The sequence below is a fragment of the Winogradskyella schleiferi genome (assembly GCF_013394655.1).
Classification (GTDB): domain Bacteria; phylum Bacteroidota; class Bacteroidia; order Flavobacteriales; family Flavobacteriaceae; genus Winogradskyella; species Winogradskyella schleiferi.
This window is the reverse complement of the sequence record NZ_CP053351.1, coordinates 2853601-3084286: the sequence shown is the minus strand read 5'-3', so window position 1 is coordinate 3084286 and position 230686 is coordinate 2853601. Positions and strand designations below refer to the sequence as shown.

Below are 230686 nucleotides of genomic sequence, written 5' to 3'. Positions count from 1 at the left end.
TGTAATTCCAGAACTTGTTGATAATATCGATTTTGGAAAAGGACCCTATTATGCAGACAAAGGAAATTTTAATACCGCAGGTTATATTGAATTGAATACAAAAAAGTCAATAGATGATAATCTTGTAAAACTAGAGTTGGGTCAATTCAATACACTAAGATCCGTTAATTTATTTAAAATTTCCGAGAGTAAATATAGCAGTGCTTTTATAGCTTCAGAATTAGTGCTTACGGACGGTGTATTTGATTCGCCGCAAAACTTTAATCGTTTAAACATCTTAGGTCGTTATAATTTTAATAATTACGAAGATGAGGAATTAACGTTGTCATTTTCTCATTTTCAAAGCCGATGGGACGCTTCTGGACAAATTCCTACAAGAGCTGTGGAGCAAGGTCTTATCGGACGCTTTGGTGCTATTGATGATACAGAGGGCGGTTTAACTAGTCGTTCTAATATTTGGGTTAATCATACCAAACAAATCGACGAACATCAGCGCATAAAGTCAAAAGCATATATATCTAAATATGATTTTGAACTGTATTCAAATTTTACATTTTTTCTTGAAGACCCTGTAAATGGCGATCAGATTAAACAGAAAGAAAGCCGAACAATAATTGGTGGAGAAAGTGTTTACAACAGAACGTTTCACATCGAGAATCATGATGTACAATTAAGTTTTGATGCTGGTGTAGGTTTTAGATATGATGATGTTAACGACGTAGAATTGTCACGTACAAAGAACAGAAACGAAACCTTGGAGCGATTAGCTTTTGGAGATGTGGATGAATTAAACGGTTATGCTTTTTTTAGCGGTAACTACAAAACAAAAAAATGGACTTTAAACCCTGGTTTAAGAATTGACTATTTTAAGTTTGGTTATGTAGATTTTTTAGAGGAAAACTATGAAACATTAAGCGAAAATAAAGTCATTGTGAGTCCTAAGTTCAATACTATTTTTGCAGCATCACCGAAGTTACAATTATTTGGTAAATTAGGTTATGGGTTTCATTCTAATGATTCTCGTGTAGCAACGGCAAATACAGGTGAAGAAACCGTACCATCTGCTTTTGGAGTGGATATAGGCACCATAGTAAAACCTGCTGATAGATTAGTTTTAAACGCGGCTTTATGGAGTTTATTCTTGGAACAAGAGTTTGTTTACGTGGGTGATGCAGGAGTTGTGGAGCCAAGCGGAAAATCAAGACGTTATGGTGTGGAATTTGGATTCCAATATCAAATTAATGATTGGTTGTTTTTAAATAGTGATATTAACTATACCGTAGCGCGAAGTGTAGATGAACCAGATGGACAAGATTTTATTCCCTTAGCGCCAGATTTAACATCTGTTGGCGGAATAACAATAAAAGATCTTGGTAAATTCTCTGGAAGTCTAAACTATAGATATGTAGATGACAGACCTGCAAATGAGGATGATTCGATAGTTGCAGATGGTTATTTCGTTTCGGACTTCAACTTCAACTATAATTTTGCAAAAAATTGGACATTTGGAATCATCATAGAAAATGTGTTCGATGTCGAATGGAATGAAACACAGTTTGCTACCGAAACGCGCTTGTTTAATGAAACAGATCCAGTAGAAGATATTACGTTTACACCTGGTTCACCTTTCTTTGCAAGAGCGATGCTATCGGTTAGATTTTAATAGAGTAATATAGAGATAAAAAAGCTGGCAAGCAACTCAAACCACTTAATTATAGATGGCACATTATGAGTTTTAAGTTTAATTATAAACCTCAAAAATTGAATGCTGAATTGATTTTCAGCATTCAACTTTTGAGGTCTTTCTAATCCTAATAATTATAGTAATTTATCATTGAAAATTAATTTTTTCCATAAACTATGCAGCAAATTATTAATCGAGTTTAAACTTACTCATCCAACAATAAATTCAAAGTTACTGTAATATTATCACGTGTGGCTTTACTAAACGGACAAGCTTCATGTGCTTTTTCTACCAAGTCTTCTCCGGTTTCTAAATCGACTCCTGGAATATAGCAATCTAAAGTGGCTTCTAAGAAAAAACCATCATCGTCTTTGCAAAATCCTATAACTGCGGTGACGCTTAACGCTTCTTCATCGATTGTAATGCCTTCATTTTTTGCAACGGATTGCAGTGCGCCTCCAAAACATGCACCGTAAGCGGCACCAAAAAGTTGTTCTGGGTTAGTGCCATTTCCACCATCACCTCCCATTGATTTTGGTACAGAAAGATTATGGTCTAAAGGACCATCTTCGGATTTGATGTGACCTGCTCTTCCGCCTTCAGCTTTTGTGGTTGCTTCATATAATGTTTTCATTGTCATTTGGTTTTAAAGTTAAGGTACTAAATATACTTAGATACATCAGCCTTCTAAAATCTACCGTCTTAAATTTCTCATAAATTTGATAATGCATAGGTTAGGTATTGATTGTCCTAGGCTTCCTTAAAGCAAAATTTATATGCTATATTTTCTCCCATTAGTTTTTATAAGAGTTATCAATGGGTACATAATTAGTGTATATACTATCTAAATGGTGTTTTCTGTCTTCTTCATTTTTATAATAGGTAGTTAAATTACAAACGTCATTAGAATCTTTAATAGTTAAAAACCCTTTCGACCTTAAAAATTCTAGATATTCATCTAAGTTTTTAGAAAACATACCAGTTCTTAGTTTTTCCTTATTGATCGCTTCTCGTTGCTCTTGTCTTTCTTTTATGGTATAATAACGACACGTGTTGTTATAAGGAATGTTTGTATTGAGTTTATTCGCTTCGTATATATTGTTATAACAGGTTTTGTAGTTTTTTAAACTGTACAAAAAAGTTTTTTTAGTAAGCTCAAAATAGGCTTCTGGAGCTTCCAGAGTGTGTAAGGTATAACCCCAAAGTGTTTCATTTTCGAAAATTTGAGAATGGTGAACTATAACCACAACGGATTTAATACCTTTTTCGTCAAGCCATTCTGTAGCCAAGGCTTTGAAAGTGTCTTCTTTGGGTTTGTTAATTGAATAATATAAGGATGAAATGTCTTTATATAGTTTTGCAACTTCTGGAATTTCAAATTGATGGGTCAGTTTAATGTTTAAAGAATCCGCATAAGGCCTAAAATCTTCTTTCAGAAGCGTTTCAATAGTTTTATAAGCAGCGGTATTAATTTGAGTTTTGTATTTATTATTTAATTCCGAAGATCTATAATCCCAAAAATAATTCGAATAGTTTTTAAATACTTTTGCTCCTAATGGACTTTGAATATATATTGAATCTGCAGCTGTATTTAAAATCCAATCTGCAGGAAATGGATAAGCACCAACGACTTCTTGTTTATCATCAAGAATAGGATAGTATTTTAAAGTTGGTTCTGTAAGTTCATAATCATGATTTCTATTGGATGTTGCATCGGTTTCATACAATTCTGCCAAATCTTCTGCTGAATTTGAAATATACTCGCCTTTACAAGATGTAAAGGCAAGTATAAAAGTGGTTATTATAATGGTTGCGAGTTTCATTTTATGCGATTAATAGCCTCCACCATTGATGTTTTGTAATTGCTCCCAGTTTTCACCGTTGGTATTGTTGTCAATATTTGGATTCCAATTAGGATTGTTAGTACCATAATATTCGTTGTTACCGTTCATCCAAACATTGTTGTCATAACCGTCAATTTTATAAGTGTTGCCAGATCCATCGGTCATATTTCTACGTTCCCAAATGCCATCTACAGCTCTTGCCTGTCCCGCATCAGATACTGCATTTCTTCTTTTCCAGCTTTCATGACTGCTATCTAACATATCGCTATAGGTTTTTCCGTTTTGGCGTATGGCTCTACCAGTCGCTTCTATGGCTGCCATTCTTGCTTGGTGTCCGGCATTACTTCTTTGTGCCATCTGAGAATAGTGCTCATTGTTGGTTTTTACCCATTGAGGATTGATTTGTAAATTAAGTAAAGAATAGATGACATCTTGTTTGGCATTTTGATAGGCACTTTGAGGAGCTTCCATTGAGTTGATAGTGTAGCCCCAATCTATACCACCAACAGCTGTATATTGTGTTATAAAATAGCGGACCACTCCAAGAGATAAATTACCTTTTTGATCTTTCCATTCTGTTACCATACACTGGAATTGTTTGTTCTCTGGTGTGGCCTTAAACATATAGCTATCTATACGCTTATCTAGTTGTGCCAACTGAGGTAATGGATATTGTCTAACAAACGTTACGCCTTCCTTTTGTAAATAAGGTTTGAAGTCTTCGTTTATAACTTGTTCTAAAGATTTTAAAGGTTGAACATTGGCTCCGTTTTGCTGCGCAAATTGGTTTTGTGATGGATCATTATGATATCTAAATGAGACATATTGCTCGTTATATACTTTTACACCGTTGGCACTTTCAAAGAGTATATTTTCTTGATTTTGGCCTTTTTTCTGCCAAGTTTGAGGAATGGGCATAATTCCAAATGGCATTCCAAATTGTGGAGACATAATTTTATAAGGTTTTAACCTACCGTTGCTTGTTTCTTGTTGTTGGTTATTCTTCTGGTAATTTACGTTCTGTTGCCCATTGCCATTTTGATTGTAGATGGCATTATCTTGACTATTACCATTGTAACTGTCTTTTTGATTATAGTTGTTATTAATATTGGCATCTTGCTGCCCATTATTATTTTGGGAATAATCGCTTTGCTGATTATCATATTGCATGTAATCTTCAGATTCATAATCAAATTCTGTATTGTCGTTATTTTCTTTATTGCCGCAAGAGAAGCAAAGAACTGTAGCGATTACGATGTGAAAAAAGTGTGATGTTTTCATAATATTTTGTTTTTAATGGATTAGTTTTTGTTGTACACTTATATATCGATAACATTAATAAATGTCATCAATTTTTTAAAAGAATTATTGTCGTGTTGAATCAAATGGAAAATTATCTTGGTTGTCTGGAGTGCCATCTAAATCAGAATCTCTAACATTATCATCAATAATCAAGAGTTGCCAGTGGATCGGTAGAAAATCGTTCATTACCAAACTATCAAATTCTGCGGTAGGACCAGAAGCAGCAGAAACGGAGGCATAAGTGGAACCTGTTGTGGTGTCAAAATATGAGTTAATAGCAACTAAACCAGTATTGTTGCCAAACCGAAGCAAACGGGTACTTGTGCTAATTAAGAAACTACCTTGTTGTTGCGACAAATTCTGCTCACAATCTACAGTATAACCACCTTGGTTTTCATGAAAAGCAAACATCGCATTAACTTCTTCGGTTACAATGTCTAAAATATCAACTTGGCTAAAAGAGGATAATCCAGGCACATATCTCCACCTTACTTTGTTACCATTACCATTATTTTTGAATACATTAACTCCTAAACCTATTTGGGTTTCTTGAGCGGTATATCCTTGTGGCATTGTAAAGCCCAAAGCAGGGTATTGGCTATGAATAAATTGTTGTCCAGGATTCGCTAATGTTGGTATTTGAGTCAGAGGAATAGCTAAGCCATGGGCGTTGTCCCAATAAGCACCCGTTGGCCCAACAGCGTTATCACATATGGCAGAAACAAAATTGTTTAGATTGTTGTTGTTGTTGTTATCAGAGTCGGAATCTTTACTGCACGAAGTGAAAAGAATAATTAGAATAACAATTTTTAAATAGTTTACAGTTTTCATAATATAGAGTATTGAGTTTGTTTTCTATTTATCGAAACTTTTTAAGAATGTCATCAATTTTGTATGGATTTTAGAACAAATAATTACAGCTATGGAAAACAAAAAAAGGATTGCCCTAAAGAACAATCCTTTTCTATTGAATTAGAAATTAATTACTTAATTCCTCTTTTCATAAGCTGGTCTAGACGGTGTTTTAAAATTAGTTTCCATAAGTTTCATAACCTCTGTAATTCCTGCTTCGAGCTGTGCATCTCTTCCTTTAGCTAGACTTTGGAAATCTTCCACTACTTCGATATCAGGATCTACACCATGACCTTCCTTAAACCATTCACCCGAAGGATTATACATTCTAAACGTCGGTACGGTAACACCTCCATTATCTATAAGTGTAGGTGCTCCTGAGATACCAATAAGTCCTCCCCAAGTTCTTGTGCCGATAAGCGGTCCAAGTTCCCGCTTTCTAAAATAATCTGGAAAAGCATCGCCTCCAGAACCACTAAACCCATTGATAAGCATCACTTTTGCTCCAAAGTTACCAGATGGAGGCCATGCCCAATCCTTGCCGTCTCTTACCGCCCAAAAGGCGAGTGGTTTTCTGTCTAAAAGTTCTATAAAACGATCTGGAATCTGACCACCACTATTAAAGCGCTCATCAATGATTAAGCCTTCTTTCTCCATTTGCGCATAGAATTGTCTTACCATTTCATTTTGGCCATCCCTTCCTGTACTGCGAACATAAATGTAGCCTACTTTTCCATTAGTAGCTTCATCAACACGTATTCTGTTGTTTTCAATCCAGGCGAGATGTCTTAAACGGGTTTCAGAACTTAAGGGCTTTACAACGATATGTTTAGCATCCTTCATATTTGGGCTGCTATTTACAGTTAATTTCACAGCCGTGTCTGCCAAACCTTGCAAAGATGCTGAAATAGGTTTTTCTGTATCTATAGGTGTGCCATTGATTGCTAAAATGTAATCACCTTCATTTATTTCTAAACCAGGTTTTGCTAAAGGCGATCGTACTTCGGCATCCCAAGAAGCTCCAGAAAGAATTTTGTGTATTTGAAATGCACCATTATTGAGTTTTAAATCGGCACCCAGATAACCAACATTCATGCGTTTTGATGATTCTCTATCACCACCACCATTGTAAGTGTGAGAGGCATTTAATTCTGCAATTAAGTCACCAATTATAATATTGACATCGTTTCTTGTGTTGGCTTGTTCAATTAGTTTTCCATAACGTGTTTTCATCATTTCCCAATCGACACCATGCATATTTGGATCGTAGAAAAAGTCGCGTTCAAAACGCCATACATCATTAAAAATTTGTTTCCATTCTTCTTTCGGGATCACAGTCATGTTCATATCTTGTAAAGGCACAGATTTTTCAATCTTTTTATTTTCTCCGATTTCAATGACAGCGAATTTAGAGTCTTTTGCAATTAGAATTTTGTCTCCATTGGAAGCAACGAGGTAATTAGAAACATCAGCTATAATCTGTTTGACTTCCCTTTCTTTAAAATCATAATAATGTAATGACGGAGAGCTTTCGGAATCGGCACCGGAATTTGGATATTTAGCGAATATTAATTTATCTTTTAATGCTGTTAAGTTGCCAAAATTTCCGGCAGGAATATCTAAAAGTTCTACGCGCTCTTCAAAACCATCAAAATCTATTTTTGTGGTCTTGATTTCTTTTTTAGAAGCTTCATCTTTCGACTTGTCATCCTCCTTCTTTTTGTCATTTTCATCCTCTTCTTTTTTTATTTCATAGGCGTCGTTTTTAACGGATAACAATGAAGCGGTAGAATTATCCAAAGTAGCCACGGCTAGATTGGATGAATTCGGATAGATGAACGTATTATCCATGTCTGAATATTCAGGTTGAAACGTACGACTGGTTTTAAAAAACAAATACTTACCATCTTCGCTAAACTCAGGTGAGTCGTCATTATAGTAACCTGAAGTTAATTGTTTCATGGCATTCTTCTTTATATCATAGACAAATAACGCTGTTCTTGCTCTGTTATCTGTACTTCTGGAATAAGCAAAATAGTTGCTATCGGGTGACCAAGTCACTGAAAAATTATTTAGACTCCCATGAAACATGTATTTACCTTTGTCAATTGTTGTTTCCTTACCACTATCAATATCTACATATGTTATGTTCATAGCTTGATCTACGAACGCTATTTTTTTACTATCAGGTGACCAATAAATATGGTAATAAAAGCCATTTTTATGTTTGGTAATTTTTTTAGGTTTATTAGTACCTTCCATGTCGTATAGAAGCAATTGATACTCTCCATCAGCATCGCTCCAGCACGCTAAATGTTTCCCGTCTGGTGACCAAGCAGGACTGCGCTCAGCAACGCCAGAAGTATTCGTAATGTTGGATACAAAGCCTTCTGTTGCTGGTAAATTAAATAATTCGCCTCTGGCTTGAACAACCACACGATTACCATCTGGACTCAACGTCGCATTTTGTACATAATCCTCTACTTTTTTTATTTCAGGAATGAGATCTTTTTGGTCTGAAATAATTTGAATATTAACTTCATTGGTTTCGCCGGAAACTATGTTGTACAGGTATAAGTTACCTCCAACTTCAAAGATAATTTCACTATTGCTACTTTCTGGAAATGTAATGTCATAATCTTTGAATTGGGTTAATTGACTATTGGTTTTGGTATTTAAATCATACTTCCAAAGGTTATTTCTTTTGTTTGGCCCATTGTCAGACATGTAAAAGATAGTCTCTCCAATCCACATCGGCAGTTCGTCATTTGCAGTATTATTTGTAATGTTTTCTGTTTTAAACGTTTTGAGGTCAAAAACTAAAATGTCTGGAGCTGTGCCTCCTCTATAACGTTTCCAATTTCGAGATACTCTAGATCGATCAGTGTAAGCAATTTTGTTGCCGTCATCGGAAAAAGCGGCATATTCTCCATAAGGAACACTTAACTTTTCGGGAGTGCCACCTTCAGACGATACGGTATAAAATTGACTGTAGCGTTGACGTCCACTTTCCCTAGATGAAGCGAATAGTACAGACTTTCCATCCGGTGTCCAACCTAATACTTTGTCATTCATGCCATGATAGGTTAATCGTTTTGGAATACCTCCTTTAACGTTAATGACATAGACATCACTGTTTCCATTATAATTGGCGGTGTAGGCAATCATTTTACCATTAGGGGAAAAGCGAGGGAAACTTTCTGCTCCAGCAGGTGAGCTTAATCTGTTGGCAATACCTCCAGATTTAGACACTATCCAAACATCATTACCATAAGTAAAGGTGATGTGTGTATCTGAAACATCTGGATATTGCATTAATTTACCGCTAATTTGTGCAGATAGTGCGGTTATACTAAACAACAGAATTAAAAGAAGAATTGATTTTTTCATTGTATTTGATTGATTTTGATTAATAAGTTCCTAAATTACTAAAAGTCTTTGAGCCTAAATTGAAATGATCTGAAATATTAAATCTAATCCAGTTGATGTAAAGTTTTAATTATGAATAGGTTTACCTTATTACTGGGAATCATAAAAGTTATCAAAATTGATATAAATTGCGAAGAAATGGATAAATTATTCTATAAATATTTGTGTAATATTTAAGGGTTTTGATTCGAAAATACGTTAAATTTGTTATGTTAATCTTTAACAAATATTGACCCAAATGATTCAGTCTATTACCGTAAATACTGGTTGTAATTCAACGGTTAACTTAAGTACTTATTTCGATTTTCGTAGCCCATACTTTTATAATCATATATTAGAAAAAAGGAAATGTAAATTTTGATTCTTTTTTGAGATTATATTTCTATTTAATAATGAATTCTAACAAAGTATTACACTAAGAAGTGACCTATCACAACCCCTTTTTATCTAAAAATTTCAAATCTATTTGGCTAAAACATTTTACCTCAAAAAGTGACGAAGTAAAATCTTTCAAGTTCTTTGCAGATTTGGAATTTGTGAAATTTCATAATAGCCTCATTTATGTTAATGTAGGTGAAACCTATACTAAAGGTGTGGATTATACCATCCATTCAGGAGACGATTCTGATTTAAATAATAAAACAGTTTTAGTTTATGATGTTCCAACTTATTTTGAGTTGGACACAACTCAACTAGGCCAAAAAATCAAATTGCTCAAGTCTAAACAATATCCAGGATTTTTAATTGAAACCAGCAAGTATAATAGTTTAAATGACTATATGCTCGATAATTTTAATAGAAATAGTAGGAATAAAAATAACAAGTATAAGAGACGACTGGAAGAGTCATTTAACATTAGCTATAAAATGTTTTATGGAGATATTTCAAAGTCTGAATATGACTTCATTTTTAAAGCATTCAAACTTTTATTAGAAAAACGTTTTGCCGATAAACAGATTACCAATAATAATTTAGACCCAAAGGAATGGTCTTTTTATTATGAAGTGGCATTTCCATTGATATTAGAAAAGAAGGCATCACTATTTGTCGTATATGATAATGATAAGCCCATTGGTGTGACCTTAAGTTATTTATCTAAAAACACCCTTTTTGATGCCATCACAGTTTTTGATATCGATTATTATAAATTTCATTTGGGTGCAGTGACCATAATGAAATTGATAGAGTGGTGTATCGATAATGGAATGGAAAACCTAGATTTCTCAAAAGGCTATTTTGAATATAAATCGCGATGGTGTACCAAACAATATGATTTTGAATATCATATATTCTATGATAGCACGTCTGTAACATCTAAAGTTTTGGCATCTACACTAAAAAGCAAATACGATTTAAAACAAAAGCTTAGAGAGAAAAAATTAAACGAAACATTACATAAGTTAACCCATAAGTTTACTGAAAAAGAATCTGAAAAAACAGAAAAAGTTTATTATCAATTTTCTGATACTAATTTAAGCGAAACGGAAGAAGAACGTACTTTAATTGATTTTAAATCTGGCAACAACAGAGCTATAAAATTAATGATTTTTGAATTCCTTTACCTTTATCAAGAAAACTATAATCATATTCAATTATTTCAATTTAAAAAACATAAGAATAGTTACCTTGTTGAAGGACGTAAAAAATCTATTTTGGTTAAAGTCAATCACTAATAACATACTTTAAACAATAAGTTGTAGCTCACCAATAACAATTTAAATATGGATCAAATTGCTGTTTAATTCACTTCAGTTTCTAATATTTTTACCAATAGTCTATGTGCTTTATTGGTTTGTATTTAAGAAAAATCTTAAATATCAAAATATATTAGTAATTGTTGCTAGTTATATATTTTACGGTTGGTGGGATTGGCGATTTTTATTCCTTATTGCGTTCAGTACGTTAGTCGATTTTTATGTAGGTCAGCGTATCTATAAACACATTGATAACAAACAGAAGGCAAAACATTGGTTGTGGGTCAGTCTGTTTTTTAATATAGGCTTACTCGGATTCTTTAAGTATTACAATTTCTTCATTGATTCATTTATTGATTCATTTAGTGCGTTTGGCTACGAAATAAAAAGTACATGGACCTTGCGTATTATTTTACCTATAGGTATTTCCTTTTATACGTTTCAGACCATGTCGTATTCTTTCGATATCTATTATAAAAAGCTAAAACCGACCCGGAATTTTGTCTCCTTTGCAGCTTTCGTTGCTTTTTTTCCGCAGTTGGTTGCTGGTCCAATAGAGCGTGCTTCAAATTTGTTAAATCAAATAAATACCAAACGTGTATTTAAATACGACCAAGCTTCAAGTGGCTTAAAATTGATTCTTTGGGGATTTTTTAAAAAGTTAGTCATTGCGGATTCATTGGCACCTATGGTCGATGATATTTTTGCCAATTATGCGTCCTATCCAGCTTCCACATTAATTTTGGGAGTGTGCCTATTTAGTTTTCAAGTGTATGGCGATTTTAGTGGTTACACCGATATTGCCATTGGTACGGCTAAATTGTTTGGTATTGAATTGATGTCCAACTTTAAATTCCCAAATTTCTCAAGAAATATAGCAGAATACTGGCAACGTTGGCACGTGTCCCTATCGACTTGGTTTAGACATTATTTATATATTCCGTTAGGTGGTTCTAGGGTCAGCAAACTCAAATCCATTAGAAATATCATCATTATATTTTTGGTCAGTGGCTTGTGGCATGGTGCCAATTGGACGTTTGTGTTTTGGGGAGCCATTCATGCTGCGCTTTATATTCCGGTGTTTTTAATGGGAAGAAATCGGCTGTATGCTAATAATGTAATTGCTGAGAATAGTTGGCCTTCCGTAAAAGAAGTCCTTCAAGTTGTACTTACTTTTATTTTGGTTACGTTTTCTAGAATATTTTTTAGATCACCATCCATAAATGATGCTTTTAATTACATCAGCCAGATTGTTAATAATTTTACATATCAAGCTTACGTACATCCAATGGGTTACAGAATGCTGGATTTTTACGTGCTGATAGCGTTGTTTACGTTTTACGAATATCTTATCCGCAAAGATGAACGTCATCCATTCAAGTTTAAAAGCCCTATTGTAAGATTGCTAATATATGCTCTGATAATAATCAGTATATTACTGTTTTATGATGATGGTGTAAACAGATCATTCATTTATTTTCAATTTTAGATCTGATGAAAAAGTTTATTTTAAAAACCATACTATATATTGTACTCATACTCGCTATTGTTGAAGTTGTAGTAGGGGTATTCCATTTATATACTGAAGATCCACCTCGTTTTATAGATGAGTTTGGTGTTGAGAAACGTGTGCCAGGTAATACAGGTTATGCTGTTACTGGAAATAGAAATCAAAATTATTCAAGATTTAGCATTAATAAAGCAGGTTTCAATTCGCATCGTGAGTTTACACCCACTATAGATAAGTTTGAAATTGCCTTAATTGGAGACTCCTTTATAGAAGGCTTTCATCAAGATTTTGATGATTCCACAGGAAAAAAAATAGAGGATAGAATACCCAATTCTGAAGTTTATGAATATGGCTATTCGGGTTATGATTTGGCAAACCAGATGCACCTCATTAAGGCTTATAGAAAAGACTTTGATTTAATTGATGAAATCATCATTTATCTTAATTACGAAAGTGATTTAGATCGTGCTGTGTATGAACCAAATTACGATCGTTTAAAGTTGGTGAATTCAACGCCATTTAAGATAAGGGACAATATTAAAATTTTAGCTTACGGTTCTAAAATAGGAATTTTGGAACCTCTTAAACGTATGGTTAGCGGAAAAGCATTTGAAGAGCCAAAAAATGGATATCAAACTAATGAAATAGAAGCTATCGATGAATCCAAACAAAAAACGATAGATCTACAACGTATTGAAAATTTTAAGAGTTTAATAAATCTATATGGTTTTAATAAAAGCAAAACATCTCTTTTGTTAGATTCAAGAAAAACAAGTTCACGGTTTTTAGACTATTGTGAAGCCAATCATATAAACGTTATAGATTTTGCAGATAACATGAAGAATTCTAAAAAAGCAACAACATTAATCTATGACTGGCATTGGAACAATCATGGACGAGATTTAATTGCAACTACAATTGCTGACTACATAAAGTCGAAAAGAAATTAGATGATATGAGCAAAAAGATAATAATGATTGCAGGTGATTGGAACTATCCAAAAATGGTTTATCAGAGCCTGATAACTGATTTTAACATTGAACATATAATTATAGACCGAGGAGAGCGTACATCGACAATGTTGAAACGAAGAGTTAAAAGGCTAGGTGTTGTTCATGTTATGGGTCAGTTACTGTTTCGAATAATTGCAGTAACATACATTAATAAAACTTCAAAAAAACGATTTCAAGAAATTCTAGATAAAAACGGTATCAGTGAAACTAATTTTCCATCAGAAAAGACTACCGAAGTTACATCAATTAATTCTGAAGAAGGACGTCAAATTTTAAAAGAACTGAACCCAGATATTGTTGTTATTGTTACTACTAGAATATTGTCAAAAAAGACATTAGAATCGATAAGTGCTCACTTTATCAATATACATGCTGGTATTACACCATATTATAGAGGGTTGCATGGAGCCTATTGGGCACTTATTAATAAAGACGAAGAACATTGTGGCGTAACCGTGCATTTGGTTGATGCAGGCATTGATACAGGAAATATACTGTACCAAGAAACCATAACGGAAAGCATTACTCCCCAAGATAATTTTATGAGTTATACGTATCTACAATTGGCAAAAGCACTACCACTTCTAAAAAAAGCGATTAGGGATATTGAGTCCGATTCTTTAACATCCACAGCGCACGCTAAGGAAGCAGTAAATAACAAATTATTCTATCATCCGACGTTTTGGTTCTATCTATATAACAGATGGTCTAGGGGAATCAAGTAATTCTATATCAATTATAGCAACAATATTGGCTTACAAGTTTGGAGCTATTAAAATTCTAAAACAAATTGTAAGGGTAAAAGACATCATTGAAAAGTTTCACGAGTATAAAGAAAATCAAAGAAAATCAAAAATTCCAATAGACACTTCAAAATTGAAGTCATGAAATCTGAACATGTTGATACCGCGGTTTTGGATGAGATAAATAATAATACTGATGCATTAATGGCACTTAGACGGTTAATTTTCGATTTCCTATATAATTCTGATGAAAAACATAAATATATTTAGCTTTATAAGCTAAAAAACAAGTCGGGTTCCTTTTTAGTTGTAGGCAAAAATGTTCAGCTGAAATTACATTATAAAAGCAATTTTTATAGGAACTATAAGCTTTTTTGTGTTCACATTAAAATAATATATGTTTTGTTGAGTTCGACTTTTCGTAATCTTATTTTAAAATAAACCACTGATTTCACCACTATCGCTAATGTCTATACCTTCAGATGCAGGATGCGCTGGCAAACCTGGCATTCGCATAATATCACCTGTGATTGGTATTAAAAAACCTGCGCCAGAAGCGATTTCAATTTCCCTTACCGTTATATTAAAACCTTTTGGACGACCTAATAATTTAGGATCGTCAGATAGGGACTTTTCGGTTTTTGCAACACATATCGCTAAGTTGTCCAAACCGAGTTTTTTAATACGTTTCAGTTGGCGTTTAGCATTAGACGTATATTCTACATGGTCAGCGCCATAGATCTTTTGAGCAATGGTTTCGATTTTAGACTCAACGTCATTATCCCATTGGTATAAAGGTTTAAATTTAGATTTAGAGGTTTCAACAATCTCAATAACATGTTGTGCTAATTCAATGGCGCCTTCTCCGCCTTTGGCCCAGACGTCTGCAACGGCAACACGAATATTTTTAGCTTTTGCAAAATCTTTAATGGATTCAATTTCTTCTGTAGTGTCCGTTTCAAATCGGTTTATGGCAATTACAGGAGTTACACCAAATTGCAAGATGTTTTCTATATGTTTTTCAAGATTAGGTAAGCCATTTTCTAAAGCTTCGACATTTGGTGTTTTTAATGATTTTAAATCTGCGCCACCATGGTATTTCAAAGCTCTAATTGTTGTGGTTAATACAACGGCTTTAGGTGAAATATTTGCACTTTGACATTTAATATCAAAGAATTTTTCAGCACCTAGATCACACCCAAAGCCTGCTTCTGTAATGGTGTAATCAGAAAAGGTCATTCCCATTAATGTGGCAATAACGGAATTTGTGCCCTGTGCAATATTTGCAAAAGGACCACCATGTATAATGGCGGGATTTCCTTCTATGGTCTGAACTAAATTGGGTTTAATGGCATGCTGTAATAAACTAGCCATGGCACCGGCAACTTTTAGGTCTTTGGCATAAACAGGTTGGTTAGAAAACGTATAACCGATAAAAATGTTTCCAAGACGTTTTTTTAAATCATTTAAATCTTTGGCAATACAAAGAATAGCCATAATCTCAGAAGCTGCAGTAATATCAAAACCGGTCTCTCTTGGAATGCCAGAAGTTGTACCTCCCAAACCAATCACTATGTTTCTTAATGCTCTATCGTTAACATCAAATACGCGTTTCCATGTAATGGTTCTTGGATCTATACCTAATGAATTAGTTTTACTTTGAATGTTATTGTCAATTATGGCTGACAGTAAATTATTGGCTTTTTCAATTGCCGAAAAATCACCCGTAAAATGTAAGTTAATGTCTTCCAAGGGTAAAACCTGCGCATAACCACCTCCCGTTGCGCCTCCTTTAATCCCAAATACAGGGCCTAATGAAGGTTCCCTCAGCACAACTGTGGTTTTCTTCTTTAATCTATTTAACGCTTCAGATAAACCAATGGATATTGTCGTTTTTCCTTCTCCAGCAGGTGTTGGTGAAATAGCAGACACCAAAACCAGATGGCTCGCTTTCGCTTTTGCATTATTTATTAATGAAAGTGGAATCTTAGCTTTGTTCTTCCCATACATTTCAATAAGGTCTGGATCTATTCCTAATTTTTCAGCTATTTCTGTTATGGGCTTTAAATTAACTTTTTTGGCTATCTGAAGATCTGTCATAATAAGATTAGTGTTTAGTCAGTTATCAAAATTAAAAAATCAGCCACAATTTAATTGTGATTTTTATCATGTCTAAACGTGTATTTTTTTTCTTTTATGAGATAATACATTAAAGATTGTAACTTTGTATAAAAATTTAAAGATGCACAAAGCAGGTTTTGTAAATATTATTGGTAATCCTAACGTAGGTAAATCCACGTTGATGAATGCGTTTATTGGTGAAAAATTATCGATAATTACATCCAAAGCACAAACGACTAGACACCGAATTTTAGGGATTGTGAATGGGGAGGATTTCCAGATGATATTAAGTGATACGCCAGGCATCATTAAACCAGCTTATGAATTACAAGAATCTATGATGGATTTTGTAAAGTCCGCTTTTGACGATGCCGATGTTTTGATTTACATGGTTGAGATAGGAGAGAAGGAATTAAAAGACGAAGCGTTTTTCAATAAGATTACCAATTCAAAGATTCCTGTGTTGTTGTTGTTGAATAAGATTGACAAATCCAATCAAGAACAGTTAGAGGAACAATCAGAATTATGGCAAACCAAAGTTCCAAATGCGGAATTCTTTCCTATTTCTGCAACTGAAGGCTTTAATATTCAGAATGTATTTAATAGAATCATAGAATTATTACCAGAGTCTCCAGCATTTTACCCAAAAGATCAATTAACGGATAAACCAGAACGTTTTTTTGTAAACGAAGCCATTAGGGAAAAAATCTTGATGCACTACAAAAAAGAGATTCCATATGCCGTTGAGGTAGATACGGAAGAATTTTTTGAAGAAGAAAACATCATTAGAATGCGGTCCGTAATTATGGTTGAACGTGAAACCCAAAAAGGAATTATCATTGGTCATAAAGGATTTGCCTTAAAACGTGTCGGCGTAGAAGCACGAAAAGATTTGGAAAAGTTCTTCGGAAAGCAAGTGCATCTGGAACTGTATGTGAAAGTGAATAAAAACTGGAGGAGCAATCAGAATCAGTTGAAGCGTTTTGGGTATAATCAACGATAAGTTCTAAGTGTTTCTTCCATAAAGCCATGCAGCTTATACATTTCTGGTTTTCCTTTAGAGCGTCCAATTCTTCCGGCAAAGTACAATACAAACCAGATTACAACCATAAAAAGGGTAAGGGACAATTGTATGGCATAAGAATCATTTAAAGTTGCATTGGTATAAGCCCAAATTCCGAAGCCAAAAAATAGGCCTGCAACTATAAAATGTAAAAACATAAACAGCGTCCAAACAGTTGGTTTAGGCCCAAATAAACCATGAACTATGGATTTGTCACTGCCTTCTTCGTTGATTTCCAAATGTAGCTGTGGCGACCAAAAGTGCTGATCTTTTTTAGGGAATTTAATAAAAACGTGATCGTCAATTCTAGAAACGATAAATTCCGTTTGATGAGATTTCCTTTCTTCAAAGCTTTCCAAAAGTGTTTCGTTATGAGTAGGCACTTCAAATTTAAAGCGAGGTCTTAAAACGATTTCATTGGGAAGTGACATACTATTTTGCAATTACAAAATGGGTTAACGTAAAATTATAAATTCACATCGTCTGTTAATTGAAAACTCTGTTTCAGTACAGTTATCACCACAAGGCACCAACGGTTTAGTTTCTCCAAAACCTTTAGATGTTAATCGTGCTCTAGAAATACCGTTTTGTACCATATATTCTAGTGTCGCACGTGCCCGTTTTTCAGAAAGATCCATGTTAAATTCATAACTGGCTCTAGAATCTGTATGTGCGCCAAGTTGTATTTCCATTCTAGGATATTTTTTAAGTAAAGCCACTAATACATCTAAGGTTTTAGCTGCTTGTTCTTTAATATCCCATTTGGCGAAGTCGAAATAAATATTTTCTAATTCAATATAGGTGTTGCCTTCTGTATCCTCAGTGACTATTTCTTCGGCATCTTTATAGGATTCAATTTCCAATTCAATGTTAAATTCGATGTTGCCTTTGTCATTAGTGTCAAAAAACTCAACTTGAGGAATATATTTAGGCTGAAAACCTTCAACTGAATACTTTTGGTTAGGTTGAGTGCTTAACTTGTATTTACCATCTTCTCCCACAAGTTGCTCTGCCACTACATTGCCATCGTCATCAAATAATGTAACTGTGGTATTAGGTAAGATTTCGCCAGTAACTTTATCTGTAACCAACCCTTCTATATAATAGCTTCTTTCATTTTCAATACGTTTGAAGGTATAGATATTATCAACTCCAGAACGATTAGAAGACAAATAGCCTGTGTTTAAAGAGTCAATAACCACAAACGCAAAATCATCCTTTTCACTATTAATGGATTCTCCCATATTTAAAGCGTCTAAATACTTATCGTTGTTCACACTACTTGAAAACAAATCTAAACCACCAAAACCAGGTTTACCATTGGAGGCATAATACAGTGTGCTGTCTTTAGCTACAAATGGAAATTGCTCTCGTCGAACTGTATTTATATTTGCACCTAGATTAATGGGTTGTCCATAAATGTTTCCATCGAAAATATCTACATAAAAAATATCGAAAGATCCTAAGGAATTTGGCATATCACTAGAAAAATACAGTTTGGTTTCATCGTTATTTAATGCAGGATGCATAGTAGAGTAGGTGTCACTAGAAAAAGGTACAGCTTCTACGTTCGTCCATTCATCATCAACCAATTCGGCTTTAAAAATACTGACAACTGCAATTTTTGTAGAATCCAAATCAATACGTTTTTTGAGGTTTCTGGAAAAATACATGGTTTTGCCATCTTTTGTAAATACAGCATTACTTTCGTGTTGTTGAGACGTGTTTATTTTCTTGTTGAAAGGTTCTATACTATCCAAAGCCATAGTTTCTCCTGTTGAAACTGTAGCTTCATATAAATCTAAATAAGGCTTCCCATTCCATTGGTAGTTTGGGTTTTTTAAGTTTTTAGTAGAAGCAAAAACAATTTTATCGCCATAAATACCAACTCCAAAATTAGAACCACCAACATCACCTGTTAAACTTTCCAGTTCATATTTGTATGGGATAATCCGATTTAATAAGGATTTAAAGTTGTCTGTATTTATAGGATTATTTAAGTGCAGTGTTGAAATTTCATCTGCTTCCTTATAATTTTTAGTGCCTTTCAAGACATCAAAATATTTAAAATAAAAATCCTCAGTTAATTCTTCAAAGTCCCCTTTTAAATCATACACCTGTTTGTATGCTCTGTAAGCACTTTCAAATTCAGAATTGTAATAATAGCAGTCGCCTAACTTCTCTAAATTAGCAGCCGTTTTTGGAAGTTGCGAATAAATCTCAGCAGCTTCGACATAGGCTCTGTTTTCATACAGATCATCTGCTTTATTGGATTGGGAAAAACATAAGCTTCCCCATGTTAAAATGGCAAATAAGAAATATAGTTTAAACGTTTTCATTTGTCTTCAATTAGAAAAATCTTGGCGACTTGTCGAAGCCTTTTCTGGAACTTCCAATATTAAATAATAGCATTATTTCGTGTGATCCAGAATTAAATCGACCTAAATTAGATATGGTATGGTCGTAAGCATAACCAATACGAATCGCATCGGTCATCGAAAAATTAACCATACCAGTATAAGAATCATCAAAACGATAACCTAAACCAAACTCTACAGCATTATCATATCTAATATTAGCATTTAAATCCAACGATAAAGGGGCGCCATTAACGTATTTCGTCATAATGGAAGGTTTAAGTTTAAATTTATCACTCAAATCAAAAACATAACCACCCGTAAAGAAAAAGTGAATGTTTTCAGAACCTTGGGTTACGATGCCACTATCTTCTTCAAGATGTTTTGTTTCCAATAAATTTGGTGCAGAAAAACCAATGTAATAATGCTCCGAGAAAAGAAATAATCCAGCGCCAATATTTGGAAAGGTTCGGCTAATATTTTCTGCAAAAGCTTGATCTGGTTCTGGATCAGAATATACAAATCCATCAAAGTTAGTGTCAAAAATTGTGGCACCAGCTTTTACTCCAAAAGATAATTTAGTTTCAGTACCAATGGGAAGCACATATGCAATATCTGCATAAGCGCTCGTTTGTTTAACAATATCGCCAATTTCGTCATGGACTATAGATATTCCGCCTTCCATACGGTTTGTAATGGTAGAGTGCAAAAAATAGGAAGCTGTCGTCGGTCCTCCAATAGATCGTGCCCATTGTGTACGATAAAGCAAACCAAGATTCATCATGGTATTGTCGTCAGTAGCATAAGCAGGATTTATGACACTCATATTATACATATATTGGGTGTATTGCGGATCTTGCTGAGCATGCGATATTAATCCAAACAAGAGAATCAATATAGTAATGTAATATGTTGTTATTTTATTAATCATTTTAATAGGTCGTATTTATCTACTTAGATAAACTCTGCCTTGTACAGGTTCAGTTTCTCCATCATTAAATTCTATGATATAAAAATAGACGCCAACAGGTAGAACAGTGGTGTTGTTTTTCCAAGTTCCATCCCACTGAGGAGAATCTTTAACCCCTTCGTAAAGGATGTTGCCATATCTATTATAAACGCTTACTTTAAAGTTAGGATAAAGATCTTCTAAAAATAATATATCAAAAGTATCATTGACACCATCGTTATTTGGAGAAAAACCATCAGGTATTAAAAGGCTACCAATACATTCAATAAGATTTATGGTCACTTCAAGTCTTGTTGTGCTTTCACAACCATTTTCAGTAAGGATTGATGCATAATAAACTTCGTTGTGTTGAAGAATTTCTGAACCATTATAGGCAATACCACCTTGCGGTTGGTCGTACCAAACAATAGCATCTAGATCTACAATGTTATTGGTTAAATCATCTATAGTAGCATTGTCCTCAATACAAAACTCTGCACCATTATTGATGATTTGAGGTGTTGGAGGATCTTCTACCAAAATTTTAATCGGAACAACATTTTGTGTATCACCAGCACATGCTAGCCCTGTAAAGAAAATTTCCAATAATGTAACTCTTGTGGTGCCTATATTCGGTAATAAATTTTGAGGTACCACAAATGAAGAATTTCCACCTACAACAGTAATTAAAACTGTATTTGTAGATGAATTAGCATCACTAAGTTCATACACGATGGTATAATCGTCATCCAACAATTGGTTTGCTCCTGTAATATTAATAATTGCGTCTCCGCCTATGCAAATATTATCGTCCGTAAGTGTAAGGCCTGTAACATCAGGTAAATCTATGAAGTTAACAGTTATAATGGCTTCATCTGTAAGGTTACATTCTGTTGACGTTACGGTATACGTATAATCACCTGCACTATCAACTGTAGGGTCAAACACACCTGTTCCGCTTGCTAATGCAGGTGTCCATGTTCCGGTTATGTCTGGAAAACCTCCAAGGCTGTCAATTAAATCTACAGGATCTGTGTCATCAATACATATATTTAAAGTACCATCAATACCAGCGATTGGTGGTGCAATAATCGTAACTTCGACTAAAGCTGTAACATCAGGACAAGAAGATGTGTCATCTGAAACCGTATACGTGTAAGTTCCGGCAGGATCAACGAGAGGATCAAAAACTCCAGTTCCACTGGTTAATGCAGGAGACCAAATTCCATTGGTTTCTGGTGTTCCGCCTAAACTGTCGAATAAGTCGGTTGCAGCGTCGTTACTACAAAATTCAATTGACCCATCAGTACCAGCATCATTGGCTACAGAAATCGTAACGCTTACCATTGCAGAACTAGTACCACATGAATTATTTATAGTATAGATATAATCGCCAGCAGCATCAATTGTAGGATCAAATAGTCCTGTACCACTTGTTAAAGTTGGCGTCCATGTTCCATCAGTTTGCGGTGTTCCTCCTAAACTATCTATTAAGTCTACTATTGAATCGCTTGAACAGATGTCCAATGCGCCATCAATACCAGCATCAGGCGATTGGGCTAATGATACCACAACTTCTGCAGTGGCATCTGGGCAAGTTGTACCAGCATTGGAAACTGTATAGGTATACGTTCCTGCTGCATCAATAGCAGGATCAAAAATTCCTGTTGTACTTGCTAATTCAGGAGTCCAAATTCCACCAATATCAGGTGTTCCGCCTAAACTATCAAATAAATCTACAGAGGCATCAGTAGCACAAAGTTCTATTGCGCCATCAGTTCCTGCTTCATTTGCTGTTGAAATAGAAACCGTGACTTGGGCAGCAGTAGTACCACAAGAATTACTTAAAGTATAATTGTAAATTCCGGCTGCATCAACGGCTGGATCAAAAACGCCTGTTCCGCTGGTGAGTGTAGGTGTCCAAGTTCCACCAACATCTGGTGTACCTCCTAAACTGTTGAATAAATCCACAGAGGCATCCGTACTACAAAATTCAATTGAACCATCGGTTCCTGCATCATTTGTATCAGATAACGAAACCGTCACGATTGCAGAGCTATTGCCGCATATATTGTTTAATGTATAAGTGTAAATACCTTCAGGATCCGTATTTGGATCAAAAACCCCTGTTCCACTTGTAAGCGTAGGAGACCATATTCCACCAATATCAGGTGATCCAGAAAGACTATCAAATAAATTTACAGTTGTTGTACTACCACATAAATTCAGTACGCCGTCATTGCCAGCATTCGGAACTTCTGAGACGGCAACTGTCACTGTTGCAGTGGCATCAGGACAAACAGTTGCTCCACTTGAAACTGTATACGTATAGATTCCAGAAGCATCAACCATAGGATCGAAAATACCAGTTCCACTTGCAAGTGCAGGTGTCCAAGTTCCACTAACATCTGGTGTTCCACCTAAACTATTGAATAAGTCGAGTGTTGCATCAGTAGTACAAAGGTTGAGTGTACCATCGGTTCCTGCATCATTTGTATCCGATAAAGAGACGGTCACTGTTGCAGAACTCGTTCCACAGGAATTGGTTAAGGTATAAGTATAAACCCCTTCTGGGTCTGTAGTTGGATCGAAAACTCCAGTTCCACTAATAAGTGCAGGTGTCCAAGTTCCGCCTGATTCAGGTGTTCCTGAAAGACTATTAAATAAATCTACTGTACTTGTTGAATCACATAAGTTTAGTGTGCCGTCGTTTCCTGCGTCTGGTCCAGTTAAAATTGAGACCGTGACTGTTGCAATTGCATCAGGACAAGGCGTTGAAGCGTTTGAAATGGTATAAGTATAAATACCATTAGCGTCAACCGAAGGATCAAATATACCAGTGCCACTTGTCAGTGTAGGTGTCCATGTTCCGCCAACGTTTGGCGTTCCACCTAAACTGTCGAATAAATCCACAGTTGTATCCGTAGCACAAAGGTCGAGCGTACCGTCAGTTCCAGCATCATTTGTATCAGATAAAGAAACCGTTACAGTAGCAGAACTTGTTCCACAAGAATTGGTTACTGTATACGTATAAATACCTTCTGGATCTGTATTTGGGTCAAAAACTCCCGTTCCACTCGTAAGTGTAGGAGTCCAAGTTCCACCTGTTTCAGGTGTACCAGAAAGACTATTGAATAAGTTAACTGTATTTGTTGAATCACATAGATTTAGTGTGCCGTCGTTTCCTGCATCAGGTCCTGCTAAAATTGAGACCGTAACTGTTGCAGATGCATCAGGACAAGGTGTTGAAGCGTTTGAAACGGTATAATTATAAATTCCAGCCGCATCAACCATAGGATCAAAAATACCAGTTCCACTTGTCAGTGCAGGTGTCCAAGTTCCGCCAAGATTTGGCGTTCCACCTAGACTTTCGAATAAATCCACAGTTGCATCCGTAGCACAAAGATCGAGCATACCGTCAGTTCCTGCATCATTTGTATCAGATAAAGAAACCGTTACAGTAGCAGAACTTGTTCCACAAGAATTGGTTACTGTATACGTATAAATACCTTCTGGATCTGTATTTGGGTTAAAATCTCCCGTTCCACTCGTAAGTGTAGGGGTCCAAGTTCCACCAGTTTCGGGTGTTCCTGCAAGACTATTAAATAAATCTACTGTATTCGTTGAACCACATAGGTTTAGTGTACCGTCGTTTCCCGCGTCAGGTTCTAGTAAAATAGTTACAATAACTGTAGCAGAATCATCAGGACATAAAGTGGTACTATTAGAAACGGTATAGGTATAAATTCCAGCAGCGTCCGTTGCTGGATCAAAAACACCTGTGCCACTTGTTAGTGCAGGCGCCCAAGTTCCTCCAACGTCTGGAGTTCCTCCTAAACTGTTGAATAAATCTATTGCTGTATCATTAGAACATAGTTCTACAACCGCATTGTTACCAGCTTCGTTAGCATCGATAACTGAAACCGTGACCGTTGCTGAACTGTTTCCACATAAAGCCGAGTTAATTGTGTAGGTATAAACGCCTTCAGGATCTAAGCTGGCATCAAAAACTCCTGTTCCACTCGTAAGAGCAGGTGACCATGTTCCTCCTGTTTCAGGCATACCACCAAGACTATTAAATAAATCTGCAGAACTGTTCAAGCTACATAACGTTAGCATGCCATCTAAACCAGCATCAGGAGCTGTTTCTATAGAAACTATAACTGTTGCTGAATCATCGATACAGGTTCCTGTTCCAGAAATTGTATAGGTATAAGTGCCAGCTGTATCAACTAAAGGATCAAAAATTCCTGTTCCACTTGTTAATGTAGGTGTCCAAATTCCTCCAGTTTCAGGAGTACCTCCAAGACTATCAAAAAGATCAATCGTACCATCATCAGTACAAACAGTAACTGAACCATCAATTCCGGCTTCTTGGAAAGGTGAAACTGTTATGTTAACCGTAGCTGTATCATCAGCACAAGGAGATGTACCTGTAACCGTGTAGGTATAGGTGCCATCAGCATCAACCAAAGGGTCAAATATTCCTGTACCACTAGTTAATGCAGGTGTCCAGGTACCACCAACATCAGGTGTGCCACTAAGACTATCAAACAAATCGAATGTTCCGTTATTACTACAAATATTTTCTACGCCATCCATACCTGCATTCGGAGCAATTTCTATGGAGACTTCAACGATGGCTGTGTCATCACTACAAGGTCCAGTTCCTGAGGTTGTATAAGTGTATGTTCCAGCCGTATCAATAGAAGGATCAAATAGTCCTGTACCACTTGTTAGCGATGGTGTCCAAGTTCCTCCTGTTTCAGGTGTACCACCAAGACTATCGAAAAGATCAATTGCGCCATCATTGCTACAAACGGTTAGCGAACCGTCCGATCCGGCATTTTGAAAAGGTATTATTGAAATTGTTACGGTTGCCGTTGCATCAGCACAAGGACTAGTTCCTGTAACCGTATAGGTATAAGTGCCATCAGCATCAACTAAAGGGTCAAATATATTGGTGCCACTCGCAAGAGCAGGCGTCCAAGTTCCCCCGACTTCAGGTGTGCCTTCAAGCGCATCGAACAAATTAATTGTTCCTTCGTTATCACATATATCGACCACAGCATCAATTCCTGCATCTGGTGCTTCTATTACTACAACATTTACTTCTGCCGAAACATCAGAACATGGCGGTGTTCCTGATATTGTGTACGTATAAATTCCAGCGGTATCAATTGAAGGATTAAAAATTCCTGTTCCACTATTAAGTGCAGGAGTCCAAGTTCCACCAACTTCTGGTGTACCACCGAGGCTATCAAATAAATCGACTAATGCAAAATCATTACTACAAATGGTAAGTGAACCATCAGAGCCAGCAATTGGTAATGGTACAACGGTTACTGCAACCGTTGCAGATTCATCCGGACAAGGCGCATTTCCTGTAAAGGAATAGGTATAATTGCCTGCAGAATCAACTAATGGATCAAAAATTCCCGTTCCGCTATTTAATGATGGCGACCAAATGCCACCAGTATCTGGTGTGCCGCCAAGGCTGTCAAATAAATCTATGGTTCCGTTATTATCGCAAATATCTATAGTTCCGTCTTCACCAGCATCATTAAACGTTGTAACGGAAACATCAACTGTTGCCGAAGCATCAGGGCAAGGTGCGGTTCCAGTTACGGTGTAGGTATAAATACCATCTGCGTCTAAAGCTGGATCAAATATTCCTGTGCCACTTGCGAGAGCTGGCGACCAGACTCCACCTATTTCAGGAGTACCACCTAAACTTAAAAATAAATCGACAGGTCCATTGTTGTTACATAGATTCGATGTGCCGTTTGTTCCTGCATTTGGTTCTGGAATTATGGAAACAGTAACCTTTGCAGACTCATCGGGACAACTATTTCCTGAAACTACAGTATAGGTGTAATCTCCAGTAGGATCAATATTTGGATCATAAACACCAGTTCCGCTATTTAATGATGGTGACCATGAACCTCCAGCATCAGGTGTACCACCAAGAGAAGTGAAAAGGTCAAAAGTTGTACCCAAATTATTATCACAAATATCTAATATCCCATCTTCGCCTGCATTGGGACCTATATCCAAAATTACCACAACCATAAGTCGGGCTGTACTTTCACACGGAGGATCTAAAGTGGTCCCATAATACGTTTGCCCATTAATTAATGGCGTATTTGCTGGTAAAGGAAATGCAGAGAATAATGAGATATACCAATTGTTATTGCCACTAGCTACTAAATCTCCAACGGTTGGTACGGATCCTGGTGCGCTACAAAAGTTTTGAATCATATCTCCTATAGGCATAGGCGTTGCGCCAACATTTACCAATACAGTTAACCTCGATGTTCTACAACTTCCATCTAGACTGGCTTGATCTGCATAGTATAATGTGTCATCCATTAATATGTCAGTATCATTTAATGGCGTGCCTCCTGAAGGTGATAGGTACCATTGCACATCGTTTCCTATGGCTTCTAAACTCGCAACAGTTGCTAGTGTAGGATCATCTAAACAAACGCCTTGAAAGGGACTTCCAACTGGTGGGCCGTAAATAGTAATGTCTACTCGCGCTCGTGGACCACATGTCCCAGTATTATCGTCGGCATAGTAATCCTCACCACTTATAAGACTGGCAGAATTTGGTAAAGGTGTAGTTGACGTAGCTGTTTCATACCAAACAATACCTCCACCATTATCAGTGGCTTGTAAATCCCCTACTAAAATAGACTGTATATCGCAAAACGTTTGCGAGTTATTAGTTACGGTTGGGCATTGTGCATAGGTTGAAGTTGAACCGCAGGTAATTAATATAAGAATAAATGTTACAAGTATGGGGTAACATTTAAAACGGTGCTGTTTGGCTTTCATTAAAAAAATTTAATAATAATTACTTTTAGTTGAAATCGATGCCATGGATTAAGAACAGCAAGTTCAAAATAAAACCGTTGTCTTGCTAATTTGTCAGATTAAGGGGGAAACAAATATATGTAAATAGCATTTACATAGCAAAATTAAAATATAACAGTTTTATACATTTATTTTATTCGTCTTTTAGACGCATTATTCAAGTTCTATCATGCCTTCATTTGAATTATATTGCATTAAATGAATGCCTGAATTAGAATAACTAGTATCATTTATTTTTTGATAATCAAATTTTAGGTGTGGATGTTCTGAAACAACCGTGTTTACGGTGTTTTCAAACGATGAGTTTTGAGACAACCTCAGCAAGGTGTCGAAGGTTACATCAAATCCCAATTCTGCAAATCTTGATGGTTTCGTCCCAAATATAGTTTCGTAATTAGCAATAAAATCGTTAACTCCTTTTCTGTTTCTCGGATCCGTAATGGCTGGGAATATGAGTTTTAAAACACGATACCTCATATCTGAAACCTCACTTTGATTAGGTAATAAAGACGATTTCAGCATTACCAACTGAATATTATGATCTGATAATTTACCCATTAAAGCAGTCGTAGAATTGAGAAGGATAATTGTTTTATCACTATCCAAGACGATATAATTTAATTGGTCTTTACTTAATGCTTTGTCTAAATCATCTGCATCAAAAAAACCTGCCTTATCAACTTTTAAAAATTGAGCTTTCGGAATAGTGTTCAGGATTAAATTCTTATTTCTCGCTTCATCAAGATCACTGACCACAATTACATTCGCATTTTGTTTTGCCAAATAGTTCAATGTTTTTGTTTTTTGAAAATTCTCAGAAGGAACAGATTTGTATACTTTTAGGCTGTCTTTAGAGCTGATATTAGATTCAATACCTATTACGGAAATGACTTCATTTGATTGAAATTTTGGGTAATGAGAGGCATTATCCAAAAAAGGAACAAGAATTGCGTTTTTCTTAGTTGGACTTTCAATTTCCAATTGGGTTCTGGCAATGTTCTTTTTGATTAAAGTCACATCAAAATTTAAGTCTAAAGCTTTAGCAGAATCAATAGCAATTTGAGCACCTTGGAAAAAATCAATATATTTTTGAAAGTCCGTATTCACATTTACCATTCTATCTCTCTCTTCGGGAGAACTCAATTCTTCACTGGAAAATGGCGTATAAAAGTAAATACCATTGGCCGTTTCTGTATCTAAATTATCGTATAGCGCTTCATTTCTATTGCTATTAGTTGTTGTTATGGTTTTTTGGGTGTTGTTAGCAGTAACGTTTGTGTTTTCAACAGTTTGGGTTACATTTTTGGGCATCTTTATTATATCTCCAGTATTTACAGTAACCAATAATTTTGGATTTAAAGTTGTAAATGCTTCAATCGTCATGCCAGCTTTTCTTGCCAAGCCATAAAGTGTTTCCTTCGGTTGGATGACGTAATCTTTATAATCACCTTCAGATATAATACGTTCAGAATTATCCGAATTAGACGTTTCTTCCTCCGTATTCGCAATGGAATTTCCTGCTGAATTGTCAACATCAAGTACATGGCCAGCCATCAACAATTCTTTGATATGAGGGTTTTTTTCTTCAAGTTGAGCAATGGTCATGTTAAAGCGCTGTGCCAATCTAAACTTGGTATCACCACGTTTTACCAAATACTCGCCATCATTTACAACTTCATAGTCATTATCCGGAATAGTTAAAGTTTGTCCAATTTGTAAAAATTCTGATAAACGACCTGCGTTTGCGGCTTCAAGTTGAGCAACGCTAATGCCATTTTCTCTAGCAATTCCCCAAAGTGTTTCGCCTTTTATTACAATGTGTTCACCTTGCTTAGCTACGCGAGTTTCTTCTTTTATGGTTTTATCTAAATTAATTATATGACCCGCTTGTAGCATTCTTATTATATGCGGATTCTGTTGTTCTAGCATGGTAATACTAACGCCAAAACGTCTAGAAAGTCCTGATTTTGTCTCGCCACGTTTTACTTCGTAATTACGAACTTGATTATCGTTAATTACGGTATTTCCGGTAGGTGGATTTGCAGTGGGAATTCGCAAAGTTCTTCCGGCATAAATAATGTCTCTAGAACCTGGATTAAGTTCGAAAATGGCATTCGGACTTACGTTATACCGTCTTGATATCATATAAACATTTTCACCTTTTTGGATGGTATGGTCAAAATAGTTCTCTTGGGCTATTACAAGTTGAGAGCTTATAATCAAAACTATAATTAGCGTAAAAAATTTCCCCATTCTTTTTTAAAATATTTAATTATGATAGTTGGTATTTGATGCAAGTATTCAAATACCATATATTTTGTCAAGACCCATAAAAAGCTTCCAAGAAAGGGGCTGTTCCTTGGGATAATGTGTTCGTTAATGTTCACGACAAACTATACATAAAATCTTAATTCTATGCACGCAATAAAATTACTAAAAATATGGGCTTTATACCTGAATCCAATACTTGTTATCAACAGGATGTTAACAATTTTTTTTCTGTTTTTTTTCTGATGTTTTGTGAGTGTTTTTATAATTTCATTGTTTTCCACGTGTTATGTGAAAAGTGATTAATAGTGAAACAAAACTTGAGAACTCATCTTTACTTTTCGGTTTAAAAGAAAAAGTCGAGATGAGTTCAATAAGTATATAGTATCTTTGTCCTCATTAAAATTAAAATCAATGAGCAATATAGTCGCTGTAGTAGGTCGTCCAAATGTAGGGAAATCGACATTTTTTAACCGTCTTATTAAAAGACGTGAAGCAATCGTTGATGCTGTCAGTGGTGTTACACGCGATCGTCATTATGGCAAAACGGATTGGAATGGTAAAGAATTTTCTTTGATAGACACAGGTGGTTATGTGGTTGGTAGCGATGATGTTTTTGAAGCTGAAATAGACAAACAAGTAGAATTGGCCATCGATGAAGCCGATGCTATAATTTTTATGGTAGATGTTGAATCTGGCGTGACTGGTATGGACGAGGATGTTGCCCAATTATTGCGAAAAGTAAAAAAGCCGGTTTTTTTAGTTGTTAATAAGGTTGATAATAATAAACGCTTAGAAGATGCAGTTGAGTTTTATTCACTTGGTTTAGGAGACTATTTTGCTATTGCAAGTATCAATGGCAGTGGCACGGGAGATTTACTGGATGCGGTGGTGGAAGCTTTGCCTGAAAAAGAGGAAATCGAAGAAGATGAATTGCCTCGATTCGCCGTAGTTGGAAGACCAAACGCTGGAAAATCGTCATTCATCAATGCATTAATAGGAGAGGAGCGCTACATTGTAACTGATATTGCTGGTACAACAAGAGATTCTATTGACACTAAATATAACCGTTTTGGATTTGAATTCAATTTGGTGGATACTGCTGGTATTCGTCGTAAATCTAAGGTAAAGGAAGATCTGGAATTTTATTCGGTAATGCGAAGCGTTAGAGCTATAGAACATTGTGATGTTTGTATGCTAGTTTTAGATGCTACACGTGGTTTTGATGGCCAAGTGCAGAATATTTTTTGGTTGGCAGAACGCAATCGAAAAGGGATTGTGATTTTGGTTAATAAGTGGGATTTAGTTGAAAAAGAAACAAAAACAGCCAAAGAATTTGAACAACATATAAGACAGGAAATTGCGCCATTTACGGATGTGCCTATCGTTTTTATTTCGGTTTTAAATAAGCAACGTATTTTTAAGGCTATTGAAACAGCGGTCGAGGTTTACAATAACAGAACCAAACGAATCAAAACAAGTGTGCTCAATGAAACCTTGTTGCCTATAATAGAGCATCAACCGCCTCCAGCATATAAAGGGAAGTTTGTAAAAATTAAATACATCATGCAACTGCCAACGCCTCAACCGCAATTTGCATTTTTCTGTAATCTACCGCAATATGTAAAAGAACCATACAAACGTTTTTTAGAGAATAAATTACGGGATCAATTTGATTTTTCAGGCGTTCCAGTAAGTGTTTATATGCGGAAAAAATAGCTATTTTAAGTTCAGAGTGTACTTCCCTGAATAGAGTTGACCGTTTTTTAGTTATTTACTTCATTGTTAAAAATAGTCATTATGGGTCTATTTTTTGGTTTTAAGGTTGACCAATATTTCTCAAAATTGTCTGGGCTCATTTTTGGTAAACTTTTATGTGTTCTTTTTTCATTATAATTCTTAACTGCTTTTGCTACACATTTTTTTAATTGAAAGAAGGTTTCTGGTTTCCAATAATCTAAATATTCTTCTTTTATAGTTCTATTGATTCGTTCTGCATATGCATTGTCCAGTCCACTTAAAGACATACTTATCTTAGTGCCATTGCTTACCAGTAAGTCTATGTATTTACTGTAAGTGTATTGGCTTCCCCTGTCCGAGTTATGGATCTCGGGTGCATTATTTTCCTTGATTGCCATTTTAAGTGCTTCTACATTCGCTTGCGCTCTCATGTTATCAGATACGATAAACCCAACAATCTTTTTTGTATAAACATCTATTATAAACACAGCGTAATAGTGTTTTCCGTTGAGCGGCAGATAGGTTATGTCCGATTGCCATACCACGTTTGGTGCGTTTACCCTTAGACCTTTTATTAGGTTGGGATAAAACTTTTTACCTGCTATTGTTGTGCGTTTATAATTCCTTTTCTTTTTAATTCTGTAACCAAGACCCATCATGGTTTCTATAAAACGGTCTCGACCTATAAAATCCGGATCTAATATATTGTACATCTTTTCTACTCCACAACCAGGATGATCCTCCCGAAGATCATCTGCCTCTAATATTAATTGAGACACTCGACTATCGAAAACCGCTTGCCGCTTTGCATACTGGTTAACGGCTTGTTTACTGATGCCTATGGTTTTATAAAGCTGGTTCATACTAAAACTTAGTGTTTCTTTATGTGTTCTGAACCAGTTGATTGCGGAGTGTTGGAATTTTTTTTGATATCTATACTTAAATCGTCTTCTGCAATATCAATTAGCTTCTCCAAATAATCTATCTTTATCTGTTTACGCCCAACTATGGCTTCAAGCTCTTTTATTCGGGCTTGTTGTTCTTTCATCTTTTGGGCACTACTGTTTTTCATCTCTACAACTCTTGAACCTTTTTCGTTAAAGGTAGAAAATTTATGGATCCAACTGTAAATTGATGTATTGCTTATGTTGTGTAATTTTTCCAATTGAGGCACGCTAAATTGACCAGATTCAAAATCTTTTACGATTTGTCGTTTAAATTCTTCAGAATAAATTCGTTTCTTTTTTAATAGTTTAATGTTTGCTTTCATAAGTTTACACTTTGTTTAAAGTGGTCAACCTATACTAGGGACATACAGAGTTCAGAGTTCAGAGTTCAGAGTTCAGAGTTCAGAGTTCAGAGTTCAGAGTTCAGAGTTCAGAATTCCGAAAAATTGAATATTACACTTTACACTTTATACTGAATACTGCGACTGAAAACTAAAGTTTTTCCCCTTTGGGGAAATGTCCGCAGGACAAAGAGGATTACCATCCTCCAGAAGCACCTCCGCCTCCAAAGCTTCCGCCACCGAAGCCTCCGCCGAAACCACCTCCACCAGTAGAACCGCCTCCAAAGCCTCCAAAACCACCTGAAGAAGATCCTCTAGAATAACTTCCGCGTCCCATATTGCTTAAAATAATAGCTTCGAGAATACTTCTACTGTCCGATCGGTTTCCTCGATTGCCACCACCTCTGCCACCACGACTTTTAGAAATCGCTATGATAAAAATGACGAAAATGATAAAAAGGAAGAAAAGAACTTCAAAAGGAAACTCACTTTCGGTTTGTCGTGTGCCTTGGTATTCGCCGTTTAAGACCTCAAAAATGGCGTCTGTTGCACGATTAAGTCCTCCATAATAATCGTTTTGTTTAAAGTAGGGAATGATATCATTGTTGATGATGCGCTTACTTAAGGCGTCGGTAAGCAAATGTTCAATGCCTTTACCTGTGCTAATACCAATTTTACGGTCGTCTCGCGCCAATAAAATAAAAATACCATTGTCTTTGTCTGCTTGGCCAATGCCCCATTTTTCAGCCCATTGTGCACCCAAATAATTAATGTATTCGCCTTTGGTAGAACTTATAGTGGCCAACACTATTTGAGTTGAGGTAGAATCGGAATAACGGATAAGTTTCTGTTCTAAACTGTTTTTTTGAGCTTCAGTAAGTAAGTCGATACCATCATAAACGCTGGTTTGAAATTCTGGTTTTGCCGGAATATCAAATTGTGCCCATCCAACAAGTGGACATGCTAATAATAGAAATAATAAAAATCGAAACACTATGTTTTTCGTTTGGAGCATTATCCTTTTGAGATTGTATTATCTAGTTCATCTTTATCATGATGATGCCAAGGGAAGTGTTGGGACAAAACTTTCCCTGCTTCTTCGATGCCATCAATTAAACCTTGTTTAAAATTACCAGCTTTGAATTGTTCGGAAATTTTATCACGCGTGGAATTCCAGAAGTCAGCACCTACAATATTGTTAATGCCTTGATCGCCAAAAATCACAAAGGATTTATTGTCCACAGCGACATAGATTAAAACACCATTTCTTTGCAAGGTGTTATCCATTTTTAAAATATGAAAAACATCGAGTGCATGTTCGTAAACGTCAATGTCACATTTCTGTTCTATATGTACACGAATTTCGCCCGAAGTATCACATTCAGCAATTCTAATCGCTTCAACAATTTCCGCTTCCTCTTTTGAAGTTAGAAAATTCTCAATATTTGGCATAATTTGGTTTTAGTTAAAGTCGAAATCAACATCTGGCGCATTTTCACTTCCAGGATCTGCTTTGTACCTTGGCATTTCTTCAAAACCAAACCAGCCAGCAAGTAAGGAGCCTGGGAACTTGGACGTATATATATCGTAGGTGTTTACTTTTTCATTATAACGATCCCTAGCCACATTAATGCGGTTTTCGGTACCTTCCAATTGACTCTGAAGTTCTAAAAAATTCTGATTAGCTTTTAATTCCGGATAGCGTTCAACAGATACCAAAAGCTTGGATAATGCGCCACTTAATCCGCTTTGGGCTTGTTGAAATTGCGCCATATTTTCTGCTGTTAAATTACTGGCATCAATAGTCGTAGATGTTGCTTTGGCTCTAGCTTCTATAACTTCCCTTAAAGTGTTTCTTTCAAAATCTGCTGCTCCTTGAACCGTTTTAACTAAGTTACCAATTAAATCATTTCGCCTTTGATAGGAGCTTTCAACATTAGACCAAGCGGTTTTTGCGTTAGCTTCATATTCAACCGCAGTATTGTTAAATCCTACAGCCCAGTTATAGATACCAAAAGCAATTATTGCAATTACAATTACGGGAATTAGCCATTTTTTCATGATAGTTTAGTTTTAAAGTTGTGTTTTGATTTTTGTTAGTTGAGCTTTTATGCTTTCGAGTTTTTCGATGATTTCAAATTTATCCAAAGCCTGTTTCTTTTCTTCCTTAAGATGTGTTTTGGCGCCTTCAAGCGTAAACCCTCGTTCTTTTACCAAATGGTATATGAATTTGAGATTCTTAATATCTTCTGGTGTGAATTTTCGGTTGCCTTTTGCGTTTTTCTTTGGCTTTAAAACATCGAATTCTTTTTCCCAAAATCGAATTAAGGATGCATTAACTTTAAAGGCTTTAGCGACTTCACCAATACCATAATATCGTTTTTCCGGTAGTTCTATGTGCATCTTAATCTAGGGATTGGTTTTCTAATGACGCTTTTTTCAGCAATATATCGTATTCTTCGGCGGATAAATTACCGTAGTAAAAATTAATTGGGTTTATACGTTCTCCGTCTTTAAAAACTTCGTAATGTAAATGAGGTGCTTCTGAACGACCTGTACTACCAACATAACCAATTAAATCACCACGCTTTACACGCTGATTTACTTTCACATTGTACTTATATAAATGCGCATACAAGGAAATATAGCCATAGCCATGATCTATACGAATATGATTTCCATATCCAGTAGACCTATTATCGGCTCGTTTAATAACGCCATCTCCAGAAGCATAAATTGGTGTGCCGCGAGGCGCCGTAAAATCCATACCAAAATGAAATTTCCTAACCTTTGTAAACGGATCGGTTCGATAACCATAACCCGATGCCATTCGTGTCATATTCACATTGCTTATGGGTTGAATCGCTGGGATGGCTTCTAAAAATTTCTCTTTGTCTTCAGCAAGTTTGGCAATTTCATCCAAAGATTTGGATTGTACGACTATTGCTTTTTCCAAAATATCCAAGCGCTTGTTGCTTTCGGTAATAAGTTGAGAGTTATCAAACCCTTCATATTTTTTATAACGGTTAACACCGCCAAACCCTGCGCGTCGTTGCTCTGTTGGAATAGGATTGGCTTCAAAATAAAGTCTGTAAATGGCATTGTCTCGTTCTTCAACATTTTCCAGAGCAGCAATGGCATCGTCCATACGTTTATTGATCAGCTCGTATTGCAACTCCATATTTTGCAATTCTCGTGCCATCTGACGTTCTTTTGGCGACTCTATATATTGACTGGCAATGAAAAACGACAGAAATCCAAAAAGAGCTGCAGCCGTTAAAAAGACTGTTACATACTTAAAAGTTGTTCTTTTTTTACGCTGTATCTTACGGTAAGAAAGCGTTTCGGAATCATAATAATATTTTACTTTAGCCATGTTTGAATTTATACTATTTTTGCAGCTAATAAGCGCACAAAGCAAGCGACTTTTATTAGCTTAACGTCCAAACCTACAAAAATAATATCACATTATATTTTAATGTAGTTAATTTGGAGGTTCACGAACACCAAAATCTAAATTGAGGGATTGGTGAGTAAAGATAAAAAATTGTTTTGCATTTTTGGCAATTAATTAATAACAAGCTCTAATTTCAATATATGAAGTCTCAAGACATCCGTTCTAAATTTTTAAACTTCTTTGAAGGAAAACAACATCTTATTGTGCCTTCTGCTCCAATGGTATTGAAGGATGACCCAACCTTAATGTTTGTTAATTCTGGAATGGCACCTTTTAAAGAGTATTTTTTAGGAAATGCAGAACCAAAAAAGAATAGAATTGCAGATTCGCAGAAATGTTTACGGGTTTCTGGAAAGCACAATGATTTAGAGGAAGTAGGATACGATACTTATCACCATACCCTTTTCGAAATGTTGGGCAACTGGAGTTTTGGCGATTATTTTAAGAAGGAAGCCATTGCTTGGGCATGGGAATTACTGACTGAAGTTTATGGTATAGACAAGGATATCCTTTATGTCACTGTTTTTGAAGGTAGTGATGATGACGATAAGCTTGAAATGGATACCGAAGCTTATGATATTTGGAAGCAGTATATTTCTGAAGATCGTATTTTAAAAGGTAATAAAAAAGACAATTTCTGGGAAATGGGCGATCAAGGTCCTTGTGGCCCTTGTAGCGAAATCCATGTCGATATTCGTTCGGTTGAAGAAAAAGCAACGGTTGATGGCAAGACTTTAATTAATAGGGATCATCCACATGTGGTTGAAGTATGGAATTTGGTCTTTATGCAATACAATCGTAAAGCGAATAAATCGTTAGAGCCATTGCCAAATAAGCATATCGATACAGGAATGGGATTTGAACGTTTGTGTATGGTTTTGCAAGGTGTTCAAAGTAATTATGATACCGATGTTTTTACTCCGATTATTCGTGAAATTGAGACGATTACGGATAAAAAATATGGAATCAATGACGAAATTGATATCGCCATCCGTGTGATTTCAGATCATGTGCGAGCTGTTGCTTTTTCTATTGCAGATGGGCAATTGCCAAGCAATACAGGTGCAGGTTATGTGATTCGTAGAATTTTGCGTAGAGCAGTCCGTTATGGGTTTACGTTTTTAGATAAAAAAGAACCATTTATATATCGATTAGTGGATGTATTGAGTAAAAAAATAGGCGAGGCATTTCCTGAATTGAGAGCTCAAAAAGCATTGATTGAAAACGTCATTAAAGAAGAAGAAGCCTCATTTTTAAGAACTTTGGATCAAGGTTTGGTATTACTGAACCGTATTGTTGAAGACACAAAAGGAGATACCGTTTTTGGCGAAAAGGCTTTTGAGTTGTATGATACTTATGGTTTTCCTATTGATTTGACAGCTTTAATTTTATCTGAAAAGAATTTAAAGTTAGATGAAAAAGGATTTAATAAGGAATTACAAAAACAAAAAGACAGATCGCGATCGGCAAGTGAAACTTCAACCGAAGATTGGACTATTTTAATCGAAGATGATGTTGAAGAATTTATTGGTTACGATACTTTAGAAGCCAACGTGAAAATTACGAGATATAGAAAAGTGACTTCTAAAAAAGACGGAGAAATGTACCAATTGGTGTTCAATTTAACACCATTTTATCCTGAAGGTGGTGGACAAATTGGAGATAAGGGATTTCTACAAGATGCTCATGGTGATGTGGTTTATATTTTAGATACCAAGAAGGAAAATAATGTGATTATCCATCTGTGTAAAAACTTACCTAAGCATCTCAATGAAAGTTTTAAAGCTGTTGTAAGTAGTGAGCATAGAGCCTTATCGTCTAGCAATCATACAGCGACCCATTTATTACACCAAGCCTTGAGAACTGTTTTAGGAGACCATGTGGAGCAGAAAGGCTCCTTGGTAAAACCAAAATCACTTCGATTTGATTTTTCACATTTTTCTAAAGTCACACCAGAACAGTTACAAGAAATTGAAGATTTTGTCAATGCCCGAATTGAATGGAAATTACCATTGGAAGAACAACGCAATATTCCAATGGAAAAGGCCATGGAAGAAGGCGCGATGGCATTATTTGGGGAAAAATATGGAGATACTGTACGAACGATTCGTTTTGGAAAGTCTATAGAGTTGTGTGGCGGAATTCATGTAAAGAACACTTCTGATATTTGGCATTTTAAGATTGTCTCTGAAGGTGCTGTTGCAGCAGGTATAAGACGAATCGAAGCGATTACAAACAGAGCTGTACGAGATTATTTCTCTGAAAACAATTCGGCTTATCTCGAAATGAAGGGCTTGTTGAACAATGCTAAAGAACCCGTTAAAGCTTTAGAGCAACTTCAAGAGGAAAACAGTGACCTGAAAAAACAAATAGAAGGTTTATTAAAAGATAAGGCGAAAAATATAAAAGGCGAACTAAAGAATGAGTTAACCGAAATAAATGGTATTCAGTTTTTAGCTAAGAAGCTCGATTTGGATGCCAATGGAATAAAAGATGTCTGTTTTGAAATGGGAAGTCAGTTTGATAATCTTTTCTTGTTATTTGGAGCAGAGAATGACGGTAAAGCAATATTGTCATGTTATATTTCTAAAGAATTAGTGGCCAGTAAAGGTCTAAACGCTGGAACAATTGTTAGAGAGCTAGGTAAACATATCCAAGGTGGTGGTGGTGGACAGCCTTTCTTTGCCACAGCTGGAGGTAAGAATCCTTCTGGAATTGAAGCTGCTTTGGCGGCTAGTAAGGATTATTTAAGTTAAAAATAAGGCTCGCAAAGGCGCGAAGTCGCAAAGCGTTATGTGTGTACTGTTGCGGAATCGTGGGGAAAAAGATATTTTTAGAATTGAAAGAAGTCAAGTTTAAGATATTTTGGGTTTTTTGAGTCTGAGTAAGCCTTTGCGTCTCTGCTGCCGAATACTTTGGGTATGGCGAGAAAAAAGATTCATATAAAGGAAATGAATAATTATTATTAACTTTCAAATGAAAATCTCTTAAACCCATTAAGACAGAACGAAAAAAGCATCAATAATAGTAGGCCATTTTTTTAATAAATAAGAAACCATTTTTTATTTTACAAGAGTAAGCCTTTGCGTCTCTGCGCCTTTGCGAGAAAATGAATTTACAAACAAAAATACCATTCAAGCCACAACGGCACAATCAAATAGATTACAACTCTAAGATTGTACTACTAGGCTCATGCTTTTCAGAAAATATTGGAGAGAAGTTCAACTATTTCAAGTTTCAAACTAAACTCAATCCTTTCGGAATATTATTTCATCCTTTAGCAATTGAACAACTAATTACTCGTTCCATAAATAAAGACTATTATTCTGAAGACGATTTACACTTTCAGAATGAACAATGGAGCTGTTTAGATGTGCATTCTAAATTAAATAAAGCTTCCAAAAAAGATTTATTAGAAACGCTTAATTCTCAAATTGATGTGACTTACAATCAACTCATTAATGCAAGTCATGTCATAGTAACTCTAGGAACAAGTTGGGTTTACAGACATGTAGCAACTGATAGAATTATTGCCAATTGTCATAAATTACCACAAAAACAGTTTTTAAAAGAGTTGCTTTCGATTGAAGAAATTACAGAATCGTTAGAAGCAATTATCACGTTAGTGCGAGATATTAATCCCAATGTGAATTTTATTTTTACGGTGTCGCCAGTAAGACACATTAAGGATGGCTATGTAGAAAATACATTAAGTAAAGCGCATTTAATTGCTGCTGTGCATGAGTTGCTAAATCAAAAATCTTCAATTGTGAATCGTCAATCTTACTATTTTCCGTCTTATGAGATTATGATGGACGAATTAAGAGATTATCGATTTTATAATGCTGATATGTTGCATCCAAACGACGTTGCGATAGATTATATCTGGGAAAAATTTAAAGGTGTTTGGATCAGTGAAGAGGCTATAAAGACTTCAGGGAAAGTGGCTTCAATTCAAGCAAGAAAAGCGCACCGACCTTTTAATCCAACTTCGCAAGCACATCAAGATTTTCTGACTAAACTACAGTCAGAAATTGATGATTTACGTATAAAACATCCTCACATTTCGTTTTAAAATAAACAAAATCAAATAGTTATAAAAATATACGCAATTCATCGTATGTTTTGGCTTTAACTTATTGTGCAAATTTGTCTCATTATTAATCTTTAAATTATTAAAAAATGAGAAAATTCAACCAAATCATGTTATTTGTAATGACAGTTTCATTAGTAACATTCACATCATGTTCTTCAGATGACGACGGAGGAGGTGTAGGCAGTGCACCTTCAGGAACTTTAGTTGCTAACGTAGATGGCGCAAATTATCAATCAATGGAGATTTCGTCTTCTGCAACTTTAGCTAATAATGGACAAAATCTTATAATCATAGCCACTAATAGCGATGGCAATGCTTTTTCGTTTACTATTTTCGGTTATAGTGGCGTTGGTACTTATGATTTTGATGGTTCAATAAGCACAGGAGTTAATGTGGCATCCTATACGGAAACCGATGTCAATTTAAGTAATCCACAAAATTCCACCACAGAAATATGGCAAGCACCTTATGAGAATTTATCCGTTGGCTCTATAAGTATTTCAGAGGAAACAGATACCAATATCAAAGGGACTTTTGAATTTACCTGTAAAAATGTCAATGGAGATCAGTCCTTGAAAACAATTACTGATGGATCGTTTGATTTACAGAAGCAAGTTACTAACTAAGAAAGTTTAGAAGAAAGGTCAGAAAACTCAAATTTAAAAATTAGCGAAGCTTGCATTCGTTAAGAATGCAGCTTTTCTTTTGGCTCAAAATTTTTAACAACTTTATTATGACTATCATTTTGGGCGAAAAAATTCAATATTAAAATACAATTCTTATGAAATCATTATATAAAAAACTACTTTTTACAGCTTTAGCTATATTTTTTTTAGGAATGTCAAGCCCGATCAACGCACAAAAATCTATGCAAGATTTAGCAGAATTGAAAGACAGAAAATGGGATAAGTTAGTTAAAAGCTATAAAAACAATAGTACCTGGATTGACCAGCTAAAAGGGTTATTAAATACAGATTTATTATCTGAAGATAATTTACCTAACCCGAAAAAAATTGGGGTCTTGACGATGCAGATTTGGGATAAATCTATAACTACATCAAGTAAAATAGGAAATACCACCTTGTTTTCAAAAAACTATTTAACAGCTTCAGGAAGTAATATTGTTGCAGACAAGTTTCTTGATAATATGTTGCCTATTTTAAAAACTAAATTTAAGGAAGAAAACATTTCTTTATTAGAACCAAAAGACTACTTAACTAATGAAGAAAAAACAAATATTTATAAAGAAGGTGTAAATAAAGTTGAATTAAGCGGTCTCTCTAAGTCCTTACAAAAATTGAATAAATTTTTCACTAAGAAAGATTTAGAAGTTCAAGGTTCGTTGTCTGCTACGGGATATGAATTTTATCCTTTAAGCGCGAAATTAGTTTCGTCAGACTTTAAAGCACCTGCTTCAGTAGGATTAATAGCGCAAGATCTAGAATTGGATGCCGTACTAGTAATCACCATTAATGTGAGTTTAGAGAAACGAGGTAGAAGTTTGGTGCTCCACGGTATAGAAACAGCATTAGTTGGACCAATTGATGATGATACAGGCAAAGAATTTAAAGGGGTAATAGGAGCAGGGATGATGAATAAATATCGTGACGGCTTAAGCTTCAGTTCAGTTTACTTTGAAGTAGAACCATTTGAAATTGCGGAATTGGATAAAAAAAGTGGGAATTTTGAGGAGTGGTATTTAGAAGGATTGGATACAGTAACTTCAAGAATGTATGATGATTTAATTACAGGGATGAAAAAATTCATAGCCTTAGATAAGTCGAGGCGATAAATCTCATTGTTAAGATTCGTTTTTTTAATCAAGCGCAGTTATTGATAGTTGCGCTTAATCTTTTAAAACTTCAATTTATCGAAAAAACATCGCAGGATGAAAATATCTTTTTATATTAAAATGCTATTAATCAATATTTCAAGAAAAGCATCAGATATTTTTTCTGTTTTAAAACACAGAATGTACTTGATGTTTTTTTTATGTTTCAATATGAATGCAAAACTAATCCTCAGTGTCTTAATTTGTCTTTTTTCATTATTAGGGTTTTCCCAAAACTTAGATAGTCTTTTAACCGTTGCCAAGAACACTAAAAACGATTCCGCAAAAATAAAACTGTACAACAAAATTGCCTTTAGTTATATTTTTAGAGATACAAAAAAAGCTGTTGCCGTTATTAAGGAAGGCAAGGATTTGGCAGAAACTGCGAAATTCCAATTTGGAATGACCGAACTTACCAATACACATGGTATTTACATGGATGTAATGGGGAAAAGTGATTCTGCGCGATATTATTTTGAAAAGGCACTGAAGATGAGTCGGAAGCATGGATTTAAAAAAATTGAAACCATGTGCATCAATAATCTTGGAATGTTCAATTGGAACAGGGGAAACTACAATATCGCTTTGGATTATTTTTTTCAAGCCCTCAAAATCAATGAAGACTTAGAGAGTGAAAGGGCTTCGGCATCATCCTTAAATAATATAGGGCTCATATACCAAGAAATGAACCTGAACGAAAAGGCTTTGGACTATCACAAAAAAGCATTAGTCGTTCGGGAAAAATATAATATGGAAAATGAGCAAATCGCCTCATTAAATAATATTGGCATCAACCTAAAGGACTTAGGAAGAATTGACGAAGCCATTTCTACCTACAAAAAAGGTATAGCATTGGCCAAACGAAAAGAAAATTTAATGGAGTATTATCGGCTTTTGGATAATTTAGCAAATGCCTACTCTGAAAAAAATGAGCTAGAATTAGCCTTACAAACCTATTTAAAAGCGTTGGAAAGAGCCGAAGGCTATAATGCAGATGAAAAAAGCCTTTTATCCACTTACAATAATATAGCGACCCTATACAATGAAACCAATCAACCAAAATTGGCAAAAATGTATTTAAATAAAGGGTTTTCGCTGGTTGAAAAATATCCCGAAACCGAATTGGTTGCTGCAGACCTTTATCTAACAAGTGCAGAAAGCCACTATATGTTAGATGATTTTGAAATGGCAAGAGCGCATAGATCCAAATTTACAAACTTAAAAGATTCTATTTTTTCAGAAACAAATGCGGAAAAAATTGCGGATTTAGAGATTAAATACGAAACCGAAAAAAAAGAAACCGAGATTCTTTTGCAACGCGCCAAAATTGCTGAAAGTGATCTAATCATTCAAGAACGGAATTATCAGATATTCGGACTAATTGGTTTGGCCGTTATTTTAAGTGTCATTGGTTACCTCATCTATAAGCAGCAAGAATTAAAAAACAAACAGTTACAAAAGGAAAATGAACTTAAAGATGCATTAATCAGAATTGAAACCCAAAACAAACTACAGGAACAGCGATTAAGAATAAGTAGGGATTTACATGATAATATTGGAGCTCAACTCACATTTATAATTTCATCTATTGATAATTTAAAATATGCTTTTGAGATTAAAGATGAAAAATTAAATACAAAACTCAGTACCATTAGCAATTTTGCATCAAGCACCATTTATGAGCTCAGAGATACGATTTGGGCCATGAATAAAAGTGAAATTACATTTGAAGATTTACAAATCAGAATTTCAAACTTCATCGATAAAGCCGATTTAGCGTCTCATAATATTACCTTCAATTTCAAGGTTGAAGATGGAATTAATAAAACATTTACCTCCATAGAAGGCATGAATATTTATAGAATCATTCAAGAAGCCATTAACAATACACTCAAATATGCAGAAGCTTCTGATATAAATATCGTTATTAGTAAAGTTAATAAACAAATGCAAATTGAGATTACAGACGATGGAAAAGGGTTTGATGAAACTAAAGTGGCATTAGGCAATGGCATCCAAAACATGAAAAAAAGAGCCATGGAAATGAATGGCAACTTAATTGTAAGATCGGGTAAAAACAGGGGCACAACAATTTCCCTCAATTTATAAACTAAGATTAAATTCAATGGAACACTTTTAAATGGGAAATGAATATGAAAACAAAAATTGCCATAGTAGATGATAATAACTTCCTCATAAAAACGGTAGAGGAGAAGTTGTCTTTTTTTGAGGATTTAGAAGTGAAGTTTAATGCTTCGAATGGTTTGGACCTGTTGGAAAAACTCGATGAAAACAATAATGTGGATTTAATTTTGATGGATATTGAAATGCCAACCTTAAATGGTATTGAAGCTACAGAAAAAGTGAAGCAAAAATATCCACAAATAAAAATTATAATGCTCACCGTATTTGATAACGACGAAAACATTTTTAATGCCATTAAAGCAGGAGCCGATGGCTATTTATTAAAGGAAATCAATGCAGGTGATTTACATTCCGGTATTTTGGACACCTTAAATGGTGGTGCAGCCATGAATCCTTCAATTGCTTTAAAAACTTTAAAGTTATTACGAAATCCATTTGTTGAAAATAAAGAAGAAAAAGAGCAAATAAAACTTACCGAACGCGAAATCGATGTCTTGGAACAGTTGAGTAAAGGTTTAAGTTATAATGCCATTGCAGAAAACCTCATTCTTTCAACGGGAACCATAAGAAAACATATAGAAAACATGTATCGCAAACTTCAGGTGCATAATAAGTTGGAAGCCGTTCAAAAAGCGCGACGCAATAATATTATTTAACTGCCTGTTTTTTTGCTTTGAAATGTTCTATTTGCTTCAATGATTTATATAAGAATTTATTTATCAATCCTAACGCTATCAGGAACGAGTTGCGTATAATCGCCATGATTTCTAATTACATCTCTAACAATTGAAGACGAAATAAAAGAGGTTTTGGCAGCTGTCAATAAGAATACGGTTTCAATTTTAGACAACTTTCTATTGGTATGGGCAATCGCTTTTTCAAATTCAAAATCAGCAGGATTTCTTAGTCCTCTAAGAATAAATTGTGCATCAATTTTGTCACAAAAATCGATGGTCAACCCTTCATAGGTGACGACTTTTACTTTAGGCTCATTTTCAAACGATTTCTTAATAAAAGCTTTTCGTTCATCTAAAGGAAACATGTATTTTTTTTCGGCATTAATACCAATGGCAACGACTACTTCATCAAACAATTTAATGCCACGCTTTATAATATCGTAATGTCCATTTGTAATAGGATCAAAAGATCCTGGGAATAATGCTCGTTTCATCCACAATTTTTTGTCGATCCCATAAAAATGAGAATCTAGTTTATCAAATTCTTTAACAAAGATACAGATTAATCAATTGAATTTAAGTTTCAGGATTCATGGTTCAGAATTGGATAGTTAACCTTATTCAATTTTTATAGCAACTTGACTTTTTACGACTTTGTGAGAATTCAAAAATCGTAAATCAAAAATCATCAATAGTTACGGTTTCCCTTCTTTGGAGGGTTTAAGGGAGGCTTCTATCGCACTTCCAAACAAATCCTTCAAGCTAATACCAGCTTTTGCGGCTTGTTGAGGTAAAATGCTTTCTTTAGTTAAACCAGGAACAGTGTTCACTTCAAGCAAATAAGGTTCATCATTTTTAAAGATAAATTCACTTCTGGAAAAGCCTTTCATTTTTAGAATTTCATAAATTTTTTTCGCTTCGGATGTCACTTTAGTCGCATAATCTTCAGAAATTCTTGCAGGTGTAATCTCTTGTGATTTGCCTTCATATTTAGCTTGATAATCAAAAAAATCGTTTTCAGAAACGATTTCGGTAATGGGTAAAACAAGTGTTTCGCCTTTATAGGAAATAACACCAACCGACACTTCAACACCATCTAAAAATTGTTCGATGATGATTTCGTTATCTTCTTTAAATGAATTGTCAATCGCAGCCTGAAGCGCTTCTTTTTTATACACCTTGGAAATTCCAAAACTACTTCCAGCTTTGTTGGCCTTTACAAAACAAGGTAAGCCCACTTTAGCGATAATCGCATCTTCATCAACGGAATCGCCAAGGTTAAGCGGGTAGCTTTCAGCCGTTTTAATGCCATAGGGTTTTAAAGTCGCCAGCAAATCACGCTTATTAAACGTCAATGCCGCTTGGTACATTGAGCAACTGGTTTGCGGGATGCCTAATAATTCAAAATAACCTTGCATAAAACCATCTTCACCAGGCGAGCCATGAATGGCATTAAAGACACAATCGAACGCTATTTTGGTTTCATTTACCAAAACCGAAAAATCATTTTTATCAACGTCAAATTCTTCGTCTAAATCATTGACAAAAACCCATTTGTCCTTAAAAATATGAATACGATATGCATTGTATTTATCCTTATCTAGCGCATCAAAAACTACGTTGCCACTCTTTAGGGAAATCTTATATTCGCTAGAATAGCCACCCATTATTATTGCAATATTTTTTTTCATCATAGTGCCCACGAATATGGGTGTCTTTTAAATTAAAAATAGTCGTACCGTAAAAGTATAATTTATTTTGATTGGTTGCATTTGTAATTTGAATTAGATGTTTCATAATCTAAATTTATAAAACATACGTATTTTGTGAGTACAACGTTATAATACCACTATAATTTCTTAGTTTTGCCAACAATTATTTGCTTATGAGTTTTGTTAAGTTTCTTACCAGTAAAGTTTTTTTTAAACAAATAGCATTGGCCATTGTTGCTGTTGTGGTGTTGTGTTTTATTATTTTAAAATGGTTGAATATTTCTACCAATCATGGCGAATTTGTTATTGTGCCAGACTTAAAGGGAAAATCATTGGAAACGGTTGGAATAGAATTGAAGGACAACGATTTGGCTATGGAAATCCAAGATTCTGCAAATTATAATCCCAAATACCCAAAATTTTCTGTAATAGAACAAAATCCTAAAGCAGGTTCTCAGGTTAAGGAAAATAGAAAAATTTATTTAATCTTAAACCCTTCTGGTTATCGTAAAGTTGAAGTGCCAAATATCTTAAAACGAACATTTAGACAGGCAAAACCACAATTGGAAGCTTTAGAGTTTGAAATAGGAGAAATCACTTATAAGGATGCCATTGGAGAAGGCGTAATGTCCATGTCCCATAAAGGCAAACCCTTAGAACCAGGCGCATTATTGCCATTGACATCGAAGATAGACTTGGTTGTTGGAAATGGTAAACTTTAATTAACAACCATGCCAAATATTCCAGATATTTCCGAAGACGACGACAACGAATTATACGAGCATCACGCGTTTAGGGTCGTAAAGGGTCAACAACCACTTCGTATCGATAAATACTTAATGAATTTCATTGAAAATGCCACGCGGAATAAAATTCAGGCTGCGGCAAAAGATGGTAGTATTTTTGTAAATGATGTTCCTGTAAAATCGAATTATAAAGTAAAACCAAACGACTACATTACCGTTAAGTTTGAGCATCCACCACACGAAAATCTATTAATTGCAGAAGATATTCCTATAGATGTGGTTTACGAGGATGATGATTTATTGGTGGTTAACAAACCCGCTGGAATGGTGGTACATCCAGGACATGGGAATTATTCCGGGACTTTAATAAATGCTTTAATATTTCATTTCGAAAATCTTCCTAATAACTCAAGTGAACGACCTGGTTTGGTGCATAGAATCGATAAAGATACCAGCGGATTATTGGTGATTGCCAAAACCGAACAAGCCATGGCGCATCTTTCGAATCAGTTTGCCAAAAAAACGAGCGAACGCGAATATGTGGCGTTGGTTTGGGGAAACATAGAAGCTGAAGAAGGGACTATTGAAGGCAATATTGGCCGTCATCCAAAAAACAGGTTACAGAACACCGTTTATTTGGAAGACGAAGACGAAAAAGGTAAACCAGCCGTGACCCATTACAAAGTTCTGGAGCGTTTGGGTTACGTCACTTTAGTGAGCTGTAAACTCGAAACTGGTCGCACGCACCAAATTCGTGTCCACATGAAACATATAGGACATACCTTATTTAATGATGAACGTTATGGAGGCGAACGTATCTTGAAAGGAACCACCTTTACCAAATACAAACAGTTTGTAGATAACTGTTTCAAGATTTTGCCGAGACAAGCCTTACATGCCAGAACACTCGGATTTGTGCATCCTACCACAGGTGAATTCATGAAATTTGAATCTGAAATTCCTGAAGATATTCAACAATGTTTAGAGAAATGGCGGCATTATGCTAAGCATACAGACGTTTAAAATAAAATATGATAATTGAATTAAATTGTTATTTTTGTAAGAGAATATATCAGAATTAGTATGAAAAGAAGAGACTTTATTAAAAAAACAGGACAAACGCTACTCATAACTTCTATAGCTAGTATTGTAGGAGTATCCTGTAGTACTTCCGATGATAGCGACGATGGAATGTTTGATGATGGCTACTATGACGATGGTTATTATGACGATGGTTACTATGACGACGGCTATTACGATGACGGTTACTATGACGACGGTTATTAAAACGTTTTATTTAAGTTAATAACATAATTTCAGTAAACTTCCTTATGTGCTAAATTACGCTAAAGGAAGTTTTTATATTTATACAATTTATGTCCCAGAATACCTTAACGCAGCAGACTTCCATTCTCGTTTATAAAAGTTATGGAGGTATGGGAGATATTTTTTTTACAATCCCTTCACTTTACATGCTGAAACAAAAATTTAGCAATGTTACATATGCGACCCAACCTCGATTCGTAAAGTTATTTAAGGCCAATTTGCCAGGAATTTCAGTATTAGATGAAAATGAAATTGATGAATCTGATTTTGATGAAGTTATAGAACTTGGTAATTATCCTAAATTTCATAATGACTTAGAGAAAAAACCTCAAATAACCTATCACACGCATAAAAAGGTTAAGCAACATTCTATTGAACACTACAAAGATGGTATTGTAGCCAAGTTTCCAGAGCTAATAAAAACCAAAGAAAAGTATCCTTACTTTCCTAAAACGACTTCTGGCGAACTGTATTACACCGTGCATCCAGGAGCTGGATTTTTACTTAAGGCTTGGCCGATTGATTATTATGCTAAACTAATGGAGTTAATTCATGATTATTTTCCACAACTAAAAGCCAAGATTATAATAGGACCGAATGACCCAAATCCTGAAGCCTATTTTTCTAATGCAAATTTAAATTATGATTTGGTAACAGGAGGTATCGATGAGGTTGCCAAAGAAATTTCAGGCGCATTTTTTCACATTGGTAATGATGCTGGAATCACACATTTGGCAGCTGCGTTTAATATTCCGATTTTGACGATTTATGGGCCAACAGGACCTGGTTCTTGGGGCGCATTTTCCGAAACAGTTGAATTGATTTGGGGAAAGCGAGGTAATTGCGGGCAAAGATGTAATTATAACGTGATTCTCGCTTGTGAAGATCGGGTTTGTTTAAATAAAGTGTCTCCAAAAAAGATGTTGTTTCTATTACTGCGACTTTTCAAAAGAATGGGCGTAGAGCAAACAAGCACTTACCTTATTAATCCAGAATTTACGGCTTCATTCGAAGATAATAGCATCATTTTTCAGAGTAAGGAAAATGAGTATTTAATTGATATTAATGATAAAGAAAGCTTTGAATTTATGAAGAACAGTTTATCTAAAACTGAAATTATTATAGACAAAATACCTAAGCAGTTTAGAGACATTTTTCAAGCCATGCTTGAACTGGATTTATTTGAGGTAATTCCTAATCTAAGGTCATTGAACAAATAGGATGGAGACTCTAAATCTTGATAATGTAACGCTCTTAGGTGTTGACTGCATTGATATTGACCGATTGATTTATGCTGCAGATGTATCCCAAAAGTATCTCAATTTTAAAGACGTTAAATTATTAACCCATTTAGAATCTGATGATAACCGCATTGTAAAAATACCGAAAATTGCAAGTATTGAAGCTTACAGCGAATTTATGATTAGGCAACTCAATGCTTATGTTGATACCGATTATGTTTTAGTCATTCAGTATGACGGTTTTGTCTTAAACCCTGGACAATGGCATTCTGATTTTTTGGATTTTGATTATATAGGCGCTCCGACAAAATGGGGAATGGGAAACGGTGGTTTTAGCCTACGCTCAAAAAAACTTTTAAAAATTATTGCTGAAGATTCACAAATTCAAATCTTCCATCCCGAGGATTACCATATCTGCCGAACCTATAAAACCTATTTAGAACATAAGGGTATGAAATTTGCCACTTCAGAAGTAGCGCATCAATTTAGTATCGAAAGTGGCATTTGGGATTCGCAATTTGGATATCATAATGCCAACATAGCCTCTTGGAATATTGATTTATACACTGATCCTATCAAGCATAAATCTTACATATCCAATTTTAAGGAATACTCAGAACATGCCCATATTAGAATAACTTATATCGTGCAGTTCTATTTAGAGGATAATACTTATGATCCCATTAAGGAATTGATAGATATTTACAGTAGTTATGATAACACTATATTAAAACAAATTCATTTCGTTTTTGTAGATGATGGCTCTAAAGCGCCAATCACTATTGCAGATGATGTGAATTTAAATTATACCTTGGTCAGAATTAACGAAAATATTAAGTGGAATCAACCTGGAGCAAGAAATTTAGGCGTGCAATATGCCAAATCCGAAAATATTCTCGTTACGGATTTGGACATCTTTTTTCCTGAAAATCTATTGGAGAGTTTACTTTATTTTTATCCTCCTAGAAACTCAATCTTCAAATTTGAAACCTATGCTGGTATGAAAAAAGTTGATCCTCATTTCAACGTGTTTTTTATGAATAAAGAGGTGTTTTTGCGAACCAAAGGAGTGGACGAAGATTTTTCTGGTGCCTATGGCCAAGATGATGTCTTTTTTTATTTCCTGCAAAAAGCAATTGGCACGAAGTTTTATAGGTATAGCTATTCTAATATAGTCCATAAAGAGCATAAGTATTTTGAGCATACACAACATAATAAACTTGTGAGGCATACAGAGCGGAATCTAGAAATCCTGGACAAAAAGATGGTAATAGTTAGAGATGACAATAGAAACCCACTAGAGGCTAGAAGTGATTTGTATCTGAATTTTACTTGGAAAGTGCTACAAGAACAATCAATGGTTTAATTATTGGCTTCATAAGTTCTATATATTCTACTATAGAAATTATAAAATACAAAGGTTGAATTCTATCATAGGTAATTGTAACTTTGAAAAAAGAAAAAACCTCTCTATGAAACTCGTACTGTCGCCAGCAAAATCATTGGATTACGAATCTAATCTACCAACAACTAAAGCTACTGAAGCTTCCTTTCTAGCCGAAGCAGAACGCTTAAATAAAGTATTGAAAAAGAAATCCACCAAGAGTTTATCTAAGCTTATGAGCATTTCAGATAATTTGGCGGAATTAAACTACGAGCGCAATCAAGAATGGGAATTACCATTTACCAAAGAAAATTCAAGACAGGCTATTTACGCTTTTAATGGCGATGTTTACAGAGGTTTGGATGCATATACCATAGATACCAAAAAACTAGATAAAGTTGAGGATACCGTCCGAATTCTTTCAGGATTATATGGCATTTTAAAACCTTTGGATCTCATTCAACCTTACCGACTGGAAATGGGTACAAAAATGGCTGTCGGAAAAAACAAGAATTTATATGACTTCTGGAAAAAGAAAGTGACAAAGGCTTTAAACGAGGAACTTGAAGATGATGAACTGTTCCTAAATTTGGCGAGTAACGAATATTTTAAGGTTATCGATACAAAAGCTTTAAAAGTACCTGTGGTCAACGTGGCTTTTAAAGAATTTAAGAACGGTAAATATAAAATCATAGCCATTTTTGCAAAAGTTGCGAGAGGCTTAATGACGAGATATATCATTGACACCAATGCCAAAACCATTGACGATATCAAAGGGTTCAATTACGAGGACTATGGATTTAGCGAACAATTATCGTCTGAGAATGAATTAGTGTTTACGAGATAATGTTCAGGCCTTTCAGGTTTTTAAAACCTGAAAAGTCTTTAGTTTGTTGTTTCTGCTAATTCTTAATTCCAGAGTCTTAAAAAGTTAGTATATTTAAAATTCTAACCATCTTTCATGTATTACTATTTAATTGTTGCCCTTCAAGCGTTTTGTATTTATCATGCGTATAAAAACCATAAACCTTATTATTGGTATTTTCTTATATTTTTTATTCCTGTTATCGGTTCTTTAATTTATATTATTACCCAAGTGTATAATAAAAATGATGCTGATAAGGTTCAGAATGAAATTACATCAATTATCAATCCTACCAAGAAAATAAAAGATTTAGAAAAGAAGATTGAGTTTTCGGATACGTATACCAATAGAATTGAATTGGCTGAGGCTTATATGCAGAACAGAGATATACCAAATGCCATAGTAAATTATAAGAAGACGCTAGAAGATACAGTGCAAGATGATTTATATGCTCGGCAACAATTGATGGTGTGCTACTTTCAACAAAAAGATTATGTTAGAGTGGTTGAGCATGCTGAAGCCATACAAGACAAAACTGAATTTAAAGGTTCTGAACAACAATTTTTTTACGGTATGGCTTTAAAAGAATTGGGAAAAACAGAACAGGCAGAAGTGCAATTAAAGCAAGTTGACAGACCGTATTCCAATTATAATGAACGTTTAGAATTGGCAAAATTTTATCTAGAAAATAGTCGTGTAGAAGAAGGGAAGGCGTTGCTGGAGAAAATTCATACAGAATCCCAAAACATGACTAAACCAAATAGAGGTATTTACAGAAATACTATTGTTGAGGTTGAGCGTTTGCTAAAAACCTTGTAATGTTTTTACACCAACACCCATACCAACCCTTCATCCAGAAAGATACTAAGAAACTGATTGTCGGTACCTTGCCACCACCAAGATTTTCTACAGGAGAACTACTAGAAAAAGATGTCGATTTTTGCTATGGTAGCTATTATAATTCGCTGTGGTTGTTTATAGATAAAATCCATAATCTCAATTTACGATTCGATAATTCCCAAAAGGCCATAGACCAACGTAAAACGTTTTTAATAGAAAACAAAATAGGCATATGCGACATCGTAGAAAGTGCAGAACGCGAAAAAATTGATGCGTCAGATTTAGGCATGCAAAATATAAAACTACGGGATGTAGTCGGTTATTTAAAACAATTTCCCCATATAGAAACGATTTTATTTACTGGTGGCAATAGCAAAAACGGCCCAGAATACTTTTTTAGAAGACATCTCAAAGACTACAATCTAAAACTAGAACTGGTGAACAATGAAGTGCCACGAATTCATAAATTCTCCTTATGTCATTCTGAGCAGCGCGAAACATCTAAAAAAGTTAGAACCATTAAAACCGTTTCTCTAACCTCAGGTTCAGGAGCAGCAAATATTTCAATTAGCAGATTGCCCTTATACAAACAACTCCAGGCCAAAAACCCCAATTTCAACACCTTTGATTTTAGGGTGATGCAGTATTCTGAATTTTTTTAGTCAATTTCTTTAACTCAGTCCTCAGTCCTCAGTCTTCGGTCTTCGGTCTTCGGTCATCCGTCTTCCGTCAATTTCCCTCTCATCTCTCAAATCTTTTAAGTTAATACTTGCGAAAATTTTCTAATCCATTCGAGCCAAATTAAATTGTAAATGCAGTAAACTATTGATGCCTTAAACTGTTTATTTGTGTTTAGATATATTATATGACATTAATTACCTGTTTGCTCTTAGGGTTTGTAGTTGCTTCTTTGGGCAGTATCACACCTAGTTTTTTAAATATGACTGTTGTCAAATTCAGTTTAAAAAGTGGCAGAAAATCGGCTTACTTTCTCATTGGTGGTTATGCTACCGTGTTATTCTTTCAAGCGAATATTGGTGCTTATTTTTCCAGTATTTTAATGGAAAATTCAGAATACATCACACTGATTCAAAAAGTGGGTACTGGGATATTGATTCTGCTCTCCTTCAATTTTTTTAGATTACACTTTAAGTCCAACAAACAGGAAAAGAAAGTTGAAATTGACAAATCAAAAGCCTATGTGCATGGTATCGTCATGTCGTCGCTAAATATGATCGCCATTCCGTTTTACTTTACCACAATTTCGTTTTTAATAGGGTTGGAGTATTTTGAATACTCTTTTAAAAATAGTTTATACTTTTCAGTGGGTTCTACCTTGGGCTCCTTTTTCTTATATTCAGTTTATGCGACTGTAGCAAGTAAAATTGAACATAAATTAACGTATATCGCCACTAAAATGGATTTTATTATTGGTTGTCTTACTGGTGTGGTTGGTATTGGTAACTTGATTTATTTGGTTTCGAAATAATAAAAAAGCGAACACTTGCTAAGTAAAATATTTAAAACAGAACTTCAGTAATATTTTATATAAGCATTCGCATTAACTTAAAAAGGTAATTAATAAACTTAGGGAATAAAAAAATCTAGGTAGCAATATGTAAAGGACACTTATTTTTATTTGTTATATACGGATGTTGTAGCACGTTTTTGAAAAATTTTATTTTATTAATCGATTTACATTAAGCTTATACATTTTGCCTATTGGAATCTTATGATTCTGAATATCGATTCTATTGCCTTCTATGAGTTCAATTTTATCTATTGAAATTATAAACGATTTATGTACTCTTATAAATTGATTTACAGGCAAATTATGAGTAAAGGATGTTAAGGTTTGATGTGAAACGATTATTCTGTCAACCATATTAATTTTCACATAATTTCCATAGGCTTCTATAAATAGAATGTCATTAAGCTTAATCTGATAGTATTTTTTATCTTCTTTTATAAAAATTTTAGCGTCTTCATTATTTTCAGAATTTTGTATTGATATGGATTTATTAGCCAATGCATCAGAAACTTTACTAACAGATTTTACAAAACGACTAAAATTAAATGGCTTTAATAAATAATCTTCAATATTCAACTCATAACCTTCTAAAGCAAATTCTTCATAGGCTGTGGTAATGATTATCTTTGGCTGATTAGAAAGTGTTTTTAAAAACTCTAAACCAGAAAGTTTAGGCATATTAATATCTAAAAAGATAAGGTCAATAGAATGTTTATTTAAATACTCAAGAGCTTCAAAAGCATTATAACAACTTTTTTGAAAGGATAAATACGACAGATTACTCGCATAATCTTTAATATTATCATGCGAGGCTGTCTCATCGTCTACAATTATATATTTTATCATTTCTTATATATTTCTAATGTTGTTGAATAGATGTTTTCTTCAATACTATTATGCAATTTATGAGTGTCTGGATATAATAAATTTAAGCGATCTTTTAAGTTTTTGAGTCCAATGCCTTCATTTTCTGAAGTGTCTTCAACATCATAATTATTCTTGACTGCAAAACTTACTTTACTATCATCTTCTATAAGTTTTACATGAACAAATGCATTTTCAGTTGCCCTTTCAACACCATGCTTAAAGGCGTTTTCTAATAAGATGATAAACAGTAAAGGCGCTATACTAGCATCTGAATTCTTAATCGTTTTTTCAAAATTAACATCAATATCTTTATGGTATCTGGCCGTTTGTAAGTCAATAAAGTTAATTAAATAACTAACTTCATCTTTTAACATTACGCTTTCTTTACCACTATCGTAAATAGTAAATCGCATTAAATCAGATAGCTTTAAAACGTAGTCTTGTGCTGCATCTGCATCTTTCTTTATTAGGGAATATAAATTATTTAAGGTGTTAAAGAAAAAATGAGGATTTATTTGATTTTTTAAGAGCATTAATTCTGCTTCTAGTTTATCACTTTTTAATTGCTGAATACCTCTTCGATATTTATAAACCCAATAGAAAATTAAATACGCCATTTCAATAAATAAGGCAATTTTAATGATGTTTTTAAAAAACCCATCCGTTCCTGTAGTTACTTGTACGCCGTAAACTAATAAGGGAATGCTAATTCCGAAGAAAAGATATTTTAGGGTTGGATTAGTCGCTCCAAATTTTATTTTTTCAGTTTGAAAAAGGTAATATAAAAGTGTATAAAAGATCACTAAGCCTAATGATCCTGAAAGTACTGTAAAAATTTCGCTTTGCGCGTTTCTTAAGATCAGCATCAATACAAGGATGATCCCTGATACAATTGCCGATGTTTTAAATAGTTTTTTGTGTGTCATGATATATTTATTTATGATTTTGACACAAATCTATGTTGCGAATTCAAGGGTACAGCTTTTATTTTATGAACGGCTCTTTTCATATTGCAAACGGATCATGTTAGATGATAAAGGTACTTTAAATATCAGAAAGAGACGTATAACATTTAGTACTTGTACTTCATCAAAATAGTTCTAAATCACAAATATTCAGTTCTAGGTTTGCATCAAATTTAAAACATAAAACATATGAAAACTTTAATTACATTTATTACAATGGCATTTTCTACTTTATTCGTTAATGCACAAATGACAGCAGAAAAGGAGCTACAAAAAACCTTAGATGAATCTACAGCTATTGCTTTAAAAGAGCATAACGTGCCTGGTATGGCAATCGCAGTTATTAAAAATGATCAAGTAATTATTAAAAAAGGATATGGATTTTCTGATATAAAAAGCGGAGAAGCTGTTAGCAGTGCAACAGGCTTTAATATTGGATCTATATCAAAAATGTTTACCGCTTGGGGAATTATGAAATTAGTAGAAGAAGGAAGTCTTCGATTAGACGCTCCTGCTTCCAATTATATTTCTGGGTGGAAATTGCCAGCTAGTGAGTTTGATGCTAATAAAGTAACCATTAGAAATTTATTACAGCATACAGCTGGTTTATCTGTGCATGGTTATAATGGGTATGAATCTAAAAATGAATTAACATCCATTAGGCAATCACTATCGGGAACTTCCAATCCAGATGAAGCCGTAAAGCTTATTATGGAGCCGGAAAGTAAATGGCAGTATTCTGGTGGAGGCTATTCTATTTTGCAACTAGTTATTGAAGAGGTGACTGGTAAATCGTTTGCAGATTATATGCAAAAAAACATATTTAAGCCTTTAAAAATGAAACATACAAGTTTCGATATCAATAAAAAGATATTAAAAAACTCTTCTAAAGCGTATGATGAAGAAGCAAAGGAAATTCCGTTGCGCCTTTTTAATGCGCAAGCAGCAGCGGGTTTACATACAACCATAGATGATCTAATTCTATTTGCAAAAGCATCATTTTCAAGAAACCCTGTATTATCTAAAAAAAGTATTTCACTTTTAACTGCACCAACTGAAATATCAAATGGAAATTACGGTATGGGTTATATGGAGATGAATCGTTTTGGAGATTTCACATTGAACGGTCATGGAGGTTCTAACGAAGGTTGGCATTCTGGTTTCATGCTCGATTTTAAATCAAAATCTGGTATTATTATACTTACCAATGGCTCTAATGGAAGGAATGTCTTATTTGGAAGTATGAAAGATTGGGCTCAATGGCATGAAAGTAACTAATTGTATTTCTTTTATTTTAACAGTGAATGACTAATCTAGAGGCATTCACTGTTTTTGCGCGTAATGTGCTACAACTCGTGATATAGTAACTTTTATTACTCATATCCCGTAAATAATTCAGGATATAGCAAGTTTTTGTTACTGTTATCCTGTAAAAATAACAATATTATAATTAGGATGTAATAGTGGATTTTTATCATTTAAATGTGTTTGGATGTTATTGATAAAACATGTTCAACACAAGTAAACGAAGTTAGCTGAAACATTTTAGAAAGATAAGCCGCAATCAATTGCTTAAGGTTTGATGAATCTATACTAAATTTTTAATCTCAAAGATAACATTACACACATTATCCATATCTTTTCTATCTGTAATCAAATCAAACCCATTTTTGAGTAATAGCTTTTTAGAACTTTTATTTTCGCGATGTGTAAAAGCTTCTATTTTATGTAGTTTTAGCGTATTAAACCCAAAATCTAAAATTAACTTTAAAGCTTCAGTCATAATGCCTTTTCCTTGAAATTCAGAATGCAAGTCAAAACCAACTTCAGCAAAGGCTTTATTTTTTGAGAAATTCCATAAACAAATAGTACCAATGATTTGTGGTTTGTTTTTTAAGGTTATTCCCCAAGCAATTGAGGTGTTATTTTGGATATTTTCGTTAAGTTCTTTTATAAATTTTATAGCGTCGGCCGTTGTTTTTGTTTGTCTGTGCTCAGGTCTTTCAATATATTTATTAAGTGTCTTGTCTGAACGTAGATAAAGAAGCTCTGCATGGTCGGAAGGAAATATGTTTCTAAGAAAAAGACGGTTTGATACTAATTCAGGAAAAGGTGTAAAGTTCATGGTCTTTAAGTTTGGCTATGGTCTTTAGTGGTGTTTTGGTAGCATCATAACGTCAAACAAAGTTAATTGAATTTCTTTATAGCGTAAAACCTTAAAAATATTGCATTCAATATTTAAAACCTTTAACTTGTATAAAAATAGTTAAACATGAAAAAAACACTACAAATAGCCAATGCTATTGCTTTCATCATCGTTATAATCATTAATTACGTTTCCGTTACAGGTGCCTTAAATAACACTACTATTGGGGAAATATCTGATAGTTACAATTCGTTGTTTACGCCTGCAGGTTATGCCTTTTCAATTTGGGGCATTATTTATTTGCTGCTGTTTGGCTTTGTCGTTTACCAAGGCAGAAGCCTTTTTGTAAGTGTGGCAAATGATGATTTTGTTCTAAAAACAGGTTGGTGGTTTGTGCTGTCTTGCGTGTTCAATTCCATTTGGGTGTTTGCTTGGGTTTATGAGTATACGGGTTTATCTTGTGTGTTAATATTTTTGCTTTTGATGGCCTTGGTTAAAATTGTAATCAATAATCGCATGGAATTAGACGATGAACCATTTCCAACTATTTTATGCCTTTGGTGGCCATTTGTGATTTATTCCGGCTGGGTAACTGTGGCGAGTATAGTAAATATTTCGAGTTATTTGGTTAAACTGGGTTGGGATGGTTTTGGGCTTTCAGAATCCGTTTGGACAATTATTATGATTGTGGCAGCCTTAATAATCAACCAATACGTGCTTTGGAAACGTAATATGCGCGAGTTTGCCGCTGTAGGTGCTTGGGCATTGATAGCAATTGGTATAGCGAATAAGGGCACTAACGCGATAATTTTATATGCTGCTTTTATAGGTGCCGCTATTTTATTGATTAGTACTGGGATTCATGGCTATAAAAATCGGGCAACCAATCCATTCCTGAAATTAAAGCAGTCTTTGAGCACTTCAAAATAATAAAGTCCTATTTAAGATACCAACGGGATAATTAACTGTACCTTCGCGCCGAATTAAAGGAGTGACCTAAAAATAAAAAATAGAGTTTGCTTCATAAACTTTATATATGTCATTCAAATCATTGGGCTTATCTGAGCCATTACTTAAAGCAATTAGTAAAAAAGGATACGAAACACCATCGCCTATACAAGCCAAAGCTATTCCTCCTGTTTTAGAAGGAAAAGATGTTTTAGCATCAGCACAAACCGGAACAGGAAAAACAGCTGGTTTCACTTTGCCAATGCTTCATCTTTTATCTAAAGGACCAGAGCAAAGACACCGACCAATAAGAGCTTTGATTTTAACGCCAACACGTGAGTTGGCCGCACAGGTCCATGCTAATGTTAAAGAATACAGCGAGTTTTTAAATATTAGAAGTGCTGTGATTTTTGGTGGCGTCAACCAGAATCCACAAGTGAATAAATTAAATCAAGGTGTAGATGTTTTGGTAGCCACTCCAGGACGTTTAATTGATTTGGAAAATCAAGGTTTGTTATCTTTAAAAAAGGTTGAAATATTTGTTTTAGACGAAGCCGATCGTATGTTGGACATGGGTTTTTTGCGTGATATTGAACGTATTATGAAATTGATACCTAACAAAAGACAAAACCTAATGTTCTCAGCTACATTTTCTAAGGATATAAAGAAGTTGGCGTATTCAATCCTTAATCATCCTGTGCAGGTTGAAGCCACGCCAGAAAATACAGCGGTCGAAGTTATAGAACAAAAGGTTTACAGAGTTGCCAAAGGGAAAAAAACGAACTTAATCATAAAGTTAATTTCTGAAGGTAACTGGAAACAAGTCTTAGTCTTTACAAGAACAAAACACGGTGCCAACAAACTTTGTAAAAAGATGATTAGTGCTGGTATTACAGCTGCTGCTATTCATGGAAATAAAAGCCAAGGTGCGCGTACTAAAGCTTTAGCGGGCTTTAAGAATGGTTCCGTAAGAGTTTTGGTAGCTACAGATATTGCAGCAAGAGGCTTGGATATTCCATTGTTGCCTCATGTTATTAATTTTGAATTGCCAAACATCTCCGAAGATTACGTGCATAGAATTGGCAGAACCGGTAGAGCAGGAGCAGAAGGACAAGCCATATCATTGGTAAGTGCAGATGAAACTACGTATTTAAAAGGCATAGAAAAGTTGATTGGGGAATCCATTGAAGTCGAAATTGTTGAAGGTTTTGAACCTGATCCTAATGCGTCAACGGAACCAATTAAGCCAGGTCAGAATAGAAACCAAGGTCGTGGTCGGAATTCTAATTCTAGAAACAGTTCTCGGAATTCCTCTAAAAATAGTAAAAATTCAAACCGAAGTAGAAGTCGAAATCGCAATACCAATAGCCGTTAAAAATGTCTCCGATTTTAAAAGCCAAAATCATAGAGGTTTGCGATAGGAAAATTGCACAAAAAGGAACTAATGTTGGAATCTCTTTTTATGCGTTTTTTAAGAATCAGAATGACAATCCTGAATTGTTAATGGAAGCCGCAACTTGGTGGATAAAAACACACGAGTTAGATCATTTTGAAAAAGCGGTAAAGATTAAGGAATTAGTAAAAAGTCTATAAAGTGTCAACACAAGCCAATAATCCATTGCACGGCGTAAAGCTAGAACAGATTGTTACAGAACTGCAAGCGCATTACGGTTGGGAGTATATGGGTTATCAAATTAACATTCGTTGCTTTACGCACGATCCTTCAGTAAAATCGAGTTTAAAGTTTTTACGACGGACGCCATGGGCAAGAACTAAGGTGGAAGCGATGTATTTGGAAATGTTGAAAAAACGATCCTAACAGGTTTCAATTTTTGTAGTGTTTCAACAGACCTAAACCTTTACTGCATTTTCATTTGAGTTTTTAAGGGTCAAAAATACATAGGTAAAAAATATACAAAAAAGTAGATCATTGACGCCGTATACCGAATAGAAAAGTCCTGCTAATATATCCTTCTCAAAAACATCTGAAAGGTTATTGTTCAAAAGCCATTGTATCCAGACCACAACATAAACTAATTTTTCAATAGCAAACACCCTTACCAACCACTTTACTTTATAATAGCTTTTTGCAACGGCAGCATAGGCCAATCCCCAAAGTACAATCATTACCAAACCAAATGTGGACATTACATCTGGATCAAATTCTGGAATTGTAGGATTGGTAAATAGTTTTGAAAACACTAAAACTGACAAATTCATGATAGCTGCAAGAATAAATCCTTGGCTAATAGTTTTTTTATTTATAGTCATAATTTAAAAGTATTTATTTAATCTTCTTCTGGTTCAAACTCATTTACATTAGTATCGAATTCAGGTATTATAGTTGCAAACATTTTTTATTTCGAATCTCATCTTTCATATCATTAGTTATACTGTTCTAAATTTAATTAATTTTTAAAAATATTGGGATTGAACCTTATAATTGATATAAGTTGTTGCCATTGTCTAATCTAAATAATGTCGGAGAACAGTGTCTTTACCATTATACTAGCATGTTTAGTTTCTGTATAACATTCGGAGACAATGCTCATGCCAATAAAATCCTTAATCCCTCCTATGGTTAAATCCAATACAATAGTCCTTTCTGGAGTAAAAGTTACAAAATCTATTGATGAATGACAGGTTATTGTGCCTATATTTTAGAACTATAATGAAGGTTTTTAAATAAAAAAATCCTCTAAACATTTAGAGGATTTTATACAGTATTTTAGAAAAAAGAATACCTATCCTTTCTCTACAGCGTTTTTCTTGTTTTTTGCTTTTATTTTTTCCATCCTAGTGGGTCTAAGATTAGATTCAAAATAAATTTTAAATTCTTCCCTGCCTATGGTTTCATTTTTATCCGTATCAATGTCTGCGAATTGTTTTTCAATTTTTTCCGTCTTGGAAGGATCTTTCATACGTTTTTCCTTAAACTCCTCCAAAGTGATCATATTATCAGCATTGATATCGAGGTGCTTAAACATTCTTTCCGATCTATCTTTTTTTAATTCAATTTTATCATTTTTTATTTGCTGCTTTATTTCTTGCTTTTGTTGAGCACCAATAAAGGAAAATGAGGCTATTGCAACTAATACAATTCCTGTTTTTAATGTTTTGGTAATCATTGTATTGTGATTTAGGTGTTATAAATTTGAGACTAATATAGGTGAAAAAGGATTAGGTTGTCTCATCCTCCCAAACTTATTTAATTTGTCGCAGGCCTTCATAAACAATAATGCCTACTGCATTGGCTAAATTTAAGCTTCTTATCGCTTTACTATAAAGTGGGATTTTAAATAGTTGAGATGCATAGGTCTCAATTAACGGTTTTGGTAAACCAACAGATTCTTTTCCAAAAACCAAAAACATGTCATTTTTAAAGTCTATATCCCAATGACTTTTAGTGCCGTGGCTAGATAAAAATACCATTTGTGCATCATCGTTTTTTAAGAAGAAATCATCAATAGTATCATAATAGATAACCTCCAAATGTTGCCAATAATCGAGTCCGGCGCGTTTAAGACGTTTATCGTCAATTTCGAAACCAAAAGGTTTTACTAAATGTAATTTTGAACCCGTGGCCAATGCCAGACGACCAATGTTACCAGTGTTGTTTGGGATTTCGGGTTCTATAAGTACGATGTTTAATGGCATAAGTATTAGTTATTCTGGGATCGATTCAGAATCTTGTTTTTTAAGTTTTAAAAGCACTAATCGAATCAATAAAGTAAATGGAAATCCATGAAAAACCACATCAAACCAATCCTTAATAGTCATACCAATTGCGCCACCTACAATCCATCTTACTTTGCCTAAAATATGTGGTTCGGGAAAAAATGGTGCTAAGCCTAAAGTCAGGCAAAGTAGGATGATGAGTTTCCAATCGTTGAGTAATTTCATGGCATAAAAAAAGTCTATCCAAATATATGAATAGACTTTCTTAAATTCTCTTTTATGCAACTACTTTTTTGTTTGTTGACTTTTAATCGTTTTTTTATCAATGTCGAATTCATTGTTTTTTTGATTGACATTCCCAGTTGGATTGGTAAGGTCAGTTTGATTTTGAGTTTTTGTTTTAAATTTTTTCTTATCTTTTATTATTCCCATGATTTCTTATTTTTTTACGTTCATTAGTAATATAAGAAAAATCTTATAAAACTGTATTAAAACTATCATAAAATTAGAAGGCTAAAGGTTAAAAGTTTTAAGGATTCTTTCGGATTGCAGACACAAAGCCACCTAAATCACCTATTCCATTTTCTGTCAAATGCTTTATAAAAGCACTACCTATTATGGCGCCTTTTCCATATTGCGTGGCTTGAGAGAACGTTTCATGATCTGAAATTCCAAAACCTACAATTTGGGGATTTTTTAAATTCATAGCATTAATACGTTTAAAATAGTTGGTTTGCTCGTCACCAAAACCAGAACTACCTCCCGTGACACTTGCCGAGCTTACCATATAGATAAATCCATTGGATACCGAATCGATGTATCCAATACGCTCATCTGAGGTTTGTGGTGTAATCAAAAATACATTGATTAAGCCGTGCTTTTCAAAAATTGCCTTATAGTCATCATTATAAACATCCACTGGCAAATCAGGAATGATCAATCCATCAATACCTACCTCTTCGCATTTTTTACAAAAGGCTTCAACACCATATTGTAACATCGGATTAAAATAACCCATAATAATTAATGGAATAGAAACCGATTCCCGAATGTCTTTGAGTTGTTCAAACAACAAGTCGCTTGTCATGCCGTTTTTTAAAGCTTGTGTAGAGCTTTCTTGAATGGTTGGCCCATCAGCCAAAGGATCGCTAAAAGGTAACCCGATTTCAATCATGTCCACACCATTTTTTTCAAGACCTTTAATTATGGTGGTTGTGTCATTGATATTGGGATAACCTGCCGTAAAATAAATGGACAACAATTTTTTATCCTCTTGTAATTTTTGATTTATTCTGTTCAAAATCTATGCTTTGTTATTCAATGTAAAAATAGGACTTAAATGAAAAATTAAGAATTAAAAGTGAAAAATTAATAATGTTTTCCGTTAAGACTAAAACTACTGAACGCTGAATACCAAATACTAAAATATCTAGGCTATCTAAATACTATAACTCAAAGCCACACAAAGAAGTCACAAAGGTGCACAAAGGATAAATGCAAATAAGATAAATGAAACTTTCCATTTTATACTTTTTACTGAAGACTGAGGACTGAACACTACCAACTCCTTTTAATAACTTCGTGTATAATTATAACCAATTTCTAACGTTATAGATTTTGGATATAATTATATTTGCACCGAAATAATTTCATCAATTAAATTTATAACAATGATGTTACTCAAAAAACAGTTAATCATCGTTTTTCTAGTCGTTTCTGCGCTGGGAATGGCGCAAAAATCTGCCGTCTACACTAGCGATTTACAAGACTACCAAAAGGCACTAACTTTATATAATAATAAACAGTACAAAGCAGCCCAGTCTTTGTTCGACGACATTAAGGACGAGACCAATGACGTTACCATTAAATCTGATTGCGCCTACTACATCGCCAATTGTGCGGTGCGATTAAATCAAAATAATGCAGACGATTTAGTAACGGAATTTGTAGAAGACTACCCAACGAGTACCAAGCGAAACACGGCTTTTTTAGATGTAGCCAATTACTATTTCGAAAATGGAAAATATGCCTATGCACGCAAATGGTACGAAAGAGTAGATGAAAGGAGCATAGCGCGTTCCGAAAAAGAACGTTTCAACTTTAATTATGGCTATGCGTTGTATTCTACTAAAGACGAAAAGAAAGCCACTAAATATTTAAATCGTGTTATAAATTCAAAAGAATACGGCTCACAGGCCAAATATTACATAGGTTTTTTAGCTTATCAAGGCGATGATTACGATAAAGCGAACGCGTATTTTGACCAAGTTAGCGATAACGAAAAGTACAAAGAGAAATTATCTTATTACCAAGCCGACCTAAATTTCAAATTAGGAAAGTTTGAAAAAGCTATTGAACTGGCAGAAGAGCAATTACCAAATGTCAGAGGTGTTGAAGAGTCTGAATTGTCAAAGATTATAGGTGAAAGTTATTTCAATCTTGAAAAATATGCCGAAGCGATTCCTTATTTAAAGGCCTACCAAGGTAAAAATCGAAAATGGAACAATACCGATTATTACCAATTGGGTTATGCCTATTACAAACAAAATGATTTTGAAAGTGCCATATCTGAATTCAATAAAATTATAGATGGAAAAAATTCAGTAGCCCAAAATGCCTATTACCATTTAGGGGAAAGCTACATCAATTTAGACAAAAAGCAGGAAGCTTTAAATGCGTTTAGAAATGCATCGCAAATGGATTTCGATTTAAAAATCCAGGAAGATGCTTGGTTAAATTATGCAAAAATCAGTTACGAAATCGGGAATCCATACCAATCCGTTCCACAGGTTTTAACGAGTTATTTAAACCAATATCCGGATTCTGGTTTTAAAGGTGAAGTGGAAACCTTATTAATAGATTCTTACATTACGTCTAAAAACTATAAGGAAGCCTTAGAATTATTAAAAGGCAAAAATAGTTTTGAACATAAAGCGGCTTACCAAAAAGTTGCCTTTTTTAGAGCTGTGGAATTGTATAACGAAAACAAGTACAACGAAGCCTTGGATTTATTTAACGGCTCATTAAAAGAACCAAGAGACCCAAAATTTGTAGCGAAAGCAACATTTTGGAAAGCGGAAACGGACTATAATTTAACCAATTATAATGAGGCACTGATTGGGTTTAAACAATTTTCAGGCATGGACGAAGCGTCAAGCTTACCAGAAATTGAAAATCTGAATTACAATTTGGCTTACACCTATTTTAAGTTGAAAGATTATACCAATGCCACTAATTATTTTGAAAAATTCATTCAAAATAAATCAAATGATAAACTGCGCCAAAACGATGCTTATTTAAGATTAGCAGATGGTTATTTTGTGTCGAGTAACTATAATGATGCTATAGACGCGTATAACAAAGCCATTCAAATTAATGAGATTGAAACCGATTATGCGGCTTTTCAAAAAGCAATGAGTCAAGGCTACTTAGGAAAAGGGTCTAATAAAATTTCAGAATTGAAATCCTTTATCAACGACTATCCAAAATCAGCTTTACGAGACGATGCCATGTACGAATTGGCAAATTCTTATGTAAAATCGGGCGACTCGGACAAAGCCATGCAAATGTATGACCGTTTAAATTCGGAATATAGAACAAGTGCATTTACCTCAAAAGCTTTATTGAGACAAGGTCTGGTGTATTACAATGGAAACGATAATGAGCGTGCTTTGAGCAAGTTCAAAAAAGTAGCAACTGATTTTCCAGGCTCTGGCGAAGCGGTTCAAGCAGTTTCAACGGTTCGTTTAATTTATATCGATTTAGGTCGTGTGGATGAATACGCTAATTGGGTAAGAACTTTGGATTATGTTGAGGTTACAGATGTAGATTTAGACAATGCTACTTATTTAGCCGCAGAAAAACCATATTTAGATAACGAAACCGATAAGGCTATTCGTCAGTTTAACAAGTATTTGAATGAATTCCCAAAAGGGCTTCACAATCAAAAAGCGCATTTTTATTTAGCGGAATTATATTATAAGAAAGGGTTGTTGGATAATGCACAACCACATTACAAAGCTGTTGTCGATGCCTCAAAATCGGAATATACCGAACAAGCAACCGTTAAACTTTGTGAGATTTATTTGAAAAAATCGGATTGGGAAAAAGCCATTCCTGTTTTAAAACGCTTGGAGCTCGAAGCCGATTATCCTCAGAATGTGATTTATGCGCAATCCAATTTAATGAATGCCTATTACCAAACCGAAGATTATTCCAAAGCAGAAAGTTATGCTGAAAAAGTATTGGGCAATTCAAAACTGGATAACAAAGTGAAGAGCGACGCCAAATTAATCATTGCACGTTCAGCCATTAAAACAGGAAATGAAACCAAAGCGAAAACCGCTTATGCCGAAGTTGAAAAACTAGCCACAGGAAGCGTTGCTGCAGAAGCTTTATACTACAATGGCTATTTTAAAAATAAAGCAGGAGACTACGAAGCATCAAATACAACTATTCAAAAATTAGCCAAGGATTATGGCAGTTATAAATTGTTCAGTGCTAAAGGTTTGGTGGTTATGGCGAAGAATTTTTATGCTTTGGGAGATGCGTTTCAAGCCACTTATATTTTAGAAAGTGTAATCAGCAATTTCCCAGAGTTTGACGCTGTTGTACAAGAAGCCAAAACAGAACTGAACAAAATAAAAGCCGAAGAAGCGAAAACAAATTCATCAATCGAAACTGAGGACTAAAAATACCTGTCTGGTCACTGAACGTAGTTGAAGTGAAAGCAGGTAGCTCTAAGTCGAAGTGCAATCAAACTATAACACATGAAAGTTAAATATATAATATTATCAATCTTCACTTTGGGTTTTGCTTTTAGTTATGCCCAAGAAAAAGACACCATAGCGGACCAAACTGTCAACGTTATAAAACCATACACGCCAACAATTTCCGATGCCTTTAAAATTAAGGATAATCCAACTTTGGCAGACTCGACCACAGTTGAGAAAAAAGAAATTAAATACAATATTTTCTCAATCCCTGTGGCATCCACATTTACACCGGCAAAAGGAAAAGCGGCAACGGTAGATAAGGCTAAAGCCGTAAAGTTATACGATAATTATGCCTCACTTGGCGTGGGTAATTATACAACTCTTTTAGGTGAAGTTTATCTGAACCATGAGTTAAGTAGGGACGAAAATGTAGGCGGTTATTTTAGTCATCATTCCTCACGTGGTGGTATTGATAATTTATTGTTGGATGATGCTTTTTCTAAAACAAAACTCAACGCGCATTACACCAAAAACCAAAGGGATTTTGCTTGGAAAGTTGATGGTGGATTCAATTTACAAACGTATAATTGGTACGGTTTACCTCAAGATTATTTTGGACAAGCAGAAGCCGATGCTATTGACCCAAAACATAATTACACAAGTTTTAATTTAGGTGGTAAAATTAATTTAGAAGATGCCATTGTAAAAGATGCAAGCCTACGCTTTCGACGTTTTGGAGACGATAGAAGTTCTGGAGAAAACCGTTTTATGGCCAGTTCTAATTTTGAAGTCGCCATACAAGATGCAGATATCGATGCCGAATTATTTATGGATTATTTAGGTGGAAGTTTCGATTCTAGTTTTAATGGGCCACAATCCATAGATTACGGTAATTTTATGATTGGTTTAGCACCTTCTTACCAGTATAATCAAGATGATTTAACTATTAATCTAGGTATAAGATTAACCTATTTGAATGATACGGAATTCAGTAAAAGTAAATTTTATATTCATCCAAATATTGAAGGATCCTACCGTTTAGTTGATGAGCTTTTAATCGCTTATGGAGGTTTAACAGGTAAGGTCATTCAAAATTCATATTACGATTTTGCTAACTTTAATCCATTTGTGTCGCCAACACTTTTTGTAAGCCCAACAGACCAGCAGTTTAAAACGTTTGTTGGCGTCAAAGGAAAGCTATCCAATAATATCAGCTATAATGTGAGAGGAAATTATGCTTCTGAAAAAGGGAAAGCCTTATTCAAGGCTAATGAAGCATTGGCAACAGCATCAGAAGATTACCACTACGGAAATTCATTTGGTGTTATTTACGATAATGTAACAACGTTTTCCATTGCTGGAGAATTGAATGTGGATTTCAACAGAAATTTCACTTTAGGAATTAAGGGCGAATATTTTGCTTACGACATGAAAAACGAAGCACAAGCATGGAATTTACCAGATTTGGAAGCCTCATTATTTTTGGATTATCAAATTTCAGAACAATGGTTTGCAGGCGCAAGTGCCTATTTTGTTGGCGAACGTGAAGATGAAAGAATTGTGAATTCGCTTTTTGCTCAGCCAATTGTAACAAGGGTGAGTTTAGAAAGTTATTTCGATTTAAATGCACATGTTGGCTACAAGATAAACGATCAATTGTCTGTGTTTGCCAAGGCGAATAATATTTTTAATCAAGATTATCAGCGTTGGTTAAATTTCCCGGTTCAAGGCATTCAGTTTCTGGCAGGGGCGACTTATCAGTTTGATTTCTAAATTCCCACGAAAGTGGGAATCTCATGATGACATCCTAAAATTATCTCAGGATTTCTATAATATTCAGCATTGCGAAGATAGTGACCCAAATTATTCAGCTGAAAAAGATAAAGTCTAAATTCAATTTTGAGTAAATGAAATTAAAGCGTTCCCATTTGGAGCGCTTTTATCGTTAATTGCTAATTTGTACGCATATGTTTATTATATTTGTACGTATAACAATTAAATTACTATGGATACAAAGTTGACATTAAAACTCAATCAAGAAATTATTGAGAAGGCAAAAGCATATGCCTCCAATAGAAAAATGAGTCTATCTCGAATTGTAGAAGCCTATTTACAATCCTTAACCTCTGAAATCACATCAGAATTCGAAATTTCGCCATTTGTAAGAAGTATTTCTACAGGGACTAAAATTCCTGCAGACCTTGATTATAAAAACGAGTATTCCGATTATTTAACCGAGAAATACAAATGAAGCGGATTTTTATTGACACTAATATCATGTTGGATTTATTAGGGGAAAGAGATCCTTTTTATGAGCCTATCGCCAAAATTGCAACCTTAGCCGAAAAAAGGAAATTAGTTATGGTCGTTTCTCCGATTTCATTTGCTACAGTAAATTATTTTTTGTCGAAATTCGAGAATTCTAAAATCGCCAGAGAAAAATTACGTAAGTTCAAAATTATAGCTGAAATATGTTCGCTTGACGAGCAGACCATTGAAAAGGGACTCAACTCAGCCATAAAAGATTTCGAAGATGCTTTACAATATTTTAGCGCAACAGAATCGGACTGCGAGATGATTATAACGAGAAACGGTAAAGACTTTAAAAAATCCTTGCTTCCAGTCATGACTGCTGATGAATATTTGAAGAGTTTGGTAGGGAAATAAAACTATAATTTTTTATTTAATAAGCCAAATATTCAGACTACTTAGACATAACACTCCAAATTCAGAGCGCTTTTCTTATTTTTACAACTTGCTGTCAGATTGAGCTTGCCTTTGCCGAGCGCAGTCGAAGCATCGAAGTCCTAACAAAAATTTGAATGTCCACTAAACCACCAACCAAAATGAAAAAACTACTCTCAATCCTATTGTTACTGACAATTTTTGCTTGTCAGAAAGATAAGCAAGAAGCAGATTTAATAGTCACAAACGCCAACATATACACCGTAGATAATAATTTCAATAAAGCAGAAGCATTCGCAGTAAAAGACGGAAAAATAATTGCTGTTGGTACAACGTCTGAAATCGATGACAATTATAAAGCTATTGATACCATCAACGCCAACGGAAAAACACTGTTACCAGGTTTTATTGATGCCCATTGTCATTTTTTAGGATTAGGATTTAATCAGCAAGCTGTCGATTTAGTTGGAACAAAAAGTTTTGAAGAGCTAATGAAACGCGTATTGGATTTTCAAAATGAAAATAACAACCAATATATTTTAGGTAGAGGTTGGGACCAAAATGATTGGGAAGACAAACAATTTCCGAACAAAGCATTATTGGATAAATTGTATCCTAAAACACCAATAGCTTTAATGCGCATAGATGGACATGCTATTTTGGCCAATCAAGCCGCCTTGGATTTAGGAAACGTAACAATAAACAGTACAATAGATGGAGGAGAAGTCGTTGTTGAAAATGGAAAACTGACAGGTATATTGATTGATAATGCGGAGAGTCTAGTCATGGAGCATTGGCCAAAACCAACAAAAATGGACCAAGCGGAAGCATTGCTTGAGGCCCAGAAAATTTGCTTCGATTTAGGGTTAACAACGGTCGATGATGCAGGATTAAGCAGAGAAGCCATTGAAACTATAGAAAACCTTCAAGAATCAGGCAAATTAAAAATGCGTATCTATGCGATGGTTTCGCATACTAAAGACAATCTGGATTACTTTTTAGAAAAAGGCATTACTAAAACTGACCGACTCAATGTGCGTTCGTTCAAATTTTATGCAGATGGAGCTTTAGGATCAAGAGGCGCCATGCTTAGAGCGCCTTATTCTGATAAACCGGGTCATTTAGGATTGCTGGTTACCGATTTGGAAGCCCTTAAAAAATCAGCAGAGCGCATTGCAAATTCAGAATTTCAAATGAATACGCATGCCATAGGAGATTCGGCTAATCACGCCGTATTGGATATCTACAACAAAGTCCTTAAAGGAAAAAAAGACAGACGTTGGCGTGTAGAACACGCACAGATTGTATCGCCAGAGGATTTTGAGTTGTATAAAAATGTAATGCCCTCCATTCAACCAACACATGCTACAAGCGATATGTATTGGGCCGAAGACCGCGTGGGAGCAGAACGTATAAAAGGCGCCTATGCCTATAAGCAATTACTGGAAGCCTACGGAAAAGTAGCATTGGGAACCGATTTTCCTGTGGAGCGCGTGAGTCCGTTTTTAACGTTTTATGCTGCTGTTGCACGTCAGGATTTAGAACAATATCCTGAAGGTGGTTTTCAGATGGAAAATGCATTATCTAGGGAAGAAGCTTTAAAAGGTATGACCATTTGGGCAGCCTATTCAAATTTTGAAGAAGATGAAAAAGGAAGCATTGAAGTTGGAAAATTTGCCGATTTTATCATTTTGGATAAAGATATTATGACGGTTGATGCTAATGAGATTCCTAATATTAAGGTTTTGAGAACTGTTGTTGGAGGGGAAGTGCAATAGTATCGAAGATTTATTCGAACTTAATATGGTTTTTACACTGAGATGCTCAGAGGGAAAGCACAGAGAATCACGGAGAAATCAGTTTAAATTTTATACAATGTTTTATTAAGAACCACCAAAGGCTCCGTGTATCTCTGCGAATCTCCGAGTAACTCTGTGTAGTAACTCAATATATCCGCGCCAAATAATCAAAATGCAAGCCATCCATAACCTTATCGCATTTCAGCCCAACAGTTAAACACGCCGTTTTCAAAGTTTCAAAATCGAGATACAACCATTTCATTGGCGCTTCGTTTTCGCCTCTGTAAGACAGAAAATAATCCAATTCACCAGGATAACCTTGGTTGAGGTCTAACCACATGCCGCCATCCTCATCTTCATACATATAAGAGATGTCAGAAGAATCAATTAAGATTTGACCTTTAGGACTTAATAGCGATTTCAAATGCTTCAAATAGTTAGAAACTTGGGATAATTCTTCAAAAATTCCAGTACCATTCATTAACAATAAAATGGTATCAAAAGTTTCGGTTTCCTCCAGAAGTGGTTTTAATTCAGCATTTAAAATACCACGCTTTTCTGCCACTTCAATCGCGCCTTCAGAAGTATCAATGGCTTTTACGGTTAAACCTTTTTCTTGTAACCACAACGAATGACTTCCTCCGCCACAACCTACATCTAAAACGTTTCCTTGGGAGAGTTGCAGTGCTTTCTGTTCCAGTTTTGGCATTTCAGAATAGGTTCTAAATAAATAGGGAAGCGGTAATATATCTTCTTCTGAAATATTGGTAGAAGTTATAAGGTCTTCAGTATAATTTCCGTTGTGATAATCTAATAATGCTTTTCCGAAGAGGTCTTTCATATGTAATTAGTATTGAAATTCAGTTAGAGTGATTTTGATAGTCAAAGGGGTTAAAAATATGAAGCCATAAATACACGTATTTTATCTTCTTGTATTATATGGCTAAAAAAAGTCTTTAGATTTTTATTCTTGTAATTGCTATAAGATACTTCGTCACAAATTTTTTTATGAGTATAGTTCATTTATTAGTGAATTGGTGGCAAAAAATAACGTATTTGGTTTTAATCCGTTCAATCTGTTGATTTCTAATTTTCTCAAAATTGTATCGAGAACTTTACTTAAATTTGCGATATGCAAGACCAAATCAATAACCTTCCAAAGCTTGCCAAAGATAAGCATAAGGAGAATAAAACTTTTTTTACGAAGCTAAAAAAGAAACCGCCAAAGCAATTGGATTATCTGATGCAGGAATTGCACGAGGAAGAATTTGAACGTACCGATTGTTTAGAGTGTGCCAATTGTTGCAAAACCACAGGGCCATTATTTACAGATAAGGATATTCAGCGTATTGCTAAAGCGTTTAAAATGAAAGCACAGCAATTCATTGAAACCTATTTGCGTTTAGATGAAGAAAATGATTATGTATTGCAATCTGTTCCTTGTACGTTCTTAGGCGCTGATAATTATTGTTCTATTTATGAGGTAAGACCAAAGGCCTGTCGGGAATTTCCGCATACGGATCGAAAAAAATTTCAGCAGATAGCCAGCTTAACAATGAAGAATGTTGCTATTTGTCCAGCAGCATATAATATTGTTGAAGAAATGAAAAAGAGAATAGAATTGTAAGAATTGTCTTTTCGGAATAATTTTTGATATTAAAATGATTAAAAAAAATAAGTATGAAAAACTATTTAATAAAAGCTTTTTTTATTCTTTTTACCATAAATATGTCCCATGCGCAACCATGGATGACCAATTTGGAGATTGCGCAAAGCTTAGCCAAGGTGCAGAATAAAATGGTTTTGATGGTTTGGGAGGAAGCGACAACCTATCCATATCACGTTTTGGTAGAATTGGATGATGGGAGAACAGCGTTTATTCAAAATATGTTTGAAGACGAAACTGTTAGCCCATTAATTTGGAAACATTTTGTACCTGTCATAGTAAATGAGAATCGTTATGCCGATTGGTATCCCGAAATCAAGGGCAGAAGATCCCAAAAATATATCGATAAATTTAATGACGATTCCATAAAAATAATGGATATTCATGGTAATATTTTAAATGTTTCCAGTCATCTTAATAGTTACCAAAATATTAGTACTTTAATTCGGGATTATGCCTTAAATACAGAGTTTATAGAGCATGAATTAAAGGGCTACCAAATAAAGAAAGATTTTTATTCCGCCTACTATTTAGCTTCAAAATATCTGGATTTTTCAATGTATTTAAAAGAAGACATCAGAAAAGAAATTATTGACTTATCAAATATCTATTTAGATGAAGCTGCCAGATTCATAGAAGCAAACCCAGAAGAAGATCAGCTTGCATTAACTCAACGCGTAGAGCTTTTAAAAATTCAAGAATACTTAATTACACAGCGTCCCAAAAAAGTACTTCGGCAACTCAGACGAATGGACGCCAAAAATGTTGAACCCAATAATCAGACTTTTGCGGCATTTCTATATTATACGGCTTATCAGATTTTAAATGATGAAAACGATGCTGCACCATGGAAATCTAAACTTTCTTCAGTAAATTTGAAGAAAGCGCAAATGCTTATAAATCTTAACTCTTAAACGCATTGGAAACCATCATTACCTATTTTGAAACCATTCCTTCGTCACACCGAAGTCTTATTTTGGTTGGTGGACTCACGTTTTTTTGGGTGTTGGAAGGTGGTTTACCGTTATTTAAGTTTACATACAAAAAATGGCAACATGCCATCCCAAATCTCTTTTTTACATTAACTACTGTTGCTATCAATTTCGCTTTGGCGTTTTTACTTTTAGGCGCTGCAGATTGGGTAAAAGCTAATGATTTCGGAATTATCAATTGGTTGCCTCAAATGCCACTTTGGCTTTACGCCTTGTTAGGTGTAGTATTGCTCGATTTTTTTGGTGCTTACTTAGCGCATTATGTGGAACACAAAGTAAAACCGTTATGGATGGTGCATTTGGTTCACCATACCGATCATAACGTTGATACGACCACGGCCAACAGGCATCATCCCATAGAAAGTTTAATTCGATTTTCGTTTACACTACTTGGTGTTTTTGTGGTTGGGACTCCAATTGCTTTGATTATGATTTATCAGGCCATGTCACTCATATTTACCCAGTTTACACATGCGAATATAAAAATGCCAAAAGGTTTGGACAAAGCATTGAGTTACCTCATTGTGTCGCCAGATATGCACAAGACGCACCATCATTTTAGATTGCCTTATACCGATTCTAATTATGGAAATATTTTGAGTATTTGGGATCGTATGTTTGGGACCTATAGGTATCTGGATCGTGAAAAATTAAAATATGGCGTCGATGTGTTTCCCGATGAAATAAAAAACAGCAATATCAAGGATTTGCTAAAACAACCGTTTCAGAAATATGAAAAATCAACGCTTTCGGCAGATCTTGACAATTAGTGCAGTTGCATTTTTAACTCTTTTAGGTATGAGCTGCAATCCAGAACAAGAACGCATCGATATTCAAGGTCATAGAGGATGCAGAGGTTTGTTTCCAGAAAATTCTTTGCCAGCTTTTGAAAAAGCCATCGATTTAGGGGTGAAGACACTCGAGTTGGATATCGTGATTTCAAAAGATAAAAAGGTGGTGATTTCTCATGAACCCTTTATGAACCCTTTAATTTGCTATGATTTAAAGGGCGAAAGTATTCCAGATTCATTAGAAGCACATTACAATTTGTACCAAATGGATTATGATGAAATTAAGCAGTTTGACTGTGGTTCAAAATTTCATCCAACCTATCCTAATCAGGAAAAATTAAAAACTTATAAACCGTTATTATCTGAAGTTTTTGATTTGGTAAAAGTGAAGCATTCAGATGTTAAATTTAATATTGAAATTAAATCTGAACCTAACTATTATCGCATTTTTACGCCAGAACCCAAAGCTTATGTAGCCTTGGTATTGGATGAAATTAAAAAGAATGGTATGCTTAATCGTGTAAATCTTCAATCTTTTGATTTGGCCATTCTTGAAGAAATTAATAAGCAATCGCCAAAGATGAAAGTGGCTTTGCTAGTGGAAGACAATGAAACGATTGAACAAAAACTTGATGAACTGTCCTATCAGCCAGAGATTATAAGTCCTTATTTTAAATTGTTAACGTCAGAATCGGTTAAGGACTATCAGTCGAAAGGTTATCAGATTATTCCTTGGACCATTAACGATGAAAAGGACATGAAGCAAATGATAGCATGGAATGTTGATGGTATTATTACGGATTATCCGGATAAGCTCGTTGAAATTCTAAAACAATAAAGTTTTTAACAGACTTATTAACAAAACAAGCGTTTGTTCTAATATTTATGTAGTTTGTGGATGATTTGTCAATTATTTCGTTCAAACCACTTATGTTTATTTGGGATTAATTAAATTTTGTTGCTTTAAATCACGCCTTGTGTAACTTAAAGTGTTTACTGTTTTGAAAAATTTAATCCGTATCTGTCTCGTCATAATTCTCCTTTTTTTATTAGGTTTTACGCTTCAAGCGCAAGAACAACCTTTTGCTAAACTCGAAAAAAACAGAAACGTCCAAGCCAAAGGTTTGATTCATCAATTAAATACCACAAAAGACACGCTGATTCTTAAAAGTGATAAAATTATTAATTCACTCTACACCATAAACAAAAACTACACACGAGAGCTTGATTTTGAAATTGATTCAACCGCATATAAGTTGCCGTTGAATACATTATCTAAAGGAAAACATGTAATTGTGGCGAGACAATCGCCAATGAAAATTGTATTTGTTATAAAAATTTTAAGGGACATTCCTAAAAAAGAGCCGGAAGCTATTAGTGCCGTAGAACCTACCAAGGTTGTGTTTACTGCTAATTAATTAGTTTGGTATATCAAATACTTACTTCGCATGCTTTTATAAGCTTCTAAATCAGCTTGCCAAGTCGCTTTAATTTCGGTTTCGGATAATCCAGCTTCAATCTGTTTCTGCAAAGCAGCCGTTCCTGCATGGGTTGTGAAGTTGGACGTGTTGAATACTTTAGTTTTATCAGTAGCGTGGTTGTAAGCATCCATAATATATTTCAAGGTGAAATGTCTTTCTGCCTTCACATTAGATAAATCAGCGCCATAGCAAAGTTCATTTTCATGTTTGGGATATTTAGACCCGAAATTGGCAACAGGCGTATAACTAAACGCATAATAATTCTTATCTAAAAACGGAGCACCATAACGCTGAAACTGAAATTCAGTACCTCTACCAGCATTGATATTGGTGCCTTCAAATAAGCCTAAACTTGGATAAAGTATTATCGATTGGTCATTCGGAAGGTTTGGAGAAGGTCTAATGGGTAAGCTATAAAAAGACTCGTGATTATAATTCGCCATCTCTATAATTGTAATATCACAAGTTAAGCCCTTATACAGCCAAGCCTCACCATTAATCATTTTTGCGTATTCACCTAAAGTCATGCCGTGAACTAATGGAATAGGGTGCATGCCTAAAAAGCTACTGTGTTTTGTTTCTAAAACAGGACCATCAACATAATTGCCATTGGGATTTGGTCGGTCTAAAATTAGGAGTGGAATATTTTGCTCGGCGCAAGCTTCCATAACGTAGTGCAATGTTGAGATATAAGTGTAAAACCGAACACCCACATCTTGAATATCAAAAAGCATAATATCTATATTTTCAAGCTGCGACGCTGTTGGTTTTTTATGCTTGCCATGGAGAGAGTAAATATGTAGACCCGTTTTGGTGTCTTTGCCATCTTTTACCAATTCACCAGCATCTGCCGTGCCTCTAAAACCATGTTCTGGTGCGAAAACTTTTTTGACATTGACTTTTAGTGAAAGTAAAGAATCAATGAGGTGACTGTAGTTCAGGAAACTAGCTTTTCGTGTTTTGTCCCTAAATATTACAGAAGTCTGATTGGCCACTACGCCAACATTCTTTCCTTGTAATAAAGGAAGATATGCTGCCGTTCTATTGGCACCAATAATTATGGATTTATCATCGGTTACATTGTCACTGAGCGGATTCGAAGTGGTCTCTTCGAGCTTCGAGCTTCGCGCTTCTAACTTCTCAGTTTCAGACTTCACTCGATGGCCACAAGAAAATGTAAGAGCAGATATGGTAAGAATTATCGAGAATAAAACTGTATTTTTGACAACCTTTAAAAGCATAGAGTAGGTTTGAATTTCGAGTTATTTATAGCTAAACGTATAATTGGCAATAAAACGTATAAAAGTAGTGTTTCGGCACCAATAATTAAAATTGGTATCGCAGCAATTGCTATTGGTATCATTGTAATGTTGATTGCAATTGCCACAGGTTTGGGCTTACAACAGAAAATTAGAGACAAGGTTGTAGCATTTAACGGTCATATAGAAATCACTAATTACGATACCAATGCCTCGGACGAATCTCAGGTGCCCATTTCAATCAATCAAGAGTTTTATCCAAATTTTAATACGGTTGAAGGTATAAAACACATACAAGCCGTTGCCACAAAATTTGCCGTAATAAGAACCGAAACCGATTTTGAAGGTGTCGTTGTAAAAGGCGTGGGTGCGGATTATAATTGGGATTATTTTAAAGAGTTTTTAATTGAAGGTCGATTGCCAGATTATACAAAAGAGCGCAATGAAGAAGTCTTAATTTCAGAATACCTCGCTAATCGCTTAGGCTTCAAAATTGGCGATAAATTCCAAACTTTATTTACGGATCAAATCGATCGTTTGCCTAGAATCATGAATTTTGAAGTGGTTGGTATTTATAATTCGGGTTTTCAAGAACTCGACGAAAAATTTGTGATTGCAGATCTAAGGCATATTCAACGTCTGAATAAATGGGAATCTGACCAAATCGGCAACTTTGAAGTTTTTATTGATGATTTTTCCCAAATTGAAGAAAAAACAGTTGAAGTTTATAAGGCTATTCCATCCTTAATGAATGCCACTTCAATTACGCGAAAATACTATACTATTTTCGAGTGGATTAAGATTTTTGACAACAATACTTATGGCATTATTGCCATTATGATTATCGTTGCTGGGATTAATATGATTACGGCATTGTTGGTTTTAATCCTGGAACGTACCCAAATGATCGGTATTTTAAAAGCGCTTGGTAGCTCAAATTGGACCATCAGAAAAGTATTTCTATACAACGCTTCCTACCTCATTGGTTTAGGGTTGCTTTGGGGAAATATTATTGGTTTAGGCTTGTTGTTCGCACAGAAGTATTTTAAACTATTTCCGCTAAATCCAGACACTTATTATGTAAGTAATGCACCAGTTTACATCAGTTGGGATTATATCATCATACTTAATATCGGAACGTTTGTAGCTTGTTTGTTAATGCTGTTGATTCCTTCCGTAATAATTTCTAAGATTTCGCCCGTAAAGGCGATTCGGTTCGACTAAAAAAGTAAGCAGTCCGCAGTCTTCAGTTCGCAATCGCGATATAGATTAATTTGAAAGATTGAGTTTATAGTTTAAGGTAATCTCATGAATCTTAGTGTCGCCTTGGTCTCCCTTCGTGTAACAGAACAACTTTGGAATTTAGTTTTTTGTATTTGAAAATTGTGTTTTCCATTACATAACATTTAACGTAACTTTGCACTTTCGAAAAAACAACTATGGATTACGCAGAAAATATATTAGGTACAATAGGAAATACACCATTGGTTAAAATGAATAAACTAGTGGAAGACTTACCTTGTTTAGTACTCTCAAAATACGAAACTTTTAACCCAGGAAATTCCGTTAAGGATCGAATGGCTGTGCAGATGATTGAGGATGCAGAAGCTGATGGTCGTCTAAAACCTGGAGGCACTATTATTGAAGGTACCTCAGGAAACACGGGAATGGGATTGGCACTGGCAGCCATTGTAAAAGGCTACAAATGTATTTTTGTGATTAGTGATAAACAGTCCAAAGAAAAAATGGATATTCTTAGAGCAGTAGGTGCTGAGGTAGTAGTTTGCCCAACCGATGTGGAGCCAACCGATCCTCGCAGTTATTATTCCGTTTCAAAACGGTTAGGGGAGGAAACCCCGAACTCTTGGTATGTTAACCAATATGATAACCTGAGTAACACCAAAGCCCATTATCAAAGTACAGGGCCGGAAATCTGGAAACAAACCGATGGCAAAATCACGCATTTTGTGGTTGGTGTGGGTACAGGTGGTACTATTTCTGGTGTTGGAAAATACCTAAAGGAACAAAACCCGAATATTAAGGTTTGGGGAGTTGATACTTATGGTTCTGTATTTAAGAAATATCACGAAACGGGAGTGTTCGATGAAAATGAAATCTATCCTTATGTAACCGAAGGTATTGGTGAAGACATTCTACCAGAAAACGTTAATTTTGAAATCATAGATGGTTTTACCAAAGTTACCGATAAAGATGCTGCGGTTTATACCCAAAAATTGGCAAAGGAAGAAGGTATGTTCTTGGGGAATTCTGCAGGAGCAGCCATAAAAGGTGTATTGCAATTAAAAGAACATTTTAAACCAGAGGATGTCGTTGTGGTTTTATTTCACGATCATGGCAGCCGTTATGTGGGCAAAATGTTTAACGATGATTGGATGCGTGAGAAGGGTTATATTGAGTAACATATTCTTGATACAGCAAAAATCATTTTACATAGAAAAGCAAAATCCTGAATAGTATTCAGGGTTTTTTTATTTCGAGAACGTGGTAAAATTTATGTGATCTCACAATTAAATCTGACCCAAACGTTTACTTAAATAATAGTCTAATCTATTCTGGTAAATTCAAACGATCTAAATTTCAATATTGAAATACTAAAATTTATTATTACTTTTATAACGAATTTAATCACAGCTGTATTTTGAATCCCAATCTGTTATTAGTAGATGACGATGAAGACGATAGAATGTTCTTCCAAGAGGCTATTAAAGAAATTGATAGAGGTATTCATTTTGTTAGCCTTAAGAATGGGCACGAAGCTTTAAATTATTTAGAGGCTTGCGCTTCTTTGCCAGATGCCATATTCCTAGATATTAATATGCCAATTGTAGATGGGTACAAATGTTTAAAGCAACTTAGGTCTAATACCAATTATGACGGTATTGTGGTTTTTATGTACTCCACGTCTTATATTCCGGAAACAGCCATTAAATTACAAAATGCAGGTGCTGATTTTTACATTCGGAAACCTATAAGTTTTAACGAACTTAAACAACTTATTGAAAAAGCATTAAACCTATTACCTCAGGTCGCATTAGAAAATAAAAACGACAACAATTTCTTCATCACAAATGAAAAGTAATACTAAGAGCTTATACTTTTTAAATGATGGAGGAGAAATGGGCGAAATTATGCGCGCCAAGGATTGGTCCAAAAGCCCTGTTGGCGTAATTCAAAATTGGCCATCAAGTCTTAAGACAACGTTGAGTATAATGCTCAATTCAAAATTTCCCATGTTTCTCTTTTGGGGACCTGATCATATTTGTTTTTACAATGACGCCTACAGACCGAGTTTGGGAAACGAAGGAAAACACCCAGAAATTCTAGGTCAGAAAGCAGAAATTTATTGGTCAGAAATTTGGGATATAATCGGTCCACAGATTTATTCAATTCTAGCAGGAGGACCTGCCACATGGCACGAGAATCAACTTGTGCCTTTCTACAGGAATGGTCAAATAGAGAATATTTACTGGACTTACAGTTATAGTTGCGTAAAAAATGAATCAGGCAATATAGAAGGTGTGTTTGTTACCTGTACGGAGACAACGAACAGCTTCGTAAACCTCGCAAAACTTGAAGAAAGCAATGACGAATTGGAATTTGCTATAAACGCGGCTAATTTAGCTACTTGGGATTATAATCCATTAACCAATAAACTTAAAGGTAATAAACGTTTAAAAAATTGGTATGGACTGCCTTTTAAAAATGAACTTTTATTAGAAGATGCCCTTGCTGCTATAATTGAATCCGATAAGGATAGAGTGATTGCGCAAATCGAAAAATCCATAGGAGATTATAAATCTGGCGGTAAATATGATATCACCTATAAAATTAAAAATAATAAAACGCAACAAGCACGCACAGTCCGAGCCTTAGGTCGTGCATGGTTTAATGAAGATAAAATAGCCTATAGATTTAACGGTATTTTACAAGATATTACTAAGCGCGAAAAAGCTGTTAATGAGTTAAAGGAAAGTGAAGAACATTTCAGAAATTTAGTTAAAAATGCGCCAATCGCCATGGCCATTTTAGATGTCAACAATTTTATTGTTAAAATGGCTAATGATGCGGTGTTGGAAATATGGCAAAAATCGTATAAAGAAACTATTCAAAAACCCCTTTTTGAAGTACTTACAGAAATTAAGGATGGAATTCTTCCCATTTTTGAAACTGTTATAAAAACTAAGCGGGCACAACACGGTTACGAATATCCTTTTTTATTGACACGTAATGGGATTACACGAAAGGAATACTTTAATTATACATTTCAACCCATAATAAAAAATGATAAAGTCGTAGAAATAGTGATTATAGGATTTGAAGTTTCCTACATGGTTAGGGCGAGATATGAACTTCAAGAATCGCAGAAACATTTTAAGAATTTTGTGGAACAGTCGCCAATTGCCATGGGTATTCTCAGAGGTGAGAATTTAACTATAGAAATGGCAAATGACAGTTTGCTCAACACCTTTTGGCGTAAAAAGAGAAAAGATGTTATAGGAAAAGATTTATTGGAGATATTTCCGAATCTAGTAAATTCAAAATATCCCCAAATTTTAAAAGATATTGTCCGTACTGGAGTTGGAGTATCGGAGAATGAATCTTATGCTGTAGTCAAAAGTGATGATGGAGAAAAAGAGTTTTACGTAGATTATGAGTATCAACCATTAACTGAGTTAGATGGTTTAGTTTCAGGGATAATGATTACGACAACAGATGCTACCGAACGCGTTTTAGCCCGTAAAAAATTAGAAAAATTTTCCAAAAACCTAGAACAGCAAGTTCAGCAACGCACCCAACAGCTAAATACGGCTAATAAAAAATTGCAACGTTCATTAGTTAGCCTTCAAAAAACCAATGATGAGCTCGAAGCTTTTGCCTATGTCTCTAGTCATGATTTGCAAGAGCCACTTAGGAAAATACAAATGTTCACCAATATGCTAGCGGAACGGGAAGCCAAAAACTTTTCAGAAAAAGGTAAACAGGACATTGATAAAATCTTACAATCTGCGCATCGCATGCGTACGTTGATAGAAGACTTATTGGAATATTCTAGAAGCAATGATACAAGTGTAGAAACTAAATCAACCAATTTACAGGATTTATTGATTCAAGTGATTGAGAATTTGAATTCTAAAATCGAATCATCAAATACGTCCATAACTTATGATGACCTTTGCACGGCTAGGGTTGTTCCGTTTCAAATAAGACAAGTATTCCAAAATCTAATTGAAAATTCCATAAAGTTTGCACAACCAGATAAAAGTCCAAAAATTCAAATAACAACAGAAAAAGTGATTGGCAAAACAACGGGAATTAAAATTTTGGAAAATAACAAGACGTATTGCAAAATATCTTTTCAGGATAACGGAATTGGCTTCCAGCCCGAACACGCACAACAAATTTTTGAACTCTTTAAAAGACTTCATGGTAAACTAGAATATCAAGGCACAGGTATTGGCCTTGCTATAGTGAAAAAAATAGCTGAAAACCATAATGGCGCAGTTACCGCAAAAGCAAAACCGAACAAAGGCGCTCAATTTTCATTGTATTTGCCAGTAGATTGAATGTAGTAAGATTGGACTATTGAGATTATTTTAATTGCTTATAGTATTGTGACTTTAATTCTTTGTTGAGTCAAATAATTTTTATCACGTGCTTAAAAAATAAGTCATGAATTCTTAAAGTTTAGCATACCTTATTTGGGTTATCTTTAAATTAAGCAATTTAATAAGTATTGGAGTCTTTTTTAATTCAGTTAGAAAATATTGGATATGTGTTAATTCAGTCCAATTAATTAGTGGAATTTAAGGACATTATAAAATCATAATATTGGCATACAGCTTTGAAACAATGAATTCGTATTTCGTCATTTTAGTAATTATAGGTATCACATCGCTTTTTGCTAGTTTCTTACCTATTTTATTAAAACGATTCAAAATAAGCTTTACCATTCCATTACTCCTTTTTGGTGGTATTCTTTATTATCTCAACACGCCTTTGCCATGGCCAGATCCTGTATGGCCTGTTGATCTTGCGCTTCGATTTTCAGAATTAGTGGTAATTATTAGTCTTATGGTGGCAGGACTCAAAATTGGACTTAATTATTCTTGGAAAGAATGGCAAAATCCGTTGCGACTTATTGGGATAACGATGCCATTATTTATAGTGGCAGTTTTTTTGATTTCATATTATATTTTGGGACTGGAAGGACATGTGGCTTTATTATTGGCGGCAGTTTTGGCTCCGACCGATCCTGCATTGGCGTCAGAAATTCAATTAAATGAAAAACAATCACCATCTGATAAAAATGTTGGTGTGCAGTATAACCTCACGGCTGAAGCAGGTCTTAACGATGGCTTAGCTTTTCCCTTCGTGTTTCTGGCAATTTTATGGTCAAAAAATGGAACTTTACAAGCTGAACAATGGAAAGAATGGTTAAGTTTTTATGTGGTTTATAAGGTGGTCGTTGGTGTTTTAGTAGGTATTGCTATAGGTTATGCCTATAGTTTTTTAACACAAAAACTTTCAGAGCAGTTGGAGCGTAAAATCCATCAAGCTTTTGTGGCAATTTCGTTGACATTATTAGCTTATGGTATTGCAGAATTATTAAAATCCTATGGATTTATGAGTGTGTTCTTTGCTGGTTTGTTTGCAAATTATCATCAACATACCGATGGAAAACAACATTTAAGTGATCCAAATCTTCATTTTATTACCAATGTCGAAAAATTCCTTATTATTTTTTGGATGATATTCTTTGGAGGCTCTGTGATAGCTGGTATTCTAAACTTTAATACACTTTATACAATTATTTTTGGAGTGCTATTGGTACTTATATTACGACCGGTTTTGGGTTATGTGGCATTATATGGAACCAATTTAAACCAGAAAAAAAAGTTGGCCATTTCGTTTTTTGGAATTAGGGGTATTGGGTCAGTCTTCTATCTTACTTTTGCCATAAAACACGGAAATTTTGAAAACCTGAACATAATATATTCTATCGTTGCTCTGGTAATATTAGTGTCTATTTTAGTGCACGGCATTTCAGTAAAACGAAGTACGGAAAAAATTGAGGATTAATTATGGATCTCGAAGGAATCATAGGAATTGCAGCTGGAGTCTTTACAACCATAGCAGTATTACCTCAAATATATAAAGCGATAACAACTAAAAAAGTTAAGGATGTAAGTCCTTATATGTTCGTGATTTTATGTTTGGGCGTTGGTCTTTGGACGGTTTACGGCATCTTAAAAAATGATTGGCCCATCATCATCACAAATGGTATATCTTTCATTTTTAATAGTATAATGCTTTATATCGTTTATACGCAAAATGAAGATTAATTTTTTGACGAAAGAGAATCTTTAATTCTATTGATGGATCGATTCCATTTTTTGTAAACTTCGATAGGCTCTGGATAATTGGTCTCAGCCAATAGCTCAGGAAACAACCAAGGCGCATGAATTCTATTGTCTTCAACGCGCTTTAATTCGGTAATCCATTTGGCTATAAAATCATTGGCTTTGTACTTTAAACTTTGGTGTACGGGATTGGTATAGTAAATTTCAAAAGCCTGCATGTGCCAGTTCATCCAATTGGAGCTAACGTCGTAATCTATTAATCTACTTTCAAAATATGCGGCTCCCTAAGTCCAGTCAATATTTAAATCCCTCACAAAATAACTAGCGCAATTCACTCGACCACGATTACTCATATAACCAGTTTGGTTAAGTTGGCGCATATGAGCATCGATAAAGGGAATTCCGGTTTTACCGCTCTGCCAACGTTCAAATTTTTCGGTGTCATTTTCAAAATCAACGGTTTTATTTTTATAACCTTTGGTGAAGAATATAGCATTGCCCATACGCATGCCTTTGAAGGTAAAATAATCACGCCAAACTAATTCAAAAACCAGCCACCACGTACTTTGGTTTTTCTATATTTTCTCTTCATAATCTTCGACCGCTTCATAGATTAAGCGTGCAGATATACAGCCTAATGCCAAGTATGGAGAGAATTTAGAACTGTAATCCATTCCTATAGATTGATTGCGAGACCAACGATAGCCAGTTAATAATTCAGACTCAAAAGTGTAGTATCTTAAACGTTCCAAAGCCTTGTCTTCGCCACCTTCCACATAAGGTTTGGCAGTTCCATACGCTTCTTTTGTGAATCCGAATATTTTATAATCTGGAAAGTTATTAGATGATGCATCTGGATGCGCGTTGATTTTTTCTGGTGCCTTAAAGGTTGGTCTTGGTGTGCTTTCTTTAGAAGTCGGAATGCGATAAGCTTTGCTAGTTAAAGGAAGATCCGCTATTGAAAACGGAATATCATCCTTATGATATAGCGTTTTTCCCCAATATAATTGAAAGTTGATTTCTGGCAGGACATTTTTCAAATTTCGAATGAGATCCAATTCTTCCTTTACATATTCCTGTTCGGCATAAATCGTTGAAATATTGAATGTTTTAACAAGCTTCGGAATATCCATAGCAGCGCCTTTATGGCCAATAATGAGATGCCCATCAATAGCTTCGAGGTTTTTTTGAAGATTGGTAATGGATTGTTCTAAAAACTTAAACCGATTGGCATTTGCTTTTCTAAAATTTAGAGGCAACGTTTCAAACAAATAGGGTTCAACACTATAGCATAAAACAAGTTCATCGCATGTTGCAATTGCAGCACAAAGGGCTTCGTTATCGTGCAGTCTTAAATCATTTTTAAACCATACTAGGCCTGTTTTCATTGGATTAATTGTTGTTTTTTCCTCGACTCATTCATCTTTCAATTTCTCTTTTTCTTCATCAATTTTTCCATCAACTTCATCTTTGGAAATCAAAGGATGGTCTTCGCCTAATCCGATAATAGCAATGAGATTGGTAACGGCATTGTATAGCATTAAGATTACGGTAATCATCATACCGCTGATAATAGAGGTGGAACCAAGGGTGGCCCAATAAATAATTTTGTACCAATTGGTTGGTACTTCTTCAGATTCAATAATTGGAATATTAAAAAACTGAAATAAAATCAATGCTGAAATGAATAAGATTACATCGAATTTTGCAATACTCAGCACTTGTTTATAATGCTTTTTTCGCAGCGTATCTTGCGAGCCATAACTAACACTCAATAAGGTTAACAATAGTGCCAGAATAGTTGCGGAAGCCAATACAATAGTATTGCAAAGCATGTTTAACCCATTAAGTGAAACCTTTAATAAGTGTTTGGCTTCGTAACCTGTTACATTGCCCAAGAGAAAAATACCTGCTCCTGTAAATAAGGTGGCAATGAGACCTCCGTAAATGGCGTTTTTATTGCTTTTCAGAAAATTAAACATCGCTAGTATCTACATCAGTTAACATTTCTTTTGCCATATTCAAATCCTCACTATTGTGAATAACGGAAATATCACCAGTGCTTTCAAAAATTACCGCTCTTACGTCATTGAAATTATGGACATTGGCTTCTCTTAATTTGGCGATTAAATCATCTTCTCCAACATTGCAGCGTTTTAATTTTTTGTATAATATTTTTCCGTTATACATAATCAGTTGTGGCTTATTGGTAAATAGGTTTTTTATAGTGTCATTCTTTCTCACCAAAAAAGAGAAGAACGTTTGAAAAGCAATAATAGTTGCCAAGGCTATGGCGCCTTTCATCAAGGAATAATCATTGTTCAAAATAATGGAGGCCAATACCGAACCCACGGCAATGGTCGATGCAAAATCGAAACTCGACATTTTTGCAAAGGTTCTAAGCCCAAATATTCTTGTGATCACAATAATTATTGAAAATATTCCTAAAACGGAAAGGATTAACCAAATAGCGTCTTCAATAGTCATGATTCTTGTTTTTAGGAAATTTAGTTGAAAGGCAATTATATTGTTAATTCTTATGCTCGAAATGATAACTGATTTAGGCAAACAATCTAAATGATATAATTCATGAAATTAAATGCGTCAATCATTAATTTAATGGAGTAAGAAAATTTTAATTAGTCCTTATAATTTTGAAGTATGGATTGAAGCGCTTCAATTTTTAGAAGATTATATCAATTAAAAGTTAGAATTTAATATGATGCCATTAGACACTATTATAACCGAAGATTTTCAAAAGGAACTAGAATCTGAATATAAAGCATTCATCTTGAAGCAAAAGCATCCTTGCATTATGGCAAAAACCGTTTTTTCACAAGAAAACTATCATTTAAAGATATATGAAGATATAGGCAAAGAGACGTCGTTAAGCGCTTTAATGGATGATTTGAGAACATATATTAACCAATACAACTTTGATTCTAACACCTTTGAATCGTTCATCGCTGTTTTTCCGAATAACCATTTTGAAACTGAAATCGATTTTGAAAAAGCCTTATGGAAAACCCTTCAAAAGTTACATTATTTAGACGATTCGGAATGGGACACATCTGTAAGTGAAAATCCTGAGGATACTAATTTTAGTTTTAGCCTCAACGGAAAAGCATTTTATATAGTTGGGCTGCATCCCAACAGTTCTCGCAAAGCAAGACAAACACCATACACTGCAATTGTATTTAATTTACACTGGCAGTTTGAACGGTTGCGTGACATGGGAACCTATAAAAAAGTAAAAAAACGAATACGAAAGCGAGACAAAAAATTGCAAGGTACCATAAATCCGGTGCTAAAAGATTTTGGAAAAGATTCTGAAGCCAAGCAATATAGTGGAAGAGCAGTGGGTAACGACTGGAAATGTCCGTTTCAATCTAAATCCCAATGGGCATGAAAACCGTAAATAAAATAGAAAAGCAAACAGGAAAAGCCTTTAAGCTTAAAAAAGGCGAAGTGCTAACGGTTATTGATCCAATGGGACAACAAGTTAGCGATATGGTATTGTTTAATGCCAATGATTACAAAGAGAAATTATCCTCAGGTAAAACTATGGATTTTGAAGAATCCATATTACTATCAACAGGAAATTTTCTGTGGAGCAACCGCTCACAAAAAATGGCAGAAATTATTGAAGATACCAATGGACGCAATGATTTTTTGCTGGCACCATGTAGCAAGGAAACTTTTGAGATTATGTACAATTGTAAGGAAGAACATCCTAGCTGCCTGAACAATCTTTCAAAAAATTTAGAGCCGTTTGGCATCGCTATTGACGATATTCCGACCGCATTTAATATTTTTATGAACGTTCAGTTTAATTCCGAAGGAAAAATTTCTGTGTTGCCACCATATTCAATCGCTGGAGACTATGTGCAATTTCAAGCTCAAATGGATTTGTTAGTCTGCTTAACGGCATGTTCGGCAGAAGATAGCAATGGTGGTACATTTAAACCTATTCATTATACAGTTACAGCACAATAGAATTGCATCGAAAATAAATAAATGCAACGAGAATTTAGATTAATTCTATATATAGTTGAACTGTTTAATTCTGTTGCGCCCAATCTCTATACATTCCGTATTGTACTTCATTGAGTATGGCATTAAGATGTTTACCTTCTTCTTTTCTGATATCTTCTGCTGTCATTTGGGAATTACCATTATTCAAATCATCACGAACTGCTTTTATGCTCGCTTCAAATTTTCTTTGTTGTGCTTCGGTCATTTCCAATTCCTTCATCATTTTTTGGGTTCTGGCATCAAAATCACGAATATCGCTAGAGGTATTGCGTTTTGTATTTGAGCGCTTGTCATTGTTGTCTGCTGTGTCATTATTAGAAGTATAGCTTTTTTTTGGAGTTGGTTTTTTATAAGCTGTGTATAAAAGCGAGGCACTGGTCGCTAAAATTGAAAGGCCAATAATATTTTTTAAAATTTTCATAATACCTTAAGTTTAATTTGTAGTCGTAAGATAAAATATAATGATGGTAATGATGTACTTATTTAAATGCAACATTGTCTCATTTAATTATTAAACTAATGTTTAATTGTCTGATATTAAACTTTGCAATTCGATAATTTTTATGCGTCAAAAAATCATTGAACTGAGGTAATGGAACACTAAGTTCTATTCTAATTTTAGTCTGAATTAATAAATTAAAAAACAGATATATTATGAAAGATTTAAAAGGATTATTTGAGCATCAACTAAAAGATTTGCATAGTGCAGAATCTCAATTGGTGGATGCCTTACCAAAAATGGCGCAGAAAGCGTCAAATTCTAAATTGAAAGATGCGTTTGAGGATCATTTAAAAGAAACAAAGGATCAAAAGCAACGCTTAGAGGATATCTGTAGTGAATTGGATATTAAGCCAACAGGTGAAACGTGTAAAGCAATGGAAGGCTTAATTAAGGAGGCCGAAGGTTTTATGGATGAAGCTGATAACAATGATGTTATGGATGCTGGACTTATTGCCGAAGCACAACGTGTAGAACACTACGAAATTTCTGGATATGGAACTGCGGTAAGATATGCCAAGGAATTAGGGCATAATGATATTGCCTCTAAATTGCAGAAAACATTAGATGAGGAATACAATGCTGATAATAAATTAGATAAATTGGCAGAAAACAGATTAAATGAAAAAGCGAAGTAAATAGGCTATATTGTTTCAATTTTAAAAGATATAACTTATCTAAATTTAAAACCAGAGCACTTAGTGGCTCTGGTTTTATGGTTTAATCTAAACCTTGACAATTTAAACCTTCTCACAGCATAAGTATAGAAGTGATTAATAAGAAAATTATCATTTTCGAATTCTAAGGATATAAAAGCTTTTTTTCTTTCGCAACAAATGTCTATTTTAGTACATGCAAGAAGATTTCCTTCACTATATCTGGAAACATAAAGCCTTTGATGCGTCCAACTTAAAGACAACAAAGGGAGACATTATAGTAATATCGAATTTAGGGCAGCACAACCATAATGCTGGTCCAGATTTTTTTAATGCACAACTCAGTATTGGAGAACAGCTTTGGGCTGGCAATGTGGAGATTCATATCAAATCTTCGGATTGGTACGTTCATCATCACGAAACGGATAAAGCTTACGATAATGTGATTTTGCATGTAGTTTGGGAGCACGATACCGAAATATTTAGACAAGATAATTCTGAAATTCCAACCTTGGAATTGAAACACTATGTCGATAAGAACTTAATCCATAACTATCAAAAACTCATACAATCAAAAACGTGGATCAATTGTGAAACGAGTTTCTCTGAAGTTGATGATTTTCTACTTAATAATTGGTTAGAACGCTTGTACATCGAACGCTTAGAGCTAAAATCTGAAACCATTCAGCAATTACTCGAGGATTCCAATAACGATTGGGAGGCGGTTTTGTTTAAGATGCTATTAAAGAACTTCGGTCTCAAAGTCAATGGAGAAGCGTTTCTCAGTTTGGCAAATTCAATCGATTTTTCAGTTATACGAAAGCTTCAAAACAATGTTTTAGATCTGGAAGCGTTGTTTTTTGGACAATCAGGATTACTTTCAGAGGAGCATATTGAAGAGGCGTATTATACTAATATGAAACATCGCTACGGGTTTTTAAAACAGAAATTCAATTTGGATAGTCATAGCGTTTTGCCTTTACAATTTTTTAGATTACGACCACCAAATTTCCCGACCATTCGTTTGTCGCAATTTGCAAATTTATACAGTTTAGAGCAGAATTTATTTTCAAAAGTGATACAATTCAACACGCGAGACGAGTTTTATAAATTCTTCAATTTGGGAGTTACCGGTTTTTGGAGAACGCATTACACCTTTGCTAAAAGTTCGAAAGTAACTAAAAAAGCCTTGACCAAATCATTCATCGATTTACTCATCATCAACACCTTAATCCCTTTAAAATTCAGTTACACAAAAGCACAAGGGAAATCGGTTGAAGATGCGGTGTTTCAGCTAATCAAAGAACTTAAAATTGAAAACAATAGTATCGTCTCAAAATTTCTAGACTTAAAACCAATAGAAAAAAACGCCTTAAATTCACAGGCCTTATTGCAATTAAAGCAGTACTACTGTGATAAAAATAAATGCCTGCAATGTGCTGTTGGAAATAGTTTGATTGTTAAGTAATATTATTAAATTGCAGCATGAACTGGTTCTATACGCTATTATTATATTTTCAAAAACGGGGCTATTACGTTTGTCAACGTATTGCCGACCGTTTGGGTATAAGGGCTAAAATTGTGAGAACCTCATTTATGTACCTTACTTTCGTCACTGTGGGTTTTGGATTTGCATTATATTTATTCTTGGCGTTTTGGATGCGAATTAAAGATATTATTTATACTAAACGCTCTTCGGTTTTCGATTTATAATTACACTGGTATTGCATGGATAATCCACTTTTAAGACTTTATAGATCAAAGATATACACCGCCATATTGATGCTGGTTTTGTTGTTGGCAATTGGTTTTTTAGGCTATAGGTTTATTTCTGGTTACGAATGGCTCGATGCCATCTACATGACGGTTATTACCATTACTACAGTTGGTTTTGCAGAAGTAAATCCATTGGATACACAATCCAAAATTTTTACCATCTTTCTGATTTTAACAAGTGTCGTTATCGTAGGCTATGCCATATCCATTATTACAGAATTCATTTTAAGCAGAAATAATATTGAGGACATAAAACAACGTAAGATGCAAAAGAAAATAGAAGCCATGACGAACCACATTATTATATGTGGCTATGGACGAAACGGTAAGCAAGCTGCAAAAAAATTATTGGCCTACGAAAAGCCCTTTATTATCATTGAGCGCAATAAGGAGGTTATTGAAAAATTTCAAGATGATGATGTTTCCTTTGTTTTTGGTAACGCCAGCGAAGACGAAATCTTATTGTTTGCAGGAATAGATAGGGCAAGTACGCTGATTTGCGCTTTGCCAAGCGATGCCAATAATTTGTTTATTGTGTTATCCGCAAGACAGATTAATCCTAAGTTATCCATAATCAGTCGAGCGTCCGAGGAAACGTCGTATGATAAGTTGAAATTAGCAGGCGCCAACAATGTTATTCTTCCAGATAGAATTGGTGGCGACCATATGGCATCTTTAGTTGTAATTCCAGATTTGGTAGAGTTTATAGATAATTTAGGAATTGTAGGTCAACGCAACATTAATATTGAAGAAGTAAAAGTTGAACAATTGTATAACGCTTCCGAAGAAAGAACTATAAGAGACTTGGATTTAAGAAAAAAAACAGGTTGTACTGTGATTGGTTTTAAGGATGATAAAGGTGAATACATTGTGAATCCTGAAGCGGATACAAAATTAATTCCTGGGTCTAAGATTATTGTTTTGGGTCGACCGGAACAGATTCAGAAATTAAATTCAGAATACAATATCGTCTAGCTCATATAGCCATTTTAACGCATCAAACTTTAAAAGTTCAATATTTTTTAGCATCTTGTCAACTTTATTAACCAAAACTAACTAATAACTACACTCATGAAGAAATATCTTCTTATCCTTTTTACGCTTATATTACCTTTATCGATTATAGCTCAAGAGCCGGTTTCAGAAGAAACAACCTCTCAAAAAATCGATAGAAATTTCAAGAATTATACAGGTTGGTTTGTAGATGGTATTTTTTGGGAAATTCCGTTTGGCGAAATTGAAGAGGAAGTTATTTTAAACACTGCTTCTGAAGATATCCAAGCATTTAAGAAAGAAATTAAAAACGATACGGTTTATTTTAGTGAAATAAAAATGCCCAGTGTTAAGGTCGCTAAGAGCCTGACAATTAAATCGGGTCAAAATGTTTACGTAAAAGATGAGGCGACTATTGCTATTCCGCAAGCCTCGATAAACAATACAAATGATATTGTACTAATCGCAAAAACACCATATATAAGTATTCCTTGGGTATTGATTGTTTTAATAGGTGGTGCTTTGTTCTTTACCATTTATTTTAAATTCATAAATGTTACAGGCTTTGGATTGGCAATTAGAGTTGTAAGAGGTAAATATGAGGATATTGAGAAACATGGTGCAAATACTTTATATGGCGATGATGCGGTAACGGTAACTGATGATGGACAATTAATTGATTCAGATAAATCACAAGCAGATACTTTATATGGCGATAGTACACCAAATGAAGGCGAAGATCTTCCCGAAACCATAAGGGATGAAAGTGCAGATGGAGAAGTGTCGCACTTTCAAGCTTTGACAGCTGCTTTATCCGCAACTGTAGGTTTAGGTAATATTGCAGGTGTTGCCGTTGCCTTGTCCATTGGTGGACCTGGAGCTACCTTTTGGATGATAGTTGCTGGACTTTTAGGAATGGCTTCAAAATTTGCAGAATGTACATTGGGTGTTAAATATAGAGATGTAGGAGAAGATGGAACCGTTTACGGCGGACCGATGTATTACCTAACCAAGGGTCTGAGATCCAAAGGCATGGGTGGTTTTGGTAAAGTTTTAGCTGTACTGTTTGCCATATTTGTCATTGGGGGTTCTTTTGGTGGTGGAAATATGTTTCAAGCTAATCAAGCTGCGGCACAATTTGTTAAAGTATTTGATTTAGATCCTGCTTCTAATGCAGGCCTTTATTTTGGTATTGTAATGGCGGTTCTAGTAGCTGTTGTAATTATTGGTGGTATTAAGCGTATTGCTAAAGTAACTGAAAAAGTAGTGCCTTTTATGGCTGGTATATATGTGTTAGCGTCTTTAATAATCCTTGGAGCTAATTTTACTTTAATTGATGATGCATTTGCGTTGATATTTGAAGGTGCTTTTTCAGGATTGGGAATAGCAGGTGGATTGATAGGAGTTATGATTCAAGGTATTAGAAGAGGTGCATTTTCAAATGAAGCAGGCGTGGGATCTGCAGCTATTGCGCATTCGGCTGTTCGTACAAAATATCCGGCTTCAGAAGGTATTGTTGCGCTTTTAGAGCCTTTTGTAGATACCGTTGTGATTTGTACAATGACCGCTTTGGTTATTGTAATTACAAATTTTGATGGTGGTTTTATGGAATATGGTGTTGAGATTAAGGAAGGTGTAGAAATTACAGCCACAGCTTTTGATTCTGTAATTCCACATTTCTCAATTATTCTTACCATTGCTGTGATCTTATTTGCGTTTTCAACCATGATTTCTTGGTCTTACTACGGTATGCAAGGTTGGGTATATTTATTTGGAAAGGGTAAAGTCTCGGATTTAGCCTATAAAATATTGTTTTTATTCTTCGTAGTTGTTGGAGCGTCAATTAGTTTAGGTGCCGTAATCAACTTTTCAGATGCCATGATTTTTGCCATGGTTGTGCCTAATATTATAGGTGTAATTATTCTATCGCCAATTATTAAGAAAGAATTAGCTAAATATTATAAAGCCATTAGTGTAAAAGAAGAAGCGATTGATGAAGGCGCAGATGATCTCAATGAAGTTTTATAGAAAGAAACTTATTTTCAATGGAGTATTTTTTAATTGGAATGCTTAATTTTAATATGATAAGACCTTTCAGGTTTTCAAAACCTGAAAGGTCTAAAAACTTGAACCTAAAAAATAGTTAAGAAATTCGACATTTAACGGTGTTTAAGTTTGTTTTAAATTTTAGAAATTGTATCCCGAGAGTTAATGTAAAATGAAAAATTATAGTATCGGTTAAGGACCATAGAGCTTGATTCTATAAGCGCAGCGGTATTGACTCTAAAAATAAATATTATATATATGAAATCTCATTTCCAGTTTTCTAACAAACAACGGAATGGGATTTTTTTATTGTTGGCAATTGTTGTGATGGTGCAATGCGTATATTGGTTTGCTCCAAAAATCTTCGCAAGTTCAAAAGTAGATTTTCCCGAAGACAAAGATGAGATTGAAACCTTTAGAAAAGAAATAGATTCATTGCGTATGGTTGAAATAGAAAACAAGAAACCTAAAATCTATCCGTTCAACCCAAATTATATCACTGATTATAAAGGTTATACTTTAGGAATGACCAATGAAGAAATTGATAGACTTCATAAATTTAGGGCAACCAACCAATGGGTGAATTCTGCCAAGGATTTTCAGAAGGTGACCAAAGTTTCGGATTCATTTTTAGCTACCATTTCGCCTTATTTCAAATTTCCAGATTGGGTCACTAACCCGAAACCAAAATCTCAAGGCTACAGTAATTCTTATTCAAACACTAAAAAGCCTAAAACCTATCAGCAGAAAATAGATTTGAATAAAGCCACGGCAAGTCAACTGAGAAAAGTTTATGGTATAGGCGAAAAACTATCGGAACGTATTATCAAATACCGAAATAAATATAAAGGTGGATTTATTTCCGATATCCAACTGAGCGAAGTCTATGGGTTGTCACCAGAAGTGATAGAGCGCATTCAAAACGATTTTACAGTTAAAACACCAAGAGCAATTAACAGGTTCAATCTCAATACGGCCACTAGAGACGAATTGGTCACTATTCAATATATTGGTTATGAAGTTGCGAATAACATAATTGAAGAACGAACGCTAAGGGATGGCTTTAAATCTTTGGAAGAATTAACAAAAGTTGAAGATTTCCCCATCAAAAAATTCGAGATAATTAAGTTATATTTGCAGCTATGAATTTATCCTGACTTTTCGGTTAAAAAGTAATAGTCGAGATGAGTTCTATTAACAAACAACAATTTATGTCTAACTTATATTTTACGGAAGAGCACAATTTATTCAGGGAAAGCCTTAGGGAATTTTTAAAAAAAGAAGTAGTACCACATATTGATAAATGGGAGGAAACAGGTCATATAGAACGTTTCATCTGGAAGAAATTTGGAGATATGGGTTACTTTGGGCTAGCAACACCTGAAGCTTATGGCGGGTTGGATTTAGATTTGTTTTACACGGTAATTTTTCTTGAAGAATTGCAACGTATCAATTCTGGTGGCTTTGCAGCGGCAATGTGGGCACATGCTTATTTAGCAATGACGCATCTGAACAAGGAAGGTAATCATGAGCAAAAAGAAAAATATTTAACACCAAGTGCCTTAGGTGATGCCATAGGCTGTCTTTGTATTACGGAGCCATTTGGAGGAAGTGATGTTGCAGGTATGCGTTCCACTGCGGTTAAAAAAGGAGATACTTACGTGATCAATGGTTCTAAAACTTTTATAACCAATGGTGTTTATAGTGATTATTTGGTGGTTGCAGCGAAGACTAGTCCCGAATTAGGAAATAAAGGCATTAGTATTTTTATAATGGACAGGGATACACCAGGTATTTCAGCCACAAAATTAGACAAGTTAGGTTGGAGAGCTTCGGATACTGGAGAAATTGCCTTTGATAATGTGGTCATTCCTGCTTCAAATTTAATGGGAGAAGAAGGACAAGGTTTTCCATACATCATGCAACATTTTTCTTTAGAAAGGTTGATCATGGGCGTGAATGCCCATGCAAGAGCGGAATATGCTTTAGAATATGCAAAACAATACATGTCCGAAAGAACGGCTTTTGGGAGAACCATCGATAAATTTCAAGCCTTAAGACACACCTATGCCGATTGCGAAACACAGATGGAAATTTGTAAGCAATTCAATTATTATGTGGCAAAACGATTGGATATGGGCGATTATGTCGTGAAAGAAGCGACGATGTCTAAGCTACAATCTACAAAAATGGCAGATGATGTTATTTACCAATGCCTTCAATTTTTAGGAGGATATGGTTATATGGAAGAATATCCATTGGCACGTATGGCAAGAGATAGTCGTTTAGGGCCAATTGGTGGAGGAACTTCTGAAATCCTCAAAGAAATCATTGCTAGAATGGTCATTGATGATAAGGATTATAAGCCGGCAACTTAATTAATTGTCTTAAAACTTTTAAATGTAAGTTTTATCCTATAAAAATAAAAACCCATCAAAATATTGGTGGGTTTTTTGCGTTTTACCGATTATATTAACAAAAAATTAGTGATTTATCAACACGAAAACGATTTCGTAAAATTTCTGATTTTGAATAAGCACTGTATTCCTATAACTTTAAATGGAACAACAAAATCTTAGAACTTATGAAATATTACAAACTTATCGGCATGGCTTGTTTAATGCTATTTCTTTTCACTTGTAGCAAAGACGAAATTATTAATGAAGAACAATCTGTAAAACCAATTGAAACTAATATTGACTATTTTAAACGTGCTGGGCTAAAACCAATCGGTTCAGGCGTAATGATGCAAGCATTTTATTGGGATGTTCCAGCAGGAGGTACGTGGTGGAACACCATAAATTCCAAAGTGGCAGATTGGAGTAATTCAGGAATCGATGCTATTTGGCTTCCGCCAGTTTCAAAAGCACAAAACGGACCTTTTTCTATGGGTTACGACCCTTTCGATTATTTCGATTTTGGCGAATACAATCAAATGGGAAGTACTGAAACACGTTTTGGTTCCCGAACGGAGTTAACTAATATGATAAATACGGCACATCAAAATGGGTTGAATGTTATTGCAGACATAGTAATTAATCATAACAGTGGTGGAGCTAGTGAAGCTAATCCATATACAGGTGGCAATACTTGGACGGACTTTAATCCAATGTCGGGAAATTTTTACCGCTCGGCTACTGATTTTCATGCTAATAATATTCACTCTAACGATAGTGGTGCATTTGGTGGTTTTCCAGATTTATGTCACAATCAAACTTACGTTCAGGATTGGTTATGGAAAAACCCAAATAGCGTGGCAAAATATTACAGAGATGTTATAGGTTTTGATGGCTGGCGTTTCGATTACGTAAAAGGTTTTGAACCATGGGTTGTTAAAGCCTGGAAAGATGAGGTTGGTGGTTTTTCAGTTGGAGAACTATGGGACAGTAATGTATCTTTATTAGATTCTTGGACGAGTTCAGCAGAAGCAAGCGCTTTTGATTTTGCCTGTTACTATAAGATGAAAGATGCTTTTATGGGAAATAATCTAAACGCTTTAAATGATAACATGCTATGGAAACAAAATGCTTCCAGAGCAGTAACGTTTGTCACGAACCATGATACAGATGAAATCATTAATAATAAAATTTTAGCGTATGCCTATATCCTAACACATGAAGGTTATCCAACTATATTTTACAAGGATTATGAAGAGTGGTTAAATAAAGAACGATTAAATAATTTAATCTGGATACATAATAATTTGGCAGGTGGTTCCACAAATATATTACATGCAGATACAGATGAATATGTAGCAAGAAGAAATGGGTATAACAATTCAGGCCTTGTAGTCTATATTAATAATTCAAATTTGTGGAAAGAACGATGGATAGAAACCAATTGGTCCAATACGGTAATAAAAGATTATACAGGCCATTCCAGTTGGGAGCCAACCACACAATATGGAAAATGGGTCAAAATCCAAGCACCACCCAAGAGCTATTCTGTATGGTCCGTGAAATAATCAAGTTGATATCTAAAATTTTAAAATCCTGCCATTGAGCAGGATTTTTTTTGTTTAAAATTCAATATTAATCATAGCTTATACTTATATTTAAATCCGAATTAGGTATTGGAACTTTGTTATGAAGATTCTAGCTGGAATAAATTTTCTAATACATATTTCGGATTGTAGTCCACCAAACAAATTGAATGAGTATAAAAGCCTTTTCAGAATATTTATTATTGGAGAAGAAGTATTCTAAGCATACTGTTTTAGCCTACACTCGTGATATCGAAAATTTTCAAAACTTTTTAAATCTAAATCACGATTCTCAAGATTTAGGAAAAGTTGGCTATTCTGAAATTAGACAATGGATTGTAGAATTGGTAGATAGCAATATTTCCAACCGAACAATAAACAGAAAAGTTTCTTCATTAAACACATATTTTAAATTTTTGCTCAAAACCGAAGATGTTCGGGTTAATCCCTTAAAACAACACAAAGCATTAAAAGTAGGAAAGAAAGTGCAGTTGCCTTTTTCTGAACAAGAATTGAAAACCGTTTTGGAAGTCGCTATCGAAGTCCATGATTTTGAAAGTGCCAGAAATCATTTCATTATTGAGTTGTTCTATGCCACAGGAATTAGACGTATCGAACTCGTAAATTTGAGACTCGTAGATATCGATAAAGGTAATACCCAAATAAAAGTATTAGGTAAAAGAAATAAGGAAAGATATATTCCCTTAATAGAATCCTTGTCCAAGTCTCTAAACTGCTATTTAGATTATCGAAAGAATTTACCTATCATAGAAGATAAAGAGATACTATTTTTAACTAAAAATGGTCTTAAAGTTTACGAAAAGCTTGTTTACAGAATAATAAATAAGTATTTTAGTCAAGCATCTACGAAGGCAAAATGCAGCCCTCATGTATTAAGGCATTCGTTTGCAACGCACTTGTTAAACCAAGGTGCGGATTTAAATACAGTAAAAGAACTTCTTGGGCATACAAGTTTAGCAGCGACGCAAGTGTATACGCATAGCAGTATAACAGAATTAAAAAAAGTACATGCTAAAGCACATCCAAGAAACCAACCATAGCTCACTTCGCTACAATAACTACGAAGGCCGAAAGCTTTGGCTTAATATTCAGTAATCCGTGTTGAAGAAAAAATTTTAGCACAGATGTTTAACTTAGACTAATAGTATATGAAACATTCTTAGCATGAGATTTTAATGCATATTAAAATATTTTTGTGAATGTTCCATAAGACCAATTATAAACCATTAAATATAATCACATGAAAGTAAACACTCAATCCGTAAATTTTACAGCAGATAGTAAGTTGATAAATTTTATTCAGAAGCGTATGGATAAATTAGATATGTTTTATGATAAAATAATTCAATCCGATGTATATTTAAAAGTTCAGAAAACAAGTGATAAAGAAAATAAAATATTTGAAGTTAAATTAAATGTACCAGGAGATAGTTTTGTTGTAAAGAAACAATGTAAAACATTTGAAGAAGGTGCTGATGCGGCTATTGCCTCTTTGGGAAGACAGATTAAAAAGCGAAAAGAAAAATTAAGAGCACATAGTTAAATAAAATTTTTTAAAAAATGTTTTGATTAAATAAATAAAACATTACATTTGCAGTCCGTTAGAAATAGCGGACTTTTTTTAAGACGATTTTCGACGGTAAAAGAGTAAGAAAAAGCCGATGTAGCTCAGCTGGCTAGAGCAGCTGATTTGTAATCAGCAGGTCGTGGGTTCGAGTCCCTCCATCGGCTCTAAATTCCTTCTAAAGAAGGGTCTCAGATCTAAAAATTTGAGAGCGTTAATTGAAATTATTGTTTTTAGAATTTTGGAGTTTTTTATTTAGAATTTTAGAGACTATTTGGGGAGATACTCAAGCGGCCAACGAGGACAGACTGTAAATCTGTTGGTTTCACCTTCGCAGGTTCGAATCCTGCTCTCCCCACAAAGAATTTTTATAAGGAGTTGTCAAAAGCTAGCTTTTGTAAAACTGCGTTAAAAAAATCTTTGGGTTGGGTCACCAATCCAGGATTACCGAGCGGAGCGAGGTAATCTTCTTTCTGAATTAAAAATTGGATTAAAGTTTGAAGACTTTAATGGTGATTTTTGTTTGATTGAGGATTTTGCAAAGCGAAGTAATCTAAAATAAACATGATAATTTGAAATATTGAAACCTTTCAAAATGTAAAAATTTTGATAAAATGCGAGAGTAGCTCAGTTGGTAGAGCGTCAGCCTTCCAAGCTGAATGTCGCCGGTTCGAACCCGGTCTCTCGCTCAAAAGAGCGAAGAACGTGAGAGAAGTTTATGCTGAGCGTTGTTGAAATAAACCCGGTCTCTCGCTCTAAAATTCCTGCGAAGGCAGGAATCTCATTCTTCGCGATGAGGACTTAAACACTTTACGCCGGTGTAGCTCAGGGGTAGAGCGTTTCCTTGGTAAGGAAGAGGTCACGAGTTCAAATCTCGTCATTGGCTCTTTTTTCTGAGTTCAGAAAAGAATAACAATTGAACACTAATTATTAAATAAGATTAAAATAAATTAAACATGGCAAAGGCAACTTTCGATCGTTCAAAACCACACTTAAACATTGGTACTATTGGACACGTAGATCACGGTAAAACAACTTTAACTGCTGCTATTACTAAAGTATTAGCTGATGCAGGTTTATCTGAAGCAAGATCATTTGATCAAATTGATAATGCACCAGAAGAAAAAGAAAGAGGTATAACAATTAATACTTCTCACGTAGAATATGCAACTGCAAATCGTCATTACGCTCACGTTGACTGTCCAGGTCACGCGGATTACGTAAAGAACATGGTTACAGGTGCTGCTCAAATGGATGGTGCTATCTTAGTTGTTGCTGCAACAGATGGTCCTATGCCACAAACTCGTGAGCATATCTTACTTGGTCGTCAGGTAGGTATTCCTCGTATCGTTGTATTCATGAATAAAGTGGATATGGTTGATGATGAAGAGTTATTAGAATTGGTTGAAATGGAAATCAGAGACTTATTATCATTCTACGAATATGATGGTGATAATGGTCCTGTAGTAGCAGGTTCTGCTTTAGGTGCACTTAACGGTGAGCAAAAGTGGGTTGATACTGTAATGGAATTAATGAAGAGCGTAGATGAGTGGATTGAAGAGCCAGAAAGAGATATGGACAAGCCATTCTTAATGCCTATTGAAGATGTATTCTCAATTACAGGTCGTGGTACTGTTGCAACTGGTCGTATTGAAACTGGTGTAGCTAACACAGGTGATCCAGTTGAGATTATCGGTATGGGTGCTGAGAAATTAACATCTACTATTACAGGTATCGAAATGTTCCGTCAAATATTAGATAGAGGTGAAGCTGGTGATAACGCTGGTATCTTATTAAGAGGTATTGAGAAATCTCAAATCTCTAGAGGTATGGTAATTACTAAGCCAGGTTCGGTAACACCACACGCTAAGTTTAAAGCTGAGGTTTATATCCTTAAAAAAGAAGAAGGTGGACGTCACACGCCATTCCATAACAACTACCGTCCTCAGTTCTACGTGCGTACAACTGATGTAACTGGAAACATCCAATTACCTGATGGAGTTGAAATGGTAATGCCTGGAGATAACTTAACAATTACAGTTGAGTTGATTAACACAATTGCAATGAACGTAGGTTTACGTTTCGCTATCCGTGAAGGTGGTAGAACAGTTGGTGCTGGTCAGGTTACTGAGATTTTAGACTAAATCAAAATAGTTAAATAAATAATTAAGGTGTCTCGATATTTCGGGACGCCTTGATTATTGTTTACGGGTTTACCTGCCTGCGGCAGACAGGGCTCAGAGCTGAGCGCTATACAAACTAGTAAATTATAACATTTAAAGCCATAGTTTTAATTAAGAGATTATAGCTTTTCTACGGGTTTAGCTCAGTTGGTAGAGCACTGGTCTCCAAAACCAGGTGTCGTGAGTTCGAGTCTCTCAACCCGTGCAAAATAAAAATAAGCTTCATTTAAGCTTTAATAACAAAGAATCAAATGGCAGGATTAATCACATATATAAAGGAATCGTTTGAAGAGTTAAAGAATAACGTGTCTTGGACACCTTGGCCAGAAGCTCAAAAGTTAACAGTTATTGTTGCTGTGTTTTCAATTATATTTTCATTGGCCATTTGGGGAGTTGATACTGTTTTTAGTAGAGCGGTAAAGGCTTATTTTGAAATGATTCACTAACAATTATACAAGAAGAAGATGTCTGATAAAAAATGGTATGTTGTTAGAGCGGTAAGCGGTCAAGAAAATAAAATCAAAAGCTATATTGAAAATGAGATTTCAAGATTAGGTTTAGAAGATTTTGTTGATCAAGTCTTAGTGCCAACAGAAAAAGTAATCCAAATTCGTAACGGAAAGAAAATAAACAAAGAGAAAGTTTATTTTCCGGGTTACATTATGGTTCAAGCTAATTTAAGTGGTGAGATTCCTCATATTATTAAATCAATTACAAATGTTATTGGTTTCTTAGGTGAAACAAAAGGTGGTGACCCTGTACCTTTAAGACAATCTGAAGTAAATAGGATGTTAGGTAAAGTAGATGAATTGTCTGTAGAAGCTGATGCTAACGTAGCGATTCCATTTACAAAAGGGGAGACTGTAAAAGTTATCGATGGACCATTCAATGGTTTTGATGGTACTATCGAAAAGATTAATGAAGAAAAGCGTAAGCTTGAGGTAATGGTAAAGATTTTCGGAAGAAAGACACCATTAGAGTTAAGTTATATGCAAGTAGAAAAAGTTTAATAATTGTTACATAAAGAGCGATTTATCTATGCTTCCTTTATAGATAATCGTAATAAACATTAAGAAATGGCAAAAGAAATAGACAAAGTAGTTAAGCTACAAGTTCGGGGAGGTGCTGCGAATCCATCGCCACCGGTAGGACCCGCTTTAGGTGCCGCTGGAGTAAATATCATGGAGTTCTGTAAGCAATTTAATGCTAGAACACAAGATAGACCAGGTAAAGTATTACCTGTGGTAATTTCGGTTTTCAAAGACAAATCATTTGACTTTGTAATCAAAACTCCACCAGCAGCAGTACAATTATTAGAAGCGGCCAAAGTAAAGAAAGGATCAGGAGAACCAAACCGACGTAAAGTAGCAAAAGTAACTTGGGATCAAGTTAAAGCGATTGCTCAAGACAAAATGGTAGATTTAAACGCCTTTGAAATCGGATCAGCTATGAAAATGGTTGCCGGTACAGCAAGATCGATGGGTATCACTGTTAAAGGAGGAGAAGCTCCAAACTAAATTTTTTAGAAATGGCAAGATTAACAAAGAAGAAAAAAGAGGCACAAGCAAAGGTAGATAATAACAAAATTTACTCTTTAGAAGAAGCTTCAGCATTACTAAAAGAGATTACATACACAAAGTTTGATGCTTCTATCGATTTAGCAATCAGATTAGGTGTAGATCCACGTAAAGCCAATCAAATGGTTCGTGGTGTAGTTTCGTTACCACACGGTACAGGTAAAGATATGAAGGTTCTTGCACTTGTAACTCCAGATAAAGAAGAAGAAGCTAAAGAAGCTGGCGCTGATTATGTTGGGTTAGATGAATACTTACAGAAAATTAAAGATGGTTGGACAGACGTTGACGTTATCGTTACTATGCCAAGCATTATGGGTAAGTTAGGACCGTTAGGTAGAGTATTAGGACCAAGAGGTCTTATGCCAAACCCTAAGACCGGAACAGTAACTATGGACGTAGCTAAAGCAGTTGCGGAAGTAAAAGCTGGTAAGATAGATTTTAAAGTAGATAAAACAGGAATTGTACATGCACCAATTGGTAAAGCTTCATTTAGTGAAGACAAGATTGTGGGCAATGCAAAAGAATTATTATCTACAATCATGAAGTTAAAGCCAACTGCTTCAAAAGGAGTTTATGTAAAGAGCATTTATATGTCTAGTACCATGAGTCCAAGTATAGCAATTGACACAAAAATAGGATAGTAGTTAAACTTAGAATATTATGACAAGAGAAGAAAAATCCCAAGTAATTGAAGAGTTGACTGCTCAATTAGCAGATAATACAAATATCTATTTAACGGATATTTCTGGATTAGATGCAGCAACAACTTCAAATTTAAGAAGAGCGTGTTTCAAGTCTAACATAAAGTTAGCCGTTGTTAAGAATACACTTTTAGAGAAAGCAATGGATGCATCGGACAAAGAATTCGGTGATTTACCAACGACTTTAAAAGGCAATACATCAGTAATGTATTCTGAAACAGGAAACGCACCTGCTAAAGTAATTAAAGAATTCCGCAAGAAATCTGAAAAGCCTTTATTAAAAGGAGCTTTCATTGAGGAGTCTATTTACATCGGCGACGATTTACTGGATGCATTAGTAGATATTAAGTCGAGAGAGGAACTTATTGGCGACATTGTAGGATTGTTACAATCTCCAGCTAAAAACGTTATCTCTGCGCTTAAATCTAGTGGTGGAACTATCGCAGGTATCGTTAAAACATTATCCGAAAGAGAAGGATAATAAAATAAGCACACACAATAGAAAATTAAATTATAACACACATTATTAAACATTAGAAAAATGGCAGATTTAAAAGATTTCGCAGAACAATTAGTTAACCTTACAGTAAAAGAAGTTAACGAATTAGCAACTATATTAAAAGATGAGTATGGTATTGAGCCTGCAGCTGCTGCTGTAGCTATGGCTGGTCCTGCTGCTGGTGGTGGAGAAGCTGCTGAGGAGCAAACTGAATTCGATGTTATCTTAACAGCTGCAGGTGGTTCTAAACTAGCTGTAGTAAAATTAGTTAAGGAATTAACTGGTTTAGGTTTAAAAGATGCTAAAGGTTTAGTTGATGATGCACCAAGCCCAATTAAGGAAGGTGTAGCAAAAGACGAAGCTGAAGCATTGAAAGCTCAGTTAGAAGAAGCTGGAGCTGAGGTGGAGCTTAAGTAAGCTTACTCATTCCAACAATTTAAGGTTTAGTTTTATCCCGCATTTTTTGCGGGATAAGACCTAAACCATTTTGTGTATATAAGCGTTATATACATTATTTAGTTTTTATTTATTAAAATCTCGTTCATCAATGTTAGCAAAAAAGGCTGAAAGAATTAATTTCTCTTCTATTGTAAATAGAACAGATTACCCAGACTTTTTGGATATCCAAATTAAATCCTTCCAGGATTTTTTCCAATTAGAAACAAAGTCAGAAGAAAGAGGTACTGAAGGTTTGTACAACACCTTCATGGAGAACTTCCCAATAACAGACACGCGTAATCAATTCGTACTAGAATTTTTAGATTACTTTATTGATCCTCCAAGATATTCTATAGAAGAATGTATTGAAAGAGGGTTAACTTACAGTGTGCCTTTAAAAGCAAGATTGAAGTTGTATTGTACAGATCCAGAACATGAGGATTTTGAAACTATCGTTCAGGATGTATATTTAGGTACTATTCCTTACATGACACCTAGTGGTACATTTTGTATCAATGGTGCAGAACGTGTAGTGGTTTCTCAGTTACACAGATCGCCTGGTGTTTTCTTTAGCCAGTCTTTCCATGCCAATGGAACTAAATTATATTCGGCAAGAGTAATTCCTTTCAAAGGATCTTGGATAGAATTTGCTACAGACATTAATAGTGTAATGTATGCTTACATTGATAGAAAGAAAAAGTTACCTGTTACTACTTTGTTCAGAGCCATTGGTTTTGAACGTGATAAAGATATTTTAGAGATTTTTGACCTTGCTGAAGAAGTAAAGGTTTCGAAATCTGGATTAAAGAAAGTTATCGGTCGTAAGTTAGCTGCTCGTGTATTGAATACATGGCACGAGGATTTCGTTGATGAAGATACTGGTGAAGTAGTATCTATTGAACGTAACGAAATTGTATTGGATCGTGATACCGAAATCGATAAAGATAATATTGAAGAAATTCTTGAAGCTGAAGTTAAAACGATTCTTTTACATAAAGAAAGTGCGCAACAAGGCGATTACGCAATTATCCATAATACATTACAAAAAGATCCAACAAACTCTGAAAAAGAAGCTGTTGAGCACATCTACCGTCAATTACGTAATGCTGAGCCGCCAGATGAGGAAACGGCTCGTGGTATAATTGACAAATTATTCTTTTCTGACCAACGTTACTCTTTAGGTGAAGTAGGTCGTTACAGAATGAACAAGAAATTACAGTTGGATATTGGAATGGATAAGCAAGTGCTTACTAAAGAAGATATCATAACTATTATTAAATATTTAATTGAGTTAATTAACTCTAAAGCAGAGATTGATGATATCGATCACTTATCTAATCGTCGTGTACGTACAGTAGGTGAGCAGTTATCTTCTCAGTTTGGTGTTGGTTTAGCACGTATGGCTCGTACTATTCGTGAGCGTATGAACGTTCGTGATAACGAAGTGTTTACACCAATAGATTTAATTAATGCGAAGACGCTATCGTCTGTTATTAATTCTTTCTTTGGAACGAATCAGCTATCTCAATTTATGGATCAAACGAATCCTTTGGCGGAGATTACGCATAAACGTCGTCTGTCAGCATTAGGACCAGGTGGTTTATCAAGAGAAAGAGCAGGTTTCGAGGTACGTGATGTTCATTATACACATTACGGACGTTTATGTCCTATTGAAACACCAGAAGGACCAAACATTGGTTTAATTTCTTCTTTATCTGTATTTGCGAAAGTAAATGCGATGGGCTTTATTGAAACGCCTTATCGTAAAGTAGAAAATGGTGTTGTAGATATTAAAAATGCACCAACATATCTAAGTGCCGAAGAAGAGGAAGATATGCTAATTGCACAAGCAACGATCAAAGTAGATGACAAAGGAAAAATATTAGCAGATAAAATTATTTCTCGTCAAGAAGGTGATTTCCCTGTTATTGATCCTTCAAATGTTAACTATACCGATGTTGCACCTAACCAAATTGCCTCTATTTCAGCATCATTAATTCCATTCTTGGAACATGATGATGCCAACCGTGCATTAATGGGATCTAACATGATGCGTCAGGCTGTACCTTTATTACGTCCTGAAGCGCCAATTGTTGGTACAGGTTTAGAACGTCAAGTAGCATCAGATTCTAGAGTATTGATCAATGCTGAAGGTGCTGGAACAGTAGAATATGTAGATGCTGAAAAAATCACGATTAAGTACGAACGTACTGACGAAGCTGCAATGGTTAGTTTTGATAGTGATACTAAAACTTATCCTTTAGTTAAATTTAGAAAAACAAACCAAGGAACTTCTATCAACTTAAAGCCTATTGTTGTGAAAGGTGATAAGGTTGTAAAAGGTCAAGTCCTTTGTGAAGGTTATGCAACCGAAAATGGTGAATTAGCGCTTGGTAGAAATATGAAAGTAGCCTTTATGCCTTGGAAAGGGTATAACTTTGAGGATGCGATTGTAATTTCTGAAAAAGTAGTAAGGGAGGATGTATTTACATCTATTCATATCGATGAATATTCATTGGAAGTTAGAGATACCAAATTAGGTAACGAAGAATTAACTAACGATATTCCTAACGTTTCGGAAGAAGCAACTAAAGATTTAGATGAAAATGGTATGATTCGCATTGGTGCGGAAATCAAGCCAGGTGATATCTTAATTGGTAAAATTACACCAAAAGGGGAATCAGATCCAACGCCTGAAGAAAAACTGCTTCGTGCCATCTTTGGTGATAAAGCAGGTGATGTTAAGGATGCGTCTTTAAAAGCGTCTCCTTCATTGAATGGTGTTGTTATCGATAAGAAATTATTTGCTAGAGCGGTAAAAGATAAGCGCAAAAGAGCACAAGACAAAGAAGATATCGAAAAGCTGGAAGATGCTTACGATAACAGATTTGATGATCTTAAAAGTATCGTAGTTGAAAAATTATTCAACATCGTTAACGGAAAAACAGCTCAAGGAATTTATAATGATTTAGGAGAGGAAATTATTCCAAAAGGTAAAAAATATACCTTAAAGATGTTAAATGCTGTAGATGATTATACGCATTTAACCTCTGGAAAATGGACAACTGATGATCATACAAATGAACTTGTTGCAGATTTAATCCACAACTATAAGATAAAGGAAAATGATCTTCAAGGGGCTTTAAGACGTGAGAAGTTTACTATCTCTGTTGGTGATGAGCTACCGGCTGGTATTATTAAATTGGCTAAGGTTTACATCGCTAAGAAACGTAAACTTAAAGTTGGTGATAAAATGGCAGGTCGTCACGGTAACAAAGGTATTGTGGCTCGTATCGTTCGTCAAGAAGATATGCCTTTCTTAGAGGATGGAACTCCAGTTGATATTGTATTGAATCCACTTGGTGTACCTTCTCGTATGAATATTGGTCAAATCTATGAAACTGTTCTAGGTTGGGCTGGTAAAGATTTAGGAAGAAAGTATGCGACTCCAATTTTCGATGGTGCAACTTTAGATCAGATTAATGAATATACAGATGAAGCTGGTATTCCAAGATTCGGTCATACCTATTTATATGATGGTGGAACAGGTGATCGTTTCGATCAACCAGCTACAGTTGGTGTCATCTACATGATTAAACTGGGTCACATGATTGACGATAAGATGCACGCACGTTCTATTGGACCTTACTCTTTAATTACGCAACAGCCGTTAGGTGGTAAAGCACAATTTGGTGGACAGCGTTTTGGAGAGATGGAAGTCTGGGCACTTGAAGCTTATGGCGCATCAAGTACACTACGTGAGATCTTAACTGTAAAATCAGATGACGTGATTGGTAGAGCAAAAACTTACGAAGCAATCGTTAAGGGAGAGCCAATGCCAGAACCAGGATTACCGGAATCTTTTAATGTACTTATGCACGAATTAAAAGGTTTAGGATTAGATATTAGATTAGAAGAATAATTTTATAGTTGACAGTCTCAGTTTACAGTAAGCACAATTTGCTAACTGAAAACTGCGACTGCGACTGAATACTATAAAGAAATGGCAAGAAGACAAGATAAGAATACAGTACAGAAATTTAATAAAATTTCTATTGGTTTAGCTTCTCCAGAGTCTGTTTTAGCAGAATCTCGCGGAGAGGTATTAAAGCCAGAAACTATTAATTATCGAACTCACAAACCAGAAAGAGATGGTTTGTTCTGTGAGCGTATTTTTGGTCCGGTAAAGGATTTTGAATGTGCTTGTGGTAAATATAAAAGAATACGTTACAAGGGTATTGTTTGTGACCGTTGTGGTGTAGAAGTAACAGAAAAGAAAGTACGTAGAGATCGTGTAGGTCACATCAACTTAGTGGTGCCTGTAGCGCATATCTGGTATTTCCGTTCGTTACCAAATAAAATCGGTTACCTTCTTGGATTACCATCTAAGAAATTAGATATGATAATCTATTATGAGCGTTACGTGGTAATTCAGCCAGGTATTGCTATTAATGCTGAAGGCGAACCAGTGCAAAAAATGGATTTCTTAACGGAAGAAGAGTACCTAAACATTTTAGAATCTATTCCTCAAGAGAATCAATATTTAGATGATACAGACCCTAACAAATTCATCGCTAAGATGGGTGCTGAGTGTCTTATCGATTTATTAGCAAGAATTGATTTAGATCAATTATCTTATGATTTAAGACATAAAGCTAATAATGAAACCTCTAAACAACGTAAGACTGAGGCGTTAAAGCGCTTACAAGTTGTTGAAGCGTTTAGAGATTCAAATTTAAACAGAGAGAACAGACCAGAGTGGATGATCATGAAGGCTGTTCCTGTAATTCCACCAGAATTAAGACCTTTAGTGCCTTTAGATGGTGGTCGTTTTGCAACCTCAGATTTAAATGATCTTTATCGTCGAGTAATTATCCGTAACAATCGTTTGAAGCGATTGGTAGAGATAAAAGCACCAGAAGTGATTTTACGTAATGAAAAGCGTATGTTACAAGAATCAGTAGATTCATTATTTGATAACACACGGAAATCATCTGCAGTAAAAACAGATTCTAACAGACCATTAAAATCATTATCAGATTCACTTAAAGGTAAGCAAGGACGTTTCCGTCAAAACTTATTGGGTAAACGTGTTGATTATTCTGCACGTTCTGTAATTGTTGTTGGACCAGAATTAAAATTATTTGAATGTGGATTGCCAAAAGGAATGGCAGCAGAGCTTTACAAGCCATTTATCATTAGAAAGCTGATTGAAAGAGGCATTGTAAAAACGGTTAAATCTGCAAAGAAAATTATAGATAGAAAAGAACCTGTAGTTTGGGATATCTTAGAAAATGTTTTAAAAGGACATCCAGTACTTTTAAATCGTGCTCCTACCTTACACAGACTTGGTATTCAAGCTTTCCAACCTAAGCTTATTGAAGGTAAAGCAATTCAGTTACACCCATTAGTATGTACGGCTTTTAATGCCGATTTCGATGGTGACCAGATGGCTGTACATTTACCATTAGGTCCAGAAGCGATTTTAGAATGTCAATTATTAATGTTGGCGTCACATAATATATTGAATCCGGCTAACGGTTCTCCAGTTACTGTACCTTCTCAGGATATGGTACTTGGTTTATATTATATGACTAAGTTGCGTAAAACGGATGAAAATTATACCGTTAAAGGTGAAGGTTTAACGTTCTACTCTCCTGAAGAAGTTACTATTGCTTACAATGAGAAGAAAGTGGACTTAAACGCTGGAATCAAAGTAAGAACTTATGATTTCAATGAAGAAGGTGAGTTAACTAAACAAATTATAGAAACCACTGTTGGTCGTGTACTTTTCAACGAAAAAGTACCAGCAGCAGCAGGTTATATCAATGAGGTATTAACTAAAAAGTCTTTAAGGGAAATCATTCATGGTGTCCTCAAAAAGACAAGTGTACCAGAAACAGCTGATTTCCTTGATGAGATTAAAACTCAAGGATACAAATTTGCATTCCAAGGTGGACTATCCTTTAGTTTAGGTGATATTATTATTCCTTCTGAAAAGCAAGGAATGATTGATGCAGCGAACAAAGAAGTTGATGGTATTATGGGTAACTATAATATGGGACTTATTACCAACAACGAACGTTATAACCAAGTTATTGATATCTGGACATCAACAAATGCTGAATTGACAGAATTGTCTATGAAGCGTATTCGTGAGGATCAACAAGGGTTTAACTCGGTGTTTATGATGCTTGATTCTGGTGCAAGGGGTTCTAAAGAACAGATTCGTCAGTTAACAGGTATGCGTGGATTAATGGCCAAGCCTAAGAAATCTACAGCAGCAGGTGGAGAAATTATTGAGAATCCAATTCTTTCTAACTTTAAGGAGGGACTTTCAATTTTAGAATACTTTATCTCTACACACGGTGCACGTAAAGGACTTGCAGATACAGCTCTTAAAACGGCTGATGCTGGTTACTTAACCCGTCGTTTGGTAGATGTTTCGCAAGATGTCATTGTATATGAAGAGGATTGTGGTACACTAAGAGGAATCGAAGTTTCTGCACTTAAGAAAAATGAAGAAATAGTTGAGAGCTTAGAAGGTAGAATCGTCGGTAGAACATCACTTAATGATGTTTACAATCCATTAACTGAAGAGTTATTGGTAGAAGCTGGTGGTCATATTAATGATATTATCGCTAAGAAAATTGGTGATTCGCCACTAGATTCTATAGAGGTGCGTTCGCCATTATCATGTGAAGCCAAAAAAGGTATCTGTGTGAAATGTTACGGTCGTAACTTGGCTACAGGTAAGATGGTACAACGTGGAGAAGCTGTTGGTGTAGTTGCTGCTCAGTCAATTGGAGAACCGGGTACTCAGTTAACGTTACGTACATTCCACGTAGGTGGTATTGCAAGTAACATTTCAGAGGAGAATAAGTTAACGGTTAAGTTTGATGGTATTGCAGAAATTGAAGATCTTAAAACTGTAAAATCAAAAGATGGCGAAGGAAAAGAAGTTGATGTCGTTATCTCAAGAACTTCAGAATTAAAATTAATAGATGCTAAAACAGGCATTGTCTTAAGTACTAACAATATTCCTTATGGTTCATTTATTTATGTGAAACCAGGAGATAAGGTTAAGAAAGGTGATGTTATTTGTTCATGGGATCCATATAATGGTGTAATTATTTCAGAATTCGCTGGTAAAGTGAAGTATGAAAACATTGAACAAGGTGTTACTTACCAAGTAGAAATTGACGAACAAACAGGTTTCCAAGAGAAAGTAATTTCAGAATCAAGAAACAAGAAATTGATTCCGACCTTATTGATTGAAGATAAGAAAGGGGAAACTATTCGTTCTTACAACTTACCAGTTGGTGCGCACATAATGATTGATGATGGCGACAAAATTGATATCGGTAAGATTTTAGTTAAGATTCCTCGTAAATCTGCTAAAGCTGGTGATATTACTGGTGGTCTACCTCGTGTAACGGAATTATTTGAAGCACGTAACCCTTCTAATCCTGCTGTAGTAAGTGCGATTGATGGTGTGGTTTCATTTGGTAAAATTAAGCGTGGTAACCGTGAGATTATTATCGAATCTAAATTAGGTGAGGTTAAGAAATATTTGGTCAAATTATCTAATCAAATTCTTGTACAAGAAAATGATTACGTTAAAGCAGGTATGCCTCTATCGGATGGTTCTATAACACCAAATGATATTCTTAATATTAAAGGCCCTTCAGCCGTACAACAATACTTAGTAAACGAAGTACAAGAAGTTTATCGTTTACAGGGTGTAAAGATTAATGATAAGCACTTTGAAGTTGTTGTAAGACAAATGATGCGTAAAGTTAGAATCATTGATTCTGGTGATACTATTTTCTTAGAAAACCAATTAGTTCATAAATCTGATTTCATTGAAGAAAATGATAAGATTTTCGGAATGAAAGTGGTAGAAGATGCTGGTGATTCAGATAATATGAAATCTGGTCAAATTGTAACCGTTAGAGATCTGAGAGATGAAAACTCTAGCTTACGAAGAGAAGATAAGAATCTTGTAACGGCAAGAGATGCGAGTCCTGCGACTGCAACTCCAATATTACAAGGTATTACTAGAGCGTCGTTACAAACTAAGTCGTTTATATCTGCAGCATCGTTCCAAGAAACTACCAAGGTTCTTAACGAAGCAGCTGTAAATGGTAAGGTCGATTCTCTTGAAGGACTTAAAGAAAATGTAATTGTTGGTCATAGAATACCAGCAGGAACAGGTGTTAGAGAATACGAAAATATCATTGTAGGTTCTAAACAAGAATTTAACGAAATGATGAAGGCTAAAGAAGAAATGAATTTTAATTAATTCAAGGTTTCTTTAAAATAAATAATAGTACTAAAAGCCTTCTTGTATTTTTACATGAAGGCTTTTTTAATTTCAATTTCCTATAAGGTTGTAATCCTAATAGGTTTATCAAAATTATTAATTAGATTTCCTTTGATAAGGAAGCATAAACAGTTTTTAAAATGGCAGAAGAAAAAAAGAATCCGAAAAAAGGACAAATAAACATAGAACTTGACGAAAAAGTAGCTGAAGGCACGTACTCCAACTTGGCAATTATTAACCATTCTGTTTCAGAATTTGTAGTTGACTTTGTAAGTATAATGCCGGGCACTCCAAAGAGTAAGGTGAAGTCTCGTATTATCTTAACCCCTCAGCATGCCAAGCGTTTATTAAAAGCATTAGGTGATAATGTAGTTCGTTTTGAAAAGGCACATGGTGAGATTAAAGATTACGAACAACCACCAATTCCATTAAATTTTGGTCCTACAGGACAAGCTTAAAAGCAATAATCTATAAGTCAGTATCTCATAAATTATGTAAAATTTTGAAATCCCAGATTAAATATTAATCTGGGATTTTTTTATTTTTAATTTGGTCAAAGTTGTTTTTATTGGAGTTAAATATAGGATTAGAGAGCGTTTTAGATCATAATTAGTCATTTTGTATATACAATTAACTATATTGTATTCACAATTAACCTATTTTATTCTTCTATTTGAAATATTTATTTTATTTTTGGTTAACCAAACTGGTTAACCAATTAATAGAATAACCAATATAAAAAGAATTTAAACCATACTACTCCATACAATTCTAGGTTTCGTCTGTTAAGGTTTGGATGGTAAAGGCACACAGTAATTAAATCAAATACTATATTAAATGAAAACATATCCATTAATTTTCGCTTTGTTCTTAGCACTTTACTCATGTGGGGAAAAGGCTACTACAAGTACAGAATCAAGTCAATTAATTTCCAATATTGACGAGTTAAACGATGCCATAAAAAATGCACAAGCAGGTGATGATATCGTTTTGAAAAATGGTGTTTACAAAGATGTTGAAATTAAATTTAGGGGGAAAGGAACCAAAAACAATCCTATAACATTAAAAGCTGAAACCCCTGGAAAAGTTAGTATTGAGGGTAAGTCCTATTTAAAGTTTGGAGGCGAATACTTAACGGTAGAAGGTTTGCATTTTAAAAATGGATATTCACCATCTAGTGCTGTTATAGATTTTAAAATAAGCCATAAAGATTCACTGGACGAAATAGCCAGCCATTGTAAATTCACCAATTGTGTTATCGAGGATTTTAACAAACTTAAAAGAGATGATGATGATTTATGGGTTAGGTTTTGGGGAAGACACAATGAATTAAGCAATTGCTATATCGCAGGAAAGACAAACAGAGGCCCAACCGTTAGAGTGAGTATAGAAGGTAGGGAAAGTATAAATAATTACCACCAAATCATCAACAATCATTTTGGTCCAAGACCTGTTAAAGGTGGTCCAAGTGGTGAGACAATTCAGTTAGGAAACAGTTACACTTCCATGTCACCAAGTTATACCATGGTCGCCAATAATTTATTTGAAGAGTGCAATGGTGAGGTGGAAGTCATTTCAAGCAAAACAAACTTCAACGAGTTTAGAAATAATGTGTTTTATAAAAGTGAAGGCTCACTGGTTACACGTCATGGAAATTATTGTACTATCGATGGCAATTATTTTATTGGTGATGGTGTAAATAAAAACGTTGGTGGCATTAGAATTATCAATACTGGTCATTGGGTTACAAACAACTACTTCTATAACCTAATAGGGACAAGTTTCAGAAGTCCATTAGCTGTAATGAATGGTATTCCAAAATCGCCATTAAACCGCTATAACCAAGTAACTGATGTGGTTGTGGCTTATAATACGTATGTAAATTGTAGTTCACCGTGGCAGTTTGGTGTGGGTACAAATATTGCACAATCAGATGTGTTACCAAAATCAGAAATCCGCTCAGCTAGAGCCATTAGAACTACGGTTGCCAATAATGTGATTTATAATGAAAAGGGATTAGAAAAGATTGTTGTTGAAAACGACAAAGCTGATGGCGTGATATTTAAAAGTAATGTTGTAGATAATCAAGGTGTAAAATTTAATGACTTTGATGGCGGAATTAAAACTGCATCTTTAGAGTTGAAAAAAGTATCAAAATATATTTTCCTTCCATCAGGAATTCCTTCTGAAATTGAAGTCTATAATGGTTTCGATTTTAATACCATTAAAACCGATTTATTCGGTGCTTCAAGAAAAGATAGTAAAAGTATTGGTGCGGCTGTTGGTGTAGATGTTTCCAATCCGAATATTTTAGATAAGTCAAAATATGGAACCTCATGGTATTCCAATGAAATTGAAGCAAAAGAACCGACGATACACGCTGTAACTAAAGCAGAAGACTTGCAAACTAAAATAGATGAAGCCATAAATGGCGATATTATTGCTTTAGCTGAAGGTGTTTATAATGTTGAAAAGTCCGTAGTAATCAATAAGACAATCACAATTCAATCCCAAGGTAACGAAAAAGCTGAACTTATGTTTTCAGGAGCGGCTAACACACCTTTATTTTCATTGGAATCTAAAGGAAAGTTAACAGTAAATAATGTAACGTTAAAAGGAAATACTTCAAACTACGCGTTCGCAAGTTTAAAAGAAAACATGTCGAACCATTTTGGTCTTTCAGTTTCAAATACTGACATCAGCGATTTTAATTATGTGCTCAAAGTATACACAGAATCATTTTCTGAACGCATCACTTTTGAAAACACCTCAATTTCAAATTGCGAAAATGGTATAGAACTTTCCGAAGAAACCAACGACAGAGGTGATTACAACACAGAATATTTAACCATTGATAATTGCCAATTTACGAATGTGAAACAAAATGTGATCGATTATTACAGAGGTGGTTATGACGAGTCAACCATTGGTGGCAACCTTTTAGTAACCAATAGTACATTTGTCAATTGTGGCGTAAAAGAGAAAAATGACATTCTGTTAAATCACAGAGGTATTGTAAATGTGAATATCAATAATAACACTTTTAAAAATAATCCAGTGGAGTTTGTTTCGATTCTATGGGGTGCAAAAAACAATGTAGAAACTGAAAACACTTTGATCAATTCAGGTCAATTAAAAACAGAAGAAAATTTGAAGTTAAAACTAATGTACTAAACCAATAAAATTATTGATTAATATGAAAAAATCACTTTTTACAATATTCACAGTTTTAGCCTTGGTGGCTTGTAAAGACAATGCCAAAACTAACTCAGATACAACTACAGACACTACTGAAAAAACTGAAGAAATTAAGACATATCCAAGTGATGTGCTTCCTTTTATGAACAAATGGAGCATACTTTGTGGTGACGGAACAAAAGAAGAGAACTTAGTTAATTTTGAACATGAAGGTTTTTTCTATGTTGAAAATGAAAATAGTACGGATTGGGTAGTATACAAAACACCGAATTCAGGTATTACGTCTAGAACATCAAGTAATACAAGAACAGAAATGGGTCAAAAGAAACATTGGATTCCAGAAGAAGGTGGTAAATTAACTGGGACTTTAAAAGTTCAGCACGTTTCAACTACTGGAGATGCGACTAAAGCGTCTTCGTATTCAGTAGTGATTGGACAAATTCATAGCGACGAAGGTCACGAAAATGAACCTTTAAAAATCTATTATAAAAAATTTCCAAGTCATACAAAAGGCTCTGTATTTTGGAATTACGAAATCAATACTGAAGGTGATAATATTGGAAGATTTGATTATTCTACTGCAGTTTGGGGACATGATTTTTCTGTAGTTGGAACAGATGCAACAAACTATCCGGAAGAACCAGAAAATGGCATAGCTTTAGGTGAGGAATTCAGCTACGAAGTCAACGTACATAAAGGCATTATGTATTTGAATTTTACTAGTGAAGGTCATGAGACCATAACATTCACAAAAAGTTTAATAGAGTCAGAATTTGCGACAAGAAAAGACATTCCAGAGCAAGTCAAAACAGTTTATGCAAACAGAGAAAAAGGTGGTGGAGTTGAGCGTAAAACTGCTTATGCTGGTGAAATCAATTATTTTAAACAAGGTGCCTATAACCAAGCTAATCCAAAAAGCACCAAATCGGAAGTTTATGGTGGTGATATAGTCAAACAATATGAAAATGGAAGCTATGCAGAAGTTTGGTTTAAAGATGCAACTGTAGGCGAAAGTACAGAGCCAACTAAAAAATAAATCATTGAACAAAGTAATCTTCATAATAGGCGTTTCAGGAAGTGGAAAAAGCACTATTGGGCAATTACTGGCAGACAATTTAAATAGTCCTTTTTTTGATGGAGACGATTTTCATCCTGAAAACAACATCAAAAAAATGGCTAACGGACAACCTTTAAATGACGATGACAGACAAGATTGGCTAGAGACTTTAAATGAATTAGCAAAACAACAACTAGCAAATAATAGTTGTGTCATTGTATGTTCAGCTTTAAAACAAAAGTATCGTGATATTTTAAATCGTGATATTGAGAGCAAAACAAAATGGGTGCATTTATCGGGAACTTTCAATCAAATTTCAAAACGATTACAAAGTCGTGAAGGACATTTTATGCCTTCAGAATTATTGAAATCACAATTCGATATTTTAGAATCACCAAAAGAAGCTATTCAAATAGATATTAGCTTAACACCAGAAAACATTGTAAAATCTATAAAGCACGAATTAATGAACACCTCGGAATTTGGATTATTTGGATTAGGCGTTATGGGCAAAAGCCTATGTAGAAATTTAGCCAATAACGGTTTCAAAATTTCGATGTTCAATAGGCATGTTGAAGGCACAGAAGAAGATATTGCTAAAAATTTTAAAGCACAATATCCAGAATTATCACAAGCAGAGGCCTTTGACGATATTTCGGCTTTTGTAAAATCTTTGCAACAACCAAGGTGCATAATGCTCATGGTCAATGCAGGAAAAACCATTGATTATGTCATAGAAGATTTGCTGCCACATTTATCTGTAAATGATATTATTATAGATGGAGGAAATTCAAATTACAAAAAAACAAAAGAGCGCAACGCCTATTTAAAAACCAAAGGTATTCACTTTATTGGTACAGGCGTTTCGGGAGGCGAAGAAGGCGCTTTAAAAGGGCCATCAGTCATGCCAAGTGGAGATAAAGACACGTACAAAAAAATAGCACCTTTTTTAGAGAAAATTTCTGCTAAGGACAAGAACAATTTACCATGCTGTACTTATGTTGGTCCAGAAGGCAGTGGCCATTTTATCAAAATGGTTCATAATGGTGTGGAATATGTAGAAATGCAATTATTGGCTGAAGTAGCCACTATTTTAGAAGCTTTGGGTCAAAATCCTGATGAGATAGCTAACACTTTAGAGACTTGGAAAAATGCTGCAAACAGCTATTTATTGGAAATCACAACTGCCATTTTTAGAAAAAAAGAAGGAAAGGATTGGTTGGTCCATAAAATATTGGACAAAGCAGAAAACAAAGGCACAGGAAACTGGACGACCATTGCTTCTGCGGAATTGGGAGTGCCAAGTACCTTAATTGCTTCTGCTCTATTTTCACGGTATATTTCATTTTATAAGGAGGAAAGGGTTGAATTAAATAAGAATCTTAAAAAAGAAAATGTTTCAGAATTAAACCTGACATCCAATGAGATTTTAGAAGCCTATCAATTCGCAAGAATCATAAGCCATTATCAAGGTTTTAAATTAATTTCTGAAGCTTCCAATACGTTTTTATGGCATTTAAATCTTAGCGAGATTGCTAGAATTTGGACTAATGGCTGCATTATTAGATCAACTTTAATAGAAGAATTAGTTGAAGTTTTTAAACATACTACTAATATCTTAACCAGTCCAAAATTAATAGAACGAGTTAATCAATATATACCATCCGCGAAAAAAGTGGTTTCAGAAGGTGTACTGAATGATATTACAACGCCTGCGTTGGGAGAAGCGCTTCAATTTTTTTACGGAATAACGACACAGTACGCTTCGGCAAATATTATTCAAGCGCAACGCGATTATTTTGGAGCCCACACCTATCAAAGACTGAAAGATGATTCTGAAAAGAGTTATCACACCAACTGGAATTAAAAATAACCAACCAATTAACTAACTAATATTATGGATGCAACAACACCAAGGAAATCTTTTCTCAAAAAAATTATTGCCATCATATTAAGTTTTGGTCCAGGTATTTTCGCCATAGGTTACACCATAGGTACAGGTAGTGTAACGTCTATGATTGTTGCAGGCAGCAAGTTTAATATGCAATTATTATGGGTGCTTTTTCTTAGTTGTTTGTTTTCAGGAATTTTAATGTTTGTCTACGGTAATTATGGATTAATTACAGGTGAAACTGCGCTCTTCGGATTTAAAAAACATTTGAAATACGGTAAAGCATTAGCGATATTAATCATCATTGGTGTCACATTCGGTCAATGGAATTCGTTAATGGGAATTTTAGGAATTTCTTCTAATATCATTTACGAGATTTTAGCCATAAATTTTGAAGGATTAGCAGCTTATGAATACGAGACTGTTTTAGCAACAGCTATTACCATAATAGTCATATTTTATTTATTATTACTGGTTGGTAAGTACACGTTTTTTGAAAAGATTCTGGTCATTTTTGTAAGCATGATGGCACTATCATTTATATTGTCATTATTCTTTGTACAACCATTACCTGTGGATGTCGTTAAAGGATTAATTCCAACCATACCAGATGTACCTGGCGGAAAAATGTTAGTCGCTGCGTTTGTAGGTACCACTATGGCAGCAGCTACTTTTTTATCGCGTCCCTTATTCGTAAAAGGAAAAGGCTGGACGATTAAAAACTTAGGACAACAAAAAAGAGATTCGATTACTGCTGCTATCTTAATCTTCTTTATTAGCGGAATCATTATGGCTGTAGCTGCTGGAGCTTTATTTTACGATGGAAAAGAAGTGAATCATGTTTTGGATATGGCAAATACCTTAGAACCAGTTGCTGGCAAATGGGCTGTAACCATTTTCTTTTTTGGAGCTTTAAGTGCTGGATTATCTTCCATTTTTCCGTGCCTGTTAATTGCACCTTTATTAATTGCAGATTATCAATCTGGTGAGTTAGACACCAATTCAAAACAATTCAGAATTATAACAGCAATCGCTTGTTTAGTCGCGCTAATAGGTCCTGCTTTTGGCGCAAATCCAATTGAGATTCAAATTTTATCTCAGGTGTTTAATGTGTTTGTATTGCCAGCTGTGATATTAGGCATTATACTAATTGTCAACAATAAAAAAGTGATGAAAGACTATAAAACAGGACTTGGAATAAACATTGGTTTGTTCGCAGCATTGTTCTTTTCTTTAGTCATTTCGTATAACGGAATCGTTGCTTTAACTGAATATTTTTAAAATTTAAAAACATTAATTATGAATAAAGTTTTCAAATCAACAACCTTAGTTTTAATAGTAATACTTGCGCTAAATAGCTGTAAAAATGAAACTAAAAAACCAGATGAAGCTGAAGTAGAAACAAAACAAACAACTTACGCAAGTGATGTCATTCCATTTTTTGACCATTGGAAACTCATTTTAGGAGATGGTTCTAACGTCGGAATAGCAAACGATTTTGAACATAACGATTACTTCTACACCACAACAAACAGCCAAATAGATTGGGTCGTTTTTAAAACACCGAATGGGGGAAATACACATGGTACTTCAAAAAACACGAGAACAGAATTAGCGCAAACCAAAAAATGGTATCCAAAAAGCGCTGATGATAGGCTAACAGCAAAATTAAAAATAATGAATGTGTCCGTTTCGGGTGATGCCACAAAAGGGTCTGCATACTCAGTAGTTGTTGGGCAAATTCACAGTGCCGATGGGCATGAGAATGAACCGCTTAAGATATTTTATAAAAAATTCCCTGGACATACCAAAGGTTCGGTTTTTTGGAATTATGAAATCAATACAAAAGGTGATGACAATTCCGGACGATGGGATTTTTCTACAGCAGTTTGGGGTCATGATTTTTCAGTTGTTGGTGAAACCGAAAACACCTATTCTGAAGAACCAAAAGATGGTATTGAATTAGGGGAAGAATTTAGTTATGAAGTTGAGGTTAAAGATGGTATGATGTATTTAACCTTTAAAAGTGACGGTCATGACACTAAAACCTTCACTAAAAACTTAATTGAATCGGAATACACTACTAATGGAGATATTCCTTTACAGACAAGAAAATTGTACATTCCAAGAGGTAGAGACGGAGTTGAGCGCGAAAATGCATATGCTGGTGAAGGACTTTTTTTTAAACTAGGTTGTTACAATCAAACCAATGGTGTAACGAATGGTGGTGAAACATATGGAGGTAATATTGTTAAACAATATGAAACAGGTAATTATGCAGAAGTGTGGTTTAAAGATGGAAGCATTACGGTAAGTAAGAATGCGGTTTCCAACGAAGGGTATTTCAGTAAAAACGATAAAGTAAAATAACATTATTATGAATAATAAATTAGCAGGAAAAAATGTCCTTATCACAGCAGGAGCACAAGGTATTGGTGAAGCCATAACAAAACATTTTATAGATAGTGGAGCAAATGTTGCAATTCACTATTTCTCTAGTGCTGATACTGCAAATACATTGGTAGATTATGCAACAAATAAAGGACAAAAAGCAATTGCTATTAAAGGTGATTTAACAAACGAAGCAGACGCCAATAAGGTAGTGGAAGAAACAGTTGAAGTATTAGGAAGTTTAGATATCCTAATTAATAATGCAGGTTCATTGGTAGCTCGTAAAATGCTAGATGAGTTGGATGCCGATTTCTGGCATAAAGTCATGGATATTAATATGACCTCACTGCAATTTGTAACTCGAGCTGGAGTGCCTCATTTAGCAAAAAATGAGAATAGTAGTATTGTTAACTTAGCATCATTAGCAGGACGTAAAGGTGGTCATCCAGGATCTCTAGTGTATGCAACTAGTAAAGGAGCTATCTTAACCTATACGAGAGCATTATCTACAGAGGTTGGGCCTAAAGGTATTCGTGTTAACGCAGTTGCACCAGGTCTAATTTTGGGGACTTCTTTTCACAATACACATACTACAAAAGAATCTGCAGCGAAAACCATTGAAGGCATTCCAATCAATCGCTCTGGAAATGCGGACGATGTGGCAAGAGCAGTTTTGTATTTAGCATCTGAATTTGATGGCTTTATAACGGGCGCAACATTAGATATTAATGGAGGTGTTTATAATATGTAAAGCTGAAAAAAATTTCATAATTAAATGATTATCGTATATTTGGTAAACCAGATTGGTTAACCAATATAATTTCTGATTAACAAGAATGAATAAAAAGCTTAAAATATTCTCAGTAATTTCGATACTACTTTTTGCATTGTCTTGCAAAGAAGAATCCGCCTTAAAAACGGTTACAACTGAAGAAGAACAACACCCAAAACTAATTTTAACAGCTCAAGGCGTAAAAGACATTAGGGCGCAACTAGGAACAATTCCAATTTTTGATAAGACCTTAGAAAAAGTAAAAGCAGAAATTGATGCCGAAATTGAAGCAGGTATAGACGTGCCTGTCCCAAAGGATTACTCTGGAGGTTATACACATGTACGACACAAACGAAATTGGGTCGTGCTACAAAAAGCGGGTGTGTTATATCAAATTTTAGATGACGAAAAATACGCGAAATATGCAAAAGACATGTTGATGCAATATGAAGCGCTCTATAATACGTTGCCAGTACATCCTAAAACCCGGTCTTATGCCAGAGGAAAATTGTTTTGGCAATGTCTAAACGATTCTAATTGGTTGGTGTATGTGAGTCAAGCTTATGATTGTATCTATACGTATTTGTCCGAGGAAGAACGTAACAAACTAGAGAAAAATTTATTTAGACCTTTTGCTGATTATATTTCGATTGAAAACCCGAAATTTTACCAAAGAGTTCATAACCATAGTACTTGGGGAAATGCAGCTGTTGGTATGATTGGTCTGGTTATGGACGACCAAGAATTAATTGATCGTGCTTTATATGGCATTAAAGATTTAAAATTAAATACCAATGAAAAAGATGATGATGGTGGTTATTTAAACAAAGATGGAAAAGCCGGTTTTTTAGCCAATATTGAAGAACCATTTTCGCCCGATGGTTATTATAACGAAGGACCTTACTACCAACGTTATGCCATGTATCCGTTTTTAATTTTTGCTGAAGGACTACATAATGTAAAACCAGAACTAAAGATATTTGAATATAAAAATGGCGTACTTATTAAGTCCATAAAAGCCTTGTTAAACTTATCGGATGCCGATGGTGATTTCTTTCCGCTAAACGATGGGCAAAAAGGAATGTCTTATTATAATAATGCTTTGGTAACAGCTGTTGACATTTCTTACCATTACGGAGACCAAGATCCTGGTCTATTAAGTATTGCCAAAGAACAGAATCACGTATTGTTGGATGATTCAGGTTTGGCAGTTGCGCTTGGAATTAAAAATGGAGAAGCGAAACCATTCGAGAAAAAATCAATTAACTTATCCGATGGACCAGATGGAACACAAGGCGGTGTTGGTATTTTAAGAAATGAAGATTTAGAACTTGTTTTTAAATATGCAGCGCAAGGTTCCAGTCATGGCCATTATGATAAGCTGTCCTATTCCTTATATGAAAATGGTGATGAGGTTATTCAAGATTATGGTTTGGCACGATTTGTAAATATTGAACAAAAAGGTGGTGGCAATTATCTAAAGGAAAACAAAACTTGGGCAAAACAAACCATAGCCCATAATACAATTACACAAAATGAAACCTCTCATTTTTCTGGGAAGTATGACATTGGCAGTCAGCATCATTCCGTTCTTAACTATTTTTCCTCTGAAAATGAAAATGTAAAAGTTGTAAGTGCTAAAGAAGAAAATGCATATCCTGGAACAGAACTGCTTCGTACTATGGCCATCATAAAAGATGAAGCATTCGAAAAACCGTTTATGCTGGATATAATGAAGATTACATCAGACACAGCAAATCAATATGATTATCCATTTTATTTTTTAGGTCAAGTCATAAAAGCCAATTTTGAATATAATACTCCTGAATCCCTAAATGCTTTAGGGACTAAAAATGGTTATCAACATTTATTTTTGGAAGGTTCTACAAAATCTTCAACAGACAACTCCAAACTGTCTTGGCTAAATAAGAATAAGTTCTATACCCTAACAACGCTTACAAATACTAATGACAATCTATTATTTACAAGAATTGGCGCTAACGATCCAGAATTCAATTTAAGACGAGAGGCTGCATTCATGATAAGACGGGAAAATACACAAAATACTTTATTTGTATCTACAATAGAAGCACATGGTAGTTATAGTCCAGTATCAGAATCAGCAATAAATTCTAACAGTAATATTAAAGCTATAGAAGTGGTTTTAGATACAGAAGATTATACGGCAATCGCAATAACTACTATAAATGATACTACCAAAATATTTATAACGGCAAACACAAATGCCTCAAACAAACCAACACATAAATTAGAAATTAATAATAAGAATTATGAGTGGTCAGGTTCTTATTATTTTAAATAAAAACAATTAAATTAAAATTATGAAACGATTTAGCGAGAAATACATTGTCACAAAAAACATGGATTGGGAAGAACTTGGTGGAGGCGTGTCTAGAAAATTTTTAGGTTACGATAACCAAATTATGATGGTTAGAGTAAAATTTGACAAAGGCGCATTAGGGTCTCCACATCAACATTTCCATACACAAGCTACCTTTTGTGTGTCAGGTAAATTTGAATTTGAAATTGATGGCGTAAAGCAAATAGTGGAAGCAGGCGATGGCGTATATATTGAGCCCAATTTATTACATAGTGCTGTGTGCTTGGAAGCGGGTGAACTCATCGACACTTTTAGTCCTGTAAGAGAAGATTTTTTAAGTGGTGATGGCGTATCTTATTTTGGAGATAAAAAGTAATAAGAATAAACGTTCCGATGTTATATTTGAGGTATTAGGAAGTAGTAGTTCGATTTTTTTTATGTTTACTATTTTAACTTAAACATTTACTATTTTAACATTTAATTTTTACGAAAACGTTATAATTAACAAAATTTTATATATCTTTGGTAAACCAATTTGGTAAACCAATTTGGTAAACCAATTTGGTAAACCAGTTTGGTTTACCAAATTTAAAACGGATGATATACTAAGTATTGGTGTTAAAAAAGTCCTATTTTTTTATTGAAAATTATCAACTATTCAAAATAAGTATCTAACAATTAATCTAAACAATGAATTATGAATCTAAAAATTAAAATTACTTCAGTTGTTGCACTGCTCTTTAGTGTAATGATTTTTGCACAAGATAGCTATACCTTAACAGGTACGGTTACTTCTGCAACTGATAATATGCCCATACCAGGTGCAAATATTATTATTCTTAAAACCACAAAAGGAGCAACAACCGATTTTGATGGTAATTTCCAATTAGAGGTCAAAAGTGGAGACGTTGTGCAAATCTCATACATTGGTTATGTGACACAAACTGTGATTATTGACGCTCAACAAACACTCAATGTACAATTAGCAGAAGATACTAGTGTACTGGATGAGGTTGTGGTAGTAGGTTATGGTACTCAAAAGAAAAGTCATTTAACCGGAGCGATTTCTAAAGTAAAGAATGAGAAATTAGATCAAATAACTGTATCTAGGGTAGATGATGCTCTTATTGGACAAGTATCTGGGGTCAATATCCAAGCTACAAATGCTGAGGCTGGAGGTGCGCCGACAATAACAATTAGAGGTGTTGGGTCTATTTCAGCGGACTCTGGTCCTGCGGTAGTGGTTGATGGTATAGTTGTAAGTTCTGATTTTTTAGGAAATCTAGATATGAACGATGTTGAATCTTTTGAAGTTTTAAAGGATGCGGCATCTGCAGCTATTTATGGTAGTGAAGGAGCAAATGGAGTAATAATGATTACAACTAAGAGTGGTAAGGCAGGTAAAACAAAATTCAGTTATCAAACCTATATAGGATTTAAAGATGCGCACGGAAGTGATGATTATAGAAAGAGTGTAGCGGATTGGGCTAGAATTGAACAAGCAGCGACAGGAACACTTTCGGAGGAAACTCAATATGCACAATTGTTGGTAGCTACAACAGGTGTTGATAGAGATTGGCAAGATGTTTTCTTTGATGGAGGTACAATTACAAGTCATTCTTTCGCGGCGCGTGGGGGTTCTGAAAGTACAAAATTTAGCACATCATTAAGATATTTGCATGATGAAGGCGTTGTTATTACAGATGATTACAAATTATACACTGCTGCCCTTAAATTGGATACAAAATTAGGTGAAAGGTTTAAATTTGGTTTGCGTGCCACTCCATCTTATTCAGAGCAAAGACGATTACCTACCTCAATCCACAATCCCACACGTCAATCCCCATGGCTGCCAATATATCATACTGAAGAAACACTACAATTTATTGATAGAAACATAGGTGGCGGTCAATATTCTGATGTTGGAGTAGGTGATTATTTCTTCGAGAATCATCTAGTTGAATTAGATTTAGATAACGATGGAAGTGATAGTAGACCTCGTACGTCAGGAGATTCAAATCCTTATGCGCAATATGTGGAAAGAGAGCATTATGAGTTTAATACAAAGTTGTATGGTGCTACATACTTGAGTTATGAAATTTTAGATGGATTAACAGCAAAAACATCTCTAGGTATTACTTTAGAGCAACGAAAGAGAACACGATGGGACGGAACTAAATATCATGCCAATGGTAATAGCAGAGCACAATATGATTTGCAAAATCGAAATAGAATCAGAATTATATCAGATAACACTTTAGCGTATAATAAGGTAATTGCAGATCATGAAGTTAGTTTACTTGGTGGAGTAACTATACAGCAAAGAAAAAGTGAAAATAGCCAAGTTATAGGTAATGGATATACCAATGATTTGCTTCCAAATTTAGAAGGTGCAACCGCAATCTCTGAATTTTCAGAAATCAATACGGAACTGAAAAAAATAGGTTATTTTGCTAGAGCTTCGTATGCTTATGCTGATAAATATTTAGCGTCAGTTTCTTTCAGACGTGATGGTAGTTCAGTTTTTGGAATAGATTCTAAGTGGGGAAATTTCCCGGCAGCTTCAATAGGTTGGAATTTACATAATGAAGAGTTCTTAGCTGATAGTGATCTTATAAGTAGATTAAAGTTTAGAGCTAGTTATGGGCGTACTGGTGCCGAGAACTTTAATGTCGGTGATGACATAGTTAATTCATGGCCTTATCTAGCTTTGTTACAGGGATCAAATGCTATTGTTAACGGAAGTATAGTCCCAGGTGTTTCAGCGCGTAATATTGCAAACGCTTTATTACAATGGGAAGCTTCCGAGGAAATTAACCCAGCAATAGATTTTGGTTTTCTTAATAATAAAATTTCAGGATCAATAGATTATTATCAAAGAACCAGTGATGAATTGTTACTAGAAAATCCTACATCTTATATTACTGGCTTTGCAAGTGGTATAGTAAATTTAGGTGAAGTGCAAAATAGAGGTTGGGAGCTTGAATTGAGAACAAGAAATATTTCAAGAGAGAAATTTTCATGGAATACAACGTTCATTGCTTCTACAAATCAAAATGAATTACTGAGTTTTGGTGATTCTAATAATGCACTAATCGAAGATACTTATGGTAGAAATTCTCAATGGATTAATAGAATAGGTGAGCCTATATCATCTTTTTGGGGTTACGTTGTAGATGAAGAGGCGTATGATGATACTACGTTTAGAACAACCTATGTTGACAATCCTTGGAATAGAATTAATGGCCAAGCAGATGATACTATCGTAAAAGATTTAAATGGTGATGGACTAATTACTGAAGAAGACAAAACTATTTTAGGTGACCCATATCCAGATTTAGTGTATAGTTTTACTAATGAATTTAAAATAGGTGACTTTGATTTCTCATTTATGGTTCAGGGAAGTTTGGGTGCACAGGTAAATAATATAGGAGATCAATATTTTTACAATTGGTTTGGAAATAGAACCAGAAGTGGTGGAGAAGCTCAAGCAGTTGCAGACGGACTAGTACCCGATGAATCTTTTATTCAAGAAAAGGTGTTAACAAGCGAAGTTATTGCGAGTGCAGATTACTTTTCATTGCGTAATGTTACCCTTGGGTATAATATGCCAGAAAACTTAACATCAAAAATAGGTGTCAATGGGCTAAGAATTTATGCAACAGGTCAAAATTTGTTGTACGTTACTGCTGATGATTACCATGGCTTTAATCCAGAGCATATAGACGGAGATAATCCAAGAGCATATGGTTCGCAAAGAGCAGGTAACCCGATTTTTCAAACTATATCATTCGGTATGAATGTTGATTTTTAATCTTAAAAAAAAATAAATTATGAAACATATAAAATATTTAATTTTAACATTGACAGGACTCTTTATTGTTTCCTGTGACACTGACGAATTTTTAAATCCATTGCCAGATTCAGCCATTACGGTAGATTCATTTTTTCAAACCGATGATGATGTTTTGTCAGGCATAATAGGAATCTATGATGCGCTTCAAGGGACAAATGAAAATACGACAACTAATATTGGTGAATCTAATAGAGGAGTTCAATTTGAACATTTATTAACGGAGCATCGTACTGATAATACAAGAAATTCAACATTAGAGGGTTCAAAATCTGATTTTCACAGATATGTAGTTAATGCGAACAATGTGGAATCTGAAGACTACTATCAATCCATGTACGAAGTGATTTTTAGAGCGAACAATATCTTAAATTTTATAAATATAGCAGATCAAGAGAATCAAGCAAGTTACACTGCTGAGGCTAAATTTTTAAGAGCTTATGCTTATTTTAAATTGGTTAGGTTGTTTGGAGATGTGCCATTAGTGACATCAGTGATAGGTCCTACAGATAACGAAGCACTTTTCACAAGAATATCTTCAGATCAAATTTATTTACAAATTGTAGAAGATTTGCAAGAAGCAGTTAATGTTTTAGATAATTCATACAAAGGAAGAGCTTCAAGAGCTGCTGCTCAAGCTTTGTTAGCAAAGGTGTATATGACACAACCAAGTCCTAATTACAGTGGGGCACAACAGTTGTGTGAAGCTATTATTAACAGTATGGAATATGATTTATTAAGTAATTATAATGATGTTTTTTATTCAGAATTAAATGATGAAATCATTTTTGCTATAGAATACCAATCAGGAGTTGCAGAAGAAAGTCAAAGTTTTTCATCTGAATTTACCTCTTCGGTTCGTGCAGGTAGAGAAGATGGTCAAAATATAGTAAATGCTAATCTTAGATTAGATTTTGAAATGTATGGTGGAAATAGAACAGCAACTTCTATAACAGATATCAATGGATCGCTTCCACCTGATGAAAACGAAGTAGCTAAATTTTTCCCAGATGGATTTGATAGTAGCTCAAATTATGGAGATAATGCACGTAATGCTGGTAATGATTATATTGCCATACGATTTGCGGATGTACTTTTAATGCACGTAGAATCGATTTTGGGAGCTGGTCCGTTGACGACCTCAACTAATAATTCTGCTGCTTTAACTTCTTTTCAGAGAGTTAGAGACAGAGCGGGTTTAACCGATGTTGTAACTGCTGTTACTAAAGCAGAACTTTTACGTGAAAGACGTGTAGAATTAGCTTTTGAGAATCAACGCTATTTTGACTTAAAGCGATTTGGTGTTCTAGATGATATTTTAAGCGATCATTCTGTAGAAATGGGGTATACCTATGATCCGAGACAGGCTTTATTTCTGCCAATCCCACAAAGAGAAAGAAATATAAGTGGTGGTCTTTTAGGGCAAAACCCAGGTTATTAAATTAATATATAAATATTTAAAATATGAAAAATAAAATGAATATTTTCCGTAAAACAACATTGCTGCTGTTAACTTTAATTGCAACATCTAGTGTTTTGGTTAGCTGTGTCGGTGATGAACTTTTTAGAGATGATTTACCAGATGCAAATTCAAAGGCAGATACAGTGCCTCCATCTGCAAATTTTAGCTATGCATCGGATCAAGAGGATTTTAGAATCGTCAATTTTACAGATCTTTCTATTGAAGCTAATACGTATTTATGGGATTTTGGTGGAGGAGTAACTTCTAATTTGAAAGATCCATCACATACCTTTGCCGGAGTAGGGACTTACCCTGTTAGTCTAACTGCCAGTGATTCTAATGGTCAGTCATCAACAATTACAATTGATGTAGAAGTTATAGATCAATTAGTGCCAATATTTCAATGTCCTAGTTTTGAATGCAGTCCTAGAACACCTTGGGCAGGAAACGGAGGGGAAACAAGTACTTTTACAGGGTCTTCAGGTCCAACGCCTCCAGATGGCAGTACAGGTGCTAAACTATCTAGTAGTTCGCAATGGCTGGATCAAACTATATTAGTAAGCCCTGCTACAACCTATACAATTACTTTTTGGCATGTAAGTGTTCCTGGTAGTACCAATAGTGGTGCGCTTTTAATTCAAGATGCAGATAGTGGACAAAATTTCGTTAATGAAGATATTCCAGCCTCTGCTACTTCTGGACAGTATTATGAGATATCATACACATTTACAACAGGGTCTGAAACAGAGAATTTGAGATTTAGACTTGACTATGCAGGTTTTGAATTGAGAGTTGATTTAATTAGTATTCAATAAACAGATAAATTAAATAATTATGAATTTAATAAAAAAAGGAATAGGTACTTTGCTAATAGCAGGACTTATGGTATCATCTTGTAGTGATGATGATAATATTGCTTCACCTGGTATGACAAGTATCGTTTTGTCAAGTTTTGAAGTGACTCCAAGTGGTGATGGAACTGTTGTTACGGTAACACCATTGTCTGTTGGTGTTGATTCTTATGTAGTAGATTTTGGACATAACGGCAGTACTGCTACTATTTCGGAGCAGAATGGTTCTGCTACGTATGACTACCCTAATGAAGTAGAGGAGGTTTCGTATACCATAACAGTTACTGCAAAAGCAACAGGTCAATCGGACGTTACTAAATCAGAGAATGTAACAGTTATTCATACGCCACCGACTGTAAGTACAACACCTACATCACCAGACGGTAATGATTCTGATGTATTCGCTATTTTTAGTAACGGCATGGATTTCGATGGCAGTTTACTTTCTTGGGAAAACAGAATAGATGTAGCAGATGTTATAGCTAACATTATACCAATTGATGGAAATGACATCATTCAAATTTCAAGATTGGGCGCTGAAGCTGGAGTCGTTGAATTAGATGAAGAAGTTGTCGTGGCACATGCTTTTGCATCGCCAGCAAACGATAACCCAGATGGTATTGGTGCAACGGATATTCACTTTGATGTTCATTCAGTTTTTGCGGAAGGTATTAATAAACTAAAAATAACTTTGATAAATGGTGATAATGATGATGAGTATGTTTTAGATGGTATAGATTTAGTTGATAGTGAATGGGCTAATCTCAGCTATGATTTAGCTACAGATTTTTCAGCACCAGTTGTTAGAATAGATGAAATTAAATTTGAAGTAGGAGCAGGTGGTACAGCTAACGATCATGCAACTATTAGTGTAGATAATATTATTTTAACTAAGGATCCTAGTGCAACAATTTTAAATGGTGGTTTCGATTTAAGTACGGCTCAATGGAGGTTTGCTACTTTTACAGACGGAACCACAACGCCTTTTGGATCAAGTTCTGATGGTTCTTGGACAAATTATGATGGAACCGATAACGGGTCTAAAACAAGAGGTGCAAAGTGGACTTCAAGTCAATCTGGTGGGCCGCAACAAGGTTCTAGCTCGAGAAATGCATACCAAGCAGTTACGTTAACACCTAATACGGATTATATCTTGGAATATGAATATGCTATAAAAGATGATACTGCAGACGATCCTATTGGTGGAAGAAGAATTGTAGGTATAGTTTTAGATGGTCACTATATTGATGGTGCCGATGCTATCGCTGATATTGATTCTAATTTAGGTAATCATGTTGGAACCATAGCTCAAGGGAAATTCTCTGATACGGTTGGGACATTAGTTCAGATTCCATTTACCTCTAACGATAGTGGAGAAGTTTCTGTATTGTTTTATGCCGTTACTCCAAAAGATGCATGGATTGATAATGTTAAGGTATATGCAAACTAGATCTATTTTATAATTTAGTTATAATGAGCAAAGTTTCCTCAAAACAATTTTTATTGTCAGTATTGATGATAGCATTCCTATCTGTTAATGCTACTTCCCAGAACAAGGGAAGTAGTGTTACAGACTCGGAAACTAAAGTTGAAAAAAAGGACAAAAAAAAGAAGAAACGAAAGAAACGGAAAAAAGTAAAACTTCCAGAAATCGACCTCAGTCATTGGAAAGTCACTTTACCGGTAACTAACGAAGAAGGGAAGCCTTACGAAATAGAACCGCCAGAGATTTCAAATTTTGCTAGTGTAGAGGTTGCAAAGCCATATATTTATATAGACTCTACAAAAGGAGCTATAGTCTTTCATGCCATGCCAACCAGTTCCACGACTAGAAACACTAAATATTCAAGGTCAGAGTTAAGAGAGCAAATGGTGCCTGGAGAGAATAATGTAAACTGGACCTTTGAGCAAGGTGGCACCATGATGGCCAAATTGGCCATGGATGAAGTTACTAGGGACGAAGATGGCAAATACCATCGTGTCATCATTATGCAAATCCATGGAAGATTAACCAACGAACAGCGCGATCTTATTGGAGAAGATGATAACAATGCGCCACCAATATTAAAAATCTATTGGGATAAAGGAAAGATTAGGGTTAAGACTAAAATACTGAAAAATTTAAATGCTTCAGATACGGAGATATTGCATGAGGATGCTTGGGATGATGATGAAGGATTTAATTTTAAGCAAAAAGTAGATTTCAGAAAATTCAAATTAGAAGTTCAAGTTACGGACGGAAAAATGCTTATTATTTTAAATGATAGTGAATTTAAATCTTATGAAAGTATCCACATCAAAAAATGGGGCATATTTGAAAATTATTTTAAAGCAGGAAATTACTTTCAATCCAGAGACGAAGGTGCTTACGCTAAAGTGAGGTTTTACGAATTAGAAATCAGTCATTAATAAGTTTATTTGAGTTAGTCGCTTATTGAATTCTGCCAAATTACCTTTACTGGTAGAATTCTTTAAGCACTATTAAATAGTCCTTATTTTTTATAGTGTTTGTTTATTATTTATATAACTTTATCAGGTTTAATCTGGGTAACCAATTTATAAATTTTTAGGTATGAAATTAGAAATATTAGCAAAAGCAGACAGTATAGATATTCAGAATACAATTATTTCAAAAATTAAGGATCTCATAAATTTCAAAAATCTTGAGCCAGGTGATAAATTACCTTCAGAGCGAACCTTATCCGAAAAATTCGGCGTCACTAGAAGTAATGTCAGACAGGCCATTCAAAAATTAGAAACTTACGGATTATTGGATTCTATTCCTCAAAGCGGAACTTTTGTTGCCAATATCGGCGTTATTGCCATGAATGGAATGATAGATGAAATCTTAAGCCTGCAAGAACCAAACTTTAAATCTTTAGTTGAAACACGAATTCTGTTGGAACTAAAAACAGTACGCTTAGCGTCTCTTAGAAGGTCAGATGAGGATTTAACAAAAATAAAATCAGCCTTGGATGCTTATTCAGATAAAGTACTTAGAGGAGAAGAAGCGGTACAGGAGGATTTATTATTTCACTTAGCGATTGCTAAAGCGAGTGGTAATGCCACATTAAATAATTTCATGCTGTTAATTACACCAGAAATAATTACAAATTTTGAAAAGTACCATGTTTGTGATAAAAGCTTAGCTCGCCAAGGAATTGAAGAGCACAATGCTATATATAGCGCCATAAAGAATCAAGACCCTAAATTGGCAAAGCAAAAAATGAAAGATCACTTTACTGTGTTGTATCAATATTGTTATAATGTTAAAAAATCATCTTAAATTCAAATAAATATGCAAATAGGTAAGAAAATAAATGGCTTAAGATGGTGGGTAGTTGGGCTTGTGGCTCTAGCCGCAATTATAAATTATATAGATAGACAAGCTTTTGGAGCATTATGGCCAGATATTGCCAATGACTTATTTCCTGAAATGGATAAGGATGGTCATAAAGCCATTTACGGTACTATATCAACCGTTTTTATTCTATCCTATGCTGGAGGCCAAGCACTTTTTGGTAAAATTTTTGATTGGATCGGCACCAGATTGGGTTTTGCACTTTCTATTGGTGTATGGTCTATTGCTACAATGTTGCATGCATTCGCACAGGGCATGTTAAGTTTTTCAATCTTCAGATCTATATTAGGGATTGCAGAAGCTGGAAACTGGCCTGGTGCTGCTAAAGCAAACGCAGAATGGTTTCCAACTACAGAGAGAGCACTTGCACAGGGAATCTTCAATTCAGGAGCAGCGATAGGAGGTATAGTGGCCTATCCAATTATTGGATTGTTAGCTGTTTATTTTGATTGGAAAGCCATATTTATTGTGGTGGCTGTACTCGGATTCCTATGGCTAATTCCTTGGTTTTATGTGGTTAAAAGTCCACCGAAAACTCATCCATGGCTAACAGATGATGAAAAAAAGTATATCTTATCCGGACAAAGAAACCAAGATATTAATGAGGATGGAACTTATGATCAAGGATATGCGCCTAGTACTGGCGAATTGTTTAGTCATAAAGAGAGTTGGGGAGTTGTAATCGCTTCTGCTGCAATTGATCCCATTTGGTGGCTATTTATTGTCTGGATACCGATTTATTTGTCAGAAGTTTTCGGAATGGATGTTAAGGAAATAGCGTTCTCAGCTTGGGTACCCTATGTTGGTGCAATGATCGGAGCTATCTTTGGTGGTTTACTTGCCAAAAACAGAATAAAAGCAGGATGGACTGTAGATAAAACTCGGAAAATGACCATCACTCTGGGGTGTTTAATTATGATTCCTTGCTTCTTCTTGCTTAAAGCTCCTGCGTCAGCAATGAGCGCCGTACTTATCATGGCGGTTTTGTTATTCGGATTTCAAATAGCAATCGGAAATATACAAACATTGCCGAGTGATCTATTCAGCGGAAAAATAGTCGGTACATTATCTGGCTTTTCTGGTATGGCAGCCAAATTAGGCGCAGCAGGTCTTACTTATGTAGTTGCATTCATAACAACTGGAGGAAACTACACGCCTGCATTTATAATCGGTGGAGCATTAGCGATAATAGCACTTTCTGCCGTCTGGTTCTTATGTCCAAAAATTGAACCGTTAAAACCTAAAGATTATTAGAATAAATAAAACATAATTAAAAACAAGTATAACTTAATTAGAATAAAACAAAAAAAATGAGTAACAAAGGAAAAGTAGCAGTCGTAACAGGAGCTACAGGAGGAATAGGTTTTGAAGTCGCAAAAAGATTAGGTAAAGATGGCTATACGGTAGTTTTAAACGGTATAGAAGATAGCGCAGGAGCAGATAGAGTAAAACAGTTGACTGATGAAGGTATCACTGCTGAATATTACGGATTTGATGTTACAAGTGATGAAGCTGTGACTTCCAATATTAAAAAAATAGGTGACAAGTATGGTAGAATTGATGTACTGGTAAACAATGCTGGTGGATTAGGTGGCCGATCTCGTTTTGAGGAAATGACAACCGAATTTTACAGAAAAGTAATGGCACTTAACCTTGATTCTGTATTTTTTGCATCAAGAGCCGCTATACCTTATCTTAAAAAAGGAGACCATCCTTCAATTATAAATTATACTTCAAATGCAGGTTGGACTGCAGGTGGACCTGGAGCCGGAATCTATGGAACATCTAAAGCTGGAGTACATGCCATCACTAGAGCCTTGGCGAAAGATTTAGCTGAATATGGAATCAGAGTCAACGCTGTATCGCCAGGTACAATTGATACACCGTTTCATGCACAAATTAAAGCGACAAAACCAGAAGTGTTTGCGTCTTGGGCAAATAATATCATGCTAGGAAGATTAGGTCAGCCAGAGGATGTTGCTGGAGTTATTTCTTTCTTGGCAAGTAAAGATGCCGCATTTATTACAGCTGAAACTATCCAAATTGGAGGTGGACAAGCTTTAGGTATCTAATTAAGCGTTAGCATTTAGCTAATTTTTATATAATTTTAAAAGAAAGTGGTTAGACTTAGGTTTAACCACTTTTTTATACCTCAAATTATTATCTTGAAGAATCCCTAACGATCAATTCAGCATCCAAGATTATTTTATTTAGGCTTTGTTTAATTTCGTCTTTAGAAGCGTGCATAAGAAAGGCCTCAGCTGCTAACCGACCAATATCTTTACTGTGTTGAGCTACACTTGTAATTGATGGACTTACTAAAGAAGTGAAAGGTTCATTACCAAAACCAACTAATCTAATATCATTTGGGACATGTATTTGGCGCTCATTTAAAACTTGTAATGCACCTAAAGCGGCATAATCACTAGCCACATAAACAGCATCTGGTCTGTTTGCCAATTCAAGAAGACGTTGCATTTCTCTTCTGCCATCTTCAAGCGTCAACGAGCTTTCAATAATAAGACTATCATCTATTGGTAATTCGTTTTTCTTTAAAGCATCCACATAACCTTTTATTCTGTTATTAAAAATCCGTGTTCGTCGGAATCCACCAATATGTGCGATACGTTTACAACCTTTTTCAACTAAATGCTTTACAATAATATGGCTACTGTCATAATCATTGATACCTACATAATCAACATTGAGATCATTCTCACCGCGATCAAAAAGTATTAATGGAATACCATTCGCCTTAATTTTTTCATAATGGGATAAGTCAACAGTTTCGTTTGCCATAGAAGCTATTATGCCATCGACTTGAGTGTATAATAAAGTATCTATATTTTGACATTCCTTTTCAAACGATTCATTGGATTGCGTAATAATAATATTATAGCCAGCTTTATTAAGCACAGCTTCCATATTTTCTAAAACGGAAGAAAAGAAATTACTGTTGGTTCTGGGTACAATAACACCAACCAAATTACTTTTCCCTTTTCTTAGAGCACTCGCTAAATGGTTTGGTTGATAGTTTAAATCTTTGGCAACACGTTTAACGGCTGTCTTTGTTTTATCACTGATACGAGAGTCGTCGTTCATAGCTTTGGAAACGGCCGCAGGAGAAATGTTTAATACATTTCCGATGTCTTTTAATGTTGTTCTTTTTTTATTCGCCAAGTTTTTATATATTTGCTTAATCGATTAAGCAAATATAATCTTTTAGCGATAAGAATCAAAGCGAATATGTTTTGATTTATTTTTAAAAAAATTGCTTAATCGATTAAGCAAAACAGAATTTTATAACTAAATAAACAACTATTCAGAATGAAAAAAGTAGTCACTTTTGGAGAAATTATGCTAAGATTAGCACCACAAGGTTTTTTAAGATTTTCACAAGCAAATAATTTTGATGCCATTTATGGTGGCGGAGAATCTAACGTAGCTGTGTCTTTGGCCAACTACGGAGTTCCTGTAGATTTTGTAACCCGTTTGCCAAAAAATGATATTGGTGAATGTGCCATGATGGAAATGCGTAAAAGAGGTGTTGGAGTAGATAAAATTATTTATGGAGGAGACCGATTAGGTATTTATTTCTTAGAAACTGGTGCAGTTAGTCGAGGATCCAAAGTCGTATACGATAGAGCACATTCTGCAATTTCAGAAATTGAACCAGGAATGGTCGATTGGAAAGCAGTATTCAAAGATGTAGCTTGGTTCCATTGGACAGGTATTACACCTGCAATTTCACAAGGTGCAGCAGATGCATGTTTAGAAGCTGTAAAAGTGGCTAGTGATATGGGCGTAACTATTTCTACGGATTTAAATTACAGAGCTAAACTTTGGACATTTTGTGATGACAAGCACAGAGAAAAAATAATGACTGAATTAACATCGTATTGTGATGTTGTTTTAGGAAACGAAGAAGATGCTGAAAAGCACTTTGGTATTCATCCAGAAGGCTTAGATGTTCACAAGCACGGACACGATGTAAAGGCGGAAGCATTTTTATCCGTTTGTAAGCAAATGATGGAGAAATTCCCAAGAGCTAAAAAGGTAATTACAACATTGAGAGGTTCTATTTCTGCATCTCATAATACTTGGGCAGGAGTTCTATACGATGGTAAAAAAATGTACGAAACACGTCAATATCAAATCACTGATATTGTAGATAGAGTAGGTGGTGGAGATTCATTTATGGGTGGATTAATTTACGGATTATTGAAATATCCTGAAGATGATCAAAATGCATTGGATTTCGCAGTTGCTGCCTCCTGTTTAAAGCACACTATTAAAGGTGATGCCAACTTAGTAACAGTTTCTGAAGTAGAAAAATTAATGGGTGGAGATGCCTCTGGACGTGTAGCACGATAATTTAAGACCCTCTAATTTTGAAAAAATCAATAGCAATAATTTGTGGAGGTGGTCCTGCTCCTGGTATCAATACCGTAATAAGCACTTTAGCCAAGACATTTTTGAAAGTTGGCTATGAAGTCATTGGTGTTCATCATGGTTATCAAGGCTTATTATCTGACGAACCAGAAGTGAAAATTTTCGATTTTCATCATGCCGACCGTATTTTTAGTCGTGGAGGTTCTACCTTAATCATGAGTAGATTCAAGCCAAAAGATAGCGATTTTAAAGCTGATTTTTTCAAGAACAATAATGTAAAATTATTGGTCACTATTGGTGGTGATGATACTGCATCTACTGCCAATAGATTAACCAAATATCTTCACACCCAGAGTTTGGATGTGGTTCATATACATGTACCTAAAACCATAGATAACGATTTGCCTTTACCTGATAGAAACCCAACTTTTGGATTTCATACAGCAAAAGATGAAGGCGTTAGAATAGGAAATACGATATATGAAGATGCGCGTACTAGTGAAAATTGGTTTGTGGTGTCGGCCATGGGACGTTCAGCTGGTCACTTAGCATTTGGAATTGCTTCGGCATGTCATTTTCAAATGATGATTATTCCTGAAATGTTTAACAAAACGAACATTACATTCGATAAGTTAATCAATATGATTATATCTTCCATCGTTAAATGTAAGATTCAAGGTATAGAATATGGTGTGGCTTTAGTGAGTGAAGGAGTTTTTCATTTTATGGATGAAGACGAAATTATCAATTCAGGCATCAATTTTACATATGACGATCATGGACATCCTGAATTAGGAAACGTTAGTAAATCTCATATTTTTAATTATTTGCTTCAAGTTAAGTTGAAGGAAATTGGTTTGGAAATAAAATCGAGACCAGTAGAATTGGGTTACGAATTAAGATGTTGTAATCCTATTGCTTTCGATTTAACCTTATGCACGTTATTGGGCATTGGCGTTAAAAAATTATACGATCAAGGCATTACGGGCTGCATCGTCAGTGCAAATTCAAGTGGAGACATTAAGCCTTTATTTTTAAAAGACTTTGAAGACGAAAATGGTAAAATCCCACCACGATTGGTAGATATAAATTCGGATATGGCGCAATTATTTATAGATAATCTATTCTTCATTAAAGAGAAAGACTATGAAAAAGCAAAAAAATACCTACCGAACCCTGAAGATTATGATTTCAAAAAAATATTAAATTGGATTTAAATAAATATTAATAATTAAAATAAAAAATCTTTCCCTTGGGAAGGATTTAGGATAGGATTATGGCAAATTATACAAGAATAGAAGTGGTAAATGTTATGAAAGAAACTGGCATGGTGCCATTGTTTTATAACTCAGATTTAGAAATTAGTAAAAAAGTAATCAAAGCGACATACGATGGTGGTGCGCGATTATTGGAATTTACTGCAAGAGGTGATTTTGCTCATGAAGTTTTTGGCGAGCTTAATAAGTGGGTACTTAAAGAATTACCTGGTATGATAATGGGAGTTGGCTCTGTTACAGATGCAGCATCTGCTTCGCGTTTTATGGCATTGGGTGCCAACTTTATTGTAACTCCAGTTTTAAGAGAAGATATTGCAATAGTTTGTAATAGACGTAAAGTAGCATGGTCTCCAGGATGTGGTTCTTTGACGGAAATCTGTAGAGCGGAAGAATTGGGTTGTGAGGTTGTAAAACTTTTTCCAGGTGGAATTTATGGACCAGATTTCGTTAAGGCTATTAAAGGCCCTCAACCTTGGACAAGTATTATGCCAACAGGTGGTGTGTCTCCAAATAGAGAAAACTTAGAAGGCTGGTTTAAAGCTGGAGTAACTTGCGTTGGTATGGGTTCTAAATTAATAGCAAAGGGTGCAGATGGTAACTATGATTTAGCTAACATTGAATCCGATACAAGGAATGCACTTAGTATAATAAGTGACTTAAAATATAAATAATTGAAAGCGTCGGCGGTAACCATTAAACAACTTTCATCTCTATCTGGATATTCAATATCCACGGTATCAAAAGCTTTAAATAATAAGCATGAAATTAGTAAGGCGACGCGAGACACAATTAAAACAATAGCTAAACAGCATAATTATGTTCCTAATAATTATGCTGTTTCACTTCGAATGCAAAAAACAGGTTCTATTGCTGTAATTTTACCAGAAGTTACTAAAACCTGCTATAGTCATTCACTGTGTCACTTGCAAAAGACGGCTGAAAACTTTGGATATAGAATTCTGTTATATCAATCTTTTAATTGTAACACTAAAGAATTGAATTACATTAAGAGTCTTAGTGATGGTTCTATTGATGGCATCATTGTCGTTTCATCAGAAAATAAACAAAAATCACACTATATAAATAATTCATTTCCTATTGAATTACTTAATATTAATAGAAATCAACCTCTCGAAGAAATTAAGCAACTTTCATATAGCAGTTTGATAAATGTTTTGAAAGGTTAATTCAACTTCTGAAAATTAGTCAACAATACATTTCAAGATTTTAATGGGTCGCTTGGATTTTAGTAAAGTAATATAGTATAATCCAGAGGCCAAACCAGTAACATCGAGTGTATCCGTCTTATATCGATTCGATATCTTTATTTTTTTACCAGAGCTATCAAATAGTTGAATACCATCATAAGACTTAGCTTCCAAATGATTAAAAGTTACAAAGTCTTTTAACGGATTGGGAAATAGTGGTACCATTTTAGCTTGCGATTCTAAATCTGAATTGGCTAATGGATTAATTTCTTCAATACTAAAATTGTTGAATAAAGCAGCTTCATCTTGTAGGTCATCAATGTTATTTAGGCTTCTATAAATTCCCCATTTTGGTCTGGCAAAAGTCGCGCCATCTTGCCACATGTCCATAGAAGCATTTGAATAGCTTAGAAGTGTGATACCGTCAGAAGTACGATTAATTATTATTGAATAACTTCCTGTGTTTCTATAAGTAATTAACTCTGTAACTTCTACCTAATACCCTCTAAACAAATTTACTTCCGCAGTTTGAATGGTATTTTGATTATTGGTTGGCGTATATCTCAATTCCAAACGATCTGGAGATGCTTTTCTGGCTGTCAAGGTTATCATGGGAATTGATGCAAATGCACCATCTACGGATTTAATTTGATGCAAATATGTAAAGTTTGACGACACCTGAAAATTACTAGGTATCTTAAATTTCCACTTATACTCAACGGTTTCCGCTTCAACCGCCTTTAAATTATCTGGTGATTGATTGTAAGTTTTTATTTCGGTGCGTTGCCGGTCAAAATTTATGCAACGATCATTATCTGGAGTTTTATGCGCAAAAAAGCGGAACACATTAGCATTTAATTCATTATCAAAAACGCATCAATATGACGACCAAATTCCGAGTGTACACAGTCGGGAACTTCTATTACATTATAGCTAGGAGCCAAAACGGTGTTAATATCCTCATAGGTATTCCCCGGACCATTGGCGTTTAGTATAACTTGTCCATTTATGGTTTGAATTATTAGGAGAGCGCGAGTGAAACAAATAATTTTCTTTTCATAAGTCTGTTTAATTTTTAAGCACTAAGTGGTTTAAATAATATAAATTTTTATAATAGGATCAATAAAAAAAGATGTGAATGTATAATGTCAAACAATGACTTCGAGTTTTATATAATAGATGTTTGTAATTAGGTACTTAGGTTTTCTTTTTTATGATAAGTTTATTTTCGCAAACGTTATCTTAAAACTTCTTTGCTATATTTGGTAAACCAAATTGGTTAACCAGTTGAGGAATTAACTATTAATACACTCGAAAACAACAATTATGAAAACAAAATTACTTTTTGCGTTATTATTTATATCCGCTTTAGGGTATGCGCAGACCTATTCCATTGGACCTTATTACATTAGCGAATTAATCACCACAGTTTCTGGTACTGATGAAGGAAAAGAATATTTAGAATTTAGAGGCCCAACCTCTGGTAGTCTTCCAATGAATATTTATTTTATTGGTATTGAAGGCGATGGGAGTTCAAATCCAGGTGAAGTAAAGGATGTTATAGATTTAAGCACACAATCTTTTGGAGTTAACGGTTTCTTAGGTTTAGCTACAGTAGCAAGTGGATACGCGACTGCAACAGGGATTGATCCTGACGGTAACATGGTCGATGAAACTATGGTGACAACTTATGATGGGGATTTTATGGATCAAAGTGTTACTTATATGTTAATATTGTCTGCAACAAATCCCGATGGTGTAGATATTGATACTGATGATGATGGCATTATTGATGCAACAGGTGCTCATAACTCTTGGACAATTTATGATTCAACAAGTAACTTAGATGATGAAGATTCATCAGGTCAATCATATGGATATGGACAAATTAATTTTGCACAAAATATTGTTATACCTGGTGCTGATGGTGCATATACTTATTTTTTTGATCCTATAGCCACTCAAAATATTAGTTTGAATGATAGTGATACCGGTTCTGAAAGTAGAATTTATTATATAGCTAGACAAGGTGTTTCAACTGGTTATGATGGCGCATCTGATTGGATGGGTGGTCAAACTAATTCATCTTCAGTTGTTCCAAATTGGGATTTTTCGGGTACTGATTCCAAAAGTTCACCAAGCGAATTAGCGGGTAGTCAATTACCAAGCTCAAATATTGCTGGACCAAATGTAGATCCGACTGATGATTCAGATAGTGTTGTGCTTTCAGTTGAAGCTAATACATACGATTCAAATTTGACTATATATCCAAACCCGGCTAAAACAACAATTACAATTAAATCAGCAGATCAAATTCAAATTGATTCTGTTGAATTATATTCTGTTTTAGGCAAAAGAGTGTTTACATCATCTAACTTAGTAAATGACGCCATAGATGTTTCAGATATTACAAGTGGTATTTACGTATTAAAAGTAAATTCAAGTTCTAATTCTGTAACTAAACGTATTATAATTGAATAGTAATTTGTAACTGATTAATAGCAAAAAGGACAACTTATAGTTTAAGTTGTCCTTTTTAATTTATTATAGCAGGTCCTTTTGTAAGTATATAAGCTTATTATGAAGCAGCTATTTTCTATTTATAAACGCGGTTTATATGTACCTTTAGTCATTAATGCGCGTTAATCAATAATCAACATAAAAAAAACTATATTCTGAAAAAAGCAATACAATACATGATAATAAGTGCTTTAGCATTTACATTTATGAATGCATTTGTAAAATCATTGAACAGTTTTAGTGTCTATCAAATTGTCTTTTTTAGATCAATTGGATCATTGTTTTTTACAATCCCATTTTTGTTAAAGAATAAAATCTCTTTTGTAGGAAATAAAAAAGGTTTACTTGTAATGCGCAGTATATTCGGTCTCATTTCAATGACCTTATTCTTTTTGTCAATAAAATATATTGCCATGGGTACAGCAGTTTCCATTCGGTATATAGGTCCAATATTTGCTGCAGTTTTTGCCTTATTGTTCCTTAAAGAAAAAATAAAACCCATTCAATGGTTCTTTTTTCTGATGGCATTTTTAGGGGTTTTAGTTTTAAAAGGATTTGATACTGAGTTGGAAATTAAGGGAATTGTATTTGCTTTAGTTTCTGCAGTTTTTGTAGGACTGGTTTACATTACCATTAGAAAAATCGGAAATAATGATCATCCAGTTGTTGTAGTGAATTATTTTATGATTATTTCAGCAGTTATTGGTGGACTCTTAGCCATTAATGATTGGATAAATCCAGTAGGAAAAGAATGGCTAATGTTATTAAGTTTAGGTGTCTTTGGATATTTTGCCCAATTATACATGACCAAAGCCATGCAAGTGGGTGAAACCAATCAGGTAGCACCTTTGAAGTATCTTGAAGTTATTTTTACCATAATCATAGGTATGGTCTATTTTAAGGAAATTTATACACTTTGGAGTTTGGTGGGAATATTACTCATAATCGCTGGATTAACATTAAATATTAAAATCAAAAAGTCTAAAGTTTGACATCTCTTTATTGAAAATTACATAGTCTAGTAGAATCATTCTTGTGAAAAATTCTTAAAATCGTCAAAGTTGAAATGTTTAAATTAATCATTGTCAACCTACCTCATAACAACTGCACAATTTGTACAGATTTATGGTATACTAATACACAAATATGAACATTTCAATAGCACTTTTCCCATTTCATTTACAACAATACATTTAAATTTTAACAACAAATAGTCCTGTAACTGTTTGAATATTAGTTATTTTTTACTAAATTTAGCTCGCTGATTAGTATCCCTAGTAAAGCATCTAACTACATATTGAATTTATTATAAAATTATTTTAGCCTTAAAATAATCCATTTATAAAGTATCATTTTCATCTTTTAATAGGATGATGATCTAAATTTTGGACAAATTATAAACTGAATTCAACGCTGAAAAATAGTTAAATATGTTTAAATCTATATACTATGAATCTCAAGCGCACTACCATTATTCCACTGGATGATGCCGCTCTGGCAGAATCAATTTTTAAATCCTTTATAGAAAAAGAGATGATGATCATTATGGTCATTATCGGAGATACAGAAACGGTTCGGGAAGCGATAATCAAAGCCGATAATTTGGCACAACTCTCATATTTTAAAATGGAGCGTTGGTTACTTTGGTTAAGAAATCACGATACATTATCCAAAACCTTAAAAAAGCATCTTAAAGCTTCTGATGCTGACAATTCTGATGAATCTTACGATAACATCAAATGCTTTTGCTTTTCGCCAATATTAGATCAGATCGATGGTATTATTCTAAAAAATGGCCAGCTCTCCTATGCCAGTTTGCAGCAATCTTTTTTTAGGGCGCAATCTCATGATATCCCATTTGTAACCTCTTAAACACAAGTCTTATGAATTTTTCAAAATATACAGTAACACTTGTTTTATTTGGCTTGTTTGCGAATATGTATGGACAAATTCTGTCAGTAACAGAAACATACAGAGGAGATTCGCGTGCAATTCCTATTGTTGCGGCTCAAATTGTTGAAATTAACAGTACGCTAGAAGTTGAGGTTTCAAAATCGAAGCTACTTGAGATTATAAAAAGTCAATTTCCACAACTCAATGAGACTGTAGAATTAGAATCTAAGTTAATAAGCTTACAACAGGCACTTCGCAACCAGAGTGCCGTAATTTCAATTCTAGAAAACCAAATGACAACGGCAGAAGAACAAAAGACCTTCTTTGAGATTATGGACGGATTTTTAAACGACATACAATCAGACCCCTTTCTATCTTCTCGATATAATGAATTAACTGCAGAATTTTTTACTACCCAAGCCTTTGCAGAAGGAAATCTTCCTGAACCTTATATTCTTTCAAACTTAAATAATGACATATTGAGTATTGAATCAGAGTTAAAGACGATTGAAGCGGACAAATATAAAGTCAGCGTCGTGGCCTATAAAAAAGACGAAAGTGGAGGCGACCGCGTTCATATTCAAAATTACGATACGTATTCCAATCGCGATTATTTTACCGTAGAACGATGGGTGACAAGTCTGTCTGTTGAAGAGCAACAACAACTAGAAGCCCTTACAGAAATTGCAAGGGAAAATAATGAAAGGGAATTTCAGCTCTTCCAAACGCTAAAAGCGAAGTTATTAAACGAATTTGGAAGTATTTCTTGTGTCGTCTCGTTTAAAAATAATAGCATTCAGTTTGTTCAAAATATAGAGTTAAATGATGTCGTTCCTGCTGAAATAAAAGCCAAAATTATAGAGATTCAGGCCGTAATCAATCAATTTGAAACGCTTTATCACCTTTTGAAAACAGAATTAAGTCAATGGAATATTGCGGCGTTGTTGACTATTAAAGATCAGGTGTTGTCTGTAGTTGAAAGTCTAAAAAATATAGATACAACCATTTCAGATTTTAAGACCTTAGTCAGTCAAACCAATCTTGCTTCTGATTTTGCACCCTTAATGAATGAGTTTAATAGTTGTTATGGAGAAGTGCAAGCCAACATTAAAAAACTCGAAAACGGCATAGCCTTACTTTTTGGATTACAGTCCAACTATATCGCCAATAAATCAATAGGAGACGAAGTGATTTCTTTTTCCTTGGACAATCTTCCTGAAAAAGGATACATAAATCTTAAAGGCACAGGGAATCGCCAAAATGGTGATGAATTGTTGATTGAAATGATTTTACGATTGCCTTCTACAGTTGAAAATGCACCAGAACAAATTTTTACTTTAGAACAACGGGAATTTACCATGCAACTTATCGGTGCACGTTCGGAAGTCGCTGTCGGATTAATTTTTGCTAATCCGTTCCATAAAAATGATTTAAATCTTCAATCCGATCGGGATTTCTTTTATGCACCTTCCGCAGCTATACTGCTAAAATTCGGTTCTAGTAAATCGTATTTCTATAATGAATTCTTGGATTTTGGAGTCGGACTCAATTTCGCTTCGCCCGATTTTAATACCGACGGCTCGCCCGAATTTGGCGTCGGAGTAATCACAACCGCTTTTAAAGATATCATAAGTGTTGGCATCAACTATAACACAACCATTGATAACTTCTATTGGTTTTTTGGCATTAACCTGCCATTTAATCTTCCGGGATTGCCAGTGAATACCATAAAAAACTAGCCATGAGCAAAATAGCAAAAATAACAGGAGTAGAGCGTGAGGTGTCATCCATTGATTACATCGTCCCAAAAACACTCGACCAGAAATATGAACTTAAATCATATATAGAGGTGTCTTCAACACGTTCTGAAAATCAAGTGAATGAAGTTCATTTTGATGAACACGATATTGTGGCACTTCAATTTGCTGACGATACAGAGTGGATAGGTCATCCTGAAGATGTACAGGACATCTATGGAAAAAAGGTATTGGCAAAACGTTCACTTTCAAGTGATGATTATGTTTTTGACATTCAAATCTTATCCGAAAATGAAAGTCGTGGCATTATAAAACGGGCCATGGTCAAAGTGTTTAGCGTTTTTAAACCTAAAGTGACCAAACAAGATATCGCAAAATTAGGGATTAAAGAGCTGGCAAAAGCTTATGATAAACGCGTACAATCCCATCCTGGTTTGTATCAAATAGATGCGAAATTTACTAGGGTCGAAAACACCAATAGTTTTGATATTACGCAACCTATTTTACTTCTGTTGCATGGCACTTTGTCCACCACAATTGATGCCTTTCATAAACTGAACGACAATAACGAGGCATGGAATGATATGGTGAGCATTTACGACAACAAAATTTTGGCTTTAGAACATTATACGCTTTCTGTTAGTCCGCTTCAAAATGCATTGGATTTTCTAAAGGACTGTACTAAAGAATGCAATTTGGATATATTGAGTCATTCCAGAGGTGGGTTGGTTGCCGATATTTTGGCGAAATGTGATCGTAGAAATCCAATTATAGGTTTTAGTAAAACTGAAATAGGTATTCTGGATGATGATGACAATGAAGAAGACAATCACAAATTAATGAATGCCATCAATGAGATGGCCAAAAAGAAAAAAATCACCGTAAATAAAGTCGTCCGTGTGGCTGCACCTGCAAGCGGTACTACGATTTTATCACGTCGTGTAGATCATTTTTTCAATCTCTTTTTAAATGCAGTTGTATTGGCAGTTGGCGCAGGAAACCCGATTTATCATGCGGTAAAAGCATTTTTATTGGAACTGGTAAGCCAAAAGGAAAATCCTGAAGTTTTACCAGGACTGAATGCCATGATGCCTGAATCGCTTTTTCAAAAAATGATGAATGCGTCGGATACTTCAGTAGTAAGTGATCTGTATAATATTTCTGGTGATGCAGATGTTGGAGGTATCAATTTCAATTCCTTAAAAGTTATTTTGGCAAATCTGTTTTATCGTGTGGATAATGATTTGGTCGTGGATACACATCGCATGAAACACGGTATTAAAAGAAAAGAGGGGATTTACAAATTTTTGGCAAAAGGAGGAACAACGAGCCATTTCAATTATTTTTCTGCGGATAATTCAAGTGTCGCCATAGTCGAGGCTTTAAATGCCAATGACAATAACCCGACGACTTTATTTAAAAAGCACATTTATACTGAAGGCGAACGCGGTATTCTGCTCGATCCCTTATCCATGGAAGGTTTCAAGAAAAAACCAGAAACCATTACCAAGGATATCGTCATTATTGTGCCAGGCATCATTGGATCGACCATTGCTAACAATAACGAAGAGCAATGGGTAGATATGCCTGAGTTGAATCGAGGCGCCATTGTAAAAAAGTTAGGTATTAATGCGAAAAAAGTTGCCGCTAGTGGGATCATAAAAAAATACTATTACGGCTTGGCCGATCATTTATCGGAAAAATATGATGTGGTTACTTTTCAGTTTGATTGGAGAAAGTCGGTCAAAGGTGCTGCAGAGGATTTGAAAAAACAATTGGAAGAGTATTTGCAGACCAGCAGCGCAAAAATTCACATCGTAGCGCATTCCATGGGTGGTTTGGTGGTAAGACAATGTATGATGGATTATGAAGATACCTGGTCTAAATTCAAGGAAAATGTACATAATAGATTCATTATGTTGGGTACGCCATGGTTAGGGTCTTATTTGATTATGGAAGTGCTGACTGGTCACAGTAAACGTGTAAAACAGTTAGCTTTTATAGATTTTAAACACAACCGTAAAGAACTTTTAGAGGTGTTTTGGAATTATCCAGGGGTTTTCGAATTGTTGCCAATAGAAGGTGATGACACACAGCGTCCATTTTGGCAACAAAACTTTTGGAAAAATTTGGATGCTAAGACGGATCTAAAGCACATGCCAGATCCAAAGGACAATGCGCAAGCCTTAAAGGATTTTAAAACCTATAGGGATAATATCAGAACATTTTTGAATTCGAAATTGGACAACGATGATTTTAGGAATATTTATTACATCTGTGGCCAGTCGGATCAAACGGTTTTTGATTATGAATTTAAAGATCGTTGGCTTTCAAAAAACGAAAAATTAGTTTACAAAGCCACGTCGCATGGTGATGGCAGCGTGACATGGAAAACAGGAATTCCTAAGCAATTGCTCAACACACCAAATTTATATTATACGCATACCTCTCATGGCGATTTAGCGAATGAAGATTATATTTTTCATGGGATTTCAGATATACTGGAAACAGGTGCTACCAATAGATTGAGCAATCAGCAACCAGCATCCCGAAGTGGAGAAATCATCTCTGAAGTATTTGAATCGCCAGAACCCCTTTACGATTCCAAAGCCGTTGTAGATGCTTTATTTGGTACGCATAAAACCATTGAGCCAGAAGCTGAATTTTTCAATGTAAAGATTATTCATGGCGATTTAAAGATGTCATCCTATCCAGTAATGGTTGGACATTTCTTTATGGATTTAATTCTAAGTTCTGAAAAAGCGCTGGACTCTTATTTGGATAATCGATTGTCCCAACGCTTAAGTATTGGCTACTATCCTGGCGAAATTGGCGAGAGTGAGGTGTTTTTCAACCTCAAAACAAAACCTAAAGGTGCCATAGTATGTGGATTAGGAAGCACAGGTAGTTTAACGTCTTATGTGCTGTCCAAAACCGTAAAGCAGGCTGTGCTAAAATATGCCATGTTTATGCGCGATAATTATACATTACCTAGTGCCAAAAAGTATGCGACCGGAATTTCCTTCGTGCTAATGGGAATCGGTTACGGAAAACTACCTATTGAAGATTCCATGAAAGGTATTTTATTGGGTGTTGCAGAGGCGAATAAACAGATCAAGGAAACAGGTGAAGGTTTAAAATTGATAAAAGACATCGAAATTGTCAACTACTATGAATCTGTGGCAAGTGAGGCTTATTTTAGTTTAACACGATTATATAGAACCGATAATCGGGTAACATTTAATTATGATAAAGGTATTGCCAGAAGACCAGGTGCGAAAAAGAAAAAAATATTCGCAAACTATAGTTATGATTGGTGGTTTAACCTTCACATTAATAGCGTGAAAGTCACCGATGAATCTAGAAAAGACGAAGAAGCGGTAAGCGGATTCAGATATTTTGCTTCAAACGGTTTGGCAAGAGTAGAACAGGAAATGGTTGGCATCGGATTGAATAAAATTAACCATCTATTGAAAGAAATGTCTGTCTCATCAAATTGGGATGAGCGCCTATCAAAATCCTTGTTTGAAATGTTGATTCCTAATGATTTCAAAAACACCTTCAGAAATCAAAATAACCTCGTTTTAAAGTTAGATAAATCTGCAGCCCAAATTCCATGGGAATTATTGCATGACAATACCACTACTGAAATTCCAGCTTCGGTAACATCGAGTTTTATAAGGCAATTGATTTCGGAAGATACCACGCGTTTTAATCAAGTTGGATTTCAGAATAAGGAAGCATTTGTAGTTGGTGATCCAGTTTATGACCAAGAAGGTTTGTCGCCACTTCCAGCAGCTAAGGCAGAAGCGGAATGGGTGTCTAGCAAATTGACAAAGGAAGGTTATAAGGTTAATTCGTTATTACATTCCAATGCCAAAAACATTATGATGGAATTGTTCAGCAAGCATTATATGATGATGCATTTTGCGGGACACGGTATTTATGATCCTGAAAATAATAATATTGGAATCGCCATAGGAAGCGGAATTTGTATCGATCCTGCGATGATCAACCAGTTGGGCTATGTACCGGAATTTGTCTTTATCAACTGTTGTTTTTCGGGCGTTGTAAATGGAAAGGATGATAAATATAGCCAAAATCGTTATCGCTTGGCTGCCAATATAGGAACACAATTGATTGAAATGGGTGTCAAAGCGATTGTAATAGCAGGTTGGGGTGTGGATGATTCTGCCGCCAAAGTGTTCTCCGAAACCTTTTATGAGCGCATGCTGCAAGGTTACGATTTTGGAAGTGCGGTACAATTTGCCAGATTGGAATGTTATCAGCAACATAAACATAGTAATACTTGGGGAGCGTATCAATGTTATGGCAACCAATTCTATAAATTCAATGACAGACAAAAATTAGATCGAAACAATCAAGAGTACGTAGTGTCGTCTCAAGTGCATACCGATTTGGATAATTTGTTGATTTTAATTCGTGATAAAAAAGAAGAAGAAAAATCAGCATTGGCGAAGCTCGATACCTACATTGATAGGGCAGAAGCTTCAAATTTATTGGATGCCATGGTGCTGGAAAAAGAAGCACTTATTTACGATGAATTGGGAAATATTGAAGTCGCCTTTCAAAAATATAAGGGCTTATTTCAGTTTGATAATGGCAATTATTCCATAAAAGCCTTAGAGCAATATTGTTTGGTGCAATCCTACCGATTAGAAGGTAGCGTTGAAGCCGCTAAAAAATCCAAAAAGAAAGATGCGGTCGGAAACGTTATTGTAGACTATCTAAATGAAATTCGATTGCTTACACTCGCTGGCCGAAATGCCAGCCGATTGAATATCGTAGGAAATGCCTATAAATTAACAGCAAAACACTTAGACGAAAAAGAAGAAATTGAGCAATTAAAAATAGCCTATAGTTATTATAACGAAGCCATGGAAATGGCAAGTGATAAATACAGTGGACAGTATTTGGACGCTTTATCCAACATTTTGATGGTCGGTCATATTTTGGAAACCTTAGGTGATATAAAATTAAAAGACCGATTGAAAACTAACAAAGCATTTGAAGATGTTACGGACTTGGTAAAACATTTAACGGATTATCGCCAAGAATTGGATGACTTTGATAAAGCTGATTTAGACATTTCTGTCCTTATAGGAATGACCGAAATGAGCTATGCGATTTTATTGATTTCAAATACCAACGACACGCATCACGATCAAAAAATATTAGGTTGGTACAATGAAATATTCAATCAAATTTATAGTCCGAGATATATTAAGATAGAAATTTTACAAATCGATTTCTTGCGTCATTATGTAAAGGATGCTGAGCTTTTAGAATGTTTGGATGCTATAAAAATCGAATTGGAAAATCTATTAAATAATTGAAACATGGCTGCATTATATTTAGGAAGTTGCGATAAGAATAAAAGACCAAAGAACAGAAAGGATTTTTTGAAACCTTACCATATTGATGGTCTACTTATTAATAAAGTAACGTTTCGGGATGATGACCGAACGAAATGGCGCACTTTTAGAGAAGGTACAGATAATAGCGTTTTAAAATTACAGCAGTTTCTATTTAAGGCAGGGTTTATGCCACGCGCTGCTTTTGATGGTGTTTTTGGTTACGTGACCCAAGCTGCTGTACGATTATTTCAAGAATATGTCCGCACTATGGAAAGTGAAGATAACATGGTGCCAGATGGTATTGTGGGAAGTGGTACCATGAGCCACATTGAACGTTGGCAGAAAGAAAATAAAGTGTCGGAATGGGGAAGTTCAACAAGTAAAAAACCTTCGGAAGCTTATGCCAATTGGATGCAATTATTACATAATGCCAAAGAGCATTACACCAATAATCCTGGTCCAATTTTAAAACATCTGAATAGTTTATCGAAAACCTATTCCACAAAAAAACCTTCAGAATGGAAATTTGATACTAATGATATTCATCTTGTTGGCATCAGGAGAAAACAGACAGAAAGTGCTATACGACGAGAAAATGATGACTTATTCGTATTACTCATCAATGGAATGGCATTCACATTTTGGGGCTCAACAGATGCCAGCGTAAATATGGCAGGACGAAAAGATGAAGCGTTTTTAATTGAAGGGCAACATCGTTATCGCTTTGGATGGCACAAAATATCCGTGGAAAAGAAAATATACAGGGCATTAAAACCAGCCAACTGGAATGGCGTGATGATCATAAGGGATTGGGACAATGATAACGCTTATACAGCTAAGGATGTCATGTTCACAGACCGTTCAGGCAGCGTTAAAGGACTTCGGGTAAATCCGTCTATAAATATTCATTGGACAGGCATCGGAAATTCTAATTTTTCAGCGGGTTGTCAGGTTATTGCTGGCAAAAGTTATTTAAACCATAAAAATAAATTGCAGGACTGTTCCAAATTTGCATCCACAAGTTATAGTGGATTAACGAGCTCAAATAAAAAAACGAAAGGGGCTTATAATGTATTTACGGATTTGGTATTGTGCTATGCGCCACAAAATGTAACGAATTTATATTACACTTTGGGAAGAGAGGAATCTTTGGGTTTATCCGAAAGTTTCGGCGCACAATATGCAACTGAAACCTTAGAAAAATTAAAATCGGTTTAGAGATTTTTTTTAGAGCATAATGACCAACCAAAAAAATAAGTAATTATGAATAACATCACCAAAAAATTAGTACTTCTTTCCGTCTGTCTTCTTCTGGCGTCTTGTTATTCCGTGAGGCTTAGAAGCATCAATGGAGCAATGCAGCCAGACCCATTAATGGTACGGGATGATTATTATAGAGGTATGGAAGTAGTGGAGCTAGACACAGTTATTAAAATTGATGCCACCTCAAAAGACTTTACTTATTTAATAAAAGAGACAGAGAAATGCAAATCGGGGAAACTACACACCATAGAGTTTAAAAACACTTTTGGTGGATCGCTTTTAAGTGTCGTAACCTTTGGTAAAAAACGCAAGCTGAAAGTAAAATATGTTTGTATGAAACCAACAAATTAAAGCTATGGCAACAACAAAAACACATACATTAAACAAATGGGATACCTTACATAACAATGGACCATTTCCGTTGAAAAAACTTTACGTGACTGAGTTGGAAGGTGATGGTAATATGCCAGATAAAATAGACCGTTATAATGATGCTGCTCAGGAAATTCAAAGACTTATCAATGAAACAAATGATACTGACCATGGTTTTAGAGCGTATGGTTCAGCATGGTCCATGAACCATATTGCGAGTCAAAAAGACAGGATGCACTACAATGGATTTATGAATATTCATATACCAATCGTTCAAGAAAACCTTCATGCTAATACTAGTTTTGAAGCATCAAATCTATTTTTATTTGAATGCGGCACCATTATTAAACGTGTGTCCGAAGTCCTTTCCGCTCACGGCAAATCCTTAAAAACGACAGGAGCAAGCAACGGACAAACTATTGCAGGCTGTATTTCAACGGGAGTTCATGGTTCTGCATTACAGGTTGGATCAGTGCAAGATTATGTAGTCGGTCTCAATTTAATTATTGGACCGAATGATAATGATATTGTTTATTTGGAACGTCATACAGAGCCAGCATTGAATGACGAATTTGCCAATAAAATAAGCAACAGAATCATAAGGAATGATAAACTTTTCAATGCCGCTTTAGTTGGGCTAGGTTCATTCGGGTTTATACATGGAATTGTGTTAGAGTCCGAACCTCGATTTTTGCTTAAACGTTACGTCAAAAAAATAGATAAGACTACTGCGCTTCAATTATCTGATACAATGGATTTTAAAAATTCAACGTTCAAAATTCCTGAAGAAACAGATGATCAAGGTTTCGGTATTACGCCTTACCACTTTAAAGTATTTATTAATCAATATAGTGATGAATCGGACTATGTTGTAGAATTGATGTACAAAAAACCTTATGTAGCAGATTATAAAGATCCTTTTCCAATAATCAAACAATCTCTATATCGGGATTTAATTCATTTGTTTACTAAAATGGCAGAAAAATTTCCAAAAAGTATTCCGTGGTTGGTCAAACGATTAGAAAAGACAATTTTACCAAAAGTTGATGAAGAATTGATTGGTACACTGCCTCAAATTTTTTGGGATGCACCTTATCAAGGTCCAGCCTTTGCCTGCTCAGTTGGGGTAGATCATAAAAATGCTTCAAAAGCTTTAAAACTGATGGCAGACTTAACAAAAAACGAAGGACCAATTCCTGGAATATTCGCTATGCGTTTTGTAAAACAATCTAAGGCTACTTTGGCGTTCACCAAGTTTCCTATCACCTGTATGCTAGAAATTGACGGTGTACATTGGAATAAGACCAGAAAAATTATGAGCTTAACAGAATTTTCAAGACGAATGATTGAGGTCTTAAAACAAAACAATATTCCGTTTACAATACATTGGGGAAAAAATAGTGATTGGACGTTTCCGGATTTAGTAAACCACATGTTTGATGCCTCAAAAATTAACGAATGGATAGCTTGTAGAAGCGCTTTGTTAAGTGGTGATATGGCTGAATTGTTTTCAAATCAGTTTTTAAAAGATATCGGTTTAGCTGATAGGGAATTGCATATAAACGAAGAATTAATAGCCTCATTATAAGAATTAAAAATTATGGAAAGCAAACCAATTTTTCCGTACAAAACCTTAATTTGGGCAGTATTTGCTATTCTGGCAATTCTATTGTTCAAAACCGAACTAAAAGTTTTTTTGGGCAATACCCAAGAATTGAGCCTTTTTGGTATTGAAATAAAAGCGAGCAAAGAAAAAGCACATAAACTGCAAGATTCCATTCAGAATTTTGAAACTACCATTGCAGCTTTATCCAACCAATTAACCAGTCAACAATATAAAATAAACGAGCTGGATCAGCTTAAGGTACAACTGGAAAAAGATTTGGCCGAATGTCCAAATGCCCAAGAAACCTCCATGCAATTCAATGCACAAGTCACTAAAATCCTTAATACCAATGAAGACTTGCGAATCAAATCGGACAAATTAGTAAATGCCAACATATTAAATAGGACCAATATTTATACTGTGAAATTGGTAGTGCCCTCAAATATGGTAAACGCTAAAATCTATGTCGATGGAAAACAGGCCATTATTACTGACAAATCTGGAATCTTTATAACGGTAAAAGTCCTTAAAAAAAATAGCAGTCATCGTTTTGTCATAAAAAATGGAACTAAGGAATGTGCCATTGATAAATTAATAACAAAAAATAATATGGAATTACCGATTGTATGTGATTCTTAAATCTGAAAAGAATGAAGTTTTGAATATTAAAACGTAAGGGGACCATGAAAAATAATTTTAGAAATTTTATCAAAAACTTAATTCTTATAGGGCTTACTATTGTACAGTTTATGGCAAATGTACATGCACAGAACTCTAAAACAAATGTCTACGTTTGGGATTTTAAAACCAACGATGATACGATTGAAAAATTTGCTGAAAAATTTACGGAAGACTTCGAAACAGAACTCATTAAATTAGAAAAATACACGGTCTTGCAACGTCGGAACCACAGTCAGGTTTTAATGCATAGAGATATGGAAAATAGGATATCTAATGTTGAGAATTTGTCTACTGATACTGTTGATAAATTAAAAACGATTAAAGCTGAAATGGTCGTGTTTGGGGAATTAATGGAAGATGAAGAAAGTGGTATTTACGAGGTCATTGTTTTTTTTCAAAATCTAGATAACGGCGAAATTCCGAAAAAAGAAAGTATCATCATTGAGAAGGCTTTGATAAAGAGCAATTCGCATCGAAAAAAATACATGAAAAGTTTAATAATGAAACTTCATGCCAAAGAAATATTGGAAGCTAAAAACGAACAGCTAGGTTTTATTTCAAAAAAAATGGACACTTATATGGTTCGGGTAAAAGATGTTCAAACAGCTTTTGAAGATATTATTAATCTGGCACTAAAAAATGAAGATTACTTTAAAGAATTAGAAAATACAATCAATGCCTACAATAAAATTTTTATGGATTTGAATGCTAATCAAGAAAAACACCTTTTAGATTTTGAATCTGTTTTTGGTAAGGCCTACGGTAGAGATTTGGAAACGGCATATAATGGCATTCTTAATGATATCCATAAAAAGCACATTCTAAAACTTAATAATATAAGAAAAAAAATCTTGGATTTCAGGGGTGGTCAAAACAGTAAAAACGAACGCGAACGATTAGGAAAAGAGATAATAAGAGACTCTGAAAATTCAACTTTGGGATTAACTGTAGCCATTGATAAAGTGGAAGATGAGCTCGACCAACTTTTTATTAAGATCAAAACGGAAATGAGAGAATGATAACAATAATTTATTAAAAACTATAGCCATGAAAACGTTTAACATAATGAAAAAGTCGATTGCAATTGCTATTATAATTATAAGCGTTGGTTGCGGATCCGACAGTTCTGAAGACACCGTATTTATTCCAGCATTTAATGCTACTTGGCCAGTGTTGGGAGAAGATGATTATGCCATTGACCTGCAACCTGATAATGATAATAGAGGCGTGGAATCCGGTGTTTTTGAAGGTGCTGAGTTTAACCGACCGAATGATCCTAATACAGAAAATTTTCTTTCGGGTAGTTTTAATGGTCTCAGTATAGAGTTTACCATAGAACGGCAAGATGGAAATATAACCTACTCTGGTACAATGACACCAGTGAGCAATGAAGATCATACCATTATCCAAATAGCATTGAGTTCATCAGAAGGCGAATTGATTTTAGGGTTTGAATAGTTTTATATGCTGAATAAAAATTATAAGACTTTTTGAGCTTAAAAGCTTTTTTATGGAATCGGAGCGTTTAATTGCGTTATGCTTTAGTAACTTCAAAGTTACAATTACAGGTTTTAATACAGTCTTTTGTTTTTTAACGTATTTTCAGATCCAGTTTTTAATTAACGCTCAAAATCATTGGTTTTTTTACTAGCTGCCAAACTGAATAAGCTTGGAAAACAGAATGAGTATTCTACTTTTTATATAACGAACGTCATTAACTGTAGATTGAGAAAATAGCATCTACGAGGAAAGAATAAGCGATTTATATTTCGAGCTCTGATACAACCAAAACAACCCATTTATATTGGGTAAAAAACACCCAATCGAGCATAAATTACCCAGTATTAAAATTTATAATTTTATTAAATGCCTAATATTCAGATACTTAATAAAGTAGAATTAACTTGAGGTTTTTAGGCATAATCATTGACTTCTCAAATAGCGAATTTTAAACCTAATATCTTTTAGATGTCTTAAGCATTACTACTATGTCCAAAAAAAAGACCATATCAAGTCAATTAAACATTGTTTTAGTTTTACTCGCTGTTTTTTTATTAATATATGGAACAAACCGTATAGATAAGCGCCATTTTGAAACTGCTCAAAATGCCATCAACTCTGTATACAAAGATCGTGTATTGGCACAAGATTATATCTATAAAATGAATAATCTCATTCATAAAAAACAAAGCCAGCTCATAGAAGATTCTCGAGCCATAAACTTGAGTACAAATAAAGACATTGAAACGCTAATAGCATTATTTTCTGAAACAGAACTTACGCGCAATGAATTGAATACCTTCAATAGTTTTAGAACAGGTTTCGAAAAGTTGAAGTCTAAAGAAGCTAGGTTTAATAAGAAGATAAAAGCGCAACTTAATAATGAACATACAGATAAGGTTAATGATAAAAATCCATTTGAGGAAGATTTGGCTGCATTACAAAAGGATTTAGATAACCTGGCGCTCATTCAAGTTTCAGAAAGTAAAAGCGTTATGACCATTGCGCAAAAGTCATTAAATTCTAACCAATTATTATCCACTATGGAAATTTACGCACTCTTGGTAGTTGGGATAATTATATTGGCTGTAACTTTCTACAGAATTGAAAAGCATTAATCTTTAAAATTTAAATACTTATACATGACTAAAAGATTTCTAACACCATTCCAAAAGTTTGTACAAATTGAAGGATTTAGTGGTATTTTACTATTATTAAGCACAATTGTAGCCTTAGTTTGGGCTAATTCAGTTTTCGGAGATAGTTATACTGCCCTTTGGGATTATAAAATTGGTATAACATCTGAAGGGTTTGAGCTTAAAAAACCGGTAATACTTTGGATAAATGATGGTCTCATGGCTATTTTCTTTTTCCTAATAGGATTAGAAATTAAGAGAGAAGTGCTAATTGGCGAATTAAACTCAGCAAAGAAATTGGCATTTCCTTTATTTGGAGCTTTGGGAGGCGTAATAGTTCCAGTAGTCTTGTTTATGCTCTTAAATCAAAATCCGGAAACGTTTAAAGGCTGGGGAATACCAATGGCAACAGATATCGCTTTTTCGTTAGCAGTATTAAATGCTTTAGGAAAAAGAGTGCCAATAAGTTTAAAAATATTCTTAATTGCCTTCGCCATTGTAGATGATATTGAAGCTGTTTTGGTCATCGCTATTTTTTACAGTGGAACTATTAAAATGACATTATTACTTATAGGACTTGGTCTATTGGCTATATTATATGTATTATCTTTTAAAGGTTACTATTCTAAATTTATAACATTTTTCACAGGGATTATCATTTGGTTATTGTTTTTAAAATCTGGAGTACATCCTACTGTAGCAGGTATTTTGTTAGCTTTTTCTATTCCAATAAGACAAAAAATTGAAACGTCGACCTTTATCTCACAATTAGAAACTATATATCATAACATAAAAAATGCAAGTGTTTTAAAGAAGCCTATTTTATCTAAAGAGCAAATAGAACACATGGATGATTTGGAGAGTTGGAGCAACAAATTTCAGTCGCCATTACAACATTTAGAACATAACTTTCACGGTTGGGTAGCCTATTTTATTATACCATTATTTGCTTTGGCCAATGCAGGAGTTATCATAGACAGTTCAGTTGGGATAGAAATACCTTTAATAATAAATATTATAATTTGCCTGGTTTTAGGTAAAGGTTTAGGGATTCCAGCAATAATATTTTTGGCTAAAAAGCTGAATTTAGTTGAAATTCCATCAGATATTAATAAAAGGCAAATTTTTGGTGTTTCTTTCATTGCAGGTATTGGCTTTACAATGGCAATATTTATTGCTAGTTTAGCATTTGCATCCTCACCAGAATATATAAGTTCTGCCAAAATAGGCATTCTTCTTGGGTCCTTGATTTCTGCCGTAATTGGATATTTGATATTGAGGTTTAGCTCAAGCGAAATTAAAAATATCAATGATTCTGAAGTTGATAAAGAAATAATAAATAATGACTAGTACTGAGCAAGCATTAAAAGAAAGAATTAAAGAATTAACGTGTTTATATGAGGTGTCATCCATTATTGGCAGTGCAAATGTAGAATTGGTCGATGACACCCTAAAAGCCATCGTTTTTAGTTTGAAAAAAGCATTCCAATATCCTGATAAAACAGTTGTGATTATTCATTGTGAAGATATTTCAATTTTTACAAATGAATTTATTGAAGATGATTTAACTATTCATTCGGATATTAAAATTTTTAATCACGTCAAAGGTCAAATAATAGTTCATTTAAAGACAACAAATTCAAAAGAGATTAATTTTTTAAAAGAAGAACAATTGCTACTGGATAATGTAGCCTTAAAAGTTGGGAATTTTTTAGAGCGTATTGAAATCCAAAAGAATGAAACCTCGTTAAAACGGCAAATGGAGCACTCTGATCGTCTAAATATTTTAGGCGAAATTACAGCAGGTATCGCTCACGAACTCAATACACCATTAGCAAATATTTTGGGTTTTGCAGAATTACTCAAAAATGATTTGGAAACTGAGAAGAAGGCTGTTAAGGATTTAGATAAAATTATAGATAATGCTATTTTTTCTCGAGAGATTGTTAAAAAACTCATGTTTTTTGCTTGCGAAATGCCTCAGGAAATGAAACACATTAATCTTGTTCCTCATTTAAAAAATGCAGTTAAATTATTAGATGCTACCTTCAAAAAAGAACACGTAAAACGTCGTATTAAAATTGAAGAGGAAGAACTCTGGTTGAAAGCAGATCCAATTCAATTCACACAGATTATTTTTAATTTATTGATAAATGCGATTTATTTTTCGCCTAAAGAAGGACTGATTGTTATAGAGGCTTACAAAACGAAAAAAGATGTGGTTATTAAAATATCAGATGAAGGTAAAGGGTTCACATCAGATGAATTACAAAAGGTATTTCAACCTTTTTTCACTACAAAACCAATAGGCGATGGTTCAGGCTTAGGACTAAGTGTTGTTCATGGAATAGTGGCATCACATAAAGGCACAATAACTGCAGAAAATAATACTAATAAAGGTGCTATCTTTACAATAACACTTCCTAAAGACTAATTAAAACGATGCAATTACGCAAAGAGAACATACTTATTGTTGATGATGATGTTAATATTCTGGAGCTTCTACAGCGACATTTACAATCATGGAATTATCACGTTTTTAAAGCGATTTCGGTTAAAGAAGCAGTAGTCATTTTACGAGACACTCAGATAGATTTACTGATTACAGATTTAAAAATACCAGAGGTTGATGGTTTTGAGCTTATAAAATTTGTATCAGAGCACTATCCAAAATTACCCAAACTGGTTGTTACTGGCTATCCGTCGGTTCAAGGTTCATTAGCAGCAATTAAATCTGGAGTGGTCGGTTATTTAACTAAACCTTTTACAAAAGATGAGTTAAAATCTGCATTGGATAAGTCTTTGGTTTCTTCTGAAGATAAAAACGTTAAGTCTAAAACACATTCCGAAGAAAAAACTAAAGCTTATGGAGAAATCATTGGGAAATCGGAAAAAATAAATGACATTATACAAGTAATAGAGCGAGTAAAGGATAACAAGGCAACTGTTTTTATTAAAGGGGAAAGTGGTACAGGAAAGGAGTTGGTTGCTCGTGCCATTCACTATCAAGGCAAGTTTTCTAGGGCACCATTCATTGCAGTTAATTGTGGTGGTATTCCAGAAAATTTATTGGAAGCAGAACTATTTGGATATACAAAAGGAGCATTTACTGGTGCTGAAACCAATAGAGAAGGATTTTTTCAGGCAGCAAATGGAGGTACTATTTTTTTAGATGAAATAGGAAATGCTTCATTAGCCGTGCAATCGCGATTATTGCGCGTGCTTCAAGAAAAAGAAGTGGTTCGTGTAGGCTCAACAAAACCAGAAAAAGTAGATGTACGTATTATAGCAGCTACAAATAGTGATTTGCGAGATATGATACAAAAACAAACTTTTAGAGAGGATTTATATTATAGATTGACTGTTGTAGAAATCAACGTAGCTCCATTGAGAGAAAGAAAAGAGGATATTGCTTTATTGGTCGATAAATTTCTGTTTAAATACGGTATTGAATACAAAGACCGATTTTTAAAAATAACACCTGAGGCTTTAGATATTTTAAACCGTTATAATTGGCCGGGTAATATCAGAGAATTAGAAAACATCATTCAACGTGCTGTAATTATGTGCGACAAGGTTGTGGATGTAGCACATCTACCAGATCATTTAAAACATACCATAGCTTTTTCTGCGGAAGCATTGGTGCCACTCAAAGTTGTAGAAAAGCAATACATAGAAAAAGTATTGCGAGCGACAGGAAATAACAAAACCAAGGCTGCAGAAATTTTAGGAATTACTCGTAAAACGCTTCGTCAAAAATTGGACAATTAAACTGGGTAAATATTACGCACTTGATACTTTTTTACCCAGTGTTTTACTTAGCTTCAAATTCTATTGAATAATTAAATACCTGACATTTAGGTATTTATAAATTAAACTATGTAGCCCAGTTCTTGTGGCACATGACTTGCTTCTTGATTAGTAATTATTAGAATCATGGAATGTTTAATATAAAATTTCTTAAAATGAAAAAACTTATAGTAGTATGTATTTTTGCTTTTGTAACCTTGGGTGTAAGCGCCCAAGAGAAAAAAATTGATGTAAAAAAAGGGGATGTTTTTGAAATTGCCAGCCCTTCAGGACAAGAATTTAAACATATCAATTTTCCTAAAAAGAACTTTATCATAAAACGTGGTGGCATCGCTAATGATAAATTGGTCTATGGAGAGGAGGTTGTAGTTACAAGCGTAACTCTTACCAAAGATGGTAGTGCAGAGATCCGCATAAAACCTAAAAATGGAGGTAAGTTTTACAATGCCTTAAGAAGTGTAAAGGTCGATTTTGACGATGCCATAAGAACAGGAGAGCTTAAGGTATTATAATTAAAATTAATTGATATCATTAGAAAAGATTCCCTTGTAGATATTATAAGGGAATTTTCTATTTTAATATTCTTGGAACACTGAATTCTTACCTTTAACGATAAGATAGAATTTACCCGTATGGGTAAATAAGTGCCAGTTTTTAATTCACTGCATTCTTTGTAAAAAACCTCAAGATCCAATATTCATAAGGGTTTTGAGGTTTTTTATATAAATAGTATAATGTCTTTGGCATAAGCATTGCCTTTTGGTAGGTGTATAACTTTGATACATTTTACTATGAACCACATTAATATTTGTCCGAGTTGCATACATCTCAATAATTGCGTCCTAACAATGCAAAAAGACAAGGTCTGGTCCTGCAGCGAGTATGATCCTTTTATTGCGGAAGTGTGCGCGCTAGAGACTGTGCATAAACCACAGAAAAATTTAAATAAAAAGCTAGAATTAGTTTAACAACAAAAAAAATAACATCATGATTTTTAATGCATTTATTTCAGCAATTACGTGTAAAAATTTAAGACCTAAAAAGTCCGATAGAGCATCACGAAACAAATACATCACTCAGAAATACAATGAGCGATCTATTGTCAATAGATATTTTAATTAAAAACCTATTAGCAAGGACTTTAGCGTAGAACGAAAAATAGTCACTTTGGGTACAATTAAAGCTAACAGTATAATAGTTGGGCAATAAATAGTAATTCAATTGTGCTCATGGTGACTTTAAATAGCAAATAAACGAATTTATAAAACTAAGGACAACGCCAAGCAAAGTAAGATTTGAAACCATTAGAACAAGTCCTTATAGATTTTTTGACAGAAAATGACAGAAACGATTTAATAGAACCCTTATTTCAAAAATTAAAAAATTAAAAATAGACAATGGCAACATTAACAGCAGATTTGAAAAAAACACCTAAAAAATTACCTGTAAGAGGTATGATGGATAACGTTATGGAGCAGTTTAACAGTGCTGCAGACCAAATTAATCTCCATCCAAACATCAGAAGAATTCTGAGCATTACCAACAATGAGATCATTGTAAATTTTCCTGTAAAAATGGATAATGGCGATGTTGAGATATTCACTGGTTATAGAGTTCAACACAACAACGCATTAGGTCCATATAAAGGCGGTTTGCGTTATCACCCAACAGTAGATATTGATGCAGCTCGCGCACTTGCAATGTGGATGACTTGGAAAACTTCCTTGGCAGGTTTGCCTTATGGAGGCGGTAAGGGAGGTATAAAACTAGATCCAACAAAATATTCTAAAAACGAGTTAGAGCGAATTACCAGACGTTTCACATTTGCATTGGCTGACAATATTGGACCAGAGCATGATATTCCTGCGCCAGATGTCAACACCAATAGTCAAACTATGGCATGGATAGCAGATACCTATATGAGTACGCGTCCACCAGCAGAACGTACGGCAAATCAGCACGTTGTTACAGGGAAGCCAGATGGAAGTGGCGGATTGGAAGGACGTGATAGAGCAACAGGTTACGGTGTGTATTTGTCCATTAAATTTTGGGCAGAAAAAAACAATAAAAATCTAGAGGGAAAAAAATTCATTGTACAAGGTTTTGGTAATGTTGGGTATTGGGCAGCGCATTTCTTAGAGAAAGATGGTGCTAAATTAGTTGCTGTACAGGATGCTTACGGTAGTATTCAAAACCAAAGAGGCATTAAGGTTGAAGATTTATTCAAGTACTCTCAAATTAATGATGGTAGTATAGTCGATTTTCCAAATGCAAAACCTGTGGATAAAAACAAATTTTTCACTTTAGATTGTGACATCTGTATTCCTGCAGCTTTAGGCAACCAGATTACTAAAGAAAACGCACCTTGTATAAAAGCTAGGCTTATTGCCGAAGGAGCTAATGGGCCAACAAATGTTGAAGGAGAGAAAATATTGTTAGATAGAGGCATCACTATCATTCCAGATATCCTTTGCAATTCAGGAGGCGTCGTTGGTAGTTATTTTGAATGGCTTCAAAACAGAAACGGAGAAATTTGGCAGTTAGATGAAGTTATGGGGAAACTAGACAAAAAGATGAAAGAATCTTTTGATAAGGTATTTGACTATTCTAAAAATGAAGGTATAGATATGCGAACCGCAGCATTTTGTATAGCTATAGAACGCATTGAAAAAGCATATATACAAAGAGGGATTTTTCCATAAAAAAATCAAAAACTCATAGACATGAAGTACGGAAGTTTAATATTAGAAAAAAAGGAGTATGTCTATTTAAAACGCATACTTAATATTTCGGGATATGCTGAAAACCATGAAATTCAGAAGTGTTTACTGGCATTATTCGAAGAGCTAAAATCGGCACATATTGTTGACGAAGAAGATATTCCCAAAGATGTCATACGCTTTAACTCAATAGTAAAGGTTGCTTTTAATAATGGCATAGAAAAAACGGTACAATTGGTCATCCCAATGGATAAAGATGTTAAAAACAACAAGATTTCTGTACTAACACCAATGGGATCGGCTTTGATCGGTTACTCAGAGGGAGATTCCATTATATGGGATTTCCCTAATGGGATACAGCAAATTACCATTGCAAAGGTTCAGCAACAAGAAACCTATAGTGGTATGGATATTATAATATAAAATTTAAAACTATGGAAACTCTAAATATAGACATATTTGATCACGACACCAGTATTGATGTAACGCACAAAATTAATACGATGGAATTGGATAATTGGATCAATCATTTAAAATACATTAAAAAGGAGCTCAATAATCTTATAGGTATCTGTAATAAGGGTTTAAAAAATAATCTGGAAGATCATGATATCGTAGAGCGATTTGATAAGAAGCAAACTGAAAATGAAACTTTGCTTAAAGCACTTTTAAAATATGCAAACTCTAGAATGGATATTGCAGAATGTGAAGACACCCAATGTGATATGATTTACATAGCAGAGCATGAAAGTTACCGAAGAAGCTATCTCTATCATTTAGATAAATACCGAAGGTTAAAAGATGCTTTTTTCAATAAAGTACACGGTAAATTTTCACTTTCAAAAAATGATTAAACGTAGCTAAAACAAAAATAATTGAGTACAATTTTTGAATATAAAATAGATGTCCATAGACGCTTGTGTATTAAAAAAGATTTAAGCGAACTAAAACTATGGACAACTATGCTAGAAGATTTTAATACGGAGTTAGATTATTTTGGCATTATTGAAAAACAGCTTGTAAAGATGATTTCGGTTTCGCAAACCATTCAAGCTATACGTAGAAAAATTGTGCTTACTATGGCTAATTTATACAAGTACGAGCAAGAACTTAAAACGGAATATGAATACGGAAAAGTTGAATATGATGCTAATAGGTTAAAAGTACACGAGCATAAACGTCATATTTATTTAAAATTGGTTGAAGAGCACCAAAGATTTAAAATTGAATTTTACACGATACTAAAAAAGTATCAAATTAAGTAGCCTTTCGATGTTCCATCAAATTTAAGCGGGAACACCATAAATATAATTAATTCAAAATGTAAAAAAAGATGAAAAAAATTTTAATTCCAACAGATTTTTCGCTAAAAAGTTGCCAGACTGTAGATTACATTATTAATCTCTTCAAAAATGAAAATTGTGAGTTTTACTTTTTGAATACATATCGTTATGAAATGACTGGTTTGAGTGCTATAGAAATGCTTCAGGCAGATGACGAATGGTTTGAAAGACCAAAAGAGCAATCTTTAAAAAGCCTTGGAAAATTAGTAACAAATTACACTATAAAATCCAATAACATAAAGCATTCATTTCATGCCATTTCAGAAAATAGAAATATTGTAGATGGACTTAAGGACAATGTTGACAAAATAGGAATTGATATTATTGTTTTAACCAGTAAAGGGCTATCCACATTAGGTGCAAAGACCGAAAATATATTAGAAAAAGTAAGGTCTTGTCCTGTTTTAATTGTGCCACCACATGCCACAACTTGTAACGGGATCACTTTAACTGTAGCCTCAGATTTTCAAAATAAAATTAATACGAGCGAGATAGAGCGCTTTATTAAAGCATTGGAAAACACCAATACCCAAATTGGCATATTGGTGCTAAAAGAACAAAGTACATTAACAGAGAAGGCAGCAGATAACATAGAAACTTTTTTAGGATATCTCAAGCAATTTTCGTGTAATTCAATAGGTTTGGAATTTTTAAAGCCAGCTTATAAACTTAAGGATTATGCTTCCGCTCACAACGACGAAATTATGTGTGTAGTTGATAATAAACCTGATTTGTTCAGAAAAATAGGCATTGTAAAATCGAAAGTAATTTCAACATTGAACAAATTAAATAGCAATACAGTTTTAACGGTACATCAATAACCTGCCAATGAACATCTAAAAACGAAAATGGCAGATTTATTATATATTGATGTTGTTCTTCATTTAAATTTAATATCTGGCGAGCTGACTTATATCACTAGGAAAAATGATAGGGCAGAAGAAGGATAGAAAACACATAATAGATATGGTTTGAGTATTTAGGAGCCTATTATAGATATTTGGATATAGTAATATTGAGTATTCTAATAATATCTTTTAAGATGGGTTATTTTTCGAATAAAATTTAATAAGGTATCTTTTTTATTTATTTTCATTAAAATAGTTGGTTAATAATTTTTGAAAGGAAATTTTTTAGTTAATTTCTGCTTTTAATTTATTTACAACGTTTTTAACCAACAAAATAAATGGTGTCTTTAAGCATTCTCGATTATATCTTAATTATAGCTTTTTTTATAATAACCCTGTCCATAGGTGTTTACGTGTCTAAGAAAGCGGGTAGGAGTTCATCAGAATTCTTTCTTTCTGGAAAAACGATGCCTTGGTGGTTATTAGGGGTTTCAATGGTTGCCACAACTTTTTCTACAGATACACCAAATTTGGTTACAGATATAGTTAGAACTAATGGTGTATCGGGAAACTGGGTATGGTGGGCTTTTTTAATTACAGGATTATTGACCGTTTTTGTTTATGCCAAGCTTTGGAGAAAATCCAATGTCAATACAGATATTGAGTTTTATGAATTCAGATATGGCGGAAAACCAGCTACATTTTTAAGAAAGTTTAGAGCTATTTACTTAGGTGTGATTTTTAATGTAATCACTATGTCTGCAGTAACGCTAGCGGCAATTAAGATTGGTGGTATTATGCTCGGTTTAGAGCCTTGGCAAACTGTTGTAAGTGCAGGATTTATTACAGTTGCATTTAGTGCTCTGGGTGGCTTCAAAGGTGTTGTTTACACAGACTTCATACTATTTTTTGTTGCGATGGGTGGTGCAATTGGCGCAGCATATTATTTAGTTAATTTACCTGAAGTCGGCGGTATTGAAGCTATTATGCTAAATGAGAACGTAATGGATAAATTATCGATATTACCAGATTTTAGTAATAAAAATGCACTAATTACACTTTTTATTATACCCTTGGCGGTCCAATGGTGGAGTTCTTGGTATCCAGGTGCAGAACCTGGTGGTGGTGGTTATATTGCACAACGAATGTTGGCAGCCAAAGATGAAAATCATGCTATAGGAGCCACATTTTTCTTTAATATTATGCACTATGCATTACGACCTTGGCCGTGGATTTTGGTTGCATTGGCTTCATTAGTCGTGTTTCCAGATTTAGCAAGTATACAAGAAGCTTTTCCGAATATAACAGATGATAAGCTGGGCCATGATTTAGCCTATTCTGCCATGCTTACAAAACTGCCAAGCGGATTATTAGGATTGGTATTGGCATCGCTAATTGCAGCGTATATGAGTACAATTTCTACACAGTTAAATTGGGGATCTTCTTATATTGTTTACGATTTTTATAAGCAACAAATAAACCCAAAAGCATCTGAAAAGCGTTTGGTTGCAGTAGGTAGATTATCAACTGTAGTACTCATGGTTATAAGTGCATTGTTTGCACTGTTATTACAAAATGCCCTTCAACTATTTGAATTGTTACTCGTTTTTGGAGCAGGAACTGGACTAATATTTATCTTACGTTGGTTCTGGTGGCGCATCAACGCATGGAGTGAAATCACAGCAATGTTTGCGTCTGGTATTTTATCAATACTATTAAAACTAACACCGCTTGGAGACTATTTGTTTAAATCAGAAGAAAGTGTTTTTGTAAGTTATTGGGAATATCCACTTGTGGTGTTGACAACGACGGTTATTTGGCTTATGGCCACTTATGCGACGCAACCCGAAAGTAAAGAAGTCTTACAAAGTTTTTACAGAAAAATACAACCCGGTGGTCCAGGCTGGGAAAAAGTAATATCAGAAGCTAATGCGGAAGGTGTTTCGTTAAAAACCTCAGACGAAAAATGGAGCGTACCTTCTGGTATAGCAGCTATGCTCATTGGCTGTGTTCTTATTTACAGTTGCATGTTCGCAACAGGTTATTGGATTTACGGTGACTATAATTATGCCATAGGATTAACTGTTGTCGCCGCAATTTCTGGAGTCTTGCTAAAAAATGTTTGGAAAAACATAAGAACAACTATTTTATAAAATTAAGATGTCATTTCTAAATTCAAAGAAAACATTAAGAGTAAATTTAGTCTTATGTGATTTTTTGATTTAAATTGTAAAAGATAAGTTAAAGAAGTGGAGCAAAAAAAACAGAAACCGACTATCATTTTTTACTATGATTAACGTCTATGTCTATCAAGGGATTAGTGCTTAGGAGCATGGTTTCTATAAAATCTGAACATTGAAAGAGTAATAATATAAGAAGTAATATTTAATAAAGAATACGATTAAAACATGAGTAAACAGGAACTATATCCTATAAAATTCGACCCCATTTTTAAATACAGACTTTGGGGAGGCAATAAATTGAAAACGGATCTCAAAAAAGATTATGAAGGTGAAAACATTGGTGAATCTTGGGAGATTTCTGATGTTGAAGGTGATGAAACCAAAGTATCAAATGGGGCTTTAAAAGGTAAAACACTTAAAGAACTCATATCAATATATAAAGGCGATTTTGTTGGCGAAGCGGTTTATAAAGACTTCGGAACTGATTTCCCGATACTTATAAAGTTTATCGATGCAGAAGCGCCGTTGTCAATACAAGTTCATCCAAGCAATGAATTGGCTAAAGAGCGTCATAATTCGTTTGGAAAGAACGAAATGTGGTACGTTATAGGTGCTGACAAGGATGCTGAACTTATTGTTGGTTTTGATTCTGAAATGGATAAAACCAAGTATCAAAACCATTTAAGCGATAACACCATATTAGAAGTATTGCATCATGAAAACGTAACTAAAGGAGATACGTTTTATATCCCAACAGGTCGTGTACATGCTATTGGAGCTGGAGTGTTGTTGGCCGAAATCCAACAAACATCGGATGTAACGTATCGTATTTATGACTATAAACGAAAAGATAAAGTCACAGGTAAAGAGCGAGAATTGCATACTGAATTAGCCTTAGATGCGATTGATTTTAAACACTATAACAATTATAAAACGGATTACGGCAAAGCGGTTAATACTTCAAATGTTTTGGTGCATTCCCCATACTTTAAGACCAATTTCATTAAAGTGTCTGGAACGTTGGTAAAAGATTATGCACAGCTCGATTCGTTTGTAATTTATATGTGCGTCAATGGTAGTTTAGAACTTACCTATAATAGGCAATCTTATAATTTAAATATTGGAGAAACCATATTACTACCTGCCATGACTGATGCCGTGGAATTGACTTCGGATTCTTCAGAAATTCTTGAGATTTATTTATAAATATAACCATGAAAATAAAGCACCATAAATCATTTATTAAAATGATAATGTTGTTTTTCTTATTTCTGATGGTATTTGGCGTAAATGTCTAAAATCTGATTTTAAACAATATGCAAAAATGTGCCTCAAGCGAGTTGTTGAAAAAGCTTCAGAATTGGCAATATTTGGATTATGGAGATTTTATCAAAGGACTTCATCTAGCTATTAGTTCAAACAAGAAATTATAAAAATTTAGGTCTTAAGAAATAGAATCATTAATTAAAAATTCGAGTTTGACTCGTTTGACCTATCCGAAGAAAATTAATAAAAATCTCACAAAAAATCAAAACCGAATTAACCAAATTGATAAAGAGATAAATGGTCTGGTTTAATAATTATATGGTTTAACCGAAGATGAAATTGAGAGCCTTGTAAAAGCTTAAATAAATAATAATGCAGATGTATTCGAATATCTTACACAAAGGATTACAGTGATGAGTGCAGTGAATTCATAAAAGCGATGAAAGATATTAAAGATAAGAATATCGGACTTTTTAAGTAAGACCACTTTGAAACTAGTATTGAGACTATGGTAGATTACAAAACAATTATTAAAACTAGTGAAAACCTCAACAAATTGGAGAACAATAAGTTGAGGTTTTAAAAAGTGGAGTCGGAGAGAATCGAACTCTCGTCCAAACAAGTAACCAAAGGGCTTTCTACACGTTTATTCTTTTCTTGGGTTTTCGATTGCAAGCTGGTTAAAGACAACCTACTTACAACTTAGCTTCTTAATCTCGAAAGTGCATCGAAGCGCTACACGATCTTAGTCAATTTTTACGATGCCTCAAATAGAAACGCCACTGACTAGGGCTTTTCGGAGACATTTAGCCTTCCTACCTAGTAGGAATAAGCACGAATCTTACTATAATTCAGATTATGCAGCTAAAGCGTAGTTATTCTCGCCGTTTAAAATTTGGTCTAGCCTTTTACGTGTTTCAATGCCATTACACGACGTGCTTACCATTCAATTAATCTCGCTGTCAAAACCAGTCGACCCCTTAATGAGATAGCAAATTTTAATTTGCGTAATCGAATTAATCCTGAACTTGTTTCAGGATCTCATCAATCAATAAATGATAATATTTTTTTCGGGCGTTCCTTCCGCTTAATACCTACAAGGTTTAGATACCAAAACAAGTTTGGTACAAGCCTTGCAGGAAACGCTTCAGTCGGGCTGTCCGCTATATCTTTTGCAAAAAAGCAAAAGGATGCCGCTTCCATCCCTAACGCACCATACCAAGAAACAGTAATTATTGCTCCAAGGTCTGCGAAATTACTAAAAATAGTTGTGCAAATGCTATACCAAAATACTTTTATAATAACATTAAGAAAATATGTCAGTTTAAATTTATCTCACATTTGTGTCAGGATATTTGGACTTTATCAACATAAAAACGCCGTAGAGTGCAACCCCTAAAGCCACAAGCCCCATAACTATAGATCCAAATTCATTTTGTAATAAACTAAAGGCATCAGCTCTGTTGATGTCGCCACCAGAATTTCCCATGCCAGTCTTGAAAAATAAAAAAGCCATGATACCAGCTACAATACCTCTAGCCGTAAAGCCCATTTTTCCTGCTTTGGTCAATAAACTCTGGGCATCTGGGTCAATGCCTGCATGTTCAATGTCTTCTTTGTATTTTCCAGAATAAGCAACATAGAATTCATATATGGCTTTTCCTAATAATATAATGGCAATAACAATTGCAATTATATCTCCGTACTCTGAATTCAGTAATTTGGAAGAAGATCCGGAATCACCAGAAGAGCTTCCAAAAGCCAATTTTATTGCAGAGAATGCGAAATAACCGTAAATCAATCCACTCACCACATAAGCAGTTCGCTTAAAATAGCCTTTAGCATCATCATCGTGATTTTTTATATTACCAAATCCTTGATAGAATCTATAAAATGTATAAGCAATTAGGCCTAAACCGAGAGCAATAAGCAATATTTTACCGTAAGATTGTTGTGCCAAAAACTTTAATATGCCGTCCTTACCACTTTTGCTTCCTCCTTGTCCAAAAGCAGCCATAGCCGTCAATACGCCAATAAGCAGATAGACAATTCCTTTTGCAGCCATCCCTATACGGGAGATCATTTCTTTTTTTGAGCTCATATTATTTTTTTTAGTTGATTAATATTGCATCAATAAAATAAAAAACCATCATAAATAGTTGTTCTATCGAAGTTTATGTTAACTGGATTCGTTTTTTAAAGCGAAGGTTTTTTTCGGAATTCCTAAATAACTTTATATTTTTGTAGGAACTATAAATTCTATGAAACCATGATTAAAGAAGGAACGAAAGTGAAATGGAAATGGGGCAACGGCACCGCAGAAGGTAAAGTCATGGAGACCTATTCAAAAAAAGTGACCAAAACCATTAAGGGCAACGAGGTAACACGACACGGAGAAGAAGGTAACAAAGCACTATATATTAAGCAAGAAGATGGAGATTATGTCCTTAAACTTGAAAGTGAGGTAGAGCGAGCCGATTAGTTATTGGTGTACTAATGAAGTTTGAGCTATAGAATGAAATTATTTTCGTGAAAAAGTTATTGCTATATTCAGCTAGTAATTTGTAAGTTGCAATCCGTAAATTCAAAGCCTCCTTTGAGGAATTCCAGAAATAAAATCGTGACAAGCTGTGTAAAACAACTTGTTTTAAATTAATTTAAATTTTTATTGCGTATCATGACATTCGCCATCATAAAAGAACGAAAAAATCCACCAGATAGACGTGTGGTTTTTTCGCCAGAACATTTAGCAGAAGCACAATTGACCTATCCAAATGTACGGTTCATTGTAGAAGCTTCTGATATCAGGATTTTTCCTGATGAAGCCTATAGAAATAAAGGCTTCGAAGTTTTGGAAGATGTCTCTGAAGCTGATGTGATGATTGGTGTAAAAGAAGTTCCAATTGATAATCTTATCCCTAATAAAAAATATTTTTTCTTTTCACATACCATAAAAAAGCAACCTTACAACAGAGCGCTTCTAGTGGCTATGTTGGAAAAAAACATTGAACTATTCGATCATGAAACCATTGTTAAAAAAAATGGGGCACGTTTAATTGGCTTTGGTCGTTATGCAGGATTAGTCGGTGCTTATAATGGTTTTAGAGCTTTAGGCTTACGAGATGGTGCATTTAATTTACCGAAAGTAGAAACCTTGGCGGATTTAAATGAGGTTAAAGCGGAATTAGATAAAATCACGATTCCAAATCTAAAAATTCTACTTACAGGAACAGGAAAAGTAGCCTTTGGTGCCAAAGAAATTCTGGATCATTTGGGTGTTAAGGAAATTACTGACGCTTTATACTTAACGTCACAGTTTACTGAGCCCGTTTATGTCATGGCAGATGTGATGGAATATGCCAAACGAAAAGACGGTAAGGTAGGAGAGAAGTACAAATTTTATAAAGACCCATCAGGATACGAAAGCAATTTTATGCCTTATGCCAAAGAAACCGATTATTTTATTGCTGGTCATTTTTATGGTAATAATGCGCCTTATTTGTTTACAAGGGAAGATGCCAAACATCCAGACTTCAGAATCAATTTAGTGGCTGATGTTTCTTGTGATATCGATGGTCCAGTGGCAAGTACCATTAGGCCTTCAACGATTGCAGATCCTTTTTATGGCTATGATCCGCAAACCGAAAAAGAAGTGGCTTTTGATGCGAAGAATACCATAACCGTTATGGCCGTTGATAATTTGCCATGCGAATTGCCTAAAGATGCTAGTGAAGGATTTGGGGAAACATTTTTAGAACACGTGATTCCTGCGTTTTTCAATAATGACGAAAGGGAAATTTTAAAACGTGCTAAGATCACCGAAAATGGTAAATTAACTAAGCGTTTTGGTTATTTGCAAGATTATATCGATGGAAACGAGTAAAAATAAAACGGCTTTAGTGACAGGTGCAGCGTCCGGATTGGGTATGGAGTTGGCGCTTCTGTTGGCTAAGGATGGTTATAATCTTATTTTAATTGATGTTGATTCAGAAAAGCTGGAGCATACAAAATCCTATATTTTAGATACCTATTCTATTGAGATTACGCTGTTACTAAAAGATTTGAGTGTGGCCAACGTGGCTAATGATATCTATGAAGCTATTAGCGATATTTCTATAGATGTTGTTATTAATAATGCCGGCTTTGGGCTTTTTGGAACCTTCTGTGATACGGATTGGGAGCGCGAATCACAGATGTTACACCTACATGTATTAACGGCAACACATTTAATTAAATTACTTTTACCAGATATGGTAAAACGTGGTTCGGGTAAAATCTTAAATTTATCATCCTTAGCAGCTTTTCAGCCTGGTCCAATGATGGCTTTATACTATGCCTCTAAATCGTATCTTTTATCCTTTTCCCAGGCTATTTCCAATGAATTAAAAGGCACTGGTGTTACCGTCACGGCCTTATGTCCTGGACCAACAAAAACAGCATTTCAAAGCGTGATTTCCCAAGATAATGTAGAAAATAAAATAGCGTTTAATATGGCTTGTCCTAAACGTGTAGCGGCTTATGGTTACAAAGCGATGCAAAATGGGAGAGTGGTTGCCATACCTGGAACATTCAATAAGTTCTTGTCCATTTTACCTCGAATGTTAACGCGAAATAGAGCGACCAAAATTGTCCGAAAGATTCAGGATAAGAATCGGGATGCTTAATAATTATTTAATTTTAGCCGCATTTTTCTATGCATTAAGAACAGTCCAAATAGTATTAGTAGTATAAATAACTCTGGTTCAGACATTCGCTGAGTGTCATCATTTAAATCCAAAGATTTTTTACCAGAGAGTACTTCCTTTTGTTTCTTTTTTAGAATGGCCTTTTGTGCTTCATTTTCAACCACAATGTAAGAAGTTAATGGTGTCATTATTTTAGATATAAAACTGTATTTAACGTTTTGATTCCATTCGTTTTCAGAGTGTTCAGGATGTAAAATATTTGACAACCATCTACCTTGAAGTAGTAAACCAGAATTCCAATTTTTAGGTTTAATTTTGGCTTCATTTATTTCAAAACTTGAAGATTTTAAAACTATATCTGGTTGCTTATTATTAGGTAAATATGCCAGCGTTTTAGTTGTGTCTGGCCATGCCAATACAGATTGACCAGTTTCTATTTTGGTATCATCTTGAATGAATTTTTTCGGATGGTTTGATAAATCATGAGAGGCAACATATCCTAATGTATTTAAATGATAAAAAAGGTCGCTTTCTGGAAATGTAATTTTGAAATCCTTAAAATCTTTAGAAATTATTGAACTTAACATATCATCTGTAAGCACAACAATAATCGGATAGCTATTGGTCATATTATCAAAAGCTTCAAATAGAATTTTCTTTATACCACGCTCTAAATAGAATCCTCCATCAAAAACTTGTTCATCGAGTTTAGTTTTCCATGTTTTATTCATATTGATTGTATGAGAATAGCTATTTGTAAAACTTACCTTATGATTTGAATTCAATGGGTATTGATTTAAGAATTGCTCAATGGTTTTCACATAAGTGTCCTTTAAGTTCTGTTTTTCTGCAGAAGCATCAATAACAAAATGATAATAGGGTTGTCTTTTTACTGGTGTAAGTGTTTTCTTTTCATCTAAAGAAACATAAGCAACATGTTCATTTTGTGAAGAATAATCAATTGCTGCGTTAGTGATGTTTCCTAAAACTAATTCGTGATTGTCGATATTTATTGTAACTGGTTCTTTGTGTATAAATTGAATACCTGTTCTTCTAACTTCATTTTCGGCAAAAGGAAAAACCCTGAAAGAGACTTTGTTTCCGGTTAAATAATATAACAATCCTGGGTCTCTATTTTCGTTTCTAATCTGTGAGAAAACCCACATTGCAGATTTCTTTTCGGCCAAAATTCCCATTTCTTTTTTATCTCCAACATAGAGATAGTAATCATTAATCCAACAGCCATTTGGCAAGTCAATTGTTGTAGCATATTCTGACATGAAATTATTAGAATTAGCATTTGTAATTTCGATATTTATCCAACTTGTCCAATTGTTTTCAGCTTTATTAAAAGTACTTGTTGAAGAAATATTAGATATATCAACGTTGCTATTTCTGATGTTTTCTGACCTAAGATTGAAAGATTCAGCATTGAAAAAAACACGTTCAATGTTGTTAATTTTGGCATCAGATAGCGTTAAATTGTCTAAAACAATCCAATTGAAAAAAGGAGACAGGTAAGGCGTTTGTTTTCCGAATATAAAATCATCTCTTCGGTCTTTGTTAGTCAATACAACATCTAATGTTTTCCGTAAAGATTCCGTATCAATAATGTAATCTTTAGAATAATCTGGATTGTAGATATAATTTAAGGTTTCATGAATAACCAATTTGTCATTATGATAAGATAGGGTTAAACCCATTGGAATAATAAGAAATCCAATAACAGAAGCAGTAATTAGTAATTGTTTTGAAAAATGCTGTTTTAGAAACGAATAATCCGAAACCAATTCTTGAAGATGAATTACAAAAAGCACTAAAGGTGTTAGCATTAAAAAACCAACGCCAACAGCAATAATGGCAATTACGGAAAGGGGCAAAAAGGGTAAGAAGACAATGAAGAAATATAACGTGTAGGCCAAAGTGATACTGCGACCAAAGTATAATGTGAGTCTATAGATTTTGTTTTCTGTATTTGGTAAACAGATAAATAGTCCATTTACAACAGCAATGATATAAAACCATGCAGAGTTGAAATCGCCAAATATCCCAGTGCTTCCAGTGGAAAAACCATCTAATAAAAACCCTCTATTTACTAAAAGTCCTAAAAGTGGAAAAAGTATAGCAATAGGAATTTTCCATACGAGCTGATATTTTTTCCACTGCACTCCTTTTTTTATGGATAAAATATATATTCCTCTGATAAGAAAAAACAGAAATACTATAACTCCAATAACCATGGATATTATTAAAGCGTGTTCATTAAAACCGTAACTCACATTACGCCAAAAAGGAAGTATAAGCTGAAAGAATATAAACCAAACCAAAGGCACTGCTAAAGACAATAAAAAGCTATGCCATGCCTTATGATTCTTATTCGTTGAGGTTAACTTAATAACTATTATAAACAGGGAATGCGCCAAAGTTGGCATTAAAAAAGTACCAACGTATAGCAGTAAATCTCCTGAAAGCATCCACCTTGGGATATCCCAAGGTAAAATTGAGGTAGAATGTATATTATACTGATAAATAAATATGATGTACAACACAAGGCTTATAAAAGCGTAGTAAATGGAAATGTTTTGTTTTTTAAGAATACAGTAAATTGTATATATCAGATTCACACTTGCTAAAGCAAATAAAGTAAAGCCAAACCCTTTCCAGTATGTTATGTTTTCTTCAGATAAAAGTGTTTTAATAATGTTGTAATCACTTAAAAACAGTAGGAATAATAAAACTATAGGTAAGGTATTTATGACTAAAAGCCATTTTGGATTAAGTAAGTTTTTCATCGTGACTATAGTATTTGGTTAGTGTATAATTAAGAATCATATAAACAAGAATTAAAAATGATAAATAGATAAAAACACCTTCTGCTTGGTGTAACCATGAGTAGTTAAAATTGGTTTGTTTTTCAATAAAGATTGAAGTTAAAATCCGAGATGTATTTGCAAATAGTGTTAGGATATAAGTTGCTAATAATGATAATGGAATGACTATAATTTTCTGAAAATTTGAATTACAAATTTTAACAAGTAGCGTCGCAAAAACGACAAAGCTTATTAGCCAAAAGTTAATGCCTGAACACGATTTATCTATAGTTATATTAAGCTCTTCAAAGTAAAATCCAAATTCATTTGCATACTGAAAGTTAACATTGGACACTAATGAAACCGCTTTACTTATTGGTTTCAGAATAAAAATTAATGCATCGTTAGTGGCAAAAGTATAAGCAGTTTTGGCTACTATTACTATTGAAAATAGAATACTGAAGAAAAACGTGTTTTTAGAATTCATGTGTTGAGTTTTGATTCAAATTCCTAAACACCCAATAACCAACTACCAAAAATAGTCCAAAACCTAAGGTAAACAACCAAGCTTCATAGTTCTGAAATGGTGCTATAATAATATTCAAAATATCTAAAAACAATAGTTGTGGCTGACTGATAATTTCCCAAGAATTATAGCGTAAAAAACGACCTAAATAAACACCAAATCCGCATAAAAAGAGAATGCTAATGCTAATTGCTTCAATGGGCAATTTTTCAAATTTAGATTTAACGATTTTTTGCATATCTAAAATCGAGATATAAAAGAGTAATAAGCCGCTCAGCGCGAAAGATAAAATCACTAAAATATCTAGCCATAAAAGCGAGTCGTTACCTATTCTAATATGAACAAGGTCTGTTACGATATAGGGTGCATTTGGCAGAAATATAAGCCAAATCATCAAGCCAAAAGTGAGTTTTAATTTACTGAGATTGGGTTTGGTGCTGAGGTACATGGTTATGGTATAAGGTATGATGGCCAAAAACACATTCCAGATTAAAAACAAAAAGAAAAAGGATTTGTTGAGTTTCATGCGTAGCATCAATAAAATAACGCTAAATGCTAAGGCGACACTAAGAAGTGATAAGGTTCTAAACCGTGTTTGAACGAGTGTTTTTAGTGTTTCCATAATCTGATATTTTTTGAGTTTTGTAATTTGGAAATTGAAGATTCAATGCCTAAAACTGTTAGAATTCCCAAGGTATAAGCTAATAAATCCATAACATGAAATGTACTGCCGAAAATGAGTTTTGCCGTAAAACTATCTTCTAAATTAAAGTAGCTTAAGAATGGTGTGAGCTGAAGAAACTCAATCCCATAAGCAATCAAGAGGACGACCAAACTTGAAGCCCTCACATTCAAGTTGGTGCATCCTCTTATAATTGCATACAGTAAAATAACCACGAGATAATCTCCAAAAGTGTAGCGAATAAATCCGGTTTTTATGATGAAAGCGATGGCCAATTCCACTAATAACAGAAAGTGTGCCAAGGCCAAATAATTTTTGTTGAATTGAATTTTCATGTTGAAATAATTTTAAATTCATTTGATGACGATTTTATCGCCTAAAAATTTTGGTTCTACATTAAACAGTACATCTAAACTCGCTTTGGCACGTGCCAAATATTCTCTTGCAGGTGTTTTGTAAACGTCTTTGGCGTTGTAAGCCACAGCATCAATTTCAAAATGTTGAGCGATGTAAATGGCTCGCTGGTTATGAAATCGCTGTGAAATAATAGTGATGGAATTCTGACCAAAAATTTCCTTCGCTCTAACTATGGAATCCAAAGTTCTAAAACCTGCATAATCTAAAAATATACGTTCGGCGGGAATACCTTTTTCGATTAAATCGTTTTTAAAATCCGTGGGTTCGTCGTAGCCTTTTCGGCCATTATCGCCACTGACTAAAATGTAATCTATTTTTCCAGCTTTGTATAGGTCAACCGCTGCTTCAACTCTGTATTTATAAAACAAGTTGATGTTTCCACTTGGCGCGTATTTACTTGCGCCAAGAACAAGTCCGACTTTGTTTTTAGGAATAGTATCGATGTCATTATAGTTCAGTCCTTTGGCTTTATAACTAACCCAATGGAAGGTTAAAAACACACCAATGGCCACACAAACTCCTGATAGGATTAAGATTTTTAATTTTTTCATTCCCATCCTAACCTTCCCAATGGGAAGGAATTTTATTAGTTATAATTAAGACTATGTAGTTCATAATTAATCGTTCTTTATAAAAAAGTTTTATCATTATGCTAGTTCTAGGTTTACTAATTCATGCTTCGGAAAAATGGCAGCTCTAAAATCTGAAATGGAAACCGTTAAAAGTTTCTGAAAATCAAAATGATGAAACGCATGTGCTGCCTTTCCTGTTTTGAAAGATTTATAGTAGTATTTATAATAATCCGGCAAAATAGCAATACCAAGTAGTATGGCGCCATACAAATACGGACTGCGTTTTCCGTTGCCATAGCACAAACATTGTAACGCAATTTCATCTTCTACTTTGGTGCTGTAGCCACAAAGCACATGGTAACAATCGTGACGTTCTACTTTCGGTATCAATTCGAAATTATTTTTATCCAAGAATTCTCCCAAATGGCGACCGAAACTGGGTTCAGGGAACTTAAGTAATTCGGACTTGCTAACGTCCCAAGGCTTATGATTTTTAAACAACGACGTATATATACGTTGCGAATGTTCAAATAGCCAAATGATAAGTTGCTTTCGTTTTTGCTTTACGATTTTGAAGAGGTGGTTCATGGTAATTCGGGTTGTTGAGGTTCTAAAGTGTTATTGAGGTTTTTCTTGAATCTTGAAGGGTACTTTATTTTACCGCTCCATATAAAAAGTGAGATAAAGAACACTGAACAGAAATAGTAAATCGCAAATATGCTTTGGTCTAATCCTATAATGGCTAAAATACAGAGTGTGAATAAACAGATAATGTAATACGGAAAATAAAGCTTAAATATTTTCATTCTATCTTCTGAAGTTTTGGCTGACCAAAACATACACGAGACGCTTAGTCTTAAAATTACAAATGTGAAGCCACCAACAATTACGAGCGCGATAAGGAATAATCCAGCCATTTTATTTCGTTTTTATTTTTAGATTATCGCACTTCAATTCTTGCCAATTGTTGGTTCGCAATTGGTACACATATTTATTGTATTTCGATTCTATACGTTGAATGGCGTCATCGTCTAATTTTTTATGTTGAAGCTGTTCATTTAGTAATAAGGTGTTGTTATCCGATAACTCTATGAGATAACCAAAATCCATGGATTGCGCATAATTAAAATTGTAATTGGTAATATGATAATCCCAATTTATAGTGCTGGACAAGATGAGGATGATAAAAGCAGCTTGCGTATTTATACGGAACAAGTACCATATGTTTTTTACACTATTAATTTTTAAAAGGGTAGTTACAAGTCCGATGCTGGTAAGCATGAGATAAACTAAAACCCCAATACGCTTATAGGTCAAACCAAAATAATAGATGTACTGACCGTTTTTAAAAACGATACTCAGCACCAATAACATATTTAAGATAATCCATGTGAAGGCGAGGCGTTTAAGGATTGTGTTGTCTTCATAAAAATTAAGATTACCTCGAAACACATAGAGTAGAATCATTATGGCAATAACAATGGAAGCAATTAAGGCATTGATGCCACTATGAACTTGTGCTGAATACACAGAAGCTCTAATATCTTCTTGAGCTGTTATAAAAGCGATATCAGTAATTAAATACAGTACGATTAAGGCGTTTAAAAGTGAAATTAGAATAACACCTAGTTGGTTTTCTTGTTTTAATTTTGGAATGGAAAACGTATCCGTTTTGAATAAATTATTATCAGTTTTTAAATCGATTTCCGTTGCAGGTTCCACTTCGATTGGTGCATAAATATTGTTGAATAAATAATAGCCCAAACCTGCAATTAATACCCATTGCACATTTATAAATCCGAAATCTATGGCTTCAATTAAGTTACTGAAAACAGGATTTCCATCTTTGTAAAGTGCAATAAAGGCCACAACAATAACTGCAGGAATCAGGATGATTTTTGCCCAATGCAAATGATCGATTTGAGTTTTTTCTTCAGCTTTTGTTTCTGGTTTTGGTAGGGCGAAATTCCGATGAAAAAAACCGGCTATTGTGGTGTACAAACCATTCAACCAATTGACATAAATGGAAGATTTAACTTCAGAAAGATGGCCGATTAATGTGAAGAATGCTACCAAATTAGCAATTACCGAAAGCGTAGAATTATGAAAAAATATGGTTAAACCCGTAATTAGGTAAGCGATAGCGTAGATGAGGGTTTTCCGATTCTTAAATTGTGATTGATTATTGATGTAAAGAATCACAACTGTAAGTATGCTAAATAGAAATAGGTTGAGTCCAATACTTTGGTCGTAGAAGAAGGTACTAAATAAAAGGGCTGAAATGAAGAGCATTAATTTTTTCATGGTTGATTGTATTAAAGTACTTTGAAATACAAAGTAAATGGTTAAAAAAAATGCGACGTACTGAGCGTAGTCGACGTATTGTTGCGTTAATTTATGATGATGTTATATTCAATCTTTTGATTTCTTGTTTATAGGCTGATGGTAAAATCATATCTTTTAATACCCAATCGATTTTCAAACTTCGACAAATTTTATATATAGGAATAAATGGTGCTAGTAACGATTGTTTTCTAAGCTTAAGTAATTCCCTTACGGTATTTGGTAATAAAAGTATCTGCGACTCCAATAATAGGCGATATCTAAAAATACCTAAATGTTTTCGGTATTGCTTATACAAATCCTTGGTGTAATGTCCGTTTTTCAAGTTATGATTCAAATGCTCATTTCGTGTTGTTTCAAAGTCGGCATAGGAGAGGGGAAGGTTTTTCAATCCCATCCTTTGACCAACATTGCCGAATACATGGAGTACTTCTTGCTTTTCATGTATATGTAATGGTCGCTCTAAGATTTCATAAGAACGAATGGAATAATCGATCAACATAAACAAGACATCCTTATAAGCCCATTCCGGAATTTTTGTGCCTCGTTTATTTTCAACAGCAGTGTGAATTGCCGTAATATGATCAATAGCTTTTACGGCAGCTTCTTTTTCTGAAAACACAATGGCTTTTGCATAATTCACGGTTGAAAACAATCTGCCCAATGGATCCGACGGTAACTTACCCGTAAAATAAAGCCAATCCACAGCCTTGTTCAAAGCAAATTCTGCAGAAGCACCAGCAAAAACCAAAAGAATGGTATCGCTTGTTCCCCAGATCTCCCTGACGATTGAATCTTTATTTACAAATAGTTCTGATGGCATTTTGTTCCTATTCTGTTTTATTGATTAATTTTTCCAGTGCTTCAATATGTTTTTTAAACTCTGCTTTCCCGAGTTTTGTAACGCTATATCTAGTGTTTGGTTTCCGACCAATAAATTGTTTTTCGACCAAAATGTACTCTGCTTTTTCCAAAGCTTTTGTATGGCTTGCTAAATTTCCGTCCGTTGCGCCCAACAATTCCTTCAGCATATTAAAATCGGCATACTCATTTACCATAAGGACTGACATGATGCCGAGTCTTATTCTATGGTCGAAAAGTTTATTTATGTTGGTTATTATGCTCAAATTTCAGTGTTCAGTGTTCAGTGTTCAGTGTTCAGTATTCAGTGTTCGCTTTGCGCCTTTGTGAGAAAATTTTATAAATGTATAACTGCATGGTTTCTCAACTGCCGCTTACTCATAGACGTCATTTATTATCATATTTGTCAAATACATATTCAATTTCAATATCGTCATTTAAGATTATAATGTTAATTTTATCTTCAAGTTGCATCCCGCTTGAATAATACCCAAATTTTTTTGAGCTCATTTCTTTATTTTTAGAATTTCTAAAACTTATGCTATATGAACCTTCAGGGATTTTTTCTCCCATCGATGAATAATAATTAATTTTTTCTCCCTTTTCTAAACGAATTGATTGCTGTTTAGTATCTGGTAAAATGGTCAACGAATCAATATCAAAATCACTTTGATTAGAAACCGTAAACTTTCCTTCATATTGGCTACATGAAGAGAATAGCGTAATCATTATGCTGCAAAGTAAAAATTGCTTTGCTGTTTTTATCTTATAAACTGCTAACTGAGACTGCGACTGAAAACTCATTCAACGTCATACTTAAAATGCATCCAAGTGCCATAAACAATGTGCATAATTCCAAAGCCAATGACCCAAAGCCAAAAGCCATAACCTGGATAATAACTCGCAATTAATCCTAATATTATTTGAATAAAACCTAAATATTTAATGTCGCCTATACTATATTTTGAAGCACTGACTAAAGCTAAACCGTAAAAAATAAGCATTAAACCTCCCGTTTGTCCGTATCTGCCTTGGCTCAAAATGATCAGGCAATAGACACCGCCAACTGCAAGTGGAATTAGAAAATTATAAAGTAATCGTTTAGAGGAACTATCCCATATTTTCTCATTATTTGTTTTTGCCTTTCGTGTGGTCAGTATAATACCAGTAACTGCACTTAAAACTGCGACCATGAACAGTACAAACATAACCGTCCAAAATACCCAACCATAAAAAATGTACAAGGTACCATCACTAAAATTAATAACGAGCCAATAGGCAATTGCGGCGCCTATTAAAGCGTAAATTCCTGCGAGGATTCCCGACAATCCACTCAAAGAAATAAATCGAGACGATTTATTCATAAGATTTTTAATCTCACTGATGTCTTTTAGATAATCTTTTTCGCTCATAATTAAAAGTACTTTGAAATACAAAGTAAAATTAATTATTTGGTTTACGCAAATTTATTTTCAAGTTTTGATTATTTTTATGACACAAAATTTGTCGTAGAACGTGCTAAGTGAAGCCTAAGAGGTGTAAAGTAAAATGTAACTAGTATCCAGTATAAGGTATTTCTAAAAACACGTTAGTTCATGATGTGAACACTGAACACTGCTGATTGCCGACTATAAACTAATAAAAAAACAAAGCAATGATTGAATTACTTTTAGCTATAGCCAATATTTCTGGAGGCATTTTACTTGGTCTTGCTACCCTAGATAAGTGGGATGGAGAGCATAACTTTTTTAATAAAATTGCGGGATTTTTAACGCCTTTTGATACCATCATCGGACTCGCACTTATTATTTTGGCAATACTAGAATTTTGGGATGGTTTATTATTTAACATCGTAAGTATTCTAGGCGGAATTTTACTTTTAACACATGTCTTCTGGAAAGTGCCTGCTTTAGAAACAAGCCTCAGAAAACTCTCTGCGAAGCTCATGCCCTTTAAAGCGATTATCGGAATCGCTTTACTTGTGGTAGGCATTTTAGGTATTTTTTAATTACCCTGAACGTATATTTTTTTTATGTTTCACAATAAAATTTCGAACTAACTTTTCATACTGAACCAAAGTGTTCTTCTTATTTCAAAAGCATTAATGAATTCAAAATAACACAAAATTAGCTCGAAGAAAATCGGGCTATTTTCATTAATTAACAATCTTTCCGACTTATTAACAAGTATGACAATTGTCATATTTTAGAGATTTGTGTTGGCTAGCTTTGTATCTATTCTATTAATATTTCAAAATCTTCACTATCATGAACCAAACGCTTTCGTCTTCAAAATCATTTACTTACGATGAAGTTTTAAACACAGCACTAGACTACTTTCACCACGATGAACTTGCCGCAACCACGTGGATTAATAAGTATTGTTTAAAAGATAAACATGGTCATTATTTAGAAAAATCACCAGATGATATGCATCTGAGAATGGCAAAAGAATTTGGTCGAATTGAAAATAAGTATGCACTTACCGAAAGCATTTCAGAACATTTATCCGATTACGGAAAAAACAGAACAGCATTAGACGAATCTAAAATTTACCAACTTTTTAAAGATTTTAAATATGTGATTCCGCAAGGTAGCGTCATGTTTGGTTTAGGTAACGATGAGGTCATTGCGTCGCTATCAAATTGTATTGTGGTGCCTTCAGTTATAGATTCGTATGGCGGTGTTTGTTATACCGATGAGCAATTAGCACAATTATTTAAAAGGCGTTGTGGCGTAGGAGTGGACTTATCCGAACTGCGTCCAAAAGATGCTTTGGTATCTAATGCAGCGGGTTCTACAACAGGAGCGGTTTCGTTTATGAATCGTTTTTCAAACACCACAAGAGAAGTTGCTCAAAACGGAAGACGTGGTGCCTTAATGTTGACAATGGATGTAAAGCATCCAGATATTGAGGATTTTATTACCGTAAAACAAGATTTAACTAAGATTACAGGCGCTAATATTTCAATTCGGTTGTCAGACGAATTTATGGAAGCCATAGTCAACGATACGCAATTTACATTGCAATGGCCAATTGAAAGTAAATCCCCTAAATACACTAAGGAAATTGACGCTAGGGATTTATGGGATAAAATTATTACCTGTGCTCATAATTCTGCAGAACCTGGTTTGATTTTCTGGGATAGACAGCATCAATATTCGACCTCTTCTGTTTATCCTGAGTTTAAGAATAGTTCTACCAATCCTTGTTCGGAAATTGCAATGCAAGGTGGTGACAGTTGCCGATTGATTGCCGTTAATTTATTCAGTTTTGTGGATGCGCCTTTTACTAAAAAAGCCAAATTCAACTTTAAAAAATTCTATGAAGTGGTTTACGAAACCCAACGTCTTATGGATGATTTGGTCGATTTAGAACTAGAAGCCGTGAAACGTATTTTGGCTAAAATCGATGCAGACCCAGAACCAGATGCTATTAAAAGAACCGAAAAAGAGATCTGGAATCTATTGGCAGAAACTGGTAAAAAGGGACGACGTACAGGTTTAGGATTTACAGCTTTGGCTGATGCTGTTGCTGCCTTAGGGATTAAGTTCGATACCGACGATGCTTTGACTGTAGTCAATGATATTATGAGAATAAAGATGACAGCCGAGTTTGAGAGTAGTATCGATATGGCCATCACAAGAGGTCAGTTTGAAGTGTTTAATAGAAATATTGAAGATACCTCAGAATTTGTACAAATGATGGCAGACGAATTTCCTGAAACTTATGAAAGAATGATGGAACATGGAAGAAGAAATATTTCCATAAGTACGGTTGCTCCAACTGGTTCGTTGAGTATGTTGGCACAAGTATCCTCTGGAATTGAGCCTGTATTTCTCCTATCTTACGTAAGACGAAGAAAAGTAAATACCAATGACGACAACTCTAAGGTAGATTTTGTTGACGATTTAGGTGATGCTTTTGAAGAATTTACCGTTTATCATAAAAAGTATGAAACTTGGATGAATACTACTGGTAAAACAGAGGTAGCCGAAAGTCCTTATGCCGGAGCAACAGCACCAGAAATAGATTGGAAAAAGCGCGTTGAAATGCAAGCTTTAGTTCAAAAATATACCACACATTCCATTAGCTCTACCATAAACTTAGCTTCTGATGTTACTGTTGATTTAGTTGGAGATATTTATGTTGATTCTTGGCAAAAGGGTTTAAAAGGCATTACCGTTTACAGGGATGGTTCGCGTAGTGGCATTTTAGTGTCAACCGATCAAAAAACAAAGGAAGAAACAGTGACGTCTACAGAAACGTTAATCGCCAAACGACCAGATAAAATTGAGGCAGAAATTGTACGATTCCATAATGAATCTGAAAAATGGTTAGCCGTTATTGGTCTTGTAGACGGACGACCTTATGAAATCTTTACAGGTCAAATGAAAGATGCTTTTAATTTACCACAGTGGGTAGAAAAAGGTTGGGTAATAAAGAATAGAAATGAGGATGGGTCGTCGCGATACGATTTTCAGTATATCGATAGTGAAGGTTATAAAATTACGATAGAAGGCTTGTCGCGGTCCTTTGATAAAGAATTTTGGAACTATGCGAAATTAATTTCAGGAGTGTTGCGTCACGGGATGCCAATTCCTTATGTGGTGGATTTAGTTCAGAATTTAAACTTATATGACGATCACATCAATACCTGGAAAAACGGTGTGGCAAGAGCATTAAAACGCTTTGTGCCAGAAGGAACAGAAGCTTTGGATAAAAAATGTTCAAATTGCAATGATCCAGAAGGTTTGATTTTTGAAGAAGGTTGTTTGAAGTGTAAAAGTTGTGGGTATTCTAAATGTGGATAAAACTTCTGCGAACGCAGCAATCTGAATCATAAATATACATCTACTTAAACAAACCGAAGACCTCAAACGTTATTATTAACCGTTGAGGTCTTTTTAGGTTAATAATTAGTTTTAAATTTGAGAACCTTTTAGTATTAAATTTAATTTTGTGAATCCAGCCGAAGCACATATTCTAAAACAGCCTGAACCTTACAAATCGATTTATTTGCATTTGCAAGTATTAATAGAACATACTTTACCTGACGCAGATTTATTATACAAATGGCGAATGCCCTGTTATTACATAGATAAACGACCAATGTGTTACATTCATCAAAGTAAAGATTACGTGGATGTAGGATTTTGGCATTCCGCACAATTATCAAAAAAATGGGACGCCTATTTAGTTACCGAAAAACGAAAAGTGGTAAAATCATTACGATACAAAACACTTGAAGACATTGACGATACCGTTTTTATTTCAATTTTAAAAGAAGTAGAAGGGCTTAAGGAGAAGGGGTTTTATAAAAAAGGGTAGTTTCAGTCCACAGTCCACAGTCCACAGTCCACAGTCGGCAGTCGGCAGTCGGCAGTCTACAGTCGGCAGTCACAGTTAAGGAAAAGAGGTTATTATGTTATTGAGTTATTTAGTCGAAACTCTATAAGCCTCTGTGAATCTCCGTGAAACCTCTGAGTATCTCTGCGTAGTTTCTTTACGTCTTTGCTACCGAAAGCTTTTGGTATTGCGTGAGAGTTTTAGTTGGCATTTTGCAGTATTCAGTATTCAGTATTCAGTTGGCAGTCACAGTCAGGAAAACAAGTTATTGAGTTATAATACGTTGATATCTCAAACTTCTCTGTGAATCTCTGTGTAATCTCTGCGTATCTCCGCGTAGTTTTTTCTTTGTGAAACTTTGTATAACAACTTTAGTTAACCAATTGAAATTTGTCATTCAAAGTTTGGAATTTACTTTACCAAAAACATCCCCAAAAAAACAGCCAAAAACCCAATCACAAAACTAGCAACCGTATAAATGGCAAAACTCATAAAGTCACCCGATTTCAAAAACACATGATTCTCATACGCAAAAGTAGAAAAGGTCGTAAGCCCACCACAAAAACCAGTCGCTAAAAGTAAAGTCTGACTTTGGGAAAGCGTTTCGTTTTTAGCCGCCAAACCAAGAATAAGACCTATTAATAAACTCCCCAAAATATTAGCCGCAAACGTACCATAAGGAATTCCGTTTTCAGAATTATTGAGCCATTTCCCAATGATAAAACGTAGTACACTTCCAAAACCACCACCAAGGAAGACTAGTATTAATTGTTTCAAATTTTAGTTTTTTTTTATTCAGTGTTAAGTGTTCAGTGCTCAGTGTTCAGCCTGCCCGTACCGAAAAGGCACGTTCGGGCGGGTCTTCAGTGTTCAGTTGGAATTCTGCAGTAGGTAGTTATCCGTCATCTGTCATCCATCTTCCGTCCTCCGTCAATTTTTTAGTTTCACACTCCACACTCCACACTCCACACTCCATACTCCAAACTCCAAACTTCCAACTTCCAACTTCAAGCTTCCAACTTCAAAATTCAAGCTTCAAACTTCAAGCTTCAAACTTCCAACTCATTCCACCTCCACATAAATTTCAGTAAGCCAATTCGCGGGATTCGGCTCACTCATTGGATCTGTAATATAAGTTTCGAGCATCGCGCCACCTTCAACCATTTCTAAATTATTATCAGCAATATAAGTCATAGTGGTTTCCCAAGCTTCTTTCAGATTGGAATAGTTACCTTTTAAAACGGTTTTTACAGTTTTGAAAGATTCCAGTTTTCCTGTTAAGATATCGGCATCGTCAGTAACCACTTTAGAGTTTGTCGGTACGCAACACGAAAAAATAACCGCATCATTCTCTTCATCCCATTTATGGTACAAGATAAAAGGTGGTCCAGCCATGGTAATATTATGCGTCATAGCATAGGCACCAACTTTGGGTAACATGGTTGTCATATTTTGTTCAAAATCACTAAACTTACTAGAGGTGGTATTGTAGATGTAATAACCGCCACTATGCTGAGTGACCCCTTGGACATTGATGCTATAGACTTTCATTTCAGCTTGAACCACACTATCCAATAAGGTTAATCCCCTTTCATAATCTGGACCTATTTGCTCTTCCATGCCTCCCATAAATGCGGAAAACATTTTAAAGCCAAAAGGCAAATCCTTACCAGAAATGGACCAAGTGACATCAGTGGTGCCATTTTCATTGGGTTCAAATTTCCAGGTCACATCAGATTTTGGAAAATCACCAAATTGCATATCTTGGGAAATTGAGCTCGTTGGATTGGCAGCAGTGGTGGACATACGTCCAATTTCGCCATCGTCGTTCCATTTATAAGAACCGCCTACACCTTTTGTTTTGTCGCCTAAGGTAACTACGGTTTCTGGTTTGGCTTCAATCCAAGGACTCCAAGCTTCCCAGTTCTTAAAATCAATCACGTTGTTATACACCACAGATTGCGGTGCATTTATGGTTTTGGTTCGCGTGACTTCAAACGAATTTGGTTGTACTGCAATATAAATTGAAACGCCAATCACAAGAATTAGCAGTAACAATAACACATATTTTAGAATTTTCATTTTTTGGTTTTATCAGTTGTAGTATATCAAATATAATCATTTTATGATATGTGATATATATATTACATTTGTCTACAACTAAAAACTAAACAAATGAATTTGAAATCATTATTTAAAATATGTCTTTTTGCCTTGTTCATTGTGGCATGTAAAAACGATGTAAAACAAGAACCAACGGAAACCGTTGAAACTGCGCAAGCTGATTTCAACTATAATGTTGAAGAATTTGCAGATATTAAAATCTTACGCTATCAGATTCCTGGTTGGGACAATCTGAGTTTGAAAGAACAAAAATTAGTGTATTATTTAACCCAAGCAGGTTTGGCTGGTCGTGATATTATGTGGGATCAGAATTACAGACATAACTTAAAAATTAGACGTGCGCTAGAAAATGTGTACACACAGTTTAGTGGCGACAAAACCACGGACGATTGGAAAAATTTCGAAACCTATCTTAAACGCGTTTGGTTCAGTAATGGTATTCATCATCATTATTCCAATGCTAAGTTAAAACCGGAATTCTCAAAAGAATATCTTAACGAATTGTTCTTAGCAACGAACACCAAATTAGATGGCGAAGCGTTCGATGTCATTTTTAACGATAAGGATGCGAAAAAAGTAAATCAAGCCAAAGGGGTTGACAATGTTTTGGAGTCTGCAGTGAACTTTTACGGTCCAGATGTGACCAATGCAGATGTAGCTAATTTCTACAAAAAGAAAACATCGCCTAATCCAGAAAAGCCCTTATCATTTGGTTTAAATTCTAAACTGGTCAAAGAAAACGGTGAGTTAAAAGAGCGCGTTTACAAATCAGGCGGCTTATATGGTGAAGCCATTGATGAAATCGTAAAGTGGTTGGAAAAAGCACAAGTTGTTGCCGAAAATAAAGCACAAGGTGATGCACTTGGACTGCTCATAGACTATTACAAAACAGGCGATCTGCAAACTTGGGACGATTATAACGTTGCTTGGACGGCTGCAACGGAAGGTAATATTGACTATATAAACAGTTTTATTGAAGTTTATAACGATCCATTGGGTTACACAGGCTCTTACGAAACTATTGTTCAGATCAATGATTTTGACATGTCTGAAAAAATGGCGGTGCTTTCTGAAAACGCACAATGGTTTGAAGATAGTTCACCGCTTATGGATGAGCACAAAAAGAAGAATGTGGTCGGTGTGACTTATAAAGTCGTGAACGTTGCAGGTGAAGCTGGTGATGCCTCGCCAAGCACACCAATTGGTGTGAATTTACCAAATGCCAACTGGATTAGAGCTGCCGTAGGAAGTAAATCAGTGTCTTTAGGAAACATTATCAATGCCTACAATAATGCAGGTGGAACTGGACGACTAAAAGAATTTGCACACGATGCAGAGGAAATCCTACTCGAAGAAGAATACGGACAACTAGCGGACAAATTACACACGGCCTTGCACGAAGTGATCGGTCATGCCTCAGGACAATTAAATCCTGGTGTTGGTGAGACTAAGGAAACCTTAAAGAACTATGCTTCCACTTTAGAAGAAGGACGCGCCGATTTAGTAGGTTTATATTATTTATACAATCCGAAATTACAGGAATTAGGCTTGGTTGACGATTGGAAAAAAGTAGGAAAAGCAGCTTACGATGGTTATATCAGAAATGGATTGATGACGCAATTGATCCGTTTGGATGTTGGTGACGATGTTGAAGAAGCACACATGAGAAACAGACAATGGGTTTCAGCTTGGGCTTACGAAAAAGGCAAGGAAGATAACGTGATTGAAAAAGTCACCAAAGACGGCAAAACCTATTTCAATATCAATGATTATGAAAAGTTGCAGGAGCTTTTCGGTCAGTTATTAAGAGAGACACAGCGTATTAAGTCTGAAGGTGATTATAAAGCCGTTGAAGACTTGGTTGAAGGTTATGGTGTAAAAGTAGATCAAGCCATACACAAGGAAGTGAAGGCGCGTAATGAACAATTTCCTTCGCCACCTTATAGTGGTTTTGTGAACCCTGTTTTAGTGCCTGAAATGAATGATGCAGGTGAAATTACAGCGATTAACGTCACGCAACCCAACGCTTTTGCGCAGCAGATGTTAAACTATAGCTCTAACTATAGCCATTTGCCAGATGAGAATTAATGTTCTGAAAATGATAAATTTTAAAAAGCACTTACAGTATTGTAGGTGCTTTTTTTAGTCAATTACTCAGCTTTTCATAAATATTTTGATTGTCATAAAGACTATTTTCTTAAAACTTCTGCACCTTTGTCTTAAATGTACTATTGTGAATTTTAAAGAAAAAGAACTTATTATATTCGATTTTGATGGAACGCTTATTAATAGTATTCCAGATCTTACTTTGGCAGTAAATAAAATGTTGGCGCATTACAACCTACAAGCCTTAACCACTGAACAGGTAACACCTTTTATAGGAAATGGCGCAAAACCCTTGGTACGTAGGTCTCTAGAGTATAGGATGCCAAATCAAGAGCGGTCTGGTAGGTTACTAGAAGAGGCTTTTAAGATGTATTTGTCAGCTTACAAAGACATAAGATGTATCGATACGTATTTGTATCCTGGTGTTTTGGACACCTTGATCAAATTAGATAAAGCGGGTTATAAAATGGCGATATGTACTAACAAACCTTATGGATTTATATTACCTATTTTAGAGGCCTTAAAAATCACAAAATATTTTAAATGTTGGATAGGTGAAGATTCATTAGCCGAGAAAAAACCAAGTGCAGCACCGCTGTTATACTTAACAAAAGAACTGAATGCAACGATTGAAAAAAGCATCATGGTCGGTGACTCTAAAAATGACATTCTAGCAGCTCAAAATGCGGCTATGGAAAGCATTGGCGTAAGTTACGGTTATAACTATAACCAAGACATTGCGGACTTCAAACCGACCATAGTTGTCGATAATTTTGCTGATCTTCAAGATTTGTTTTTGGAAGTGTGAAGTAATGTATGATGGGTAGAAAATAAAGTTTTATTATTGCTATGTTGCAATTGGTAAAAAAAGAAACAGATACTCCTTTGCTTGCTTAATAAAAACGTTTAGAAAATTTATATATTTTAAAAGCATTTACAGTTTTGTAGGTGCTTTTTTAGTTTGAAAAAATCAGGATTTTATTAGTCTAGGATGTCTTATAGCATAGGATACAGACAATGCTACAGTGACCTACCAATCTCATTGTTTATGAAAATATGCGTAACTTTACCTATAAGCGTCCTATTCATTTTGTGTTATATCCAGTACAACCTAGAAAAAGAATTTTATTTATCTGAAGTGATAGGACTGGTAAAAGATTTTATATAACCAGTAAGCTGCAAGCTGAAAAAAAACATTATGAAGCATATAATTATATTAATATTATTACTCGGTTGTATTGGTTGCAAAGAGAAAGCAGAGCAAATGGAAAATACCAATGCAACGGACACCGTTGAGGAAGTTAATCTTGTAAAAGATCATTTTGCCAAAATGGAGGCTGATGCCCTAAAAGAACCTTATGCTGGAATTTTTACAGAAAAGCGAGATGCGACAGATTTATTTCAAATCCGTTCTACTGGAGTTTCAACATTGCCAATTCAAAAAGCTGCTGAAATTTTTTTAAATGACTTATCTCCTTCACAACGGCAACGTACAACTTTTGACATAAATGCTAAGGAATGGAGGAAATGGTGTAACGTAGACAATGGAATATATGACCGACGAGGAGTTAGTATCAAAGAATTGACCGAGACTCAAAAGAAAAATGCTTTTAAATTAATTCAAGAGTCATTAAGTGCCAAGGGGCTTCAATTGAGTGAGGACATTATGAAGACGGACCAAACCCTTAAAGAACTGAACAATGGTTCATCGGATTATGATGAAGAATTGTATTTCTTTACTATTATGGGGCAACCTTCAAGTATCGAACCTTGGGGCTGGCAATTAGATGGACATCATTTGGTTATTAATTACTTTATATTAGGAGATCAAGTTGTAATGTCGCCAGTTTTTATGGGTGGTGAACCAATAATTACGACTTCTGGAAAATATAAAGGAAATACCCTGTTTCAAGACGAACAGAATTTTGGGTTAGCCTTAATGCAATCTCTAACGCAAGAGCAACAGGAAGAGGCTACAGTTTCAAATGTAAAAACGGGCAATAACAATGTGGCTGAAGCTAACAAGGATAATTTAACTCTCAATTATCAAGGGATTAAGGTCTCAATGTTTTCTATTGAACAAAGACAAAAATTATTAGACTTGATTTATTTATATATAAGCCATATCCGACAAGGACACGATAAAGTTAAAATGGAGGAGATTTCCGCACATATAGATAATACTTGGTTTTCTTGGGTCGGAGAAACTAATGAGGATGCTGTATTTTACTATCGAATTCACAGTCCAGTTGTACTTATTGAATTTGACCATCAGAGAGTAGTTGGAGTTCCGAACGCAGATGACGGAAAACCATCAAAAAATCATATTCATACAGTTGTTAGAACACCAAACGGAAATGATTACGGAAAAGATTTATTGAAACAACATAAACAGAAACGTCATCATTAAACATAAAAGTCAGCAGTTAACATTGGCTATTAGTAATTGTTGTTCTCAACTACTTTTATAAATCCTAACAGAATTTCTATGCGGTTTGTATTTCCTAAATACGGTGCTAGAACATGCAACGAAATCATGCATAAACTATTGTGCTTCATTTTGCTCATTCCTGGCCTTATTCAATAACTTAACACCACACATAAAAATTTAGATTTATTATAGGCATAAAAAAAAGCACCTTATTAAAGGTGTTTTTTCTTTTACAATATATTAATCTACAGCTAACATCCTACTGTTGAACATGTAGTAGTTTTATTGAATAGAAAATTAATCCAACAAAAAACAAATCCAATGAAAAACTATTACTTCAAGAAAGTCAGGGCTTTAGCCATGATTTTTTTTATGTGTTCTGGTGCAACTTTGATTGCCCAAAATTTCGAATTACAATTGTTACACTATGCCGACGTTGACGGCAACGAGGAGAGTGCTCTTGATGCCGTAGACGAGTTCTCTGCTTTGGTAGACTTTTTCCAAAACGACCCAATTTATGCAAACAATACGCTTACGCTTACCTCTGGGGATTTGATTATTCCAGGTCCTCGATTTTATGCTGCGGAGAATACAGCAGTACGTTCACTGTCAGGTAGTAATGAGCCTGGCCATTTAGATATTGCCTTTGCTAATGCTTTTGGTGTTAATGCTTCTGGTTTTGGTAACCATGAGTTTGATCAAGGTCCTGGTGAATTGTTCTATGCGGCTTTTAGCAGTGAGTCGTCCAATGGTGTGACCTTTCCTGGATCTAATTTCCCATGGTTATCTGCGAATATAGATTTCACAGCAGATGGAGATTTCTCTGGTGTTGTTGGCACTGACGGCGACAATGTTACTAATCTAAACAGTCAAGTTGCTAAGTATGCAATAGTGACTATAGATGGTGAGACTATCGGACTTGTTGGTGCAGTTGCACCAAGTTTTCCTGACATTACGAGTATAGGTGATTTAACAATAACACCTGCTCCAAATTCAAGTGTTGCGCAATTGGCTGCAGCGATTCAGCCCAGCGTAGATGCACTTACAAACGCTGGAGTAAACAAAATTATCCTATTAGCACATATGCAGTCTATTAGTATAGAGAAACAGCTTGCAACGCTTTTAGACGGTGTTGATATCATTGTAGCTGGAGGATCTAATACGAGAATGGGAGACAGCAACGATACACTTTTTAGTAACGCATTGGTTACAGATACCGCTTTTGACGAGCCTTATCCATTTCAGTCTACAGATGCTTCTGGTGATCCTGTACTGGTAGTTAATGTTGACGGCGATTACAAATATCTTGGAAGACTTGTGGTAGAATTTGATAATAATGGTGTAATAGATCTTAGTGAGCTAGATGATATACTTAGTGGTGCATATCCAGCAAATGAATCTTTAGTCACGTCGCTTAGTGCTACACCAAATCCAACAGTTGTAGCCCTTAGGGATGCTGTACAAGGTGTTATCTCTGCTCAGTATAATAATGTCGTTGGATTTTCAAGCGTTTACCTTGATGGTAGAAGATCACAGGTAAGAACACAAGAAACCAACCTTGGGAATTTGACTGCCGACGCTAACCTTTGGTATGCTAATCTTCTTAATCCTGCTTCAGATGCAGACGTAGATATTTCACTCAAAAATGGAGGCGGACTAAGAACTGAAATCGGTTCGGCAGTGCTTCCTGGCGGTTCAAACGACCCAAATGATATTGTATTTTCTCCGCCAGCTAATAATGGCGTTTCTGAAGGCCACCTCAGAGCTACACTTCGTTTTGATAACGGACTTGTTAGGCTGACGTTAACGGCTGAAGAACTGATTAGCATTATAGAGCATGGTCTTGCTGATGTGTCAGCTGGTAATGAGCCTGGGCGTTTTCCACAAGTAGGCGGTATGAGTTTTGTATATGATCCTAACCAGCCAGCAGGCAGCAGAATTGTTGATTTGGTTGTAGATAGAGGTGATACCGACCTAACCAATGATGTTGTGATTGTTGATAATGGTGTAAATGTTGCACCAATCGGAGTTACCTTTAATATGGTAACCCTGAACTTTTTGGCAAATGGTGGCGATAGTTATCCGTTTGATCAGTTGAGTGCTCCAAACCGAATAAATTATTATAATGGTATGGGCTTTGGTGAAACAGCAGATTTTCCTGATGGAGAACTTAATAATGATCCTGGAAATAACCTTTCATTTAGTTACACTGGTGGTGAGCAAGATGCAGTTGCTGAGTTTATGTCAACGTTTCACCCAAACAATGCGGCTGCTTATGACATTGCAGAAACTGATGCTGATCAGGATTCAAGAATTGTAACTGTACAAGCAAATCTTCAAATTACAGAAATATTTTCAGGACAATCAGGAACCGATCTTACAGCAGACTGGTTCGAAATTCATAACACAGGAGACACAGCATGGGTATCTGGTGTAGATGCAGATTTGTATTATGATGATGAATCTGCCGATGCAACAGCAGCAGATCTTATTCAAGGTATTACAGATTTACAGCCAGGAGAGCGTGCTATTGTTTTAGTGGCTGATAATACCGCAGGTGAGGTTAGTACGTTTATCTCAGTTTGGGGTGAAGTCGTAGACCTTACAAATGTAGAAGTTGGTTACACAGATGGTGCTGGTTTAGGTGCTGGTGGTGATACCGTAGTTGTATGGCTAGGAGATCCTCTAACTACAGGAACTATCATTGATACCGAATCCTATCCAGATACAGCTTCAAATGATGGACAATCCTACGATGTAGAATTAGCGGCTTTCAGTGTTTCAGGAAATATGAGCAATGCTACTACAACACTTGCGCTTGGCGGAAGTGCCAATGATGTTCCAAATATTGCTTCTCCTGCAAATGCAGAGCCATTATCACCAACCTTGGAAATTACTGAGATTTTTTCAGGTCAAGAAGGGGATGACTTAACAGAAGATTGGTTTGAGATTTATAATTCAGGATCTATTCCTTGGGTTTCTGGTGTTACTGATAATTTATATTACGACGATGATTCGGCAGATGGAACAGCCGCAGATCTTATTCAAGGGCTTACAGATATTCAACCTGGAGAACGTGTTATTGTGTTAATAACCGATAACACAGCTGGCGAAGTAACCAACTTTGCCACAGTCTGGGGAGATGTTGTGGATTTAACTGGTATTGAAATTGGTTTCACCGATGGCTCAGGCCTTGGTGGTGGAGGTGATGCTGTAACATTATGGATGGGAGATCCTTTAACGACTTCTCCAATAGCTTCAGGTTCTTATCCAGATACGGCTTCTAACGACGGACAATCTTACGATAATGAATTAGCCGAATTTAGTTCAGTTGGTAATGCAAGTTATGCTGTAGCTACAAATGCTTTAGGTGGAAGCGCAAGCGATGTGCCTAATGTAGCATCACCAGGAAATGTAATTCCTTCTGTTCCTGTATTAGAAATTACTGAGATTTTTTCGGGTCAGGAAGGCGACGATTTAACCGAGGATTGGTTTGAAATATACAATTCTGGTATTGCAGCTTGGACGTCTGGTGTAGATGCCGATTTATATTATGATGATGATTCATCAGACGGAACAGCAGCAGATCCTATTCAAGGGCTTACAGATATTCAACCAGGAGAACGTGTTATTGTATTAATAACTGATAACACAGCTGGTGAAGTAGCAAACTTTATAACAGTTTGGGGAGACGTTGTGGATTTAACAGGAATCGAAATTGGTTTCACTGATGGCTCAGGCCTTGGAGGTGGAGGTGATGCTGTAACGTTGTGGATGGGAGATCCATTAACTACAATGCCTGTAGCTTCTGGTACTTATCCGGATACCGCTTCTAATGACGGACAATCTTACGATTTAGAACTTGCTGAATTTAGTGCCGTTGGTAATATAAGTTACGCGGTAGAAACTACTGCTTTAGGCGGAAGTGCCAGTGACGTTCCAAATATTGGTTCTCCTGGTAATGTGCCACCTGCAGCACCTAATTTAGTGATTACAGAAATTTTCTCTGGCCAGGAAGGCGATGATTTAACTGCAGATTGGTTTGAGATTTATAATGTAGGTACGGTTGCTTGGACGTCTGGTTTAAATGACAATTTATATTACGATGATGAATCAGCAGATGTTAGTGCTGCAGACCTAATTCAAGGGATATCAGTGATTCCACCTGGTGGATATGCTATTGTTTTGATTACAGACAATACTGGTGGAGAAGTTAATACCTTTATTACAGTTTGGAGTGAAGTTCTAGACCTCACTGGTGTAGCAGTTGGTTATACTGATGGAGCTGGCCTTGGTGGAGGTGGCGATGCGGTTAATATTTGGTTAGGAGACCCAACATTGTCCATACCAATAGATACAGCATCTTATCCCGATACAGCTGCTAATGATGGACAAACTTACGACGTGCAACTTAGTGCTTTTAGCACAATTAGTAATGCCAATAATGCGGTTGCAACAAACGCTTTAGGTGGAGATGTAACGGATGTTCCAAATATAGGTTCTCCAGGAAACGCTATTGTAACAGGTACTGTTGTAGAAGTAGAATTTACTGAGGTTTACGATTCAGTAATGGAAAACGAAGGTAGTATTACTTTAACAGTTTCAATTTCCGAAGCACCGACAACAGATGTTACTGTAGATATCGATGTAATGGTAGGAGGTACTGCGGTTGAAGGAACCGATTTTACGTTAGCCTCTGCGCAAACACTAACATTCCTTTCAGGAAATACAGATAGTCAAACTATAACAATTCCTGTTTTAGATAATACCGAAGATGGAAGTGACTTATATTTTATGGTGAATCTTCAAAATCCTGTAGGAGTTTCAATAGGAAGTGAATCAGAATTTTCAGTATATATTTTAGATGATGATACAATTGTGCCAACAGAAAACACATCAGTTTTAGATGCTAATTATCTAACTAGTTATTTGGTTGATGCAAGTGGAACAGCGGAAATTACCGCTTATGATCCAACGTCTCAAAGATTATTTGTTACAAATAGTTCTAGTATCGAAATTTTAGATTTTTCAGATCCAAGTAATATTTCATCAATATCATCTCTAAGCTTGCCTGCTAATACAAGTGGTGTGCAAAGTGTTGCGGTAAGTAATGGTGTGTTTGCTGCAGCAATTTCAGCAAACCCATTAACAGATCCAGGTTTTGTAATGTTTGCTGATACTGATGGTAATAATCAGGTTATCGTTACAGTAGGAGCATTACCAGATATGATAACTTTTACACCAGACGGCACAAAATTATTATCTGCTAATGAAGGAGAGCCAAATAGTGATTATAGCATTGACCCAGAAGGAAGTATTTCAATTATTGATGTTACAGGCGGTTTGGCAGGCATAGACCAAAGTGATGTAACAACATTAAACTTCAATGCTTTTGATGCTCAATTGGCAACATTATTGGCAGATGGTGTTAGAATTTTTGGACCTGGTGCAACGGTTTCACAAGATTTAGAGCCTGAGTACATTGCAGTTTCAGACGATAACTTAATGGCTTACGTAGCACTTCAAGAAAACAATGCATTAGCGACTATGGACTTAACGTCAAATACGATTATAAGCGTGTCTTCTTTCGGAGTAAAAGATCATAGTTTGATACAAAACTCCTTAGATACAAGTGACGAAACAGATTTTGTATTTAATGCATCTTGGCCAATTTATGGAATGTACATGCCAGATGCTATAGATTATTTTAATGTTGGCGGAACAAGCTATATTATCACAGCAAACGAAGGTGATGCCAGAGAATATAACGGATTTGAAGAAGAGCGCAAGTTAGGGGATAGTGATTATATTTTAGATCCAGCAGTATTTAGTGATGCAGATATTTTAGCTATTGACACTAATCTTGGAGATATAGGAATCACTAACGCTTCTGGTAACACGGATGGTGATGCTGAGTATGAAGAAATTCATGTTTTTGGCGGTCGTTCTTTCAGTATATTTAATGCTAGTACAGGAAATATTGTTTCAGACAGTGGTAATGATTTCGAAGTGATTACAGCTGCTCATCCAACATATGGAGCTATTTTTAATGCGAGTAATAGCAATAACAGTTTTAAAAATAGAAGTGATAATAAAGGTCCGGAACCAGAAGCTGTTCTGGTAAAAGAAATAGATGGCTCTTTTTATGCATTTATATTATTAGAACGTGTAGGAGGTGTTATGATTTATGACGTTACTGTGCCATCTGCACCAGTGTTTCTTCAGTATCTTAATAGTAGAGATGCCGTTGCAGGAGGAACTGAAGGTGGTGATTTAGGACCAGAAGGTATTGTTTTTGTAGATAAAAACGATAGTCCAACAGAAACTGCCTTACTCGTTGTATCTAACGAAGTGAGTGCTACATTATCTATCTATTCTTTAGACAATGTAACCTTAGGTTTAGAGGAATATAATTATAATAACAACTTTAGTATGTTCCCAAATCCTGCGAATACAAAAGTGAATTTCAGTAAAGCGGATGATTATAAGCTTTACGATTTCTCTGGTCGTATGGTAAAGCAGGTTAAAAATTCGTCATCTATTAATGTTGAAGGTTTAGCACCTGGAATATACATGGTTAACAATTCCAAAGGACTTTCTAAAAAACTATTAGTAAAATAAATCCAAAATTTAATACACATAAGCCTCATCAACTGATGAGGCTTTTTTATTTTTAATATGAGAATATTTATTATTTTTTTATAGGTATTTATGATGCACTTCACAGTTCAAAATTTTAATACTTTTATTCATGAGAAAATGTCTTTTTTGAAAGGACAACCTATGCGAGTTTCAACAACTTAAAATCGAGGTCCGAAAGACCTCATAGAATCTGCTTGAGGGCAGGCATGTTTTACGAAAATCTGAGTAAATACCGAAGAATAAGTTTCTTGAAAATCCAAAAAAAATATTAAAAAATGAACAAAAAGAGAGGGGTTTTCAATGTTGACGAAGTCAAAAGCTTCTACGTGTATATTAACCTTAATCCTCTTTTTTTGTTCTTTCTGATCTATACTTAGTGAATTAAAAACTTAAGAAGGAGCAAGAAACCTAACACACCAGAGGAATGCAGAATTGTTGTAATGTATACACCAACGGACTTAAGTGAAAAATGGCAATTAGTAAGACCAAAGAAAACTATTGTTATTAGAATGCGCTCGCAGAACGAGTAAACGGTATCTTAAAAGATGAATTTTATCTTTACCAGATCTTTGCCAGCTTGGGAGAAGCAAAAAGAACAATCAAAAATGAAATCAAATTATAAACTCTAAAAGATTACATCTATCTTTAGACTATAAAACTCCTAATGACACGTACAAAAAAGGCAGCTTAATTTTAATCAATAATTTGTAGACCTATTTTAGGACGTGACATTTGGACAACCATAATATTATGACGGGAAATAGAGTTAATTCAATAGAAATCAACAAAGAAGAGTTTCGAAAAATTGGACATCAATTAATAGATGATATTTCTGAATTTATTTCAACCATTGATAAAAAACCTGTCACTGTAAATGAAAACCCAAGTCAATTACAAAGCATATTGGGAAACACTCGCTTGCCAGAAAAAGGAACATCCGCAACTGAACTAATTTCCAGCGCAACGAACTTGTTGCTAAACCATTCATTATTTAATGGACATCCTAAATTCTTAGGTTATATTACTTCTTCTGCTGCACCAATTGGAGCCTTAGCCGATTTATTAGCAGCCTCTGTAAACCCAAATGTTGGAGCACATATATTGAGTCCAATAGCTACTGAAATTGAGAAACAAACTATTCAATGGCTAGCAGAGTTTATTGGTGTTTCGCCTCACTACGGCGGAATTTTAGTCAGTGGAGGAAATATGGCAAATTTCACAGCATTTTTAGCAGCTAGAACAGCTAAAGCAGCTAAAAGCATAAAAGAAGATGGACTTTCAAACACATCCCAAAAGCTTACAGTTTATTGTTCTAAATCCACACACACATGGATTGACAAAGCTGCAATTTTATTTGGGTTAGGTACAAATTCTGTTCGTTGGATTCAAACTGATTCTTCTAATAAAATGAACAATAAATTACTAGCAGAAACAATTAAAGAAGATATAGAAAATGGTTTTAAACCAATAATGGTTATTGGCACCGCTGGTGACGTTAGTACTGGTGTAGTTGATGATTTGAAAGGCATTTCAACTATTTGCAAAGATTATGATTTATGGTTTCACATCGATGGAGCTTATGGTGTTCCAGCTACAGTTATTCCAAAATATAAAGACCTATTTGATGGTCTATCAGAAGCTGACTCTATTGCTCTTGACCCACATAAGTGGTTATATAGTCCACTTGAGGCAGGTTGCACTTTAGTTAAGAATCCTCAGCACCTAATAGATACTTATAGTTCACATCCAGAATATTATAACTTTAGTAAAAGTGAAAATGAATTTGCTCAAAATTATTACGAATATGGACTTCAAAACTCACGCGGCTTTAGGGCTTTAAAGGTTTGGTTATTATTACAGCAAATAGGTCGAAGTGGTTATAAAAAACTAATTAACGAAGACATTGAACTCTCTGAAATGCTATTTGGATTAGCTGAAAAAAATCCTGAATTAGAGGCCATTTCTCAAAATTTAAGTATTACTACTTTTAGGTATATACCATTCAATTATAAAAAAGGTAACGATTATCTGAATAAACTAAATGAGGAATTATTGAATGAACTACAAACTGGTGGTGAGTTATTTTTATCAAATGCCATTATAAATGAAATGTATTGTTTAAGAGCTTGTGTTGTTAATTTCAGGACTTCAAAAAAAGATATAGAAGAAATAATTGATATAATAATAAGAGTAGGCAAAAAAACGCATTTAAAATTGTTGAAAGCAAATAAATAATGGATGAAAAACCAAAAATAATTAGAACTTGGAAAGGTTGGACCACAATCGAAAATGCAACCATTTATGAAAATATGCTTATAAATGAGGTATTTCCAACTGTAAAAAAGAATGGAGTCGATGGCTTGGAAAAAGTTAGTATATCAACAAAGGACGTTAATGATGAAATGGAATTTTTTCTAGTGCTCCAATTTGACTCATTAAAATCAGTGAAGAAGTTTGCTGGTGAAAATTATGAAATGGCCTATATACCTAACAACGCAAAACGTGTATTGAAAAGATATGACAAGAAAGCTGAACATTATGAGCTAGTAGGAGAATTAATCTTATAATTGTTCAATGAAGAACGTGTTAAAACAAATAACTGAGATAAAAAACAAGTAAAATCCCTTTAATTTTTCACTAACGGACTTTTGTATTCTACATCGTATATTAAGGCTGATTTGGCTATTGCAAAAGCTTGTCTTAGTAGTTTATTGCATACTGCTAGTAATGCTAGTTTTTTTCGCTTACCCTTGGCCACAATTCGCTCATATAAACCTCTGCAAGCGGTGTTGAAACATCCTCGCTGATATTCGTTCTGGGCGAATAGGACCAAAGAAAGTAACTGGGATGCACTCGTCATATACGAGCGCTAGCTCATAACTTTAAGACCAAAATAAAATCATTAAGGTCATATTAATCATTAATCTAAAATAACAATGGAATCCCTGAAAATAGTTTAAATTTGAATCAATTTTCAATAGAACTGATCATGAAATTCTTATTTAAAATATTTATTGGTGCAATACTTATTTTAGTGGCGTACTTATGTTTTGCTTACTTTGTCACCTACAGCGAAGGCGTTAGATCAGGTGATTTAGTTAAATTCAGTAAAAAAGGGGTGATTTTTAAAACTTGGGAAGGAAAATTAAGTCAAGGCGTATCAGAAGAGTTGCAATTCGATTTTTCTGTTGAGAAAGGTGACCAAACGGTGATCAATGAACTACAAAATCTTCAGGGTACGTTTGTAAAACTCACTTATATAGAGCGCTATCAGACCTTTTTCTGGTTAGGTGACACCAAATACTATGTAAAAAAGGTAGAAAAAGTTCATAAATCTGAGTAAAAATATATAAGTTAATATCTACAATAAAATTCGTATTACTACACCCAATTCGTTATAATCGCTTCATTATAAGTAAAGTCCACTTACTTTCACTTGTTTGAGATTATTAATTCAACATTCTTCACTGACGAGAGCTAGTCAGAAACAAATGAATTAATGATTGGTTGCGAAGCGAATGATATCAATTTTTAACTTGTATCTTACAACAAATCTTCGTGATGAAACTAAACTTAATATCCTGCTATGCGCAGCGACCAGATAAAAGAGCGATCGCTCACTGTATAATGGAAATTTCAACATCCATAAATGCGTCCTTGGCTCATGAACTTACGGACATACTTTTAGAAGGCGATGCTGTAGATATTGAAGTGAATGATAAAAACTCAGGTTCGGCTTTGAGGGCGTTGCGAAAACTGGATATTGATTACGAGATTCTGGAATAAAATTACGCGTAAGGCCAACTCGCGAGTTGTCTCTACAACAAATCTTCCAAAGCAGGCCTTAGATTCGCATATTTAAAACCAAAACCTTCTCCTTCTACTTTTTGGGAACTGACACGTTGGCTTTCAAATAATAGGATATGCATCTCGCCCAAAACCAGTTTCATGGCAAACTTTGGAATATTAGGTAAAATTAGCGGTTTGTTTAAAACACTAGCCGCCGATTTGGTCAACTCATTATTATTAACAGGATTTGGTGCGACGCCATTGTAAACACCTTCAAAATCATTTTGTATGGCAAAAACAAAGAGCGCTGCTAAATCTTCCACATGAATCCAGCTTTGCCATTGCTTACCACTTCCAAATGCAGCGCCTGCGCCGAATTTCATGGGTTTAACGATTTCTGGTAAGGCACCACCATCTTCAGCGAGTACCAAACCAATTCTGATTTTGGCTACTTTTGCGCCTAAAGGTTTAAAGTCATCTACAGCAGCTTCCCATTCATGCACCACTTTACCCAAGAATGTTTCTGAAATCTCGGTGTTATCTTCTTCGTAGTAGTTGATCAAACTCGTTGGGTAAATACCAATAGCACTTGCCGAAACCACTTGATCAATTTTGTAGTTGTGCTTTTTTATAGTGTCTTGTAATAGCTGTGCGGTTTTGGTACGGCTTTCAAGAATTATTTTCTTGTAGCTCTCCGTCCAACGCTTAGATATGGTTGCACCAACCATATTGATGATTTTAGTAACGCCCTCAAAACAATGGTGATCGATGTCATTGTTATCCGGATCCCAATAAAAACCTTTGTAATCGGGTTCTGTATCTAGTTTAGATTTTGAAGTAGTTAAGTAGTGCACCTTGATCCCTTCGGCATGACATTTCTTTACAATTTCCTGTCCAATTAATCCTGTTGCTCCTGTTATTAAAACGGTCATTTTTGCTTTTTATTTAAAGATACAAAAGGGAAGGGGCATTTGGGTGAAGTTTAGTTTTGATTTAACGTTTGGGGTTATTTCGTCAGTTCGAGTGTTTCGAGTATGCGAGAAATGTATCGAGAACCTTTTGTAAATTTGATACTTCTCGATACAAAATTCCAGAAAAAGGAATTTCACTCGAAGTGACGTTATGTGTTATGAAAATATTGAGGATTTACAATGTGGATATTTTGTCCTCCAATAAACTTAAAGATTATTGGCTGAATGTTTCGTTGCTCTCAACATTTCTCTCTTTCCAGGCGGTCCAGGTAAGCGCTCAACCGTAAAACCAACCGCTTGCATGGCTCGTCTCACGCTTCCTTTGGCAGAATAAGTGACTAAAACACCGTTTTCTTTCAACGCATTAAACATGATTTCAAAAATAGCTTCAGTCCATAATTCAGGTTGGACGCGTGCGCCAAAAGCATCAAAATAAATGATATCAAATTTATCTTTGGCTGTGATCTCCTTAAAGAATTTTTGTTGTTTTTCTAATTGAAAATTTGGCCTAATAGGATGAGGTTTCTCCCAAGACGTTTCATGGAGCTTTTCAAAAATTGCTTTATGATTGTTGGAAATAAGTTCAACATAATTAAGCTGATTAATTTCTTCCATTTGAACAGGATAGGCTTCAATACCTACATAATCAACATTCAAATTCAATTTTTCGGCTTCGATTAGAGTTAGAAAAGCGTTGAGTCCTGTACCGAAACCTATTTCCAGAATTGACATTGACTGATGAGATTCTTCACTGCGTTCAGAATGACAATCCGCTTCAACCGATACTGGATTTAGGTTACAATAAAAAAGCAAACCATGTTTTAAAAACACGTGGTTTGCTTCTTGAATGGCACCATGAATGGAATGGTATTGCTCGTTCCAGTCTTCTATCTGTATGGTTTTGGAACCATCTGATGTGGTAATGATTTTTCGCTTCAAATTTTATTGAATCAGTAGTTTTTTAATCTTAGAAATCGGTCCTGTGCATTCCTTTTTATGACAACTTAAACAATTATTAATCGCAGTATTGTAACGGTTTTTTAATTCGATATGGGAAAGGGTGTCTACCACAGCTTTCTGTGATGCTATAAAAACAGTCACGAAACTTTGCCAATTTTCGGTTCTAGACTTACCCTTAGTCATTTCTGCCGAGTGTAACTTTAATAAATCCAATGGTAACTGGCTTGGAGTTTCACCAGCCATAATTTGTGTTTTCAACTGCTGGTTGTAAGCGTACATCGCATTCATAAAACCTGCCATTTCAGAAGGTTGATACATCTCGTATGACACCTTCTTTTTGGTCGGTTCTTCTACTACCTTTTCTTCATTTTTACAACTTGTGAGTAATAGAAATGAAAACGTGGCTATGATTAAAAACTTATTGTTTAAGTAAAACTCCATCAGCCTCAAAAGAATAGGTGCGTTTTGGCTCTGTAATAGCTTCGATTTCTTCTTTGGTTTTACCAGCATCTTCGGCATAATGTCTTAATTCTTCAACTGAAGTTTCTGACACAAATGCTTTTCCATTAACTACAACGTCTCCTTCAGCGTTTAAAGGCATAAAAAACCCATAATCCTTAAATTTTACCATCACTTCATTTTCACCATCCATATCCAAAGTCATCCAACAGCCTTTGGCAGAGCAAACTTCGATTATTTTGGCTTTTATTTTAGAATTAATAGTATCACCTTCTTTCATGGTTTTATAATGCTCCATCATGCGTTCGGAGGTTAAAGCATCAGCATCATTGATTTCATTCCCAAAAGACGCATAAGCAATATCTTGTTTTGCTTCTTCAGTTTTCATTTCTGTTTCTGTAGTCTTTGTTTCGTTTTTACAAGATAGTATAGCAAAACAAATGGCGAGAAGAAGAATGTTTTTTTTCATTATTAAAGATTTTTAATTGAATTATTTATTGAATTACAAATTTACGCAATTTAAGGGAATGTAACTTTTTTTTAACGGTATCGATTATGTATTTTTGTTGACATCAGTTCATTTCTAAATCGAATTATTTATGGCGATTAATACACAAAACATCCATGTTGAAAAAGCAGAAACGTCTAAAATCACTGCTGTTGACTTTAGTAAATTAGACTTTGGTCGTGTGTTTACGGATCATATGTTTGTCTGTGATTATAAAGATGGTATATGGCAAACGCCAAAAATCACGCCTTATCAAGCTATGACTTTAGAGCCTTCAGCTCGTGTCTTTCATTATGGTCAAGCTGTTTTTGAAGGTATGAAAGCGTATAAAGATGATGACGGAAATGTATTTCTGTTTAGACCGAAACAAAATTTTGATAGACTCAACAAATCTGCAGAACGTTTAGCTATGCCTGCTTTTCCGGAGAATTATTTCTTTGAGGGTTTAGAAACCTTATTAAAATTAGATAATGAATGGATAAAACCAGGCGTAGGTAATTCATTGTACATTCGTCCGTTTGTCATCGCAACCGAACCCGCAATTTCGGCTTCACCTGCAAGTATGTACAGGTTCATGATTATTTGTTCACCTGCTCAGTCTTATTATAATGCTGCCGTACGTGTGTTGATCGCCGATCATTATAGTCGTTCTGCCAATGGTGGCGTTGGAGCAGCAAAAGCAGCTGGTAATTATGCAGCGCAGTTTTATCCAACGAGTTTGGCCCAACAAAAAGGCTTTCAGCAAGTGGTTTGGACAGATGCTGATACCCATTCATTTCTTGAAGAAGCGGGAACCATGAATGTGTTTTTTAGAGTCAATGACAAGTTGATTACAGCACCTACAAGTGACCGGATTTTAGATGGTATTACCAGAAAAAGTATCGTTCAATTAGCTGAAGATTTAGGAATTACCTGTGAGGTAAGACAAGTTACGGTTGAAGAAATCAAAAATGCCGCTAAAGATGGAAGTTTAAAAGAAATTTTTGGTGCAGGAACAGCAGCTGTTATTAGTCCAATTTCAGCATTTCAACATCATAATGATTTATTTGAAATCCATGGCGTTGGTGCCGAAGATTCTTATGCGAAACTTTTTAAGAAATCCTTATTGGATATTCAACATAATTTGGCCGATGATGTCCATGATTGGAGATACGAGGTGAAATAAAAAGCCCCTTTAGTTCCCCAAGGGAAAAATTATTATGGCATTTTCTTTGTATAATTTCGTATGAATAATATAATCTTGGTTAAAACTTATATTAAAAAGTAGTTGTAAGAATTTACTAAACCATTTTGTTTTAACCTTTTTTCTGAAAATCTTCGAACATCTTACTTATTTACTTTGTGCTTCCAACTTCAAACTTCAAACTATTTCTATCGCTCCAAAATTTCCTTTATATGCGGTTTAAAATAGTTTGGTCCTTTCAATACTTTACCGTCTTCTCTGTAAATAGGTTCGCCATCAGCACCTAATTTGCTCATGTTGCTGCGTTGTATTTCTTCAAAGACTTCCTCAATTTTATGTTGCATACCATGTTCTATAATTGTGCCGCATAAAATGTAGAGCATATCTCCTAAAGCATCAGCAACTTCAACCAAGTCATTATCGTTGGCAGCTTCGAGATATTCTTCATTTTCCTCGCGCATCAGTTTATAGCGTAACATATTTTTTTCGATGCCTAAGTTGGCTTTAGGTGTTTCGCGGTGGCCAATTTTAAAAGCGGTGTGAAATGCTTTTACCGCATTTATTTTGTCTTGCATAGTTCTATTTTTAATCCTTATTTTTGCATAAAAATAAGAAGATGTTTAGTACTGGTCAATTGATTTTTGGAATATTATTTTTTATTGCCTTTGTTATAGTGATCGCTTATCAATACCGTAAAGATCTTCGACTTCATAAGCTTCACTATAAAGGAACAGTTTGGATACTTATTGCATTTATTGGTTTTATAGCTATGATTGCCGCTATTAAGTTTATTTTTATGTAAGCTTATTTTTATTTGGTCATAAATTCCTTTTAATTACCGATTATTTTTTAACTTAATCACTTAAATATACCTTCCACTGGGTATGTTTTCTATTCATATTTATATTGATTTTTGTGTTTGGATAAAATCCGTATATGTATTTAAGTTTATCTATTCAACTTAAACTATAGCAATTATGACCATATTTCTGAGATCTTTTATAATTCTCCTTTTCACATCCTTTGGATACGCTCAAGAAACTACTGAAAGCTTATTTACGCAATGGAACAACACAAACTTAGATAACTCAATCAGAGCTGACGCTTATAGAAATCATATATATGCGGATTACATTGGCAACAAAACAGATAGTGCCTACGCCATGACTTTAAATTTGCTCGATTTTACAAAGAGGCACAAACTTTCTAAACAAAGAGCAGACGCCTTGATATTATTGAGTGATATTGAGCGGATGTTTGGTAATAACGATAAGTCCACTAAATGCTTAACAGAAAGTTTAAATTTATACAAAACGCTAAATGACAAAAAAGGTATAGCTATGGCAATTAACGGCTTGGGAGTTGCCTACAGAAGAATCTATAAACTGGATGAAGCCAAGGAATATTTCGAAAGAAGCTTGAAGCTCAGTCAAGAAATAAATGATACATTACTCATATCTAAGGCATTAACTAATATTGGAGGTATTTATCTATGGCGTTATAAAAATGATGAAGCTCTAGAATATTATGAAAAAAGCAAGGTTTTCGCCATTGCTTCAAAAGATAAGTTTCAAGAAGCGTTAATTACAATAAATATGGCTGCAGCTCTTAGTCAGAAAAAGGAATATGAACTATCTAAAAAGGAAATCAAAAAAGCACTAAGTATAGGTAAGGACATAGAAAATTATAATGTTTTGGCAAATGCATATAGAAATTTGTCCCAAATCTATTATAAGAAGAAAATGCCTGATAGCTTATTAGTGTCGGCTTATCAAATGCTAAGCTATGCAGAAAAAATTTCCTTAACAAACGAAATTGATGGCGCTTATTATTTTCTTTTTCACGCTTACAAATTCAAAAAGGACTTTGATAATACGATTAAATATTACGACTTAAGAAAGCAACAACGCACTACAATTGACGACATCACGTCCTCAAATACGCTCGAACGAATTAAAATAGACAAACAAAGGGCACAAGATAGTTTAGTCAACCTAACTCATACGCTTAAATCAGAAATGATCTATCAGAAAGAAAAATCAAATCTGATCATGGCTTGGGGAGGAAGCTTATCGGCAATATCAATTTTTGCGGTTTTTATTTTCCGAAACGTTAAAAGAAAACAACAAAAAGCAGAGCGAGAACGCCAAGAGCAGATTGAAGAAAAAGAAAAGATTTTAAAAGATCTTGAAATATCAACTATTGATGCTATGGTAAAAGGTCAGGAAAAAGAGAGAGAACGCTTAGCAGCAGATTTACACGATAGTGTTGGAGCAACTTTGGCGGCTGCAAAGTTACAATTCGATTATCTTATGAAAAATCAAATGAATACTGAGCAATCTGAAGAATTAATTAAAAAGACAAGTACCCTTTTAGAAGACGCTTACGTAGAAATAAGATCTATGGCACATGTAAAAAATTCTGGTGTAATGGCCAAAAACGGATTATTGCCAGCTGTAGAAAAATTATCTTCAAACGCATCGGGAATCAACGGGCTGACCATTGAGGTCCAAAGTTTTGGTTTAGAACAACGTTTGGACAATTCGTTGGAAATTTCAATATTTAGGATCATTCAAGAATTAGTCACCAATATTATTAAGCATGCCAATGCAACGAAAGGCTATGTTCACTTAACCAATCATGAAGAAAATTTAAATATAATGATAGAGGATAATGGTGTAGGTTTCAATCCAAAGCAGATTAACAGAAAAAATAATGGTATGGGAATCAATAGTATAGATAGACGTGTTGAACATTTAGAAGGTACTTTGACGATTGAGTCCGAGAAGAATAAAGGAACTACAGTAATAATAGACATTCCATTATGATACGATTAGCCATAGCCGAAGATCATCAATCTTTAATTGATGGTATAAAATTATTAATAAAATATGAAGAAGATATCGAAATTGTTGGTACTGCCAATGATGGCGAGAAATTACTTGAACTCGTACGTTTAAAAGAACCTAAAGTTGTGATTACAGATATTAGAATGCCTAAAATGGATGGCATTGTGGCTACAAAAATAATAAAAGAAGAGTTTCCTCACACCAAGGTAATTGGATTTACCATGTATGATCAGAAGGATGCCATAAGGCAGATGTTAGATGCAGGTGCTTCAGGTTATTTACTTAAAAACTCTCCTCTCGAAGAGTTATTAATTGCAATAAGGTCTGTAGCCAATGGCGTTCCCTATTTTGATTCTAACATTGAATATAATATTGATTCCAATACCCAAAAACAATCTAAAGGTTTACTTACTAAACGGCAAATAGAAATATTAGGACTCGTGGCACAAGGCAAAACTTCTCGAGAAATTGCCGACGACCTTTTTATTGGTATACATACCGTGGACACGCATCGTAAAAATATGATCAGAATACTCGGTCTTCACGGTAAAGGGGAATTGATGCGCTATGCTTTGCAAAAGAAATATCGGTTTTAGAAGATACCTTATTGGGTATACTTTTAACAAACTCAATTATCGATATTTGAAAGCGTTAGTTGAACCTAGATATTATGATAATACAAACCATTATTAAGTAATTGCATTGTCTATTTTTTTATTCATCTCAAAAAAAAGAAACATTAAATCTTGAAGACAAGACGCATTTATCGAAGCTGATGGAGCACCATCTATAACTATTACTTTTAAGCAATGTTAGGCATATTGTTCACTCGATAAAAAAAAATCGAATCCGTTGGTTAATGATAGAGTGTTCTTCAATAAGGCCCTTTGTTGGAGATTTTTGTCTTTCATTAAGTATATCAGGTCTTAGGAAAGTCAAATATGGAAATACCTAATATCAGGTATATTATTAACCCATTTTAATTTTAATCTTTGAAAGCGGCATTATATCTATAAAAATACTCAAATCATGGTATGATTTATATATTGAGCCCACTATTAACTAACTCTTATATATTATGAAGTATACTAAACTCTTAACCGCTTTTTTATTTTTATTATCGCTTAATCTGTCTTTCGCCCAAAGCTACGTTGGTCATTCCATAGATAATTATTCAGGAGTGCATGGCGTCATTTATAATCCGGCTAATATTGTAGGATCTAAAGTAAAAGCTGATATCAACCTTGTTTCTGCCAGTATTTTTGGTGGCAGTGATTATTTTGGTATAAATATCAGTGACATTATAAATTCCGATGGTGGATTTGATTTTGAAGATGACGCAGAAACATTTTCCAGTAATGCCAATAACTTTTTCTTTAATGCAGATATACTTGGACCTTCCTTTATGTTCAATTTGAGCGAAAAAAGTAGCATCGGAATTATTAGTAGAGTAAGGGCAAATCTAAACATTAATAATATAAACGGTGAGCTCTATGAAGCTGTTGCAGACGATTTTGATTCTGATGATGATTTTGATTTTGATTCCCAAAATCTTAACGGTACCATTCACGCTTGGGCAGAAGTAGGGTTAACCTATGGACGAATACTTATAGATCAACCAAATCATCTTTTAAAAGGTGGTGTGACTATAAAATATCTTCAAGGTGCAGGGAGTGTATTTATGAGCAGTCCAGGATTACAGGGTAATTATGACGCTTCTGCAGAAACACTTGATAGTCAAGGAGAATTAAATTATGGCGTAACCCATGATGTTGACGGAGAGGATGATTTTGACTTTAGTAGCCTAACTGCAGGCTTTGGCTTTGATGTTGGCTTTTCATACCAATGGAATTCTAAGACTGATACAGACAGTTTACTTAATTACCAGAAGCCTTACAAATTGAAAGTAGGCGTGTCGGTTACGGATATTGGATCCATAAGTTACGACGAGGCTGTTATCAATAACTATGATCTGAATGCTAATGTCAGTACAGCAAATTACGAAGAGGACGTCGAAGATTTTTTAGAATCTAATTATAACGGCGTAGAAACTAGGGAAACGGCAAAAATAAATCTACCTACAGCTTTGCATTTGCTTGTAGATTACAGATTGGCCAAAAAATGGTTTGTGAGTGCACAAGCCAATTTATCCATGGTTAAGAAAAACGCAGATTTAAGTACGTCCGTAATTAATACAGTGACCGTTGCACCACGATTAGAGACGAAATGGTTTAGCTTTTATGCCCCATTGAGTTTTAGGGAATATGGAGATGTTTCATTTGGAGGCGGTATTCGTTTAGGGCCTTTAACAGTTGGGTCTGGTTCGATTTTTACAAACTTGTTATCCGACAGTTCTAAAACTACAGATGTGTATTTGGGCTTAAAGATTCCGCTCTATAGATAATAGTTGATAGATAATAGTTGAAAGTAATACTATATTTTAAAATCCCCTTTATTGGGGATTTTTTTGTGAACCTTACTTACGTAATTTTAAGTGATTTCAGAATCTATTAAAATAGCAGTGAAAAAGATTTCTAAGCTTATGCTAAAATTGAAAAACGAATAAAATAGTATAACATAGTTCAGTTCACAATATAAATGCTGATAAATGATGACAATTTTAAAACTATACGATAATTAATTAAACACAGCACCTATGATATTTATAGCCATATTCATGTTCGTCAAATCTATTTTGTTAAAATATAATGAGCATAGACAAACAGAACAAAGAACAGATTAATAAGATAAGTTTTAAAAAAATTAATAGTAAAAAAAGCAGCCATTTTAATGGCTGCTCTCCAAATTATAATTTTCAAAAATATTAAGCTTTACTAGCCACTACATCTACTTTCAGTTCAATATCGTCACTAATGAATTTATCACCTAAATTATCAAAAAATGATTTAGACCCATATTCTACATTCCACTTAGAACGGTCAATGGTGAAAGTCTCACTTGTTAGTGTCATCATTCCATCTTTCATTTCAGTACTTACTGGAATACTAATATTATTGGTTTTTTCTTTTAGTGTTAAGTTACCAGAAAGCATCGTTTTTCCATCAACGGTAGACATGCCAGTGACTTCAAACATAGCCGCAGGATGTGATTCTACGTTAAAAAAGTCAGCACTTTTTAAGTGACCTGTTAATTCCGCATTCTTTTCGTCTTCAGCAGGTATATCATTAACCACAATACTATTCATGTCAATTGTAAAATTACCACTTTCAATAGAACCATCTGTAAGGCTAAATTGTCCTTCCTTAATAGCAATAGTACCATTGTGAGTTCCGGTTGGCTTAGATCCTGTCCAATGTATGGTGGAGTTGTCGGTGTTTACCATGTAAGTTACTGCCGTTTCTTTTGCCACAGCAGCCTCTTTAGCATCTTTTGTTTCCGCTTCTTTTGCTTTTTCGCCACAGCTTGAAAATGAAATTAAAGCAACTAGTGTAAAAATTTGTAAAAAATAAGTTTTCATGTTAGTGTTTTTAAGTTTTAGTGTTACGCTTACAAATATAACGATTAGACGGATGAAAAAATGATAAAAAAATGTTAATGACATTTTGACATTTTTATAATAATGGCAGTACTTTTGCGAACTAAGGTTGAAAGCTAAAAAAGAACTCGAAAATGAGTAAAAAAGATAAAGACAGTAAGGTTGAAGATCCTCAAGTTAAAGATCAAACAACGACCACAGCAGAAGCAGAAGCGGATGCTCCAAAAGAAATAAGATCTCCAGAAGAACAATTGCAAGATCAATTGGTCGCTGAGAAAGATAAATTTATGCGTTTGTTCGCAGAATTTGAAAACTATAAAAAGCGAACGACTAAAGAGCGTATAGAATTATTTAAAACAGCGAGCCAAGATGTTATGGTGTCAATGTTGCCTATTTTAGATGATTTTGAGCGCGCCTTAATGCATATTGAAGATGATAAAGAAGCTGAGGAATTAAGAAAAGGGGTGTTGTTAATTTACAACAAGTTAGTGAACACTCTTGAGCAAAAAGGTTTATCGAAGATTGAGATCAAACAAGGAGACACGTTCAATGCCGATGAGCATGAAGCGATAACTCAAATTCCTGCGCCTAATGAAGAATTAAAAGGAAAAATAATCGATGTTGTTGAACGTGGTTATAAATTGGGTGATAAGGTCATTCGATTTCCGAAAGTAGTTATTGGCCAATAAAAAATTAGATTACCACCGTCGTGGGAACAAATAATAAAGATACCCGATTTCTAGGGCAATGCATATGAAAGAAGATTATTACGACATATTAGGAATTAGTAAAGGAGCATCTGATGCCGAAATTAAAAAAGCCTATCGAAAGATGGCTTTAAAGCATCATCCCGATAAAAATCCTGATGACAAAGAAGCAGAAGAAAAGTTCAAAAAAGCGGCTGAGGCTTACGAAGTTTTAAGTAATGCCGATAAAAAGGCACGTTACGACCAATTTGGCCATCAAGCCTTTGAAGGAAATGGAGGCTTCGGCGGTGGCGGAATGAACATGGATGATATCTTCAGTCAGTTCGGAGATATTTTTGGAGGCGCTTTCGGTGGTGGAGGCGGAGGCTTCAGCGGTTTCGGTGGAGGCGGCAGACAACGTGTTGTTAAAGGAAGCAATTTACGGATTCGCGTTACTTTATCCTTAGAAGATGTGGCGAATGGTGTAGAAAAGAAGATAAAAGTAAAACGAAAAGTTCAAGCGCCAGGAACTACCTATAAAACCTGCAGTACTTGTAATGGTTCAGGTCAGGTAACTAGAGTGACCAATACCATTTTAGGAAGAATGCAAACTGCAACTGCTTGTCCAACGTGTGGAGGAGCTGGCCAGAGTATAGATAAAAAACCTTCTGATGCTGATGCCAATGGATTGAAAGTTTCGGAAGAAACCGTAACCGTTAAAATACCAGCTGGTGTAGTGGATGGTATGCAACTTAAGGTAACAGGTAAAGGCAATGATGCACCAGGTAATGGTATTGCTGGTGATTTATTAGTCGCAATTCAAGAAGAAGATCACCCAACCTTAAAGCGAGAAGGGGATAATTTGCATTACGATATGTACGTTAGTATACCAGATGCTGTTCTAGGAAACTCCAAGGAGATTGACACAGTAACCGGAAAAGTGAGAATAAAAATTGAACCAGGCGTGCAGTCTGGTAAAATATTAAGATTGCGTGGTAAAGGAATCCCTAGCATCAATGGTTATGGTAAAGGGGATTTGTTAGTGCATGTAAATGTTTGGACACCAAAGACTTTGAATAAAAAACAGAAGGCGTTTTTTGAAAGTATGAAGGAGGACGAGCATTTTGAGCCTAAACCAGAGAGCTCTGATAAATCTTTTTTTGAAAAAGTAAAAGATATGTTTTCATAAAAGCGCTCTTTTTAATAAAAAATACTATATTTGAATTATCGCTAATCTAATTAGCGGTAATTTTTCTTTTTCATAGCAATTTTTTCCCATCCTTATTTAGTTATAAGGGTGGGTTTTGTTTTTTAGTGAAACAGAATTTTGTGAAGTTGAAAAACTTCAGACAAAATACGAAGTTGAACTAATCCCGATGTAAATCGGGATCTCAAATCTATTACCCTAAACTTATTTCAGGGACTCTCAAATTTTCTAAATCATTTTATTGAATTCGTTTCAGAGTCTTATAAAATTAATAAAAAATAGTTTAGCAAACTTGTCTTTAGGACTTTGGTGCTCATCACTAGAAATCTTATTTTTAATGTTTTATCGGTTAAAAGGCTTTCTAAGAAGTCCTAATTTACCTCATCGAATCATCTAATTTGGTAATCAATCAGTCTATTTCTTCATTATAATTACCAATGACCTAACCATATTTCAAACGAGTTAAGGAAAAATGGAATAGTTATACAAATATTAAGGCATTTTTATTCAGAATCTATTTCATTTAATATCTTTACATCATAACCATACCTTAAAAACTTAATTATATATGAATGACTTATTAGTTGCTAATTCCGTTTCTAAAAATTTCGGAAAATTTAAAGCACTAAATCAAGTATCTATAGCTGTGCCAAAAGGTAGTATCTTTGGTTTGCTCGGTCCAAATGGCGCAGGAAAAACCACGCTGATACGTATTATCAATCAAATCACAATGCCAGACGAGGGGACTGTCCATTTAGATGGTCAGCCGTTGAAACCAGAACATATTAGGGATATTGGCTATTTACCAGAAGAGCGCGGATTGTATAAGTCCATGAAAGTTGGCGAACAATGCCTGTATCTAGCGCAATTAAAAGGCTTGAGTAAATCTGAAGCACGGATGCGGTTAAAATACTGGTTCGAGAAGTTAGAGATTGGTGACTGGTGGAACAAGAAAATTCAAGAATTAAGTAAAGGACAAGCACAAAAAATACAGTTCATCGTCACGGTTTTGCATCAGCCAAAATTATTGATATTTGATGAACCATTTTCGGGTTTCGACCCCATAAATGCGAATTTGATAAAAGATGAAATCTTACAGTTAAGAGATGAAGGTGCAACGGTAATTTTTTCAACACATCGAATGGAATCCGTTGAAGAACTTTGTGACCATATTGCCTTGATCCATAAGTCCAATAAGGTATTGGATGGAAAATTAAATGATATAAAACGTCAATATAAAACCAACACATTTGAAGTTGGGTTACAATCTTTGAATAGAGAAAAGGTATTATCTGAAATTCAAAATACGTTCGAAGTGCTTCCGGCAACCTTTAAGAATTTGAATGATGATATTAAATTGAATATTAAATTGGGAGAACAGACTTCGCCAAATGATTTACTCTCATTTCTAACCTCAAAAGCAGAGGTACATCACTTTATGGAAGTGGTTCCTTCCGCTAGCGATATTTTTATTCAAACTGTACAAAATAATTAAGAATGAATCATTTACCATTAATTATAAAGCGCGAGTATCTTACTAAAGTGAAGAACAAATCATTTATTGTAATGACGTTTTTAAGTCCTCTAATAATGATTGCACTCATTGCGGTCGTGGCTTATTTGTCGCAATTAAATAACGATAAGCAGCGCACCATTTCGGTATTGGACGAAACAGGTTATTTAAAGGATGTGTTTGAGAATACCGATAATACAACTTATTCCAATTTAAAAGGTCTAAGTTTTGACGATGCAATAGAACTTGTTAAAGAAAAAGAAGATTATGGATTGCTTTATGTAACTAGTGTTGATACGTCAGATGTGTTTTCAAATAACTTAAAATTTTATTCAGAAGAATCCCCTTCCATAAGCATTATATCTGGATTAGAACAAAAGATTGAAAAGCGTTTAAGAGATATAAAGCTTCAAAAAGATGGCGTCACACTTGCCCAGATTGAAGCGTCTAGAACAGATATCGAAATTGCCCAAGAGAGTTTTGAAGGTGAAAAGACTTCGAAAATAGATAATATTGTGAAACTTGCATTTGGAGGTGCGGCCGGTTATTTATTATTCATGTTTATCATTATTTATGGAAATATGATAATGCGGAGTGTTATTGAGGAAAAAACAAGTCGGATTATTGAAGTCATTATTTCATCGGTTAAACCCATTCAGTTAATGATGGGGAAAATAATAGGCACATCACTGGCAGGTATCACCCAATTCGCTATTTGGGTAATTTTGGGAGGGGTTTTATTGATAGTGGTATCTTCAATTTTCGGAATCGATTTAACCCAAGTCAATACACCGCAACAGGAAATGATGAACCAAGCGATGCAAGCGGACGGCGCACAAGCTATGGCAGAGAATTTAATAGCTGCCATTGGGAATTTACCAATAACTAATCTTATCATAGCGTTTATGTTTTTCTTCATTGGAGGTTATTTGCTTTATAGCTCTCTTTATGCAGCAATTGGTGCTGCAGTGGATAACGAAACAGATACACAGCAATTTATGCTACCCATCCTTATGCCATTAATTCTAGCGGTTTATGTTGGTGTCTTTACGGTTATTGAAGATCCACATGGTACCGTTTCAACGGTGTTTTCATTTATTCCGTTGACATCTCCTGTAGTTATGCTTATGCGAATTCCATTTGGTGTACCGATATGGCAGCAAGGTTTATCCTTATTGCTTTTGATAGGTACATTTATTTTTGCGGTTTGGTTTGCGGCTAAAATCTACCGTGTAGGTATTTTAATGTACGGTAAAAAACCGACTTATAAGGAACTATTTAAATGGTTGAAATATTAAATGATGGTTCAGGATATAGAACATATTGAAGAAAAGATAACTGAGAGTTCGGTTTGGAAAAATACAAAGGAATTCTTAGGAATGCATCTCGATATTGGTAAAGATATCAGTATTTCAATTTTTGATATCCTTATCGTAATTACGGTCATATTTATAACCACCTTAATTTTAAGGTTAGTGCTAAGGTTAATTACGCGGAATCTTCCAGCTGATGACAAAGGAAAATTCAGTGTAGTCTATGGCTATTTTAGATGGCTGATTTACGTCATCATTCTGTTGGTAACGTTACATAGTGTTGGTGTAAATGTAACCGCTGTTTTTGCGGCTTCTGCTGCGCTTTTAATTGGTATTGGTTTAGCACTGCAAACCTTGTTTCAAGATATTATTTCGGGTGTATTTATATTGGTAGATCAAACCGTACATGTTGGAGATATTATTGAAATTGAAGGCAAGATTGGAAGGGTCGAAGAAATAAAATTAAGAACTACAAGGGCCGTGACTATAGATAATAAAGTACTTATTATTCCTAATCATTTGTACTTGGAAAACAGCCTTTACAATTGGACCCAAAATGGTATGATTACCCGCGAAAATGTAACTGTAGGCGTAGCCTACGGAAGTGATGTGCAACTCGTAAAAAAGTTGTTGTTGCAAGCTGCAAGAACTCATGAGGCCGTTATTTCAGAACCAGAGCCAACTGTTGTTTTTACTGACTTTGGCGATAGTTCATTAAATTTTAAACTGGTATTTACATTAGCGGATAGTTTTACGGCACAACATCCAAAAAGTGATATTCGATTTGAAATTGATAAATTATTCAGAGCGCATAATGTTACCATTCCTTTTCCACAGCGCGATATTCATATTATCGGAAAGGAAAAATAATTTCAAAGAATTAAATATAAAATGTCAATAAAAAATAAAAATTCAATTCTAACTATAAGTTTGATCATGATGGTGTTTGCAGTACAAGCACAATCATCGGATTTATTTAGAATTGAATATCTAAATATACCGAATAATAACTCTGAAAATAGTATCAATCGCTTTCGCACGTTTTTTCAATTGCCTTTAGAATTTAAAAAAGACAATTATATAGTCGTTGGAGGCGAATATCGTTACATAGATTTGGGCTTGCATGATGTGCCGTTTTCAACTGAAGACCTTAAAAGTGTACAGCGTATAGAGGCTTCCTTGGGATATCTGTATAGTAGTTCAGGTGCTTGGATATACGCTATTAAAGCAGCGATGCGACTGCAATCTAATTTTGAGACCAAGCTAACTTCAGATGATTATATTTATGTCGGTAATATTTACGCCATAAAAGATAGAACAAAAAATAGAGAGGATGGAGGAAAACCAGATCGTCTAATTATTGGGTTGCAATATAGTACTACACCTGGTAGAAATTACCCTTTACCCATTTTAAATTATTATAGGGAGTTCCATCCAGATTGGACCTACACCTTGGGTGTGCCCAAAACCAATGTTCGCTATAAATTTGATTATGTTAACCATGTTCAAGCATTTTTAACCTTAGATAATTTCTTTGCCAATATTCAAGGCAATAAAATGGTCAATGGCAGAGTTGCTGAGAATATTTCAATGACGACTATTTTAGGAGGTTTGGGTTATGAGCATTATTTTACGGATCATATTATGTACTATGGTTATGCGGCTTACACCATTTCCAATGATTATCGATTAAGGGATAATGAACGAGAGGATATATATACCATCGACGATAAAGGAACATTCTACTTTAGAACAGGAATAAAAATTAAAATATAATTATGCCAAAAATATTAATAATAGAAGATGAAGCTGCCATCCGCCGAGTGTTGTTTAAGATACTTTCGGAGGAAAACGATTCCTATGAAGTTGAAGAAGCACAAGACGGTTTAGAGGGCATTGAAAAAATAAAAAAGGAAGATTACGACTTGGTTCTCTGTGATATAAAGATGCCAAAAATGGATGGTGTTGAAGTACTTGAAGCCGTAAAAAAGATAAAACCAGAAATACCAATGGTTATGATATCTGGTCATGGCGATTTAGATACAGCGGTAAACACCATGCGTTTAGGAGCTTTTGATTATATCTCCAAACCACCGGATTTAAACCGATTATTAAATACAGTTAGAATTGCTTTAGACCGAAAAGAACTCGTCGTTGAAAATAAAATGCTGAAGAAGAAAGTCAGTAAAAACTACGAAATGGTCGGAGAAAGTGATGGTATTGCACGTATTAAAGATATGATTGACAAAGTGGCACCAACGGATGCTCGTGTGTTGATTACTGGACCAAACGGCACAGGAAAAGAACTCGTGGCACATTGGCTGCATCAAAAGAGCGAACGCTCTAAAGGACCAATGATTGAAGTAAATTGTGCCGCAATTCCTTCAGAATTGATAGAAAGTGAATTATTCGGACACGTAAAAGGCGCATTTACCTCGGCAGCAAAAGATAGAGCAGGTAAGTTTGAAGCCGCAAATGGAGGTACTATTTTCTTAGATGAAATTGGCGATATGAGTCTGTCGGCTCAGGCAAAAGTTTTGCGTGCCTTGCAAGAAAGTAGAATTCAACGTGTGGGAAGTGATAAGGATATTAAGGTAAATGTTAGGGTTGTCGCTGCGACAAACAAAAATCTTAAAAAGGAAATTGAAGACGGCAAATTTAGAGAAGATTTATACCACAGATTAGCCGTTATTTTAATTGAAGTGCCTGCTTTGAATGAAAGACGAAATGATATTCCACTTTTAATCAATTATTTCGCTGAAAAAATTTCTAAGGAACAAGGGACTGCAAAAAAAACATTTTCGGATAAAGCTGTGAAATTACTTCAAAATTACGATTGGACCGGGAATATTCGTGAGTTACGAAATGTGGTCGAACGTTTAATTATCTTAGGCGAAAAGGAAGTTAGTGAAAGTGATGTAAAGGCTTTTGCTTCGAAATAAATTAAAAATAGAAATGAGTTGAAATAGTTAGACACGAATTTCACGAATTTTCACAAATATAAAAATCTTCGGATTTTTCTGTTTCTGACTTTTTTCCTAATTTACTATTCACGTATTTATTCGTGTTAATTAGTGAAATTCGTGTCTAAAAGTTATTCAACTAGTTTCATAGATTATCCGAAAAATTATAACAATTACCAATGAAAGACATTCATATAGACGATTTTAAAATTTCATCGAAAATCAACATCGAGGATTTACCAACGACATTTGATCTAGAGGAAAAAGAAAAGAAAATTGAAAAAGAACTCAGAAAAGTAAGTGAAGATTTAGCAGACATCCAAAACACCATGTACGCACATGGAAAATATGCCGTATTATTTTGTATTCAAGGTATGGATACAGCAGGTAAGGATAGTTTGATTCGTGAAGTTTTTAAGGAATTTAATGTAAGGGGAATTGTAGCACACAGTTTTAAAAAACCAACGGAATTGGAGTTGAAACACGATTACCTTTGGAGGCATATAAAAGCACTACCAGCTAGGGGAAAATTCGGAATATTTAATAGAACACACTACGAAAATGTTTTGGTCACAAGAGTACATCCTGAATACTTAATGTATGAGAACATGCCAAACATTAATAGTTTAGATGATGTTGATGATGCGTTTTGGAACAGAAGGTTCAACGAAATAAATAATTTTGAAAAGCATATCGCAGATAATGGCACTATCGTTCTTAAGTTTTTTTTGAACCTATCCAAAGGTGAACAAAAAAACAGACTACTAAGACGTCTCAACAAGCCAAGCAAAAATTGGAAATTCTCTCCAGATGATTTAGACGAACGTGAACATTGGGATACTTACCAAACGTGTTATGAAGATGCGCTAAATAGAACATCCAAACCACATGCGCCGTGGTACAATATTCCTGCTGACGATAAACCAACAGCAAGATATATTGTAGCTAAAATTCTCTATGATACACTAAAGGAATACGATGATATTAAGGAACCGGAATTGCCAGACCATCAAAAAGAGAATATAGATTCCTATAAAGCACAACTAAAAAATGAAGACTAAACTATTGATTCTAATTTTTTGTGGCTTTGTGACATTCAATTATGCACAAGATGATGAAGCTGTTTTAAAAACAGTTTACACAACATCATTAATCAATGGTAAAAGTTACGATTGGTTAGACCATTTGTCTAATGAAATCGGTGGACGATTATCGGGTTCTAAAAATGCAGAATTAGCAGTTCAATATACTAAAGCAGAACTTGAAAAATTAGGTTTGGATAAGGTATGGTTACAACCTGTCATGGTACCAAAATGGGAAAGAGGCAAAAAGGAAAAAGCCTTTTTTGAGGTTTCGGGTTTTGTGAAAGAAGTCAATATTTGTGCTTTAGGTGGCTCCATTGCGACACCAGAAGACGGCATTTCTGCAAAAGTCATCGAAGTACAGGGTTTGGACGAATTAGCCGAATTAGGAAAAGAAAAGATTGAAGGAAAAATTGTGTTTTTCAACAGGCCTATGCAAGCCGATTTAATAAGCACATTCAATGCTTATGGAGGTTGTGTGGATCAGCGCTACGCTGGCGCCATGGAAGCAGGAAAGTTTGGAGCCGTTGGTGTCGTTGTGCGCTCAATGAATTTACGCCAAGATAATTTGCCGCATACTGGCAGTATGAGTTATGGCGATTTACCAGTAGAGCAACGCATTCCTTCTGCGGCCATAAGCACAAATGATGCTGATCAATTAAGTAAGGCATTAAAGAAAAATAAAGCACTTCAATTTTACTTCAAGCAAAGTTGTCAGCAATTTGAAGATGTGCAATCCTACAATGTTATAGGGGAAATTACGGGAAGTAAATTTCCGAATGAATATATCTTAGTTGGCGGCCATTTAGATTCTTGGGATTTGGGAGATGGTGCACACGATGATGGCGCAGGCGTCGTGCAATCTATGGATGTTTTAAGATTATTGATGGCAAGCGGAATCAAACCGAAACGAAGCATAAGGGTCGTTTTATTTATGAATGAAGAAAACGGACTACGAGGTGCTACGGAATATGCGAAAGTGGCTAAAGAAAAAAACGAGAATCATATTTTTGCTTTAGAAAGTGATGCTGGTGGATTTACACCAAGAGGATTTTCTTTTGCGACCAATGATGCAAACTTCAATCAAGTTTTAGGTTGGAAATCCTTGTTCAAACCTTATCTAATTCACTATTTTGAATTGGGTGGGAGTGGAGCCGATGTTGGCCCTTTAAAATCGGATACAAATGTGTTGGCAGGTTTACGACCAGATTCACAACGGTATTTTGACCATCATCATGCAGCAAACGATACTTTTGAACATGTTAATAAACGCGAATTGGAACTAGGTGCGGCAACCATGACGGCTTTGGTGTATTTGTTTGATAAATATGGAATTAATCCCATACAGAACAAATCAGAAATAAAAGATTGAAATGTGGTTTGCTGAACTATTTGCAGAGCTATTATTAATTTTTGAAGACTATAAGTTTTGGAAGAAGAAAAAAGCACGGCGTAAATATGAAAAGGAGAATAACCTGCCCAAAAAGACCATGGTTTATCCTTCGACTAAAATTTATGTCATTGCGCTTGTTGTATTGTCAATTTCTGGCGGACTGTTTTTCTATTTGTTTACAAGAGATACAGATGAAAATAAAACGGTAAAACGATTAACAACCATTCAGACGCTTTTGGAAGCAGAAAAGAAAACATTTCAAAAGTATCCTTCAGATTTAAGTAAGATTATAAGAAATAATCCATTACATAAAAATTTACTTACCGATTCTTGGAATAATCATTTTCATTATGAATTGAGTAATGATGATTTAAATTATATACTCATTTCTAAAGGAAAAGATGGAAAACTGCACACTGATGATGATATAAAATTGTAATAGTAAACATGAAACATTTCGTACTTCTTTTAATAATACTAGTCACACAACTATCGTTTTCTCAAACAGACGAAAAATTACCATACTACGAAATTCCAGAATCTTCAGAAGAATTCTCTGCAGGCACAATGGCAGCAAGAATGGTAGATGCTTTGGGTTTTCGCTTTTATTGGGCTTCAGATGGTTTAACTGAAAAAGATTTGGCTTATAAAGCTAATGATGTTGGTAGATCGTCTTTGGAAACCATTCAGCATATTTATGATTTGTCTAGGGTTATAGTCAATTCAACTTTAAAGCAGTCAAATTTAAAATATAAAGAAGATTTAAGTTATTCAGAACTACGCTCTAAAACATTACAAAATCTTAAAACAGCAGCAGATATTTTAAGGGAAAGTGATGATATTTCGCAATTTAAAATCATATTTGGAGAACGGGAAATTCCTTTTTGGAATCAAGTTAACGGTCCAATAGCAGATGCGATATGGCATTGCGGACAATTGTCAATTTACCGACGCACTGCTGGAAATCCGATAAATCCTAAGGTAAATTTTTTCTCAGGAAAAATTAAAGTCTAATGAATTCTAAAGGTTATCTAAAACAAATTTATCCCGTACTTCCCGTTAAGGATGTTACTAAAGCTGTTGAGTTTTATGTCGATAAATTAGGGTTTAAATTAGCATTTACGGATACTAAAGACGCTAATGGCTATGCAGGAGTGACTCGAGATGGTATCGAAATTC

General features: G+C 34.8%; 199 protein-coding genes, 5 tRNA genes, 1 other RNA gene and 2 pseudogenes (2 of these 207 running past the window's edge). 145 read left to right on the top strand and 62 right to left on the bottom strand.

Annotated elements, in window-relative coordinates; all coding sequences use genetic code 11:
* Positions 1 to 1663: the 3' portion of a TonB-dependent receptor gene (locus tag HM990_RS13370; protein WP_178989423.1), read on the top strand. Its footprint begins 572 nt before the window's first position; only the last 1663 of its 2235 coding nucleotides appear in the window; the start codon falls outside the window, past its left edge; its stop codon occupies positions 1661 to 1663.
* A 226-nt stretch (positions 1664 to 1889) separates the two neighbouring features.
* Here the strand turns inward: HM990_RS13370 and HM990_RS13365 are convergent, their stop codons facing one another.
* From HM990_RS13365 to HM990_RS13345, 5 genes are all read right to left on the bottom strand, one after another.
* A complete protein-coding gene (locus HM990_RS13365; RefSeq protein ID WP_178989422.1) occupies positions 1890 to 2318 on the bottom strand; it encodes an organic hydroperoxide resistance protein in 429 nt (142 codons plus the stop codon).
* Positions 2319 to 2478: 160 nt separating this feature from the next.
* A complete protein-coding gene (locus tag HM990_RS13360) occupies positions 2479 to 3507 on the bottom strand; it encodes a hypothetical protein (RefSeq protein WP_178989421.1) in 1029 nt (342 codons plus the stop codon).
* Positions 3508 to 3516: 9 nt separating this feature from the next.
* Positions 3517 to 4809 carry a hypothetical protein gene (locus HM990_RS13355; RefSeq protein WP_178989420.1) on the bottom strand — a complete coding sequence of 431 codons (1293 nt, stop codon included), beginning with the start codon at positions 4807 to 4809 and terminating at the stop codon, positions 3517 to 3519.
* Between the two features lie 84 nt (positions 4810 to 4893).
* Positions 4894 to 5661, bottom strand: a complete 768-nt coding sequence (locus HM990_RS13350; RefSeq protein WP_178989419.1) for a hypothetical protein — start codon at positions 5659 to 5661, stop codon at positions 4894 to 4896.
* 156 nt (positions 5662 to 5817) lie between these two features.
* The gene (locus HM990_RS13345; RefSeq protein WP_178989418.1) at positions 5818 to 9072 is read right to left on the bottom strand and encodes a S41 family peptidase; all 3255 of its coding nucleotides are present in this window, start codon (positions 9070 to 9072) and stop codon (positions 5818 to 5820) included.
* Between the two features lie 461 nt (positions 9073 to 9533).
* On the opposite strand from HM990_RS13345, the gene HM990_RS13340 reads away from it, so the two are divergent.
* The 5 genes from HM990_RS13340 (at position 9534) to HM990_RS19935 (ending at position 14341) form a co-directional block, all read left to right on the top strand.
* Positions 9534 to 10784, top strand: a complete 1251-nt coding sequence (locus tag HM990_RS13340; protein ID WP_178989417.1) for a GNAT family N-acetyltransferase — start codon at positions 9534 to 9536, stop codon at positions 10782 to 10784.
* A gap of 58 nt (positions 10785 to 10842) precedes the next feature.
* Positions 10843 to 12294, top strand: coding sequence for an MBOAT family O-acyltransferase (locus tag HM990_RS13335; RefSeq protein WP_178989416.1), 1452 nt, complete (start codon positions 10843 to 10845; stop codon positions 12292 to 12294).
* Between the two features lie 5 nt (positions 12295 to 12299).
* Positions 12300 to 13265, top strand: a complete 966-nt coding sequence (locus HM990_RS13330) for a hypothetical protein (protein ID WP_178989415.1) — start codon at positions 12300 to 12302, stop codon at positions 13263 to 13265.
* 5 nt (positions 13266 to 13270) lie between these two features.
* Positions 13271 to 14053, top strand: coding sequence for a formyl transferase (locus HM990_RS13325; protein ID WP_178989414.1), 783 nt, complete (start codon positions 13271 to 13273; stop codon positions 14051 to 14053).
* 159 nt (positions 14054 to 14212) lie between these two features.
* A complete protein-coding gene (locus HM990_RS19935; RefSeq protein ID WP_262886549.1) occupies positions 14213 to 14341 on the top strand; it encodes a hypothetical protein in 129 nt (42 codons plus the stop codon).
* Between the two features lie 162 nt (positions 14342 to 14503).
* On the opposite strand, the gene HM990_RS13320 is transcribed toward HM990_RS19935, so the two are convergent.
* The gene (locus tag HM990_RS13320; protein WP_178989413.1) at positions 14504 to 16171 is read right to left on the bottom strand and encodes a formate--tetrahydrofolate ligase; all 1668 of its coding nucleotides are present in this window, start codon (positions 16169 to 16171) and stop codon (positions 14504 to 14506) included.
* Positions 16172 to 16313: 142 nt separating this feature from the next.
* Here HM990_RS13320 and era point away from each other — a divergent pair, with 142 nt between their 5' ends.
* Complete coding sequence (gene era, locus HM990_RS13315; protein ID WP_178989412.1) at positions 16314 to 17195, top strand: GTPase Era; 882 nt, start codon at positions 16314 to 16316, stop codon at positions 17193 to 17195.
* Here the strand turns inward: era and HM990_RS13310 are convergent.
* From HM990_RS13310 to HM990_RS13290, 5 genes are all read right to left on the bottom strand, one after another.
* Entirely contained in the window at positions 17186 to 17686 is a 501-nt protein-coding gene (locus HM990_RS13310; RefSeq protein ID WP_178989411.1) for a GTP-binding protein, read from the bottom strand. The two genes, era and HM990_RS13310, sit on opposite strands and share 10 nt — an antisense overlap.
* 24 nt (positions 17687 to 17710) lie before the next feature.
* Positions 17711 to 19594: an OmpA family protein gene (locus HM990_RS13305; protein ID WP_178989410.1), complete on the bottom strand. Its 1884-nt coding sequence runs from the start codon at positions 19592 to 19594 to the stop codon at positions 17711 to 17713.
* Between the two features lie 10 nt (positions 19595 to 19604).
* On the bottom strand, positions 19605 to 20543 hold the full coding sequence (locus HM990_RS13300; protein WP_178989409.1) for a PorP/SprF family type IX secretion system membrane protein: 939 nt from the start codon (positions 20541 to 20543) through the stop codon (positions 19605 to 19607).
* Positions 20544 to 20558: 15 nt separating this feature from the next.
* Positions 20559 to 27401 carry a gliding motility-associated C-terminal domain-containing protein gene (locus HM990_RS13295; protein WP_178989408.1) on the bottom strand — a complete coding sequence of 2281 codons (6843 nt, stop codon included), beginning with the start codon at positions 27399 to 27401 and terminating at the stop codon, positions 20559 to 20561.
* 192 nt (positions 27402 to 27593) lie between these two features.
* The gene (locus HM990_RS13290) at positions 27594 to 29693 is read right to left on the bottom strand and encodes a LysM peptidoglycan-binding domain-containing protein (RefSeq protein ID WP_178989407.1); all 2100 of its coding nucleotides are present in this window, start codon (positions 29691 to 29693) and stop codon (positions 27594 to 27596) included.
* Positions 29694 to 30122: 429 nt separating this feature from the next.
* Between HM990_RS13290 and der the strand changes: the two genes are divergently transcribed.
* Positions 30123 to 31427, top strand: a complete 1305-nt coding sequence (der, locus tag HM990_RS13285) for a ribosome biogenesis GTPase Der (RefSeq protein ID WP_178989406.1) — start codon at positions 30123 to 30125, stop codon at positions 31425 to 31427.
* 47 nt (positions 31428 to 31474) lie between these two features.
* Here der and HM990_RS13280 read toward each other — a convergent pair whose 3' ends face one another.
* The 7 genes from HM990_RS13280 to HM990_RS13250 all read right to left on the bottom strand — a co-directional run bounded on the left by HM990_RS13280 (position 31475) and on the right by HM990_RS13250 (position 36112).
* Positions 31475 to 32311, bottom strand: coding sequence for an IS3 family transposase (locus HM990_RS13280; RefSeq protein WP_178987626.1), 837 nt, complete (start codon positions 32309 to 32311; stop codon positions 31475 to 31477).
* A gap of 8 nt (positions 32312 to 32319) precedes the next feature.
* A complete protein-coding gene (locus HM990_RS13275) occupies positions 32320 to 32718 on the bottom strand; it encodes a transposase (protein WP_178987625.1) in 399 nt (132 codons plus the stop codon).
* Between the two features lie 214 nt (positions 32719 to 32932).
* Positions 32933 to 33751, bottom strand: a complete 819-nt coding sequence (locus HM990_RS13270; protein WP_178989405.1) for a TPM domain-containing protein — start codon at positions 33749 to 33751, stop codon at positions 32933 to 32935.
* The gene (locus HM990_RS13265; protein ID WP_178989404.1) at positions 33751 to 34188 is read right to left on the bottom strand and encodes a TPM domain-containing protein; all 438 of its coding nucleotides are present in this window, start codon (positions 34186 to 34188) and stop codon (positions 33751 to 33753) included. Before HM990_RS13265 ends, HM990_RS13270 begins: the two co-directional genes overlap by 1 nt.
* A 9-nt stretch (positions 34189 to 34197) precedes the next feature.
* Positions 34198 to 34797 carry a LemA family protein gene (locus HM990_RS13260; protein WP_178989403.1) on the bottom strand — a complete coding sequence of 200 codons (600 nt, stop codon included), beginning with the start codon at positions 34795 to 34797 and terminating at the stop codon, positions 34198 to 34200.
* Between the two features lie 12 nt (positions 34798 to 34809).
* Positions 34810 to 35139 (bottom strand): MerR family transcriptional regulator, encoded by a 330-nt coding sequence (locus HM990_RS13255; protein WP_178989402.1) that lies wholly within the window; start codon positions 35137 to 35139, stop codon positions 34810 to 34812.
* A gap of 1 nt (position 35140) precedes the next feature.
* The gene (locus HM990_RS13250; protein ID WP_178989401.1) at positions 35141 to 36112 is read right to left on the bottom strand and encodes a M23 family metallopeptidase; all 972 of its coding nucleotides are present in this window, start codon (positions 36110 to 36112) and stop codon (positions 35141 to 35143) included.
* A 221-nt stretch (positions 36113 to 36333) separates the two neighbouring features.
* Here HM990_RS13250 and alaS point away from each other — a divergent pair, with 221 nt between their 5' ends.
* The 6 genes from alaS (at position 36334) to HM990_RS13220 (ending at position 44921) form a co-directional block, all read left to right on the top strand.
* On the top strand, positions 36334 to 38949 hold the full coding sequence (gene alaS / locus HM990_RS13245; protein WP_178989400.1) for an alanine--tRNA ligase: 2616 nt from the start codon (positions 36334 to 36336) through the stop codon (positions 38947 to 38949).
* A gap of 353 nt (positions 38950 to 39302) precedes the next feature.
* Positions 39303 to 40268: a GSCFA domain-containing protein gene (locus HM990_RS13240; RefSeq protein WP_178989399.1), complete on the top strand. Its 966-nt coding sequence runs from the start codon at positions 39303 to 39305 to the stop codon at positions 40266 to 40268.
* A 107-nt stretch (positions 40269 to 40375) separates the two neighbouring features.
* Positions 40376 to 40915 carry a DUF6252 family protein gene (locus HM990_RS13235; protein WP_178989398.1) on the top strand — a complete coding sequence of 180 codons (540 nt, stop codon included), beginning with the start codon at positions 40376 to 40378 and terminating at the stop codon, positions 40913 to 40915.
* A 155-nt stretch (positions 40916 to 41070) separates the two neighbouring features.
* Positions 41071 to 42081, top strand: coding sequence for a hypothetical protein (locus tag HM990_RS13230; RefSeq protein ID WP_178989397.1), 1011 nt, complete (start codon positions 41071 to 41073; stop codon positions 42079 to 42081).
* Between the two features lie 210 nt (positions 42082 to 42291).
* Positions 42292 to 44229 (top strand): tetratricopeptide repeat-containing sensor histidine kinase, encoded by a 1938-nt coding sequence (locus tag HM990_RS13225; RefSeq protein ID WP_178989396.1) that lies wholly within the window; start codon positions 42292 to 42294, stop codon positions 44227 to 44229.
* 44 nt (positions 44230 to 44273) lie between these two features.
* Entirely contained in the window at positions 44274 to 44921 is a 648-nt protein-coding gene (locus tag HM990_RS13220; protein WP_178989395.1) for a response regulator, read from the top strand.
* A gap of 56 nt (positions 44922 to 44977) precedes the next feature.
* On the opposite strand, the gene coaD is transcribed toward HM990_RS13220, so the two are convergent.
* Together coaD and HM990_RS13210 are read right to left on the bottom strand one after the other, a co-directional pair.
* Positions 44978 to 45436 (bottom strand): pantetheine-phosphate adenylyltransferase, encoded by a 459-nt coding sequence (coaD, locus tag HM990_RS13215; protein ID WP_178989394.1) that lies wholly within the window; start codon positions 45434 to 45436, stop codon positions 44978 to 44980.
* Between the two features lie 201 nt (positions 45437 to 45637).
* On the bottom strand, positions 45638 to 46633 hold the full coding sequence (locus tag HM990_RS13210; protein WP_178991992.1) for a D-alanine--D-alanine ligase: 996 nt from the start codon (positions 46631 to 46633) through the stop codon (positions 45638 to 45640).
* Between the two features lie 194 nt (positions 46634 to 46827).
* On the opposite strand from HM990_RS13210, the gene HM990_RS13205 reads away from it, so the two are divergent.
* From HM990_RS13205 to HM990_RS13165, 9 genes are all read left to right on the top strand, one after another.
* Positions 46828 to 47376, top strand: coding sequence for a PASTA domain-containing protein (locus tag HM990_RS13205; RefSeq protein WP_178989393.1), 549 nt, complete (start codon positions 46828 to 46830; stop codon positions 47374 to 47376).
* Positions 47377 to 47385: 9 nt separating this feature from the next.
* Complete coding sequence (locus tag HM990_RS13200) at positions 47386 to 48423, top strand: RluA family pseudouridine synthase (protein WP_178989392.1); 1038 nt, start codon at positions 47386 to 47388, stop codon at positions 48421 to 48423.
* A 60-nt stretch (positions 48424 to 48483) separates the two neighbouring features.
* The gene (locus tag HM990_RS13195; RefSeq protein WP_178989391.1) at positions 48484 to 48687 is read left to right on the top strand and encodes a hypothetical protein; all 204 of its coding nucleotides are present in this window, start codon (positions 48484 to 48486) and stop codon (positions 48685 to 48687) included.
* An 89-nt stretch (positions 48688 to 48776) separates the two neighbouring features.
* The gene (locus HM990_RS13190) at positions 48777 to 49946 is read left to right on the top strand and encodes a glycosyltransferase family 9 protein (protein WP_178989390.1); all 1170 of its coding nucleotides are present in this window, start codon (positions 48777 to 48779) and stop codon (positions 49944 to 49946) included.
* 1 nt (position 49947) lies between these two features.
* Positions 49948 to 51333, top strand: a complete 1386-nt coding sequence (locus HM990_RS13185) for a DUF5672 family protein (protein ID WP_178989389.1) — start codon at positions 49948 to 49950, stop codon at positions 51331 to 51333.
* 106 nt (positions 51334 to 51439) lie between these two features.
* A complete protein-coding gene (gene yaaA, locus HM990_RS13180) occupies positions 51440 to 52198 on the top strand; it encodes a peroxide stress protein YaaA (protein ID WP_178989388.1) in 759 nt (252 codons plus the stop codon).
* Between the two features lie 114 nt (positions 52199 to 52312).
* The gene (locus HM990_RS13175) at positions 52313 to 53035 is read left to right on the top strand and encodes a hypothetical protein (RefSeq protein WP_178989387.1); all 723 of its coding nucleotides are present in this window, start codon (positions 52313 to 52315) and stop codon (positions 53033 to 53035) included.
* Positions 53035 to 53718, top strand: coding sequence for a uracil-DNA glycosylase family protein (locus HM990_RS13170; protein ID WP_178989386.1), 684 nt, complete (start codon positions 53035 to 53037; stop codon positions 53716 to 53718). The genes HM990_RS13175 and HM990_RS13170 overlap by 1 nt, the downstream gene beginning before the upstream one ends.
* A gap of 203 nt (positions 53719 to 53921) precedes the next feature.
* Positions 53922 to 54545, top strand: a complete 624-nt coding sequence (locus HM990_RS13165) for a LysE family translocator (RefSeq protein ID WP_178989385.1) — start codon at positions 53922 to 53924, stop codon at positions 54543 to 54545.
* A gap of 189 nt (positions 54546 to 54734) precedes the next feature.
* Here the strand turns inward: HM990_RS13165 and HM990_RS13160 are convergent, their stop codons facing one another.
* Positions 54735 to 55433 carry a LytR/AlgR family response regulator transcription factor gene (locus HM990_RS13160; protein WP_178989384.1) on the bottom strand — a complete coding sequence of 233 codons (699 nt, stop codon included), beginning with the start codon at positions 55431 to 55433 and terminating at the stop codon, positions 54735 to 54737.
* Entirely contained in the window at positions 55430 to 56380 is a 951-nt protein-coding gene (locus HM990_RS13155) for a sensor histidine kinase (RefSeq protein WP_178989383.1), read from the bottom strand. Before HM990_RS13155 ends, HM990_RS13160 begins: the two co-directional genes overlap by 4 nt.
* Positions 56381 to 56608: 228 nt before the next feature.
* Here HM990_RS13155 and HM990_RS13150 point away from each other — a divergent pair, with 228 nt between their 5' ends.
* Positions 56609 to 57697, top strand: coding sequence for a serine hydrolase domain-containing protein (locus tag HM990_RS13150; RefSeq protein WP_178989382.1), 1089 nt, complete (start codon positions 56609 to 56611; stop codon positions 57695 to 57697).
* Positions 57698 to 58007: 310 nt separating this feature from the next.
* On the opposite strand, the gene HM990_RS13145 is transcribed toward HM990_RS13150, so the two are convergent.
* Positions 58008 to 58544 (bottom strand): GNAT family N-acetyltransferase, encoded by a 537-nt coding sequence (locus tag HM990_RS13145; protein ID WP_178989381.1) that lies wholly within the window; start codon positions 58542 to 58544, stop codon positions 58008 to 58010.
* 147 nt (positions 58545 to 58691) lie between these two features.
* Between HM990_RS13145 and HM990_RS13140 the strand changes: the two genes are divergently transcribed.
* The 4 genes from HM990_RS13140 to HM990_RS13125 all read left to right on the top strand — a co-directional run bounded on the left by HM990_RS13140 (position 58692) and on the right by HM990_RS13125 (position 61332).
* Positions 58692 to 59495: a tryptophan-rich sensory protein gene (locus HM990_RS13140; protein WP_178989380.1), complete on the top strand. Its 804-nt coding sequence runs from the start codon at positions 58692 to 58694 to the stop codon at positions 59493 to 59495.
* A 106-nt stretch (positions 59496 to 59601) separates the two neighbouring features.
* Entirely contained in the window at positions 59602 to 60888 is a 1287-nt protein-coding gene (locus tag HM990_RS13135; protein ID WP_178989379.1) for a DEAD/DEAH box helicase, read from the top strand.
* 2 nt (positions 60889 to 60890) lie between these two features.
* Positions 60891 to 61106: a DUF6500 family protein gene (locus HM990_RS13130; protein WP_178989378.1), complete on the top strand. Its 216-nt coding sequence runs from the start codon at positions 60891 to 60893 to the stop codon at positions 61104 to 61106.
* A gap of 1 nt (position 61107) precedes the next feature.
* Complete coding sequence (locus HM990_RS13125) at positions 61108 to 61332, top strand: VF530 family protein (protein ID WP_178989377.1); 225 nt, start codon at positions 61108 to 61110, stop codon at positions 61330 to 61332.
* Between the two features lie 32 nt (positions 61333 to 61364).
* Here the strand turns inward: HM990_RS13125 and HM990_RS13120 are convergent, their stop codons facing one another.
* From HM990_RS13120 to trpA, 6 genes are all read right to left on the bottom strand, one after another.
* Positions 61365 to 61784, bottom strand: a complete 420-nt coding sequence (locus HM990_RS13120; protein ID WP_178989376.1) for a hypothetical protein — start codon at positions 61782 to 61784, stop codon at positions 61365 to 61367.
* Between the two features lie 473 nt (positions 61785 to 62257).
* The gene (locus HM990_RS13115) at positions 62258 to 62641 is read right to left on the bottom strand and encodes an EF-hand domain-containing protein (RefSeq protein WP_178989375.1); all 384 of its coding nucleotides are present in this window, start codon (positions 62639 to 62641) and stop codon (positions 62258 to 62260) included.
* Positions 62642 to 62717: 76 nt separating this feature from the next.
* Entirely contained in the window at positions 62718 to 63170 is a 453-nt protein-coding gene (locus tag HM990_RS13110) for a tRNA (cytidine(34)-2'-O)-methyltransferase (RefSeq protein WP_178989374.1), read from the bottom strand.
* Positions 63171 to 63179: 9 nt separating this feature from the next.
* Complete coding sequence (locus HM990_RS13105) at positions 63180 to 63476, bottom strand: hypothetical protein (protein ID WP_317166912.1); 297 nt, start codon at positions 63474 to 63476, stop codon at positions 63180 to 63182.
* Positions 63477 to 63623, bottom strand: coding sequence for a hypothetical protein (locus HM990_RS13100; protein WP_178989373.1), 147 nt, complete (start codon positions 63621 to 63623; stop codon positions 63477 to 63479).
* 97 nt (positions 63624 to 63720) lie between these two features.
* Positions 63721 to 64491: a tryptophan synthase subunit alpha gene (gene trpA / locus HM990_RS13095; protein ID WP_178989372.1), complete on the bottom strand. Its 771-nt coding sequence runs from the start codon at positions 64489 to 64491 to the stop codon at positions 63721 to 63723.
* Between the two features lie 370 nt (positions 64492 to 64861).
* Between trpA and HM990_RS13090 the strand changes: the two genes are divergently transcribed.
* The 5 genes from HM990_RS13090 to HM990_RS13070 all read left to right on the top strand — a co-directional run bounded on the left by HM990_RS13090 (position 64862) and on the right by HM990_RS13070 (position 72369).
* Positions 64862 to 67882: a tetratricopeptide repeat protein gene (locus HM990_RS13090; RefSeq protein ID WP_178989371.1), complete on the top strand. Its 3021-nt coding sequence runs from the start codon at positions 64862 to 64864 to the stop codon at positions 67880 to 67882.
* Between the two features lie 78 nt (positions 67883 to 67960).
* Complete coding sequence (locus HM990_RS13085; protein WP_178989370.1) at positions 67961 to 69679, top strand: porin family protein; 1719 nt, start codon at positions 67961 to 67963, stop codon at positions 69677 to 69679.
* Between the two features lie 232 nt (positions 69680 to 69911).
* Complete coding sequence (locus HM990_RS13080) at positions 69912 to 70157, top strand: DUF6364 family protein (RefSeq protein WP_178989369.1); 246 nt, start codon at positions 69912 to 69914, stop codon at positions 70155 to 70157.
* Positions 70154 to 70573, top strand: a complete 420-nt coding sequence (locus tag HM990_RS13075) for a type II toxin-antitoxin system VapC family toxin (RefSeq protein WP_178989368.1) — start codon at positions 70154 to 70156, stop codon at positions 70571 to 70573. The genes HM990_RS13080 and HM990_RS13075 overlap by 4 nt, the downstream gene beginning before the upstream one ends.
* A 179-nt stretch (positions 70574 to 70752) precedes the next feature.
* Entirely contained in the window at positions 70753 to 72369 is a 1617-nt protein-coding gene (locus tag HM990_RS13070; protein ID WP_178989367.1) for an amidohydrolase, read from the top strand.
* A 166-nt stretch (positions 72370 to 72535) separates the two neighbouring features.
* Here the strand turns inward: HM990_RS13070 and HM990_RS13065 are convergent, their stop codons facing one another.
* On the bottom strand, positions 72536 to 73231 hold the full coding sequence (locus tag HM990_RS13065) for a class I SAM-dependent methyltransferase (RefSeq protein WP_178989366.1): 696 nt from the start codon (positions 73229 to 73231) through the stop codon (positions 72536 to 72538).
* 291 nt (positions 73232 to 73522) lie between these two features.
* On the opposite strand from HM990_RS13065, the gene HM990_RS13060 reads away from it, so the two are divergent.
* The 5 genes from HM990_RS13060 to HM990_RS13040 all read left to right on the top strand — a co-directional run bounded on the left by HM990_RS13060 (position 73523) and on the right by HM990_RS13040 (position 77257).
* On the top strand, positions 73523 to 74017 hold the full coding sequence (locus HM990_RS13060) for a YkgJ family cysteine cluster protein (protein ID WP_178989365.1): 495 nt from the start codon (positions 73523 to 73525) through the stop codon (positions 74015 to 74017).
* Between the two features lie 53 nt (positions 74018 to 74070).
* Entirely contained in the window at positions 74071 to 74970 is a 900-nt protein-coding gene (locus HM990_RS13055) for a hypothetical protein (protein WP_178989364.1), read from the top strand.
* Between the two features lie 5 nt (positions 74971 to 74975).
* Positions 74976 to 75818, top strand: coding sequence for a sterol desaturase family protein (locus HM990_RS13050; RefSeq protein ID WP_178989363.1), 843 nt, complete (start codon positions 74976 to 74978; stop codon positions 75816 to 75818).
* A gap of 28 nt (positions 75819 to 75846) precedes the next feature.
* Positions 75847 to 76677 (top strand): glycerophosphodiester phosphodiesterase, encoded by an 831-nt coding sequence (locus tag HM990_RS13045; RefSeq protein ID WP_178989362.1) that lies wholly within the window; start codon positions 75847 to 75849, stop codon positions 76675 to 76677.
* Between the two features lie 163 nt (positions 76678 to 76840).
* Positions 76841 to 77257 (top strand): hypothetical protein, encoded by a 417-nt coding sequence (locus tag HM990_RS13040; RefSeq protein ID WP_178989361.1) that lies wholly within the window; start codon positions 76841 to 76843, stop codon positions 77255 to 77257.
* Here HM990_RS13040 and HM990_RS13035 read toward each other — a convergent pair.
* Positions 77254 to 78561 (bottom strand): exo-beta-N-acetylmuramidase NamZ family protein, encoded by a 1308-nt coding sequence (locus HM990_RS13035; RefSeq protein ID WP_178989360.1) that lies wholly within the window; start codon positions 78559 to 78561, stop codon positions 77254 to 77256. The two genes, HM990_RS13040 and HM990_RS13035, sit on opposite strands and share 4 nt — an antisense overlap.
* Positions 78562 to 78570: 9 nt before the next feature.
* Between HM990_RS13035 and HM990_RS13030 the strand changes: the two genes are divergently transcribed.
* The 6 genes from HM990_RS13030 to HM990_RS13005 all read left to right on the top strand — a co-directional run bounded on the left by HM990_RS13030 (position 78571) and on the right by HM990_RS13005 (position 85943).
* Complete coding sequence (locus HM990_RS13030; RefSeq protein ID WP_178989359.1) at positions 78571 to 79803, top strand: ABC transporter permease; 1233 nt, start codon at positions 78571 to 78573, stop codon at positions 79801 to 79803.
* A gap of 215 nt (positions 79804 to 80018) precedes the next feature.
* Entirely contained in the window at positions 80019 to 80999 is a 981-nt protein-coding gene (locus HM990_RS13025; protein ID WP_178989358.1) for a PLP-dependent cysteine synthase family protein, read from the top strand.
* Between the two features lie 239 nt (positions 81000 to 81238).
* The gene (locus HM990_RS13020; RefSeq protein ID WP_178989357.1) at positions 81239 to 81679 is read left to right on the top strand and encodes a response regulator; all 441 of its coding nucleotides are present in this window, start codon (positions 81239 to 81241) and stop codon (positions 81677 to 81679) included.
* Positions 81669 to 84164 carry a PAS domain-containing sensor histidine kinase gene (locus tag HM990_RS13015; protein WP_178989356.1) on the top strand — a complete coding sequence of 832 codons (2496 nt, stop codon included), beginning with the start codon at positions 81669 to 81671 and terminating at the stop codon, positions 84162 to 84164. The genes HM990_RS13020 and HM990_RS13015 overlap by 11 nt, the downstream gene beginning before the upstream one ends.
* 286 nt (positions 84165 to 84450) lie before the next feature.
* The gene (locus tag HM990_RS13010; RefSeq protein ID WP_178989355.1) at positions 84451 to 85680 is read left to right on the top strand and encodes a cation:proton antiporter; all 1230 of its coding nucleotides are present in this window, start codon (positions 84451 to 84453) and stop codon (positions 85678 to 85680) included.
* Positions 85681 to 85682: 2 nt separating this feature from the next.
* Positions 85683 to 85943 carry a SemiSWEET family sugar transporter gene (locus tag HM990_RS13005; protein WP_178989354.1) on the top strand — a complete coding sequence of 87 codons (261 nt, stop codon included), beginning with the start codon at positions 85683 to 85685 and terminating at the stop codon, positions 85941 to 85943.
* Here the strand turns inward: HM990_RS13005 and HM990_RS19895 are convergent.
* From HM990_RS19895 to HM990_RS12990, 4 genes and pseudogenes are all read right to left on the bottom strand, one after another.
* Positions 85940 to 86464, bottom strand: a pseudogene (locus HM990_RS19895) (FAD-binding domain-containing protein). The gene HM990_RS13005 and the pseudogene HM990_RS19895 sit on opposite strands and share 4 nt — an antisense overlap.
* A 72-nt stretch (positions 86465 to 86536) precedes the next feature.
* Positions 86537 to 87349 (bottom strand): deoxyribodipyrimidine photo-lyase, encoded by an 813-nt coding sequence (locus tag HM990_RS19890; protein ID WP_229719268.1) that lies wholly within the window; start codon positions 87347 to 87349, stop codon positions 86537 to 86539.
* A 27-nt stretch (positions 87350 to 87376) separates the two neighbouring features.
* Positions 87377 to 87943 (bottom strand): hypothetical protein, encoded by a 567-nt coding sequence (locus tag HM990_RS12995; protein WP_178989353.1) that lies wholly within the window; start codon positions 87941 to 87943, stop codon positions 87377 to 87379.
* Positions 87936 to 88448, bottom strand: a complete 513-nt coding sequence (locus HM990_RS12990; RefSeq protein ID WP_178989352.1) for a DUF421 domain-containing protein — start codon at positions 88446 to 88448, stop codon at positions 87936 to 87938. Before HM990_RS12990 ends, HM990_RS12995 begins: the two co-directional genes overlap by 8 nt.
* Before the next feature lie 232 nt (positions 88449 to 88680).
* On the opposite strand from HM990_RS12990, the gene gntA reads away from it, so the two are divergent.
* Together gntA and HM990_RS12980 are read left to right on the top strand one after the other, a co-directional pair.
* Positions 88681 to 89370 carry a guanitoxin biosynthesis heme-dependent pre-guanitoxin N-hydroxylase GntA gene (gntA, locus tag HM990_RS12985; RefSeq protein WP_229719267.1) on the top strand — a complete coding sequence of 230 codons (690 nt, stop codon included), beginning with the start codon at positions 88681 to 88683 and terminating at the stop codon, positions 89368 to 89370.
* Complete coding sequence (locus tag HM990_RS12980; RefSeq protein WP_178989351.1) at positions 89367 to 89957, top strand: DUF1989 domain-containing protein; 591 nt, start codon at positions 89367 to 89369, stop codon at positions 89955 to 89957. Before gntA ends, HM990_RS12980 begins: the two co-directional genes overlap by 4 nt.
* Before the next feature lie 64 nt (positions 89958 to 90021).
* Here the strand turns inward: HM990_RS12980 and HM990_RS12975 are convergent, their stop codons facing one another.
* Positions 90022 to 90417 carry a hypothetical protein gene (locus tag HM990_RS12975; protein WP_178989350.1) on the bottom strand — a complete coding sequence of 132 codons (396 nt, stop codon included), beginning with the start codon at positions 90415 to 90417 and terminating at the stop codon, positions 90022 to 90024.
* A 233-nt stretch (positions 90418 to 90650) separates the two neighbouring features.
* On the opposite strand from HM990_RS12975, the gene HM990_RS12970 reads away from it, so the two are divergent.
* The 41 genes from HM990_RS12970 (at position 90651) to HM990_RS12770 (ending at position 138506) form a co-directional block, all read left to right on the top strand.
* Positions 90651 to 91133, top strand: a complete 483-nt coding sequence (locus HM990_RS12970; protein ID WP_178989349.1) for a YciE/YciF ferroxidase family protein — start codon at positions 90651 to 90653, stop codon at positions 91131 to 91133.
* A 214-nt stretch (positions 91134 to 91347) separates the two neighbouring features.
* Positions 91348 to 92619, top strand: a complete 1272-nt coding sequence (locus HM990_RS12965) for a DUF2851 family protein (RefSeq protein ID WP_178989348.1) — start codon at positions 91348 to 91350, stop codon at positions 92617 to 92619.
* 17 nt (positions 92620 to 92636) lie between these two features.
* Complete coding sequence (locus HM990_RS12960; protein WP_178989347.1) at positions 92637 to 92864, top strand: PspC domain-containing protein; 228 nt, start codon at positions 92637 to 92639, stop codon at positions 92862 to 92864.
* Between the two features lie 15 nt (positions 92865 to 92879).
* Positions 92880 to 93902, top strand: coding sequence for a potassium channel family protein (locus HM990_RS12955; RefSeq protein ID WP_178989346.1), 1023 nt, complete (start codon positions 92880 to 92882; stop codon positions 93900 to 93902).
* A 96-nt stretch (positions 93903 to 93998) separates the two neighbouring features.
* The gene (locus HM990_RS12950; protein WP_178989345.1) at positions 93999 to 95948 is read left to right on the top strand and encodes an alanine/glycine:cation symporter family protein; all 1950 of its coding nucleotides are present in this window, start codon (positions 93999 to 94001) and stop codon (positions 95946 to 95948) included.
* 276 nt (positions 95949 to 96224) lie between these two features.
* Entirely contained in the window at positions 96225 to 97112 is an 888-nt protein-coding gene (locus tag HM990_RS12945) for a ComEA family DNA-binding protein (protein ID WP_178989344.1), read from the top strand.
* Positions 97113 to 97177: 65 nt separating this feature from the next.
* Positions 97178 to 98344 (top strand): acyl-CoA dehydrogenase family protein, encoded by a 1167-nt coding sequence (locus HM990_RS12940; RefSeq protein ID WP_178991987.1) that lies wholly within the window; start codon positions 97178 to 97180, stop codon positions 98342 to 98344.
* Between the two features lie 206 nt (positions 98345 to 98550).
* Positions 98551 to 99930, top strand: a complete 1380-nt coding sequence (locus HM990_RS12935; protein WP_178989343.1) for an alpha-amylase — start codon at positions 98551 to 98553, stop codon at positions 99928 to 99930.
* A gap of 188 nt (positions 99931 to 100118) precedes the next feature.
* On the top strand, positions 100119 to 101009 hold the full coding sequence (locus HM990_RS12930) for a tyrosine-type recombinase/integrase (protein ID WP_178989342.1): 891 nt from the start codon (positions 100119 to 100121) through the stop codon (positions 101007 to 101009).
* A 200-nt stretch (positions 101010 to 101209) separates the two neighbouring features.
* Entirely contained in the window at positions 101210 to 101512 is a 303-nt protein-coding gene (locus HM990_RS12925) for an HPF/RaiA family ribosome-associated protein (protein ID WP_178989341.1), read from the top strand.
* 114 nt (positions 101513 to 101626) lie between these two features.
* Positions 101627 to 101700, top strand: a tRNA-Thr gene (locus HM990_RS12920).
* A 109-nt stretch (positions 101701 to 101809) separates the two neighbouring features.
* Positions 101810 to 101891: transfer RNA gene (locus tag HM990_RS12915), tRNA-Tyr, on the top strand.
* A gap of 258 nt (positions 101892 to 102149) precedes the next feature.
* A tRNA-Gly gene (locus HM990_RS12910) sits at positions 102150 to 102222 on the top strand.
* A gap of 125 nt (positions 102223 to 102347) precedes the next feature.
* Positions 102348 to 102419 (top strand) — tRNA-Thr (locus HM990_RS12905).
* A 70-nt stretch (positions 102420 to 102489) separates the two neighbouring features.
* The gene (gene tuf, locus HM990_RS12900) at positions 102490 to 103677 is read left to right on the top strand and encodes an elongation factor Tu (RefSeq protein ID WP_178989340.1); all 1188 of its coding nucleotides are present in this window, start codon (positions 102490 to 102492) and stop codon (positions 103675 to 103677) included.
* 171 nt (positions 103678 to 103848) lie between these two features.
* Positions 103849 to 103921: transfer RNA gene (locus HM990_RS12895), tRNA-Trp, on the top strand.
* 46 nt (positions 103922 to 103967) lie between these two features.
* Entirely contained in the window at positions 103968 to 104162 is a 195-nt protein-coding gene (secE, locus tag HM990_RS12890; protein ID WP_178989339.1) for a preprotein translocase subunit SecE, read from the top strand.
* An 18-nt stretch (positions 104163 to 104180) separates the two neighbouring features.
* Positions 104181 to 104726, top strand: a complete 546-nt coding sequence (nusG, locus tag HM990_RS12885; protein WP_178989338.1) for a transcription termination/antitermination protein NusG — start codon at positions 104181 to 104183, stop codon at positions 104724 to 104726.
* A 66-nt stretch (positions 104727 to 104792) separates the two neighbouring features.
* A complete protein-coding gene (gene rplK, locus HM990_RS12880; RefSeq protein ID WP_178989337.1) occupies positions 104793 to 105233 on the top strand; it encodes a 50S ribosomal protein L11 in 441 nt (146 codons plus the stop codon).
* Between the two features lie 11 nt (positions 105234 to 105244).
* Entirely contained in the window at positions 105245 to 105934 is a 690-nt protein-coding gene (rplA, locus tag HM990_RS12875) for a 50S ribosomal protein L1 (protein ID WP_178989336.1), read from the top strand.
* Positions 105935 to 105953: 19 nt separating this feature from the next.
* Positions 105954 to 106475, top strand: coding sequence for a 50S ribosomal protein L10 (rplJ, locus tag HM990_RS12870; RefSeq protein WP_178989335.1), 522 nt, complete (start codon positions 105954 to 105956; stop codon positions 106473 to 106475).
* Between the two features lie 60 nt (positions 106476 to 106535).
* Complete coding sequence (rplL, locus tag HM990_RS12865; protein ID WP_178989334.1) at positions 106536 to 106910, top strand: 50S ribosomal protein L7/L12; 375 nt, start codon at positions 106536 to 106538, stop codon at positions 106908 to 106910.
* A gap of 130 nt (positions 106911 to 107040) precedes the next feature.
* Positions 107041 to 110853: a DNA-directed RNA polymerase subunit beta gene (gene rpoB, locus HM990_RS12860; protein ID WP_178989333.1), complete on the top strand. Its 3813-nt coding sequence runs from the start codon at positions 107041 to 107043 to the stop codon at positions 110851 to 110853.
* An 81-nt stretch (positions 110854 to 110934) separates the two neighbouring features.
* Positions 110935 to 115236 (top strand): DNA-directed RNA polymerase subunit beta', encoded by a 4302-nt coding sequence (rpoC, locus tag HM990_RS12855; protein WP_178989332.1) that lies wholly within the window; start codon positions 110935 to 110937, stop codon positions 115234 to 115236.
* A gap of 161 nt (positions 115237 to 115397) precedes the next feature.
* Positions 115398 to 115715 (top strand): DUF3467 domain-containing protein, encoded by a 318-nt coding sequence (locus HM990_RS12850; RefSeq protein WP_178989331.1) that lies wholly within the window; start codon positions 115398 to 115400, stop codon positions 115713 to 115715.
* Between the two features lie 379 nt (positions 115716 to 116094).
* A complete protein-coding gene (locus tag HM990_RS12845; RefSeq protein WP_178989330.1) occupies positions 116095 to 118431 on the top strand; it encodes a chondroitinase-B domain-containing protein in 2337 nt (778 codons plus the stop codon).
* A gap of 22 nt (positions 118432 to 118453) precedes the next feature.
* On the top strand, positions 118454 to 119491 hold the full coding sequence (locus tag HM990_RS12840) for a polysaccharide lyase family 7 protein (RefSeq protein WP_178989329.1): 1038 nt from the start codon (positions 118454 to 118456) through the stop codon (positions 119489 to 119491).
* 4 nt (positions 119492 to 119495) lie between these two features.
* A complete protein-coding gene (gene gndA, locus HM990_RS12835; protein ID WP_178989328.1) occupies positions 119496 to 121379 on the top strand; it encodes an NADP-dependent phosphogluconate dehydrogenase in 1884 nt (627 codons plus the stop codon).
* A 30-nt stretch (positions 121380 to 121409) separates the two neighbouring features.
* Positions 121410 to 122684 carry an Nramp family divalent metal transporter gene (locus HM990_RS12830; protein WP_178989327.1) on the top strand — a complete coding sequence of 425 codons (1275 nt, stop codon included), beginning with the start codon at positions 121410 to 121412 and terminating at the stop codon, positions 122682 to 122684.
* Between the two features lie 18 nt (positions 122685 to 122702).
* Complete coding sequence (locus HM990_RS12825) at positions 122703 to 123773, top strand: polysaccharide lyase family 7 protein (RefSeq protein ID WP_178989326.1); 1071 nt, start codon at positions 122703 to 122705, stop codon at positions 123771 to 123773.
* A gap of 7 nt (positions 123774 to 123780) precedes the next feature.
* Positions 123781 to 124545: an SDR family NAD(P)-dependent oxidoreductase gene (locus HM990_RS12820; RefSeq protein WP_178989325.1), complete on the top strand. Its 765-nt coding sequence runs from the start codon at positions 123781 to 123783 to the stop codon at positions 124543 to 124545.
* Positions 124546 to 124630: 85 nt separating this feature from the next.
* Entirely contained in the window at positions 124631 to 126889 is a 2259-nt protein-coding gene (locus HM990_RS12815; protein ID WP_178989324.1) for an alginate lyase family protein, read from the top strand.
* Between the two features lie 19 nt (positions 126890 to 126908).
* Positions 126909 to 127283, top strand: coding sequence for a cupin domain-containing protein (locus tag HM990_RS12810; RefSeq protein WP_178989323.1), 375 nt, complete (start codon positions 126909 to 126911; stop codon positions 127281 to 127283).
* Between the two features lie 321 nt (positions 127284 to 127604).
* Complete coding sequence (locus tag HM990_RS12805; protein WP_178989322.1) at positions 127605 to 130721, top strand: SusC/RagA family TonB-linked outer membrane protein; 3117 nt, start codon at positions 127605 to 127607, stop codon at positions 130719 to 130721.
* Between the two features lie 19 nt (positions 130722 to 130740).
* Positions 130741 to 132201: a RagB/SusD family nutrient uptake outer membrane protein gene (locus HM990_RS12800; protein ID WP_178989321.1), complete on the top strand. Its 1461-nt coding sequence runs from the start codon at positions 130741 to 130743 to the stop codon at positions 132199 to 132201.
* Positions 132202 to 132224: 23 nt separating this feature from the next.
* Positions 132225 to 133037 (top strand): PKD domain-containing protein, encoded by an 813-nt coding sequence (locus tag HM990_RS12795; RefSeq protein WP_178989320.1) that lies wholly within the window; start codon positions 132225 to 132227, stop codon positions 133035 to 133037.
* A gap of 19 nt (positions 133038 to 133056) precedes the next feature.
* Positions 133057 to 134523 carry a hypothetical protein gene (locus tag HM990_RS12790; RefSeq protein WP_178989319.1) on the top strand — a complete coding sequence of 489 codons (1467 nt, stop codon included), beginning with the start codon at positions 133057 to 133059 and terminating at the stop codon, positions 134521 to 134523.
* Positions 134524 to 134546: 23 nt separating this feature from the next.
* Positions 134547 to 135482 carry a polysaccharide lyase family 7 protein gene (locus tag HM990_RS12785; RefSeq protein ID WP_178989318.1) on the top strand — a complete coding sequence of 312 codons (936 nt, stop codon included), beginning with the start codon at positions 134547 to 134549 and terminating at the stop codon, positions 135480 to 135482.
* 163 nt (positions 135483 to 135645) lie between these two features.
* Positions 135646 to 136359: a FadR/GntR family transcriptional regulator gene (locus tag HM990_RS12780; protein WP_178989317.1), complete on the top strand. Its 714-nt coding sequence runs from the start codon at positions 135646 to 135648 to the stop codon at positions 136357 to 136359.
* 12 nt (positions 136360 to 136371) lie between these two features.
* Positions 136372 to 137688: an MFS transporter gene (locus HM990_RS12775; RefSeq protein WP_178989316.1), complete on the top strand. Its 1317-nt coding sequence runs from the start codon at positions 136372 to 136374 to the stop codon at positions 137686 to 137688.
* A gap of 56 nt (positions 137689 to 137744) precedes the next feature.
* Positions 137745 to 138506: an SDR family NAD(P)-dependent oxidoreductase gene (locus HM990_RS12770; protein WP_178989315.1), complete on the top strand. Its 762-nt coding sequence runs from the start codon at positions 137745 to 137747 to the stop codon at positions 138504 to 138506.
* Positions 138507 to 138594: 88 nt separating this feature from the next.
* Here HM990_RS12770 and HM990_RS12765 read toward each other — a convergent pair whose 3' ends face one another.
* On the bottom strand, positions 138595 to 139614 hold the full coding sequence (locus HM990_RS12765; protein WP_178989314.1) for a LacI family DNA-binding transcriptional regulator: 1020 nt from the start codon (positions 139612 to 139614) through the stop codon (positions 138595 to 138597).
* 147 nt (positions 139615 to 139761) lie between these two features.
* Here HM990_RS12765 and HM990_RS12760 point away from each other — a divergent pair, with 147 nt between their 5' ends.
* The 4 genes from HM990_RS12760 to HM990_RS12745 are packed head-to-tail and all read left to right on the top strand — an operon-like array spanning position 139762 to position 143290.
* Positions 139762 to 140808, top strand: coding sequence for a sugar kinase (locus HM990_RS12760; protein ID WP_178989313.1), 1047 nt, complete (start codon positions 139762 to 139764; stop codon positions 140806 to 140808).
* A 17-nt stretch (positions 140809 to 140825) separates the two neighbouring features.
* On the top strand, positions 140826 to 142043 hold the full coding sequence (locus tag HM990_RS12755; RefSeq protein WP_178989312.1) for a 6-phosphofructokinase: 1218 nt from the start codon (positions 140826 to 140828) through the stop codon (positions 142041 to 142043).
* Between the two features lie 59 nt (positions 142044 to 142102).
* Positions 142103 to 142774 (top strand): bifunctional 4-hydroxy-2-oxoglutarate aldolase/2-dehydro-3-deoxy-phosphogluconate aldolase, encoded by a 672-nt coding sequence (locus HM990_RS12750; protein WP_178989311.1) that lies wholly within the window; start codon positions 142103 to 142105, stop codon positions 142772 to 142774.
* The gene (locus HM990_RS12745) at positions 142775 to 143290 is read left to right on the top strand and encodes a LacI family DNA-binding transcriptional regulator (RefSeq protein ID WP_178989310.1); all 516 of its coding nucleotides are present in this window, start codon (positions 142775 to 142777) and stop codon (positions 143288 to 143290) included.
* Positions 143291 to 143305: 15 nt separating this feature from the next.
* On the opposite strand, the gene HM990_RS19885 is transcribed toward HM990_RS12745, so the two are convergent.
* The gene (locus HM990_RS19885) at positions 143306 to 143701 is read right to left on the bottom strand and encodes a T9SS type A sorting domain-containing protein (RefSeq protein ID WP_229719266.1); all 396 of its coding nucleotides are present in this window, start codon (positions 143699 to 143701) and stop codon (positions 143306 to 143308) included.
* A 105-nt stretch (positions 143702 to 143806) separates the two neighbouring features.
* On the bottom strand, positions 143807 to 144157 hold the full coding sequence (locus HM990_RS19880) for a hypothetical protein (protein ID WP_229719265.1): 351 nt from the start codon (positions 144155 to 144157) through the stop codon (positions 143807 to 143809).
* Positions 144158 to 144637: 480 nt separating this feature from the next.
* On the opposite strand from HM990_RS19880, the gene HM990_RS12735 reads away from it, so the two are divergent.
* From HM990_RS12735 to HM990_RS12625, 23 genes are all read left to right on the top strand, one after another.
* Positions 144638 to 145792, top strand: coding sequence for a T9SS type A sorting domain-containing protein (locus HM990_RS12735; RefSeq protein ID WP_178989309.1), 1155 nt, complete (start codon positions 144638 to 144640; stop codon positions 145790 to 145792).
* A 215-nt stretch (positions 145793 to 146007) separates the two neighbouring features.
* A complete protein-coding gene (locus HM990_RS12730; RefSeq protein WP_178989308.1) occupies positions 146008 to 146823 on the top strand; it encodes a DMT family transporter in 816 nt (271 codons plus the stop codon).
* 457 nt (positions 146824 to 147280) lie between these two features.
* Positions 147281 to 147703: a hypothetical protein gene (locus tag HM990_RS12725; RefSeq protein WP_178989307.1), complete on the top strand. Its 423-nt coding sequence runs from the start codon at positions 147281 to 147283 to the stop codon at positions 147701 to 147703.
* Between the two features lie 11 nt (positions 147704 to 147714).
* The gene (locus HM990_RS12720; RefSeq protein WP_178989306.1) at positions 147715 to 149463 is read left to right on the top strand and encodes a hypothetical protein; all 1749 of its coding nucleotides are present in this window, start codon (positions 147715 to 147717) and stop codon (positions 149461 to 149463) included.
* 2 nt (positions 149464 to 149465) lie between these two features.
* The gene (locus HM990_RS12715; protein ID WP_178989305.1) at positions 149466 to 154838 is read left to right on the top strand and encodes a DUF7379 domain-containing protein; all 5373 of its coding nucleotides are present in this window, start codon (positions 149466 to 149468) and stop codon (positions 154836 to 154838) included.
* A 3-nt stretch (positions 154839 to 154841) separates the two neighbouring features.
* Complete coding sequence (locus HM990_RS12710; RefSeq protein ID WP_178989304.1) at positions 154842 to 156077, top strand: peptidoglycan-binding domain-containing protein; 1236 nt, start codon at positions 154842 to 154844, stop codon at positions 156075 to 156077.
* Between the two features lie 45 nt (positions 156078 to 156122).
* Positions 156123 to 156473 (top strand): hypothetical protein, encoded by a 351-nt coding sequence (locus HM990_RS12705; protein WP_178989303.1) that lies wholly within the window; start codon positions 156123 to 156125, stop codon positions 156471 to 156473.
* 4 nt (positions 156474 to 156477) lie between these two features.
* Positions 156478 to 158082, top strand: coding sequence for an FAD-binding protein (locus tag HM990_RS12700; protein WP_178989302.1), 1605 nt, complete (start codon positions 156478 to 156480; stop codon positions 158080 to 158082).
* 12 nt (positions 158083 to 158094) lie between these two features.
* On the top strand, positions 158095 to 158739 hold the full coding sequence (locus HM990_RS12695; RefSeq protein ID WP_178989301.1) for a hypothetical protein: 645 nt from the start codon (positions 158095 to 158097) through the stop codon (positions 158737 to 158739).
* Positions 158740 to 158783: 44 nt separating this feature from the next.
* Positions 158784 to 159800, top strand: a complete 1017-nt coding sequence (locus HM990_RS12690) for a hypothetical protein (RefSeq protein ID WP_178989300.1) — start codon at positions 158784 to 158786, stop codon at positions 159798 to 159800.
* 28 nt (positions 159801 to 159828) lie between these two features.
* Positions 159829 to 160239: a hypothetical protein gene (locus HM990_RS12685; protein WP_229719264.1), complete on the top strand. Its 411-nt coding sequence runs from the start codon at positions 159829 to 159831 to the stop codon at positions 160237 to 160239.
* Between the two features lie 530 nt (positions 160240 to 160769).
* Complete coding sequence (locus HM990_RS12680) at positions 160770 to 161399, top strand: MCP four helix bundle domain-containing protein (protein WP_178989298.1); 630 nt, start codon at positions 160770 to 160772, stop codon at positions 161397 to 161399.
* Between the two features lie 24 nt (positions 161400 to 161423).
* The gene (gene nhaA / locus HM990_RS12675; protein ID WP_178989297.1) at positions 161424 to 162767 is read left to right on the top strand and encodes a Na+/H+ antiporter NhaA; all 1344 of its coding nucleotides are present in this window, start codon (positions 161424 to 161426) and stop codon (positions 162765 to 162767) included.
* Complete coding sequence (locus HM990_RS12670) at positions 162760 to 163851, top strand: sensor histidine kinase (RefSeq protein ID WP_178989296.1); 1092 nt, start codon at positions 162760 to 162762, stop codon at positions 163849 to 163851. The genes nhaA and HM990_RS12670 overlap by 8 nt, the downstream gene beginning before the upstream one ends.
* Positions 163852 to 163859: 8 nt before the next feature.
* The gene (locus tag HM990_RS12665; protein WP_178989295.1) at positions 163860 to 165188 is read left to right on the top strand and encodes a sigma-54-dependent transcriptional regulator; all 1329 of its coding nucleotides are present in this window, start codon (positions 163860 to 163862) and stop codon (positions 165186 to 165188) included.
* Positions 165189 to 165382: 194 nt separating this feature from the next.
* Positions 165383 to 165739, top strand: coding sequence for a hypothetical protein (locus tag HM990_RS12660; RefSeq protein WP_178989294.1), 357 nt, complete (start codon positions 165383 to 165385; stop codon positions 165737 to 165739).
* Positions 165740 to 166624: 885 nt separating this feature from the next.
* On the top strand, positions 166625 to 167929 hold the full coding sequence (locus tag HM990_RS12655; protein WP_178989293.1) for a Glu/Leu/Phe/Val family dehydrogenase: 1305 nt from the start codon (positions 166625 to 166627) through the stop codon (positions 167927 to 167929).
* A gap of 21 nt (positions 167930 to 167950) precedes the next feature.
* Positions 167951 to 168370, top strand: a complete 420-nt coding sequence (locus tag HM990_RS12650; protein ID WP_178989292.1) for a GreA/GreB family elongation factor — start codon at positions 167951 to 167953, stop codon at positions 168368 to 168370.
* Positions 168371 to 168381: 11 nt separating this feature from the next.
* Positions 168382 to 168801 carry a hypothetical protein gene (locus tag HM990_RS12645; RefSeq protein WP_178989291.1) on the top strand — a complete coding sequence of 140 codons (420 nt, stop codon included), beginning with the start codon at positions 168382 to 168384 and terminating at the stop codon, positions 168799 to 168801.
* Between the two features lie 21 nt (positions 168802 to 168822).
* Positions 168823 to 169212: a hypothetical protein gene (locus HM990_RS12640; protein WP_178989290.1), complete on the top strand. Its 390-nt coding sequence runs from the start codon at positions 168823 to 168825 to the stop codon at positions 169210 to 169212.
* 68 nt (positions 169213 to 169280) lie between these two features.
* Positions 169281 to 170111 (top strand): universal stress protein, encoded by an 831-nt coding sequence (locus tag HM990_RS12635; RefSeq protein WP_178989289.1) that lies wholly within the window; start codon positions 169281 to 169283, stop codon positions 170109 to 170111.
* 365 nt (positions 170112 to 170476) lie between these two features.
* Entirely contained in the window at positions 170477 to 172291 is a 1815-nt protein-coding gene (locus tag HM990_RS12630; protein ID WP_178989288.1) for a sodium:solute symporter family protein, read from the top strand.
* 255 nt (positions 172292 to 172546) lie between these two features.
* Positions 172547 to 173527 (top strand): type I phosphomannose isomerase catalytic subunit, encoded by a 981-nt coding sequence (locus HM990_RS12625; protein ID WP_178989287.1) that lies wholly within the window; start codon positions 172547 to 172549, stop codon positions 173525 to 173527.
* A 644-nt stretch (positions 173528 to 174171) separates the two neighbouring features.
* On the opposite strand, the gene ssrA is transcribed toward HM990_RS12625, so the two are convergent.
* Positions 174172 to 174567: a transfer-messenger RNA gene (gene ssrA, locus HM990_RS12620) on the bottom strand.
* 350 nt (positions 174568 to 174917) lie between these two features.
* Positions 174918 to 175688 carry a DUF1206 domain-containing protein gene (locus tag HM990_RS12615; protein ID WP_178989286.1) on the bottom strand — a complete coding sequence of 257 codons (771 nt, stop codon included), beginning with the start codon at positions 175686 to 175688 and terminating at the stop codon, positions 174918 to 174920.
* Positions 175689 to 175856: 168 nt separating this feature from the next.
* Here HM990_RS12615 and HM990_RS12610 point away from each other — a divergent pair, with 168 nt between their 5' ends.
* The 3 genes from HM990_RS12610 (at position 175857) to HM990_RS12600 (ending at position 178251) form a co-directional block, all read left to right on the top strand.
* Complete coding sequence (locus tag HM990_RS12610; RefSeq protein WP_178989285.1) at positions 175857 to 176069, top strand: hypervirulence associated TUDOR domain-containing protein; 213 nt, start codon at positions 175857 to 175859, stop codon at positions 176067 to 176069.
* A 195-nt stretch (positions 176070 to 176264) separates the two neighbouring features.
* Entirely contained in the window at positions 176265 to 177470 is a 1206-nt protein-coding gene (locus tag HM990_RS12605) for an NAD(P)-dependent oxidoreductase (protein ID WP_178989284.1), read from the top strand.
* Entirely contained in the window at positions 177457 to 178251 is a 795-nt protein-coding gene (locus tag HM990_RS12600) for an SDR family NAD(P)-dependent oxidoreductase (protein ID WP_178989283.1), read from the top strand. The genes HM990_RS12605 and HM990_RS12600 overlap by 14 nt, the downstream gene beginning before the upstream one ends.
* Here the strand turns inward: HM990_RS12600 and HM990_RS12595 are convergent.
* From HM990_RS12595 to HM990_RS12540, 12 genes are all read right to left on the bottom strand, one after another.
* Positions 178248 to 181064, bottom strand: coding sequence for an MSEP-CTERM sorting domain-containing protein (locus HM990_RS12595; RefSeq protein ID WP_178989282.1), 2817 nt, complete (start codon positions 181062 to 181064; stop codon positions 178248 to 178250). The genes HM990_RS12600 and HM990_RS12595 overlap by 4 nt on opposite strands.
* Entirely contained in the window at positions 181048 to 181569 is a 522-nt protein-coding gene (xrtK, locus tag HM990_RS12590; RefSeq protein WP_178989281.1) for an exosortase K, read from the bottom strand. The genes HM990_RS12595 and xrtK overlap by 17 nt, the downstream gene beginning before the upstream one ends.
* A complete protein-coding gene (locus HM990_RS12585) occupies positions 181559 to 182230 on the bottom strand; it encodes a DUF1361 domain-containing protein (RefSeq protein ID WP_178989280.1) in 672 nt (223 codons plus the stop codon). Before HM990_RS12585 ends, xrtK begins: the two co-directional genes overlap by 11 nt.
* Complete coding sequence (locus tag HM990_RS12580) at positions 182218 to 182625, bottom strand: ribosomal maturation YjgA family protein (RefSeq protein WP_178989279.1); 408 nt, start codon at positions 182623 to 182625, stop codon at positions 182218 to 182220. The genes HM990_RS12585 and HM990_RS12580 overlap by 13 nt, the downstream gene beginning before the upstream one ends.
* 18 nt (positions 182626 to 182643) lie before the next feature.
* Positions 182644 to 183258 (bottom strand): SanA/YdcF family protein, encoded by a 615-nt coding sequence (locus HM990_RS12575; protein WP_178989278.1) that lies wholly within the window; start codon positions 183256 to 183258, stop codon positions 182644 to 182646.
* 96 nt (positions 183259 to 183354) lie between these two features.
* Positions 183355 to 183867, bottom strand: a complete 513-nt coding sequence (locus HM990_RS12570; protein WP_178989277.1) for a Coq4 family protein — start codon at positions 183865 to 183867, stop codon at positions 183355 to 183357.
* Complete coding sequence (locus tag HM990_RS12565; protein ID WP_178989276.1) at positions 183864 to 184196, bottom strand: hypothetical protein; 333 nt, start codon at positions 184194 to 184196, stop codon at positions 183864 to 183866. The genes HM990_RS12570 and HM990_RS12565 overlap by 4 nt, the downstream gene beginning before the upstream one ends.
* A 1-nt stretch (position 184197) precedes the next feature.
* Positions 184198 to 185583, bottom strand: coding sequence for a DUF4153 domain-containing protein (locus tag HM990_RS12560; protein ID WP_178989275.1), 1386 nt, complete (start codon positions 185581 to 185583; stop codon positions 184198 to 184200).
* 91 nt (positions 185584 to 185674) lie between these two features.
* On the bottom strand, positions 185675 to 186445 hold the full coding sequence (locus tag HM990_RS12555) for an oxygenase MpaB family protein (protein WP_178989274.1): 771 nt from the start codon (positions 186443 to 186445) through the stop codon (positions 185675 to 185677).
* Positions 186446 to 186452: 7 nt separating this feature from the next.
* On the bottom strand, positions 186453 to 186749 hold the full coding sequence (locus HM990_RS12550; RefSeq protein WP_178989273.1) for a winged helix-turn-helix domain-containing protein: 297 nt from the start codon (positions 186747 to 186749) through the stop codon (positions 186453 to 186455).
* Between the two features lie 121 nt (positions 186750 to 186870).
* Entirely contained in the window at positions 186871 to 187287 is a 417-nt protein-coding gene (locus tag HM990_RS12545) for a hypothetical protein (RefSeq protein WP_229719263.1), read from the bottom strand.
* Positions 187284 to 187895, bottom strand: coding sequence for a hypothetical protein (locus tag HM990_RS12540; RefSeq protein ID WP_178989271.1), 612 nt, complete (start codon positions 187893 to 187895; stop codon positions 187284 to 187286). The genes HM990_RS12545 and HM990_RS12540 overlap by 4 nt, the downstream gene beginning before the upstream one ends.
* Positions 187896 to 188137: 242 nt before the next feature.
* Here HM990_RS12540 and HM990_RS12535 point away from each other — a divergent pair, with 242 nt between their 5' ends.
* From HM990_RS12535 to HM990_RS12525, 3 genes are all read left to right on the top strand, one after another.
* Positions 188138 to 188491: a hypothetical protein gene (locus HM990_RS12535; RefSeq protein WP_178989270.1), complete on the top strand. Its 354-nt coding sequence runs from the start codon at positions 188138 to 188140 to the stop codon at positions 188489 to 188491.
* Between the two features lie 259 nt (positions 188492 to 188750).
* Entirely contained in the window at positions 188751 to 191297 is a 2547-nt protein-coding gene (locus tag HM990_RS12530) for an adenosylcobalamin-dependent ribonucleoside-diphosphate reductase (RefSeq protein WP_178989269.1), read from the top strand.
* 148 nt (positions 191298 to 191445) lie between these two features.
* Positions 191446 to 191814, top strand: coding sequence for a DUF1801 domain-containing protein (locus HM990_RS12525; protein ID WP_178989268.1), 369 nt, complete (start codon positions 191446 to 191448; stop codon positions 191812 to 191814).
* A gap of 429 nt (positions 191815 to 192243) precedes the next feature.
* On the opposite strand, the gene crcB is transcribed toward HM990_RS12525, so the two are convergent.
* Both crcB and HM990_RS12515 read right to left on the bottom strand, forming a co-directional pair.
* Positions 192244 to 192609, bottom strand: coding sequence for a fluoride efflux transporter CrcB (gene crcB, locus HM990_RS12520; protein ID WP_178989267.1), 366 nt, complete (start codon positions 192607 to 192609; stop codon positions 192244 to 192246).
* Between the two features lie 285 nt (positions 192610 to 192894).
* A complete protein-coding gene (locus HM990_RS12515; protein WP_178989266.1) occupies positions 192895 to 193914 on the bottom strand; it encodes an SRPBCC family protein in 1020 nt (339 codons plus the stop codon).
* A 93-nt stretch (positions 193915 to 194007) separates the two neighbouring features.
* Between HM990_RS12515 and HM990_RS12510 the strand changes: the two genes are divergently transcribed.
* The 6 genes from HM990_RS12510 to HM990_RS12485 all read left to right on the top strand — a co-directional run bounded on the left by HM990_RS12510 (position 194008) and on the right by HM990_RS12485 (position 207702).
* Positions 194008 to 196044 carry a dipeptidyl-peptidase 3 family protein gene (locus HM990_RS12510; protein ID WP_178989265.1) on the top strand — a complete coding sequence of 679 codons (2037 nt, stop codon included), beginning with the start codon at positions 194008 to 194010 and terminating at the stop codon, positions 196042 to 196044.
* Between the two features lie 145 nt (positions 196045 to 196189).
* A complete protein-coding gene (locus tag HM990_RS12505; RefSeq protein ID WP_178989264.1) occupies positions 196190 to 196870 on the top strand; it encodes a phosphoglycolate phosphatase in 681 nt (226 codons plus the stop codon).
* A gap of 390 nt (positions 196871 to 197260) precedes the next feature.
* Complete coding sequence (locus tag HM990_RS12500) at positions 197261 to 198472, top strand: DUF3500 domain-containing protein (protein ID WP_229719262.1); 1212 nt, start codon at positions 197261 to 197263, stop codon at positions 198470 to 198472.
* Between the two features lie 342 nt (positions 198473 to 198814).
* Positions 198815 to 205114, top strand: a complete 6300-nt coding sequence (locus HM990_RS12495) for a choice-of-anchor I family protein (RefSeq protein WP_178989263.1) — start codon at positions 198815 to 198817, stop codon at positions 205112 to 205114.
* Positions 205115 to 205885: 771 nt separating this feature from the next.
* Positions 205886 to 207370: a pyridoxal phosphate-dependent decarboxylase family protein gene (locus HM990_RS12490; protein ID WP_178989262.1), complete on the top strand. Its 1485-nt coding sequence runs from the start codon at positions 205886 to 205888 to the stop codon at positions 207368 to 207370.
* Complete coding sequence (locus tag HM990_RS12485; protein ID WP_178989261.1) at positions 207370 to 207702, top strand: antibiotic biosynthesis monooxygenase; 333 nt, start codon at positions 207370 to 207372, stop codon at positions 207700 to 207702. The genes HM990_RS12490 and HM990_RS12485 overlap by 1 nt, the downstream gene beginning before the upstream one ends.
* A gap of 59 nt (positions 207703 to 207761) precedes the next feature.
* On the opposite strand, the pseudogene HM990_RS19875 reads toward HM990_RS12485, so the two are convergent.
* Positions 207762 to 207929: pseudogene (locus tag HM990_RS19875) on the bottom strand (IS110 family transposase); the annotation flags it as partial.
* A 195-nt stretch (positions 207930 to 208124) separates the two neighbouring features.
* Here HM990_RS19875 and HM990_RS12480 point away from each other — a divergent pair.
* Positions 208125 to 208478: a 6-phosphogluconate dehydrogenase gene (locus HM990_RS12480; protein ID WP_178989260.1), complete on the top strand. Its 354-nt coding sequence runs from the start codon at positions 208125 to 208127 to the stop codon at positions 208476 to 208478.
* 218 nt (positions 208479 to 208696) lie between these two features.
* Positions 208697 to 208921 (top strand): hypothetical protein, encoded by a 225-nt coding sequence (locus HM990_RS12475; RefSeq protein ID WP_178989259.1) that lies wholly within the window; start codon positions 208697 to 208699, stop codon positions 208919 to 208921.
* A gap of 32 nt (positions 208922 to 208953) precedes the next feature.
* Here the strand turns inward: HM990_RS12475 and HM990_RS12470 are convergent, their stop codons facing one another.
* The 4 genes from HM990_RS12470 to HM990_RS12455 form a co-directional block, all read right to left on the bottom strand.
* A complete protein-coding gene (locus HM990_RS12470; protein ID WP_178989258.1) occupies positions 208954 to 209856 on the bottom strand; it encodes a TIGR01777 family oxidoreductase in 903 nt (300 codons plus the stop codon).
* A 246-nt stretch (positions 209857 to 210102) separates the two neighbouring features.
* Positions 210103 to 210834: a tRNA (5-methylaminomethyl-2-thiouridine)(34)-methyltransferase MnmD gene (gene mnmD, locus HM990_RS12465; protein ID WP_178989257.1), complete on the bottom strand. Its 732-nt coding sequence runs from the start codon at positions 210832 to 210834 to the stop codon at positions 210103 to 210105.
* Positions 210835 to 210837: 3 nt separating this feature from the next.
* Positions 210838 to 211296: a hypothetical protein gene (locus HM990_RS12460; RefSeq protein WP_178989256.1), complete on the bottom strand. Its 459-nt coding sequence runs from the start codon at positions 211294 to 211296 to the stop codon at positions 210838 to 210840.
* The gene (locus tag HM990_RS12455; RefSeq protein WP_178989255.1) at positions 211274 to 211783 is read right to left on the bottom strand and encodes a DUF4920 domain-containing protein; all 510 of its coding nucleotides are present in this window, start codon (positions 211781 to 211783) and stop codon (positions 211274 to 211276) included. Before HM990_RS12455 ends, HM990_RS12460 begins: the two co-directional genes overlap by 23 nt.
* A 130-nt stretch (positions 211784 to 211913) precedes the next feature.
* On the opposite strand from HM990_RS12455, the gene HM990_RS12450 reads away from it, so the two are divergent.
* Positions 211914 to 212987, top strand: coding sequence for a branched-chain amino acid aminotransferase (locus HM990_RS12450; protein ID WP_178989254.1), 1074 nt, complete (start codon positions 211914 to 211916; stop codon positions 212985 to 212987).
* Positions 212988 to 213193: 206 nt separating this feature from the next.
* Here the strand turns inward: HM990_RS12450 and HM990_RS12445 are convergent, their stop codons facing one another.
* Positions 213194 to 213580 (bottom strand): pyrophosphohydrolase domain-containing protein, encoded by a 387-nt coding sequence (locus HM990_RS12445; protein ID WP_178989253.1) that lies wholly within the window; start codon positions 213578 to 213580, stop codon positions 213194 to 213196.
* 41 nt (positions 213581 to 213621) lie between these two features.
* On the opposite strand from HM990_RS12445, the gene HM990_RS19870 reads away from it, so the two are divergent.
* The 4 genes from HM990_RS19870 (at position 213622) to HM990_RS12430 (ending at position 218258) form a co-directional block, all read left to right on the top strand.
* The gene (locus tag HM990_RS19870; protein WP_229719261.1) at positions 213622 to 213807 is read left to right on the top strand and encodes a hypothetical protein; all 186 of its coding nucleotides are present in this window, start codon (positions 213622 to 213624) and stop codon (positions 213805 to 213807) included.
* Positions 213808 to 213982: 175 nt separating this feature from the next.
* Positions 213983 to 215833: a tetratricopeptide repeat-containing sensor histidine kinase gene (locus tag HM990_RS12440; RefSeq protein ID WP_178989252.1), complete on the top strand. Its 1851-nt coding sequence runs from the start codon at positions 213983 to 213985 to the stop codon at positions 215831 to 215833.
* Positions 215830 to 216450, top strand: a complete 621-nt coding sequence (locus HM990_RS12435; protein ID WP_178989251.1) for a response regulator — start codon at positions 215830 to 215832, stop codon at positions 216448 to 216450. The genes HM990_RS12440 and HM990_RS12435 overlap by 4 nt, the downstream gene beginning before the upstream one ends.
* Before the next feature lie 482 nt (positions 216451 to 216932).
* On the top strand, positions 216933 to 218258 hold the full coding sequence (locus tag HM990_RS12430) for a DUF5723 family protein (RefSeq protein WP_178989250.1): 1326 nt from the start codon (positions 216933 to 216935) through the stop codon (positions 218256 to 218258).
* A gap of 420 nt (positions 218259 to 218678) precedes the next feature.
* On the opposite strand, the gene HM990_RS12425 is transcribed toward HM990_RS12430, so the two are convergent.
* Positions 218679 to 219332: a YceI family protein gene (locus HM990_RS12425; RefSeq protein ID WP_178989249.1), complete on the bottom strand. Its 654-nt coding sequence runs from the start codon at positions 219330 to 219332 to the stop codon at positions 218679 to 218681.
* A gap of 152 nt (positions 219333 to 219484) precedes the next feature.
* Here HM990_RS12425 and HM990_RS12420 point away from each other — a divergent pair, with 152 nt between their 5' ends.
* The 12 genes from HM990_RS12420 to HM990_RS12365 all read left to right on the top strand — a co-directional run.
* Complete coding sequence (locus HM990_RS12420) at positions 219485 to 220039, top strand: nucleotide exchange factor GrpE (protein ID WP_178989248.1); 555 nt, start codon at positions 219485 to 219487, stop codon at positions 220037 to 220039.
* A 64-nt stretch (positions 220040 to 220103) separates the two neighbouring features.
* Positions 220104 to 221225 carry a molecular chaperone DnaJ gene (gene dnaJ, locus HM990_RS12415; protein WP_178989247.1) on the top strand — a complete coding sequence of 374 codons (1122 nt, stop codon included), beginning with the start codon at positions 220104 to 220106 and terminating at the stop codon, positions 221223 to 221225.
* A gap of 586 nt (positions 221226 to 221811) precedes the next feature.
* Positions 221812 to 222738 (top strand): ABC transporter ATP-binding protein, encoded by a 927-nt coding sequence (locus HM990_RS12410; RefSeq protein ID WP_178989246.1) that lies wholly within the window; start codon positions 221812 to 221814, stop codon positions 222736 to 222738.
* Positions 222739 to 222740: 2 nt separating this feature from the next.
* A complete protein-coding gene (locus HM990_RS12405; protein WP_178989245.1) occupies positions 222741 to 224054 on the top strand; it encodes an ABC transporter permease in 1314 nt (437 codons plus the stop codon).
* Between the two features lie 3 nt (positions 224055 to 224057).
* Positions 224058 to 224939, top strand: coding sequence for a mechanosensitive ion channel family protein (locus tag HM990_RS12400; protein WP_178991983.1), 882 nt, complete (start codon positions 224058 to 224060; stop codon positions 224937 to 224939).
* A 21-nt stretch (positions 224940 to 224960) separates the two neighbouring features.
* Positions 224961 to 225845: a hypothetical protein gene (locus tag HM990_RS12395; RefSeq protein ID WP_178989244.1), complete on the top strand. Its 885-nt coding sequence runs from the start codon at positions 224961 to 224963 to the stop codon at positions 225843 to 225845.
* Positions 225846 to 225847: 2 nt separating this feature from the next.
* Entirely contained in the window at positions 225848 to 227011 is a 1164-nt protein-coding gene (locus tag HM990_RS12390) for a sigma-54-dependent transcriptional regulator (RefSeq protein WP_178989243.1), read from the top strand.
* A 200-nt stretch (positions 227012 to 227211) separates the two neighbouring features.
* Positions 227212 to 228093, top strand: a complete 882-nt coding sequence (locus tag HM990_RS12385) for a PPK2 family polyphosphate kinase (RefSeq protein ID WP_178989242.1) — start codon at positions 227212 to 227214, stop codon at positions 228091 to 228093.
* Complete coding sequence (locus HM990_RS12380) at positions 228083 to 229486, top strand: M20/M25/M40 family metallo-hydrolase (RefSeq protein WP_178989241.1); 1404 nt, start codon at positions 228083 to 228085, stop codon at positions 229484 to 229486. The genes HM990_RS12385 and HM990_RS12380 overlap by 11 nt, the downstream gene beginning before the upstream one ends.
* A 1-nt stretch (position 229487) precedes the next feature.
* On the top strand, positions 229488 to 229946 hold the full coding sequence (locus HM990_RS12375; protein ID WP_178989240.1) for a type II secretion system protein GspG: 459 nt from the start codon (positions 229488 to 229490) through the stop codon (positions 229944 to 229946).
* 8 nt (positions 229947 to 229954) lie between these two features.
* Positions 229955 to 230521 carry a hypothetical protein gene (locus HM990_RS12370; RefSeq protein ID WP_178989239.1) on the top strand — a complete coding sequence of 189 codons (567 nt, stop codon included), beginning with the start codon at positions 229955 to 229957 and terminating at the stop codon, positions 230519 to 230521.
* Positions 230521 to 230686 carry the 5' portion of a bleomycin resistance protein gene (locus HM990_RS12365; RefSeq protein WP_178989238.1) on the top strand. 215 nt of this gene lie beyond the right edge of the window, so 166 of the gene's 381 nt are visible here — the first part of the coding sequence; it begins with the start codon at positions 230521 to 230523; its stop codon lies beyond the right edge, outside the window. The genes HM990_RS12370 and HM990_RS12365 overlap by 1 nt, the downstream gene beginning before the upstream one ends.

What these genes read in the sequence shown, in the direction of transcription:
- HM990_RS13365 (WP_178989422.1), bottom strand. Translation starts at nt 2,318, where the DNA reads ATGAAAACATTATATGAAGCAACCACAAAAGCTGAAGGCGGAAGAGCA.
- HM990_RS13360 (WP_178989421.1), bottom strand. Translation starts at nt 3,507, where the DNA reads ATGAAACTCGCAACCATTATAATAACCACTTTTATACTTGCCTTTACA.
- HM990_RS13355 (WP_178989420.1), bottom strand. Translation starts at nt 4,809, where the DNA reads ATGAAAACATCACACTTTTTTCACATCGTAATCGCTACAGTTCTTTGC.
- HM990_RS13350 (WP_178989419.1), bottom strand. Translation starts at nt 5,661, where the DNA reads ATGAAAACTGTAAACTATTTAAAAATTGTTATTCTAATTATTCTTTTC.
- HM990_RS13345 (WP_178989418.1), bottom strand. Translation starts at nt 9,072, where the DNA reads ATGAAAAAATCAATTCTTCTTTTAATTCTGTTGTTTAGTATAACCGCA.
- HM990_RS13330 (WP_178989415.1), top strand. Translation starts at nt 12,300, where the DNA reads ATGAAAAAGTTTATTTTAAAAACCATACTATATATTGTACTCATACTC.
- HM990_RS13325 (WP_178989414.1), top strand. Translation starts at nt 13,271, where the DNA reads ATGAGCAAAAAGATAATAATGATTGCAGGTGATTGGAACTATCCAAAA.
- HM990_RS19935 (WP_262886549.1), top strand. Translation starts at nt 14,213, where the DNA reads ATGAAATCTGAACATGTTGATACCGCGGTTTTGGATGAGATAAATAAT.
- HM990_RS13320 (WP_178989413.1), bottom strand. Translation starts at nt 16,171, where the DNA reads ATGACAGATCTTCAGATAGCCAAAAAAGTTAATTTAAAGCCCATAACA.
- era (WP_178989412.1), top strand. Translation starts at nt 16,314, where the DNA reads ATGCACAAAGCAGGTTTTGTAAATATTATTGGTAATCCTAACGTAGGT.
- HM990_RS13310 (WP_178989411.1), bottom strand. Translation starts at nt 17,686, where the DNA reads ATGTCACTTCCCAATGAAATCGTTTTAAGACCTCGCTTTAAATTTGAA.
- HM990_RS13305 (WP_178989410.1), bottom strand. Translation starts at nt 19,594, where the DNA reads ATGAAAACGTTTAAACTATATTTCTTATTTGCCATTTTAACATGGGGA.
- HM990_RS13300 (WP_178989409.1), bottom strand. Translation starts at nt 20,543, where the DNA reads ATGATTAATAAAATAACAACATATTACATTACTATATTGATTCTCTTG.
- HM990_RS13295 (WP_178989408.1), bottom strand. Translation starts at nt 27,401, where the DNA reads ATGAAAGCCAAACAGCACCGTTTTAAATGTTACCCCATACTTGTAACA.
- HM990_RS13290 (WP_178989407.1), bottom strand. Translation starts at nt 29,693, where the DNA reads ATGGGGAAATTTTTTACGCTAATTATAGTTTTGATTATAAGCTCTCAA.
- der (WP_178989406.1), top strand. Translation starts at nt 30,123, where the DNA reads ATGAGCAATATAGTCGCTGTAGTAGGTCGTCCAAATGTAGGGAAATCG.
- HM990_RS13280 (WP_178987626.1), bottom strand. Translation starts at nt 32,311, where the DNA reads ATGAACCAGCTTTATAAAACCATAGGCATCAGTAAACAAGCCGTTAAC.
- HM990_RS13275 (WP_178987625.1), bottom strand. Translation starts at nt 32,718, where the DNA reads ATGAAAGCAAACATTAAACTATTAAAAAAGAAACGAATTTATTCTGAA.
- HM990_RS13270 (WP_178989405.1), bottom strand. Translation starts at nt 33,751, where the DNA reads ATGCTCCAAACGAAAAACATAGTGTTTCGATTTTTATTATTTCTATTA.
- HM990_RS13265 (WP_178989404.1), bottom strand. Translation starts at nt 34,188, where the DNA reads ATGCCAAATATTGAGAATTTTCTAACTTCAAAAGAGGAAGCGGAAATT.
- HM990_RS13260 (WP_178989403.1), bottom strand. Translation starts at nt 34,797, where the DNA reads ATGAAAAAATGGCTAATTCCCGTAATTGTAATTGCAATAATTGCTTTT.
- HM990_RS13255 (WP_178989402.1), bottom strand. Translation starts at nt 35,139, where the DNA reads ATGCACATAGAACTACCGGAAAAACGATATTATGGTATTGGTGAAGTC.
- HM990_RS13250 (WP_178989401.1), bottom strand. Translation starts at nt 36,112, where the DNA reads ATGGCTAAAGTAAAATATTATTATGATTCCGAAACGCTTTCTTACCGT.
- alaS (WP_178989400.1), top strand. Translation starts at nt 36,334, where the DNA reads ATGAAGTCTCAAGACATCCGTTCTAAATTTTTAAACTTCTTTGAAGGA.
- HM990_RS13240 (WP_178989399.1), top strand. Translation starts at nt 39,303, where the DNA reads ATGAATTTACAAACAAAAATACCATTCAAGCCACAACGGCACAATCAA.
- HM990_RS13235 (WP_178989398.1), top strand. Translation starts at nt 40,376, where the DNA reads ATGAGAAAATTCAACCAAATCATGTTATTTGTAATGACAGTTTCATTA.
- HM990_RS13230 (WP_178989397.1), top strand. Translation starts at nt 41,071, where the DNA reads ATGAAATCATTATATAAAAAACTACTTTTTACAGCTTTAGCTATATTT.
- HM990_RS13225 (WP_178989396.1), top strand. Translation starts at nt 42,292, where the DNA reads ATGAATGCAAAACTAATCCTCAGTGTCTTAATTTGTCTTTTTTCATTA.
- HM990_RS13220 (WP_178989395.1), top strand. Translation starts at nt 44,274, where the DNA reads ATGAAAACAAAAATTGCCATAGTAGATGATAATAACTTCCTCATAAAA.
- coaD (WP_178989394.1), bottom strand. Translation starts at nt 45,436, where the DNA reads ATGAAACGAGCATTATTCCCAGGATCTTTTGATCCTATTACAAATGGA.
- HM990_RS13210 (WP_178991992.1), bottom strand. Translation starts at nt 46,633, where the DNA reads ATGAAAAAAAATATTGCAATAATAATGGGTGGCTATTCTAGCGAATAT.
- HM990_RS13205 (WP_178989393.1), top strand. Translation starts at nt 46,828, where the DNA reads ATGAGTTTTGTTAAGTTTCTTACCAGTAAAGTTTTTTTTAAACAAATA.
- HM990_RS13200 (WP_178989392.1), top strand. Translation starts at nt 47,386, where the DNA reads ATGCCAAATATTCCAGATATTTCCGAAGACGACGACAACGAATTATAC.
- HM990_RS13195 (WP_178989391.1), top strand. Translation starts at nt 48,484, where the DNA reads ATGAAAAGAAGAGACTTTATTAAAAAAACAGGACAAACGCTACTCATA.
- HM990_RS13190 (WP_178989390.1), top strand. Translation starts at nt 48,777, where the DNA reads ATGTCCCAGAATACCTTAACGCAGCAGACTTCCATTCTCGTTTATAAA.
- HM990_RS13185 (WP_178989389.1), top strand. Translation starts at nt 49,948, where the DNA reads ATGGAGACTCTAAATCTTGATAATGTAACGCTCTTAGGTGTTGACTGC.
- yaaA (WP_178989388.1), top strand. Translation starts at nt 51,440, where the DNA reads ATGAAACTCGTACTGTCGCCAGCAAAATCATTGGATTACGAATCTAAT.
- HM990_RS13175 (WP_178989387.1), top strand. Translation starts at nt 52,313, where the DNA reads ATGTATTACTATTTAATTGTTGCCCTTCAAGCGTTTTGTATTTATCAT.
- HM990_RS13170 (WP_178989386.1), top strand. Translation starts at nt 53,035, where the DNA reads ATGTTTTTACACCAACACCCATACCAACCCTTCATCCAGAAAGATACT.
- HM990_RS13165 (WP_178989385.1), top strand. Translation starts at nt 53,922, where the DNA reads ATGACATTAATTACCTGTTTGCTCTTAGGGTTTGTAGTTGCTTCTTTG.
- HM990_RS13160 (WP_178989384.1), bottom strand. Translation starts at nt 55,433, where the DNA reads ATGATAAAATATATAATTGTAGACGATGAGACAGCCTCGCATGATAAT.
- HM990_RS13155 (WP_178989383.1), bottom strand. Translation starts at nt 56,380, where the DNA reads ATGACACACAAAAAACTATTTAAAACATCGGCAATTGTATCAGGGATC.
- HM990_RS13150 (WP_178989382.1), top strand. Translation starts at nt 56,609, where the DNA reads ATGAAAACTTTAATTACATTTATTACAATGGCATTTTCTACTTTATTC.
- HM990_RS13145 (WP_178989381.1), bottom strand. Translation starts at nt 58,544, where the DNA reads ATGAACTTTACACCTTTTCCTGAATTAGTATCAAACCGTCTTTTTCTT.
- HM990_RS13140 (WP_178989380.1), top strand. Translation starts at nt 58,692, where the DNA reads ATGAAAAAAACACTACAAATAGCCAATGCTATTGCTTTCATCATCGTT.
- HM990_RS13135 (WP_178989379.1), top strand. Translation starts at nt 59,602, where the DNA reads ATGTCATTCAAATCATTGGGCTTATCTGAGCCATTACTTAAAGCAATT.
- HM990_RS13130 (WP_178989378.1), top strand. Translation starts at nt 60,891, where the DNA reads ATGTCTCCGATTTTAAAAGCCAAAATCATAGAGGTTTGCGATAGGAAA.
- HM990_RS13120 (WP_178989376.1), bottom strand. Translation starts at nt 61,784, where the DNA reads ATGACTATAAATAAAAAAACTATTAGCCAAGGATTTATTCTTGCAGCT.
- HM990_RS13115 (WP_178989375.1), bottom strand. Translation starts at nt 62,641, where the DNA reads ATGATTACCAAAACATTAAAAACAGGAATTGTATTAGTTGCAATAGCC.
- HM990_RS13110 (WP_178989374.1), bottom strand. Translation starts at nt 63,170, where the DNA reads ATGCCATTAAACATCGTACTTATAGAACCCGAAATCCCAAACAACACT.
- HM990_RS13100 (WP_178989373.1), bottom strand. Translation starts at nt 63,623, where the DNA reads ATGGGAATAATAAAAGATAAGAAAAAATTTAAAACAAAAACTCAAAAT.
- HM990_RS13090 (WP_178989371.1), top strand. Translation starts at nt 64,862, where the DNA reads ATGATGTTACTCAAAAAACAGTTAATCATCGTTTTTCTAGTCGTTTCT.
- HM990_RS13085 (WP_178989370.1), top strand. Translation starts at nt 67,961, where the DNA reads ATGAAAGTTAAATATATAATATTATCAATCTTCACTTTGGGTTTTGCT.
- HM990_RS13080 (WP_178989369.1), top strand. Translation starts at nt 69,912, where the DNA reads ATGGATACAAAGTTGACATTAAAACTCAATCAAGAAATTATTGAGAAG.
- HM990_RS13075 (WP_178989368.1), top strand. Translation starts at nt 70,154, where the DNA reads ATGAAGCGGATTTTTATTGACACTAATATCATGTTGGATTTATTAGGG.
- HM990_RS13070 (WP_178989367.1), top strand. Translation starts at nt 70,753, where the DNA reads ATGAAAAAACTACTCTCAATCCTATTGTTACTGACAATTTTTGCTTGT.
- HM990_RS13065 (WP_178989366.1), bottom strand. Translation starts at nt 73,231, where the DNA reads ATGAAAGACCTCTTCGGAAAAGCATTATTAGATTATCACAACGGAAAT.
- HM990_RS13060 (WP_178989365.1), top strand. Translation starts at nt 73,523, where the DNA reads ATGCAAGACCAAATCAATAACCTTCCAAAGCTTGCCAAAGATAAGCAT.
- HM990_RS13055 (WP_178989364.1), top strand. Translation starts at nt 74,071, where the DNA reads ATGAAAAACTATTTAATAAAAGCTTTTTTTATTCTTTTTACCATAAAT.
- HM990_RS13045 (WP_178989362.1), top strand. Translation starts at nt 75,847, where the DNA reads ATGAGCTGCAATCCAGAACAAGAACGCATCGATATTCAAGGTCATAGA.
- HM990_RS13035 (WP_178989360.1), bottom strand. Translation starts at nt 78,561, where the DNA reads ATGCTTTTAAAGGTTGTCAAAAATACAGTTTTATTCTCGATAATTCTT.
- HM990_RS13025 (WP_178989358.1), top strand. Translation starts at nt 80,019, where the DNA reads ATGGATTACGCAGAAAATATATTAGGTACAATAGGAAATACACCATTG.
- HM990_RS13015 (WP_178989356.1), top strand. Translation starts at nt 81,669, where the DNA reads ATGAAAAGTAATACTAAGAGCTTATACTTTTTAAATGATGGAGGAGAA.
- HM990_RS13010 (WP_178989355.1), top strand. Translation starts at nt 84,451, where the DNA reads ATGAATTCGTATTTCGTCATTTTAGTAATTATAGGTATCACATCGCTT.
- HM990_RS13005 (WP_178989354.1), top strand. Translation starts at nt 85,683, where the DNA reads ATGGATCTCGAAGGAATCATAGGAATTGCAGCTGGAGTCTTTACAACC.
- HM990_RS19890 (WP_229719268.1), bottom strand. Translation starts at nt 87,349, where the DNA reads ATGAAAACAGGCCTAGTATGGTTTAAAAATGATTTAAGACTGCACGAT.
- HM990_RS12995 (WP_178989353.1), bottom strand. Translation starts at nt 87,943, where the DNA reads ATGTTTAATTTTCTGAAAAGCAATAAAAACGCCATTTACGGAGGTCTC.
- HM990_RS12990 (WP_178989352.1), bottom strand. Translation starts at nt 88,448, where the DNA reads ATGACTATTGAAGACGCTATTTGGTTAATCCTTTCCGTTTTAGGAATA.
- gntA (WP_229719267.1), top strand. Translation starts at nt 88,681, where the DNA reads ATGATGCCATTAGACACTATTATAACCGAAGATTTTCAAAAGGAACTA.
- HM990_RS12980 (WP_178989351.1), top strand. Translation starts at nt 89,367, where the DNA reads ATGAAAACCGTAAATAAAATAGAAAAGCAAACAGGAAAAGCCTTTAAG.
- HM990_RS12975 (WP_178989350.1), bottom strand. Translation starts at nt 90,417, where the DNA reads ATGAAAATTTTAAAAAATATTATTGGCCTTTCAATTTTAGCGACCAGT.
- HM990_RS12970 (WP_178989349.1), top strand. Translation starts at nt 90,651, where the DNA reads ATGAAAGATTTAAAAGGATTATTTGAGCATCAACTAAAAGATTTGCAT.
- HM990_RS12965 (WP_178989348.1), top strand. Translation starts at nt 91,348, where the DNA reads ATGCAAGAAGATTTCCTTCACTATATCTGGAAACATAAAGCCTTTGAT.
- HM990_RS12960 (WP_178989347.1), top strand. Translation starts at nt 92,637, where the DNA reads ATGAACTGGTTCTATACGCTATTATTATATTTTCAAAAACGGGGCTAT.
- HM990_RS12955 (WP_178989346.1), top strand. Translation starts at nt 92,880, where the DNA reads ATGGATAATCCACTTTTAAGACTTTATAGATCAAAGATATACACCGCC.
- HM990_RS12950 (WP_178989345.1), top strand. Translation starts at nt 93,999, where the DNA reads ATGAAGAAATATCTTCTTATCCTTTTTACGCTTATATTACCTTTATCG.
- HM990_RS12945 (WP_178989344.1), top strand. Translation starts at nt 96,225, where the DNA reads ATGAAATCTCATTTCCAGTTTTCTAACAAACAACGGAATGGGATTTTT.
- HM990_RS12940 (WP_178991987.1), top strand. Translation starts at nt 97,178, where the DNA reads ATGTCTAACTTATATTTTACGGAAGAGCACAATTTATTCAGGGAAAGC.
- HM990_RS12935 (WP_178989343.1), top strand. Translation starts at nt 98,551, where the DNA reads ATGAAATATTACAAACTTATCGGCATGGCTTGTTTAATGCTATTTCTT.
- HM990_RS12930 (WP_178989342.1), top strand. Translation starts at nt 100,119, where the DNA reads ATGAGTATAAAAGCCTTTTCAGAATATTTATTATTGGAGAAGAAGTAT.
- HM990_RS12925 (WP_178989341.1), top strand. Translation starts at nt 101,210, where the DNA reads ATGAAAGTAAACACTCAATCCGTAAATTTTACAGCAGATAGTAAGTTG.
- tuf (WP_178989340.1), top strand. Translation starts at nt 102,490, where the DNA reads ATGGCAAAGGCAACTTTCGATCGTTCAAAACCACACTTAAACATTGGT.
- secE (WP_178989339.1), top strand. Translation starts at nt 103,968, where the DNA reads ATGGCAGGATTAATCACATATATAAAGGAATCGTTTGAAGAGTTAAAG.
- nusG (WP_178989338.1), top strand. Translation starts at nt 104,181, where the DNA reads ATGTCTGATAAAAAATGGTATGTTGTTAGAGCGGTAAGCGGTCAAGAA.
- rplK (WP_178989337.1), top strand. Translation starts at nt 104,793, where the DNA reads ATGGCAAAAGAAATAGACAAAGTAGTTAAGCTACAAGTTCGGGGAGGT.
- rplA (WP_178989336.1), top strand. Translation starts at nt 105,245, where the DNA reads ATGGCAAGATTAACAAAGAAGAAAAAAGAGGCACAAGCAAAGGTAGAT.
- rplJ (WP_178989335.1), top strand. Translation starts at nt 105,954, where the DNA reads ATGACAAGAGAAGAAAAATCCCAAGTAATTGAAGAGTTGACTGCTCAA.
- rplL (WP_178989334.1), top strand. Translation starts at nt 106,536, where the DNA reads ATGGCAGATTTAAAAGATTTCGCAGAACAATTAGTTAACCTTACAGTA.
- rpoB (WP_178989333.1), top strand. Translation starts at nt 107,041, where the DNA reads ATGTTAGCAAAAAAGGCTGAAAGAATTAATTTCTCTTCTATTGTAAAT.
- rpoC (WP_178989332.1), top strand. Translation starts at nt 110,935, where the DNA reads ATGGCAAGAAGACAAGATAAGAATACAGTACAGAAATTTAATAAAATT.
- HM990_RS12850 (WP_178989331.1), top strand. Translation starts at nt 115,398, where the DNA reads ATGGCAGAAGAAAAAAAGAATCCGAAAAAAGGACAAATAAACATAGAA.
- HM990_RS12845 (WP_178989330.1), top strand. Translation starts at nt 116,095, where the DNA reads ATGAAAACATATCCATTAATTTTCGCTTTGTTCTTAGCACTTTACTCA.
- HM990_RS12840 (WP_178989329.1), top strand. Translation starts at nt 118,454, where the DNA reads ATGAAAAAATCACTTTTTACAATATTCACAGTTTTAGCCTTGGTGGCT.
- HM990_RS12830 (WP_178989327.1), top strand. Translation starts at nt 121,410, where the DNA reads ATGGATGCAACAACACCAAGGAAATCTTTTCTCAAAAAAATTATTGCC.
- HM990_RS12825 (WP_178989326.1), top strand. Translation starts at nt 122,703, where the DNA reads ATGAATAAAGTTTTCAAATCAACAACCTTAGTTTTAATAGTAATACTT.
- HM990_RS12820 (WP_178989325.1), top strand. Translation starts at nt 123,781, where the DNA reads ATGAATAATAAATTAGCAGGAAAAAATGTCCTTATCACAGCAGGAGCA.
- HM990_RS12815 (WP_178989324.1), top strand. Translation starts at nt 124,631, where the DNA reads ATGAATAAAAAGCTTAAAATATTCTCAGTAATTTCGATACTACTTTTT.
- HM990_RS12810 (WP_178989323.1), top strand. Translation starts at nt 126,909, where the DNA reads ATGAAACGATTTAGCGAGAAATACATTGTCACAAAAAACATGGATTGG.
- HM990_RS12805 (WP_178989322.1), top strand. Translation starts at nt 127,605, where the DNA reads ATGAATCTAAAAATTAAAATTACTTCAGTTGTTGCACTGCTCTTTAGT.
- HM990_RS12800 (WP_178989321.1), top strand. Translation starts at nt 130,741, where the DNA reads ATGAAACATATAAAATATTTAATTTTAACATTGACAGGACTCTTTATT.
- HM990_RS12795 (WP_178989320.1), top strand. Translation starts at nt 132,225, where the DNA reads ATGAAAAATAAAATGAATATTTTCCGTAAAACAACATTGCTGCTGTTA.
- HM990_RS12790 (WP_178989319.1), top strand. Translation starts at nt 133,057, where the DNA reads ATGAATTTAATAAAAAAAGGAATAGGTACTTTGCTAATAGCAGGACTT.
- HM990_RS12785 (WP_178989318.1), top strand. Translation starts at nt 134,547, where the DNA reads ATGAGCAAAGTTTCCTCAAAACAATTTTTATTGTCAGTATTGATGATA.
- HM990_RS12780 (WP_178989317.1), top strand. Translation starts at nt 135,646, where the DNA reads ATGAAATTAGAAATATTAGCAAAAGCAGACAGTATAGATATTCAGAAT.
- HM990_RS12775 (WP_178989316.1), top strand. Translation starts at nt 136,372, where the DNA reads ATGCAAATAGGTAAGAAAATAAATGGCTTAAGATGGTGGGTAGTTGGG.
- HM990_RS12770 (WP_178989315.1), top strand. Translation starts at nt 137,745, where the DNA reads ATGAGTAACAAAGGAAAAGTAGCAGTCGTAACAGGAGCTACAGGAGGA.
- HM990_RS12760 (WP_178989313.1), top strand. Translation starts at nt 139,762, where the DNA reads ATGAAAAAAGTAGTCACTTTTGGAGAAATTATGCTAAGATTAGCACCA.
- HM990_RS12750 (WP_178989311.1), top strand. Translation starts at nt 142,103, where the DNA reads ATGGCAAATTATACAAGAATAGAAGTGGTAAATGTTATGAAAGAAACT.
- HM990_RS19885 (WP_229719266.1), bottom strand. Translation starts at nt 143,701, where the DNA reads ATGGACATGTGGCAAGATGGCGCGACTTTTGCCAGACCAAAATGGGGA.
- HM990_RS12735 (WP_178989309.1), top strand. Translation starts at nt 144,638, where the DNA reads ATGAAAACAAAATTACTTTTTGCGTTATTATTTATATCCGCTTTAGGG.
- HM990_RS12730 (WP_178989308.1), top strand. Translation starts at nt 146,008, where the DNA reads ATGATAATAAGTGCTTTAGCATTTACATTTATGAATGCATTTGTAAAA.
- HM990_RS12725 (WP_178989307.1), top strand. Translation starts at nt 147,281, where the DNA reads ATGAATCTCAAGCGCACTACCATTATTCCACTGGATGATGCCGCTCTG.
- HM990_RS12720 (WP_178989306.1), top strand. Translation starts at nt 147,715, where the DNA reads ATGAATTTTTCAAAATATACAGTAACACTTGTTTTATTTGGCTTGTTT.
- HM990_RS12715 (WP_178989305.1), top strand. Translation starts at nt 149,466, where the DNA reads ATGAGCAAAATAGCAAAAATAACAGGAGTAGAGCGTGAGGTGTCATCC.
- HM990_RS12710 (WP_178989304.1), top strand. Translation starts at nt 154,842, where the DNA reads ATGGCTGCATTATATTTAGGAAGTTGCGATAAGAATAAAAGACCAAAG.
- HM990_RS12705 (WP_178989303.1), top strand. Translation starts at nt 156,123, where the DNA reads ATGAATAACATCACCAAAAAATTAGTACTTCTTTCCGTCTGTCTTCTT.
- HM990_RS12700 (WP_178989302.1), top strand. Translation starts at nt 156,478, where the DNA reads ATGGCAACAACAAAAACACATACATTAAACAAATGGGATACCTTACAT.
- HM990_RS12695 (WP_178989301.1), top strand. Translation starts at nt 158,095, where the DNA reads ATGGAAAGCAAACCAATTTTTCCGTACAAAACCTTAATTTGGGCAGTA.
- HM990_RS12690 (WP_178989300.1), top strand. Translation starts at nt 158,784, where the DNA reads ATGAAAAATAATTTTAGAAATTTTATCAAAAACTTAATTCTTATAGGG.
- HM990_RS12685 (WP_229719264.1), top strand. Translation starts at nt 159,829, where the DNA reads ATGAAAACGTTTAACATAATGAAAAAGTCGATTGCAATTGCTATTATA.
- HM990_RS12680 (WP_178989298.1), top strand. Translation starts at nt 160,770, where the DNA reads ATGTCCAAAAAAAAGACCATATCAAGTCAATTAAACATTGTTTTAGTT.
- nhaA (WP_178989297.1), top strand. Translation starts at nt 161,424, where the DNA reads ATGACTAAAAGATTTCTAACACCATTCCAAAAGTTTGTACAAATTGAA.
- HM990_RS12670 (WP_178989296.1), top strand. Translation starts at nt 162,760, where the DNA reads ATGACTAGTACTGAGCAAGCATTAAAAGAAAGAATTAAAGAATTAACG.
- HM990_RS12665 (WP_178989295.1), top strand. Translation starts at nt 163,860, where the DNA reads ATGCAATTACGCAAAGAGAACATACTTATTGTTGATGATGATGTTAAT.
- HM990_RS12660 (WP_178989294.1), top strand. Translation starts at nt 165,383, where the DNA reads ATGAAAAAACTTATAGTAGTATGTATTTTTGCTTTTGTAACCTTGGGT.
- HM990_RS12655 (WP_178989293.1), top strand. Translation starts at nt 166,625, where the DNA reads ATGGCAACATTAACAGCAGATTTGAAAAAAACACCTAAAAAATTACCT.
- HM990_RS12650 (WP_178989292.1), top strand. Translation starts at nt 167,951, where the DNA reads ATGAAGTACGGAAGTTTAATATTAGAAAAAAAGGAGTATGTCTATTTA.
- HM990_RS12645 (WP_178989291.1), top strand. Translation starts at nt 168,382, where the DNA reads ATGGAAACTCTAAATATAGACATATTTGATCACGACACCAGTATTGAT.
- HM990_RS12635 (WP_178989289.1), top strand. Translation starts at nt 169,281, where the DNA reads ATGAAAAAAATTTTAATTCCAACAGATTTTTCGCTAAAAAGTTGCCAG.
- HM990_RS12630 (WP_178989288.1), top strand. Translation starts at nt 170,477, where the DNA reads ATGGTGTCTTTAAGCATTCTCGATTATATCTTAATTATAGCTTTTTTT.
- HM990_RS12625 (WP_178989287.1), top strand. Translation starts at nt 172,547, where the DNA reads ATGAGTAAACAGGAACTATATCCTATAAAATTCGACCCCATTTTTAAA.
- HM990_RS12615 (WP_178989286.1), bottom strand. Translation starts at nt 175,688, where the DNA reads ATGAGCTCAAAAAAAGAAATGATCTCCCGTATAGGGATGGCTGCAAAA.
- HM990_RS12610 (WP_178989285.1), top strand. Translation starts at nt 175,857, where the DNA reads ATGATTAAAGAAGGAACGAAAGTGAAATGGAAATGGGGCAACGGCACC.
- HM990_RS12605 (WP_178989284.1), top strand. Translation starts at nt 176,265, where the DNA reads ATGACATTCGCCATCATAAAAGAACGAAAAAATCCACCAGATAGACGT.
- HM990_RS12600 (WP_178989283.1), top strand. Translation starts at nt 177,457, where the DNA reads ATGGAAACGAGTAAAAATAAAACGGCTTTAGTGACAGGTGCAGCGTCC.
- HM990_RS12595 (WP_178989282.1), bottom strand. Translation starts at nt 181,064, where the DNA reads ATGAAAAACTTACTTAATCCAAAATGGCTTTTAGTCATAAATACCTTA.
- xrtK (WP_178989281.1), bottom strand. Translation starts at nt 181,569, where the DNA reads ATGAATTCTAAAAACACGTTTTTCTTCAGTATTCTATTTTCAATAGTA.
- HM990_RS12585 (WP_178989280.1), bottom strand. Translation starts at nt 182,230, where the DNA reads ATGGAAACACTAAAAACACTCGTTCAAACACGGTTTAGAACCTTATCA.
- HM990_RS12580 (WP_178989279.1), bottom strand. Translation starts at nt 182,625, where the DNA reads ATGAAAATTCAATTCAACAAAAATTATTTGGCCTTGGCACACTTTCTG.
- HM990_RS12575 (WP_178989278.1), bottom strand. Translation starts at nt 183,258, where the DNA reads ATGAAAAAATTAAAAATCTTAATCCTATCAGGAGTTTGTGTGGCCATT.
- HM990_RS12570 (WP_178989277.1), bottom strand. Translation starts at nt 183,867, where the DNA reads ATGAACCACCTCTTCAAAATCGTAAAGCAAAAACGAAAGCAACTTATC.
- HM990_RS12565 (WP_178989276.1), bottom strand. Translation starts at nt 184,196, where the DNA reads ATGGCTGGATTATTCCTTATCGCGCTCGTAATTGTTGGTGGCTTCACA.
- HM990_RS12560 (WP_178989275.1), bottom strand. Translation starts at nt 185,583, where the DNA reads ATGAAAAAATTAATGCTCTTCATTTCAGCCCTTTTATTTAGTACCTTC.
- HM990_RS12555 (WP_178989274.1), bottom strand. Translation starts at nt 186,445, where the DNA reads ATGCCATCAGAACTATTTGTAAATAAAGATTCAATCGTCAGGGAGATC.
- HM990_RS12545 (WP_229719263.1), bottom strand. Translation starts at nt 187,287, where the DNA reads ATGAGTTTTCAGTCGCAGTCTCAGTTAGCAGTTTATAAGATAAAAACA.
- HM990_RS12540 (WP_178989271.1), bottom strand. Translation starts at nt 187,895, where the DNA reads ATGAGCGAAAAAGATTATCTAAAAGACATCAGTGAGATTAAAAATCTT.
- HM990_RS12535 (WP_178989270.1), top strand. Translation starts at nt 188,138, where the DNA reads ATGATTGAATTACTTTTAGCTATAGCCAATATTTCTGGAGGCATTTTA.
- HM990_RS12530 (WP_178989269.1), top strand. Translation starts at nt 188,751, where the DNA reads ATGAACCAAACGCTTTCGTCTTCAAAATCATTTACTTACGATGAAGTT.
- HM990_RS12515 (WP_178989266.1), bottom strand. Translation starts at nt 193,914, where the DNA reads ATGAAAATTCTAAAATATGTGTTATTGTTACTGCTAATTCTTGTGATT.
- HM990_RS12510 (WP_178989265.1), top strand. Translation starts at nt 194,008, where the DNA reads ATGAATTTGAAATCATTATTTAAAATATGTCTTTTTGCCTTGTTCATT.
- HM990_RS12500 (WP_229719262.1), top strand. Translation starts at nt 197,261, where the DNA reads ATGAAGCATATAATTATATTAATATTATTACTCGGTTGTATTGGTTGC.
- HM990_RS12495 (WP_178989263.1), top strand. Translation starts at nt 198,815, where the DNA reads ATGAAAAACTATTACTTCAAGAAAGTCAGGGCTTTAGCCATGATTTTT.
- HM990_RS12490 (WP_178989262.1), top strand. Translation starts at nt 205,886, where the DNA reads ATGACGGGAAATAGAGTTAATTCAATAGAAATCAACAAAGAAGAGTTT.
- HM990_RS12485 (WP_178989261.1), top strand. Translation starts at nt 207,370, where the DNA reads ATGGATGAAAAACCAAAAATAATTAGAACTTGGAAAGGTTGGACCACA.
- HM990_RS12480 (WP_178989260.1), top strand. Translation starts at nt 208,125, where the DNA reads ATGAAATTCTTATTTAAAATATTTATTGGTGCAATACTTATTTTAGTG.
- HM990_RS12475 (WP_178989259.1), top strand. Translation starts at nt 208,697, where the DNA reads ATGAAACTAAACTTAATATCCTGCTATGCGCAGCGACCAGATAAAAGA.
- HM990_RS12470 (WP_178989258.1), bottom strand. Translation starts at nt 209,856, where the DNA reads ATGACCGTTTTAATAACAGGAGCAACAGGATTAATTGGACAGGAAATT.
- HM990_RS12460 (WP_178989256.1), bottom strand. Translation starts at nt 211,296, where the DNA reads ATGGAGTTTTACTTAAACAATAAGTTTTTAATCATAGCCACGTTTTCA.
- HM990_RS12455 (WP_178989255.1), bottom strand. Translation starts at nt 211,783, where the DNA reads ATGAAAAAAAACATTCTTCTTCTCGCCATTTGTTTTGCTATACTATCT.
- HM990_RS12450 (WP_178989254.1), top strand. Translation starts at nt 211,914, where the DNA reads ATGGCGATTAATACACAAAACATCCATGTTGAAAAAGCAGAAACGTCT.
- HM990_RS12445 (WP_178989253.1), bottom strand. Translation starts at nt 213,580, where the DNA reads ATGCAAGACAAAATAAATGCGGTAAAAGCATTTCACACCGCTTTTAAA.
- HM990_RS19870 (WP_229719261.1), top strand. Translation starts at nt 213,622, where the DNA reads ATGTTTAGTACTGGTCAATTGATTTTTGGAATATTATTTTTTATTGCC.
- HM990_RS12440 (WP_178989252.1), top strand. Translation starts at nt 213,983, where the DNA reads ATGACCATATTTCTGAGATCTTTTATAATTCTCCTTTTCACATCCTTT.
- HM990_RS12435 (WP_178989251.1), top strand. Translation starts at nt 215,830, where the DNA reads ATGATACGATTAGCCATAGCCGAAGATCATCAATCTTTAATTGATGGT.
- HM990_RS12430 (WP_178989250.1), top strand. Translation starts at nt 216,933, where the DNA reads ATGAAGTATACTAAACTCTTAACCGCTTTTTTATTTTTATTATCGCTT.
- HM990_RS12425 (WP_178989249.1), bottom strand. Translation starts at nt 219,332, where the DNA reads ATGAAAACTTATTTTTTACAAATTTTTACACTAGTTGCTTTAATTTCA.
- HM990_RS12420 (WP_178989248.1), top strand. Translation starts at nt 219,485, where the DNA reads ATGAGTAAAAAAGATAAAGACAGTAAGGTTGAAGATCCTCAAGTTAAA.
- dnaJ (WP_178989247.1), top strand. Translation starts at nt 220,104, where the DNA reads ATGAAAGAAGATTATTACGACATATTAGGAATTAGTAAAGGAGCATCT.
- HM990_RS12410 (WP_178989246.1), top strand. Translation starts at nt 221,812, where the DNA reads ATGAATGACTTATTAGTTGCTAATTCCGTTTCTAAAAATTTCGGAAAA.
- HM990_RS12405 (WP_178989245.1), top strand. Translation starts at nt 222,741, where the DNA reads ATGAATCATTTACCATTAATTATAAAGCGCGAGTATCTTACTAAAGTG.
- HM990_RS12400 (WP_178991983.1), top strand. Translation starts at nt 224,058, where the DNA reads ATGGTTCAGGATATAGAACATATTGAAGAAAAGATAACTGAGAGTTCG.
- HM990_RS12395 (WP_178989244.1), top strand. Translation starts at nt 224,961, where the DNA reads ATGTCAATAAAAAATAAAAATTCAATTCTAACTATAAGTTTGATCATG.
- HM990_RS12390 (WP_178989243.1), top strand. Translation starts at nt 225,848, where the DNA reads ATGCCAAAAATATTAATAATAGAAGATGAAGCTGCCATCCGCCGAGTG.
- HM990_RS12385 (WP_178989242.1), top strand. Translation starts at nt 227,212, where the DNA reads ATGAAAGACATTCATATAGACGATTTTAAAATTTCATCGAAAATCAAC.
- HM990_RS12380 (WP_178989241.1), top strand. Translation starts at nt 228,083, where the DNA reads ATGAAGACTAAACTATTGATTCTAATTTTTTGTGGCTTTGTGACATTC.
- HM990_RS12375 (WP_178989240.1), top strand. Translation starts at nt 229,488, where the DNA reads ATGTGGTTTGCTGAACTATTTGCAGAGCTATTATTAATTTTTGAAGAC.
- HM990_RS12370 (WP_178989239.1), top strand. Translation starts at nt 229,955, where the DNA reads ATGAAACATTTCGTACTTCTTTTAATAATACTAGTCACACAACTATCG.